This window comes from Flavimaricola marinus (assembly GCF_900184895.1).
In the GTDB taxonomy this organism is placed as follows: domain Bacteria; phylum Pseudomonadota; class Alphaproteobacteria; order Rhodobacterales; family Rhodobacteraceae; genus Flavimaricola; species Flavimaricola marinus.
Window position 1 is genome coordinate 1 of the sequence record NZ_FXZK01000002.1, and the last position, 229251, is coordinate 229251.

Below are 229251 nucleotides of genomic sequence, written 5' to 3' on the forward strand. Positions count from 1 at the left end.
TGCCCTGGCTGATCCCATAGCGCCTGCACACGTCAGCCGTCTTCTCGCCAGCTTCCTGTTCCTTGATCATCTGAATGATCTGTTCGTCGGTGAATCTCGTCTTCAGTTGTCCGTCCTTCAGTTGGGCAGACTCTACACAAAGCTGGAGGAAATTCAGGGGCTCAGGTCACCATCACGCGGCAGCGGAACTTCTTGTCAGATCGAGGCCATGATTTGCGTCGTCCAATCCGCACGTGATGCCATGCGAAACTCGGCGCGCAACGTCAGTCAATTTCCTTGTTCGGACTTCGCTCTTGTGGCTTAGGACGACGACGCCAGTAGGCTGGCATTGCCGCCAGCGGCCGTTGTATCGATGCAAAGATGACGTTCCAAGACATAGCGCTCTGGTGAAATGGTTTCGGTGACCAGTGGGACTAAGGGGCCTGTACGAAGGGCCAATGCGATCCGCAAGTTCCGAGTCCAGTCGGATTTCCCTGAGGCGGCGACCAAGGCGACATGCAGTAGGGACTGAAGCGTTTCTGACGAAACGGTGCCGTCTATTGCCAGCACAGGTGCGCCAGCGGCCGCCAGTTCCTTAATCGCATTCGAGGCACCCGGAGTCACAACCAGCGCTCCGCATCCGGCTCCCAGTGCCTGAACTGACTGGGCCAAGGCGATTTCGGGGGTAGGGCCGAGGCACAGAACTTTTCCGCGTGGGAACATGCGCAGACGGTTGCTTTCACCCGTCGGCCCGGGCAGCGACTGTGGCGACATGTCGAATGCGGCGGTTTCGGTCAGCGCCTTTCGCACTACACCCGATTTCCCGCTCAGCGAGGTGCGTAGGACATGCACGCGATCTACACGGGCTGCCCAATTGCGCGCGTCGAGCGTGGCGAGGGCCTCTTCAAGGGCCGGTTTGGAAATCTCCGTGCCCTCGGGCGCGGCGTGGCTCTCGGCTTTGCCAATCCTGCGGAAGCGCGTGAGATAAAGCGGACCACCGGCCTTGGGGCCGGTTCCCGAAAGCCCCTCTCCGCCGAAGGGCTGGCTGCCGACAATGGCTCCGATCTGGTTGCGGTTGACGTAGCAGTTGCCGACTTCGATACGGTCGATGATCTGTTCGACCCGATCGTCGATCCGGGTGTGCAGGCCAAAGGTTAGGCCGTATTGGCGAGCGTTGATCTCATCGACGACCTTGTCGATGTCCTTCGCCTTGAAAGTGGCGACATGCAACACCGGGCCAAAGATCTCCCGGTCCATATCGGCAATCCCGCCCACCTTGACGATGGCAGGCGTCACGTAGGTCCCTTCGCTTGGTGCGGTTAGGGTCTTGACCAGACTTCCCGCTGCCTTGTGCCCTGCTATGTAGCCCATGACGTCGGCCTGTGCGTCGCCGTCGATCACCGGGGAGACATCGACATCTGTCCGCCAAGGATCGCCGATGACCAGCGCATCCAGCGCACCAGAGAGCATGTGCATCAGCTTGTCATGCACGTCCTCTTGTACGTAGAGGATCCGCAGCGCCGAGCAGCGTTGACCGGCCGACTGGAACGACGAGATCAGGATATCACGCACCGCCTGTTCCGGCAGTGCGGTGGAATCCACGATCATCGCGTTGAGCCCTCCGGTTTCGGCGATCAGAACGGCGTCAGGGCCGGCATTCTTGGCCAGCACCTTATGGATGATCATTGCGACTTCGGTCGATCCGGTGAAGCAGACACCTGCAAGCCGTGGATCGCTGGTCAGCGGAGCGCCCACAGTCGGCCCATCGCCCGGCAGCAGTTGCAGGGCGTATTCGGGCAGGCCAGCTTCACGCATCATCTGCACGGCCCGCGCGGCGATCAAAGGCGTCTGCTCGGCAGGTTTCGCCAAAACGGTATTTCCGACAGCAAGCGCCGCCGCGATCTGACCGGTGAAGATGGCGAGCGGGAAGTTCCAAGGGCTGATACAGACGAACACACCGCGCGGCGCGCCGGGTTCGTCCTCTTCCAGCCGCTCGGCTTCATTCGCGTAATAGCGCAGGAAATCCACGGCCTCGCGAACTTCCGCGATGCCGTCCAGAAGTGTCTTGCCGGCCTCGCGTGTGGTGATTGCCGTCAGTTCGGCAATGTTGGCCTCGTAGAGATCGGCAAGCCGGCGCAGCACATTGACGCGCTCGGCAACCGGAGTTGCGGACCATCGATCAAAGCCACCAATTGCCGCGTCGATGGCGGCGGAGACATCCTCGGATGTGGCCTCCTGCACCGTGCCCACCTTGCGAGACTTGTCGGCAGGCGAGAACACATCTCGCACCGGGCCTGTGCACTCGAGCCCACCAGCGATCATCGGTGTGGCGGACCACGTGGTTTCGGCAAATTCCTCTCGTGCGGCCAGGAGCGGCATGATCGAGCCGGGTTCATTGATCCGGTAGCCTTTGGAGTTTGCCCGCTCCGGCGCGAACAGGTCCGCAGGTTGGCGGATGGACGGGCTGGCGATCTGATCGCCCAGCTTTTCCATTTCCGCCACCGGGTCGGCCGAGATCGATTCCGCAGGGATATCGGGATCGACGATCTGGTTCACGAACGAAGAGTTGGCACCGTTTTCAAGCAGCCGGCGGACGAGGTAGGCCAACAGATCCTGATGCGCGCCGACGGGGGCATATATCCGGCACCGTGTGCCCTCCGCCGCCATGACGATTTCATGAAGCGCTTCACCCATGCCGTGTAGGCGTTGAAACTCGAAGCTGTCCTTGTCGTTTCCTGCCATCTTGATGACGGCGGCGCAGGTATGAGCATTATGGGTCGCGAATTGCGGATAGATCCGGTCGCGCCGATCCAGCAGCATCTGCGCACACGCCATATAGCTGACGTCGGTATTGTTCTTGCGGGTGTAGACGGGAAAACGCTGAACACCGAGTTCCTGCGCCAGTTTGATCTCGGTGTCCCAGTAGGCACCTTTGACCAGCCGCACCATGATCTTGCGGTCATAGCGTTCGGCCATGTCATAAAGCGCCTCGATCACCGGGGCGGCGCGGCGCCCGTATGCCTGAACCACCACTCCGAAACCATCCCAGCCAGCCAGCGCCGGATCGGACAGCATGGCTTCGATCACGTCGAGCGACAGGTCCAGACGGTCCTGCTCTTCGGCGTCAATGTTGAAGCCGATGCCTGCCGCCGCGGCCTGCTTGGCGAGGTCAAGCGCACGTGGCAAGAGCTCGGCCATTACAGTGTCTTTGTGCGTGTATTCATAGCGCGGGTGCAGAGCCGAGAGCTTCACCGAGATGCCCGGGCTTGAACGCACATCGCCTTTGGTCTGTTTGGCAATCTCCGCTATCGCCTTGGCGTAGGCTTCATAATAGCGCTGCGCGTCCTGATCGGTCCGCGCGGCTTCGCCCAACATATCGTAGGAATAGGTGTATCCCTTGTTTTCCAGTGACCGTGCGTTCTTCAGTCCCTCCTCGATTGTCTGACCCAACACGAATTGCCGCCCCAAAATCTTCATGGACTGGCCGACTGCATTACGCACCACAGGCTCCCCAAGGCGCTTGACCAGCCCGCGCAGCGCAGATGCGGGGCCCTTTTTTTCCTCATCGAGCACCTTGCCAGTCAGCAGCAATGCCCAAGTCGATGCGTTGACCAAAGAAGACGACGACCGACCGAGGTGTGCGCCCCAATTCGAAGGCGCAACCTTGTCTTCGATCAGATCGTCGATAGTGGCCGCATCCGGCACACGAAGAAGCGCCTCCGCCAGACACATGAGCCCGACACCTTCCGCGGTAGACAGCCCGTACTCTGCCAAGAACGCCTCCATCATCGACGGAGAGGTTTCCTTGCGAACTCGTTTGACATACTCGGCACCGGTCGCGGCAGCCGCCGCCCTGTCGGCGCTTGATAACTTTATGCGGCTTGACAGCAACTTGATCAGCTCGGCTTCGTCCGAAGTATAGAATGCCCTCACTTGCGCACGCATCGGATTGACATCAGCAAATGCTACGGTCGCCGATCTGGTCATGGTCGCTTTCTCCGGTTGATCGCACTTGATTTGTGCGACGACGCTTTGGCGCATACGATGGGCATCATGGTGCCTATTGGCAAGGTGGGTCGTCTCAGTCCAATAAACCAACCAAGACGACAGGGAGTGTCAGATGAACGTCAAGCTATTGTGCCTAGCGTGTGCTCAGGCCAATCGGGTGCCTGAGCAGCGTCTGCTGCAATCCCCGAAATGCGGCAGATGCGGCGCGCCGTTGATCGCTGATCAACCTACCGACATCTCTTTCGATACACTTCAAAAGGCCGCTCGAACCGACGATCTTCCACTGATCGTGGATTTTTGGGCAGCTTGGTGCGGGCCGTGTCGCATGATGGCGCCCGAGTTCGCAAAAGCAGCCATGGGCATGAAGGGTCGCGCCCGCTTCGCCAAATTGGACACCGAAGCATTTCCACAAGCTGGAGCCCGCTACGACATTCGTGGCATACCTTTACTGATTGCGTTTGCTGGGGGGCGGGAGAGCAAGAGGCAGGCTGGGATGATGCCGTCGGAGGGAATCACCAAGTGGGTCGAAAGCCAATTGAGCCCTTGACCCATGGCATCCCAGATCAACTTTGGGTTGATTTCCGCCGGCATCCCTCTCGCTCGATCTCATCCTTTTCAAGAGCTTACCACCGGCTTCTCTCGTTGCCGCGAAATGTGGCCAAGAGATTGCCGCGAAATGTGGCCAAGAGACAATGGCATTTCGCTGTTGCAATCCACAGATGCGGTTGGAAAACTGCGGTTCCATAGTGTTCTAACAATTACCGAACTTTCGTCAAAGTTTGGGCCCTTGGGCACGTCAGATGTCTTTGGGAACTAAAAGGCGAAAAAGATGTTAACAATACTCTTTGACGAGAGGTTCATAGATGGGCGGAGGGTCGAAGTTGCTTCGGCTGAGGGGTTTCAAGCCATCCTATCAAGTGGTGCCACGCGAAGGGTGGCGGATGCGCTTATCGCCGCGGGGCATGACAGGCGCGCGCCTGTCCGGCTCGTGAGGGCTGACCCTTATCTGTTCGCTCCGCCGCATCGGATCGATGGGATAACTCTCGAGTCAGCGCGGCATTTCGACTACTTTAGTGGAACCGTGGATTTTCCGGAGCCTGGCACGGAGCCTCCAGTCAGGGTTCCTCAGAGGTCGTGAAGGCCTATACCTGAAAGGCTCGCCGCAAACCTTTTGACGCGCTTGTCGTCGTTCGATTCCGGCTCGATCTTGGCTGAAATCTCATGCATTTTTGAAAGCCGCTCACTGAACAGGTCAATAGCGCTCTCACTGAATTCGCCCTCGGACGAGGCAAAGCTGCCCAGCGATTGACTCTCCGTGCCAGCGATGGCCACCGAAACCCCGAAATCAAGCCCATAGCCCTTTGCGGCTTCGATCACTCCGGCAGGATCGGCGGCTTCGAGTTCTGACCAGCGGATGTGGCCAGTATTCTCAAGGCCCCAACGAACCGTCGGATCGCTCAACAAAAAGCCTCGACGTGAATACACTTCCATCCATTCGCGAGAATATGCTTGAAAGATATACTTTGATGTCGTGTAGTCCAAATGCAACCCTATGGCGAAACCTGCAGGGCTACGGGCTTTTAACCCGTCAAACAAAGAAATCAGGTTGTCCGCATGGCTCATTAATGCCTCGCTTTCGCCTCTGGCGCGACTTGCCAGGCTGCTAGGTTCTACTTTGAAACGTTGGCAGGAGCCGCCTGCAACGTCAACCACCTTTGGCGCAGGACACATGCTTCCATCTGACGAAAAGATCATGGACTACGGCTTTGGTGACGTTGCCAGCGCGGGTTTCTATATCGCGTTCCGGCTTGAATTTCTGTTGCCGGAATTCGAGTGCAAGACGCTGCCGCGCGCGTGGATCCACAAGTACACCCGCCACGGGCTCATGATGTTTGATCCAGTGATGCAGTGGATCTATTCCAATACCGGGGCCGTCCGCTGGAGCGAAATCGATCTTCCGGACCCTCATGGCATCCTGATGCAAGCGTCTGAATATGGATTGTCGTATGGCGTCGCGATTTCGCTCCGCGACCCGGAGGATCCGAGCATTCGCAGCTTTGGAAACTTCTGTCGGTCGGATCGGGAGCTGTCCGACACCGAGATCTCGGACTTGACGCAGAAGCTCGAACTATTGTTCTCGGATCTCACGGCGCCGGACGATGTCACTGAGGCTGAGCTCGAAGTTCTCGCCGGGATCAAGAGTGGCCGCTTGATCAAGGAAATCGCCTACGAGTTGAACGTGACCGAAGGCGCGATCAAGCAAAGGCTGCGCAGCGCCAAGGACAAACTCGGTGCCCGGACGACGCCGCAGGCTGTCGCAATCGCCGATAGCTATGGGCTGATCTGACCCAGGTGTGCGATTAATGTCTCACGTCTGGCGCTGCCGAATCGCTGAACCCATTACGTCTTAACAATTTATTAGTGGATTTGTAGGCTTAGTCAAAACGGCAGGAAAAAAGCCAGAAATTGGCAGGCAGAGAGCAAAAACCGTGAGGAATATCACGTTTGACATGTCCCGCATGGATGAATGCGGATGGGCATACTACGATTTTCTGAGGCTCAGAAAGAGCTTCTTTGTGGACAACCTTGGTTGGGACATACCGCACGACGGTGTCGTCGAGATGGATCAATACGATACGCCTCTCGCGCATTATTCGGTGGTTGTTGAGGGCCGAAAGGTCATAGCCGGCGCTCGGTGCCAACCCACAACCACGACGTGGGGGCGGTACTCCAATATGCTGAATGACGCCGCCAGTGGCTTTCTTGATGGGATCCCAAAGCAGTTGTTCGATACAAAGCTATGCGGTCCAGACGTCTGGGAGGGAACGCGTCTTGTAGTTGCGGATGACGTCACATCAACACTTGGCCGAATGCAGTGCCTCGCGTTGGTCATTGATGGCCTGATCCGGGTGGTTTCTGCTCGCGGGGCAACGTCTTTCCTGACGCTGTCGCCGCTGCCACTGCAACGAACCGCCGCCCTGGTTGGATTGTCGGCCGAGCGGATCACGCCGGGTTATCAGAGCTATACCGATGGCCGGGAGTACGCGATCTTTCGCTGCAAGGCCGAGAGAGCTGTGGAGCGTTTGAAACAACTGGGCATCGATCCAGAAACCCATGAAGTCGTTGGCAGGAACCTCAGCGCGGTCGGTTGATCTGCGAGGCGATCGATCGAATTGATCTTCCACCAGTAGCCTTGAGGGCATCTCGCGGATGCTTGTGGCATTATATCAGATGCTAGTTCGATCGGGCTTGCTCAGCTAGTCTGAAGAACACCTCTTTGCGGCTTGAGGCATTGGGAACGCTTTTCTGCTTGGTCACAGACGCACTCAAAGTGCGTAGGTGAGCAGTGTCATCTCGTGTTCAGTCTGCCGCTTTAGTTCCAGCCATGCACTAAGGGGCGCCGTCGCGCCGCAAGTATGCGCATTAGAGCGCCTGTCGTCGATCAAATAGGTGGCCTGTGCCGTCGAGAAGGTCGATTTCCCGTAGGGCGCTGGAGGCCATTCAGTCTTTCAAGTTTCTGTTGTGAAGCGCAGGGCTCTATCGCGCCCCGGGTTTGATTAGGAGAGACAAACTGTTTCGCAAACAACCTCTGATGTGAACTTTTGGCGAGGCGACGCTGTAATCGACTTCGTGCTAATTTGTCTGCAGTAGGGTCACGAGTTAACTGTGTTTGATTTGGCTGCGAACGTTGCTAGTTCAATTATTGTTGTGTGTGTAGACGTATATTGACGTTGATTAATGAGTTCTGGCAGGTTTAGCCATCCTACCGGCGGTCACGGGGCGTCAGATTATAGACAGTGATCGCCGGTAGCGAACCTTTCGAATTTTCGTAGTGGTTGATAATTCCTAGTTGGGAAGGGTTATCATTGCGAATTGATGCAAAAGCAATCAGATCGCACGAACTTATTCATCGCACTCCAGCCGAGACCTACGGAACGTTCAGGCTATCGCCACAACTCAGCTAGCTGGGTTCGGTGGCGAGGAAGGCGAGGGATTTTCCTTGTCGCCATGGAGCATGAGGAAAATCGCGCAAGCAGTTGACGCCATGGGATACTTTAAGAGCAAGGTAACCTCGTGCGGTCGGCTGATGATGGCATGCAACGCCTCAATCACCCCAGGTTTAATAAGCTACTAGTAGGGCGCTGTTGCTCCTGTCCGGACGCGCCTCTGAATTTGACCACCCGATATCTATTTACCAACTTTGGAGGTGGAATGTTTTGGCGCAATTTGAAGCAATTTTGTGAACCATCTACGGGACATCGACAGTGAGTAGAAATGTTGCCTTTTGTTAAGTAATTTCTTCGGGGGGCTATCCTTTGATCAGCTTTCAGGGGCCAAGGAACTCCGACATACTTAGGTTGCTGTTGATGGTTTGATCGTATGGTTTTTAGAAATATTGCTTTGAAAATTTTTGGAGGTTTCCATGAAAACTGAGGAATTGAGCTCAGAGACACAACTTCAGTTTTCGTCCATTCTGTCTCAGGAAGAGTACGAGCGATGCTCTGCTGGGCGCGCGAACCTGATTTCCTGTATGATCGTGACCGGTTGGAATGCAATAAGAAGCCGGTTGTCTTCTAAAAAGCATCACTTGAGGCATCGAGTTGAGCCTGAGGCTACAGAAGTCGCAGCTCGCGATTGATTGCCCCATCGGTATATTTCAATACCAGACAGCATTCACGAGTGTTGCGTAGTCCAGTATGGGACAACGACGTCTTGAAGCTCAGGATCGGAATGCTCAGAGCGCAATCTTTGCTTGTTGGTACCTCGGAACTGCTCGGGCGGTAGCCATAGCGGTGGTCCGGCTAATCCGAAGCGCGCTCCAGTGCGTCCACCAGCATCAACATCGTCAGTGCCTGCCCGTAAGGGGCTGGAATGTCGGGAATGTCTTTATAGAACTGTAGTGTATGACCCATTGGCGTCCCATCCGAGCAATGTGTGACGATCCCACTGTCGTCGATGCAACCGAGCACGGCTTCGAATGCGTCGTTCGACATCTCTCTGTAGCTTTCATCTAGTAGGCCAAGTTCGATGGCGCGCGACACTCCGTAGGCGATCCCTGCGGTCGCCGAGCTTTCAATCTGCGCCGTAGGATCGTCGAGCAATGTCCGGAAGAACCCACTCTTGCATTGAAGTTTGGCCATTGCTGTTACTTGTGACCGGAGGATTGCCTTCAAGAAGCGCCGTTCGGATCCTCCGAGTTCGGGAACGATGTCCAGAAGTTCCGGGATGGCGATCGTGGCCCAGCTGTTACCACGTGCCCAGAATGCCTCGGCAAAATTGTGACGGCCTCGAAATGTCCAGCCATGATACCATAGCCCGGTTTTCGGATCGGACAGATATCGGGCATGTAGCAGGAATTGAAACACCGCTTCATCAACCCAGTCCTGCCGGTCAAAGCGCACCCCGGCCTTGGCCAGAAACAGGCAAGTCATGAAGAGCGTATCATCCCAAAGCTCGCCCTCGTTCTGCCGCTCTTTGGTGACATGCTGAAAGCCCCCATCCTCGGTCTTGGTTAGGCCGTTGCAAAGCCAATCAGCCCAATCCTTGACGAGTTCTTCCCAATCCGGCCGGTCCAAGTGATCGACAAGACAGGCCAGCGCCAACATCGGCGCTGTCGAGTTGACCTGTCGAGCGGGGAGGCCGCGCGAGATTTGCCAGTCATACCAATCGGCCAGCGCTGCAATCAGGCTGTCGTCCTTCGTGGCCGCCGCGTGCCGATACAGGCCATAGACACCGACGCCGATTTCCCAATCCCACTCGTCGAATTGCAGTCGAAAGCCACCGTCAGACAGGGCGGCGGTATCGTTGATCCCGCGAAGGCGTGCCAGTCCGGTTGCCACGTTGCTGAGGTGGGACGAAAGGATGTTCTTGCTGTGGATCATGTCCATTCCTCCAAAGTCCGCATGACCACGTCGGGTTGAGCTGCGCTGATCTGCGGCGCGTAGCTCTCAGTGGGAAAGGGCCGGTGGACGCTGTCCACATAGAGCCCGGTTGCGTAGTCGAGCCGCAGTTCGCCTAGTGTCGGTTCGCGTAGCGTCAGCGAAGGGTCAGGTCCCTCAGTAAGCGTGAGCGATGCGGCTCTGGCGCGCGCAATTAGAGCATCGCAGGTTGCACCGGGGGCCAAATCGACCGTGATCAGCGCCCAGCCCGTGGTTTTGCCATAGACCCGATGTTCTATCCCGGCCCCGGGGCCGTCAATTTGAGCCTCGATTGCGCCGGTTGCTTTCAGCAATACCGCCCCACGCCCGGACCGCAGCACCATCCAGTCTGTGCCGGTGTGTACCTTATCGAACTCTGAGACCGGGGCGTAAGCGTGGGTGAACGCCAATCGGGGATCGGCCCCGAGTTTGGAGAGTATGAGACAGCGGTTTTCGACCATGCCGACCCGTGGCATAACACCGTTACCCGCCCAGAATGACGGACGGTTTGACCCCCAGGGATTGTCTTCTCCGGGATGATTGACCCAGACCCGCGCGAAGGGGCTGGCGGCGAACTGCACATCCACAAGATGTTGCTGATGCCCGGTCGCCCCCGGAGCCGCGTCGATTGCGGCTGAGAGCTGTACATGCGCTGTCTTGTGAAGCGCCAAACGGGCGGCGGCGCCATAGCCTTGGACGTAGTACGCCGCGATCGCTCTGCCTTCGTGTGGTGCCGCCATTATGTCGAGCCCGAGGGGGGGGCTGTAATCGGTTGCGCAGAATTCGGGCAAAGCGGCCACTCCTTCCGTGAGCCAACCGCTACCGAAGGCGACGGCTGCAAAGGGCGACAGCTCGGTCAGAGGCCCGGCCCGAAGTTCCTTGTCGTAGGCGCGACCCATGGTTCCGGCAGAGACTCCGCCGATGTTGTGTAGGGCGATCATAGTAAAGAGCTGATCGAGAATGTGAGTTGCGCGAGCCTTGGCTTCACCTTCACCCCAGTGATGCATTGCAAACAGGCCAATGAAATCAATTGGATAATATGCGGCAGAGTTCCATTCAGCCAGTCCATGATCGCTCACGCTGTCATACCAGCGCGTCATCCGAGCGTCCGCAAGGGCGCGATGTTCAGCCCCGGTCAGGCCGGAGTTTTCGAAGACGTCGTCGGGAAATAGACCCCCTGCGATATATTCGCTGACGTGAAAGCACAGCACGTGGTTTTCGCTCCAGAACCACATGGTGTCGTTGCCGGGTTGGTCCATCCAATAGCGGTAGCCGAGAATCGCCTGCTTGATCCGCTTTTGCCATTCGGTCGGTATCGCGTCGGCATAGGCGCCGTAGGTCCAGAGCAGAGGCACCATCACGAAATCCGAGCAATCACGGCGGCTCTTGATCCCGTCGAGAGTGTCGTCGAGTGCCTCAAACGCGGCGGTGTCAAGCGGCTCGCCGCTGGCAAGGAGCGCTAACACCCGTCCCATGCGATGTTGTCCATGGTCGATGGCATGGCGAAGGGCGATGCGTTTGCGAGCGGACAATTCGGTCGGCAATCGGGTTGGCTTGTTTTTGCGCAGCAGGGCTAAACTGATTGCCCGCTCGATCCGCATGGCACCGATGGCGAATTCGAGCTTGAGGGGATGATAACCGTCTCCCAGCGTCTCGAGTCGGCCGAGGTCAATGACTGTCGCCCCTCTGGTCAGCGTGGTGCTTGCGACAAAGAGCGGTGGTTTGTGGCTGAGGTGGACGGATTGGCCGACACTTGCGCTGATCTGCACATCGCAAGGGCAGGGACTGTCAATCGACAGCGACAATGTGTCTGACGCGTCGAACACCACTTTTGAGGGACGGATTGCTCTGGCAATGTCCATCAGCGTGTCAAGCACGGCCGGATCCGCATCGGTGGGCAGGCCGGCGCGAAGCACGTCTGTGCCTCGCCACGTAAGTTCAACAAAGAAATTCGTATCTCGTTCTGCCATATCCTCGATCAGAAGAACCACGTCGGAACCTTCAGCTCGCAAAGGGAGTGTGATCTGCGTTTCTTGGGTGGCGTTGCGTGTGTAGGGCTCGTAGGCCGTGATATGTTCGCCATCGACCCAGATATGGACCCCACCGCAAGTGGCGAGCTTGAAGCTGGCCTCGCCAGTGCGGCCCGGGAAAAGCCGAGTGGCGGCCCAGCGTTTCAACCGGTGCGGCGTGTGCCAGAAGCCGGAGAAATCCAGCCGCCTATTGAAGCCGGGCAGATTCAGCGCAGTTTTCTCAAATGGCTCAAGTGTGGGAGTCGGGCGGTTCGCGACATCGTCTCGGATGGCGATCCGACAGGGCAGGTCGCCCACGTCCACAAATCCGTTGATGAATTTGTAGTCCACGTTGTCTGTGCCACGTGTAACAGCGCCGGGGAAGTAGCTGGCCTCCAGTGGGCCAAGCGCGAAAGCTGTGACGGTGTCGCCCGGCCGGGTGGAGAAATAAGCGAGTTTAGACATTAACTACCTCTGGCAAAGCGCGCTCGAAGGCCTCGATGGCGCCGACCAATTGATCAAGCTTGCCGATCTGGGCGTCGGGGATATCGGATGATATCTCGGGGGTTTGACTGCGCCGTTTTGACCAACTGACAAAGAGAGATAGGAGCCCCGCGTCATTGGCGCCCCGGATAGCGCGCTCCAGGTTGTTGCCGACCATTACGACGGTGTTTCGATCAGCGTCCCGCACGCGGAGCGCGTCGAGTGCTGCGTCGAACATCCGGGCGGACGGCTTTGGCTCTCCGATGTCGTCAGAGGTCACATGGGCCTGCATAAGATCCCAGATACCGCACGGCTTGAGCAGATTTTCAAAGGTTGCGCGGCTGCCGTCGGCGACCAGAGCGAGTGGATACCCCATATTGTTCAACCTGTGCACGGCATCCATTGCGTGAGGGATTTCCTTCGCCTCGGTCGCGACCTCGGTGCCGGGAATTTTGATCTCTGTCGCTTCGTCTATCAGCGTATCGCCGCAATCGAGTAACACCGCCGCGAGATGCGGCACTTGCTTCGGCAGGTCTTGCATCAGCATGCTGACCCGCGAGGGGATCCACGCGGCCAGCGCAGCCCAATCGGTCAGCATGACCGGAGTGTCGTCGCCTGACCGCGAGAAGCAGAAGCGTGGCACGAAGCTATCCCGTTGCATCTTTCGCTGGGCCAGTCGATCCATCAGGGGGGTGATTTGGTAGGCCTCGGCCTCAAAGAATGGATTGCCGCGATGCACCCCGTCGATGCCAGCCTGAGCACCGCAAAGGGTGCAGAGTTTCGTGCCCGCCAAGGCCGCCATTGCGATCCCGTCGGCCCAATGGGCGTGTTTGCCCGGCTCAATGTAGAGCACCGGTCTACCGTCGGCGATCCGCGGCAGACCACCTGCGAGGTCCATCGGAACGCGTTGACCGTGGAACGAAGCTTCCACGGCGACAACTTGATCAGACGCGTCCAAATGCACCCAGACATGTTCCAGATCATAGAGGTGCCCGATGTCCCAATCGTACCAGATCGCGTATTCGGTACACAGCGACGCCTTGGGTGTGATCTCGAATTTCGAACTGGGGGAATGGTCTGGAGTCCGGAACAGAGTATAGCCCATGGCCACTGGCGCGTAAGGTTCGGCCACATCCATCCGCAGCAGCGGGCGGTGCCGGTGGGCCAGATCGAAATCGGCACCGCTGCCGTTTTGCAGTTGGATCATGTGCCGACCCCCTCGAGCGCCAAGGTTTCGGCATGGTGGCAAGACACTTGTCGCCCGTCGATAGCCCGCTGCGCGGGCCTTTCGATCTTGCACAGATCGGTGGCATAGGGGCAGCGCGGATGGAACGCACAGCCAGACGGCGGATTGGTGGCATCGGGGATTTCGCCTTTCAACGCGCCCCGCTTTTCCTGGTTGCGCTGACGTGGGTCGGGCTGCGGCACCGCGCGCAAAAGCGCCTCGGTATAGGGATGCTTGGGCTGGGCGAATAGCTCGTCGGTCGTTCCCATTTCGACGATCCGGCCCAGATACATCACGGCGAGCCTGTCGGAGATATGCTCGACCATGCCGAGGTCATGAGTGATGAATAGATAGGTCAGGTCGAACTTTTCCTGCATGTCTTGCAGCAGGTTGATGTTCTGTGCGGCCACGGACACGTCCAGCGCCGACACCGCTTCGTCGGCCGCGATGAAGGAGGGGTTGAGAGCCAGTGCCCGGGCGATGCAGATCCGCTGCCGCTGACCACCGGAAAAGGCATGAGGATAGCGAGCGGCATATTCGGGGCGCAGGCCAACTTCGGATAGCAAAGAGGCGACCCGCGTCCGGATTTCCTCTTCGCTGTAACCATGCAACTGCATCGGTTCGCCGATCAGCTCCTGCAAAGTCATCCGGGGATTGAGCGACGAATAGGGATCCTGAAAGATCATCTGCATCTCGCGTCGGAGCGGCCGCATGTGCCGATTATCCAGCTCTGAGAGATCGATGACAGAATTGTCCGCTTGCCGAAACAGAAGCTGCCCGGAGGTCAGGCTGTAGGCCCGCAGCAGCAGCCGAGCGACGGTGGACTTTCCCGATCCGCTTTCACCCACAAGGCCGAAGGTTTCGCCTTTGCGAATGTCAAAGCTGACATCCTCGACCGCCCGCAGCACTCTTTCTGGCTTGTGCCATGTCTTTTGTTGAAGAACGAAATGCTTTGTCAGCCCGCGCACCGAGAACAGCAGGTCATCAGCCATCTGTGTCATAGGCTTGCCTCCGGCAACTGACCGGCGAAGTGGCAACGGGCCTCTTGCCCATTGTCAAAGCCGCGAAGAGGGGGCCGCTCTTGGGTGCACAGCGCCGCATCGGCGTGATCGCATCGATTGTGAAACGGACAGCCCGATGGGATGTGATAGGGATCCGGCACAGAGCCTCGGATGGTCTTCAGGCGCCGCACCTTCTTTTGCCCCAGCCTCGGGATCGATTGCAGCAGCGCCTGTGTGTAGGGATGCTTGGGCGCATAGAAGATATCGTCCACATCGCCGGTTTCGACGATCTGCCCCAGATACATAACCGCCACCCTGTCGGCGATATCCGCCACAACGCCGAAGTTATGTGTGATAAAGATGATCGCCATGCCAAGCTCCGCTTGCAGCGACTTGAGCAGTTCGAGGATCTGCGCTTCCGTGGTCACATCAAGAGCTGTTGTCGGCTCGTCCGCGATCAGCAAAGACGGGTCGCACGCCAGTGCCAGCGCGATCATCGCTCGCTGCCGCATTCCGCCGGAGAGTTGGTGCGGAAACCGATCCAGCATCAGGTCCGGGTTGGGCAGTTGCACCCGCTCGAGCAGGTCGCGGGCACGGGCGCGCGCCTCGGCCTTGGTGGATTTGCGGTGCAACATGACAGTGCGCGAGATTTGCGAACCAATCGAATGGACAGGTGACAGCGCCGTCATCGGCTCTTGAAAGATCATGCCGATTCGATTGCCGCGCAGCGCCCGAATCTGCCTGTTATCGCGTGACAGCTCATGCAGATCATAGGTCTGGTCGCCATTGGGATTGAAACGGATGGAACCCTTTGGCCCTTCGATCGCGTTCTTTGCCAATAGCCGCATGATCGCGCGCACGGTGACCGACTTCCCCGATCCGCTTTCCCCGACGATCCCGAGCACTTCGCCGGGTCTGACCTTGTAGCTGACGCCATTGACGGCGGTCACGGTGCCCTCGCGCGTCTCAAAGCTCACTTTGACATCCTGAAGGTCCAAAAGGACATCCTTGGGCAGCTGCGCGGTATTGGTCTTGGGTGTCATTGTGCTCTGCCCGTATTCTTAGTGGCCATAGGGATCGGCGGCGTCGCGCAGCCCGTCACCAAGGAAGTTGAACGCCAGGACAACGGTCACGACCGCCAGGCCAGGCGTCAGCAGCCAAGGTGCCAGCGAGATAGAGCGCAGGTTCTGTGCGTCTTGCAGCAGCACGCCCCAGCTGACCACTGGCGGCCGCAGACCCAGCCCAAGAAAGGACAGCGCCGTTTCGCCAAGGATCATCTCGGGCACGGCCAGCGTCATTGCGGCGATGATGTAGGAGGTCATGGACGGCAACATGTGCTTGGTAATGACCCTGTATTCCGACGCTCCGGCCAAACGAGCGGCCATCACGTAATCTTCGGTGCGCAGGCTCAGGAACCTGCCTCGAACGACACGCGCCAGATGCGTCCAGCCGATTAGAGCGAGGATCAGGGTGATGAGCACATAGACGAACAGCGGATCCCATTCGATCGGCAGGGCCGCCGCCAAGCCCATCCAGAGCGGGATCGTCGGAACGGACCGGATGAATTCCATTAACCGTTGGATGCTGGAATCGAGAAATCCGCCGTAATAGCCCGAGATCGAGCCAAAGAAGAGCCCGAGGACGAAGGCGAAGAGCACGCCAATCAATCCGGCCGAAAGAGTGACCCTCGCCCCGTAGACCAGCCGTGAGAACAGATCCCGGCCCAAGCTGTCGGTCCCCAGAAGGTTGACCTTCTGGCGTCGGTCATCCAGCCCGAAGAGATGCAGATCAGTGCGCCAGATTCCCCAGAACTTATAGTCCTCGCCGCGTACGAAGAACTTGAGCGGGATCGGGTTTTCGCGGTTCTGCACATAGGTGACCCGCGCCGTGACGGGATCCCGTGTCCGCTCCAGTTCATAGATAAACGGCCTGTGCGGTGCGCCATCGTGCCAAACCCTGACCACCTGCGGCGGCACAAAGGTTTGCAGCCGCTCGATCGAGGTTGGCGAGTAGGGGGCTACGAACTCGGCGAAAATCGCGACGGTATAGGCAAAGATCAGGAAGACCAGCGATGCCAGCGCCAGACGGTGCTTGCGAAACCGCCACCAGATAAGCTGCCAGGGCCGGGCCGTGTATAGACCTTCGCCGTCAGCGGCGGCGACCTCGAGAGACAGGTCTGGGTGATTTGGATCAACGCTCATGATGGTCCTCACGCATAGCGGATACGCGGATCGGACCACGCCAGCAGGATGTCGGAGATCAGCGTGCCAATGACTGTGAACACGCTTAGGATCAGGATAAACGAACCGGCGAGATACATGTCCTGCATCTTTAGCGCCTGAAGCAGCAGCGGGCCGGTCGTGGGCAGGTTCAGCACCACGGCGGTGATCACATCGCCGGAAAAAAGCGCGGGCAGGGCCCAACCAACGGTCGAGATGAATGGATTGAGCGCGACGCGCACAGGGTAGCGCCAGACCACCTGCCGCTCGGACAGGCCCTGGGCATAGGCCGTCTCAACGTAGGGTTTGCCCAACTCGTCCAGCATATTGGCGCGCATGACCCGGATTAGTCCCGCCGCACCGCCGGTGGCCAGCACGACGATTGGGATCCAGATGTGGCTGAGGATATTGACGAACTTCGCCCATGTCAGCGGTTGTCCTTCGAATTGCGGTGACATCAAGCCGCCGACGTCGAGGTTGAGCCAGATGAAGCTGATCCACATCAGGACCAGCGCCAGCAGAAAGTCGGGGATGCCTTTGCCCAGAAACCCGAAGACCGTGAATAGGTAGTCCAGGAATGAATACTGACGTTGTGCAGAGTAGACGCCGATCGGAATCGCAATGATCCATGTGAATACGAGCGAGAGTGTCGAGAGCAAGAGGGTCAGTGCCAGCCGGTCCCAGATCAGGTCGGACACCGGGGCGTTCCAGTGAAACGACTGCCCGAAATCGCCGTGGAAAAGTATGTTGCCGATCCAGCGCCCATACTGCAGCAAGACTGGATCATTCAGCCCCAATTGGGTGCGGATCGCCTCCTCCTGAGCTTCGGTGATGTAATCCCCGCCATTTCGCAATTCCGCAGCATAGGCCGTGGCATAGTCGCCGGGCGGAAGCTGGATAATCAGGAATGAGATGAACGAGACCACGATGAGGGTCGGAATGGCCCAAAGCGTGCGTCTCAGGATGAAACTCAGCATCTAACTCTCATGTTTTCTGGGCTGGGCCTGCAAAAATGACCTGCGGCAGGCGAGCCCGCCACAGGTCCGGGAGGAAAGCAATCAGTCTTGCGAGATCCACATTTGCTGCGTTTGGCCGAGGCCGATGCCGCGTGTGATGTCGTCGTTGACGAGCCCCGCACGCATGTTGTGGAAGTTGTTCCTGACGATCGCCGGTGCGGATTCTTCACCGACGATGCCAATCACCCACCCTTCGGTCACGAAGGTGTCGATCAACTCCATCATCGCTTCATCAGCTTCTTCGATGCTGCCAGCCACGGAAGCCCGGTCCCAGGCAGCCCAGACATCCCGGATGGGGTGATCCGCGGGCGGCTCGATTCCGCTTTCGCCCTCGGTCGAGTACCAGACGAAATACTGATTTGCGTAGCTGTCGCTGCCCATCATGTTGCGCGGATCGGCAGGAACAATCGAGAGACGGTCAAACGGCGTATACTGCATGACGTAGTTGTTATTGTCGCGATTGTCGTCCCACTGGGTGCGGTCGATGATCCGGGGCAGCAGTTCAATTCCGACGTCGGAATAGAAATCAGCCGCCACTTCGAGGATCGGCGACGCGTAATCCTGATAGGCCTCGACGACCAGTTGCAGCCGCTCGCCGTCGGGACGTAGACGGAAATCGTCGTTGTCACGCTCGGTCAGGCCAGCTGCGTCCAGCAATTCGTTGGCCAGATCAGGATCATATTCGGTCCAATGGGTTTCCCAATCCTCGCGGAAATAGGGAGAGCCGGTGATCGGCGATGCGGACCGCGCCTCGCCCAAGCCAGAGAAGCCGAGTTCGTTGATGGTTTCGCGGTCGAGTGCCACGTGAAGGGCCTGCCGGAAATCCCGGTTCTCGAACAGCCCGCGCAAGACTTCGTCTTCCATGTTGTAATTCGGAATGAACGACCAGACGTTGGCTGATCTCCAGCTGACAATCTCGTAGTCGCCGCCTTCAGCGTTCTCCATGTAGAAGGTAAAGTCATTGGAGTTGACATAGCGCTGCTGCATGTCGATCTGACCCTGAACAATCATCAGGTTGAACGAATCCGCAGCCTCGAACAGCCTGTGTTCGATCCGGTCGATATAGGGCAGCTGATTACCCTCTTGGTCCACCGCCCAGTAGTAGGGGTTGCGAACCATCGTCACCACGTTGCCGGGTGCAGGTGTTTCGATCATCCAGGCGGTGATCACCGGCAAATCCGGGTTCTGCCACCATGAGGTGATCGGCCCTTTCGATCCCCACAGATCGGTCCATTGCTCGACGCCGTGCTCTTCCGCCGCTGCTGCCAGAGCCTCTTCGGTCGCGTAGCGGTCGTTGTAGGCTTCCAGGTAGTGACGTGGGAACAAGAACGATGGCCGGTCGAGGCTTGGTTCGCTGGTGCTGTCCTTGGCCAGAATGTTCAGGAAGTAAACGTATGGTTGTGCAAAGCTGACTGTGAAGGTCCGGTCGTCGACGATCTCCAGTTCCATCGGAACACCGCCCGGCGAGAAGGTCGGATCGATTGTTGGCGTAAGCGCCTCGTTCAGAAACACATCGTTATACCAGAACGACACATCTTCGGTGGTAACGGGCTGTCCGTCCGACCAACGCAGTCCTTCGAGCAGCGTAAATGTGAACTCCGTCGAATTTTCGTTGACCGAATAGTCTTCGATGTAGGCCGGTGTGAGCACAACGTTGCCATCGGCATCCGCCGTATATTTCAGAACCCGCTCCTCCATGAGCTTGGTCGGCCCCCAGCGATCGCCCGGACCCCGATACGCACGACGCCAAGTGCCGCCGTATTCGCCGACTTCGATGGCCTCGACGACCATCGGGTTTGTCGGTAGACGCTCGTCGACTGGTGGTAGGGTGCCGGCGGCGACCTGCTCGGCCAACATCGGGGATTCATCGTAGGCGTAAGCCGCGGTTGTCATTGCGGTGCTGGCCATTAGAAGCGCTAGGCTGCCGCGCCCGGCTAGTTGTGCAAAAAATTTCATAATAACTCCTCTCCCTTTGCAGGCTGCTGATGCGGGCGCGCATTCTCCTCAAGCGACACGTCAGGCCTTGCATGAAAATTATCATACAAATCGAGCTTCGAAATCAATCTTTATCCTTGTGGAAAACTGCCTCAAAGTCGTGAGTTTGACGTATTTTTAATGAAAAGAATTTTATGAAATGCTGTCGACGGTGTAATGTTCCAGCCAAGCGTCTGATGATTCGCATCGGCGTCATCATCGCGGTGGTGGCCCGACCGAGGCTCTGGTCACAACCTCGCAGCCCAATTCCAGCCGGCGGGCGGCTCTTTTCTTGCTGTCGGCGTTGGCGCTGCTTTCCAGTAGCTCCAGCGCGGCGCTCCCGAATTCATCGAGTGGCACGATGACAGTGCTGAGAGCTGGCACATGCAACTCGCCGAGCCCGACCCCATCGAACCCCATCACTGAGACGTCATCAGGCACGGTCAGCCCGGCTGACTTGAGGGCCTTCATCGCCCCGAAGGCCAGGTTGTCGGCGGCGCAGAATATCGCGGTCACTCCGTCAAGGTCCGGGTGACGGGCCAGCCAGTCCCGCACTGCCGCTTCCGCGTGCCGAGGCTCGTAACCTTCGGCAATCAGGGTAATCGCGCCATCGATATCCAGCCCGTTATCTTGGAAAGCATCGTGAAACCCGTCAAGGCGCCTGTCGACCGTCCGCCGCCCTTGCCACGTCAGGTGAATGATCCGGCGGTGCCCCAACTCAATCAGACGTTGTGTCGCCTTTTGTGCGGCAAAGCGATTGCCCGGTGTGACGCTATTGATATGCATCTCGGGGTCTTCGCCATTGATCAGCACGGCAGGGATCTTGCTGTTGCATATCTCCTTGAGCAGGGCCGGCCGGTCGTCGTTGACGAGGATGATGCCGTCGGCATCGACGGCGCGGGCGGCTTCCGGAACCTGGCGGAATGCATCCGCATGATCGATTTCGTGGACGACGATGCGAATTCCACGCGACTCGCTCTCCTGCATGAGCGTCGACAGAATCGTCCAAGATACGAGGTTCACATCGTTCTCTGGCATCGCATCCTGTGGAATCGCGAGCAGAATCTTCCGAAGCGAGGCGATCGTGCCCTTGTTCTTGCGCCGGTCCAGATAGCCGACGTCACGAGCGACCCGTATCACCCTGTCGCGGACTTCGTCAGAAATCGGTGCGGTGCCGTTAATCACGTGGGACACCGTCGAGATCGATACGCCTGCCCGGGCCGCTATATCCTTGATTCCGACTTTTCTCTGCGCCATCGGTTTTCCCCCTTTGTCGTCCGCCCGGCTTCTCAGCAATCAGATCGCATAGACTGGATTTGAGAACAGGCGAGGTTGGTCGCCACGCCAAATCTCAAATCGCAAAAACCGCCCGTCGAGTGTCGCTTCGATCTCCTGAGTTTCGGTCACGCAATCGATCACGCGGACGGTGCCTGCCTCGGTGATCAGATGCACGTTGTCGCCCTGCGCAAGCCCAATTGCCACAAAGCCGAGCGGCTCACCATTCGTCGCGCTTTCCCCGAACATTGGCGAGCCGGATCGCGGTTCAATCATCGTCTCGTCAGGCGCCGAACAGACGACATTCGCGCCCGCGCGAACGGCGGCGAGGACGCCTGCCACGGAGTGGGTCTGCACGTGGAGCCGGTTTGCTGGTCGGCCGTGGCGTCGGCGGTTCTTGAGGTGGAAATCGCTGCCGCCCGTTGCAGGTATTCTGCGTCCTTCGGCCAACAGGCTTTGCCAGTGGGCCAGAGCCTGCACGTTGTGGGGCGCCCAATTGCCGTTCCAGATCTCGTAGGCATCGAAAGGCACATCCAGCCCGCATTGCCAGCGCCCACCGGGCGAATTTTGAAACGGGTGGTTGATCACGATCGTCGCCCCTTTTTCGCGCGCTTCGGCCATTTTGGCTGGGACATCGTCGGGTGTGCGGCACCGCCAGTCGTCGACCGGGTCTTTCAGGCCGTGAAAGTTGGTGTGCCCCCAATAAGTCGTCAACTCCATCGCATCGATGACCAGAATGCCGGGGTCATCCGGCCGGATGTGGTTCTGCTGAGTCGCATTGTGATCGGTGATTGACAGAAACGCGCAGCCAGAATTGCGGGCCCGATTGATCGCCTCACCAACCATGACCCCGCCATCGGAGTGCTCTGTGTGGCTGTGCAGCTCTCCGGCCAGCCAGCGCTTGCGGCGTTGGATCAGCCGGATTTGGACGTCGACCCAAGGATCGGGTCCAACATGATAGATGCCCAGAACGACGTTCCAATTTCCGGTCAATAGTCCTGGCCTGTAGCCCGGACTGGCCCGGTCCTCTGCGACCCAGATATGCCCATACTCCGAGCCGGTCCAGCCACGGCTCTTGCCGTCTTTCTCGAGACCGATATCGATCACGCAGCCGTTGCCGCCTGTGGGGAACAGGTAGGAGACTTCAACCCTCTCGATATCGTCGCCAACCACGAAGGGAATATCGACGAAGCTTTTGTCGCCGCCGGGGAAATCGGTGATGCGGTGGGTAAAATATTGCATGGTCAAGCCGTCCAGTTCAGTCGTAAGCTCTTAATTTCAAATGGGTTGAAGCTGAGGTCCACGGCGCCCTCGGTCACCGAGAGTGGCTCGGTCGCTCGCTCAAGCAAATCGCAGATGGCGACGTCCGTAACGGATGCGCAGAAGCGGGCCTTGACTGTTTGAGCTTTGCCATGCCGCTCCCACAGCCGCAGGATGATGGCGTCATCGTCTTCGGCGAGCTTCATGGCCCCGATAGCAACCCCATCATGGGACAGAGAGACAATTTCCGGGCCGGTCGAAACTGCGCCGTCGGCAACGGTATATGTCAACGGATGGTTGAACCGTTCGGCGGCGGATGAGACGCATTCGAAGTCATCGAAGGGCATCACTGCGTAACGGAAGCGATGCTCGCCGATGTCTGCGCCATCCCATGGCCAAGTCGGCGCACGAAGCAGAGTGATCCGAAGCTCTTGGCCCGATGCGTCATTGCCGTATTTGCAGTCGTTCAAGATCGCGACGCCGAACCCTGCCTCGGACATGGCGACCCATCGGTGCATAGGGCATTCAAACCGTGCCGCATCCCAAGAAGTATTGGTGTGTGTGGGCCGTGTGACGTGGCCAAATTGCATTTCGGCGTGGACGCAATCACTGCGCACCGACAGCGGGAACGCGGCCTTAACCAGTGTGTTCTGATCCCTCCAATCGGCCCAGGTGTCGATTTCGATTTGCCGGTCGTCGGCTCCAAGCGAAATGACCTGCACAATGCGCGATGCCTCGTAGCCCCACTCCAGCCGGATTGCCGCCCGGAGAGGGCCGCGTTCAACGATTTCAGCGCTTTGCAGGTCGTCAATTTCCCAGACTTGATCTGTGTAGGTCTGGTCGATGTCCCATGCGTCGAACTGCGCTGGAAGATCACGAAAGGCCTGCAGGCGGTTGCCGGGTCCGGTTAGGGCCTCGCGACCCGTGGCCTTGTCTAGCAGCGAGATGATCCGCCCGGCGTTATCCAATCGCATGAGGATATGGGCGTTCTCCAACTGACGTTCTGAAACGTGCAATTCGCTGGTTGATGCGGGCAGCGCGCTCGTCGAGACGGGGGCGGCGCTGAGAGCGGGGATAGAGGCTTTGACGGCATTGGCGGTTGACCCGTCCGCGAAAACCAATTGCTGAACCCCCTGGACCGACGCGGCGACCGCTTCGGGCAGTGTCACCAAGCCTTCGTGCGTTGAACCCAAGGCGTTGAATATCGAACCGCCGCCCAACGATTTGGACAGGCGCTCGCGCAGATTCACTGCTTGTTCGAAGAAAGCCTCGAATTCGGCGGCGCTGTCTTCGTAGACTTCTTTGATGGACGAGCCGGGCAGGATGTCGTGAAACTGATTTAGCAGGGCGATGTCCCATAGCGCGCCGAGTTCGGCGCGAGGGTAGGGATGGCCCCTCTGCACCTGTGCGAGCACGGCCAGCGCCTCCAGCTCCCTCAGTGTCATCTCTGCCTTGCGATTGTTTCGTTTGACCTCTGCAACAGAGGTGAAGGTGCCGCGGTGAAATTCGAGATACAGCTCGCCCACCCATGTGGGGTAGTCCGCCGGAGCGTCCCGCATCTTGGCCAGCAGGCGATCAAAATAGGGGCCCATATGGTCGTGGGTCACACGCGGGCAGCCGGGGATGCCGCGCTCCATCCGAGCAATATGTTCAAGCATCTCGCGGGTCGGGCCGCCACCGCCGTCGCCATGACCATAAACGAGAAAGACTTCGTCTTGCGTCGCCTTCTGGGCGTAGCGCCGCCACGCGCCCATGACGTGGCTGGCTTTGAGGTCGGGGCAATAGGTCGTCCCGATGGTTGTGCTTTCCATCGGTTGGGTTGTCAGGAAATAGGTGGGCACTTTCGTGCCATCGATACCCTGCCAGAAGAACGTCTCGAAGGGCATCCGGTTGGTGTCGTTCCAAGACATCTTGTGAGTCACAAAGACCTCGAGCCCGGCCAGTTTCATGATCTGGGGCAGGGCGGCGCTGTAGCCGAAGGTATCCGGCAACCAGACGATTTTCGGTGTGACGCCGAATGTTTGCTGGTGATAGCGGACTCCGCGCAGGATTTGGCGCACGAGGCTTTCGCCGCCGGTCATGTTGGCGTCGGGTTCCAGCCAAAGAGCGCCTTCGATCTCGAAGCGGCCAGCCTTTTGTTGCGCTACGATTCCATCGAAAAGCGAGGGATAGTCTTGCTCCAAGGTATCGAGCAGATAGCCTTGGTTATACATGAATTGATAGTCGGGATATTCCTCCATCAATGTCAGTGCGGTTGCGATGGATCGAGCCATCTTTTGCCGTGTCTCACGCACCCGCCAGAGCCAAGCCACGTCGATATGGGTATGTCCGGTGACGGTGACTTGCGGCGTGATGTCGGTATCGGCGGCGGAATATATCTCGGTTCCAATGTCCTGCGCATGGCGTAAGCTGGCGTGGAACCGTTCCTGCGATCCCCGCCTCAGATCGATTGCCGCCAAGGCACGATGCACGCGCGATACGATCAGATCGCGACGATGGTCGGTTTCCGGCAAGTGCTTGGCCACATCAAGCGGGGTCTTGAGATCAAAATAGACAGCTTCAGCGAGAGCGTCATGGACCATAAGATTACAGCCAAAACCGAGCTGGCGTCGATCTTCGATCGTGCCCGCCTCAATCATGAGTTCAAAGACCTCGCCGGCCGTCGCATCGGCGGTTAGCAACATTTCACGATGGTTAAAGTCGGCGCCTTGTCGGATATCGCCATTCACCCGGATCAGGCATTGCGGATCGGATCGCCCCATGACGCGTCCAAATTGAGCGTCGATCCAAAGGTAAACCCGTTGCCCGGCGAGTTCCGGCGGGATGACGGCTTGACCGGCGAACCAGAAATAGCTTTGTGGTGCGCCCCAGACTGTCTCTGTTGTCACCCTCGGCCAGTCTTGCATCGAGCCGTTGACGATCGAATCGCGCTGATCGGATGCTGCTGTGGTCCACCGTAGCGGAATGCTGTCGCCATGTGGTGTAAAGCAACGTCCCCGCAGCACCTCCAGCAAGTGCGCGAGCTTGGCTATATCAACCTGATCCGGTCGCATTCTGCCTCTCCTCCTCCTTGCCTGTCCCCACAGGCATTTGCAAGCTCAATTCAAGTATTTTCACTTGGGGTGAGCTTGCGACGTCGACCGTATGTCCGCTATTGAGCTAAAACAAGCAGAAAACTAATGCACTTCCCGTCGCAAAGCGAGCGGTTGTACTGGAGTGAGTTGGTGCGCTTTCTGCGAACGAAAAAATTTTGATGAGGTTTGCTGTGTTCGAATTGCGTGAATCCCGCATCTCTCCTGTGAAAGAAGACATGACTTCGCAGGTCCAGAGCATGATCGATGGCACCTCGGGTCCAAGGCGCATCACGTTTTCCCCAGGCGTCTATCGCTGCGCTGGACTCCGGCTTTCCTCGGACTTGACCCTGCATATGGAAGAAGGGGCAGAGCTCCATTTTCACCCCGACTATGACGCCTACGCGCACACCGAAGTTGCCGTGGTGGCCGAAGACAGCAATCGCGCGATGCTAGTTGCATCCGGAGCCGAGCGGATTGCGATCACTGGGCAGGGCAAGATCGTCTGTGACGGCAGCCGTGCGTTCTCAGTTGGAGAAGATACTGAGATGGGTGTCTTGATACCAGCAAAGTTGCGGCCGCGGGTGCTGGTCTTTGATCAATGTCGTGATGTTCGGATCGACGGGCTCACGGTCGAGGACTCCCCGATGTGGACCCTGCATTTCGTCGATTGCGACGGGATGAATTTGCGCAATCTTGCTGTCTTTAACAACCGACAAATGCCCAACACCGACGGATTGGTCATTGATGGCTGCCGCGATGTGCACGTCGAGCGATGCGAAATTCGAACGGCCGATGACGGGATCGTTCTGAAAACCTCGGCGAGGGCAGAGGGCGGCACGACCGGCCCCTGCGCGGATATCACCGTGTCCGATTGCGTTATCGAGAGCCGTTCCTGCGCTCTCAAACTAGGGACGGAGAGTTTCTCTCCGTTTCGCGACATTGCCTTTCGTGACATCCGCATCGAGGCATCGAACCGCGCAATGGGCATTTTTTCACGTGATGGCGGGCCAGTGGACAATGTCAGGTTCGAACGTATCGAGGTGGACTGCAATGAGGCCCCGGCAGGTTTTTGGGGATCGGGTGAGGCCGTGACGATCAACACCTTGGATCGTCGGCCAGAGGATGGCCCTGCCGGCGCGATCCGAAGCGTCGTGGTTCGCAAATTACGCGGCGTGATGGAAGGAGCCATCAATCTCGTTGCCGAACGCAAAGGCGATATCTCTGGCATCGTGTTGGAGGATATCGAAATCGTACAGCGCCAAGGCCCCTTGGGCACCGGGCAATCATATGATCTGCGCCCGACCTATCTCGACCGATTTCCTACCGATGCTGCTGCGGGCCGGGTCAATGCGTGGCGATTGGACGAGGATGGGAAAGTCGTCGGAGTGACCCCATATCCAGGGGGAATGCCGGGTATCATGATAAAATGTGTGCCGGACATAACCTTGGATCAAATCGCAATCGAGCGACCTGTTCCTTTGCCTGTCGGATGGAACTCAGACGTGATCCTTACTGTTTGACGGTGCGCCATGTGGCTAGGTGTGAAAATTTAGACCTGCGTTTGCAACCTGTCGGTGATAGATCATTAAGACAACGCCATTGCTGAAAGCGCCCTCTCATGCAGTCGCACTGTAGAACGGTTAGGAAGGTGTGCGGACCTCTGTCATTCGATTGACGCGATGTCTGCTTTTTTTGATCTCGATCAACGTTCTAATGCGCCTGATTGCGATGGTGTTTCATGGCGGCGGTCCGCATTCGATTGGGGCATGTTATAGCACCGAGGCCTGATTGAGCTAGGGATTCTCCAAGGCCCCTAGTGCAGATGCAAGCTCTTTGATTGGGAGGCCGAGCAGATGACTCAAGTAAGCTCCGACCGGTTGAAGACCGCATTGCTGCTGATTGCCGTGGCTGGGCTGTTGTGCGGTTTGAGCGTGTATTTCGCCGGCCACGCGGCGCTGGCGCAGGTTGCGTGGTTCGTCGCGGTGCTCCCGGTGCTCTTGGCACTCGTGATTGAGATCGCTCGCAGCTTGCGGCGTGGTGAGGTCGGTTTGGACATCGTCGCAGCCCTTTCGATGTCGGCGGCCTTGGCTTTTGGAGAGGCGCTTGCAGCGGCTGTCGTCGCCGTCATGTATTCCGGCGGGACCTTTCTGGAAAGCTTTGCCGAGGGCCGGGCGCGGCGCGAAATGCACGATTTGTTGTCGCGAGTGCCCCGGACGGCAACTCGACATGTCCGTAACGCTTTGGAAGAGGTGCCGCTCGCGGACATCCAGCCAGGTGATCGACTGCTCATACGGCAGGGCGATGTCGTCCCGGTGGACGGCACAATCGCATCTGATGTCGCATATGTGGAAACCTCTGCGCTGACCGGCGAGTCGTTGCCGGCACGCTTGTTGCGCGGCGCTGAGGCAATGAGTGGTTCGACCAATGCCGGGGAACCGTTTGACCTGTCCGCCACCCATCTTGCCGAAGAAAGCACTTATGCAGGGATCGTGCGGTTGGTCGAGGAAGCGCAGCGATCCAAGGCGCCCATGGCCAGATTGGCGGATCGCTGGTCTCTGGGTTTCTTGGCGGTGACCGTGGCAATCGCTTTCACCGCGTGGTGGTTCACTGGGGACCCGATCCGGGCGGTCGCGGTATTGGTCGTGGCGACACCGTGTCCTTTGATTCTCGCGGTGCCAGTTGCCTTGGTTGCCGGATTGTCGAGGGCCGCCCAATTCGGGGTGTTGATCAAAGGCGCGGGGCCACTTGAGACAATGGCGCGTGTCCGCACGTTGATCCTCGACAAGACTGGGACGATTACCGACGGGCGTCCAAAGATCGTTTCGATTGAGAGCTGCGAAGGCATGTCTGGGGATCAAGTATTGCTCTACGCTGCCGCATTGGATCAGGCGTCGAAGCATCCTGTTGCGCAAGCTGTCGTTGCCGCCGCAAAAACACAGCGTCTGACGCTGCCTGTGCCATCCGACGTCGTGGAAATCCCCGGAGAGGGAGTTGTCGGTCGCGTCGATGGACGAAACGTCATCGTAGGGAGCTATGACTTTGTCATGCGTCGGATCGGGCATCCGGCAAAGCCTCGAAACGAGCTCGATGCCGGCTCGATCCTCGTCGCGATTTCTGTCGATGGTGAACTGGCGGGCTATCTCGTCATGGCGGACCCACTGCGTGAAGGCGCTCGCGCGATGTTCACCAATCTGCGTCGAGGTGGGATGACGCGGATAATTCTAGCGACAGGCGACCGCGCCGCAGTCGCCGAGCGGGTCACGCAAGGTCTTGGATTGGATCGGATCTACGCTGAGTTGACGCCGGACAAGAAACTGCAATTGGTTCTGGACGAGCGAACATCTGCCCCGGTCATGATGGTCGGTGATGGGGTGAACGATGCGCCAGCACTTGCGGCGGCAAATGTCGGCGTTGCCATGGGCGCGAGAGGGGCTGCCGCTTCGGCCGAAGCCGCAGATGCCATCCTGTTGATCGACAGAATCGACAGACTTGGTATTGGCATTGATATCGCGAAAAAATCACGCCGCATCGCGATTGAAAGCGTGATTGCTGGGATCGGCCTGTCGGTCGCGGGCATGATCGCGGCTGCGTTTGGTTACCTCACGCCGGTCCAGGGGGCTTTGCTGCAAGAAGTGATTGACGTCGCCGTCATTCTGAATGCGCTGCGGGCATTGCGTATTGCGGTTGCTGATCCCGCAATGCCCGAAGGCACGTAACTCAATCCAGGGCCGCTTCCCGCGCACGACCGGCTGCCGGTGGGGCAGGTTGCGGACTTTTTGCGATCCCGAGTTCCTGGGGTGCAGTACTTAGTTGATCAACAAAACGCTGTAGAGACGTATCAATCCGACCAGTCCATGTTCTTGAATCCCTCGCGGAAAGCGAACCGCTCAAGGTGGCTGTCGATCACATTCTGAGCAGTCTTGATACCATCTGCGCTGACCGAAGTGATCTTGGCGACCAGTTCTGTCTTCGCTGCTTCCAAGCGGACTTCGGCGCTCGGGAACGCAAATCTACCTTCTTCTTCGGTATACTCGACATCGATCTTGTGAGCGAAGTGCTTACACAGTTGCTGAAGATAGCGGCTGGCGTTGGGCGTCGCAAATCGGCCCTCATTGGAAATTTGTGTTTGCATCTCTCTTAATCCTGAGTATTTGTGTCGGACTATTACCTGACCAATAAAGTCGCCTTTGTCGAGTCTAAATTCTCGATGGCATAACGAAAGGAAAAGTAATGAGAAAAGCATTCGCCACACTGGCCATGACAGCTCTGCCCAGCCTTGTGTCGGCCCAAACTGTGGACGTCGAAACCGCGGCTGGCGTGGTTGCTGTTCCAACGACTCCAGCCAAAGTCGTGGCCCTTGACCTTGCCGCCATTGACGATCTTGCCGCCCTTGGCGTCGATGTTGCGGGGGTGCCTGACATAACGCCGCCCGCTTATCTGGCCGATACATTCGCCGCCGCCGAGATCGTCGGAACGCTGTTCGAACCGGATTTCGAAGCGCTGGCGGTCATGGCACCCGACTTGATCGTCGCAGGTGGTCGCTCTCAGGCTCAGGTCGAGCCACTGTCTCGCATCGCTCCGACGATCGACATGACGATTTCCGGCGAGGACTTGTTGGCTCAGGCTGAGGAGCGGGTCATCGCATATGGAGAGATTTTCGAGCTTGAGGACGAAGCCGAGGCGCTCTTGGCTCAGTTGGACGCGGCGATTGAAGACGTGAAATCAGCAGCAGATGGGCAAGGCGACATCCTGATCTTGCTGGCCAATGGTGGCAAAGTGTCGGCCTATGGTGACGACTCGCGGTTTGGCTGGCTGCACACGGCCTTGGGTCTGCCGGAAGCCTACCCTGAATTGACGGCCGAGACACACGGTGAAGCCGTCTCCTTTGAGTTCATCGCGGAGGTCGATCCTGACTGGATTTTCGTTGTCGACCGAGGCGCAGCGATTGGACAGGACGGCGAAGCCGCAGCGGTGACGCTCGACAATCCGCTGGTTGCGGGCACCAAGGCCGGCGAAGCAGGCCAAATCCTCTATCTGGACTCGGCTCGGCTCTATCTCTCCGGTGGCGGTATTCAATCGATGTTGGGAACCATTGCAGAGGTGGCCGAGGCATTCGCGTCCGACGCCAGCTAGGCAGTTAACCGTGAAGTTCTGGCTTTTTGCGCCGGCGACGCTCGCCCTCCTTGTGGGGGCGAGTTGTTCGATCGGTGTCGTCGACTTGTTTGCCGGTAGTCTCGACGCGCAGATGGTGCTCGCGGTCAGTCGACTGCCGCGCACCCTTGCCGCGCTGCTGGCCGGGGCAGGGCTGGCACTTGCCGGTGTGGTTGTCCAGATGAGCGTGCAGAACAGGCTGGTAGAGCCCGGGTTGGTCGGCACACCGGAATCCGCAATGCTGGGTTTGCTGGCGGTGACGCTTATCGCGCCAGGGGCTGCGCTGATGGTCAAGATGTCTGTTGCGGCTGCAGCTGCGCTAATTGGCACTCTGGTGTTTCTGGTGCTGGCGCGTCATGTGCCGCGCAGGGATCCGGTCCTTCTTCCGCTTGTGGGGCTGATTTACGGCGGCATTATTGGAGCGGCTGTGCTTTGGCTCGCTTGGACGACGGATCTGGTGCAATACATCGGCGTTTGGCAAAGCGGCGAGTTTTCGGGCGTTTTGCGTGGACGCTACGAACTCCTTTGGCTCGTCGCCGCAATCGGAGCGCTGCTGTGGTTGGCTGCTGATCGCATCACCATGTTGGGATTGGGCGAGGACGCTGCGCGGAGCCTTGGGTTGAACTATCGCCAGACTCTTCTATCCGGACTGGTGCTGGTGTCGATGATCGTCGCTGTCGTGGTCGTCAGCGTGGGTTCGATCCCGTTTGTCGGCTTGGTCGTGCCGAATATCGTGTCGCGGTGGCGCGGTGATCACCTGCGTAGAAACCTGCCACTTGTGGCTTGGATGGGCGGAGCAATGGTGCTCGGCTGTGATATCATCGGCCGACTGATCCGCTATCCATATGAAATTCCCGCTGGAACGGTCTTTGCGGTATTGGGCGCTGCGATCTTCCTTTGGCTGCTACACGCGGCACCGAGGCGAGCGCATGGCTAGTCGTCGGCTATTGTATCTTGGATTGGCTCTACTCGTAGCATCTAGCTTGTTTTTGCTATGGAATTTGCGTGCGCCGATCGATTTCATCCTGACGTTGCGGGCGACGAAGCTGGCCGCGCTCTGTGTCGTCGGCGCTGCGATCGGAACTGCGACGGTGGTGTTCCAGACCATTGCCGCGAACCGGATGCTGACACCTGGGATTGTGGGTTTTGACGCCCTGTTTGTCTTTATCCAGACTGGCCTCGTCTTGATGCTCGGCGGGGTTGGTTTTGCGTCGTTGCCGGCGTTGGCGCAGTTCGGTGCGGAAACGGTTATTCTGGTGGCCGCCGCCTTGGCACTTTTCAGCGTGCTGCTGCGAAAGGGGGCCGAGGATATCCTACGCTTGGTCCTTACCGGAGTCATCCTTGGTGTCTTGCTGCGCGGTCTGGCCGGATTGGCACAGCGTCTGCTCGATCCGTCGGAGTTCGCCATCGTTCAGCAGGCGACATTTGCGACATTTGGTGCGGTCGATGAGATCCAGCTCGGATTTGCTTCGGTGATCCTCTTGCTGAGCTTTGCGGCCGCAATGGGCCTGAGCCGCAAGCTTGATATTGCGGCCCTCGGTCGGGGAACCGCGCAGCCCTTGGGGCTCGATTTTGATCGCGTAGTTTTTGCAGGTCTGGCGATCGTGGCACTCTTGGTGGCGACTTCGACAGCTCTTGTCGGGCCGATCAGCTTTCTGGGCCTGCTGGCATCAAGCCTTGCTCATGCCGTCTTGCCGACCTGGCGCCACGCGTTGCTCCTTCCCGGTGCGGCGATCATCGGGGCAACGATCCTCGTCGCGGGCCAATTCGTGTTCGAGCGGCTTCTTGGACTGCAATCCACTTTGTCGGTGATCGTAGAGTTCGCAGGCGGTTTGTTGTTTCTATTCCTTGTCCTTCGGAGGCCTCGGCCGTGATCAAAATAGAAGATCTGAATGTCACCAAAGGCGGCAACGCAATTCTCACGGACGTGTCGCTGAAGTTCGGGCAGGGCGGTATCACCGCGCTGATTGGGCCGAACGGCGCTGGAAAATCGACGCTGCTCAGCGCGATTGCCGGTCTGACGACCCCAACACGAGGAACAGTCGATGTCGAGGGCCTCGACATGACCCGGGCCCGCCCGCCGGAGCGCGCGCGCCGGGTTGCGATGTTGGCCCAAAACGAAAACGTCACAGCGCGGCTGACCGTCCGCGATCTTGTCAGCTTTGGTCGCTGGACCCACCATCAAGGCCGTCCACGCGAAGAGGATAACGCCAAAATCACTGAAGCAATCGCGGCATTTGATCTTGAGGGGTTGGCGGATCGGCGCCTCGACGCCTTGTCCGGCGGACAGCGGCAACGGGCTTTCGTGGCGATGGCGTGGGCGCAGGAAACGCCTTGGCTGTTGCTCGACGAGCCACTATCGGCGCTGGACCCACGTCACGTGCGCGATATCATGGACCGCCTTCATGCGTTGACGCGACCTGGCACAGGGCAGCGCAATGTCATCATCGTGCTGCACGACCTTGGGGTGGCGGCGCGGTATGCTGACCGGATCGTCGCATTGAAGGATGGTCAGCTGGTAACCTCTGGCCCGCGGGTCTTGACCATGACAGGGCGAATGCTGAGTGAGCTGTTCGGCACCAATCTGGCAATCGAAAGGGTGGCCGGGCGCGACGTCGTCGTGCCTTTCTGATCTGCCGGGCAGCATCGATCCAAAGCTCGGCATCACGTTTGGCGGACCATTCAAAAACGCACTTTCGCGAGGACCGCACTATCGGTTGGCTGCAAAGGCTTGGCGCGACCGGCAGGCCCGGCTATCACGGGCATTCGAGCATAGCATGGAGCCCTCAATGAACGCTGTCGCCGAAAGTATCGCCCGCAAGATCGCCACCGATATCGGCGCGCGGCCTGAGCAGGTCACCGCTACGGTCGCGCTGCTCGATGGCGGCGATACTGTCCCATTCGTGGCGAGATATCGCAAAGAGGTGACGGGCGGTCTGGATGACTCTCAACTGAGACGCCTGGCCGAGCGGTTGGACTATCTGCGTGACCTTGAGAAGCGCCGTGCCGCTATCCTGAGCGAAATCACGTCGCAGGGGAAGCTGACCGATGCGCTCGCCCGGTCGATCGCCACCGCCGACACTAAAGCCGTGCTCGAGGACTTGTATCTGCCGTTCAAACCGAAGCGTCGGACCAAGGCGATGATTGCAAGAGAGAACGGGCTTGAGCCGCTATTGCGTGGCATCCTTGAGGATCGTGCCGCCGACCCCGCAACTCTCGCGCAGGCTTATTTGTCTGAAACTGTTCCGACAGAAAAGGAAGCTTTGGCCGGTGCGCGTGATATCTTGGTCGAGAAACTCGCGGAGAACGCTCGCTTGTTGGGCCGGCTTCGCGAGGTTTTGCAGAAGGATGCCTTGATCACGTCTCGGGTCATGTCCGGCAAGGAAGAGGCTGGGGCGAAGTTCTCCGACTACTTCGCCCATAGCGAGAAGTGGGCGACGATCCCGTCGCATCGGGCACTAGCGATACTCCGTGCCTCGAAGGAAGAAATCGTCTCGGTCGACATTGGCCCGGAGCCAGAGGCCGATCTGCCGCGCATCATTGGACTCATCACCGCCGAGATCGGGATTGCGGGTGAAAAACCGGGTGACCGATGGCTCCGTGATGCCGCCGAATGGGCGTGGAAGGTCAAGCTAAGCCTTTCGATGTTCGTCGATTTGATGACCGACCTGCGCCGCCGCGCCCATGACGAGGCAATTGACGTCTTTGCCCGCAATTTGCGCGACCTCTTGCTGGCAGCGCCGGCCGGCGCGCGAGCGACACTCGGCCTTGATCCGGGCATTCGGACAGGCTGCAAGATCGCTGTGGTCGACGACACCGGCAAGCTGCTGGAAACGGCGACGATCTACCCGTTCCAACCGAAAAACGATCTGCGGGGCGCCGAGGAAACCTTGCTGCATCTTATTCGCAAACACGGGGTCGCTCTGATCGCAATCGGGAACGGGACAGCGAGCCGCGAATCCGATCGACTGGTCGGCGATGTGTTGAAGCGGCTTCCTGCCGGGGAAACGCGCCCGACGCCAGTAATCGTGTCGGAGGCCGGCGCATCTGTTTACTCCGCCTCGGAGCTCGCTTCGCAGGAGTTTCCGGAAATCGACGTCTCCCTGCGGGGTGCTGTGTCTATCGCGCGGCGATTGCAGGATCCCTTGGCCGAATTGGTCAAGATCGAGCCGCAAGCCATTGGCGTGGGCCAATATCAGCATGACGTCGACCAGCGCCGGCTCGCTCAATCTCTTGAGGCCGTAGTCGAGGATGCGGTCAATGCCGTTGGGGTCGACCTCAACATGGCGTCTGCGCCATTGCTGGCTCATATCGCCGGCCTCGGTCCGTCCATCGCCCAAAACATCGTCGCCCACCGCGATGCGAATGGGGCGTTTACCAGTCGAAAATCGTTGCTCAAAGTGCCGGGACTGGGGCCGAAAGCATTTGAGCAAAGCGCCGGTTTTCTCCGGATCAGGGAAGGCATCGAACCTCTCGACGCCTCATCCGTTCACCCCGAGGCCTACGGCGTTGCGCGACGTATCGTGGCGGCCTGCGGTCGCGATATCCGTGCGATCATGGGCGACAGCGGTGCGCTCTCGGGTCTGCAACCGGAGCAATTCGTCGATGACACCTTCGGCTTGCCGACTGTGCGGGATATTTTCACCGAGTTGGAGAAGCCGGGCCGAGACCCGCGCCCGACCTTCAAGACTGCCACTTTCGCCGAAGGGATCGACGCCATTTCTGACCTGAAGCCGGGAATGTCGCTGGAAGGCACAGTCACAAATGTCGCTGCGTTCGGCGCCTTTGTGGACATCGGTGTCCATCAGGATGGCTTGGTGCATGTCAGCCAGCTTGCTGATCGATTTGTAAAAGACCCCCATGAGGTCGTCAAAGCGGGAGACATCGTCCGCGTTCGGGTGACCGAAGTGGATGTAGCGCGTAAACGCATTGGTTTGACGATGCGAAAGGATGGGGGTGGAAATCCCGCCAGCCGTTCCGCCCAGCCGGTCAAGATCAAGCAAGTGAAACAGCAACGTTCTACCGGCACCAAAAAGAAATCGGACAGACCGACCGGCGCCTTTGGTTCCGCCCTGGCCGATGCATTGAAGGGAAAGCCGTAGCCTGCCTAGTTTGCAGTTGCGGGAACACCATCACTCGGAGCACCTGCCGCGCATAGCTGGCCTTTGAATGCAACGTATTGTCGGCACGATCCAAGGCACTAGGCTGCTCCAGATCGGCATGCCCAAAACAGCCGTTCTGTTTGGCTGTTGCCGAGAGGCGGTCGCAAATTGCAGAATACGTTCCGCTTATTTGGTATTCGGCGTTCGGATCGCACCTTCGGGAGTTAGACCTTGAGTTTTCTGCGGCAGCATTGGCAACTGTTCCTGATCACAGTCGCCGTTTTCGTGTTTTGGAATACGCCGGTCATCTACCCGCTCAAGATCCTCGTGGTGTTCATGCACGAACTTGCTCACGGTCTGGCCGCGATCATGACGGGTGGTTCGATTGAAGCCATCTCGCTGTCCAATATGGAGGGCGGCTATGCAATCACTAGAGGTGGAAATGGATTTCTCATTCTATCGGCTGGCTACTTCGGGTCATTGCTCATCGGAACACTGTTGCTCGTGGGGGCGGTCAAAACCAATGCCGACCGTTTTGTGCTTGGCTTCTTCGGGCTCGCAATCTTGGTGATTACAGTGCTCTATATCCGTCAGCCATTCGCGATAATTTTTTGTACGTCTGCGTCCCTACTGATGATCGCGACGGCCTGGTTTCTCAATCACCATGTGAGTGATTTCGTATTGCGCCTCATTGGGCTGACGAGCATGATCTATATCCCTTACGATATCATCAGTGATACGATATCTCGGTCCCACTTGCCGTCCGACGCCTTCTTGATTGCCGAGCAATATGGCGGCACGACAGTCTTGTGGGGCGGGTTTTGGCTAGTACTGAGCTTTGCGCTGATCGGTCTGTGTCTGCGACTTACGTTTGCCCCGCGACGGAGCATTTAAGTCATATGCTTCCGGTCGGCTCAGTGTGCAGCCGGCACAAGCCGAGGAATAACTCGATGCCGAATTTGAGCAGCACTCGATGGTCTATAATAACTGAATAACCACGCCGCGGATCAGCTTATGGTGAAAATGTGTCAATGCAATATGTCGCGCCAGACCTTGAGAACGTCAGTCAAGCCGCACGATGGAAACGATATGAACAGGAGGTCTTCGCCCAAACTTGCTGACAGAATCGTCTCAGTTCCATCGCCGCCGGCAAAAAGAACTAGGCAATCATCGTCAATTTTCGAACTTGGATCGACTTGCGGTAATGACGCCCTGTCGTCGAGCTCCTTTAGCGCGAGAACTTGAAGCCTTGAGATCAATGACGGATCGCCATCCGAGCCCCGGACATCCTTGCCACGAAACCACAGCCAAGAGACATCGTCGGTCTTTAGCCTATCAAGTATCACACTGATCTTGGGGCGGTCATATTCGGCGGATGAACCCTCGTTCTGATTCGCTCGGTCCTGAAAAACGTCTGCTGCAGCTATGCCCAACACGGCCTGAGACATGTCAGGTACATCTAGACTGCTGGTAACCAGTAACCGTCTCGCCCCATGAAGCAGCGCCGCGACCAGCCTTCCCACTTGCTCGATTTGACCCTCATTCCGCTCCGATAGTTCGCAATGAATGGCGCCCTTGTCAAAGTCATTGCCCACCGTGGCGTCTAGTATGGTGACCATCCGCCCCGACCGAACATGCAGCGAAAGCAGGCCATTTCGTTCATTCTCGAAGCAAAGAACGCGCGGCAACTGCGTGTCTTCGATCGCCTGCCGCATCGCCGCGGCGATATCGGTACAGTTGTCGTTTGCCAGAACGCGTGCTTGTCCGATACTGGACTCTGCAGGTTCAGAAAGCCGGCGGATCTGTTTTCGGAGAGTTTGAAGATCAGACATCTTGGGCAATTCGACTTAGGATCTTTATCGAGCTCTCAAGAAAGTGTTCAACGTCAAGTCCCGGCTCAGCGATGCAGAAGATAGCGTCATCTGCGACCATAGGGGATCTGACGACGAGAGTAAGTTCGCCGCCGCGGAGGACGACGGCAGTTCCGATGAAGTCGGTCGACGACATCGCATTGCAAGCGAGGGCTGCGGGCTCACCATTCATAATTTCGAACGCGTAGTTGCTCAGATCATCCCATTGTTCTTGTGGCACGGTGGCCGTCGCGCTCTTGGCCAGGATCATCCCCGCCTCGAAATCGGCATATGCCACTGCATGGCAGTCCGGAAAGGCTCGCCGAAGCTGATCTAGTTGCGTCGCGATCTGCATAAAGTCGACTTAGTCCCGCGAAATTGCTTGGAGCGCATATTGGCTCAAAGGACAGTAGCGCAATGATCCTTGGATTCGGTTAAGCGCCGACGATAGGGCTATGCCATAGTAGGTGGTGGCCTTTGCGTCCGAGGGCTTGAGCCAGCTATCCGTCGAGGAGAAACCTTTTGGATTGCCACTTCTTGGGCTGATATCCTATTGCCTTGCGAGTTCGCAGAGTGGCTCATTGGCCCTTCAAATCCAGGAATGCGCAAATCGCCGGCTTTCTCTGAGCTTGGCGCGGAGCCACTGATCTCGGCATTGAGCTGCTCGATGAGGGATACCAATTCACGAACAAATGTTTCGGCACCGCTCTCTGCCCATCTGGCGTAGTTCTCCTGTTCTTGTGTGGCGATTAGCAATGAGATTGGCAGACAGGCGCGAAACAAGCCGTCGGTCTCTTTTTCGACCCGCCTCAAGACCCTGTTTCGGTCCGTTTCACTTCGCAGCTTGTCGGCCCGTGTGAGGAGCAGCAGGCTGCGCGGATATAGGGTATCTGGTAATTCCGCCCACACCGCAGCCTCACTTTGGCGCCATGCTTGTGTAGCATGACTACACCACAGAACGCCGTCGGCCTGGTCAATCATGCTTTCCCAGACATCTGACGAAATGTTCGGATCTGAAATGCCGGGCATATCCAGAAGATCGCAGTGACGCAGGAGGTCTTCTGTGCTGTAAATCTGGATGTAGGCGACACGGTCAATATCCAGACTCGCCAAATCATGTAGATCAACCGGACAATGCGCACCGTCGTGATCGACGCAAAAAGGCTCCTCTCTGCCGTATGATATACGAACCGGAGGCAATTGCGTGGCGACGATTTGAACAGGCAAGGGGTCTTGTCCTATCAAGAGGTTCGCCAAGGTGCTCTTGCCTGCGCTGAATTCACCCATCAGGGCGATACAAGGTTTCCGACCGATGGCTGGGTTCGATGTCATGCAACATACCTTTCCAATGTCTGAAATGCCTCGCTGAGAGCCCGATCCCGTTCCTGGAGAGCTTCGATGCCAATAAATCGGCTAACGTCGTCTGCCGAAACGGCTCGCGACTTCGTCAGGCCAGCAAGATTGGCGGTTTGCTCGTCAAGGAAATCCTCAAACAGTTCGAAGACATCCATTTTCAGCGCTGCGGCTTGATCATCGACAAGATCGGTAACGAGACTGCCCGTTTCAGCCCGGATCAAGTCGTAGAAGTTGCGCGCTTGTGCTTCATAGCTCTGACGACGTGTCCACCAGGATTTCCACCAACTGCCATGTAGATCGAGGGCGATAGTCTGTCCCAGCGTGACAGGGGGGGCAATTCGCGGGGGGATGGGCGTGCTAGGGGAAAAGAATTCGTGGGGTAGGTTTAGGGCGCGGTGAAACACGTCCGCCAAATCCTCAACGGCCTCCGCCGCGGATCTCTTGAAAGCGGCTTGGCAACGTCCGCCAAAAACCTTGTAGGCGGATGCCAAAAGGACCCGCAGCCCGGACGGATCATACGTCCAGACGCTCTTTTCACCATATATCTCAAGGTGCTTCGCCAAGGCATCTGTCGCGCGCGAGAGAAAACTATTGTGCGATTGCTCGACACGTTGCCGCAGCGAGATGATCAAATCATCGAGTGCCGAAGACAATTGCTTGGAATGGCGTTTACGCAATGTCTCGAGGTCTTCGAGGATCTGTTCGTGCGGCATGTGCAGGCTGGTGGAGTCGATATTGGTTCGTGCCGACAAGTTGTCAGCAACCTTGACGCCATTGATAAGGTTTCGGGTCGAAATGGTCGTCTGTCGAACGGTTTCATTCATCTCGCCGGCGATCATACGCTCCGACAACGCTTGAATGAGTGCCGGAAGGCCCGATAGCTCCCACAAAAGCTGGTGTGGATCGTCGGTCGGCGCGTCGACGATCCGTGCAACCTCGGCCCAATCCAGCAAAGCGTCTCGGCTTGCGTCCGGCATTGCCAACAAGCTGCCCTGTATCGCCGATTGTGCCCAAAGTGCACTGCCGAAGATGATCTTCGCGTCTATGGGGCCGTTGTGGGCCCGAAGGGTCTTGAGTATGCTTTCCTCAATCTGACGAACTTGTATTTGTGGCGACGAGAGTTCGTCGATCCGGTTGACGAAGATCACGACTTCGCGCGACTTCACATTGGAAATCAGCCTGATCAGAGCAAGGTCGGTTGAAGACAACGCTTGATGAGCGGATAGCACCACAACACAAAGTCGACTGTCGCGGATGGCCTTTATCGTGATCTGTTCACGAATCATGAATGTGTCGTTGACACCGGGCGTGTCACGGACACAAAGATTGATCGGATAGCCGCGCTGCTGCATCCGCAGATCGGCAGATTTGGTGATGTCGGCGAAGCGCCCACGCGTCCTTGATGTCTTCGCATCCTCACCGTCGAAATCATCTCCGAGACAAACGTATCGCTCAATAAGTTCGTGATCGAAGTAGCCATAGCTATGTTGGGTGCCAAGCAAAGCCTCAAATTTGCGACCAAGCCGTGCCTTGGATTTCGTACGCATCATCTCGACCTGCGCCCTAATCTTGGATAGCTCTTCATCTGCACCTGCACGATCTGCGAGCTCGCCGATCCGGCCGCCGCCAGACACCAGCTTGTCCCACTCGTCCAGGTCAAAGAACCGAAAGACCGCGCTTGTTGCAGGGCTGGGTTCCTTCGGGCTGAGATGCAGGGACGTGACGACCGAAGTCCAAGGATTGACATCGGCGGGAAGCAAATCGGGCTGACCAATGAGTGCATTGACCAATGTTGTCTTGCCTGACTTGATCTGACCGATCATGGTCACGCTTGGTTCTATGCGCTCCAGTTGAAGCGCATAGCGCGCGGCTGTCCTTTTCGTCTGCGCTTCACCAATGTCGATCAAAAGGCGAAGAGCCTCGTGCAGCGGTTCAAGCCTCTCGATATAGCCGCGAAGTAGACCGCTTGAAGCGTGCAGAAATGCCTCCGAGCGCCCGAATGCCTCGCTTTCTTTGTGCATCGGATGTTTAACGACGTTCATACGACGGACCTCTTCGAGTTGAGCAACTGCGCGCGCGGATCGGTAGGTTCAACTTCTCGGCATGCATGAATTTCGTTGAGATTCGATGTATGTGCACATGTTTATGCGGCAACGCGAACGCTGAGATCATTGCGCAGCTGCAATAAAACCGTCACCGCGTCGGTCGCGGCGTTCATGTCGTTCTCTAGTGACATGAGCGTGATGTGATCCACGGCGGCATACGCCGCGTCGCAAATTGCGTCGTGGTCAGGATGTTCCGAGGAAGCTGTTGAAATCACGTCCGCAAGGTCTTCAGAAGCGCGAGAACACAGTTTCAAGACGTCGTCAATGATGCTGTCCGAATTGTGCTCGGATAGGCGCAAAAGCTCAGACGCGTGCTCATCAAGATGTTGCAATGCGGTCTCGAACGCGAGCTTGTCAGAGCGCGATACACCGGATTCCATGGTCGGTTGAGTCGTTGGGGTGGGCTCGAGCTTCGCCGTCCCTCTCTGGTCTGCTTGTTTCTGGGCGTTCTTGTGGAGAAATAATTGGGCACTGTCCGACGCAGCTTGCAAACCACTCCTCGTGAGCTGAGCAATATCCCGCATCAAGTCATTAATCGGGCCGGACATTCTGTCGTCTGACACGACATGAAAACCAAGAAATTCCTCTGCGCTAATGTCACTAAGCGCTGCTAATCTCTCTGGGCTAGGCGCAGAGGCAACCAGAAAGCTGTGGTCCTTCAAGGAAATTGGTGCGGACTCCCATTCCCGAAGTTCGCTCTCCTCAAACGATCGCGTACACCACAGCGCGATGTCAGCTACTGACATATCGTCGCCAATTCTTACCTTCGCGAGATCAAGCCCAAACTTGCAAATAGAATCGAAGTTGGAGGTGATAGCAGATGCCGTGCGTCGATCTGGACCCAGAATCGCAATATATACCGGACTAGTCAGCCGTTGCAGCAGCCGCTCGCCCGCGTTCCGATCACGAGCAGATAGACCTTGGACTTTCAGCAGCGTAGAAAGTTCGCTGATCGTCTGGTCAGAATGCTCATTAGCCATTGCTTGAGCTTCCTCCAATCAATTTGGTGCGTTTCAGGGCATTCCGTGCAAGGTCCAGAACAGTATCGCGATGGCCGAATGGCCAACTGACATCCCGCGCGGACCGAATGCCGTTGCGCCTCTGGAAATGAAGCGACTGGCGGGCATCCTCCGAAGCACGGGCCTGGACGAGTGAGATTGAGACGTTATCCAGATCCGGATCGTTCAGACTTTCGAGTTTTGACATCAGGGCTTCCACAATGGCGGCACTGGATGCCATAGGCCGATCCACCAATACCTGCGTGATTTCCTCCTTCGAGAGGTATTGCAGACCGTCGCTCGCGACGATGATCGTATCCCCGGCCTTGAGGCGGAAGGGAAGGGTGGGGCAGTCGATATGAGCGACTTCGTCTTGCCCGGCCAATACCGAGGTAAGAACATTGCGCTCCGGATGTTTGGCGCCTTCTTCAATCGTGAGGACGCCCGATTGCACCAGTAGATCGATATGTGGACCAAGTGAGTGATCCTCATTGATCTGCTGCAATATATTGTTTCTGAACAAATAGAGGGGGGAATCTCCTACAGAGATCCAGTGCAGTTGGTCCCGAACTACGACGCAGGCGACGAGTGTCGAACCCATCCCAATTGTTTCGGGGTGCGCCGATGTATGTTGGTTGAGACGGCTATTCGCACAACCGACCATGCTCTGAAGGATATGCGGTATCCCCGTTGGGTCCTCCGCGATCTTCGTGCGCTGAAACGTCATCTCGCGAAAGACTTCGGTAACCACGATTTTGCTGGCCACGTCTCCCGCGGCATGCCCCCCCATCCCATCAGCCAGGATCGCAAAGCAAATATCGGCGCCATTCGAGAAATCCCCGATGACCGCATCCTGCTGATATTCCCGCCCTCCCTGGCCGATTGCCGAGGCATGATCGAATTTCAGGGTGATCTTTGCATCATGCATCACTCGAGCTGCCCCACTGAAATCCCTCTCCGCACAAAGCCACAAAACGGAGCGTCGTTTGTCCGATCCGAAGGCAGTCGCCGTGAAACATCTCCTCGGTGCTCAGCACCGGACGACCGTTGAGTTTTATGATGTTGGATTTGCCGCCATGGCCGATATAGAACTTGTTGTCCTCGGCATCATAAGCCAGCGCCGCGTGATTTTTCCGTGAGATCGTTTGATCGCCGAAATCCAACCGAATGGTTTGATCTTCGCCGCGACCGATCATGGCAACACCGTTGAATACTGGGAAGTGCCGTCCCACACCGGGGCCGTCAGTAATTGCGATCCAACCCGTCGGCTTGAGGCCACCATCGGAATTCGCGCTTTGTTCGGCCTTTTCAATCGGGTCGGATGACAGCTCGTTGCCGGAGTCGAAGCCAAGCAGTCGTGTCCGTGCCCGACCTGATCGTTTCGGGGGCACCGTCATTGGCATTGGCTCAACGTTCGGACCATCTGGATCTGAGGGCTCAGGAGCTGGCAATGCGATATTCGGTTTCGTTCGCCGCAGCATCTGCTCATGAATTTCCGCTGCTCTGGCCGCGAGGTCCTCGTCGGCCGCGGCATGCGGCTCTTCGCCGCCTAATTCCATAACGGCGCCGGTCGGGCGTCGTTGCACCAATTCCTGCATTGGAGACTTGCCGTGTGTTTTGAATTCAGGCGGGGACTTCGGGGGAGCGGGCGGCAAATCGTGATCTACCTTCAACGGTTGAGACGTGCGAAGCTCCTTACCTTGTTCTTCCAAGTGGTTACTAAAGACACGACGAAACATGGTCATGAGGCGTTCCTTCCGAGGACCTTGCGGCTAAAGTTGAATTGTCAGTCGATCGACTGTCCGATCCGTCCAATCGCGACCGCGATCAATAAACTCGCCGATGTCCGGCGACGCGATCAGGTCAAAGTTAGACGGCGGGTTTTCGAGTATGGCGAAGACCACTGCGCAGATCATCACGAGCACGCTGCTACGCCGGACAAGTCGTTGTGCGCGCCGCTTCCTTTGGCGAATTGCGTCTCGCTTTTTCAGGCGATCAAGCCACAAAACTGGCTCGATTGAGGTCGCCGGCGGGGCAGCTGTGACGGCCACATCAACCGGTGGCAGGTATTCTAGGACCTTACTGACCGGTTGCGGTTTCTCGATAGGTTCGACCAGCGTGTCATCGTGAATGGTTTCACGATCCCTCTCGAGGCCTTGTTCGACCTCGCCAACGAGATTGGCAACCACTTGCACGAGGCTGGCGTCAATCGAGGCTTTCCGATTACGGCCGACTGAGGACACGTTGTTGTCAATCAACTCCAGCCACTCTGTCGCGGATTGCAGCCGATCTTGCGGAAAGACATTCATGGTTTTGTCAATGGCGCGCAGAAATGCCCTGGTGTACCCCTCGATTCTTCCTTCCAAAGGGATATAGGGATCTGGGCGTTTCGACGCCAAAGCGGCAAGCCGGTTTTGGCTATTTGGGGGAGGTTCACCTGAAATCAAATGGAAGAAGGTCGCAGCGAGAGAATATAGATCACTCCATGGTCCTTGCTTGCTGCCGGAAATATAGAACTCCTGTGGAGAATATCCGTCTTTCACAACCAACATCGCCGAAATTGCGCGGCTTTTCTTGCTGGCATGTTCACGAGCAGCGCCGAAATCAATAAGAACCGGGTTTCCCCATTGATCCAGAAGAATATTGTCGGGCGAAATATCGCGGTGCAGCATATCGACGGCGTGAACGGTCGAAACGGCCGTCAGCAATTTGCGCAATATCGCCTCGACCACCTCTGGAGTAAGGCTGTCACGGCTTTCTTCGACAACGCAGAGCAAGTCTTTCCCTTCGATCAGGTCCAAGGCCATATAGGCCGTCTCGTTGTCTTCAAAGACCTGATGCACCCCTACGATGTTGGGATTGTTCAGCTTTGCGATGCTTCTGGCTTCTCGCACGAACATTTGGACCAAAGACTGAAACTCGCTCACCCCCACACTTGACCGGGCAAGCACTGTCTTGGCTTTCCGACGACAGAGCGCTTCGGGATAGCATTCCTTGATGACAACCTTGCGGTCGAGGCTGTCCCTGGCGTGGTAAGTGATGCCAAAACCACCGCTGCTCAGATACCGATCAATGACGTATTGGCCATTCAGCAACGCGGTTCCCGGCGGAAGTGCATCGCTACTATCGTCCTGCGATACTGTCGGCTTCCAGTCGTCTGCGGGATTCATTAGTCTGGCCTGACTTTTGCTGGTGCGGGTTACGTGATTTCTAGACCTTGCAGAAAGCTGCCAAACTGTGTTCGGAATGGGGCGATGAATCGCTGTGGTTTTGGATATTTCGCCAGCTTAGTTTCGAGTTTTAGACGACTGCTTTTAGATCAATATTTTTGAATTATTCGGATGCGCCAGGGGACAAGATTGACCTGATCACTATCATTTCTCATGAGCGAATTTGGTGAATGTACGTAAACCATAGTCTGCAAATCCCAATGGCTGACAAAAGCGGTTTCTGTTGCTGCATTTGATGCCGTCGGGCACGCCATGCTTTCCGCTCCGTCATGTGTCTGCAGGGGTCGAAACGCCATAGGGAACACCTAGCTCCGGTGGGAGTTACAACTCTGCTCTGTCTCTACGTACTGATCAAAAGGAAACAACCATGAAAGCCGCCGTCTTCGACACATATGCCGGCCCAGTTGAAATAGCGGACGTGCCGCCACCGGTCCTCGAACCGGATGCAGTATTGATCGACGTCCATGCAGCGAGCATCAACCCGATCGACAACATCGTCCGCGCAGGACATCTCAAGGATATGATTTCGCTGACGTTTCCACACGTCTTGGGCTATGATGTCAGTGGCGTCATCACTGCCGTAGGGGATGAAGTTTCTGGTTTCGATGTCGGTGACGAAGTCTTCGCGCGGGTTCATCAGGAAGATGCAGGCACATTGGCTGAGGTCGCACGTGTGAAGGCGTCTGCATTGGCGCAAAAGCCCTCCGTGATCAGCCATCTCGAAGCCGCGACAATTCCGCTGACGGGGCTGACCGCATGGCAGGCGCTGGTCGAGAAGGCGGGTCTGCAAGCCGGTCAGAAAGTGCTCATTCATGCCGGTTCGGGCGGGGTTGGAACGCTCGCCATCCAGATCGCAAAGAGTCTTGGTGCATTTGTCGCAACGACCGTCAGCGCGCGAAACGCCGAGTTGGTCTCATCACTTGGTGCAGACCTCGTGATTGACTACAAGAGCGAAGACTTCACCCAGATCGCGACGGACTATGATGTAGTTGTCGACATGCTGGGAGGAGAGGTCATGCAGGACTCCTTCAAGGTCCTCAATAAGGGAGGCCACCTTGTGTCGATCAAGGGACAGGACACGGAAGGGTTGGCTGATGAATACGGTGTATCCTTCAATAGCTTCTTCATGGAGCCAAACGGTTCTCAGTTGGCTCACTTGGCCGAGATGATCGAACAGGGATCGCTCAAGCCGGTTATCGACAGCACCTTTTCATTGCAGGATGCTGCTCGGGCCTATGACAAGCTGGCTGACGGGCATACCGTGGGCAAGATAGGCATTACGGTCAAATAAGACTGACCGCTTTCACCGGTCATGACGCTGCGCTCGTCCAGTAAGGGCGAGCGCAGAGAATTAACGAAAATTTCCTCTTGAGATCAAGTGATTGCACGCCACGACATCATGGCTGGACCAACTCACTACGGTCTGACTTCCTACCAACTACCGCTCATGACAGGTGGACAGCACCCCTCCGCATGACGCGCCGACGCCTCGTATGTTTATTTCCGGACTATGAACGCTTTGGCTCTCGGTCTAGTGAAAGAAAAACAATGAGGTGAGATCATGTGGCGCAGCTTTGTTCAACTTTCTTTGACCGCTTTGCTCGTGTCTGGTTGCGGCCAGAGCGGGTCTGGCCCGGTTGTCGTTCAAGGTACTGGAGATGAAGAATTCCTGAATCTGCGTGCTGGTCCGGGCCTCGGGTACAGCGTCGTCTTGGGGCTGCCAGAAGGAACAACGCTTAATCGTCGCGATTGTATTACTGAGTTGGGGCAGTTGTGGTGTGAAGTATCGCTTACCAACGCACCGCGCTTGAGCGGTTATGTGGCGGCAGACTATTTGTCGGCCCCATAGGTGGTATACCCAATGCTCCGCCGAGGGCCGGGTCATTGGGGTTCCTCCAGGCGTCGATGGTGCCTACTCTCCAGAGGCCCAATGAGGCATTCCGTTGCCGCCGATTTGCTCGTAAGCTCGAAAGCGAAGTAAGAGCAATCGCGCATCTCCCTGCTTGTGAGGCTCATAATTGATGAACAGTAGCGATGTTCTCCTCCGTGACCTAACCGACGACGGCGTATTGCGTCTGACGTTGAACGATGTGGGGCGTCGGAACGCATTGTCCGAGGCGATGTTGAAAGAACTGTCACGAGCGGTTGCGACAGCGGCGTCAGATCCAATCATACGTGTTGTCGTTCTGGCCGCGAATGGCCCAGCTTTTTGCGCGGGCCACGATCTCAAGGAACTAACGGCGGGGCGGGCAGCGGGCGACCGTGGTCGCGCCTATTTCGCCAAGATCATGGATCAGTGTTCCTGCGTCATGAAAGCGATCGTCACCTGTCCGAAGCCGGTCATCGCCGAGGTGGGCGGCGTCGCCACGGCTGCCGGGTGCCAATTGGTTGCCAGCTGTGATCTGGCTGTTGCGACTGAAAGCGCTCGGTTCAGCACACCGGGTGTCCATATCGGGCTCTTTTGTTCGACGCCCATGGTGGCGCTCTCGCGAAATGTCGCCGCAAAGCACGCCATGGAGATGCTTCTGACCGGTGAAATGATCTCGGCCAGCCGTGCAGCTGAAATCGGACTGATCAATCGCGCCGTGGCGGCAGATGAACTCCAAGAGGCGACAATGACCCTTGCACGAAAGATCGCGTCAAAATCCAGTTCTACTTTGGCGATCGGCAAGAGCGCATTCTACGCGCAACGCGAAATGGCGCTTTCCGAAGCCTACGACTTCGCCTCGAAAGTCATGGTGAACAATATGCTGACGAAAGATGCCGAGGAAGGCATTGGCGCGTTCGTAGAAAAACGAGAGCCGACCTGGAAGGACGGCTAGGAGGGCGTCCAAGGCTTGAAATACACCTGAGAACTGGCACCGATCCTGACGTAAAACATTAAGGCCAGCGTCGTTTGACTTGCTTGCAGAGTTTCCAAGAGGTGTTGACGGGATAAGCTACAATCTACTGGCTTTCATACAGTTTTCATTGCGCTGCTTTAAGAAAGCTGATCGTTTCTGCTTAATTTCAGCGTTGTCACAGTGAGCCCATCCCGTGGATGAACCACATCTCCTCGAATTTCTGATCAGTATCGCCGGTTCGGCGGCGCTACTCATTTGGGCGGTCCGATTGGTGCGAACTGGCGTAGAGCGGGGCTTCGCCGCGCCGTTACGGATTTGGCTGCGCCATTCGTCCAGGAACAAGCTGCTTGCTGCGAGCACAGGCATGGTGACTGCGGTCTTTCTGCAGAGCTCGACCGCCGTCGCGGTCTTGGTGTCGAACTTCGTCGCGAAGCGTGGACTGGCCACGGGCACAGGTCTTGCGATCCTGTTGGGCGCTGATGTGGGTTCTGCGGTCGTGACGCAGCTCTTGGTGGTGCGGCAGCCAATATTGATCCCTCTGTTGCTGCTTGTCGGCGTCTCGGCATTTCTCCGGGGCGAGGCAAGCGGCACGCGACAGTTGGGTCGGATCATGATCGGACTGGCCCTCATCTTCGTTTCGCTGGACATGATCCGCGCCGCCACCGGGCCAATGGTGGCCAATCCTGCAACGCAGATCGCCATGGGCTACCTCGGGCGGGATCTCGTGACAGCCTTTGTCATTGGGGCCGGGTTCGCTTGGGTCGTGCATTCCAGCGTCGCGGCGGTGCTGTTGTTTGTCACCCTGGCGGGACAGGGTGTTCTGCCGCCAACGGCCGCGGCCGCCATGATCATGGGCGCGAATCTCGGCGGGGCCTTCATTGCCTATGTACTCACGCATTCCTCGCCGCTCGAGTCGCGCCGAATGGTCGTCGCCAATCTCGCTCTGCGCGGGGGCGGGGCAATATTGGCAACCATCCTGATTGCCTTCGCGCCCGACCTCCTGAGTGAATTGGGGTCCACGCCTGCTCGACAAGCCATCAATCTCCATTTGGCCTTCAATCTGACGCTGGCATTGCTGGCTCTTCCGGTGGTCGGACCGATTGCATTTGCTATAACCCGCATCATGGCCGAGAAAGTCATGCCCGAAATCCAACAGGAGGTCGTCTCGGCGCTCGATCCAGCTGCATTGGACCGGCCACAGCGAGGATTGGACTGTGCGGCGCGCGAGTTGCTTGGAATGGGGCAGAAAATCGAGCTCATGCTGGTCTCGGTGGAGCCACTGTACGACCAATGGAATGCCGCCACGGCAAAGGCAATCATCGAGCAGGATCAAACCATCAAGCAGAAGCATCTCGAGGTGAAGTTATATCTCGCAAAACTCGGCAAGTCGGGGCTTGATGAAGAGCTTAGTCGCCGATCGTTGGAGCTTGCCTCGATCTCCGCGAGCCTCGATTCCGCGTCGGACGCTATCGCAAGGATCATGCTTGATCTGGCAAAACGGCTGGACGCACAGAAACTGAAATTTTCCAAGCGTGGGCGGGAAGAGATCAATGATTTCTCAGACCGCGTGCACAGCAACGTCCAGTTGGCGTTGAATGTGATGATGAATCAAAATCCGGCCGAGGCGCGAGAGCTTGTCGCAGCCAAGGACAAGGTCCGCCAAGTCGAGCAAAAGCTGCAGCGCAACCATATCGGCAGGCTACGAGAGGGTCTCGCCGAAAGCATCGATACCAGCAATATTCACCAAGAAACCCTGCGTGCGCTTAAGCAGATCAACACTGCCTTCTCAATGGTCGGCTATCCGATCTTGGCGAAGTCCGGCGATCTCTTGGAGAGCCGGCTGGTTTGACAGAGCATCGGATTGCGGCACCGGCGCAACCGGCAACTTCGCGTAGGGTGAGGAAAGTGATCCGTCGCAAGCAGGTCGAGCAATCTACTGGTCAACAATCATTTTGAGAACTCATTGCTTCCGTCAGGCCCGATGCCCGAAGCTCAATTTGAAGCGAAAAGCGAAATCGCCCTCGGTCCACATTGAAAAATTTGTGCCCCATTTGTTGTTGAACAAGACAAAGCGCCCACCTTTTTCGGGCTCCGGCAAAACGGTGGTGTGGTTGAGAAACGGTTGCGACGATAGGCCGAACAGCGCAGCATCGGCCGTCTCAAGTCGGAGCGGTCCCGCGGCATTCGCGACCTCGATCGCCTGCACCGCGTGGAGTTGTCGGTTGCCATGTGGCGGAACGTTCAGTGGATCAAGGCGCAAAGCCATTTTCTCTACCTTCAGACTGTCGTCCCCAATCTTTGGTTCAAAATGGCAGAACCCGGCTTCTGGCTGGCGGTTCGCAGATTTGCCGATCAGATGGAGCGTTAGGTGAAGGGCGTCCTGCTGGGCCTCATAATCCCAGATCACTTGACGTGGTGCGCCGAAATCGCGAACAGCGTCACTTGGCATTTCGGCCGCTATCAGGGCACGGTTCTTCTCCACGAAAGCAGTTGTCCGAGTCGGCTGAAAAGTGTCCGAGCGCTGCGTCTTGGCGTTGGAAAGCCCCGGCTTTGTGTGGTCAAGAATGGCCCAATGGTAGCGATGGGTCAGATAGGAGCCAAGGTAGCTCTCGACTTTATCGGCAGAGTAGGCTCGCTGGGAATAGGCAAAAATTCCAGCCCCGTCGTCTCTTGCCTCCAAGAGCAGTTTCCCATCCCGTCGTAGCGACAATAGTGCACCGGTTGACGTATCAAACTGCGCCTCAAACGCCCCAATTTGGAGCGGTTCGCTAAGCGGGGTGATGGTACCGCTGACGGTTGGCACATTCGGAATGTCGTCCACCAGAGCCACGTCGGTGTGATCGAGTAGAGCGAGCGCCTCATCGATGAAAACATCCTGCTCACGCCAAGCCCCTTCGACAATGGCGAACCTCGGATCTCGGCTGCGAGCCGCTTCGAAATCAGCGCGGTCCCATGCTTTGTCGTCTCGCAGATAGGTTTTGATGTCGACACCCCAAGTGTGTTCGGCCACTTCCAATAGCTTGCGTCCAAACGCTCGGCGTTTTGGCGTCAGAGCATCTGAAAACCCGTCAAACGCTCTCTGACAGGCCAAGAACCGAGATAGGCGTCGTGGCGCCGAGCCAATTCCATGAATCCATGTGTCGCCGATCTCTTGGGTGACAACGGGTAACTTGTCGCGATGTGCGCGAAGATCGTTCCAGTAGTCGTCAAGGGTAGAGGCGCGGATGTAGTCGTGCGGGTTGTCCTCAACCATTCGATCCCATGTTTCGACAACTTGTCCGACGTTCTGTGGGCCCATGTTGTCCACCGTGTGCGCAAACGCGATGGCGGCGGTCGTTCCATCGGCACAGAACGTCTCGCCGTAAGAGCTCTGGTACAAGACCACGATTTCGGCGCCATTGGGTGCTTGCCAGCGAAACAACGATGGCAATTCCGGCACGGGTGAGGCCGCATTCACGCCAAGATGCAGGAACTCTACTCCGTGATCTGCCATGACTTCGACCGCACCGATCGTGTGGCCCGGCACATCCGTCATCTTGGCGGCGCGCGTGGTGCGACCAAACCGCTGGTCCAGCTCATATGAGATCGACAATGCTTCCGCCAGGAGCGGGCGCGACATCAATTCGGTATGCGTTGTAAAGGGCAGGGCGTGCCAGGCTATGATACCGCTCTCAATCGCCCGTTCCAAGCGCCTCACCTTTTCCGCCGGCTGAGTGTTGAGGTGATCCCATATCAGCCAACTGCCGGTTGACCACCGAAATGCGGGTTCATCCGGGTCTTCCTTGAGGAAATGTTCGCCGGTATCGAGCGCCATAGGGATATAGTGCTCATGATACTGCCGGCGTACGCTACTGGCATAGCCGGTAAAACCGAGATCGAGATGGGTCTTGAAGACGAGGTGTATCATGTTCGTTCCGAAGTTGGTTCTTCTGGCAAATGCTCAGGGAAAGTATTGATGGGGGTCGGAGTGGCCCATTGAGCCATGGATCAGCCGCCCGGTCGATGACGCGGCCGTCTAGGCGCTCTCCATTCGTCCCGCCATTCAATTTGCCCCCCAATAAGTGCTCAGGTGTGAAGAGTTGCTGGCAAACGGTCCAAAAGCCAACCCAAGATTCTGCCGGCAATGGATCCAAGGAAGGCCGCGTCCCAACTTGCGGCGCCAATTTGGTGAAACGCTGTTCCAAGTCAAAGCTGCCGGATTTCGCGGACGACGGACAGTGAAATTAAGTCGGCGTCCTTGGGCGACTCAGGTACCAATGATCCTCGTTTGATTCGTTCGATCGGCACCTGTTGGCGCGTCGCGCAGCGGCGTTCTGATCAAAACGCCTGCGCCGAACACAACTCAATTTCCTGTCAATAGAATTTTTTGGACGTTAGCAAACAGCATCCGAGTGATCGGTGGACGAGGTTGGTGAGGATTGATCGCTTTTTGGGCGGTTTGCGAACTTGGGCAGGCGGGCGGGAGAATTCCAACAACTCGGAGTGATGGGCGCCCATCCGCATGAAAAAAAAGGGGAAGAAGCGTCCTCAACATTCGCTTGTCACGCTATTTTTCAGACCAAGCATCCCAATCAAGAGACAGCCAGCCCGGCATTCACTTCCCGCTTCAGACGGGCGTCGATCTACCCGTCATCTGTCAAGAAACTCTTACATTGGCAGCCTAACAGGAGGGGCGTTCGATGGTCGGGAAAGAGGTTCGAAGGAATCATATTCCCAGATCAAAAATAATCTGCGAACGTCGCTGCACACGTGTGCAGTGTCACGCGAACATGGATTTTGGGAGGATAGAAAATGGCCAACCTTACACGTACGACCGCTTTAATCGGGGCACTTGCCGGACTTGCAACGACCGCGATGGCCGAAGATGTGACGATTACCGTCTGGGCAGGCGGATCGAACGACAGTGACAGCTATCGCATCGAGGCAATCGAGATCGCGGCCGACATCCTCGAGCGCGAAGCCGCGATCATGGGCGATGAGCTGAACATCACCGTCGAGGGGCGTCGCGACTTCACTGGTTGGGATGAATTCAAGCAGGGCATCACGCTTGGCGCCGAGGCCGGGACCGCGCCAAGCATCGTTGTCACGTCTCACCTTGATATCGCTCCTTGGAGCCAGGCAGGCTACATCGTTCCGGTCGAAGACTACGTCGATCTGGATTCATGGCCACTGAACAACATTTATCCAAACCTGATGGAAATCGCGTCCTATGCGGGCACCCAATGGGGTATCCCACAAGACGCCGAGTCGCGTCCCTTCTTCTTCTGGCGCGAGACGCTCGAGGCGATCGGCTATAGCGAAGACCAGATCGACGCTCTGCCGGATATGGTCGCGTCTGGGGAGTATACGCTCCAGAATGTTCTCGAGGATGCCACCAAAGCCGTCGAGATGGGCGTCGTCGAAGAAGGCTACGGGTTCTATCCACGCGTCTCCAACGGTCCTGACTATGCTCAGTTCTACCAGTCATTCGGGGGCGTCCTGATGGACCCAGACACCGGCAAGCTCGTGCTGGACAAGACTGCGATGACGGAATTCTATCAATTCTTCGTCGACGCCGTTGCTGCCGGAGTGACCCGTCAGAACCATATCGGAACCGACTGGAACCAGTGGTATACCGAAGTGGCAAATGGCCGGGCCGCGTTCTGGCACGGCGGAACTTGGCATTTCGGCCGCTATGCCACAGAAGGCAACGACGATTTCTGGGGCACGATCCAGTTCTCGCTGATCCCCGCCGGCAACGACGCCGGACGGGCAAACACGATCACCCATCCCTTGGTTTACCTTGTCATGGACCAGGAAGATGACCGTGTGGAAGAGATCGCAGCACAATTGATTGCCATTGCGTCCGAGCCTCGCCTCAACTCCTTGCATGCAATCCAGTCCAATCACTTGGCTGTGGCTCAGGCACAAAGCGATATCGACCTCTATCGCGGCGACCGTTGGGCCTCCGAGGCGACCGAGGTGCTTTTGGCTTCGGCGACATCCCAACCAAACCACCTTCAATACGGGGCCTTCTCCGAAGCGATGTTCCGTGGGCTTGAGGCGGCATGGAGCGGTGTTCAGACGCCCGAAGAAGCCGTTGCCGAAGTCGAAGCGCAAATGCGCGCCACTCTTGGCGACGATCTCATCGTTCGTTGATCAACCAGAAGGGCAGGGTGCGTTCCTTCGCGCCCTGCCAACCTAATTCAAGGACATTCCACTCATGACGTCCCGAATGCTGGGTATTGGTTTTCTGACGCCTGCCATCATTTCCGTCGCTATCTTCTTCCTTCTTCCGGTTCTTCTGACTGTGGTATTCGCTTTTACGAATATGTCGACGTCGACCGGGATCATGGGAGGGGATTATCAGATCAACTCGGAACAATTGCGAAGCGTTTCGGAGATCGGCATCAGCGAAGAGTCCGTTGAGCTTCTCGAGAATGCGGGTTTTCAGATCACCGAAGCAGGTTTGACCGCTCTGGCCGAACAGTTCGGCGATGAGACTGCCGAAGAGCTGCGCGAAGATTACCTTGGCGAGACATTTACTGCCCGCCGGGATCTCGAACGCGTCTTGAGAAATCTGGACGAACCCATTCGTCAAACGCGCGACAGGAAAACGGCAGCGGATCTGTTTGCGGTCACGATCATTGGCGAACGGTTCGATACCGAATCCCAGTTCCGGGCGGCTCTCGAAAAGACCGGTGTCGATCCGGTAGATCACGACACATTGACGGAATTCGCCTATACCGGCTGGACGTGGACGACGGACAACTTCAGCTTGCTGCTGGAGCTTCCATCAACACTTCGTTTTGCGGCCAACAGCGCGTTCTATGTCGTCTGCACGCTCACGTTCAACATTGTGTTCGGGCTGTTCCTGGCGCTTTCGACATTCTATCTGCCGTCAAAGACGGCGAACACGTTCCGAGCAATCTGGTTCCTGCCACGTATCTTGCCGCCCGTGCTGTATGTGCTCATGTGGAACTGGTTCACATGGGACAACGGCTTCATCGCGACCGTGACCGGTTGGTTCGGCGTGCCTCCTCAGAACTGGATGATGCAGACTACCACGCGGGCTTGGACGGTCGTAATCCTTATCAACGGATTTGTCGGCGCCTCGCTGGGTATGATCCTGTTTTCGTCGGCGATCAAAGCTATCCCGACATCGATGCTTTATGCGTCAGAAGTGGACGGCGCCAATCGCTGGCAGCAGGTCCGCTACATCATCTTGCCGCAGATGCGCTGGCCGATTCTGTTCATGACGTCGTATCAGACGCTTAGCCTTCTGACTTCATTCGAATACATCCTTCTTGCCACCGACGGCGGGCCTGGCCGGTCGACCGAAGTCTGGGCGCTGGCTGCCTATCATACGGCGCTGAACAATTATGGCGGAAACCTGCAGTATGGACTTGGATCGGCCTACGCGCTGGTGCTGGTGTTCATCGGGATCGCACTCTCGGCACTCTATCTGAGGTTCTTCAACTTCAAGGAATTGCTGGCAAAGCCGAGGATCGAGCAATGACGGCGAATTCTCGTATCTGGCATCTGGTCCTCATTCTGGCGATCTTCTCGGCGCCTCTTGTGATTATGTATGTCTATCAGGTGATCGACAGCATCGCTCAGCCCGACCCCGGCTCTCTGGTGCCCGGCGCCATCGATCTGTCAAACTGGCGCTTTCTCTGGGAGCGGATTGACACCGGCCGCCCATCGATCTGGGTCGTCACGTTCAACACCTTCCTTTTCGCCAGCACGACCGCATTCCTCGTAACGTCGCTGTCTGCTACGGCAGGCTATGCCCTGTCGCGGTTAAATATGCCGGGTCGGCCCTATTTCCTTGGCGGCTTGATCATCTTGCACGCTTTTCCGACGATCACCCTGATCATCGCGATTTTCATCATCCTGCAGTTTCTTGGCCTGTTCGATACGCTGCTAGGGATCATCCTCGTGAAGGCGGCGCTCGAATTGCCGTTCGGAGTGTGGATCCTCAAAGGGTTCTACGACACCGTGCCGTGGGAGATCGAGATGGCGGGCGTTCAGGACGGAGCAAGTCGGCTTCGGGTCTGGTGGGAGCTGGTGCTGCCGCAGGTCAAGCCGGGGCTCTTCGCGCTGTTGATCATCTCGTTCCTGTCCGGATGGTCCGAATTCGTCTTGCCGCTGGTCTTGGCTCCAGGATCTAGCACCCAAGTCTTGGCCACATTCATGAACGCGGTCATCCAAGACGACGCAACCGCCGATTTCGGCCTCTTCAAGGCAATCGGCATGTTCTACTCAATTCCAGTTATCGTCATCTATCTGGTCTTCCAGAAGCAGCTGATGAACATCTACGGCGGAGGCACCAAAGGCTGATGGAACTCAGGCTTGAAAAATTCACCAAACGCTTTGGCGACACCACAGTCATCAAGGACATGGATCTGACGGTCGGAAGCGGCGAGATGATCGCGCTTCTCGGACCATCGGGCTGCGGCAAATCAACGACGCTGTTCGCGGTCTGCGGCATTCACAAGATGAACGGGGGGACGCTCCATTTTGGCGACCGCGACGTGACAACCGTGCCGGCGCAGGAACGATCAGTTGGGGTCGTGTTTCAAAACTACGCTCTTTATCCGCATATGACGGTAGAGCAGAACATCGGCTTTCCTCTCAAGATCCAGAAGCTCGGAAAAGCCGCGATCAGAAAAGAGGTCGAGCGGTTGTCCGAACTGGTTCAGATCGGGGAACTGCTCGACCGTCGACCGGCGCAGCTGTCGGGCGGCCAACAACAACGGGTTGCTTTGGCGCGCGCGATGATCCGCAAACCCGACGTTCTCTTGCTCGATGAACCTCTGGCAAACCTCGACGCCAAGCTGCGGCTCGAGATGCGCTCCGAAATTCGTCGCATTCAGCGAGAAACGGGTATCACGGCGATCCTCGTCACTCACGATCAAGTCGAGGCGATGTCGATGTGCGACCGCATCGCTCTGATGAAGGACGGAAAGATCGTGCAGTTGGATACTCCGGAACAGATGTACAGCAATCCCCGTTCCCAATTCGTCGCTGGATTTCTGGGCAATCCACCGATCTCGTTTCTTCCGGCAACGGCTGGCGCAGAAGTGGTTCTGGCCAATGGTCAATCCATCGCGCGGCCCCGTGACCTTCAGGCTTCCGGTGATCTGATCCTCGGCATTCGACCGGAGCATTTCGGCCCGCAACACGGAGAAGGCTTGCAAGGCGAGGTGATCTTTGTCGAGCCACAGGGCCGCGAAGAGTTGATTGACGTCCGGCTCGACGGAGGCGGCGATATCCGATCGATCCTCTCGGCAGGCGCTCCGATCCGTCAGGGCGATCGCGTCAATTGGGGCGTGGCGACAGACAGCATTCTGGCGTTTGCGCCAAACGGAGTCAGGGTATGACGGCAACCACGATACCGGTGCGCCCCTATTCAATCGCGCATCGGGGGGCATCGGCCTACGCGCCCGCCAACACTCTGGCCGCCTTTCGCAAGGCCGCTGAATTGGGTGCAGACATGTGGGAAGTTGATATCCGCGCCTCGTCTGACGGGGTCTCCATCGTTCACCATGACGCGATGCTGGAAACTGGCGAGGCATTGAATGCGATGACTCGCGACGCATTGCGCGCTGCGATGCCCGACGTCCCGGATTTGAGCGAGGTCGTTGCGCTCGCGGCGCAACTCGGCGCCGGTATCTATGCCGATATCAAGGATGTGGAAGCGGCGCTGCCGACCCTGCATCTCTTGCAGGACGCCAAGATCTCGCCGGTAATCATCGGCGCCTTCAACCCCGAGATCGTCCAAATCCTCAAGGATGCGGGAAGCACCTATCCCATTGCGGGCCTTGTCCCAATCGGGGCGGATCCGCATAGCCACGCTGCAGACGCCGACGTCATTCACTTGTGCTGGGAGCATCTGCCCGCGCCGCAAGACACTCTCACGAAGGAATTCTTCGGCCGTGCGTTCGCGGACGGCAAACAGGTGGTTCTGTGGCACGAAGAAGATCCGGCTCGAATGGCTGCCATTCGCACAAAGCCGGTCACCGGTATCTGCTCGGACATGCCGGAATTGGTTAATCCACTTCGACGACCATCCAGCTACCCTTTTGGCGTCGTATGTCACCGAGGGGCCAATTCTATCGCACCAGAAAACACGCTTCCTGCCTTGGAATGTGCATTGGCGGCCGGCTTCGATGTCATCGAGGTGGATCTTCACATCACGTCGGACAGCCAGATTGCGGTCATTCACGACCCGATGTTGGACCGCACTACCAATGGCACCGGACCTGTCACCCAGCATACGATGGCCGAGTTGCGGTCGCTGGATGCCGGAAGCTGGTTCGATCCGTTCTTTAAGGATACGACCATACCGACGCTTGAGGAGATCCTCGATCTGATCAAGCGCTACGATGGCCGCGCCTATCTGGAGTTCAAGTCCGCGCCGCCAGAGCCCGTTCTGGAGCAGGTCAAGCGAGCCGGCATGCTCGATCGCGTGTTCTTCTGGTCGTTCAACCGAGATTTTCTTGTCACATTGCGGCAACTGAGCGCCGATGCGCTCATCATGGCTCGCCGCGAGGATTATCCCTCGCTCGCCGAGACGATTGCGGATTACGACGCGAATATGGTCGAGTTCACGCCGCACGCAGATGCCGCCGACATCGCGTCACTTCGCGGCAGCGCGGTGAGGTCGATGGTGGCATATATGGGCAAAGACCCGGAGGTCTTCGATCACATCATCCGTTTGCGGCCGGACCAGTTCAATCTCAATCAGCCTTTTGCCTTCGTCAGACATGCCAATGCGCGAGTCCTTGATGGCTAACTCCTCCATTCGCAATCCGACGTCATTCGATGTCGCGCGCTTGGCGGGTGTCTCTCGATCCGCTGTATCCCGGGTGTTCACCCCGGGCGGCACCGTATCGGAGGAGACGCGAGAGAAGGTCACGAAAGCGGCTTCCGAGCTGGGGTATCGCGTAAACTCCTTGGCTCGCGGGTTGCAACAGAGGCACTCGGGCATTGTCGGATTGGTGGCCTCTCGGCTTGATACACCGCTACGTTCGCGGCAAGTAAGGCAACTCAGCGAGGCGTTGATCCGCGAAGGATTCAAGCCCATGCTCATCACGGCGGAAAAGCCGGACGACGTCAGCACGCTGATCGAGTCGCTCTTGGGGTATCGCGTCGCAGGGATGATCCTGACGTCTGATAGCCCGACACGTGCCCTGATCGAAGACTGCAAGAGGCAGGGGCTTCCGGTCGTATTGGTGAACCGGGCCGGGGTCTCGAACTGGGGCGATCGTGTGGTTGCCGACAACGAGACGGGTGGCCGTCTCGCGGCACAACTGCTGATAGACAGCGGTGCGCAGAGACTGGGATGTCTTCTGCCGCGGCGCGGGACCTACTCGGTGTCGGGGCGCTGCGATGCATTCCTGGCAACAGCCGAACGACTCGGGATTGCGGTGAAAGTAATTCATGCCGAGGATCAGAGCTACGCCGATGCCCGTGCCGGGATCGTTGACGCCGGGCGCGACGCGCTTGGGCACGTAGACGGGCTCTTCTGCGCAACCGACCTGATGGCAATCGGTGCGTTGGACGCATTGAGATTGGATCTGGGGATGTCGATACCAGACGAGATCCAGGTCCTCGGCTTCGACGATATCGAACAGGCCAGTTGGGCCTCCTACAATCTCTCCACCATTCGTCAGGATATCAAACATCAGTCAGAGATCGTGGTGCGGCTTCTGATCGAACGCATTGCCGATGGCACGCTTGCCAGCCGGGTAGAGCAACAACCTCTGAGCCCCGTATTGCGAGGAACAACCCGACATGTTGGATAAACGACTAGAGGCCGCTCTGGAAATGGCCAAGGAAGCGGGCGCTCTGGCGCAACGGATGCGCGCGAACCCGGGCGAACTGCAGGCAGAGATCAAAGGGCCGATGGATTTGGTCACCGCCGCCGATGTTGCCGTAGAGACATTGCTTCGTGACCGCATACTAACCTTTGAACCCGACGTTGCCATTCTGGGCGAAGAAGACGGTCTGGAAGGTGTCGGGCGGCGCATCTGGATCATTGATCCCATTGATGGCACGGTCAATTTCTCGCGCGGTATGCCGGACTGGGCCATCTCGATCGCCTTCTCCGACGGCGTAGCGATCACACATGGCGTCATATACGCACCCGATCTCGGGTTGACGGCGACGGCAATTCGCGGGCAGGGCTGCTATCTGAATGGTCAGAGGGTACTGTTCGACGAGACGCCCTCGGATACCCCGATTGTCGCGTTAGGATATTCCGCACGGCGCCCAATCGCGGGCTATTTGGGCCGCATCGAGCGTTTGATCGACCATGGCATCGAGCATCGACGCCACGGCGCGGCAACGATCTGCCTGCTTGGCGTTCTCGGGCGTTGGTTCGATGCGTTCTATGAGCCTGCCTTGAACATCTGGGATGCGGCGGCCGGCTTGTTGATGATCGAAGAGGCAGGAGGACATGTATCGCATGACCCATTGCCCGACTTTCTGACCAAGCCATCCGATGTATTGGCGCGCAACAGGTTAGACCTGAAACTCGGGTCAATCCTTGCCGGCGACGATTAGTTCTCGCGTTAAAATCCTGTCCCGCGACAGTGCAGACCGTTCATGCTGTTCGGACGAATGACTAGGAGGACTTATCAGCCTTTTGGGTCCGTTTGATCGCAAATAATGTCGCGGGTGGCCCAATGAGCTCGAAAATAACGGTTGCCGCGATCGCCAACGTCATGATCGTGGCACCCCAATGCGGTATTGTTTCAGCCGCGACCAGTGCCATGCCTACGGCAACGCCGGCTTGCGGCAACAGAGCGATGCCATAGAGATGCGCCTCGCTCTTCGGGACCCGGCCAATTCTCGCGCCAACTTCGCTGCTGATGAGGCGCGCCGCTATTCTGAGGCCCACAAGAACAAGTGTGACCCAGCCCAATGACCATAGCGCATCAAGCTCCAGCGATGCACCTGCGAGCAGGAAGAACAGCAACATGAATGGTTGCTCGACCCGTTCGATCTCGTTGAAGGCGTAGTCGTGGTGCTTCGCAAGATTGGCGATCAGCGAACCAGCCGTCATGCCGGCAATGAGAAATGACACTTCAAGCCAAAGTGCCAGCCCCGCCGTCAGGAAAACGATACCGAAGGCTTCGATTTGAAGCGGTTCACCCGGCTTCATCCGCCCCGTCAGATAAGCCGACGGAGCACCCATCGCGATGCCGAGCAAAACAGCGCCACCGATGTCATGTCCGGCGCTTAGGAGGGGACCGGACCAAGCGCCCGATGTGTGGACGAGCGCGAGACAGACGCTGAAAACGATAAGGCCGAAGACGTCGTCGATGGCGACAATTCCGCTGATGGTTTCGGTAAAGCCGTTCCGGACGCCCGATTGCTGAATAACATCGGCAATCGCTGCCGGTGCGGTCGCAGACGCAATTGCACCCAATAGAAGCGCGAGACCCGGATCGAGCCCGATCGCAGATAGGCCTGCCCACACCAAAAGCGTCGTGCCAATGACAATCGACAGCGAAATAGAGAAAATGGCCCGGCCGTGCTGCGTCAGGTTTTCCTTTGTCAGCTCCGCTCCCAGCAAGAAGGCGACCATGGTCAACGCGACGACAGAAACGATCTCGAACCACTCGATCGAGGCGGCAGGCAAAAGGCCGAGGCCTGAATGCCCCACGGCAAGGCCGAATAAAAGCAGCATCGTGACCCTCGGCAAACGTGTCTTTCGGCCGAAGTAGTCCGCCACCAATCCGCCCAGAAGCATGATGCCCAGGGTCAGCAGCACAGATGCCTGATCCATTCAGTCGGTCCTCTTCTCTGCAAAGTCGGCGGCGACGAGGCTGGCTAACGGAGCAGGTTCAAATCATCCATATCGATTGCCAGTGGACCGCTCAGATCTTCGATGGAATCGTAGAGCAGCTCCAGCGCATAATGCGGATTGTGGGCATAATTGCCCGGATCCGCAGTCACGAGCTTCCAGTTAAAGGCGCTGCGCAGGCTTCTGGGGGTCCAATCCGCATAGGCCACCGGCCGACCGTCCGAGGTATCGACGACCCCATCGTTGTTGGCATCCGCAAAGAAATATGGATAGCGAGCGCCATCATAAATGACAGGTATCCCAACGACCTCGTCGGTATAATCCTCGATCATGGAGAGCAGCATCGCGGCGTTGGCATCGATGTCCGACTTGATCCCGACCGACGTGTTCCCGCTGCCGTCGTAACTTTGTCTGGCGATCCTGATATCTTGAGGACTATCGGCCTGATGGCAGGTCAGACAGGGCTCGAACTCGATCTCAAGCGTGTGCGGCTCGTGGCACGAATTGCAGCTGGCCACCGGCCGGGCATGAAAAAACCGGCCAGAATACTCGCGGTCAGGCAAATGGTATCCTGCCGCCCCGTATCCACCAAGCCATGTCGCGGCGGCGGTCGCGTAATGCGGATTGATAAAGCGAAGCGATGGGTCGGGCGTATCCACATCTAGGTCGGCGATTGCATTGACGACGTCGACACCGGCGCTTCGACCTTGGTGGCAGGTCAGACAGGACGCTTCGACCCCCTGAACCGGGTGAACGACTCCGCTGGGAAAGGTAACCTCGCGAACCTCAGCGAGGCCTGCGTTATGGCAGGTTCCGCAATCGACAACCCCTCCGACGTTGATTGTGCCGTCGATGACACCGGCCTCGGTGCCGTCAAGGCCGTGGAAATCTCTAAACCCTTCGCCCGAATGGCACGTGGCACAGGAGGCTTGGATCTCGCCCTCATCATCCCAATGACTGAACGCTTCCGCGGCGGCATTTGCGTGCGACGATCGAAACCAGTCGGTGATCGCCTGATTGTTCTCGATGCCTATTTCCGCGGGCGTGAAGGGGCCGGACTGCGGCAAGGCAAAGGGGATTGTCCCATCGTCGCCTGTCTCTTCGGTGCTGGTGCTTTGTCCCAAGCTCGTGCTGGCGACGAAAGTGGCTGACAATCCGATGGCCAAGCCAATCGAAAGGACCGTTGAAAGGGTTGGAGTTCGCAATTCGGCCTCCTTCAGAAAATGAAAGTTCTCTGTTCTTCAAAAAGAACATAATTGTGATACGGTTTCACTAGTTTTCTTTCGACGCCCTGAAATCTCTGCAGAGATTTCCCGGGTCCAAGCCTCGGGAAGAGCAATGTCCGCATTCACGGTCCGCGCCGGTTTGACGCCACGGTTCACATCACCGCCTATTGGGACGGGGGCCGAGGAGATCGTCACCGAAGAGGCGGCCGTTGGCGCGCCGGACAGTCAGAATGATGCGTTCACCTCGGTCGTGAAAGAAGGCGATCTGGTGGGGCAGGGGGCGGCCGTGGCGCGGTCGCGAAACTCCACGGATATATGCCTTGTGGCCCCGATCGCGGGACGCGTGGCCCGCGTGACGGAACTGCCCGGCCACAAGCTTCAGGAGATTCTGCTGTTCAGAGAGGTCGACGGAGGTGTCAGAACACACGATTTGACAGAAGCCGATTCCGAGTCCGGTCTTCGCCGGCTCATGCAGGGTGCCGGACTATGGCCTTTGCTGAGAAGACGTCCGTTTGGAGGCATGCCCGACCATGCTGAAACGCCTGCTGCGATTGTCGTCATGGCGGTCGATACCCGACCCTTCGCCCCCGATCCAATTCAGGCATTGTGCGGGCGAGAGGAAGCGATTTCAAGAGGGCTGGCGGCGCTGTTGACGCTGACGGAGGGCCCGGTGTTTGTGTGCCGACCGGACAACCGCGCATTCCCCTGGCTTGGGGACAGCAATGATCGGCTTCGGGCGGTGCAATCTGGGTCACGCCATCCTCAAGGAAGCGCCGGGATCCGCATCCACCAAGCGTTTCCCGCCGGACTGGAAGCACCGGTCTGGGATATTCACGCCGAAGATGTTGCCGCCCTTGGAGAGCTTCTCTCCACCGGGCAAATGCCGATGATGCGCCTTGTGCATATCGCTGGTGAGGCACTGCGGGATGCCCGGAGCATTCGAACCCATCCGGGTGCCGATCTGCGGCAACTGACCCAGCGGATCGTCGCGCCGGGTCCGCATGTCGTGATGTCCGGCTCTCCCCTGGACGGTCATAGATCGCATTGGCTCAGACACCGCGACCGGCAAGTTACGGTTCTTCGACGAGAAACCGATGCAGCGCGACGTCCGCACTGGCTCCTGTCCGCGCTGACACGCTCGGCCAGCGTCAGACCGGCGATCCCCACTGCGGCATTGAGCCAGGCGTTCGGAGCCGCGCTGCCTGCAACGCCGTTCATTCGGGCGCTCGGCGCGGGCGACGATGAAACAGCGATGAAGCTGGGCATCCTGTCGCTCCTCGAAGAGGATGTCGCGCTGGCTGACTACGTTTTGAGCGAGACTGGTCAGGTGGCGTCTCAACTTCGCGCGATGCTGGATCGCATCCAATCGGAATATGCCGCATGAGCCGGGGGCTTTGGAGCCGGGAAACCGTGGCACTCATGCTCATCGCATCTTGCCTGCCGATGACATTGAGTTGGCTTTGGTTCGGTGGGCTCTTGGAGCTCGCCGAACTGAGCCTGACACTGCTGGCCGTCTCGATGTGGCACATCGTGTTCATGCTGCTGCGGGCCCAGCCCCCGTCTTTGTCGGCGGTGACAACGGCAATCGCAATCGCGATGCTCGCACCAGAGGAGTTGGGTGTATTTCGGATGGTGCTCGGCATCAGTTTCGGTGTCGTCATGGGAGAACTGGTATTCGGTGGCTGGGGCCGCAATGTCGTCAACCCTGCCACAGTAACTCTGTCTTTCCTTGGTTTTGGTTTTCCGTCCTTTGTCTGGCCGATATTTGACGAACCAGTCGCATGGGCCGTTTTGCCAGCTGCGCTGATCGGAATGGCCACTGGGGCGATGCCTGCGGCCGTTGTCTTGGGGGCGACAATATTTGGTGCAATCGCATTCATGTGGGGTGGCCTGTCCGAACCTGTCATCATGGTCGCGGGAATTGTGCTTGTCCTTGTTGTAGCGGATCCGGTGACGAGCGCGGCAACGACGCTCGGTCGCTGGATCAACGGCGGGCTCTACGCGGCATTGACGACGCTCTTTGCCGTCGGTTGGGCGGGTGCCGCGCCGGTTCAGATCGCCGTAGCGGCAGCACTCTTGTCATCGCTTGCAGCCCCGCTCTTGGATGAAACAGCCCTCGCAATCTGGGTCGGTCGACGAAGGAGACGTCATGGCAGATCGTGAATGGAACCCATGGCGACGCTTGCTGGCCCTGCCGAACGAAAGCCGCACGAAAACGGTTGCCGTGGCCTTTCTCGTTTCGGCGATCAGCGCGGCATTGGTCAGTGGTGCCACGGTCGCATTGCGTCCGATCCAGACGGCTAATCGGGCCGCCGAAGAGCAGGCGCGCATTGCGGCGCTTGTGGAAGGGATTCCCGGAATGGCGACCATTCTGGAGCAATCCGGCGGCGAGCTTTCGACGGTTGTCGTCGACCTTTCGACCGGGCGGGCGGTTGCGGACCTGCGCCCCGCCATGCTCGAGGCCGCCTTGCTTGACGCCGACAACTGGACCACGCTCGACGCAGCACAGGACTTGGCCGGTCTCGGCCAAAGGCCCAACTTCATCCAAGTGTTCCTGCTGCGCGACGAGGACGAGGTTTCGCTGGTCCTGCTCCCGATCAGTGGGCAGGGCTATGGCGGGCGGATCGATGCAATCCTGGCTCTCGCCGGCGACATGAATACCGTTGCAGGGATCGCGATCACCAACCATTCCGAAACGCCGGGGCTCGGTGGAAGGATCGTCGAGGCGGCGTGGCAGGCGCAATTTCCCGGGACGGAGTTGCGCGACAACAGCGGTCAGATCGCGTTCCGGGTTGCGCGCGGGCAGGCGGCAAGCCTTTACGAAGTCGACGGCATCACGGGGGCGACACGAACGGGGCGTGGCGTGACGCAGATGGTTCGTTTCTGGCTCGGTCCGGACGGATATGGGCCACTGATCGACGCCATACAGCGGGGGGAGTTCTGATCAATGCCCGCCCGTCCCGACTATTGGAGAATTTTGACGCAGCCGTTGATCCGGCAGAACCCTGTCACTCTGCAGATACTGGGGATCTGCTCGGCGCTCGCGGTCACCACGACACTCGTGACGTCTCTGACGATGTCGGTTTCCTTGACGGTCGTGCTTACGCTCTCCACGGGGATCATCAGTGCGATCCGCAGGCATATCCCAGATTCCATACGGTTGATCGTCCAGATCGTGATTGTCGCCTCGCTGGTCATTGTGATCGATCAAATTCTGCAAGCCTACTTTGCTGAAATCAGCCGTGCGCTCTCGGTCTATGTCGGCTTGATCACCACGAATTGCCTAGTGCTGGGCCGCACGGAAGCCTACGCGCGACACCATTTTCCGATTCCAGCGATGATTGACGGCTTTGGAAACGGGCTTGGTTATTCGTTGATTCTGATCGTCATCGGTGGGCTGAGGGAATTGCTCGGGAAGGGGGCCTTGTTCGGCATCCAGATCCTCCCGTTGGCGGATGCTGGGGGCTGGTTCACGCCGCTTAGTTTGATGTTGCTCGCTCCGTCCGCATTTTTCCTGCTTGGCCTGCTGGTTTGGGCCATCAGATGGATCCTGCCCGAGCAAGCCGAGGCGTCGGAACATCCGGAAGCCTTGCGTCCGGAGCCTGCGGAATGAGCGAACTCTGGTCACTCTTCCTCACCGCCGCCTTCGTGGACAACATGCCGCTGACGCTGTTTCTCGGCCTATGCACGTTTCTGGCCCTGTCCAAAAGACCGGAGGCCGCTTTGGGACTTGGCGTGGCGATGACGGGGGTGCTCGGGGTCACGGTCCCACTCAACTTCCTCATCTACCAGAGCTTTCTCGCGCCCGGAGCATGGGCATGGGCGGGAATGCCGGAACTCGACCTTTCCTATTTGGCGTTGATTGCTTTCATCGGGGTCATCGCAGCATCCGTGCAATTACTCGAGATGGTGCTCGATCGGTTTTTTCCGTCCGTCCATGCGGCCTTTGGCGTATTTCTACCCCTGCTGACCGTTCAATGCGCAATCCTCGCGGGCAGCCTGTTCATGGTAGAGCGGAGCTACTCGCTCGCGCAGTCCGTGGTTTTCGGGCTTGGAAGCGGCGTCGGTTTCGCGGTGGCCGTGGCTATGCTTGCGGCGATCCGAACGCGGCTGGCCTATTCCGATTTGCCCGCTGGATTGCGCGGCCTCGGGATCGCCTTTGTTCTTGCGGGCCTGATGTCGCTCGGGTTCGCCTCCTTCGCACAGATGGCGGCAACACAATGACCGAAGTTCTGCTGGGCAGTTTCGTCATCGTCGCGCTCATCGTTGGGCTGGCGATCGGGCTGCTGGCCTTGCGAAAGCAGCTGGTTCCGGCCGTCGGCATTGATGTTTCGGTGAATGAAACCCTGCATTTGCCCGCTCAGAGGGGGGATAAACTGCTCGGTGTTCTGCATGACGGCGGGATACTGATCCCTGCCGCGTGTGGCGGCTCCGGGACGTGCGGGCTTTGCCGGGTCACGGTGACAGGCGAAGGGGCAGGGGAACCACAAGTGACGGAGCGGGGCGTATTGTCGCCGCGGGAAAGGCGCGCGAACGTGCGTCTGGCCTGCCAGACCACGCTCCGCGGTGATTGTGCCGTTCGGGTTTCGGACGACATTCTTAGCAGCGGTGGAGGGTTTGTCTGCGAAGTGAAGTCCTGCCGAATGTTGGCCCCATTGATCCGAGAGATCGTCGTCGAATTGCCAAAGGATCACTCATCCAATTTTCGGGCCGGTGACTTCATGCAAATCACGTCCCCTCCATACGAGCTCGATTTCGCAACTATCGAGCTGCCAGCGGCTTTTAGAGACGCCTGGCAGATGGCGGGTTGGCGGACACTACGCATCGCCTCGGAAGCGGAGGTGACCCGCGCATATTCCCTCGCCAGCCGTCCGGAAGACGCAGGAAACGCAGTCTTCAACATCCGTCTCGCGGTGCCGCCGCCGGGCCGTGAAGATGAGGTGCCGCCGGGCATCGTTTCCTCATGGCTTTTCTCGGTCAATGCGGGAGACGCGATCACACTGTCCGGCCCGTTCGGCGAGTTCCATGTCCAACCTACGGGTCGAGAAATGGTCTATGTCGGCGGTGGTGTGGGAATGGCACCCTTGCGGGCCATGATCCATCAGGAGCTTTCCCGCGAAAGTGAGCGGCGCATCCGATATTACTATGGTGCGAGAACAGCAGCCGACCTCTTCTATGCCGATGAATTCGTGGACCTGGCCGAGCGCCATGACAATTTCAGCTGGACGCCAGCGCTTTCGGATCCGGCACCCGGAGACCGTTGGACCGGCCAGATCGGCTTTATTCACGAGACGCTCCGCGCCGAACTACGCGACCACACGGCACCGGAAGAATGCGAGTATTACCTTTGCGGGCCGCCGGTTATGATCTCGGCAGTGTTGTCCACCCTCGAACAACTCGGTGTCGAACCGGCGTCGATCTTCTATGACGATTTTGGAGCTTGAATGATGGCCAACCATGACTTTCAGCCTACTCGTCGCAGGGCCATTGGAATGCTCGGGGCGTCGGCTCTCCTCCCGCAAGCGGTGCATGCGGCAGGTTTGGAAGCGCTCACCGGCACGGCCTTCGGGACCGAATGGAGGATCATCGGCGCGCCCGGCACCGCTATCGCGCAAATGCGCTCCTCCTTGGAGGCGCTATTCGACGACATCGACTATCGGTTCTCGCCTTGGCGAGCCGATAGCCTCATCAGTCGTTTCAATACGGACGCGGCCTATGCGCGGGCGAACGACGCCGCATTGATCGAGTTGGCAACAGCGGCTTTGCAGATCGCCGACAAGAGCGAGGGTGCATTCGATCCCACCGTCGGCCCCCTCGTCGCCCGTTGGGGCTTTGGTCCGATCGAGACCGGCGGCCAGCCGGACTGGCGAGGGCTGCAGATCGGATCAGAGGGAATAAGGAAGACAAGAGGCGACCTGACGCTCGACCTGTGCGGTATCGCCAAGGGCTGGGCTTTGGACATGGCAGGTGCGCATCTTCGAAGCGCGGGAGGCGCTGGACTGCTCATTGAAGTTGGCGGCGAATTCCTCGCGCTTGGTCATCACCCGGACGGTCGTGATTGGCGGATTGCGGTTGAATCGCCGTTGGAAACATTACCTGCGGCGACCACGTTGCGTATGCCTGCCGGTGTTGCCGTCGCGACGTCCGGGACGAGAAGGCAGAGCTTTTCCCTGAATGAGCGTCTGTACAGTCACATTATCGACCCTCGCACCCAAGAACCTGTCGCCGGCGCCATGCGCTCCGTCACGGTCGTCGCGGCAACAGCGACAGAAGCGGACGGCTGGGCGACTGCGCTCTGCGCGGCCGGCGATACGGCGGGGCCGCAGTTTGCGGCCGACAACGACATCGCGGCCCTGTTTCTGTTTGAGATTGACGGTGAGCTGCGATCAGTCCGCACGGGTCAATTCAATGATTTCGAGATTTGAGAGGCGTGAGGTACTGAATGGAAATCCTTTTCGCCATAGCCATCATCTCTCTGGCAGCAGGGGGGCTAGGACTTGGCCTCATGTTTGGGCGCGGGCCGGCAAGGACCAGCTGCGGAGCCGCCGAGGGCCTCGCCGTTGACCGCTGCGAGGATTGTCCTTTGAGGAGACGAGCGGAACGAAAGGCAAAGGGATGACCACCTATCGCATCGACGGCATCATGCGAACGGATTTCGCGACCCTCGCATCGGAAACCTCAATCCGGCGCGCGATAGCGGTTCTCGTCGAGAGCAAGAACGCAGCCGCCGCCGTGCTCGATGACGCCGGTGCATTGATTGGCATTTTGACGGGCAAGGACTGCTTTCGGCCGGCACTCCATGCAAGCTACTACAGTGAGTGGACCGGACAGGTTGCCGATTTCATGTCGACAGCGGTCGTCTCGGTCTCCGTCAATGACGAAGTCATCGGCGTGGCGGAGATGTTCTTGGCGCATCCGCACCGTGTGTTTCCGGTCTTGGACGGAGACAAGGTGGCTGGCCTGTTGCACCGCTCAGACGTCCTCGCTCTTTTGTCGCGGCTCGGATGAACGTCACCCCGTCCCCAAAGCGTTGCGTGTTTCTGGCCAAGAGAGACGCCCGAAATCGCCATCGACAGTGCTGTTATCCTCGTTCTGACCGACAGGACCGTCACCGGCATGCTTTAACGGCGCGGGTCGATGCGTTTGTGCGGGGATTTGTCTCCCGTGTCGGAAGGGCCGGAGTATGACATCGACTCTCATCGTCTTGGCTCACCCCGAGCAACGCTCGTTCAATGCGACTTGGGCAGCCGCGACGCGTCGCGCCTGCGAGCGGACCGGGCATACGGTGCTCTGGTCGGATCTCGTTGCAATGGGGTTCGACCCGGTGGAATCGGCTCGGCACTACGTCGAGCATCAGACAGATACCCCGTTCGACGCTCTCAAGGCACAGGAGCAGGGCGCCCAAGATCAGAAACTGCCCTTGGACGTGGCGTCGGAAATCGCCAAGTTGCAACAAGCCGACCGCGTGATCTTTCACTTTCCGATCTGGTGGTTCGCGCCGCCGGCGGTCCTGAAAGGATGGTTTGACCGGGTGTTGGCACATGGGGCCTTACACAACGTCGGCAGGCGCTTCGATAATGGTGATTTCCGTTGGAGGAAGGCTCTTTTCTGTGTCACTACCGGCTCGACCGAGGCCGAGAGCTCTTTCAAAGGCAAGGAAGGCGACATCCAGATGCTGCTCTGGCCAGCGGCCTATACGCTGCGATATCTCGGTTTTTCGGTCCTAGTTCCGCAAATAGTTCATGGTGTGCACGGTTATCACCGAGACGAGAGGAAGGCAGCAATGAACATGCGCCTTCAATCAGCTCTAGACGGCCAAGATGCGCTGGTTGCCGGTTTCGACAATCTGCCACTCATGGAATTCAATGCCGATAGCGACTTCGATCAAAACGGCCAGTTGAAGCCAGACAGCCCCAGCCACACGGCATTTATCCGGCATGACCCGTGAGGACGTGAGCCATCCTTGATCGCTCTTGCCGAGAGCCCATTGCTTACTTGACAGCACCCAGCGTGAGGCCGGCGATAAAATGCTTCTGCATCAGGAAGAACATCATCACTGGCGGCAGTGCCGCCACGATAGAGCCGGCGCTCATCAAATGGTAGGCGGCCCGGTACTGAGCGTTGAAGCTGGTGATCCCAGCCGTAACGGGCTGGCTTTCCGCCCCTTGGGTCAGAACGACGGCCCAAAAGAAGTCATTCCAGATGAAGGTAAAGATCAGCACGGCCATCGCTGCGAGCGCGGGTTTGAGCAAGGGTAGGACCACGAACCAATAGATGCGCCATTCGGCGATCCCTTCGACACGGGCCGCCTCGACCAACTCAAACGGCAAGGCGCGAATGAAATTGCGCATGAACAGAGTTGCGAACCCGGTCTGGAAGGCGATGTGAAAAAGGACGAGCCCTGTCTTGGTGTTGTACAGACCCATGTCCAACGTCAGGTCGCGAACCGGAACCATCAGGATTTGGAACGGAACGAAGTTCCCCGCCACGAACATGAAAAAGATCAGCAAGTTGGATCGGAACTTGTAGATACCAAGTGCGAAACCCGTCATCGATGACAGCGCCACGACGCCGATCACGGTCGGTATGGTGATCATGATCGAATTGAACATGTAGCGGACCATGTCGGACCCGTCGTAGTCCCAGCCAAATCGAAAGATACAGAACGCATCGTTGTTGAATGCAAGGGGCCAAGCGTTGTCGGCACATCCGTCGAGCGTGCGTTGCCACGTCCCGAACACCGTGCTGTAATTCTCGAAACCGGCGAAATAGGATGGTAAGGTCCAGTAATTCCCGCTGGTGAAATCGGCATCCGGCTTCATCGAAAACATCGCCACAGCCAAAAGCGGCAAGAGCCACATGATCAAAGCCAACGGCAGCAGGCCCTGATAGGTGTATTGCCACGCCGGAGATGCTTTCTCGATTGGTCTGGGAAACATCCTAGCGACCTCTCTCTTCGCGATACATCGACCATAGGAAATAGGCGATGAACAGAAGCATGATCAGGAACAGGACGACTGCGATTGCGGCCCCGTAGCCCATGCGGAAACCATATTCGCTCAGAGCCTTCTCGAACATGTAGAACGACAACACGCGCGTCGACCCAAAGGGACCGCCGTTGGTCATGATCGAGATCAGATCAAACGACCGAAGTGCGCCGATGATGGTCACGACAAAGGCAATGAAGGTTGCGGGTTTCAACTGAGGTATGATGACATACCACAGCATTCTCCAGCCTTTGGCGCCGTCGAGGCGCGCCGCCTCCACTTGTTCCGGATCGACGGCATTCAGGCCGGTGAGATAGAGGATCATGCAATAGGCCGTTTGCGGCCAGAGGCCCGCGGCGATAATGCCGTAGGTGGCGTAGTTCGGGTTGCCCAACACATTCAGACCGTCAAAGCCAAGCCATTGCAGAAATGAATCCAGCAGGCCGCTGTCGGGCAGGTAAAACCACGAAAAAACGAGCCCCACCACGACTTGGCTGATCACGAAGGGGAAGAAAAACAGAGACTTGTAGAGCCGGATTCCCGTAACCGTCTGATTGAGGAACAGTGCGATCATCAACCCCGCCGGGATCGCCAGAAGATAGAGAATGAGCCAGCGAAGGTTGTTCCAGAGCGATATCTCGAAGTTTCGATCGCCCATCAGATCGGTGTAGTTCTTCAGCCCGATGTACTCTGCTTCGCCCAGCCCATCCCATTTGTAAAACGAGATGTTGAAGCTTTGCAGGATCGGAAAGACGACATAGACGGCAAAGAAAAGAACCCCCGGCAGCAGAAAAAGCCATGGCGTGAGGGCAATTTCATTGCGCTTGTACCAACCTCGTTGGGCGCGCGGCGTAATTCTCCCGGAGACGTCCGACATTGTTCCCCCCTGACGAGCGTCTGGCTCATGTGAAAGCGCCGCGTGCGCTTGCAGATGGGTCAGTGCGGCCTTGGATGTATCACCCACCCGATGTCCGGGCGGGTGATACTGTGGCTGGCCTTAGCCGGCCAAGTCCTTAGTACACGCTACCACGTGCGTCTTCCAATCGGGCAAGGATGTCATCCAGATTGTCCGGGAAGACCATGAACTCCTGAAGGCCTTCCATCGCAATGGCTGCCATCTCGGCCGGAGCGTCGCGGTCAAAGAATTGGGCAACGCCGCCAGGGCTGTTCGACGACAGCATGGCGAAGCCTTCGTTCAGGAACTTGTCGTCATCGACAGACGAGTTGGCGTTGATGGGCAACTGGCCCAACGCATCCCCGGCATTGATGATGGTCTGGTTCTCGGCCGAAACCACAAACCGCAGGAACTCCTCGGCAGCGGCGACGTTCTTGGCCCCGGATGGAATGTGGAAAGTGTCGGTCGGCGCGTCTTCTGCCAGTGCGACGCCTTCGGTGATGGTCGGGAACTGGTAGAAACCGAGCTGATCATCGGTCAGGCCGGCATCACGCAGTGGCTGGACCGCAAAGTTGCCCATCAGGTAGGCGGCCGCTTCACCTTCGACCATGAAGGGCAGGGCTTCCTGCCAGCTATAGGACTGGTGGTTGTCGATGAATGCGCCCATGTCGATCAGGGTGCGCCAATTTTCGAATGTGGCGCGAACCTCGTCGGACTGCCAGCTTTCGTTGCCCGCCAAGAGCGAGGCGTGGAAGTCATAGCCGTTGGTACGCATGTTGAGATAGTCGAACCAGCCACCGGCCGTCCAAAGGAACTTCGTGCCGATGGTATAGCAAGCGCGACCGCTGTCTATGATCGCCTGACAGTTGGAAAGCTCTTCTTCCCAGTTTGTCGGCTCGGACAGTCCCAACTCGTTGTAGATGTCCTCGCGATAGTAAACGCCCCACTGATAGTAGGTGTAGGGAACGCCGTACTGAGCGCCGTCGATGGTCATGGCACCGCGGGTCGATGCGAGCGACTCGAACTCAGGCTCTGCCCAAAGGTCCGAAATGTCGGCGAACAGACCTGCCTCGACATAGGGACGCATCCGGTTGGCCGCATACCAGTTGGCAACGTCCGGCGCGTCTGCAGTCAGGAAGTTGCGAATCTGGGTCTTGTAGGCTTCGCGGTCGATGATCGTCAGCTCGATGTTCAGATCGGGATGCATCTCGCCAAAGCGCTCTACCATGCCTTCCATCACGGCACGTGGTGCCGGATTCGACATGTCCGAAAAGATGACGAGATCGCCTGACAGGGCATGGCCGTCAGCAAAGGCCTGAGATGCCATGACAGCGGTTACAGCGGCCGTCGCCGACCAACTTGCGAATGATTTCATTTGGTAGTCCTCCCTGGTTTTTGTCTTTGACATGTTCCATTATTTGAAACATTGTCTTGGATATTGAAACCATACTCGCGACTTGCAATCGCTTGTCAACAAAAACCGCTCAACAAAGCGGCGGTTTGCGAACAATTAAGGGATGGGGCTTTCATGTCGGAGCCGGACGGGGGCACGGTAGGCAAGGCGATGACCGTGCTGGATCAAGTCGCGAACTTCGGTCGTCCGGTGCGATTCTCCGAATTGCTGAAGGACTCGGATTTTCCCAAAGCCACTCTGTTTCGACTGGTTCAGACGCTCACGCAACAGCGGCTCCTTACCTACGACAACCAGGCACAGACCTACCTTCCCGGCTTGCGGCTGGTTCAGTTGGCGCATGCGGCTTGGGCGCAGAGCTCGCTTGCGACCGTCGCTGCGCCCTACCTCGACGAACTGGCGCATAAATTCGGTGAGGCGGTGCATTTGGCGCAGCTCGAAAATGGTCAGGTGCTGTTCATCGACAAGCGCCAGTCGGTCTACCGCTTCGACACGCTCGCGCAGACCGGGCAGGTGGCGCCAGCCTATTGCACTGGAGTCGGCAAGGCGATTCTGGCCTTCATGGCACCGATGGAGCGTGACCATGCTCTGCGGCAGCAGGCCTTCGTTGGCTATACGCCGACCACCCACGGGGCCCCTGACAGTCTTCTTCAGGAGTTGGATGCAATCAGGGCGAGCGGCGTGGCCTATGACCGCGAAGAGCACGAGCGCGGCATCATCAGTATCGCGGCGCCGATCATGTCCGACGACACCAATGTCTTGGGGGCAGTGTCGATTGCCACGTCAACATCCAGACACACGATCGAAAGCCTTGATCGGTTTGAAGCGGTCTTGCGGTCAACGGCCGCGCAAATCGGCTCTGCGGCTAGGGTCTGGCGGGCGCCCATGCCGGCCAACCCATCATACGGGAATTCAGGAGGAGAAAACTCATGACAGGTGTAACGCTCAATTCGGTCATCAAGAAGTATGGTGAAACGCAAGTGATCCACGGTGTCGATCTGACGATCGAAGACGGCGAATTCTGTGTGTTCGTGGGGCCGTCTGGGTGCGGCAAGTCCACATTGCTCAGAATGGTGGCGGGGCTCGAAGAAACCACCGGGGGGGAAATCCGCATCGGCGAACGCGATGTCACAAAGCTCGATCCCTCGGAGCGAGGTGTCGCGATGGTGTTCCAGACCTACGCGCTCTATCCGCATATGACCGTCAAGGAGAACATGGGTTTCGGGCTCAAGATGAACAAGATCCCCAAAGCGATCATCAAAGAGAAGGTGGCAGAGGCGAGCCGCATTCTCAAGCTTGACGACTACCTCGATCGCAAGCCAGCGGCCCTGTCGGGTGGCCAACGCCAACGGGTGTCCATCGGCAGGGCCATTGTGCGCGGCCCCGAAGTGTTCCTCTTTGACGAACCCTTGTCCAATCTCGACGCCGAGCTTCGTGTGGACATGCGGGTAGAAATCGCACGACTCCACCGCGAGATCGGCGCGACGATGATCTATGTTACGCACGACCAAGTGGAGGCCATGACGCTTGCGGACAAGATCGTCGTTCTCCGCAAGGGCGTCATCGAACAGGTCGGAGCCCCGATGGAGCTTTATCGCGATCCGAACAACAAGTTCGTCGCGGGCTTTATCGGTTCGCCCTCAATGAATTTCCTGAACGGCCAAATCAAGAACGGCGCCGTGGTCGTCCCCGGACTTGCTCGGGAATTGTCCATGTCAGTCGGCTCCGCAGTCGACGGCCGCGTCGTGCATGTCGGCCTCCGCCCCGAGCATCTGCAGGTCGACCCGGCCGGTGACACCTTCAGCGTCGATCTGACCGAGAGCCTCGGAGGAGTGTCCTACGCCTACCTTTCGGCACCAACCGGAGAGCGGATCGTCGTCGAGGAACGCGGCGACGAAAGGGTCAGCGAGGGAGACACCGTTGGCCTGATCTTCGACACGGACCGCGTCTTCCTGTTCGACCAACAGACGGAGCATCGCATTCGATAGGCCGCGACACCTGCAACCGATAATGGCCGGAGCGTAGCAATCCACCGGGCTTGCAGCAGTTTCGAGCTTGCGTGGCCGGTCTGGCGGGCGCTACCATCCGTTATCATGGAATCGAACGATGTCATCTTGTCCCGTCTCCCCGCGCGGCTCAAAGAAGCGCGGCAGGCAAAGGGTCTGTCTCTGGAGGCTGTCTCAAGATTGTCCGGCGTTTCGCGCAGCATGGTAAGCCAGATCGAGAGAGGCGAATCGTCGCCGACGATCGCAACCCTTTGGAACCTGACCAACGCGCTACAGGTGGATTTCGCCGGTCTCCTCGAGAGCCGGCTTGATCGCCGCATCGAAACGCTACGCAGCGAGGCGGTGCCGACCATCGAAAATCACGGATCGGGCTGCACGATCCGCATCCTTTCGCCGCCGCAGGACGTTGGAAAGCACGAAGTCTACGAGCTTCGCTTCGAACAAGACGGGGTTCTCGACAGCCAGCCACATGCGCAAGGAACCAAAGAGCATCTGACCGTCATCGAAGGCAAGATTACGGTCACGAGTGGTGATGCCGTCGATCAATTGTCAAAAGGCGATACCGCCCGATACGCGGCGGATGTCGTCCACCGACTTCGGGCCGATGTGCCGGCCCGGGCGTTTCTGGTTGTGAACAGGGTTCCGGGTGCCATCCAGTAAAGCGGATGGAGATCTAGTTTAGTGAATTTCCGCTATTGCGGAAAATGTGGCGCGGTGCTTTCCTAAATCGAAAGGGGAATCCAATGACCTCATCGTTCTTGACGCATATGACCGACACGTTGGTTCAAATCGAAGCCGAACAGATGACCAAGCGCGAGCGTCTGATCTCGTCCCCGCAATCAGGAGTGATCATCGCAAACGGGAAATCGGTGATAAACCTGTGCGCCAACAACTACCTGGGTCTGGCCGATCATCCCGATCTGATCGCCGCGGCCAAGCAAACCATGGACAGCAACGGCTTCGGCATGGCGTCGGTGCGGTTCATCTGCGGCACGCAAGACCTGCACCGTGAACTCGAAACACGGCTCGCGCGGTTCTTGGGCAAGGACGACACGATCCTTTTTGCAACCTGTTTCGACGCCAATGGCGGGCTCTTCGAGCCACTCCTAGGGCCCGAAGACGCGATCATTTCCGACGCGCTCAATCACGCCTCAATCATCGACGGAATCCGGCTGTGCAAGGCAGGGCGCTATCGCTACGCGAACTCGGACATGGCGGAACTGGAGGACCAATTGAAGGCCGCCAGAGCCGCCGGCGCGCGCTTCATCATGATCGCGACCGACGGTGTGTTCAGCATGGATGGATATCTGGCCAACCTTCCTCAAATCACGGGTCTCGCGGAAAAGTATGACGCTCTGGTCATGGTCGACGATTGTCATGCGACTGGGTTCATGGGGCCGAAAGGGCAGGGGACTCCGGCCCATTTCGGCGTCGAAGTCGATATCATGACCGGCACGCTCGGAAAGGCGCTAGGGGGCGCTATTGGCGGCTACATAGCAGGGCCGCAACCAGTCATCGACCTGTTGCGGCAAAGAGCACGGCCCTACCTGTTCTCCAACTCGCTTCCGCCTTCTATCGTCGGTGCCGGCCTCGAGGCGATCCGGCTGGTTGAGGAGGGGGACGATCTGCGCCGGCGCCTCTTCGAAAACGCAGCCTACTGGCGGACAGGTCTGACCGGTCTCGGCTTCGACCTGTTGCCGGGAGAGCACCCGATCATCCCGGTGATGCTGGGCGAGGCGCAACTCGCTCAGGAGATGGCCGCCCGCTTGTTCGATCAAGGGGTTTACGTCAGTGGGTTCTTCTATCCGGTCGTGCCACGTGGTCAGGCCAGGATACGCACTCAGATGAATGCGTCATTGACGACACAAGAGCTGGACCGGGCGTTGGCGGCATTTGAAGACGTCGGGAAATCCATTGGGGTTCTGTCATGACAAATCAGATGAAGGCACTGGTGAAGGCCCATGCTCGCGAAGGACTTTGGCTTCAGACTGCCCCGGTTCCCGAGATTGGGCCTGACGATGTCCTGATCCGGATCAACAAGACGGGAATCTGCGGGACGGATATTCATATCTGGAATTGGGACGACTGGGCCCGGAAGACAGTTCCGGTCCCGTTGATCACAGGGCACGAGTTCGCCGGCGAAATCGTCGAATTGGGGCGCAATGTGGACGGGCTGAGCCTTGGCCAGAGATGCAGCGGCGAGGGGCACCTGATCGGCAAGAAATCGCGCCAGAGCCGATCGGGAAAGTTCCACCTCGACCCGGAAACCCGCGGGATCGGGGTCAACGAGCCGGGCGCTTTCGCAGAGTTCCTCCGACTCCCTGCATTCAACGTGGTGCCGCTGCCCGATGACATCAGCGACGACATAGGGGCGATCCTCGACCCCTTGGGCAATGCGGTTCATACGGCGCTGTCGTTTGATCTGGTCGGCGAGGACGTCCTGATCACCGGGGCCGGCCCCATCGGCATCATGGCCGCTGCGGTCGCCCGGCACGCGGGCGCTCGGAACGTCGTGATTACGGATATGAATCAGGATCGGCTCGATCTTGCCGCAAAGGTCGCCGATGTGACGCCGGTCAATGTCGCGACGCAAGACCTCGCAGAAATTCGAGGGCAGTTGCGGATCACCCAAGGCTTCGACGTCGGGCTTGAGATGTCAGGCAGTCAGGCGGCGCTCGATCAGATGGTCGAAGCGATGGTGATGGGTGGCCGCATCGCTCTGCTCGGCATACCGCCGGGCAAGAGCCCCGTCGATTGGAGCCGCATCGTGTTCAAGGCGATCACGCTCAAGGGAATCTACGGGCGTGAGATTTTCGAGACCTGGTACAAGATGATTGCCATGCTTCAGAATGGCTTGGATGTGTCTGCGGTCATTACGCACCGATTTCCGATGTCGGACTTCGCGGAGGGCTTCGCCGCCATGAAATCTGGCCGGTCCGGAAAAGTGGTGCTGGATTGGACCGCCGCTTAGCGGGCATCGACCTGAAACCAGAAACGGCCAATCAATAATCGACGTTGCCCGCAGTTGGACGACGGTCAACACGCATTGAACGTTTTGAACAACAGCCAGTGGCCGTGCATGCTCCCGACCAGCGAGAGCAGTTATAGAGCGAACGACCGATTATTGACCCGAATGCTGAGGCGCTACTGACCTTCAGATGATTGGCGGAGAGACAGGGATTCGAACCCTGGGAACCCGTGAAGGCTCAACGGTTTTCGAGACCGCCCCGTTCGACCACTCCGGCACCTCTCCGCGGTCTGAGCGCGTTTACTGGCCCGGAACGATCAACGCAAGCCCGATTTTGTGACGAAATGCTCTGACGTTTGTGTCACCTATCGACGCAGAGCCTTGGCATTCCAAGGGCAAGGTGCATATCTGAAAGCCAGAGCCGCTCTTGAAGGACCTTTTTATGCAGTACTGTCTCGCCGCGCCGATTCTGAGCACCATGATGCTCGCCACTTCGCTTTGGGCGCAGGACGCAGAGGTAGCCGGGCCGGCGGATATGGAAAGCGTCGATGCGCTTTTCCACGCCCTGTCTCTGCCCGAAATGATCGAAGTCATGGCTCTGGAGGGCAAGGAGTATGGCACGCAGATCGCGGAAGACCTGATTCCGGGCGGGGTTTCGCCGGAGTGGACGCGCATGGTCGCATCGATCTACGATACCGATCGCATGGAGGCGCAAGTGCAGGTCGCCTTTCAGGAGGCGCTGACCGGTGTCGATGTCGATCCGATCCTCGCCTTTTTCGAGGCAGAGCCGGGCAAGACCGTGGTGCAGCTCGAAGTCTCGGCGCGGCGGGCCCTGCTCGACGATGCGGTCGAAGAGGCCAGCAAAGAGATGGCGGCTATCGCGGCAGCTGACGAGACCGAGCGTTTCCGTCTGATCGACCAATACATCAGTATCAACGACCTCGTCGAAACGAACGTGGTCGGGGCGCTGAACTCGAACTATGCCTTCTACACCGGTCTTGCGATGGGAGGCGCTTTTCCCCAGTCTCTGACCGAGGAGCAGATTCTGGCCGATGTCTGGAGCCAGGAGCCGCAAATTCGCCAGAACACGTCAGAGTGGATCTATTCGTTTCTGCTGATGGCCTATCAGCCGCTCTCCGACACAGATCTCGAAGCCTATATCGCGTTTTCCGAGACCGAGGCCGGCGGAGCACTCAACAGGGCGGTCTTCGCGGCTTTTGACGAGATGTTCGAGGAAATCAGCAGGGCTTTGGGCGTTACGGCCGGAACCATGATGATCACGCAGGACCTCTAGTTGCCATAAACCATCAGGGCGGTAACCAGTGCTCCAGGGTTGGCGTCATAGATCGGCTGGTCACCCTGTAGCTGCAGGATGCGGGCAGGGCGGTCCTGAGCGGGGATTCGCGCTTCATCCATCGCAAGGCTCAGCTTGTCGCCGCCGCCCGCGGCAATCTCTTGGATAATCTCGTCGAAGTTGGATTTGACCGCGATTTCCACCGCGCCGCGACGGGAGCTATACAATCCGTTTTCAATTCCGGTGGTCACGGCTTGCACCGGCCAAAGCAAGGGATTCCCGAGATGATTGGCTTCACCAGTGCATCCGGTCAGAATTATGGCCGCGAGCCACGGAAATCTCATGTATTTGGGCCTCGATCAGGGTTGACTTGCTATGCAGTTGCGCAGATAAGCCCGCATCTCGGCAAGTGATTTGCGGAGACTATGCGGGATTCCGCCCAATGGGCAGCCCGAAGATGACAATGATCGTCCCGATGGGGGCGCGCAGTCCAACGGTGGCTTTAGAGCCGCAAATGCCTCGAAAGGGGAACCGGAGCGACGCGGTATACGAAGGAACGACACGATGTTTGCGGTTATGAAAACCGGTGGCAAGCAGTACAAAGTGGCCTCGGGTGATATCCTGCGGGTCGAAAAGCTGGCCGCAGAGGCAGGTGAAACTGTCCAGTTCAATGATATTCTGATGATCGGTGACGCCATTGGTGCACCAACGGTCGAAGGCGCTGCCGTGCAGGCCGAAGTGATCGACCAGATCAAAGGCGAAAAGACGATCAACTTCGTGCGTCGTCGTCGTAAGCACTCGTCCAAGCGGACCAAGGGTCATCGTCAGCAGCTGACGCTGGTCAAAGTGACCGAGCTTCTGACGTCCGGCGCGGACAAATCCGGCGTGAAGGCAGCCATCGGCGCCGCCATCGCATCGGCAATGGCGCACAACGGCGAAGCATCGGCCTCCGTGTCGGCTTCCGCTGCACCGAAAAAGGCATCGGCCAAGAAAGCCTCCGCCGAAGCTGCTCCTGCCAAGAAGGCAGACAGCAAACCCGCCGCAACCGGCGGCGCAGACGATCTCAAGGAGCTTTCCGGCGTTGGCCCGGCACTTGAGAAGAAGCTGCACGAGAACGGCGTGACCACATTCGCCCAGATCGCAGCTTGGACAGACGCCGACGTGGCCGAGATGGACGAGAAACTGTCCTTCAAAGGCCGGATCGAGCGTGAAGGCTGGATCGAGCAAGCCAAGAAACTGGCAAACTGATAGCGTTAGGAGAGACACACCATGGCACATAAAAAAGCAGGCGGTTCCTCCCGCAACGGTCGCGACAGTGCGGGTCGCCGTCTTGGCGTCAAGAAATTCGGTGGCGAAGTCGTCATCCCCGGCAACATCATCATGCGTCAGCGCGGCACGAAAATGTGGCCGGGCTCCGGTGTCGGCATGGGCAAGGATCACACCATCTTTGCAACCGTCGAAGGCAACGTGACCTTCCACAAAGGCTTCAAGGGCCGCACGTTCATTTCCGTGCTCCCAGTCGCCGAAGCGGCGGAATAACCGGACTTACGAGACACAGTATCGTTTCGGGGGATCGGTCGAAAGACCGGTCCCCCAAATCGTTTTGACCGCCGCCCAGGCCTTCGGAGGGATCGTAGAAAAACGATCGGGGTCGATGGTGGCAGTCAGATCGAATAGGTTTTCGGAGGAGGACCCCATGTCGATTGAGATTCAGGATACGCAGCCGACCATCTCGACGGATCGCTTCGTTCTACGGCCGATGCGTGCTTCGGATGCAGGGCTGATCGGGCATTACTGTGCTGATCCGCGCATTGCCAATGGCAGTCGCGACATTCCGCACCCGCTGCCTCCCGGTGCTGCCGAAGCCCTCATCAACCGCGCCCAACGCAAGGAACGCAAGGAAGATATCTGGGTTCTGGACGGTTCCGCGCAGGATCAGGGCGAAGTTCTTGGCCTCATCACCTTGGCGCGCATGGATCGCAATCAGAGCGAGGTCCGATATTGGGTCGCACCGGCATTCTGGAACACCGGGCTTGCGTCAGAAGCTCTGCGTGCACTGATCGATGCCAATCCGCATGAGGCAAAGGCACTGTTCGCCGAAGTCTTTCAGGACAATCCCGGTTCGGCGCGTGTGCTGACGAATTGTGGTTTCAATTACCTTGGGGATGCGGAGGCTTACTGTCTGGCCCGCGACGCGACAGTTAAGACATGGACCTATACCATGCATCTTGGAGCATGATTGCCCGCGATTCCCGAACGGAACGCTGGTGAAATCGAGCGTTGAACGAACTGGGGCTGGTTCAGTGTTTTCGACGATACCAACGCGCGAATACATGCGATCCTGCCAAACCACGTCGAAAACACAGGGGCGCCGAGAGGCGCCGCATTGCTCATCGGAATGACGACGACACCATCCAAACGAGTTCGAGAGCCGACAAGCGGTGTCGAACCGCTGTACCGCAGCCTTCACAGCGAGTTTGTGGGCGCAGACGCTCAATGTTTCGCAGGCATCCCGCTGGCAGAGCTTGAGCGCCGCTGCGGAATAGCGTAAGCCCCCGGTCTTACAAGCATCGGACCGCTGACATGAAATTTCTCGATTTCGCAAAAGTTTATATCCGCTCGGGAAGCGGTGGGGCGGGGTGCATCTCATTCCGACGCGAAAAGTTCATCGAATACGGCGGCCCTGACGGTGGCGATGGCGGCAATGGCGGCAATGTCATTGCCGAGGCGGTCGATGGGCTGAACACGCTGATCGATTTCCGCTACCAGCAGCACTTTTTCGCGCAGAATGGCCAGCACGGGATGGGGCAGCAACGCACTGGCTTCACCGGTGACGATATCATCCTGAAGGTGCCGGTCGGGACCGAGATCCTCGACGAGGATCAGGAAACCGTCATCGCCGATCTGACCGAAGTCGGCCAGCGGGTGACTTTGTCGCGAGGCGGCAACGGTGGCTTTGGCAACCTGCACTTCAAATCGGCCACAAATCAGGCGCCGCGGCGGGCCAATCCCGGCCAAGAAGGGATCGAGCGTACGATCTGGCTGCGGCTCAAGCTGATCGCCGACGTCGGGCTCTTGGGGATGCCCAATGCAGGGAAATCGACGTTTCTGGCAGCGACATCGAACGCGCGCCCCAAGATAGCGGATTATCCATTCACCACTCTGGTCCCCAATCTCGGCGTCGTCGGCGTGGACAACGTCGAATTCGTCGTCGCGGATATTCCGGGGCTGATCGAGGGGGCGAGTGAGGGCAGGGGCCTCGGTGACACCTTCCTCGGGCATGTCGAGCGCTGCGCGGTGCTTCTGCATCTGGTCGATGGCACCACTGGCGACCCGATGCGGGACTACAAGACCATCATCCATGAGCTCGAGGCATATGGCGGCATCATGGCAGAAAAACCGCGGATCACGGTTCTCAACAAGATCGACGCGCTAGACGCCGAAGAGCGTGCCTTCCTGCTCGAAGAGATGGAAGCTGTCGTCGACGGACCGGTGATGCTGATGTCAGGCGTCACCAAGGAAGGCACAGTCGACGTGCTTCGCGCCTTGCGGTCTCGGATCGACGAAGACCGGCTGCGCCACCGCAAGGAGGCTGCGTCTGACGAGGAGGACGCACCATGGCAGCCCTAAAAGACGCGCGTCGGCTTGTCGTCAAGATCGGCTCGGCACTGTTGGTTGATCGGACCACCGGGGCACTTCGGGCAGACTGGCTCGCCAGCTTGGCCGAAGACGTCGCCCGTCTGCGAAAGCGCGGCTGTCAGGTGATCCTCGTCTCCTCCGGCTCTATCGCGCTCGGTCGCGGCATTCTAGGGCTACCGACCGGCCCCCTCGCGCTCGAACAATCGCAAGCTGCCGCCGCGGTAGGCCAGATCCGGCTTGCGCAAGCATACGAAACGGCATTGGCACCGCACGGGATCATCACCGGGCAAGTGCTTGTCACGCTTGAGGATTCCGCCGATCGCCGCCGCTACCTCAATTCCCGCGCGACGATGGAGACACTGCTCACCCTCGGCGTCACGCCCATCGTCAATGAGAATGACACCGTCGCCACCGATGAAATCCGATATGGCGATAATGACCGGCTCGCCGCTCAGGTTGCGGTGACCTCCGGGGCCGATCAACTCGTGCTCCTGTCCGACGTCGACGGTCTCTACACCGCCAATCCTGGCCTCGACCCGACTGCCAGGCGGCTGGATCAGATCACCCAGATCACCCCCGAGATCGAGGCGATGGCCGGGGACGGTCTGTCGGGCCTGTCAAAGGGTGGCATGATCACCAAAATCATGGCGGCCCGGATTGCCACGGACGCAGGTTGCGATATGGCGATCACATTAGGGTCGCCAGATAACCCGTTGCTTGCGCTCGAAAATGGAGCACCCGCTTCGTGGTTTTTGGCTCAAACGGATCCGCAGGCGGCGCGCAAACGCTGGATTGCTGCCATGAAGCCACGCGGAGACGTGCGTGTCGATGCCGGTGCGGCCGAGGCACTGGATAAAGGCAAGAGCTTGCTGCCAGCCGGCATAAATGCGGTTTCCGGCGAGTTTGGGCGGGGCGACCCCATTGCGATCCTCAGCCCGACGGGAGCCAGACTGGGACTTGGGCTCAGTCGGTATACCTCGCAAGAGGCCCGGTCGATCATGGGCCGCAGAAGTGCTGACATTGAACAAATCCTTGGCTACAAGGGCCGAGCAGCTTTGATCCACCGCGACGACATGGTGCTTTGAGGCCGGGAAAAGAGGCAAACGACATGGACGATCAGACCGATATCACAGCCGTTATGGACGACATTGGCAGCCGCGCGCGTGCGGCATCCGCGATCCTTGCTTCGACCAGCGCCGAGGCCAAGACCAAGGCGCTGACAGCGGCAGCCGATGCGGTCTGGGAGCATCGTGCCGACATCATCTCCGCCAATGCCGAGGATCTGAAATTCGGCGCCGCAAAGGGGCTGAGCCCCGCGATGATGGATCGACTGATGCTGGATGACGATCGTGTCGCGGGCATCGTCGAAGGACTCCGCGCTGTCGCGGCGCAGAAAGATCCGGTCGGGGATGTGATCGCGGAATGGGATATGCCGTCCGGGCTCAATATCCGGCGCGTCCGCACCCCTCTGGGGGTCATCGGCGTCATCTATGAAAGCCGGCCGAACGTGACCGCCGACGCCGGTGCGCTGTGCCTGAAGTCGGGCAACGCCGTGATCCTGCGGGGGGGCTCCGAGTCCTTCAACTCGTCGAGCGCAATCCACCAATGCCTTGTCGAAGGTCTCACAGAGGCAGGGCTTCCTGCCGACGCCATCCAACTGGTGCCGACGCGTGATCGGGCAGCCGTCAGCGCGATGCTCACAGCAACAGACCACATCGACGTAATCGTGCCGCGCGGCGGCAAAGGGCTGGTCGGCTTGGTCCAGCGCGAGGCGCGGGTGCCTGTCTTCGCGCATCTCGAAGGGATTTGTCACACCTACGTCGATGGCAAGGCGGATCCCGCGATGGCGCTGGAGATCGTTCTGAATGCGAAAACCCGGCGCACCGGCATTTGCGGTGCATTGGAGTGTCTGTTGGTGGATCAGGCTTTCTACGACAAGCATGGGGCAATTCTGATCGAAGGCCTTGTCGCGGCAGGTGTCGAGGTGCGGGCGGATGGGGTTCTGGCCAATGTGCCCGGGACGTCACCGGCCAGTGCGGACGACTTCGGCCGCGAATTCCTCGACATGATCTGCTCGGCCAAGATCGTCGACGGGGTGGAGGGTGCCATTGCCCACATACGCAAGTATGGATCGGACCACACGGACGCGATCATCACCGAAGACGAGGCAGTCGCCGCGCATTTCTTTGCCCAGCTTGATTCCGCGATTCTCATGCATAACGCCTCGACCCAATTCGCAGACGGTGGCGAATTTGGGATGGGCGCCGAAATCGGAATCGCCACCGGCAAGATGCATGCGCGCGGCCCGGTCGGGGCAGAGCAATTGACCAGCTTTCAGTATCTGGTCAAAGGCAAAGGCTCATTGCGTGGCTAGAATTGCACGCGAATGTCGGTCTGACCGATGGCTATGTTCAGTTTGCGGTCGTGCTCTGCCAGAACTTCGGGCAGCAGTGCGAACTGCACTTGAGCCGCGGTGAAATTCACGCGGGCGCGAGGGTTGATGAGGCTGTCCCAAAGCGGCTCTTCGATCCGAAGGCGCTCCGTCTCTGCGTGGATCTGCCATACGGCGCCATCCCGGCTCACCTTGATTTCGCCCCCCATGGGCAGCGCGGCCTCCATGCATTGGAGCAGCAGGAATGCAATCCGGACATCCGGTCTGGGCTGATCGCCGGGCACATCCCAGAGATATGAGATACGACCTCCGCGGGCGGCGGCCAGCAGGGTTGCGGTGATCTCGGCTCGGCTCAACGATTGATCCGGCGACGCCCCGCCATAGGCGACCCGAAAAAACCGGATCCGGGCGTTCGCATTCTGGACGCTTTCCTCGATCAAAGCCATCTCGGGCGTCTGGGACACGCCCGATAGCCCCATCAATTCTACACCATTGCCAATCGCGCCCAATGGACTAATCAGGTCATGACAAATCCGCGACCCGACGAGCGCTGTCAAATCCGGGCGGCGGCTCATCGCATGACACCAAAGGATGTGCCCGTGTCAGACCTGAACGCCATGCTGGCCCCCGGCATGCTTGTGCGCCATCCCGACGAACCGGACTGGGGTGTCGGGCAGGTGCAGTCCAATATCGCCGGGCGGATAACGGTAAATTTCCCGAACGAGGGAAAGGTGGTCTTTGACGGCAATCGCGTCACGCTCATATTAGTGTCCCTTTAGCAGTCCCACCCGCTACAACCAACGGTAGCAACGCGGCCGGCATAGTCAATCCGCTCTGTGGCCAAGGAGCGGTATCGTTCGGGCAGCAATAGCGTCATACCGTTGCCAAAAGGTTGGCAGGTGCCTAAATACCGAGCATCCGAGCCGCCCGAAGCGGTGCAACAGTGGGAGCCAGAGCGCATGAAGGCCGCAACGCCGATGTTCGAAGTTGGCCTCGCTCGCGATGCGCAAGAGCGCGAACAGGCGCTGCGCCTGCGGTATTGCGTGTTTGTCGAAGAGCTTGGCGGCGATGGGCCCTTGGTCGATCATCAGGCGCGGATCGAATGCGATGCCTTTGATCCCTCGGCCCAGATGCTGGTCCTGCGCGATCGGGCGCGGCCCGAAGGCGAGCAGGTGGTCGGTGTTTATCGACTGATCCAGTCGAACGGATCGGCAGACCAGGCGTTCTACTCCGCGCAGGAATACGATCTGTCGCCGCTCTTGCAATCCGGGCTGCGGCTGCTGGAATTGGGTCGTTCCTGCCTGCATCCGGATTACCGGGGCGGGGCGGCGATGTATCATCTCTGGCAGGGCCTGGCCGATTACGTTCGACGAGAAGGGATCGACATCCTGTTCGGCGTGGCCTCGTTCCATGGTACCAATCCCGACGCCCTGACGCAGCCCCTGTCGATGCTGCACTGCAATCATCTGGCTCCGGAGGCGTTTCGGGTGCGGTCGCGGCAAGCACAAGGCATCACGTTGTTGCGCGAGGATCAGATCAACAGGGTCGCCGCGGTTCAGGCGATGCCGGCGCTGATCAAAGCCTACCTTCGGCTCGGTGGCTATCTCGGCGAGGGCGTCTTTGTCGATCACGCGTTCAACACCACCGACGTATGTCTGGTGATGGAGACCGCCCGTCTGAACGAACGGCAAAAGGCGATCTACGCCGGACAAGGGCGCCCGTAGTCGCGTGGCCAATACCAGCGAAATGACCTGGGACGCGAAAGCGGTCTCCGCGCCGGTTTCGCTGACATGGATCGGCTATCTCAGGGCGGGTCTTCGGGCTGCGCTGCTAGCCGGCCTGATCGTGCTCTGCCTAGGAATTCTTCTGCTGGTCAGGCTCATCGAGCGGCCCCTCTTCGGAGATCGTCGCCCGATGACGCCCTACATCACCCAGTTCGTCTGTCGCAGCGCCTTTCTGATCATGGGCATTCGATACAGGGTCAAAGGGCAGCCGATGGCGCAACCGGGGGCGGTGGTGGCCAACCATTCCTCGTGGCTCGATATTTTTGCGCTCAACGCGGCGAAACGGATCTATTTCGTGTCCAAGTCCGAGGTTGCCGGCTGGGCAGGTATCGGACGCTTGGCCAAAGCCACCGGGACGATCTTCATCAACCGGGATCGGCGCGAGGCGAAATCGCAACTGGCGATCCTTCAAGCGCGGCTGGCGGCCGGGCATAAGTTGCTGTTCTTTCCGGAGGGCACGTCAACGGACGGACGGCGGGTGCTTGCGTTCAAACCGACGCTCTTCGCGGCGTTCCTGTCCGATTCGTTGCGGGATACGCTCTGGATTCAGCCGGTAACGGTCGCCTATTCCGCACCGCCGGGCGCGGATCCGCGGGCTTATGGCTGGTGGGGCGGCATGGATCTGGCGCCGCACCTGATCGCCACCTTGGGGGCGTCACCACAAGGCGCGGTCGACGTCATCTACCATCCGCCGATACAGGCACGGGACTATCCCGATCGCAAGGCGCTCGCGGCCGCGACCGAGGCAATGGTGCGCAAGGGGCTGGAAGAGGCCGGGATTTGGCCCGACGAGGAGACGGCCTAGACCATCAGCGCCGCCATCGCCGCCAACGCGGCAGCGGGATCGTCCGTGCTCCAGATTTCGTCACCGATGCCGAAAAAGTCCGTATGGGGCGTCAAGGCCCGGATCAAGTCAGCGTCAAGCGCGCCTTCGGCGACCACCGGGACTTCGATCATCTCCGACCACCACTGGAAAAGCTCGAGCTCGGCACGGCGACCATCGCCCAACGGGCTGTCACCGACGGGACCAAAGCTGATGTAGTCAGCGCCGAGCTCGCCCGCGGTCATCCCGTCGTGGCGGCTATCGGCACAGAACGCCCCGACAATCGCGTCATCGCCCAGATCCTTTCGAACCTTGCGGACCGAGCGGGCGCCGTCCGTCAGATGAACACCGTCGAGGCCAAGCCGCTCCACCAGTAGGATATGGCTGTCGATAACCAGTGCCACGTCACGGGCATGGGTCACTTCGCGCAATGCGTCGGCGACCTTGGCAATGTGGCTTTCATCGCGGCTCGCGAGGCTCAGGCGCACACAGCCCACCTCGGTGCGATCGAGGCAGGCGGCGAGCGTGGCAGGAAAGCGGGAAAGCTCCAGTTCCGGCGGAGTGATCAGGTAGATCTGCGGATGATCGGGCGCGGTGTCAGACATGGTGTTATCTTTTCGTCAGAAGCGGTTGCGCTGCTATAGCCGGGATTTTCAGGCTTGGCTACTTGGGAGGCAACGAGCGGGCGTAGCTCAGAGCCATAGTCACGATCCGGGCGCGCAGGGCGTCGTCGGCCAGACTGTCCTCGGACACATCGACCATCCCGCCCATCGGCCGCCCGGTAAAGCTCAACGGGCTGACGCCTTCGATCGTCAGCGCGTCCGGCTCTTGCGCTTTGCCCACACGGGCCATGCCGCCGCCCTTGTGAACGCCGCAAATCATATTGCCGTGCAATAGAAAGCACAGGCCGCCGAACATCTTCTTCTCTGTCACGCCGCTGACGTCCGCCAGTTCGGAGCGCATCAATTCGGCCAATCCGCTGTCATACGCCATGTCGGGGCCTCCTTGCTTCGGTCCATGGGCCAGCGTATCACCGGCCGACATTGCAAAGGAACCCCAATGCCTACCGATACGCCGCAACCTGCCTTCGTCCTGATCCGCCCGCAAATGGGCGAGAATATCGGGGCCGCCGCGCGGGCGATGTGGAATTTCGGGCTCGACCGGATGCGGGTCACGGCGCCGCGCGATGGCTGGCCCAACGAGCGGGCGGTGGCGATGGCCAGCGGGGCAGGGCGGCTGCTGGACGAGGCGCTGATCTACGACAGCACGGCCGAGGCGGTCGGCGACTGCACCTATGTCTATGCCACCACCGCCCGCGGGCGCGACCTGACCAAGCCGATCCTGACACCAGAGGCCGCGATGGCGGACGCCGCGGCCCGGATCGCCTCCGGGCAGAAGGTGGCCGTTCTGTTCGGGCCAGAGCGTGCCGGGCTCGAGAATGAAGACATCGTCTTGGCCAATGCCACGATCACCGTTCCGGTGAACCCCGAATTCGCCTCGCTCAACCTTGGGCAATGTGTTCTGCTTACCGCCTACGAATGGCGGCGGGCCACACAAGAGGCGGTTGCCGCAAGAACGGAAATGGCCGGAACCGAATGGGCCAACGGGCAAGAGGTCGAGGCACTGGCGCGGCACTACGAAGAACGGCTCGACGATGCAGGCTTCTTCTTTCCCGATCACAAGGCCGATTCCATGAAGCTCAACCTGCGCAATCTCTGGAGCCGGATGCCCTTGACGCGTGCAGACGCACAGATGCTGCACGGGATCCTGCGGCAGATGGTCCGATGGAAGGAGCGGGGCTGACGCTTGCCCCCCTAGGCTCGCAGGATTAGGTATCTGGGAAAGAGACAAGGGAGCGCCAGATGGGGCTGAAACCGAAACCGGGCAGCAATCGCAGCATCTTTGAAGAGGTCGGCACGACCGAAAAGGCCGTCGCAGCCCCCGGAGCCATCGACCGTGGACGGGTCGACGCACGAGGCGCGATCCGGCTCTGGCTCAAGATCCTGTTCGTGCTGGTTGCGGTCATCATCGCCGTGGGCGGGATGACCCGACTGACGGACTCCGGACTGTCGATCACCGAATGGGCGCCGTTGTCCGGCGCAGTGCCGCCGCTTTCCGACGCCGACTGGGCCTCGGAATTCGAAGCCTACCAGCAAACGACCGAGTATCAGCAACAGAATGCGGGCATGAGCTTGGCGCAATTCCAATATATCTATTGGTGGGAATGGGGGCATCGGCAGCTCGGACGGATCATTGGGCTGGTCTGGGCGGTCGGATTCATCGGCTTTTGGGCGACGAAACGGATCCCGACCGGTTGGGTTTGGCCGCTGTTCCTCGTCGGTGCGCTTATCGGTGTCCAGGGGGCGGTCGGCTGGTGGATGGTCCACTCCGGCTTGCAGGGCGAGCGGCTCGATGTCGCCTCCTACCGGTTGGCGACTCATCTGGGCATGGCCTTCGCCATCCTTGGCGTGCTGACGTGGTTCATCCTCAAATTGGGGCGGCGGCAGGCTGACATTCTGCAAGCGAGACGGGCAGGCGAGCCGGGGCTGTTTCAAGCGGGGACGCTGCTCATGGGGCTGGCGTTCGTGCAGATCCTTCTCGGGGCGCTGGTCGCCGGTATCGACGCCGGACGGGCCTTTCCGACCTGGCCGCTGATGGGCGACGGCTTCCTGCCACCCGATCCCTTCGTATTGAGCCCGGTCTGGCGGAATTTCTTCGAGGATGCCGGGCTGGTTCAATTCATCCACCGGATGATGGGCTACCTGCTGTTCGCAGTCGGTATCGCGGTCTGGCTTCGGGCACGGCGGTCTGCCAACACCGGCACGCGTTTCGCGTACAATGCTGTCATGGCGATGCTTCTGATCCAGATGGTTCTGGGCATCGTGACCGTACTCTATTCCGCCCCGCTGCAAATGGCGATCCTGCACCAGTTCGGAGCCGTCGTGCTTTGGGTGTTGATCCTGCAGGGCCGGTTTCTGGCCCGCTATCCCAAGGCCCAATCCGTGAGGGGAACCATCCGATGACCGCATATGACGAACTGATGGCCTTCGAGCGCGAAACCCAGGCACTGGGACAGGTCGCCGGACGGCTGGGTTGGGACCAAGAGACCATGATGCCGCGAGGAGCGGCCGATCAGCGGTCCGAGGAAATGGCCGCGATGGAAGGGGTCTTGCATACCCGGCGGACGGATCCCCGGCTCGAAGATTGGCTCGGCAAGGCCGTCGCGTCCGACGATGTCGCCGCCGCCAACCTGCGCCTGATCCGGCGCAGCGTCGACCGGGCCACCAAAATTCCTGTGCGCCTCGCCGCCGAGATCGCGCGGGTCACGTCCAAGGCGCAGGGCATCTGGGCCGAAGCGCGTGCTGGCGAAGATGTGGCGGCCTTCCTGCCGACCTTCGAAAAGGTGCTGCGTCTCAAGCGCGAGGAAGGCGCCGCGCTGGCCGCCGGCACCGACAAGAGCGTCTACGACGCCATGCTCGACGATTACGAACCCGAAGCTACTGCGCAAAGCCTGTCGGAGATGTTCGATGCCTTGCGGCCACGGCTTGTGGACCTGCGGGCAAGGGTGCTCGCCGCAGAAGCACCCAAGGCACTGAGCGGCTCGTTCGACGAGGCCGGTCAGCTGGCGCTTTCGACCAAGCTGGCATTGGGCTTCGGTTACGACCTGTCCACCGGTCGGATCGACAAGGCCGTGCACCCGTTCTCATCTGGCTCCGGAGCCGATGTGCGGATCACGACGCGGACAAATCCGGTCGACCCGTTCAACTGCTTCTATTCGACGATCCACGAGGTCGGCCATGCGGCCTACGAGCAGGCGATCGACCCGGCCTACAGGCTGACGCCGCTGGGCAGCGGGGTTTCGATGGGGGTCCATGAGAGCCAGAGCCGGATATATGAGAACCAGCTTGGTCGGAGCGCCGCCTTCACCGGTTGGCTTTACGGCCAAATGCGCGACCAATTCGGAGATTTCGGTGTCGCGGACGCCGAGAGCTTCTACAAGCTCGTGAACCGTGTCTCGGACGGGTTCATCCGGACCGAAGCAGACGAAGTGCAGTATAACCTGCACGTCTTGTTGCGCTTCGATCTTGAGCGGGCATTGATTTCGGGCGATCTGGCGCTGCGAGATTTGGAAGCGGCGTGGAACGACCGTTTCAGGGCCGATTTCGGCTTTGCCGTGGACAAGCCCTCCAACGGGGTGCTGCAGGATGTCCATTGGTCGGTCGGACTGTTTGGGTATTTCCCGACATATACTCTCGGCAATGTTTACGCGGGCTGTTTGCATCAGGCGCTGCGCAAAGACATCCCGGACCTCGACGACGATCTGGGGAGAGGCGACACACGCCGCGCGACGACCTGGCTCAAGGAGGCCGTCCAACAGCATGGCGGGCTCTACACGCCGGTCGAAGTGATCACCAAGGCGGGCGGCATGGCGCCCTCGGTGGAACCGCTGCTCGATTATCTCGAAACCAAATTCGCGGGTCTCTACGCGCTCTGACCGCATTGAGCGGCTGCGCCGCACGCGATTTTGATTGGCATCATGCAAACGTCCCGACCGTCCTATGCGCTGCATCCTTTTCGGGTGACGATAAAAAAAGGGCCGGATCGATATCCGGCCCAGTCGGGAAGAAACTTGAAGCGCGCTCAGATCTGCCAGAACCGCCGCTGAGCTTCGCGCTGAGCCGTCGCCGGGCTCAGCCCGATATCCGCCAACTCTCTGGCGGACAGTTTGGCCAGTGCGCGTCGGGTTCGCGACCGCATCTCCCAGGTCATCACGCGCAGCGACACCGCAAAGACCACTTGAGACAGTGGTGGCAGCTTGTCGGCAGCCGACAAGACTGCAATTGCGTTGTGAGACTGTAGTGCCGGGAGGGTCATGATCCTTGTCCTGATTTGTATTGATACAATGTAGCGATTGCGCTATAGTGGATTGATACAATGCGCCCATGGAGACGTCCAGAAAATGATTGTATTGGATACAATATCGCCTGACACGCTGCATGAGGCGAAGGCTCCAAAGTACAGGCTGGTGTCGGACGCCTTGCGCACCGACATCGACCGGGGAGTTTTGATGCCCGGCCAACAGTTGCCGCCTGTGCGCGATCTGGCATTTCAACTCGGGGTGACGCCGGGAACGATTGCTCGAGCCTATTCGGTCTTGACGGAGGCCGGGTATCTCACCGCGGGGGTCGGGCGTGGCACTTTCGTTGCTGACCAGACGACCAGATCAACAAAGACCAGCGGCTTTACACCCTATGTGCATCCAAGCGACGGGGCTGTCGTTTCGCTGCTGTCACCGCGTTTGCCCGATGTCGGGCAAGTGGCAATGATGCGCGAGGGGATGGTGACACTGGCAGAGCAGTTCAGCGATGAGGCGTTTCTGCGCTATCCCAGCCAGCTGACCGAGGCCGCCACCGTCAGTGCCTATGCCGGGCAATTGCAGAATGCTCCGATCGGCCCGTTCTCGGAGGCCGACATCGTTCTGTCGAACGGCGGTCAGAACGGGGTGGTTCTGATCATGCAAACGGTCCTGACCGGGGCGGAGCCGGTGGTGCTGGTCGACGAGCTTGCCTATTCCGGCTTTGTGCGGGGGGCCGAATTGTGCCGGGCAAAGGTCGTGGGCGTGCCTTGGGATGCCAGCGGACCGGACGCCGTCGCCTTCGAGGCGCTCGTGCGCGAGCACGGGCCGCAGATGTTCTGCACCTCGGCGGAAATCAGCAATCCCTTGGTGCGGACGACGACGTCGGAGAGAAGGGCAGAAATTGCACGGATTGCTCAGTATCACGGCGTCCATGTGTTGGACGACGATTGTTACCGGCTGCGCGACCATCGGGGGCCGAGCTATCGGGCGTTGATTCCCGATCTAGGCTGGCACGTGGCGTCGCCGTCGAAATCGTTCTCGCCGGCACTGCGCATCGGCTTTATTGTTGCACCCCTCGGTTGGGCGGAGCGGCTTCAGCGTAGCGCCAGCTTCGCCTCCTTTGCAGTTAGCCGGTTCGCGACCGACCTCTATGCATTTCTGGCGGGGCACCCTGACATGCGGGCGGTTCGCGACCGGTTGCTGGAGTGGATGCGGCGGGATGTGCAGACCATCGTGAACAGCCTGGGCAAGTATCACGTCGCGTGGGATCCGCAGGTGCCCTTCGTCTGGCTGGACCTGCCCGAAGGCTGGCGGGCCGGCGAATTCTGTCAGGCGGCAGAGGCGGCGGGCGTGTTGCTCAAATCGGCCGAGGATTTCGCGCTGCGTGACAGCCGAAGAGTGCACGGCGTACGACTGGCATTGAATGGCATGCTCGAGGGGGATCAACTTGTCGGGGCGCTCGACGCTCTGCGAGAGCTTCTGGATCGACCGCCGCAGAGAATTTCGGTGTAGTAATGTGGGGTAAATAGATACCCAATTTGCAAGGCATTGAAAAGGCGGTATTTATTGCGCGATATCGCGCTTGACGATGGTGGCGCAGCCTCTATAACCCCTCCATCCAATGCCGGGCGCTCCTTGCGCCCCCGTAACCACAGGTAGACCACATGAAAACCTTTACCGCGACGCCCGCGGATATCGAAAAGAAATGGATCCTGATCGACGCCGAAGGCATCGTTCTGGGCCGTCTCGCTTCGATCATCGCCATGCGTCTCCGGGGCAAGCACAAGCCCTCCTTCACGCCGCACATGGACATGGGCGACAATGTCATCGTGATCAACGCCGAGAAGGTGCAGATCACTGGCAACAAGCGTGGCGAAAAGAACTACTGGCACACCGGCCACCCGGGCGGCATCAAGTTCCGCACCACCGGTGAGCTGCTCGAAGGCGATCACCCCGAGCGGGTCGTCATGCAGGCCGTCAAGCGGATGCTGCCTGGCAACAAGCTGAGCCGCAAGCAGATGACCCATCTGCGTGTCTTCGCAGGCACCGAGCATGGCATGGACGCCCAAAAGCCCGAAGTTCTGGACGTTGCGTCCATGAACAAGAAGAACACGAGGACCGCGTAATCATGGCCGATCAGATCAATTCCCTCGAAGAGCTGGGCGCGGTCGCCACTGGCGTCGAATCCTCGGCAGCGCAAACACTGGCCGAAGCCGCCGCTCCACGTGAGCCGGTGCGCGACGAGCTGGGCCGCTCCTATGCGACAGGCAAGCGCAAAGACGCCGTCGCCCGCGTGTGGATCAAGCCGGGCTCCGGCAAGGTCACTGTCAACGGCAAGGACATGCCCATCTACTTTGCACGCCCCGTGCTGCAGATGATCCTCCGTCAGCCTTTCCAGGTTGCCGGTGTGTCGGGCCAGTTCGACGTAAACGCCACCGTCAAGGGCGGCGGCCTCTCCGGTCAGGCCGGTGCGGTCAAGCACGGCATCTCCAAGGCGCTGCAACTCTACGATCCGTCGCTCCGCGGCGCGCTCAAGGCAGCCGGCTTCCTGACCCGCGACAGCCGCGTGGTCGAGCGGAAGAAATACGGTAAGGCAAAAGCCCGTAAGAGCTTCCAGTTCTCCAAGCGCTAATCCGTTTGGTTTACGACTTGGAGGCCCTGCCAGAGCAATCTGGTGGGGCCTTTTTCATTCCAACCCGAGACAGAGCCCATGTCAGACCTGATCATTCGCACCACGCTCGAGGCCGATCTGCCCGAGATCACCGAGATCTACGCCGCCGAAGTCCTGCACCATGTCGCCACCTTCGAAGAGGTGCCGCCGACGACGGCCGAGATGACCGAGCGCTGGCGGACCATCTTGGGGCAGGGCTATCCGCACCGGGTCGCGGTCCTCGACGGACGGGTTCTGGGCTATGCCTACGCCAGCGTCTACCGCACACGCCCGGCCTACCGGCATACAGTCGAAGGGTCGATCTATCTTGCGCCTGACGCCCGCGGGCGGGGGGTCGGCAAGGCACTTCTGGCCGACCTGCTTCGGGAATGCGAGGCCGGCCCATGGCAGCAGATGGTCGCGGTCATCGGCGACAGTGCAAATGCCGCGTCCATCGGTCTCCACAAATCGCAGGGCTTTCGGATGGTCGGCACGCTGGAGGCCGTCGGCTTCAAGCACGGTCGCTGGGTCGATACGGTGCTGATGCAGCGGGCGTTGACACCGGCCGCTCAAGAGTAGCCCCAAGGCTCGGCTCGGTCGAAGGTCAGGCTGCAAATAGTCTCATGGCCCGGCCTTGAGTCCATTTACCGCTTGAGAGGTAAAGGCTGCCCGACGGATTCAACGAGCGACTATTCGGCGGTGGGAAAGCCCGAGTGCGACCACATCGAGAGCAGGACAAAGCGCGACGCAGGGATATTTCTCTTGACCAGTTGATTGCCCATTGATCTTTCCATTGGCGCAGGATTGCATTGGTGATCTCAGGTGAGGGCTGCAAATGGCAAGATTCAGATGGGGGCAATCCGAAGGTGGGCGTGCCGCGCTGCTCATGGCGCCACCGTTTGCCTATGCCTTGCTTCTGCTCGCCGTGCCATTGCTCGCGATCATCTTGTTTTCGTTCTGGACGCAGGACTTCATGGATGTGAACACCACGTTCACGCTCGACAACTACCGTGAGATCATTACCCAGCCGATCTATGGTCTGCTGCTGCAACGGTCGCTCTACGTCTCGGGCTGCGTCACGATCGTGACCGTGCTTCTGGCCTATCCGATTGCCTACTTCGTGTCCTTCCATGTCGACCCCAGCCGCAAATCCATTTGGCTGTTCCTGATCACCATCCCATTCTGGACGAGCTATCTGATCCGGGTCTTCTTGTGGAAAGTCATCCTCGGCTACAACGGCGTCGTCAATTCGGGGCTGATGGGGCTGGGGGTGATCGACGAGCCGCTGACCTTTATCCTCTACAACGTGAATGCGGTGATCATCACACTGGCGCACGCCTTCGCGCCCTTTGCGATCCTGCCGATCTTCGTGGCTCTGGAAAAAATCGACCGCTCGTTGCTCGAGGCCAGTCAGGATCTCGGCGAAACACGGCTCTCGACGTTTTTCCGGGTGACCCTGCCGCTCTCCATGCCGGGGCTCGTGGCGGCGGTTTTGATCGTCTTCATCCCCACCATCGGGGATTACGTGACGCCCGAACTGATGGGCGGCGCCGGGGGCAAGCTGATCGCGAACATGATCCAGACCCAGTTTCTCGCGCTGAACAACGCGCCGCTCGGGGCGGCGTTGGCGCTTGTGGCCATGATCTGCGTCACGGCGATCTCGCTGCTCTTTGTGTTCCTCAACCGGCGCTGGCTCAGGGGGCGGTCATGAAGGGAAGCGGTCTGAAAATCTACGCCATCGCCTATCTGCTGTTCCTCTACGCGCCGATCCTGCTGCTGCCGATCTTTGCCTTCAACGACGGCACGATCATCGCCTTTCCGCTGCAAGGGTTCACCACCAAGTGGTTTGGCGAGCTTTGGACGAACAAGGCGCTGCACGACGCCGTCGGCAATTCGCTGTTCATCGCGATGATGACGGCGATCTTCGCGACTTTGCTCGGGGTATGCGCGGCGCGGGCCGGGGCGATGGCCAGCTTTCCGGGCAAGAAGGGGATCACCGGCTTCATCATGCTGCCCCTCGTGCTGCCCGAGATCATCGTCGCGGTATCGTTGCTGATCGTGCTGCGGCAGGTGCTGGATATGCAGCTGTCGAACTGGACGATCATCATGGCGCATGTGCTGATCTGCACCCCGTTCTCGATCGCGATCCTGAACGGTGCCTTCCAGAATATCGATCCGGCGCTCGAAGAGGCCGCGCTTGACCTCGGTGAAACGCGCTGGAGCGCCTTTCGGCTCGTGATCCTGCCGCTCGTCGTGCCGGGGATCATCTCCTCGATGCTAATCTCCTTCACGATCAGCCTCGACGAATTCATCATCGCGTTCTTCCTGACAGGGTCCAATCCCACCATGCCGGTCTATATCTGGGGGCTGCTTCGGTTCCCCGCGTCGCTTCCGGTCGTGATGGCGCTCGGCACCTTGCTGGTGACGCTGTCTATCGTTCTCTTGGCCACGGCCGAGTATTTCCGTCGCCGGGGGCTCGCCCGCGCAGGCATCAAAGACTCCGGAGGTTTCCTGTGACAGCCCTTATTTCCCTGCGCGGCGTGCAGAAATACTATGGCACCTATCATGCGCTGCGGGGTATCGATCTCGATATCAAGGCGGGCGAGTTCTTCTCGTTGCTGGGTCCGTCGGGTTGCGGCAAGACCACACTGTTGCGGACGATCGCCGGGTTCGAGGGGTTGTCCGACGGCACGCTCAAGATCGACGGCAAGGATATGTCCGGCGTGCCCGCCAACCTGCGGCCGACGAATATGGTGTTTCAGTCCTACGCGATCTTTCCGCATCTGAGCGTTGCCGAAAACGTGGCGTTCGGGCTGCGGAAATCCTCCATGAGCAAGAAGGAAAAGAGCGCCGCCGTGAAGGAAGCGCTCGACATGGTCGGGCTGGGTGGATTTGGCGGACGTGCCTCGCACGCACTGTCAGGTGGTCAGCGGCAGCGGGTCGCGCTGGCCCGGGCGCTGATCCTCAAGCCCAAGGTGCTGCTTCTCGACGAGCCGCTCTCCGCGCTCGACAAGAAGATGCGCGAACAGATGCAGGTCGAATTGATCCGATTGCAGCGGCAGGTCGGGATCACCTTCATTCTGGTCACGCACGATCAGGAAGAGGCGCTTGTCATGTCCGACCGCATCGCGGTGATGTTCGAAGGCGAGATCGGGCAGATGGACGACCCGGAAACGCTCTATCGCGCCCCGAACTCCCGCCGAGTGGCCGAATTCATCGGCAAGATGAACTTCCTCACCGGCGTAGTGACGACGGACGGAGGCACCGTCTCGGTCGACGTGGCGGGGCTGGGGCGCGCAGAACTGCCGGCATCCCAAGTCCCGCAAGGGACGGTCCCAGGGAAGGTCAGCATCGGCATTCGCCCGGAAACACTGGCGATCCTGTTCGACGGTGAAACCACACAGCGGCGTGTGGTCGACGCGACGGTCTCCGAGGTCGTCTACTACGGCGACATGACCTATTACGACGTGCGCATCGCGGGCGTCGAATCCGCTCTCACGATCTCGATGAAAAACCTGATCGGGCGCCCGGTGCTCGACGTTGGAGCCAAGACCAAGGTGATCTGGGACGAACGTTCGCTGGTTCTGCTGCCCGCTTAGGCGCTAGTCGTCAGGGGCGATCAGGCCCAGCCCGCGCAGATAGATGCCAATCCCGGTCTCCAACAGGTCTTCGGGCGGAAACGGGCTCTTGGTGCCCGGCGATCCGCGGGCAAAAAGCTCGACGACGCCGTGGCTCATCGCCCAGATATGGGCGGAGAACATCTGCGGCGGCGGGCGCTTGTGCTCGGGGATATGCTGGCTCAACTCGTCGGCGGCTTTCTCGAAGACACCCATCGCCCGTGTTGCCGTCGCATTCAGTTCGGGGGTGCGCTGAATGGAGATACCGCTTTCGAACATTGCGACGTAGTGGCCGGGGTATTTCCGGGCAAAGGCCAGATAGGCACGGCCCGTCGCCTCGAACGCGGCCAGTGCCGATGGTTTCCCCTCATTGTAGGCATAGTCCATCAAGTCGGCAAAGATTTCATAACCTTGCAATGCAGCCTCGGCGATCAGGTCTTCACGGCCCTCGAAATGCCGATAGACCGCAGCCGGGGTCACACCCGCCTCGCGCGCGGCTTCCGACAGGGTGAAACCGGTCGGGCCCTTGGCTTCGATCAACGCCAGACAGGCGTCGACGAGAGCTTGCCGCAGATTGCCGTGGTGATAGCCGCGTTTGGCCATGAGCTTACCGCGCCGCCCAGAGATCGGCCCACTCGACAGGGTTGCCGATGATCTTGTCGTCCGCCCTGCCCACCGCCTTCTTGTCCTTGCCGGTGTAGTCCACTTCGGACAGGATCGCGCGGATCGCCGCGACGCGGGCGCGGCGCTTGTCGTCGCCGCGGATCACCCGCCACGGGGCGGCCTCGGTGTGGGTCTTGGTCAGCGTCTCATGAATGGCCGCCGTATAGGCATCCCATTTCTTGAGGCCCTCGACGTCGATCCAACTCAGCTTCCATTGCTTGAGAGGGTCTTTCTCACGCTTGAGAAATCGCTCCAGCTGCGTCGCCTGACCGACATTGAGCCAGAACTTGATCAAGGTGATGCCTTCATCGACGAGCATCTGTTCAAACGGATTGACCTGTTCGAACCACTTCTCACGCTGCTCAGGGGTGCAGAAGCCAAAGACATGCTCGACGACGCCGCGGTTATACCAGCTACGGTCGAAAATCGCCAACTCACCGGCGGCCGGCAGATGGGCGATATAGCGTTGGAAATACCATTGGGTAGCTTCGGTTTCGGTCGGCTTTGACAGGGCCACGACATTTGCGGAGCGAGGATTAAGGTTCTCGCGCAAGCGTTTGATCGTGCCACCTTTTCCGGCAGCATCCCGGCCCTCGAACACCACTGCGATGCGGGCACCGCTCGCTTTCGCCCAAGCCTGCAGTTTCACAAGCTCGACCTGCATCGCCTCGAGGGTGCTTTCGTAGTCGTCCTTGTCCCAGGCCTCGGGATAGGGAAATCTCGGATTGGCCACGTCCTTCTTGCCAGAGCCGTCGATCAACTCACGCAGATGGGCTTGCTCGGGGGCCGCATAGAATGCGCTGATCGCGCCATCGAATGGCAGGGTCATCTGCTCGCCTTTCTGTTGTTAAGTTCAATATGGCGACGCGATGCGCTCAGCGCAATCCGGCCCGATCTGCGGCGCGGTCAATCGCCGCCACGACATCGTCCGGGGCGGAGTGGTGGGGCATGTGGCCGATGCCAGACAAAACGACCAAATTCGCGTCCGGGACCAACTGGCTCAGCGGGCGGGAGTGAATGTCGAGAGGCACCGTCGTGTCGGCGTCGCCATGGATCAGCTCGGTCGGGACGGACACTGTTGGATACCGGGTCGACATGGCCACGACATAGGGGCGCAATCCGTTCACTTGACGTGCATTCGCGCGGAGGGTCTCGGTGCGCAGCGACAGCGCCGCGCCAACCTTGTCCGCATAATTTTCCGGCCCGGGATTCGGGGCAAAGACCGAAGCGGCGACGTCTCGGACATATTGCATCGGAACCCAAGCCGAAATGAGCGGCGGCAGGATGGCCCCGCCAAAGCTGGAGCCGTTGACGCGGTAGAGCGGGTCCAATGTGCCGGGCCACGGCATTGTCGCGCCCGATACGATGACGAGGCCGGAAACGTGCTCTGGATGGTTCAGGGCCCATGCCATCGCCACGGAGCCGCCGAAGGACTGGCCGAGCACGATGGGGCGTTCGGCACCAAGGGCCAATGCGGCCGCCTGCAACAAGGCGGCCTGCTCTTCGGGGCTTTCGGCCTCAGATGTGAATGCGGGATCATAGTCGGGATCGGTGCGGTCGGTGTATCCCATGCCGGGGCGATCAAACGCGATGACACGGTAGCGGTCGCTGACGCGGTCGACGAAGTCCTGTGTAAAGTCTCGCAGATTGCCGCTGGCGCCGTGGATCAGCACCAGATCCGGGCCGTTGCCGGTCACATAGGCGTGGACCGAACGGCCATTCACCTCGACGAACTGCCCAATCGGCGGGTAATCCATTTCCGCTTGGAGAGACCGCGCAGACGCGCGGCGGTCGGTTACGAACGCAAAGGCCGCGACGGCGGCAACACTCAACAGGGCAATCGTTCTAGCGGCCAATGTCATCAATCTCGTATGGTGTGGTCTGATAGATCTGGTTCAGCCAGTTACCATATAGAAGGTGCGCGTGACTTCGCCACCGGTTCGCCGGAGGACGTGACGGATCGTCGTCGGGATAATAGTTCTGCGGCACGTTGATGGCGGTGCCATTAGCGACATCGCGGTCATATTCTTCCTTGAGAGTGCCGCTGTCATATTCGAAATGGTTGAATATGTAGAGCGCCCGATGGGCAGGATCCTCGATCAGACACGGGCCGACCTCGGGAGAGGCCAACAAGGTGTTGAGGCCCGCAACCGCGTCGACTTCGTCCTGGCGGATCTCTGTCCAGCGGCTGACGGGGATCACGAATTCGTCGGAAAACCCGCTCAGATAGGGCGAGGCATGGCCGAGATTGAGATGTCTGAAGCAGCCAAAGGCCTTGGCATCCAGAATGTGTTTCTTCACCCCATGGAAATGGTAGAGCATCGCCATGCCGCCCCAGCACACGCCGAAGGTCGACAGTACGTGGGTCTGGGTCCAGTCCATCACTGTCCTGAGCTCATCCCAATAGCTGACCTCCTCGAAGGGCATATGCTCGATGGGAGCGCCTGTGATGATCAACCCGTCGAATTTCTCGCCCGTGGCGGCGACTTCGGCAAACGGGCGATAGAATTCCTCCATATGCTCGGCGGCAGTGTTGCGGGTCTGATGGTCGGTCATCCGGATCAGACTGAACTCTATCTGTAGCGGCGTGGCACCGATCAGGCGGGCAAACTGGGTCTCGGTCTGGATCTTCTTGGGCATCAGGTTCAGCAGACCGATCCGCAATGGACGGATGTCCTGCCGTGCGGCCTGATCCTCGTCCATCACCATCACGCCCTCGCGGGTGAGTATGTCATAGGCGGGTAGGGTTGCGGGCAGTTTGATGGGCATCGGTCTGGCCTGTTCTTGGAACTCTCAAGGGTCGGGGTTTACCGTGACACATAAGGCTTGGACACCAAAAAGTAACGGGCAGGGGGATAGGTTTCGTCGGATCCTGTCTGGAAACGAGAATGCGCGATGAAATGGACCTTTATGGTGGTGATCTGCGGGATGGTCTGGCCCGCCGCGGGGCTAGCCCAGCCGGCTGGGGAATGCGCTCTCGGGTGCAGCGTGACGTTCCCGGGCCGGCTCGGGGCTGGGTATGAGGCCTGCATGGCTTTGGCCTGCCCGTCGGACGGGCTGAGTGGACCCGCGTGGGAATTCGGACGGATGGAGGATCCCGAACACGGTGGCTTTGCTGCGATCAGCTCGGATGATCTGTCACAACAGCTGATCCTTACTTGCGAGAGCAGGGGGCCGATCTCTGTCGTATTGCGCAGCGCCACTATCGACAGGGGCGAAGCACAGTGGATCGTCGACGGACAAAGCGTCGAATGGCTCGACATGGAGCAGCGCAATGGAGTTCTCGTCGCAGAGGTGCCGCGTGCCTCCCGGCTCGTCATGGCGCTTCAGGACGGCGGGCGGGTCTCCGTGCTCAGCCGGGACGGTCGGGCACAGGTGGATTTCGGCCTGCGGGGATCGGATCGGGCGATCACGGCGGCAATGGATTATTGCATGGAGCGGTGATCGTCCAACGTGCGCGCGACAAGAGCGGTGAAATCGGCCTCGCTGCGGACAGCGGACACGTCCTCCGCCTTGACGGTCAGGCCCCAGCGGCGGGCCATCGCGGCATAGCGCGGCTGGCGATGGGCCAGTGCCTTGGCATAGGTCCAGCGGATAAAGGCGTCGGGATCGACCTCTTCTTCCGCCAACCCGGTTTGCTTGAGATATTCCGCCCAGACGTTGTCCAGAAATTCCGGCTGATAGGCCATCGGCTTCGGGGCGCGGTCAAACCTGCGGATCAATTCCTGGGTATGGGCGTCGGAGCCTTCGATCCAGATCATCAGCGTGGTCTGCGACAGTTCTGACATCACCGGATCATCGGGATCATCCGGGTCCACCCATTCGCAGATCGAGCCACCGGTATCGCAGATGAAATGCGGATAGCTGTACAGCATCTCGGCGCGGTCGATAAAATAGCGGGTGTCGTGGAGGGCCTGGATTTCGGCCTTCATGAATTGATCCTGACGGCGGGTATACTCTGCAAACGGCAGGCCACCCTTGGTCGGATCTCCGGGCTTTCCAAGGTAGGTAGAGACCGGGGTCAGATTGTTGAAGCTGATATTGGAGCCGATATAGATCGAATCCGTCATCAACAGGTCACGCAGGAACGGCACCTGCATCGCCTCGCGTTTGGCGTTGTCGACGATCAGCTCGCCCATGTAGCGGGTGCCGATGCGGTAATCGATCGAATAGTGAAACCAGTCGCCATTGTCGCGCAGCAGATTGCTGAGGTGGGTCTTGCCCAAACCCGACATGCCGAACACAAGCACCTTGCGGCGCTCGGCTTTCAACCAATTCTGAGAGGTCTCGTAAATCATGCCCCTTGCTAGCGGGGCATCGCGGTTGGGGCCAGAGGTTTTTTGGCTCCGATCAATCGACCGTCCAGCACCACGAGACCCAGCGCCAGCATGGCAAAGCCCGCATAAGCGCGAGGAGGCAGGGCTTCACCCAGAACGACGGCGCCCGCAACGATGGCCACCGGCGCGACAAGCAAGGTCACAAGCATCACATTGCCGCTGCCCGCTTGGGCCATCACCCGGTAATACACCAGATAGGCCGCCGCGGTCGCAAAGACGGCGAGATACGCCAAGGCAATCAACGTGCTTGCATGCAGGTCAGAGCCCAGAGGATTCTCGTAATAACCCGCGAGGCAGATGGTCACGAGGGACGAGCAGGTCAACATGCCAGCGGCGGCCACTTCGGGGCGCAGACCCCGCAGGTTGCGTCGGGCCCAGACGCCAGAAAAACCATAGCTGACCGCCGCGCCGAGGATCGCCAGCTGGCTCACGGAGCGCAGATCGAAATTGCGCAGCGCCTCTAGGCCGATGGCGGTGCTCACACCGAGAAAGCCGATCAACACACCGATCCCGCGCCGCCACGTCAGGCGCTCTTCGGGCAGGAATAGGGCTGCGATTAGCACACCCCAGACTGCGGTGGATGCGTTCAGGATCGATGCCAGCCCGGTCTCGATACTCTGCTGCCCCCAAGCGATCAGGCCGAAAGGGATGACGTTGTTCAGGAACCCCATGCCCATAAAGGCGACCCAAATCTTGGCCGTGCGCGGGACCGCATAGCCACGGATCAGCACCCACAGCCACAGGACGACCATCGCCCCGGCCAGACGCGCCGCAACGACGGTCCATGGGCCCACCTCGTCCAGCGCCACGCGGATGGCCAAAAAGGAAAAGCCCCAGAACAGGGCCAGCAGGGCCATCTCGGCCCAGACGCGAAGCGGCATGGTCAATTGCGTGGTCATGGCTCACTTACGCGCGCCATCCCGGCATTCGCAATCCGATTTCTGTGGAAATTGTAGAGCATGGAATGAAAAGGCCCCGCGTCCGTTGCCGGATGCGGGGCTTGAAATCGTAGTCTGGGCAAGGCTCAGAAACGGTAGCCGATGCTCATGCCGATCGACAGGGCGCTGTTGTCGGTAAAGTCGGCACGGGCCGCGCCGCTGGTCTCCGGCATGGCGTCGCCCAGCATGGTATAGCGCACGCCGCCAGACAGCACGATGTTGTCAAAGGTGTACTGACCACCCAGCGCCAGCGACGTCTGTCCATCCGAAGGAGAGAGCGGCGACACCAGCGGATCGGTCGATTCCTCGTATCCGACCGAGAAGGAGGCCGAGAATTCATCCGTGAACCGGCGGCCGATCCCGATGCTGTAAGAGGCTGCATCGTCGATGTCTGTCAGGCTGCCGCCGCCCGTGTTCGCGGCAAAGAAATCGGGCGATACTAGCGTTTCGGAATACATTGCATAGCGCACCTGACCGAACAGCAGCGTGTCCGCCATGATTCCGGTCTGGAAATCGATATTGACGGCTTCCGGGGTCTGAACTTCGGTGATGGAGCCCGGGTTCACGATCACGCCGTTGACCGATTCAATCGAGTTGAATTCATGGGTGATCGCGCTGTTATAAGTGACGGCGAGGCGCAACGCGATGTCCGGGCGCTCGTAGGCGACACCGGCGAGGTAACCAAACGCAGTGCTGCTTTCGAGCTCGACGTTGTAACCGTCGAGGCCACCATAGGCCAAACCGCCCAAGGAGATCTCTGCGTCAAGCGTTTCAGCACGCACACCACCGTGAACACTGAAATTGTCGTTGAACTTGTAGCGACCGACGGCTGTGAACGCGACGCTGTTGAGCTGGGCGGCCGTGCCTTCCAGAAGCGGCGTCGCCGGGTTGTCCGGATACAGGATGTCGGCGCCGAACGGCTGATCGACGATCAACGCAAAGGACGTGTTCGGACCATAGTCCATCTTCAGGCTCGCGCCGAACTGGAAGAATTCCTCCGCGACATTGTCGTAGTCGAAACCAGAGCCGAGATCGGTCCCCGTGGCCGTCGGCATGACATAGCCAAAGCTCAATTCAGCATAGTTTCCGTCTTCGAAAATGGCTGAAACATCCTGATTGGATCGGTCGAGGCCAACGGCCCCTGCAGTAGTGGTCGTCAGAAGCAGTGCGGCCCCTGTGGTCCAGATCGTTTTCATGTCCTCTCCCCGTAGCATGAAATCGTGAATGGACGTTTCTAGGAAGCTGCCGGGCGTTCGGTCAATTGGCTACGCCACGTCAAAGCATTTGAAAAAATGGTTAATGTTGCGGCGCAGGCGCAGCTGGGCTCTGTCCGCGGGTGATGTTCAGCCAGTTTCCGGCAAAAATCAGCACCGCGCCGACAAAGACGAGCGGATCCAACGGCTCCGCATAGAAAAGCATTCCGACGATCGCGATGACCGGCAGGCGCACGAAATCCATCGGCATGACGACGCTTGCGGGCGCAATCGACAGGGCCGTGGTCAGACAGAAATGCGCAACCAGGCCTGCGAATCCGATCATCACGATCCAAGGCGCGGTCTGCGAGTCGGGCAGAGCGATATCTCCGTCGTATCCCGCCGCGATGAGACCAAAGACCGCCTGCATGACGGTCAGATAGAACAGAATGCACATCGTCGATTCGCTCCGGGTCAATCGCCGGGTCGCGATCGCGGTCAGCGCAAAGCACACCGCGCATAATGCGGCGGCAACGATGCCGGCGTTCAGCGACGACGGGTTGGGTCGGGCGACGACGAGGATGCCGGCAAATCCGATCATCGCGGCCAAAGCACCCACTTTGGTGAGGCGTTCGCCCAGCAACAGGGGCGAAAGCAGCAGCACCCAGATCGGAATCGTGAATTCCAGCGCAAAGACCTGTGCCAGCGGGATCACCGTGATCGCAAAAAACCACAGGTTCTGCCCTGTGAAATGCGCCAGATTACGGCCGAAATGAAGCCCCAGATGGCGGCGACTGACTTGCCCCAAGGTGCCCGTTGCATAACCGACGGTCAACACGATGACGATGCCGGTCAAGCTGCGAAAGAGCATGGTTTCAAAGGTGTCGAGCGTCGAACTCACAGCTCTGCCGCCCACCGCCATCAGAGAAAAGCAGGTGATCGCTCCGGTCATCCACAGGGCCGCGGTGAGAGTATTGCTGCGCATCATGCGAATTGCTCACACGGTCACAGTTTCGTCAAGCACTCGCATCGCGATGCGGGGCAAGTTAAGCTCTGGCCATGAAAAATCTCGTCGCCGTCGCGCTTTGCCTGATCGTTGCCAATGGCCCCTTGCCGGGCTGGGCCGAAACACCCCTCGACGGTTTGATCCGCACCGCGACGACAAGTTTTCCGGCCTTGCCGGAGGTGCGACACGTGCCAAGCACCATTGACCTGTGTGGAGGGGAACTCGACGCGCCGGGCCTCTACTGCACCTCTGAGGGGGCAATCTATCTGGCCGAGACGCCGCATGCAGAGCAGCAACTCTTTGCGCTGGCACATCTCTACGGGCACGGAATTCAGGTCCAGTACGGGCTGGCCGACATCGCCTTGGCGCGAATACTGGCCGACAGATCGCAAGAGAACGAGGTGCGCCGAAAGGTGACGTCTCAGGTCGAATGCATGGCCGGTGTCCTGCTGGCGCGGGCCGGGGTGCAGATGCCGCCGCTGACCGAGCTATTCGACGAAGAACCCATGACCGATGCCCATTGGGGGCGTTCGCCGGTGCGGCGCGGGCCCGCTGTCAGCATCGGGCTGGCGCTCAGGGCGGAATGGTTCGGGGCGGGCTACAGTGCCGGCGAGCCGAGCGCTTGCAGTGTAGAGGATCTCCCCGCCGATTTGATCGTGGCTGCCGATGAATGGCCCGCGGAGCGATAGTCCGCAGGCTCGCTTAGTTCGGTCAACCAGATCGGTCGGACATCATTCCCACTCGATCGTGCCCGGCGGCTTTGACGTGATGTCATAAGTCACCCGGTTGATGCCCTTGACCTCGTTGATGATCCGGGTCGCGGTCTCGCCGAGGAATTCATGGGTGAACGGATAGTAGTCCGCCGTCATCCCATCCACCGAGGTCACCGCCCGCAAGGCGCAGGCGAAATCATAGGTGCGGCCGTCGCCCATCACGCCGACCGTGCGGACAGGCAGGATCGCCACAAAAGCCTGCCAAATATCGTCATAGAGACCATGTTTGCGGATCTGGTCGATAAAGACCGCGTCGGCTTTGCGCAGGATCTCTAGCTTTTCGCGGGTGATCTCGCCGGGACAACGGATCGCAAGGCCGGGGCCGGGGAACGGATGGCGGCCAATGAACGACGGCGGCAGACCAAGCTCATGGCCCAGCGCCCGGACCTCGTCCTTGAACAGCTCGCGAAGCGGCTCGACGAGCTTGAGGCCCATCTTCTCCGGCAGGCCACCGACATTGTGGTGGCTCTTGATCGTCACCGAAGGACCGCCCGAGAACGACACGCTTTCGATCACATCGGGATAGAGTGTGCCTTGGGCCAGAAACTCGGCGCCCTCGATCTCGTTGGCGTATTTCTGAAACACGTCGATGAACAAGCCGCCGATGATCTTGCGCTTTGTCTCGGGGTCGCTGACGCCGTCGAGCGCGCTCAGGAACAACTCCGATTCATCCGCATGGATCAGGGGCAGATTGTAGTGCTCGCGGAACATGGAGACGACCTGTTCCGCCTCGCCCAGCCGGAGCAGACCGTGATCGACAAAGACGCAGGTCAACTGCTCGCCGATGGCCTCATGGATCAGCACGGCGGCGACCGAGGAATCGACACCGCCAGAGAGGGCACAGATCACCTTCTTGCCGCCGACCTGCTCGCGGATCAGGCGGATCGCCTCCTCGCGATAGGCGCCCATTGTCCAGTCGCCGGTAAAACCGGCAGCTTTGACGAAGTTTTCGTAGAATGTCAGTCCATTGGGGGTGTGATGCACTTCGGGGTGGAACTGCACTGCATAGAACTGACGATCGGGATCGGCGGTGATCGCAAAGGGAGCATTGGGCGAGGTGCCAAAGACGCGGAAGCCGGGGGCGATCTTGCTGACGTGATCGCCGTGGCTCATCCAGACCTGCTCGCGGTTCTCGAGGAACCAGCCGTTCAACAGATCGAGGCTCTCGCCAGCCGGGGTCACATAGGCGCGACCAAACTCGGCGGTTCCGTCGCCACGCTCGACCTTGCCGCCGAGCATCTCCATCATGACCTGCTGGCCATAGCAAATCCCGAGGATCGGGACACCCAACTCGAACACCTGTTCCGGTGGCCGCGGCGAGCCCTTGTCAATCACGCTGGCCGGACCGCCCGAAAGGATCACGGCCTTGGGCGCAAACTCGGCTAGGAAGGCGTCGGTCACGTTCTGGAAGGGATGGATTTCGCAGTAGACGTTCAACTCGCGCAGGCGGCGGGCGATAAGCTGCGTCACCTGAGAGCCGAAGTCGATGATGAGAAGGCGATCATGTTGTGTCATGCCGCTCGATAGGCCGGGTCTGCCACGGGTGCAAGAGTGCGTGTCGTTTTCGCCCCTCAAAGGCCGCAAATCCTTTACCAATGTCACGAGGAGCAGTCTAAACAGGCGTCGAATCAAGCGTCGAGTCAGCCGGAGATCCCGCCATGTCAGACACCGCAGCCCCCACTGGTCGACGCACACGCGGAGGCGGAGGCGCCGCGCGTCGCGCCGAACGCACCGCAATTTCCGTCGAAACCGCCCGCTATATCGAGCGCAACATCCCCAATTTCGAGGTGTTGACCGAAGAGGCGCTCCAGATCATCGAGGACAACGCCGAAACCGTGCTCGAAGAGATCGGCGTAAACTTCGTCGAGAATCCCGCAGCGCTCGAGCGTTGGCGCGAGGCTGGCGCCGATGTGCAGGGCGAGCGCGTTCGCATCCCGCGCGGACTGGCGCGCAAACTGTGCCAAACCGCCCCCTCCAGCTTCACCCAGCACGCCCGCAACCCCGAGAGGAACGTCGTGATCGGCGGCAAGAACCTCGTCCTCGCCCCGGTCTATGGCCCGCCCTTCGTGCGCACGGCTTCGGGCGGGCGGCGCTATGCGACGATGGAGGATTTCCGCAACTTCGTGAAGCTCGGCTATATGTCGAAGTGGCTGCACCACTCCGGCGGCACGGTCTGCGAGCCTACCGACGTTCCGGTCAACAAGCGGCACTACGACATGCTGCTCGCGCATATGACCCTGTCGGACAAGCCCTTCATGGGATCGGTGACGGAACCGAGCCGGGCACAGGATTCCGTCGATATGGCGGGCATCCTGTTCGGCGAGGACTTCGTGCGCGACAACACGGTGATGACTTCGCTCATCAACATCAACTCGCCATTGACCTTCGACGGGATCATGATGGGGGCGCTGGAGATCTACGCCCGGAACAATCAGGCGGCGATCATCTCGCCGTTCATCGTCGGCGGGGCCATGGCGCCGGTGTCTGTCGCCGGCACACTCACGCAGGTGCTTGCCGAAGTCATGGCGGGCGTCGCCTACAGCCAGTTGGTTCGGGCCGGTGCGCCGGTGATCTTCGGGGCCTTCGTGACCTCGATCGACATGAACTCGGGCGCGCCCACCTTCGGCACCCCGGAGGCTGCGATGATCACCTACGGGGCCGGACAGCTGGCGCGACGGTTGGGATTGCCCTACCGCTCGGCCGGGTCGTTCTGCGGCTCCAAGCTGCCGGATGCACAAGCGGCCTACGAAACAGCGAACAGCCTCAACATGGGGCTGCTGTCGGGGGTCAACTTCATGCTGCACGCCTGCGGCTGGCTCGAAGGCGGTCTGGTGGCCAGCTTCGAGAAGTTCGTGATGGACGCCGACCAGCTCGGGATCATGCACTCGATGGCGCGTGGGGTCGACATCTCCGAGAACGCGCAGGCGCTGGATGCAATCCGCGAGGTGGGACCCGGCGGGCACTACCTCGGCTGTGCGCATACGCAGGCCAACTTCAAGAGCGCCTTCTGGCGGTCCGACCTGTTCGACTACAAGCCCTTCGAGACCTGGGACGAAGAGGGCGCGCGCGATACCGAGGCTCTGGCGAGCCTGCGGGTCAAACGGCTGCTCGATACTTACCAGCAGCCCACGCTCGATCCAGCCATCGAACAGGCGCTCAACGACTATGTCGCCGAGCGCAAGGCAGGGATGCCCGACGCCTTCATGTAACGACGCGCAGGGGGGCGGAGGTCATCCGCAGGACGCGGGCCTCGCCCATCAGCGCGATCAGCACCTCGACGTGCCGGGCAATCGCATAGTCGGCCATCTTGGCTTTGCGCTTGTCGTTGAGGTCGGCTTTGATCTCTAGAAGCTTCAGGATCGCCTGCCCCGGCTTCGGGGCGGCGGCCATATGCAGCAGTCGTGGCAGGCAACGGTTGCGCTCATACTCATCCACACCGAACCGAGCGGCGCCCACCAGAAGGCTGGGGCGACTTAGGCTTGCAATCATGCTCGGGAGGTCTTGCATATCAGTTCCCTTCGAGTTCCGTCGAATCTGTCGACACGCAATTCTTGCCACAACCTTGGGGTGTGTTGCGTCCTGTGGATAGTTTAAGATCGGTGACTTAAGCATTGTTTGCAATTTAGAAACAATGATGAATAAGCGGCATGTTTGTTAAGATTTGGGTAATAAATGCCCCTCTAGGTTGTATTTCAGCAATGGCTCGAATGCCTCTTTCTTGCTGATTTCACAGGGCATTAGCGCAGAGCCGGACAAAGGGAACGGACAAGACAATGACGACATTTGCCGACCACCCGAGCCTTGCGGCTCTGCCGATGTGGGTTCCTGAGGGAGCGCGCAACTACTTCGCACATACGGAAACCGGCCTTCCGATCCGGGTGCTGGCACGCCGCGCCGACGTGCATGCCTCCACGGTGCTTCGACAGATCCGGCGCTTCGAACAGCGCCGGGACGATCCCCTGATCGACGATGCCCTGCGACAGCTGTCGTCATGTCTATGCAAGTGTAGCGACAAAAAGAATGGGTCCGAGATGACGAAGAAGACAACTCCTGACTCCGCGATAACGGTGCCTCCCAGCGAAGAACGCATTGCCAAGGAAGGTGCGCGAGTCCTGCGGCGATTGAGCGAGACCGGGGCGGTGCTCGCGGTTGCGCGCGATATGGAAATGGGCGTCGCACTGGCGAAACCCACCGGACCGCCGTGGTGTCGCGCGATATCGCGCAGGCGATGGCGCTCAAGGAATGGATCGTCTGCCCTGAGCCTGAGGCGCGGATCGCCCGCTATCACATCACCGGGGCAGGGCGGACGGCGCTCAAGCAGCTTCTGGCCAAGGCCGAAAACGCCGCACAGGGGCTTGGCGGCTTTGCCGAGGCGCAGGCCGGATTCGCGGCCAAGCCCGGACTGCGCGGTGCGCCTGTCGGCGAGGACGATCTGCTGCACCAGATGCGCAACGGCATGTCCGAAAGCCCGCTGGTCGGGCTCGCACGGCGCAAGGACAAGGACGGCAAGCCGTTCCTTAACCGTGCGCTCGTGGCCGCCGGAGAACGTCTGCGTGAGTATTTCGAACTGTCCCAGATGGGGCCGCACGCCACCCAGGATTGGGACAAGTTCCTCAGCCTCGAATCCCGCAAGAAGACCGAAAGCGGTGCCGACCCCGAGCCCAGCGCGGCCACGGCCCGCGACCGGGTCGGCATGGCTCTGTCAGAACTCGGGCCGGGGTTGGGTGACGTCGCCTTGCGGGCGTGTTGCTATCTCGAAGGTATGGAATCGCTGGAAAAGCGCATGGGATGGTCGGCGCGATCGGGCAAGATCGTGCTGCGAATCGCACTTCAGCGGCTCAATCGTCACTACGAAGAAACCCACGGAAAATTCGGACCCAAGATCGGTTAGGCGCCGGACCGGATAGGCAACGCCCCAACGTGATGCCGGTCAGGATTGCGATGGGCTATGACGACTGACATAGACCTGCAACTTGCTGTCGTCCTTATAGGGACCACCCAGCAGATCACCATAGCGGGCGTCGATTGTCAGTCCGGCCCCGGCCAGCAAACGCTCGATGTCCTCCGGAAAATACTGGCGGACCCTTTGCACGATCGGCGCAAGCGGCAAGGCTTCGTCCGTGGTGCTGTCATGCAATGTCCAAGTGCTGGTCAAGACGCGGGTGTCGGTGTCGTAGTGGGTATCGCTTTCAACCACGTGAAACGGCCGGCCCTGCTCATCCTCGAACCTGCGCGCCACGCTGGTGCCCTCCCACGGACCGGTGAGCCATTCGAGGTTGGGGCGATAGATGTCGAAGGCAAAGCGCCCGCCGGGGGCCAACAAATCGGCGACATTGGCAAAACACTTGGCGAGGGTCTCTTCCTCTTCCAATGCCTGCAACGTGTGAAAACAGCACACGATCAGGTCAAAAGGCCCGTCGACCGGCGGTTCGGCGATGTCTCCGATACGCCATTCGTGCTCCGGGGCGCGGGTGCGGGCGATCTCGATCATCCGCGGCGACAGATCCACACCGGCAACACGACCACCGGGGGCCATCCGCTCTGCCATGGCGAGGGTGATAGACCCCGTGCCACAGCCCAGATCGAGGATCGAGGTCACCTCGGGCGTCGTCAACCGGGTGTAGAACGTCAGGTGAGGTGCGCGATCGACGTCCATGGCGTCGTAGAGCGTGGCCCATCCTTCCGGCCAGGCCGAATCGTGAGCCATGTCTCTTCCCGCCTCTTTCCGGGCGGCTTTCGGCGGTTCGGCTGACATGGGATTGTGTCTCCTCGAAGGCGGCGTGCGTCGCCTTGGCGTCGGGCGCTCTGACTTGCTAGGTTCGGGCTGAGTAGGCTTGTAACTCGATCTGGTCGGGTTCTAGTGTATCACCCGCGGTAAGACAAGTTCTCGCTCTGGCGGCGAGCGCCCATCGGAGGCTCCATGAGCGACGACAAGATCACCGTGTTCGGCCTTGCGGACCGGGCAGGTTGGGAGGCCGCGACGGCCGGACCCGACGCGATGCCTTCGCATGACTGGGCCTATGCCGCTGGCCTTGCCGTCGCGGGCATCGAGCCGCAACTGGCGGTGGTCGAGGCCGATGGTGCGCGGATGATCCTGCCCTTCTTCGAACGACGCTGGAACGACACGACGGACATCGCCACGTTGCCCGGGCTCTCGGGGGCCGTGATCCCATCCGACGGCGCTGCACCGCTGAGCCTGTGGAGGGACTACGCGGCAGAACGGGGCTGGGTCTGCGGCTACCTTCAGATCTCGGTCACCACGACGATGCCGGCGGTCGCACCACCTGACCGGGTTCAGGCGCACAATGCGCTCTATGTCTTCGATCTGACCGATTGGGATATCCACCACTCCCTCGGGCACAACATGAGAAAGACCTATCGGCGGGCGACGCGGGACGGCGTGGCCTTCACCACCGATCAGAGCCGGTTGGCGGCGGCCTTTCCGGCGCTGCATGTCGAAGCGATGGCGCGAGCGGGCGAGGGCCCGGTCTTCCCGGTCGAGGTCCTGTCGCACTGGGCCAAGGCGGCCAATGTGGTGTTCATCGGAGGCGAACTGGACGGAGAGATCGTGGTGGCCGGCATGTGCCGGAAACACGGTCCCATGATCGAAGGCCACCTTGCCGGGTCGACCGAGGCGGGACGCGGGCTGCACGCCTGGATGTTTCTGGAATCGGCGCAATGGTTCGCGCAGCAAGGGGCCTTGTCCTACAACATCGGCGGATACGGGCGGCCCGGAGACGGCCTGCACCTGATGAAGTCGCGGCTCGGAGCCATCGAGCATCCACTCAGGTCGCTCTGCCAAATCTACCGTCCCGATCTGTTTTCCGAACTCTGCCGCGATGCCGGGGCCGACCCACAGGCGCGGTATTTCCCGCCCTACCGGGCCGGCTCCGTCTAGCGGCAGGCGTTCCGAGCTCGGGCGGGGCGCGGTGCGGGCCTTGACCATCGTCGGAATTCAGCCGATCACCCCAAGGCATTCAAACCTCCGCCGCACGCCCCGCCGCACAGCATGGACGAGACCCTCATGTCGAAAACCCTGACGACCTATATCCTCAGCTACGAGCGGCCGATCTACCTCTGGGCGACACTCGACAGCCTCTATCGAACCACGAAATCGGACATGCGTTTCGTGCTAATCGATTCCGCAAGTCGGGATCCGCTGGTGCACAAGGTGATCGACGGCTTCTCGCGACGGCACATGTTCGACGAGGTCGTGCGGCTGGAGGAAAACGACAGCACATGGTTTGCCCCTTTCTTCGCCGAGAGGTTGAAAGACGTGGGCGATGTGTTCTTTTCCGTGGAAAGCGACGTGACCATCGAGCCGGAGGAAACCTGCTGGGCGCAACGGATGCTGGGGGTCATGGAGCAAAATCCGAAACTGGCGATGCTCGGGTCCAAGATCGACAAATCCGATTTCGTCGATATCGACGCCATGGAAAAACGGCTCGGCCGTGGGCTGACGACCTCGGAGAAGAAGCAGTTCAAGGAATCGTCGCCGGAACGGTCGATGGAGGATATCGGCCCGGACGAGGTTCAGTCGCCGTTCAATCCGCCCGGTCGATTGCTGGCCTTGCGGACAGAGGCCCTGCAAAACCACATCACCAAGTGGGAGCAGTCATCGGACTACCAGATGCACCTCATCCTCAAGGAAAACGGTTGGGAGACCGGGATCTACGGCGGGGTGACGCACCGGCATCTGTCTTTGTGCAACCATTTCGATTACCCGGAATACTCGATGGCGGATCGCGATCTCTACATGAAATCGAAATAGCGCCGGCGGATCTCGGGGCTGATCTTTCTGGGCCGGTCAGGTCATTATCGGCACGCATCCAGAAAAGTTGCCGCCACCCGCGCCATTTCGGGTGGGCCATAGCGATGATCGCAGGGCAGGGTGATCAGGCTCGCCGCCAGTTGATGATCCCGCGTAAACTCCGGCGGCGCGGGGATCTCGCGCCAATGGACGGCCGCGAATATCCTGTGGGCGTGCAAATGCGCCAGCACCGAGGACCGGACCTCGGGGGCCACGCGAACGGCAAAACCGGACGGTGCAAAGGCGGGCTCGGTCTGAGAGATCACGGCAAAGTCCGGCAGCGCCTCGGCCAATTGGGCAAAGTTGCGCTTGCGGGCGGCGATCATCGGGGCGGGTTCGAGGCGGGATAGCAACGCGCGGGCGGCGGGGCTCATCGGGGCGTCACCGATCCGGTGGCTGGCTTCGGCGGCTTGATGCATCGCGTGCCACCGGGCGTTGGTTTGCGGTGCATCGCGCCGCGCGAGCATCGGCGCCAGACGCAGTTGACGGGCCTGCTGATGTGCGTCCTCCTGTTCGGGGGCGGGGCCGATGTTGCGGGCGCGTTCGATCGCACGGGCGGTGATCGGCACCAGAATGCCGCCCTCCGGCACGCCGACGAGCTTGCGGGGCGAAAACAGGCGCCAATCGCCCCACGGGGCCTCGCCCGTATCCAGCGCCTGCGCGCAATCCTCCACAAAGGTCACGCCGGGATGGGCCGCGACGAAATCCCGCCAATCCGGGCCCGGCGCGCGGCCGAACATGTCGACGGCTAGCACCAGATCCCCGTCTGCGACCCGCCCATCCAGAGCCGCAATGTCTGGGGCGAGGGCATCCGTCATCGGGAAATAGCGACGAGCCGCGGCCGGCACGGCCTCGACCAGTTCGGCGCAGATGTATCCGGGCAGCCAGACCCTCGCGGGGCGCAGTTCCGTCACCAGCGCCGCAAGGGCCGATGTGGCGTTGACCCAGGCCGGGCAGTCGGCGGCGCCCCAAAAGGCATTCAGATCGCCGGCGCCGGGACGTTCGAGGCCAAGGAACCCGCCTATCGGATCGGGCGCATCCGCAGGCGCCGTCACGGCAGTCTGCCGGGGCCGAAAAGCCGATGTGCACTCATGCCTGCGGTTATAGAAATCCGTCCCGTGAAACACAACATTCGCGGCAAAGGCGTCCGCGGGCCAGTTGCCGCTAGGGCATGGCTCTGATACTTCCAGCGCATTGCAAGGCTGAGGGGTGGCACATGAGCGACGCGCGGGACAAGAACAGCAGGTTGGGGCTGAGCGACAAGGGTCGTGCCCTGATTTCGCAACTCAGGGTTCCGCGGAGCGAGGACGCGCTGCACGACGCCGGCATGTCGGCTGAACTGCTCGGGCAAATGGTCGAACATGGCCTGCTCGAAACGCAGGGAGAGACCCGGCAATCGGTCGACTACAGCGACACCTACGTCAGTTGGAAAAGCCAGAAGGGCATGCTGATCGACCACACGCGCACGCTGGCCTATCAGCGGGCGATCGAAGCGGTGGTGACGCCCGGCGATATCGCGATCGACGTGGGCACCGGGTCGGGCATCCTTGCGATGATGGCGGCGCGGGCCGGGGCCAAGACATCCTACGGGCTGGAGCTGACCGGGATGGCCGTCTGGGCCGACCAGCTGGCGCGTTCCAATGGATTGGACGCCGTTCAGATCGTGCGCGGCGATGCTGCGGATTTCGCCTCCGCCGAACCGGCAGACGTGGTGATCAGTGAATTCCAGGGGATGTATCTGATAGACGAATGGCGGCACTACGCGGCCTTCGTGAAGGTGCGTGACGCCAATCTCGCCAAGGGCGGCTCCGTGGTCCCTCGGGCCGGTGCGATGTATCTCTCTGCAATCGACAGCCGCAGCCTCTATATGAACAGGGGCTACGGCTTTTGGGAATCCCCGGTCTACGGGTTCGACTACTCCGCCGCGCGGGCCAGCGACATCGATCAGCCGCTGCGCTACATCGTGACGGCCGACAATCGCGAAATCGTCGACACCCAGAAAATCCGTTCCTTCGATTTCCTGAACGGGAACGAGCGGGACTATGTCTTCGAGACCGAAGTCACATTCGACTATGCCGGTGCAGGGGCGTTCCACGGGCTGATCGGGCATTTCGATCTGGACATGGCCCCCGGACAGGTGCTCAGCACTTCGATGGCCAGCCGCGAGACCCATTGGCACCAGTCCTATTTCCCGATGCCGCAGATTCAGGTTCCGGCCGGGGGGCAAGTGACGATCCGGGTGCGCAGCTTCCTCGATACGGTCAGCGAAGACATGGCGCTTGGGTTCCGGTTGCGTGGTCCGGGCGACAGTGACTTCGGGGCGGAGCGGGTGTTCTCTCTGGGAGAGTAGGCGCGGTCAACCGGGGCTTTCGCTAATCGCGGCACTCGGGTCTCGATAGCTACTCGACAGACCGGGGCGGACGGATCCGCGCCGGTATGCCCACCGCAACATGGCCCGCCGGCACATCCTTCGTGACCACCGCGTTCGCACCGATCTGCGCGTGATCGCCCACGGTGATCGGTCCGAGCAATTTGGCACCCGCCCCGATATCCACATGGCCGCCGATCCGCGGTACGCCGTGTTCGCGTCCCGATCCAAGTGTAACCTGCGCCATGATGGTGCAATTCGGGCCGATCACCGAGTCGGGATGGATGACGATCCCGTTTGGATGAGGTATCCGCAGACCGCCCCCGATCTGCGTCGTCAGATGGATCTCGGCCTGTGTCACGACGGTCCAGAACCGGTGAACCAGCACCCACCAACGGCGAGTGAGGCCGGCGATGCCGCCCTTGCCGCGCAGGGCCTGATACTTGCGGATCGACCGCAGAAGCCTGCGCTCCGGATCCCAGAGCCGGTCGGGACACTCACGGTCCCAATCGGGCTCGGTGGCAGAGGTGTCGTATTCGATCTCGATCTGGCTCATCCGGGCACCGGTCCTGGGGCAATTCAAAAAGACCTGCTCACAATGGCCTGCAAAGGCGGGCCCGAACAGGGCGCAATCAAGAATTTTCGATGCCCGTCGCAGATCGGCAGCCCTGCAAAGCACGCAGTGCGGCCATGCGGCGCGGTCTGGCATTGGACATGGGCGGCCAGACCGATTAAATCAGGGACAACAAGGAGATGACCATGGCCCCGCGCGATCTCAAGATTCCCGCCCAACGGCACCCTGAAAAGGCGCGCCGCCCGGACAATGCCCAGCCGAAAAAGCCCGATTGGATACGGGTCAAGGCACCGTCCTCCGAAGGTTACAAGAAAACCCGCGACATCATGCGCGAACACAAGCTGGTCACGGTCTGCGAAGAGGCGGGCTGCCCGAATGTGGGCGAATGCTGGAGCCAGGGCCACGCCACCATGATGATCATGGGCGAGGTCTGTACCCGGGCCTGCACCTTCTGCAACATCGCCACCGGCAAGCCACCCGAGGCGCTCGACGTCTTCGAGCCCGGGCGAGTCGCCGATGCGGTCAAGAAGTTGGGGCTGAACCACGTCGTCATCACGTCTGTGGACCGGGACGACGTCGAAGACGGCGGAGCCGAGCATTTCGCCCAGACCATCCGCGCGATCCGCAGGCAGGCCCCCGGCACCACGATCGAGATCCTGACGCCGGACTTCATCCGCTGCGACCCCGACGTGCTGCGGATCGTCGTCGAGGCCAAGCCCGACGTGTTCAACCACAACCTCGAAACCGTGCCCGGGCTCTACCCCGAGGTGCGGCCCGGCGCGCGGTATTTCCACTCGCTGCGGCTGCTCCAGCGGGTCAAGGAACTCGACCCGTCCATGTTCACCAAGTCGGGGATCATGGTGGGCTTGGGCGAAGACCGGCAGGCGGTGATTCAGGTGATGGAAGACATGCGCGCCGCCGACATCGATTTCCTGACCATCGGGCAATACCTGCAACCGACGCCCAAGCACCACGCCGTCGACCGGTTCGTCACCCCCGAGGAATTCGCCGCCTACGAAAAGGCCGCCTACGGCAAGGGCTTCCTCATGGTCTCCGCCACGCCGCTGACCCGGTCGAGCTACCACGCCGGCGACGATTTCGCCCGGCTGCGCGAAGCGCGGCTGGCAAAACTGGCCCGGGGGTAGAAGCGCGATCACGCCAGCGGATGACACCCCTGAATGTCCGCTTGGAGCCCTTCTTGACCAATGCTGCACGGTGAAAAAGTGGCTGTTTTGCCAATTAACGTGGTCATTCTAGCTACTCCTTCGATGACCAGTTTTCATGTTTTCGAATTGTACAGATTACGTTCTCTGGGCTAGTTAATTGCATGAAGACTTGCCAGCCGAGTTAGCACTGCAGTAAAATACTGTGCCTTATCAAAACTATAAAGGCGGGAACACTGATCAAATGATCCGAAACTACATTCTGTTCGGTGTACTTTTGTTGGCTGCTGTGCCCGCGTCTGCAGCAGATTTCTCTGTTGGGTCAGGTACCTGCGACCTCGTCCTGTCTGGTCAAATAGAAGCAGGCGACTTCCAAGCTATCCAAGATTCCTCCATTGGATGGGGCGGCACTCTTTGCTTGGATAGCCCTGGTGGAAGCCTTTCGGAGGGATTAAAAATTGCGAGGTATCTTGTCTCCAATTCGATTGGAACTCGGCTAGAAGCTGATGTTCGGTGCTATTCGGCCTGCGCCATCATCTTCATGTCGGGAAGTTCAACAATTGATGTATTCGTGTCTCCGAGAAGGTCTATGCACGTCGCAGCAGATCTCGGTTTCCACGCTCCCTATCTCATCACGCCAAACGATGTCTATGATCAACAAGCAGTTGAGTTGGCCTACGCCGTCGCGGTTAGCCAAATGGCAGAACTGATGGGTATCGGCACTCATCCGTATGCTCCCGGCGAAGGCTCTATAAGCGTTCGATTGTTCCTAGAGATGTTGAAGCGGGGGCCATATGAACTCTTCATGATTGATACCCCCGGACGGGCGTTGGAATATGAAATTGAACTCTTTGGTGCACCAACTCCCCTTTGGAACAAAGATTCTCTCTGCCAAGCGTGTACTAACTATTACAATGGTTACGTTTATCGCGATATGTGTAATCGGGATCCGGTCAAGATAAGAGAAGAGAACTCATTTATAGATGTCGCATTCCATGGCGTGGGTGCCGAGGGATCACTGTACTGCGGCCTCAGAATCTACCATTCCGGTGCCAATGCTCAAATTGCTTGGATCAATAAGAATCCTCTCTTTGCTGACGAATTAACGTCAAATGAAGATGACCTTGTTCCGATTTCGCCTGAACTTGCTTTGGATCGGATTGGTTCAAACGATCGCTAACAGGAAAGCCAGTATCCAATACATTAGAATGTCCACAACAGATCTTGGATATTTCTCTATTTGTGGCCGCAAAGCGCAGAAACCTACTACTGAAATTTCTGCTCGCCATGTCAGCTTTGTCCGCATTGCGGACATGGGCAAGACACGAAATAAGCGGCCTTGCCCCAATGTCCTTTGCTCGATTTCACTCGATAGGCGGCACGGCCTTCAAATAGGCCGCAATGGCGGTGCGGTCCGACGCAGGCAATTGGCTGGTGTTGCCGATCACGTCGACCATCTCGCCCCCTGCGGTGTCGAATTCCGGGGTGAAGCCGGAATTCAGATACTCGGCGATCTCGGTTTCGGACCATGTCAGCTCGGCGGGGGTGATGTTGGGGATATTGCCCTCGCCGCTCGGATTGGGGGCACCGGCCAGCCAGCGCGACCGGTCCAGCCCGCCCAGCGCGTTGCGCGGGGTGTGACATTCGGCACAATGGCCGAGCGCCTCGGCAAGATAGCGGCCGCGTTCGGCCTCTGGGCTCAGATCGCCGTCCACGGTCCAGCCGGCATCGGCGAAGAGCAGCTTCCAGCCACCGAGAGACCTGCGGATGTTGAACGGAAAGCCGACCTCGTGAGGCTGGCTCGGCGTGGCATCGGCGGGCAGGGTGCGCAGATAGGCGATCAGGTCGAGCACGTCCTGCGGCGCGGCATTTGCATAGGTCGTGTATGGAAAGGCGGGGTAATAGTGCGCTCCCTCGGGGGATACGCCATGGATCACCGCATTCGCGATATCCAGATCCGACCAGGCCCCGATCCCGGCCTCCGGGTCCGACGAGATGTTCGGAGCGATGAACGTCCCGAAATCCGAGGCAAAGCGGCGGCCACCGGCGAGGACCACGGTCTCCGCGGTCTCGGTGACCTCCGGCGCCAAATGGCACGAGGCGCAGCCAGCGGCCGCAAAAACCAAAGCGCCGGCTTCGGGATCGCCGGTCATGCCGGCAAAAGTATCGTCTGGCAACGATGCAGGGCGCGTGAGAAACCACGCGCCCGCAACACCGGCCACTGCGACAATCGTCAAGGCGCGCAGCATGGCGGCTCCTTCAGGATTGGATTATTCCGGCTGGCGATAGGCGCGATGGCACGATCCGCACGACCCGCCGACCGGGCCGAAGGCGGCCTTCATGCTGTCCAGATCGGTGCCGGCCACTTCGTTGAGCGCCGCGACGGCCTCGCCGAACTTCTGACCTTCGGCGGCGATCCCGGCAAAGTCTTCCCAGATCACGGGCAAGGCGCGGGAGCCTTCGACGGCGGCGCTGTCGGAGCCGGGGGGCCAGTAGGCGGCCTGGCTCACGGTCGACAGGGTGGCAAGGTTGCCAGCCGCCATGGCAGCCATATCGGCGTCATAGGGGATCTGCTCCTGAGCCATGCCACCCAGAATGCCGAGGTTGAATGCATAAAGCTGCATGTGGGACTGGCGGGCGTTGATGGCGCCTTGGATCGCGCGATCGACGTGGCTATCTGCAAAGACGACCGTTGCGGAAAGGATGCCTGCAACGCCCAATGCGATCGTTTTGTTCAATTTCATGCCGATTGACTCCCTGATGGTTAGCACTCTTATGGCCACGATACCGAAACACCGATATATGGCCATTGGGCATTTGTGCGTAACGGGGTGCGATAGATGCACAGGGGCAATTGGGACGACCTGAGATATGTGCTGGCTGTGGCCGAATCCGGCTCCGTCAGCGCGGCTTCGCGGCGTTTGGGGGTCAATCATGCCACAGTTTTACGCAGAATCTCGGCTTTTGAGGAAACTCAGGGCGCTGCCGTGTTCGACCGCTCCGCGCAGGGATATTCGGTCCTTCCAGATAAACTTCGCGTGATCGAAGCGGCGCGGGGGGCGGCGCTGGCGATGGACAGGGTCGATCAGCTGCTCAGGGGCGACGGACAATCCAGCGTTGAGCGAATCCGGATCACCTCGACCGATACATTCTGTCTGGCGATCCTGCCCGAGGCATTAGCCAAGATTGACCTGAGCGACGCGCAGATCGAATTGTGCAGCTCCAACAATCACATCGACCTGTCGCGGCTCCGGGCGGATATCGCGGTGCGCCCCGCGATGTCGCTGCCCGGCGACATGACCGGAGATCATGCGGCGGACCTCGGGGTCGCGGTCTACGGTCGGGCAGGGACGGCTTGCGATCACTGGTTGGGGCTCTGCGGGTCCTTGTCCCGGTCCGAAGGGGCCAACTGGATGGCCGACAACGTCGAGCTTCAGGATATTCGCGGCGGTGCAGACAGCTTCGTGGTCTTGCGCGAGCTGGCGGCGCATTCGACGGGGCGCACGATCCTGCCGTGCTGTCTGGGGGATCCCGATCCCCGGCTGGAGCGACTCGATATCACGCTGCCGGTCAAATCGGTGCCGGTCTGGGTCGCCTGCCACGCCGATCTGGCCGAAGTCCCGCGGCTGCAAAGCGTGCGGCGCAGACTTGCCGGGGCCTTGGGCGAGATGCGGCAAAAGCTGCTCGGCTCGGCCGCAGAGAGCTAGCGGATCACCGGTCGCCGGGCGGCCGTCGGGGTCAGCCACTCAGGCCAGCCCACGAACCGCTCGACCGCGAACAGCGCCAGACAAAGGGCGATCACGCCCAGCACCAGCACGACGCGGCTCGCAGAGGGCGGGTTCTGCGCCCAGCGCTTGGCGCGCATCATCCAATGGATGTAGTTCACTCGGGCGCGTCCACGAACCGGACCTTGCCGATATAGGGCAGGTTGCGATTGCGCTGCGCGAAATCGATGCCATATCCCACCACGAACTCGTCCGGGATCGAAAACCCGATCCAGTCGGCGGTGAAATCCACCTCGCGGCGGGACGGCTTGTCGAGAAGGGCGATAGTCTTCATCCGGGCCGGATTGCGGCCGCCCAGAAATCGGGCGACATGGCTCAGGGTGTGGCCGGTATCGACGATATCCTCCACGATCAGCACATCGCGGCCCTCGATCTTGCCGCGCAGATCCTTGAGAATGCGCACCTCGCGGCTGCTTTCCATCGCATCGCCATAAGACGACGCCTCAAGAAAATCGACCTCGACCGGCAGGTCCAACTCGCGGACCAGGTCTGCGATGAACACGAAGGATCCACGGAGCAGGCCGACGACCACAAGCTTGTCGGTGCCTTCGAACTCGTCGCGGATTTCGTCGGCCAGATCTTCGATCCGGGCGGCAATGGATTTCGCCGAGATCATCTGATCAATCACATATGGCTTTCGATCGGCCATGGTCGTCCTCCGGGGGTTGGTCCGGCCTCGGTCTAGCGCGGCAGGCAGGCGGTGTCACCGGGCAACCGGGTCCGGCGCGCCGGGGATCCGGCGGTTTGAGGACTTTTTCGCCCCATTCCCCGGCAGATTACAGGTCTGCGGCAAGGCATCCCCTTGAATCCCCCGACAGAGGTCTGACATGTAACCGGACACAGCGAAACGGACACACCCGCCATGCCGACACATTCCGAGACCAGACACCTGCCTTATTCCGCCCAGCAGATGTATGATCTCGTCGCAGATGTGGCCCATTACCCCGAGTTCCTGCCCTGGACGGCCGCCGCCCGGATCCGGTCGACCGAAGACATGGGCGATCACAGCGTCATGATGGCCGATCTGGTGATCTCGTTCAAAGTGTTCCGCGAACGCTTCGGCTCCAAGGTGGTGCTCTGGCCCGGTAAGATGCAGATCGACACGGCCTATATCGACGGGCCGTTCAAACACATGGAAAGCCGCTGGCAGTTCACCGACAAGGGCGATGGCTGCGACGTCAGCTTCTATGTCGATTTCGAATTCCGCAATCGCTTGCTGCAAGGGGCGGCGGGCATGTTCTTCAACGAAGCCATGCAGCGGATCGTGCGGGCCTTTGAACGGCGCGCGGCGACGCTTTACGACTGATCCGCGCTTCGTCATGGTGTGGCCATGATGGATATCCCCAAGCGTCTCACCGACTTTGTCGACCACCACTGGCAGGCCAGCGCCATTCCCGCGGCCTCGCTCGATCTGATGCGGCTTTGCCTGCTGGATTGGGCCATCGTCGCGCGTGGGGCGGTCGATGATGGGCTACGGGAGCCGATGGCAGCGCACGCTCAGGCCGCCGGGCCGGGCAGGGCGGCTCTGTTGTTCGGCGGCACGGCACCCGCCCGTAGCGCGGCACTACACAACGGCACCCTGTCGCACGCGCTCGATTTCGACGACACGCATTTCGGCCATATCGGGCATGTCAGCACCGTCGTGATCCCCGCCGCCCTCGCCGCAGGGCAGGCCGGAGGCTCCGGCTTCGACGATATCCTGATCGGTGCGCGTCTGGGGGCCGAAGCGGCAACGCGCGTCGGGCTCTGGCTGGGGCGCAGCCATTATCAGATCGGCTATCACCAGACGGCCACCTCCGGGGCCTTCGGTGCCACCGTTGCCGCGATCCGGGCCGCGCGGCACGATCCGCAGCTGATCGGCCCCGCCACCCGCATCGTCGCCGGGCTCAGCTCCGGTCTCAAGGCGCAATTCGGCACCGCCATGAAGCCGATGAACGCAGGCTTCGCCGCCGCCCACGGGGTCGAGGCCGCAGATCTGGCCGCACTCGGCCTCGACGGATCGCAAGATGTCATGGCCGCCTTCGCCGCCACTCATCACGGCGCGGCGGACGAGAGCGGCTTTGACACCCTCGGCAGCGACTGGATATTCGACAGCGTCAGCCACAAGTTCCACGCCTGTTGCCACGGCACCCACGCCGCCATCGAGGCGATCCGCGAGGGCATCGCAGATCTGGGCGCTCCGCTGGACGAGGTGGCACAGGTCGAGATCCAGACCCATCCGCGCTGGATGACCGTCTGCAACAAGCCTGCCCCGCAAACCGCGCTGGAGGAGAAGTTCAGCTACCGCTTTCTCGCGGCACTCACCCTCGCGGGTGGCTCCACGATGCAGGTCGATGCGGCAAAGCAAGGACCGCTGGGTGCAATGCTGCCGCAGATCCTGGATCGGGTCGGCGTCACGGCCAACGAGGACGTGTCGGAAACCGCAACCCGCGTCACGCTCACCCTGTACAACGGCGAAACGCGCGAGATCACCCACGATCTCGCCACCCCGCTCAGCTACGAGACGCGGCTGGCGCGGCTGACCGAAAAGGGCCAAGAGACGATCGGCCCGGAGCCGACACAGGCGCTCTGGGAGGCGATCCAAGGCGGCGATCTCGACGGTTTCGTCACCTTGCTCACGCAGCCCGCGGCATAAAAAAGGCGGACGCCGCAGCGCCCGCCTGATCAGCCTCGATCCCCGAGAGGCTTAGCTCGACATGTCGTAGGCACGCTCGCCATGCACCGCGATATCAAGACCGGAATCCTCGGTCTCTTCGTCGACGCGCATCGGTGTGATCAACCGCACCACGAAGATCAGCACCAAGGTCACGACCACCGTCCACGCGCCCACAATGGCCAACGAACCAAGCTGCGCCGCCCATGCGCCCGCGCCAAAGACCGCGATCATGATGGTGCCGAAGATGCCGCCCACGCCGTGGACCGCAAACACGTCCAACGTGTCGTCGATCTTGGCGGTGTTGCGGATCAGGTTCACCGCCTCCTGGCACAGGATCCCGGCGACACCGCCGATGATCAGTGCCTCGACGGGGCCGACAAAGCCGCTGGCCGGGGTGATAGAGGCCAAGCCTGCAATCGTGCCGGTCACAAGGCCCACGAGCGAAGCGCGACCGAACTTGATCCGCTCCCAAAGAGCCCAAGTGAGCGACGCGGCAGCGGCCGACAAATGGGTCACAGTCAGCGCCATCGCGGCACCACCGTCCGCAGCGAGCTGCGACCCGCCGTTAAAGCCGAACCAACCGACCCACAGCATCGCAGCGCCGATCATCACCATGCCGGGGTTGTGCGGCGGTGTGGTGGCGTTGTGACGGCGGCCCAGCATCATGGCGAGCAAAAGCGCCGCCAGTCCAGCCGTCTCGTGCACCACGATCCCGCCGGCAAAGTCACGCACGCCCGTCTCGCCAAAGATGCCGCCATCGGCCAGCATCCCGCCGCCCCAGACCCAGTGAACCACCGGCGCATAGCACAACAGCATCCAGAGGCTGGAAAACAGCAGGACAAAGCCAAAGCCGATACGCTCCACATAGGCACCCACGATCAGCGCAGGCGTGATGATCGCAAAGGTCATCTGAAATGCAAAGAACAGTATTTCAGGCAAGGTGCCCGACAGGCTCTCCGCCGTCACGCCGTTCAGAAAGGCCAAGTCGAGGCCGCCCCAAAAGCCGCTTTCCGACGGGCCAAAGGCGATGGAATAGCCCGCGACGAACCACAAGACGCTCATCAGGCAGGCAATCGCATAGCAGTGCATGAACACGCTCAGCACGTTGCGCGCCCGCACGAGGCCCCCGTAAAACAGCGCCAGCCCCGGCAATGTCATGAATAATACAAGCGCCGTGGCCACAATGATCCACGCAGTATCCGCTCCGTTCATACGTCCCTCCATTTTCGGGTTTTCCCGTTAATCGAAGGCTTGGACGGTATTTGCGGCGCACAATAAAGCAGCAGGGGTCCGTCAGGGCGCTCTCAAACTGCGCAATTCGCAAAAAGGTGAAAAATGCACCCAAATGAGGGCGGGATGCTCAAAAAATGACCTAAAGTGAATCGACCGCATGGAGCATCCACGCCAGCGCCTCGTCCCGCGCCGCTTTGCGCACGTTGTCACGGCCCAGTGCGCCGAAATCGACGGTCCGAGTGTGGACGGTGTCCGCTGTGGCGAGGCCAAAGCACACCCGGCCCTCTGGCTTGAATTCCGATCCGCCCGGCCCTGCGATGCCGGTCAGGCTCACCGCAATCGTGGCCTTTGCGGCAGCCAGGGCTCCGCTGGCCATCTCCGCGGCGACCTCTTCGCTGACCGCACCGTGGGCATCCAGCGTCGCCGCGGAAACGCCCAGCATTTCGGTCTTGGCCGTGTTGGAATAGGTGACAAAGCCGCGATCGAACACAGTCGAGGACCCGGCAACGTCGGTGATCGCCGCCGCGACCATGCCGCCGGTGCAGCTTTCCGCCGTGGTTAGCCAAAGGCCCTTGGCGCGGGCCTTCTCGATCAGTTCTGCAGCACTCAAAAGAGCCGCATCGCGCCATGCGCGACCCCGGCCAGAAGGACGACGCCAAGTGCAGCGAAAACGCCGGCGATCACATCGTCGAGCATCAGGCCCAAGGCATCGCCACGCCGATCCGCGCGGCCGATCAGGCCGGGCTTGAGAATGTCGAACAGACGAAACAGCACGAAAGCGCCCAGCCAACCGGGCCAAAGCGCCGTCACCGGCACCGTCATGATGCCAGCCCCAAAGGCGACCGGGGCCAGCGCGATCCACTGGCCCGCCACTTCGTCGATGACGACATGACTAGGATCGGTATCTCCGGTCGCGGCAATCTCGGCCTTGGCCGCGACATAGCCAAAGGCGCAAACCACCACGATGCCAAGCACCAAGAGCCAAGGCCCACCGATCCAGATCAGCACGAGCGCCACGGGCAGGGCGGCAAAGGAGCCCCATGTGCCGGGTGCCGGGCGCAGATTGCCGACGCCGCCGAAGGTCGCAATCAGATTCATCATGATTTCACCAATGTTGCTGTGGCGATGGCCGCTATGCCCTCGCCCCGGCCGGTAAAGCCCAGCCGCTCTGATGTCGTGGCTTTCACGCTGACGCGGTCCACGTCAAGGCCCATGATCCGGGCCATCTCGGTGCGCATCTCGGCTGCCAAAGGCCCGATCTTGGGAAACTCGCAGACCAGCGTGCAATCCATATGCGTGATGGCAAAGCCCATCTCGCGGGCCAGCGCACAGGCGTGGGCCAGAAAGATGTGGCTCTCGGCGCCCTTCCACTGTGGATCGGACGGGGGGAAGTGCTGGCCTATATCGCCGCGGGCGAGCGCACCATAGATCGCGTCGGTCACCGCATGCATGCCCACATCGGCATCCGAATGGCCCTGCAACCCGCGCTCGAACGGCACCTTGACGCCGCACAGCACCACATGGTCGCCGGGGCCAAAGCGGTGCACGTCATAGCCGTTGCCGGTCCTGATATCCATCATGCCTCCCAAGCTCCGGGCCGCGCGGGCGAAATCCGCAGGGCCTGTGATTTTGATATTGTCCTCATCGCCCGGCACGATGGCCACGTCCATCCCCGCCGCGCGGGCGACGGCCACATCGTCCGCGGCCCCGCCCTCATGGGCGCGGTGGGCGGCAAGGATCGGGGCAAAGCGAAATCCCTGCGGTGTCTGTGCCCGCCACAGTCCCTCGCGGTCCTGCGTGCCATCTACCATGTCCACGCCGCGCCACAGGGCGTCGGTCACGGCAAGGGCAGGGGCGGCCCCCTCGTGCTCGGCCAGCGCGTCGATCACGCGGGCAATCAGATCGGGGCGCAGCACCGGACGGGCGGCATCATGGATCAGGACCAGATCCGGTGTGTGGGGCGCCAAAGCCTCCAGTCCGGCACGGACGGACGCATCGCGGCTCGCGCCGCCCTCCACCACGATCACGCCGTCGAGTTCCAGCGCCTCCGCGCGGTCCGCATCGTCCGGGTGGATCACCAGAACGATCGGGGCGATCAGGCTCGGCGCGCGCAGGGCGTCGAGCGTATGGGCCAGCACGGGGCGACCGACGAGGTCGCGCCACTGTTTGGGCACACCGCCGCCGGCTCTCAGGCCGCGGCCTGCGGCCACAATGATGGCGGCTGTCGTCATATCTGGCCCTCCGGTGCGCTTCCATGCTTTCCTAATGAGGGAAGCGGCGGGGCGCAAATCCTCTGTCGCATCGGCTGCGAGCGCCCAAAAATTAAGCAAGTGCTGCGAATTGCGAATATTTCACGTGTGAATTGTTTGTAACCCATGACCGCGCGGGCTATTTAGCAAACAAGCGCACAAGGATTGGGCAAACGTTCGGACATGCAACCAACGGCAGAGATCAGATTGACCGGGCTGAGTCTCACTCCGCCGGTGGCCCTCGCGCCTTTGGCGGGGATCACCGATCTGCCGTTCCGGCAATTGGTCAGCCGCTTTGGCGTTGGTTGGGTGGTCTCCGAGATGGTCGCCAGTCAGGAAATGGTGCAGGCCAAACCGGGCGTGCGGGAAAAGGCCGAATTGGGCTTTGACGGTTCCGACACCGCCGTGCAGCTGGCCGGGCGCGAGGCCAAATGGATGGCCGAGGCGGCCCGGATGGTCGAAGCCAACGGCGCGCGCGTCATCGACATCAACATGGGCTGTCCGGCCAAAAAGGTCACCAACGGCTACTCCGGCTCGGCGCTATTGCGCGACCCCGATCATGCGCTCCGGCTGATCGAAGCGGTCGTCGGCGCGGTCAGCGTGCCTGTCACGCTCAAAACCCGGCTGGGATGGGACACCGACTGCCTCAACGCCGCCGACGTGGCGCGCCGGGCTGAGAACGCTGGCGTGCAACTGGTGACGATCCACGGACGGACCCGGCAACAGTTCTACAAGGGGCGGGCTAACTGGCGGGCGATCCGCGAGATCAAGGACGCGGTCAGCATCCCTGTCATCGCCAATGGCGACATCGTGGACGGGGCAAGTGCCCGCACCGCTCTGGAGCACTCCGGGGCGGACGGCGTGATGATCGGACGCGGGGCGCAGGGGCGGCCATGGCAACTGGCCTCCGTGGCCGCCGAGGTGTTCGGCACCGCGCGGCCCATTATTCCCACCGGGCAGGACTTTGCCGATATGGTGGCCGGGCATTACGAAGGGATGCTGGGCTTTTACGGCGCCGATCTCGGGCTGCGGGTCGCCCGCAAGCACCTCGGGTGGTATATGGATGTCGCCGACACGCCCGGCGCGATGCGGCGGTCCATACTCACAGCAACCTCGCCACAAGATGTGCTGGGCGCTTTGCCCGACGCACTCGGCGCAATGACGCAGGCCGCCGCATGATCCGCGATACCGCTCTCTGGGCCTCTCTGCCCGTGCCCGCCCTGCTTCTGGGGCCGAACGACATCATCACCGATACCAATCCGGCTTGCGAGCTTTTCCTCAACCTCTCAGGGCGGGCGCTGATCGGGGCGTCGCTGTGGGACAAGGTCACCATCAAGGCGGATCTGAGCAAGCCGATCGAACGGTCGCGGGCGAACAACACCTCGCTGTTCGTCAATGACGTCTCTGTCGGCACGCGGGAACGGGCGCCGATGGTGTGCAACATTCAGTTCGCACCGTTCCAAGGGACCGAAGGGTCGATGATCATGATGATCAGCCCGCGCGAAATCGCCAGCCGGATCACCCAGAACGCCTCCTCGGTCAAGGCCGCGAAATCGGTGATCGGAATGGCCGAAATGCTGGCGCACGAGATCAAGAACCCGCTCGCCGGGATCACCGGGGCGGCACAGCTTCTGTCGATGGGGCTCGACGGCGAGGATCTGGAACTGACCGACCTGATCGTCGCGGAATCGCGGCGGATCGTGACCCTGCTCGAACAGGTCGAACAATTCGGCAATCTCAGGCCGCCGGATCTCAAGCCGGTCAACATCCACGACGTGCTCGACAGGGCGCGACAGTCTGCTTCGGTGGGCTTCGGGGCGCATATGATGTTCATCGAGGAATACGACCCCTCGCTGCCGCGAACCCATGCCGACAGCGACCAGCTGCTGCAAGTGCTGCTCAATCTGCTCAAGAACGCCTCTCAGGCCTCCGGGCCGGGCGGCGTAATCCGGCTGCGGACCTTCTACGAACCCTCGCTGCGGGTGCGGCGGGCGGACGGCTCGCAGGATCGTCTGCCGCTCCAGATCGAGGTCATCGACGACGGGCCGGGGCTTCCGGCCGAAATCGCCGACGAAATCTTCGAACCCTTCGTCTCGGGGCGTGAGAACGGCACCGGGCTGGGGCTGGCGCTGGTCTCCAAGCTGATCGGGCAGGGCGGCGGCTGGATCTCTGTCGAAAGCGAACCGGGGCGGACCTGCTTCCGGATCTCGCTGCCGACAGAGCCCAAGGAAGACATCAACGAACAACCACAGACTGACGGAGAAACATAATGGACGGAACTGTTCTAGTCGCGGACGATGATCGGACCATTCGGACCGTCCTGACCCAGGCGCTCACCCGGGCCGGCTGCAAAGTGCACGCGACCTCGTCGCTGGTCACCCTGATGCGATGGGTCGACGAAGGCAAAGGCGATCTGGTGATCTCGGACGTGATCATGCCCGATGGCAACGGGCTGGATCAATTGCCCAAGATCAGCCTCGCCCGCCCCGGCCTGCCGGTGATCGTGATTTCGGCGCAAAACACGATCATGACCGCGATCCAGGCCGCCGAGGCCGAAGCCTACGACTATCTGCCAAAGCCATTCGACCTGCCGGATCTGATGAAGCGGGCGGCCCGCGCGCTGGAGGTCAAGCGGCGGGTGCCGTCGGCCAAGGGCGAGGAATCCGCCGCACCCGACGCCTCCGGCGATCTGCCCCTCGTGGGGCGCACGCCGGCGATGCAGGCGCTCTACCGGCTCGTGGCGCGGGTGATGAACACGGCACTTCCCGTGCTGATCACCGGCGAAAGCGGCACCGGCAAATCGCTGATCGCAAAGGCGATCCACGACTTCTCCGACCGGCGCAGCCTGCCGTTCGTGACCGTCTCCGCCTCCGATCTGCAAGGGGCGGACGGGCCGTCGATGGTGATCACGCGGGCGCGGGGCGGCTCGATCCTGTTCGACGAAGTCGGGGATCTCGACGAAGACGCACAGGCCCGGATCGTGCGGATGCTCGACGCTCTGGGGGACAACGCGCCGCGGATCATGTCCAGCAGTCAGACCGATCTGATGAGCCGGATGGAGGCCGGACTGTTCCGCGAGGACCTGTTCTACCGGCTCTCCGGGGTCAGCATCAACGTGCCGGCCCTACGCGAACGGGTCGATGACATCCCGCTGCTGGCCGAGCATTTCCTCGCGCGGGCCGAACGGGACGGGCTGCCGGCGCGGCGGCTGGCGCCCTCGGCGCTCGATCTGGTGCGGACATATAGCTGGCCGGGCAACGTCCGGCAGCTCGAAAACGCGATCCGGCGGCTCGTGGTCACCGCGACCGAGGAAGAGATCCTGCGCCCCGAGATCGAGGCGGTTCTGGGCAACCAGCCGGCGATGGAACCGCTGCGCGGCGGTGCCGAGGGGGAGAAGCTCAACACGTCGGTGGCGAAACACCTGCGGCGCTACTTCGATCTGCACGGTGGGGTGCTGCCGCCACCGGGGCTCTACCAGCGGATTCTGCGCGAAGTGGAGACTCCGCTCATCGAAATCGCGCTCGACGCGACCGGCGGCAATCAAGCTAAATGTGCCGATTTGCTGGGAATCAACCGCAATACCTTGCGAAAAAAGATCACCGATCTTGATATCCGCGTGACACGCAGGCGCAAATTGATGTAAAACCGCAACAGAACCGTGGCCCCTCAGTGTCAGGCACCGAGGCAGGATCATGGCAAACGGCGGTAGGGGGCCTTTGGGGGCGCCCGCATCAACAAGGCGGTCTCGATAGTGCAACGGTCCCTGACCGGCAAAGCCTTCACACGTTTCAGTCGCTGGCGTCGTCAGCGGCGCATCCAGAATGCCGCCACGCTGGGTCTCGTGATCCTCGGGCCGGTGCTCGTGGGGCTGACCTATACCGTGCTCGGGCCGCTCAATCAGGGCGGGTCGGAGCCGTCGTTGCGGCTGATCCTGCTGGCCGACTTCGTCTACGTGATGGTCGTGGCCGGGCTCGTGGCGCAGCGGATCGCGCGGATGGTGGCCGCCCGGCGGGCGAAATCGGCCGGCTCACAGCTTCACCTACGGCTGACAGGGGTCTTCCTGCTGCTGGCGCTGATCCCCACAGTGGTGGTCGCCGTGTTCTCCGTGCTCACCATCAATGTGGGTCTCGAGGGCTGGTTTTCGGACCGGGTGCGCAACGTCCTCGGCTCCTCGCTCAGCGCCGCCCAGGCCTATGAGGAAGAGCACCGGCAAGACCTCACACGGGACGGCACCGCACTGGCGCTGGCAATCAACGACGAGCGGCGCAGCACCTTCTTCATGTCCGACGGCGAAGTGCGGCAGGCGCTCGGGCGGATGCAGACGCAGATCGAACGGGGGCTCACCGAAGTCTTCGTGCTCGACAGCGTCGGCGATATCCGGGCACGCGGGCCCGGCTCCTTCGATTTCGACTACGAAGCCCCGGACGCCGCCGATTTCGATGTCGCGTTGGAAAACGGCATCCAGATCATCGAGGACTATGCCAACAACGAATTCCGGGCGCTGATTCCGCTCAGCGCCTTCGTGGACAGGTATCTCTACGTCACGCGCGAGGTCGACGGCGGCATCCTCGCGCTGCTCGATGATACGCAGGCCACGGTGGAGCTCTATCTCCAGCTCGAAAACGAGCGTGGACGATTGCTGTTTGAATTCGCGCTTCTGTATCTCGGGTTTGCCGTCATTCTGATCCTCGCCGCGATCTGGCTCGGGCTCTGGTTCGCGGAAGGGCTCGCGCGTCCGATCGGGCGGCTGGTCAGCGCATCGCAACGGGTCGGCTCCGGCGATCTGGATGTGCAGGTGATCGAAGACGACGGCGATGATGAAATCTCGCAATTGGGCAAGTATTTCAACCAGATGACGACCCAACTTAAAGCGCAGCGGGATACGTTGATCGACAACACCCAACAGATCGAGCGGCGGCGGCGCTTGTTTGATAGCGTGCTGTCCTCGGTCACGTCGGGCGTGGTCGGGCTGCACGAAGACGGGCGGATCGCCTTTGCCAACCGCTCCGCTCAGCGGCTGCTGGACATGGGCGGCGGGCAGGCCGACACCGCGCTTGGCGTGGCAATTCCGGAATTTGAACCGATGTTCAACAGCTTGCGCACCGAAGGTCGTGATGTGCTGCAAGAGCAGGTCAACATCATCCGGTCCGGCCAGCAGGAATCGCTGCTGGTGCGGATGGCGCCCAGACGGGCCGAAAACGGGGCGCTCGAAGGCTACGTCGTGGCGTTCGACGACGTCACCGATCTGGTCTCGGCACAGCGCATGGCGGCCTGGGGCGACGTGGCGCGGCGCATCGCGCACGAGATCAAGAACCCGCTCACGCCGATCCAACTGTCCGCCGAACGGATCAAGCGCAAGTTCCGCGCCGCCGCCGGGGATCAGGCCGAAAGCCTCGACGCGCTGACCGACGTGATCGTCCGTCAAACCAACGACTTGCGGCGCATTGTTGACGAGTTTTCCAAATTCGCCCGGATGCCGGAACCACAGCGTCGTCAGATCGACCTGACCGGCTTGGTGCAGGACGCGGTGCTGTTGCAGGAAAGCGGGCAGCCCGGTGTGACCTTCACCGCCGATCTGGCCCCGGAGATTGCCGTCGACGTGGACGAGACGATGATCAGTCAGGCGTTGACCAATCTCATCAAGAACGCGGGCGAAGCCATTGACGCCTTTATTGAAAAAGGCGCGCCGGAGGGCTTCGTCCCACAGGTGCGGGTGCGCATGGTCAATCATGAGGATACCGTGCAGATCACCATCGAAGACAACGGCATCGGCCTGCCGGAAGACAGGGCCCGGCTGTTCGAGCCCTATGTCACGACGCGGGACAAAGGCACCGGCCTTGGCCTGCCGATCGTGAAGAAGATCATCGAGGAACACGGCGGCACCCTGTCGCTGCAAGACGCAGCAGTGTTCGAAGGCCAGTCCCACGCCGGGGCAATGGCCGTCGTCACGCTGCCGATACTGGTCGTCGCGTCAGGGCTCGGTGCCGGCGCGCGGGCCGCAGAATAAGAGCAATACAGACAGTAAGAGGTTGAAAATGAGCGATATCCTGATCACAGACGACGAACGTGACATCCGCGAATTGATCTCGGACATTCTCAAGGATGAAGGCTACAGCACACGGGTCGCAGGCACGTCCGACGAATGCATGGAAGAGATCGAGAAGGAGCCGCCGGCCCTGATGATCCTCGACATCTGGCTCAAGGACAGTCGGATGGACGGGATCGACATTCTCAAGGCGGTGAAACGCGATCACCCCGATATTCCCATCGTGATCATCTCGGGTCACGGCAATATCGAAATCGCGGTGGCTGCGATCAAGCAGGGCGCCTACGATTTCATCGAAAAGCCGTTTAATATCGATCAGTTGATGGTGGTTATTCGGCGCGCGATGGAGACGTCGCGTCTGCGGCGCGAGAATATCGAGCTCAAGCGCGGCGACGCGCCACCCTCCGAGATGCTCGGTGACAGCGCGATCTTCCGGGCGCTGCGCAGCCAGCTGGACAAGGTCACGAAATCCAACGGCCGCGTTATGCTCACCGGGCAGCCGGGATCGGGCAAGGAAATCTCCGCCCGCTATATCCACGCCAATTCCAATCGGGCCACGGCACCTTTCGTGACGGTCTCGTCCGCGTCGATCGAGCCCGACCGAATGGAGGAGGTGCTCTTCGGGCAGGAAAGCCCCGAGAAGGGCATCGAGCCGGGGCTTCTGGAGCAGGCCAACGGCGGGGTCATCTACTTCGACGAGGTCGCGGAGATGCCGCTCGGCACCCAGTCCAAAATCTTGCGGGTGCTTGTCGATCAGAGCTTTCAGCGGGTCGGCGGCAGCGAAAAAGTGCAGGTCGATCTGCGGGTGATCTCCTCGTCGAACAAGGATTTGCAACAGGCGATCCAGGATGGTCAGCTGCGACAGGAGCTGTTTCACCGGCTCAACGTGGTGCCGATCCCTGTGCCCAGCCTCGAAGAGCGGCGCGAGGACATCCCTCTGCTGGCCGAACACTTCATCGAAATGCTGAACAAGACCCAGGGGCTGCCTCTGCGCAAGCTGGCCGACGATGCCAAGGCGCTGCTTCAGACGATGGTCTGGCCGGGCAACGTGCGGCAGTTGAAGAACGTCGTGGAACGTGTTCTGATCCTTGGAGAATCCACCGGTCCGATCACCGCAAAAGAGCTCCCGACGCTCGAAGAGACCGGGGCCGAGGAAGGCCGCGTCGTGCTCTCGGGCGGTCTGGCGACGCTGCCGCTGCGCGAGGCGCGCGAGTTGTTCGAACGCGAATACCTTCTGACCCAGATCAACCGCTTCGGCGGCAATATCAGCCGCACGGCCAGCTTCGTCGGCATGGAGCGGTCGGCTCTGCACCGCAAACTGAAATCGCTCGGCGTGGTCACGTCCTCCAAGGCGGGCGGGCGCGTGGCCCATATTGACAATGGTCAGGGGGAAGGTGTGGATGCGTGATTGATTGACCGTGGCGCGCCGCTCTGGCATGCCCGGACAATCAGACGCAAGCAGCCCGCATAGGGAGCATCCATGAAGGTCATCATCTGTGGGGCAGGGCAAGTGGGCTGGCAGATTGCCCGCCACCTGTCCGGCGAACGCAACGACGTGACGGTCGTCGACAACAATCCCGAACTCGTGCGGCGGGCCGCCGACACGCTCGACGTGCAGGGGATCTCGGGCTTTGCGAGCTACCCCGACGTGCTCGACCGGGCCGGGGCGCGGGACGCCGACATGATCATCGCCGCGACGCATTCCGACGAGGTGAACATGGTCACCTGTCAGGTGGCGCACTCGGTCTTCGGGATCCGGCGCAAGATCGCGCGGCTGCGGTCGCAGAGCTATCTCGACGCGATCTATGCCGATCTCTACCGGCGCGACCATCTGCCCATCGACGTGGTGATCTCGCCCGAACGCGAGGTCGCCGAGGCGGCGCTGCAGCGGCTCGCGGCCCCTGCCACCTTCGAGACCGAGAGCTTTTTCGACGGCAAGGCGCAGCTGCTGGGGATCAACATCGAGGCCGACTGCCCGGTGATCAACACCCCGCTGCGGCAGCTGACTGACCTGTTCTCGACACTCCGGGCCATCGTGGTTGGCATCCGGCGCGATGGACGGCTGTTCGCACCTGCGGCCGGGGATCAGATCTACGAAGGCGATGACTGCTACGTGTTCTGCGACACGCAGGACATGGCGCGGACGCTGGAGATCTTCGGCAAGAAGAACGCCAAGCAGGAGCGGGTCGTGATCATCGGCGGCGGCAACGTCGGTCTGGCCGTGGCGCGGGCGCTGGAACAACGGACCGAACGGGTCCGGGTCAAGGTGATCGAGCGGAACCGGACCTGTGCCGAACGGGCGGCGGATGCGCTCGACAGGACGATCGTGCTCAATGGCGACGGGCTGGATGCGGGCATCCTCGAAGAGGCCGGCATCGCCAACGCCGACGCGGTGCTGGTCGTCACCGATGACGACAAGACGAACCTGCTGGCCGCCGTGCGGGCCAAGGAGTTGGGCTGCAAGATGGCGATCTGCCTGACCAACGATCCGACACTGGTGCCGCTGATGGCGCCGCTGCATATCGACGCCTATATCAACCCAAGGGCGACGACCGTGTCGTCGATCCTGCGGCACATCCGGCATGGGCGGGTGCGCGGGGTCTACAGCCTTGGCGACGCCGAGGCCGAGGTGATCGAGGCGCAGGTGCTGGGCACCTCGCCCATTGCCGGGCAAAAGATCTCGGACATCAACTTCCCCGAGGGCGTGCTCGTCGGGGGCGTGGTCAAGAACGGCAAGCTGGTCAAACCCACCGGCACCACCCGAATCGACGAGGGCGACGTGATCGCCCTGTTCGCGCTCACCGCCGATGTGCCCGAGGTCGAACGACTGCTACAGGTCTCGATCGACTTTTTCTAAAGGCGAGGGCGCAAAGCGATGAGCATGGCCAGACAGGTATCGGAACGAAAGGTGGGAACACCTTTCTTTGTGACGATCATGGCCGTGGGCTCTGCGGCGATGTTGGTGCCGGCCATTCATGCCTGGAGCCGGTCGGATTTCGCGACGGGACGGATCTTTCTCTATGGCGCGATCATCGGGCTGGTCGTCTCCGGGCTGATCGCGCTGGCCACCCAGGGGCGCAAACCGGCCAATCCGGCGCGGTCACAGCTCCTGACGCTGGTTGCGGCCTTCACGGTGATGCCCGCGATCTTTGCGATGCCGCTCTACGAGGCGGTCTGGAACACCAGTTTCCTCAACGCATGGTTCGAAATGGTGTCGAGCTTCACCACCACAGGGGCGACGGTCTATGACAACTTCGGGCGGCTGAATTCCTCGCTTCACTTGTGGCGGGCGACCGTCGGCTGGCTTGGCGGGTTGCTGGTCTGGATCATGGCGGTGGCGATCCTCGCCCCGATGAAGATCGGGGGCTTTGAAGTGCGCTCGGCGATTCTCGATCCGGGCGACGGGCTGCGGCACAGCCAGTTCGGCAAGAAGCTCGACCTGTCCGAGCGGCTCAGCCGATACGGGCGGCAGTTGGTGCCGATCTATGTCGGGCTGACGGCGATGCTCTGGCTCGGGCTTCTGGTGGCGGGCGAACGGCCCTTCGTGGCGATCTGCCACGCGATGTCGGTGATCGCCACCTCCGGTATTTCGCCCATCGGAGGGGTGGAATACAGCCGCACCGGATTCTCCGGCGAAATCCTGATTTTCGTCTTCTTCGTCTTCGGGATTTCCCGGCTGACCTTCTCCAGCGGGCTTTTTGCCGACGACAGCCGCAAACTCTGGCGCGATCCGGAGTTTCAGATGGCCGCGGCGCTGGTGCTCATCGTGCCGACGCTCTTGATGTTGCGGCACTTCGTGGCGGCGGCAGAGACATCCGGCGACATGCCGATCGAAATGGTCTTTCACGCGGCATGGGGGGCACTGTTCACGGTGCTGTCCTTTCTGACGACGACAGGATTCGAATCCGCTGACTGGATGGGCGCACAAGATTGGTCGGGGCTGGAGACGCCGGGGTTGATCCTTGTCGGGCTGGCGCTCGTGGGCGGCGGCGTGGCCACCACCGCGGGCGGGGTCAAGCTGCTGCGGGTTTATGCGCTCTTCAAACATGGCGAGCGGGAGCTTGGGCGTCTGGTTTATCCAAATTCGGTCGGCGGGTCCGGCGGCGAAGCACGGCGGATCCGGCGGCAGGGGGCCTATATTTCATGGATCTTCTTCATGCTCTTCGCGCTCAGCGTCGCGGGCATCATGCTGTTGCTGACAATGACAGGGGTGCAGTTCGAAACCTCGATGGTGCTGGCCGTCTCGGCGCTCTCGACCACCGGGCCGCTGGCCGTTGTCGCCGCCGAAACGCCGATCTCGTATTCCGGCATCCCCGACACGGCCAAGATGATCCTCGCCTTCGCTATGGTGCTGGGGCGCCTCGAAACACTGGCCATCCTGGCGCTTTTCAATCCCGATTTCTGGCGCAGCTAGTCAGGGTGCCGATTTGGGCTGGAATGTCCGCCCCACGCACGACATACTCCGTCGAAACGAGGGATGGCCGGTCCGCGGTCGCAAGAACAAAAGGATGAGGGAAATGGCTGCCGACAAGCAGAACCTTCAGGATGCATTTCTGAACCACGTGCGTAAGACCAAGGTGCCGGTCACGATCTTCCTGATCAATGGCGTCAAGCTGCAAGGCGTGATCACCTGGTTCGACAGCTTCTGCGTGCTTCTGCGTCGTGATGGTCAATCGCAACTCGTGTATAAGAGCGCAATTTCCACAATCATGCCCGCGCAGCCGATCAATCTCTATGACGGCGAAGAATAGGTCACTATGACATCAGATACCGGGGCAGGCGACGACGACATCGGCGCCCCCGACGAACATGAAGACGACGCAGCAGAAGAGATTCTGCGCGCGCGCCGCGAACCGTCCTTCATTGACCGGTCCGAGCACATTACCCCTGCGTGGGTGCTGCATCCCGAAGTCAAGAACGCCAAGGGGCAACGGCTTTCCGAGCCTGCCTTGGCCGAGGCCGTGGCCCTCGCCGCCGCTCTGCCGGGGCTCGAGGTCGTGGGGCAGGAAATCGTCCGCATCCCCAAGATCCATCCCGGCCAGCTGTTCGGCAGCGGCAAGATCGACGAGCTCAAGAAGCGACTCAAGGAGGCCGAGGTCGAGCTGGTCCTTGTCGACGGGCATGTCGGGCCCGTGCAGCAACGCAATCTCGAAAAGGCATGGGGGGTCAAACTGCTCGACCGGACCGGCCTGATCCTCGAAATTTTCTCCGACCGGGCGCGCACCCGCGAGGGTGTGCTGCAGGTCGAGATGGCCGCACTCAGCTATCAGCGGACGCGGCTGGTGCGGGCATGGACGCACCTCGAACGGCAGCGCGGCGGGCTTGGCTTTGTCGGCGGTCCGGGGGAAACCCAGATCGAATCCGACCGCCGGGCCATCGACGACCAACTGGTGCGGCTGCGGCGACAGCTTGAGAAGGTCTCCAAGACGCGGGCCCTGCACCGCAAGGCGCGGGCCAAGGTGCCGTTCCCCATCGTGGCGCTCGTGGGCTATACCAACGCCGGGAAATCGACGCTGTTCAACCGGCTCACCGGGGCGGACGTGATGGTCAAGGACATGCTCTTTGCCACGCTCGACCCGACGATGCGGCGGGTCACGCTGCCCTCGGGCGACGAGATCATCATGTCCGACACCGTGGGGTTCATCTCCGATCTGCCCACCGAACTGGTGGCCGCCTTCCGGGCCACGCTCGAAGAGGTGCTCGACGCCGATCTGATCCTGCACGTGCGGGACATCAGCCACCCGCAATCGGCCGAACAGGCACAAGACGTGATGGCGATTCTCAACAGCCTCGGCGTCGCGGACGAGGCGCCGATGATCGAGGTCTGGAACAAGGTCGATCTGGTGCCGGAAGAAGACCGGGCCGCACTCGCCGTGCAGGCCGAGCGGACGGAGAACCTCTTCGCTTGCTCCGCGCTCACCGGCGAAGGGCTGGACAAGCTGCTCGATGCCGTGGCCGAAACGCTGCGGCCAGTGCGGGAAACCGCCGATCTGACGCTCAGCTACGCTCAAGGGCGGGAACGGGCCTGGCTCTTTTCCGAAGGCGTGGTCGAAGGCGAAGAGCAGGGCGACGACGGCACCATCTTGCACGTCAACTGGACCGCCGCGCAAAAGGCGCGCTTCGCCAAGCTCTAGGCGGCGCGGCCTTCGCCGGGGCGGACCCGGCCATCCCACGGCACCAATCTGGCGCGGCCCTCGTCCTTGGCGCGGTAGAGCGCCAGATCGGCCAGATGCATCGCCTCGGACAAGGTCATCTCCGGCCGCACCTCCGAAGCGCCGACCGAGAGGGTCAGGCGCAATCGGCCCGGTGGCTCCGTCGGGATCACCGTGATCGGTGTGCAAAGCGGGCTGCCGATCCGCACCGCCTCCTCCAACGTCGTCGACGGCAGATAGGCGGCGAACTCCTCGCCGCCGATCCGGGCCAGCATGTCGCCGGTGCGCAAGACCGTGCGCATACGCTCGGCCATCGCCATCAGGCACTCGTCGCCGACCTGATGGCCCCAATTGTCATTGACCCGTTTGAAATGGTCCGCGTCGATCAGCAGGATCACCCCGCGCGGCGCTTCGTCGAGAATATCGAGGCGGGCCTGCGTGCGTTTCATAAAGGCGCGGCGATTGGGCAGACCGGTCAGCGGATCGGTCGCCGCCTGTTCGCCAAGGCTGAGCTGCAGTCGGTCGAGATAGGTCACGACGTAAAACACCAGCGCCATGAACGGGGCGGCGGCCATCGTGGTGATACCGATGCGCTCCACCGGGCCCATGATCCAACCGCCGAAGATCAGATATTCCGCGATATGGGCATTGATCGAGGCCACGGCACAAAAGCCCAACGGCTTGGTCAGGTAATCGCGCGGCTTGCGCAGGGCCATCAGCGCGATGAGGGCCGAGATCAACTTGGCATGGCGTGTCATGCGCCGCAGTCTGATAGGGCCGGGTTAACAGGGCCTCTCTGGTCGCGGCGACAGATCGACTTATGTGATGACAAATCGAAGCATCCAGACCCCCGTTCCAGACCTCAAAGGCCCGCCATGACCCTCATCATCCTCTATGTCGCCACCGTCGCATTGTTCCTCGGGCTCGATGTCCTCGGGCTGCGGTTCATCGTCAAACCGGTCTTCGATCAGGACATCGGGGACATGTTGCTCGACAACCCGCGTTACGGGCCTGCACTGGTGTTCTATCTGTTCTACGTGGTCGGGTTGCTGTCGTTCGTCTCAGTGCCCGCGCTGCGGGGCGAGACCGGGCTTCTGACGGTATTCCTGCTGGGGGCCGGGTTCGGCGGCATCGCTTACGGAACCTACGAATTCTCCAACCTTGCGACGCTCAAGGGCTGGACATGGAAGATGCTGACCACCGATCTGATCTGGGGCATGGCGCTCACGGGGACCAGCGCGGCCGGCGGTCTCGCCATCGCCCGCGCTTTGACCAAGACCTAGAAGCTACTGCGCCGTCGCGGGGGCGAGGCGCGTCACACCCACCGCTCCGGCACGGGCCAGAGCCGGATCGAGCGACATCGGCACATACTCGCCTCGGCGCCACAACTCGCCCAGATCGTCATAGTGACGGCTCAGCGGATGGCCGGACTGGCCGGTCGGGATCACAAAGACCGAGCTGTCGGGATCGGCGAAATCATAAACGCCGCGATAGGCAGCGGCATGGACGTTGCGAAACGGCGTCGGATCCTGGCCCGAGGTGCGGCCGCGCTGCAAGGTGTTGTCGCCACCGCTGGTCGATTGATGGATGTTCACGAACCACTTGATCACCGGCACGTCGCCCAGCACCTGATGGTCGTGGACCGCCTCGTGGGCATCGCCCCAGCGCAGGCTTTCCAAGGCTGGGCCGTAAGTCTCGGCCACCCAGACCAAGGCATCGTCCAGCGCCAGTCGGGCCATGTCGGTGCAGGTCTCGGTCGGGGCCGACTGGATCACATCGCACCACACCGACGCGCCGCCGACATCGCGGTAGACGCGCTCGATGAATAACGGCTCCACATGGGTGAACTCGCGGGCCAATAGGCCCAATTCGTCGCGGATCAGGCGATCCTGCAAGGCACGAAGCCACGCGGCATAGATCAACGGCTCGGGCAGATGCTCGTTCATCTCGCCGTTCCACGCGGCCAGCAGCGACAACGCGCGCTGACGCTGACGTTCGGGCGTGCCCTCGGGGGCGGCATCGCCTGTGAACCACAGATCCGCCCCGATCAGCGGCAGCAACGAGCGGGCGGTATAGCTGACGGTGTCGAGCTGGGCCTCGATAAAGCTCTCGCGGGTATGTACCTCGCGGCTCTGCATCAAAAAGCGCCAGCGCTCGATGCGCTGACTGTCGCCCCAGTCAAATGAGACATGCATCGGGAACGGGCGGTCGATGATCTTGTTGTTGGTATTGCCCAGAACGCCGCCCTGCGGATCGACGAAACTGGGATTGGCCGAGAAGGGCAATGTGCCGAGCCAGCGGTTCTGCGGCTGATAGCCGAGGCTGGGATAACGGCCCTGACTGTCGTGAGCGGCATCGCGGCGAGGCATCGCGCCCAGCATGACCATTGCCACGCGGTTGCGGTCGGCGATGGTCAGGTTCAGGCTCGGGGCGACGAAACGCTCGGCGGCGATGAGGGCTTCGTCGATGCTCTGGGACTGCATGATCGCGATGGCGGACGACATCGACGTGTCCTCCGCGGTCAGGGCGGTCCAGCCAAGGGCGGTGACATGGCCGGGCGGGCGGATGGCCTCCAGATCGAACATGTCGGGGGTCAGGACCGGACCGTTCTCGGTCCAGTTCAGGCGAACCGTGACGCCGGGCTGATCCTTGATGTTGATGATGCTGTCGCGGGTCTCGAACGGCAGCCACTGACCGTCGAGGCCGCGATACTCGTTGGCATTGGCAGGGTTCACCTCTTCTAGAAAGATGTCCTGGTCGTCCATGTAGCTGGCGGTCACGCCCCAGCCAAGAACGGTGCTACGGCCGGTCAGGATGACGGGAACGCCGGGAATGGTGCCGCCGATGACACCGCCGGAGGCAAGCTCCATGCGGGCAAGGTAGAAGGTCGACGGGGCGGACAGGCCCAGATGGGGATCATTGGCCAGCAATGTCGAGCCGGCGGCCGAGCGCTCCGGACCGGCGGCAAAGGCGTTCGAGGCCCCGGCCAGGGTGCGCGGGGAGATCGGCGACATGAAGCCAAGCTCGGCACGGCCAAGGCTGGCGTGATCGGTGAGCTGCGCGGCACCGGGAACCAGCGCGGCATAGTCGGGCAGGGCGGCAATCCCAGAGCCGGGGATGTCCGGCAGGATGTCCCTGACGCGCTCCTGCGGGAGAGCGATGGAGACGCGGGCGCGGAGCACTTCGTCTTCGATATGAGAGGAAAGCTGCAGGGCCATCAGCTTGAGAATGGCGATGCTGTCGGCGGGCTGCCACGGGGCGATGGGGTGGTTGAACAGCCACATCTCCGGGGCGCCACGGCCGCGGGCGCCTTCGTTGATGACGGACAGCCAAGCGTTGACGCCCGCGGCATAGGCTTCGAGAGCCTCCGTGGTCTGGGCGTCCTGTGCAGAGACGGACTGGCGGGCAAGACCGTTGAGATCGAGGCGGCGCATCAGGGTATCGACCGGCAAGGTGCGCTCGCCAAAGAGCTCGGACAGACGGCCCTGAACGGTGCGGCGGAGCATGGTCATCTGCCACATGCGGTCCTGGGCATGGGCATAACCGAGGCCGAAATAGACGTCGGCATCGGTCCGGCCAAAGACATGGGGAACGTTGGAGGTATCACGGACGATTTCGATCGGTGCGGTCAGGCCGGCGACCGACCGGGTGTCGGTGTAGTCGGGCAGAGAGCGGGCGGCGAAATAGTAGGTCAGGGCGAACACGGCCAATCCGAGCAGGATCAATCCCGTTGCGATGCGAAGCAAAAACCGAAATAGTCGGGCCATCTTTCCCCCAAGAGACGGGTCCGCAGTTGACGGCCCGGTCAGGTCAGTTAGGTATCGCTAACCGTTTTTGGGTCAAAGCGCGAGGGGGCAAGGCGATGGCAAAGGTAGCATTTTTGGGTCTGGGGGTCATGGGCTACCCGATGGCGGGGCATCTGGCGGCGGCCGGGCACGATGTGACGGTCTACAACCGGACGGCATCCAAGGCCGAGGCCTGGGCGAAGGAACACAAGGGACAGACCGCCAAGACGCCGCGCGAAGCGGCGACGGGGGCCGATTTCGTGATGTCCTGCGTCGGCAACGACGATGACCTGCGCGGGGTCTGCCTCGGTGACGACGGGGCCTTTGGCGGGATGCGCAAAGGCACGATCTTCGTGGATCACACCACCGTCTCGGCAAAAGTCACGCGGGAACTCTACGACGTGGCGGCGGGCCTCGGGGTCAGCTTTGTCGACGGGCCGGTGTCGGGCGGACAGGCCGGCGCCGAGAACGGACAATTGTCCGTCATGTGCGGCGGCGACGCGGCGGCCTTCGAAAAGGCGGCGCCGGTGATCAACAGCTACGCCAAGATCTGCAAACGGCTCGGGGACAGCGGCGCGGGCCAGCTGACCAAGATGAGCAACCAGATCGCCATCGCAGGGCTGGTGCAGGGATTGTCCGAAGCGTTACACTTCGCCGAAAAGGCCGGGCTCGACGGCGCGGCCGTCGTCGAGGTGATCAGCCAGGGGGCGGCCGGCTCTTGGCAAATGTCGAACCGGTATCAAACCATGCTGGACGACCACTTCGAACACGGTTTTGCGGTCGACTGGATGCGCAAGGATCTGGGGATCTGCCTCGACGCGGCGGACGAGACGGGAGCGTCGCTGCCGGTCACGGCTCTGGTCGACCAGTTCTACAAGGACGTACAGAAAATGGGCGGCGGGCGCTGGGACACCTCCTCCCTGTTCAAGCGGCTGCGCGCGATGGACAGCTGATCCAATAGCGCGCCTTCGGCGCATTCCATATGCGCTTCGCGCGATTTGCGCTCCGCGCGGGGATATTTGAAACCCAAAGAATGGGGCGCCGCGCCCTGCTTCTTTGGGTCAGAAATATCCCCGCCGGAGGCAGTCGCTTACCTCTCGGGAATCAATCCCCTCGGGCTGAAGCGCAGCATCAGCAACAAGATCACGCCCATCGTGAGCAATCGCATTTGAGCGGCACTTTCGATCAGGTGATCCTTGAGCCAGCTCCCGTCGGCCATGCCCGAAGTGATCACGCCCATCAGCCAAAGTCCGATCGGCTCGACCATCACCCAGAGCCACCAGATCAGCATCCCGCCCAGCACCGCGCCGAAGTTGTTTCCTGATCCGCCGACGATGACCATCACCCAGATCAGGAAGGTAAACCGCAGCGGCTGGTAGGAGGTCGGCGTTAGCTGTCCGTCGAGCGTGGTCATCATTGCTCCGGCCAGTCCGCAGATCGCGGAGCCGAGGATAAAGATCTGCAGGTGCCGTCCCTTGACGTCCTTGCCCATGGCTTCGGCGGCGACCTCATTGTCGCGGATCGCCCGCATCATCCGCCCCCAAGGCGAATGCAGCGCCTTCTGGACCAGCCAAAGCAGGAGCAGCAGCACGATCAGGAACAGCACCCCGTAGGCGAATTTCACATAGAGCGTGGAGGCGTTTACCGGGTCGAGCCCCAGCCCCGCGGCCCGCTCGATGAAGCCGACGTCCTGCTGAAGGTCCACCTCGTAGGGCACCGGCCTCGGGATGCCGACCACGTTTTTGACGCCGCGCGTCAACCAGTCCTCGTTCTTGAGCACGGCAAGGATGATCTCCGCGATGCCCAGCGTGGCGATTGCGAGGTAGTCGGACCGCAGCCCCAGCGCCGTCTTGCCGATGATCCACGCGGCACCGGCGGCCAACAGCCCACCGACTGGCCAAGCGATCAGCACCGGCAGCCCCAGACCGCCGAGATAGCCGGTGGAAGCGGGGTTGATCGCCTCGATCGCCTCGACACCCGGATCGAAGACCGCTCTGAAAACGAAGAATCCCACGATCAGCACGGCGACGGTCGACAGCGCCCGAAGCCTGCCCTTGGCCATCCGCGTCTGGACCAGCACCGCGCCCACGATCGTCGCAGCCCCGAGGATCAGTGCCAGAATGATCCGCACACCGCCCGCCGCGAAAGCCCCCTCGGTCGCGGGCATCGACACCAGCACCGTGGCCAGCCCGCCCAAGGCGATGAAGCCCATGATCCCGATGTTGAACAGGCCCGCAAAGCCCCACTGAAGGTTCACGCCCAAGGCCAGAATGGCCGAAATCAGCCCCATGTTCAGGATCGTCAGGGCGAGGTTCCAGCCCTGGACCATTCCGGTGCCGATGAGCAGTGCGGCCATCAGGCCGAACAGGGCGGTATTGCGCATAACAGGGGTCATACCGATTGTCCTTTGAACAGGCCGGTGGGCTTGAACAGCAGCACGATGATCAGGATCGCGAAACTGACGGCGAATTTGTAATCCGTGGACAAAAGCTGGACGAGCCCGTCAGGCTCCAGCGGGCCGGGCATCGCATAGACGAGCACCTTCTTCCACGCATAGGTCACCATGACTTCGGAAAAGGCGATGACGAAGCCGCCGGCAATCGCCCCCAGCGGATTGCCGAGGCCGCCAACGATGGCGCTGGCAAAGATCGGCAGGAGCAGTTGGAAATAGACGAAGGCCTTGAACGACTTGTCCAGCCCGTAGAGCACCCCCGCCGTCGTCGCCAGGGCCGCCACGATCAGCCAAGTGACCATCACCACCCGCTCAGGGTTGATGCCCGAGAGCAGCGCCAGATCCTCGTTGTCGGAAAAGGCGCGCATGGATTTGCCGGTGCGGGTCTTGTTGAGGAACCAGAACAGGAGCGCCACCGCAATCGCAGCGGTGACGAGGGTGATCACCGTGGTGGTGCGGATTGCCAGACCCTCGTCGAGCCCGGTCATCGCCTTGAACGTCCGGGCCGAGATCAGAAAGCGCTCGCCGTCGGCAAAGTCGATATCGTCGACGCCGATGATGAACCGGACGATGCCGTTCATCACGAACATCACGCCCATCGACACGATCACGAGGATCACAGGCGCAGCCTTTTGCTTGCGGTAGAACTTGTAGACCACCTTGTCGGTGCCCAGCAGCATCAACCCCGTGATCGCGATGCCAAAGGGCAGGGCGACCAGGGCGGTGGGAAGCACCCCGAGGCTGATCCCCATCGCCTGAAATCCCCATGTCACAAGGATCGTGGCCATGGTGCCAAAGGCCATCGTGTCGCCATGAGCAAAATTCGAGAACCGCAGAATGCCGTAGATCAGGGTCACACCCAGCGCCCCAAGCGACAGCTGCGCGCCGTAGGCCAAGGCCGGGACAAAGACGAAATTGGCAAAGGCCACGATTGCGTTGATCAGGTCCATCAGAGGGTAATCTCACATATCAGGAAATCGACAAAAGGCGCGGTGGCGGCGTCGGCGGGCTGCTGGGTCAACAGGGCGGTGCGCTCCGAGGTCAGAACAAGGCTCAGACGGGCCCCATCCGCATCGGTCCAAGCAAACGGCCCAACAGGCGAAAGGCCAGCGGCCTGCGCATCGGTCCCATCGGTGGCCACGACATAGCGGCCCATGCCATTGGCATCCACGCCCTCAGGGGCAATGGTGAAATCCGCAGGCGTGCCGGGAGCGGTCTCGCAAATGCCCTCGGGGGCACAGCTTTGCATCAATGCGCAGGACAGCTCCAGTCGCGCGCCCTCGGCAGCGGCATGGCCTGCCAATAGCAGCAACAAGGCTATGGCGGCCAGCCGCTTCACTGCGCCCTCGCGGGGCCACAGGCACCGGCGTACTGCATGAGTTGGCCATTGTCGAAGGTGATCCCCCAAAGCGCCTCTCCGCCGGAACCGATGGCGATCGTTTCAGACGACACATCGGTGCGAAAATCCATCTCCATGGCCCCGTTCGCGCCGGTCCGGGTGGTGCCGTCATACTGCCCGCCGTCCACGGCGCGGACCAGAACAACCCCGCGCGACCCGTTCCAGGCAATCGAGATCGGCAAAGCCACGGTGCGCGCGACACCGTCAAAGAATTGCCGCTCGAACAGGCATTCGCGCTGGCTGGTCGCAACTGCGGACGTGGCACAGATCGCAAGAACAGCGGCCAATGGCATGGTCTTTGCAAACATCCTCATCCCCCCAGAAACGTCCGGCGCACTTCGGGGTCTTGCAGAAGCTCCTCACCCGACCCGGTATGCGCGTTGGCCCCCTGCACCAGAACGTAACCGATATCGGCAATGTCCAGCGCCTGCTTGGCGTTCTGCTCGACCATCAGGATGGTGATGCCCGCGCGGGCGACCTCGATGATGCGGTCGAACAACTCGTCCATGACGATGGGGCTGACCCCGGCGGTCGGCTCGTCTAGCATCAGCACCTTGGGTTGCGTCATCAAAGCGCGGCCCACAGCGACCTGCTGGCGCTGACCACCGCTGAGTTCACCGGCATTCTGACGACGCTTGTCGCGCAGGATCGGGAACAAATCATAGACCTGCTCGATGGTCTTGCGGATATCGTCGCGGCGCAGAAACGCACCCATCTCGAGGTTTTCCTCGACGGTCATCGACGGAAAGATGTTCGAGGTCTGCGGCACGAAGGCCATGCCCTTGGCGACGCGATCTTGCGGGGACAGCGCGGTGATATCCTCGCCCTCGATGCGCACGGCCCCCGAGCGCAGGTTGAGCATCCCGAAGACGGCCTTCATCGCGGTCGACTTGCCCGCACCGTTGGGGCCGACGATGACGGCGATCTTGCCCTTGTCCACGGCGATGGTGCAGTCGTGCAGAATGTCCGCGCCCTTGCCATAGCCGCCGGTCATCCGGTCACCGATCAGAAATGGCTCGGTCATGAGCGGACCCCTTGGTTAAGAACGCTTTGCGGTCCGCGCAACAGTCGGTATTCACACCGACCGGGTACCGACGTGATACCGACGCATTGTCCAAAAACGATAGGGGCCATTAACCCGCCTTTTCTTTGTTCTTGAGACCGGTGCCCAGATAGGCCTCGATCACCGCCTCGTTCTGCATGATCTCGTCTGCGGTGCCTTGGGCAAGCACCTTGCCCTCGGCCATCACGATGACCGGATCACAGAGCTTGCGGATGAAATCCATATCATGTTCGATGACGCAAAAAGTGTAACCTCTTTCGCGGTTTAGCCGGATAATCGCATCCGCGATCGTCATCAACAGGGTGCGGTTCACACCGGCGCCGACCTCGTCGAGAAACACGATCTTGGCGTCGACCATCATGGTGCGACCAAGCTCGAGCAGCTTTTTCTGGCCGCCGGACAGGTTTCCGGCCTTCTCGTCTCGAAGATGCGAAATCGTCAGAAAATCAAGGACTTCATCAGCCTTCTTCAACAGGGTCGCTTCCTCTTGGGCAATGCGGCCGCGGCCGAACCACGTCGCCAGCAGACCCTCGCCACTCTGACCGCCGGGAACCATCATCAGGTTCTCTCTGACAGTCATGCTCGAGAATTCATGCGCGATCTGAAAAGTGCGCAGCAAGCCCTTGTGAAACAACACATGTGGCGGCAATCCGGTGATGTCCTCACCGGCCATCGTCACCTTGCCGGAGGTCGGCGGCAGGCGTCCTGCGATGACGTTGAAAAGAGACGTCTTGCCCGCGCCATTGGGGCCGATCAAACCGGTGATCGACCCGGATTTGATCTCGAGAGAGGCGCCGTCAACGGCATGAAATCCGCCAAAGTGCTTGTGCAGATCCTCGACTACAATCATGCAGGCTTCCCCTGTTTCGCCAATCGGTTACGCGGCAAAGTTCGCGCCCATCGGTCGGTTATGGATGCGCGGCCCAAGTTTCCTTGGGCCGCGCAATTGGTTGGATGGATCAGCGGAAGCCGACGAAGTCGTAAGCGCCATCTTCGATGGTGTACTCACGGAACGCGCCGCTGGCCTCACCGGGTCCGATCAGCTCGACGGCGGTTGCGCCGACATAGTCGATCTCGCCGCCATTCGCGAGGATTTCCAAGCCCTTGGCCAGCTCACCCGGGCCAATCGGCTCGCCCGGCGCATTGGCGACGGTCATCACGTGGCTTGCGAAATCAGCCGAAGCCGACGATCCGGCCGATTGCATGGCCAGCATCAAGAGAGCCGCGGAATCGTAGCTTTCGCCCAGATAGACCGAGGTCGGGTCGAGGTCGGCGGCAGTCGCGATCTCTGCGAAGGTCGCAGCGCCTGCACTGTCGGAACCGGGCAACAGGCCGAACGAACCGCCCATGTCGGCTCCGACTTCGTCGAGCAGCGCCTGACCATACATGCCGTCCGGCAGCACGAAGATGTCGAATGCACCCGAGTCGAGCGAGGATTCGATGATCCCCTTGCCGCCTTGGTCGACATAGCCGGCCACGACGAGAGCGTCACCGCCAGCCGAGGCCAGGGCGCCGACTTCGGCGGAATAGTCGCCCTTGCCGTCTTCATGTGCCGACACCAGCGTCACGGTGCCGCCGGTGGCTTCGAAGGCAGCCTGGATGCTGTCTGCAAGGCCCTTGCCGTAGTCGTTGTTGGTGTAAGAAATCGCGATGGATTCAATGCCGCGCTCCGAAAGCACGGTTGCCAGCACTTCGCCTTGACGGGCATCGGAGGGGGCGACGCGGAAGAACAGGCCGTCGTCTTCTGCCGAGGTCAGGCCCGGCGAAGTCGCCGATGGCGAGATCATCACGACGCCATTCGGCCGCGCGACGTTCTGCAGGATCGCGCCGGTCACACCGGAACAGTCCGCGCCCATGATGGCGGTGATGCCGTCGGAGGTGATCAGGCGTTCTGCGGCAGCGGTCGCAGCGGCCGAGTCGATGCAGGTCGAATCCGCACGAATGGCCGTGACGCTTGCGCCGTCCAGAAGGCCGCCTGCGGCGTTCACTTCGGCAATCGCAAGATCGGCACCGGCACCCATGGCCGGCGTGATTGATTCCAGCGGCCCGGTGAAGCCGAGGATGACACCGATTTTGACTTCGGTGCTGTGGGCGTCTGCCAATGCGCCGGTCGCGACGACGGCCGAGGCCGCAGTCGCCATGATGAGTTTCTTCATACTGGTTCTCCCGTTGGTTTTTTGGTTCTGGAGCGGAAGCTAAACGGGCCGTTTGGAAAATGGAAGTAGCAAGCGAGAGGCCAAACGCCTTGTATGGCGCCGTTTTCGAAGAAAACGGTGCGTCACTGTGCGAAACCGGAACGGAACGGGGCCAAGCCCAGTCGCACTCGGTCGTCGTCACCGCGCACCGGTTGGTCCGGCATGCTCGACTGACTCGTCGTTCCGGAATGGAGATTGGATGCTAGTGCCACGCCGTTGCAACCGGGGCGAGCCCACGCCGGGTAAGACGGTGCGCGTCTCTTGTTGGCGCTAGATCGACAACCGTGCGGAATGGCTCCCGCGTTCGCGATAGGGCGTCGTCTCATAATGCGAGCGATAGCACTTCGAGAAATGCGAGGGCGACGCGAATCCGCAGGCGAGGGCCACGTTGATCACGCTCATATCCGTCTGCATCAACAGGTTGCGGGCCTTGGAGAGGCGCAGTTCCATGTAATAGCGTTTCGGGCTGCGATTGAGATAGCGTCGGAACAGGCGCTCCAGCTGGCGGGTCGACATGCCTACTTCGGCCGCAAGGACAGAGGGGCTGATCGGTTCCTCGATCGCCTGCTCCATCATCTGAATGACGCGGCTCAGCTTGGGGTGACGGACGCCGATCCGCGTGGGGATCGACAGGCGCTGCGTATCCTGATCGGTGCGAATGGCCGAATAGATCAGCTGATCGGCCACCGCATTGGCCAGTTCCTCGCCATGATCATCGGCAATCAGCTTGAGCATGAGGTCGATCGAGGCGGTGCCGCCGGCGGTGGTGATCCGGTTGCCGTCTACCACGAAGACCGACTTGGTCAGTTTGACCTCCTCGAACTCCTCGCCAAAGCTGTCTTGGTTTTCCCAATGGATGGTGGCCTTCTTGCCGTCGAGCAATCCGGCCTTGGCCAAGGTATAGCCGGCCGTGCACAGGCCGCCCATGATGACACCGCGACGGGCCTCGCGGCGCAACCAGTTCAGCATTCTGCGCGACGTCGCCGACTGAACGTCGATGCCGCCGCACACCATGATCGTGTCGTCACGGCTGACTTCGCCCAGATCCATCTGAAGCTTGAATTCCGTCCCGGCAGAGCATTTGGCGACCTCGCCGCCTTCGCCGGCCAGCACCCATTTGTAGAGCTCGGCCCCCGCCATTCTATTGGCAATGCGCAGGCTCTCCATCGCGGAGGCAAAGCACAGGAGGGTGAAATTATCCAGCAATACAAAGACAAAGCGTCGCGGCTTGCCGCCAATCGGTTCGAGAGCGAGTGTCTTGACGGCTTGTTCCATGTCAGTCCCGATACAGGCCGCGAATTGGCTGACTGCGGCACCAAAATTTACAGCAGGTTATTGACGGGTCCACAAGAGGCAATCCAAACCCGACAAGGATGGTCGCTTAGGGCATTCGAGGGCTGTTTGGACGGACAGTCTTCGGTTTTGCGGGATTTGGCATTGGCCTATGGCTTTACGGCGTCTATAGACGGTTCGGGCGTGCAATTTCGGCGCGCTTTCCAACCGACGGAGCAAGACAATGACCGAGTGGCACAAATCTGATTGGCGCGCAAAACCGCGGATTCAGATGCCCGAGTATACCGACGAGGCGAAACTCAAGGACGTCGAGGCCCGCATCGCGTCGTATCCGCCCTTGGTATTTGCCGGCGAAGTGCGCAAGTTGAAATCCCATCTTGCCAAGGTCTCCAAAGGCGAGGCCTTCTTGTTGCAGGGTGGCGATTGCGCCGAGAGCTTCTCCGAATTTTCGGCGGACGGTATCCGCGATACGTTCAAGCTGGCCATGCAGATGGCGATGGTCCTGACCTACGCGGCCAAGGTGCCTGTGGTCAAAGTTGGCCGCATGGCGGGCCAGTTCGCCAAGCCGCGCTCGGCACCGACCGAAACGGTCGGCGACGTCGAGCTGCCGAGCTACCGCGGTGACATCATCAACGGTTTCGACTTCACCCCGGAGGCGCGGATCCCCGATCCGGCCCGGATGGAGCAGGCTTATCTGCAAGCCGCCGCCACGCTGAACCTGCTGCGGGCCTTTTCGACAGGTGGCTACGCCGATGTGCACAAGGTCCATGCCTGGACGCTCGGCTTCACCGGTGCGCCCGAGGCGGAACGCTACCGGGCTCTGGCCAACCGGATCACAGACACGCTCGATTTCATGAGCGCCGCCGGTATCCGGGACGAAGCGGCTCATGCCATGGAAACCGTCGAATTCTACACCAGCCACGAGGCGCTGTTGCTGGAATACGAAGAGGCGTTGACCCGCGTCGACAGCACCACCGGCAAATGGCTCGCCGGTTCCGGACACATGATCTGGATTGGTGACCGGACACGCCAGCCGGACGGGGCGCATGTCGAATTCTGCAAGGGCGTTCAGAACCCGATCGGGCTGAAATGCGGGCCGTCGATGACCTCCGGGCATCTCAAGGCGCTGATGGCCTCGCTGAACCCGACCAACGAAGCAGGGCGTCTGACGCTGATCGCACGGTTCGGTGCGGGCTCGGTCGGGGAACACCTGCCGCGCCTGATCAAGGCGGTGCAGGAAGAGGGCGCCAATGTCGTCTGGTCCTGCGACCCGATGCACGGCAACACGATCAAATCGTCCTCCGGCTACAAGACCCGGCCCTTCGAGAGCGTTCTGCGCGAAGTCCGCGAGTTCTTCGCCGTACACAACGACGAGGGTTCGATCCCCGGTGGCGTGCATTTCGAGATGACCGGCCGTGACGTGACCGAATGCACCGGCGGTGTCCGGGCCGTGACGGACGAGGACCTGTCCAGCCGGTATCACACCGCCTGCGACCCGCGTCTGAATGCGTCCCAATCGCTGGAGCTGGCGTTCCTCGTGGCCGAGGAACTGACCTCGCGCCGCAGCAAGATGGAAAAAGCCGAAGCGATCTGATCGGCAAGAGCAGCGTTCGGCACCCGCGACAGGGTGCCGTTTGCAGCATAGAGGCAAAAGAAAACGGCCGGGGCCATGCGCGCCTCGGCCGTTTTTGCGTCTAGCCGTTGTTGACGACCAGACGCAGGGCGGGCCGTGCTTCGGCTCGACGCACCGCCGGTTCGTCCATCATCGAGACCGGCTCGACCCGGATCGCGCCGCCTTCGGCAATGCCCAGCTTCAGCGGCCCTCGGCCCTGAACCAGACCGTCCATGACGACGGCCCCCAGAATGCGGGTCACGTTGCCGCGGTCGTCCAGCAGCGGCATCATCAACAGGCGTCCATTCTGACCCCGCCGCAGCAGGGTGCGTGGCAGCTGGATCGGCATGTCGACAAGCGCCGGGCCTTCCAGCAGGGCACTGATCGCCTCGGCCAGTGCGGGACGTGCATCGGCGCTGAACAGGGCGCTGAGCGGCATTCCGCGAACGTCCATGGCCGCCATGTCGTTCAGATGACGTCCCGCAACACGCAAACGGGCCACGCCGGGTGCCACGCTCTCTGCGATGAAGGTATAGGGCAGCGCGCCGTCGATACAGGCAGGATCGATGTCGACACGACGCGGCAGCCCGCCCGCGGAGCGAAGCCCTCGCCAGTATTGCTCCAGCGCGGCCAGCACGGTCACGTCCCGGCGCGGTTGATGAGACGTGGAGAGCACCACGGGACCCGTCGCTTTCGTATCCTTTGGTTCTGTTGTCATTTCACCCTCCAACGACTCAAATTGTAACTGTGTCTTAACGTTGTGTTAATACATAGCCGGTTTCGGCCGCCATATCTCGGCCCAAAGTGTTAATGGGTTAACAGTTCCGAAGGGGCCGCGCCGTCAGACTTGCTCCCGGGGGGCATTTACCGTTACCTGCCGATACCTTCGCCAACCTCGACAAACGGAGAGCCTGACTTGATCCATTCGATGACCGCATTCGCCAGCCGGACCGGCACGTTGAACGCCAGTTCCTGGGCATGGGAAATGCGCGGGGTGAATGGACGGGGGCTGGATCTGCGGTTGCGCTTGCCCGAGTCCGTCGACGGCCTCGAGGCGGCGGTGCGAGGGGCGCTGGCGGCGCGGCTGGCGCGGGGAAACGTGACCGTCAACCTGAAGCTCACCCATGACGAGACGGCAAACGGTCTGCAACTGGACGCCGATCAGCTCGATCGGGTCCTTGCCGCGCTGGATCAGGTGCAGGACAGGGCATTGGGGCTTGGCATCACACTCGGGCAGCCGACCGCCGCCGACGTGCTGGGACAGCGGGGCGTGGTGCTGCAGGGGCAGGCCGCGCGCGAGATCGATCCGGAACTGCCCGCCGCCCTCATCGCGGATTTCGAAGGTCTGCTGGATGCGTTTTGCGACATGCGGGCCGCCGAGGGCAAAGCCTTGCACGCGGTCATCACCGATCAGATCAACACCATCTCACGGCTCACCGACGCCGCCGCGAGTGCTGCAGAGGCGAGACGCTCGGAGGTCTCGGCGAACCTCACCGCCGCGCTGCGCCGCATCGCTCAGGACGTGACCGAAGTCGACGAGGGCCGGATCGCGCAGGAACTGGCGCTCTTGGCCGTGAAATCCGACGTCACCGAAGAGCTCGACCGCCTCCGTGCCCATGTCGCGGCCGCGCGGGATCTGCTGTCCAATGGCGGCCCATTGGGGCGCAAGCTGGATTTCCTGACGCAGGAATTCAACCGCGAAGCCAACACCCTCTGCTCCAAGGCCGGGTCGACCGCGCTGACCGCCATCGGGCTTGACCTCAAGACCGCCATCGACCAGATGCGCGAGCAAATTCAGAACGTGGAATAGCCTTATGAACCGTCGCGGCCTGCTGATCATCCTGTCATCACCCTCCGGAGCGGGGAAGACCACGCTGACCCGGAGGCTGCGCGACTGGGATCCATCGCTCAGCTTTTCGGTGTCGGCGACCACAAGGGCACCACGTCCGGGGGAAGTGGACGGAAAGGATTATCATTTCCTGACCGAGGCAGAGTTCAAGAGCCGGGTCGCCAATGGCGAAATGCTGGAACACGCCCACGTTTTCGGCAACTTCTATGGCTCCCCCAAGGGGCCTGTGGCCGATGCGATCGAGGCCGGGCGTGACGTGCTCTTCGATGTGGACTGGCAGGGCGCTCAGCAAATCTCGAATTCATCGCTCGGACAGCATGTCCTGTCGGTCTTCTTCCTGCCGCCGTCGATCAAAGAGCTTCACCGCAGGCTCGTCAGTCGCGGTCAGGATGACGCAGAGACGATCCACAAAAGGATGCTCAAAAGCTGGGACGAGATCAGCCACTGGGACGGCTACAACTACGTGCTGATCAACGATGACCTCGACGCGACCGAGGCGAAACTCAAGAGCATCGTCACCGCCGAACGGCTCCGCCGGAGCCAACAGCCCGGCCTGACCGATCACGTGCGCAAACTGCAAACCGAATTCGAGGAAACGCCATGATCTACAGTCTCGACGGCATTGCTCCTGACGTTGCCGACAGCGCGTGGGTCGCGCCCAGTTGCCACATCATCGGCAAGGTAACCCTAGCCGAGAACAGCTCCGTCTGGTTCGGCACCACGATACGGGGCGACAACGAGCGGATTACCCTCGGCAAGGGATCGAACACTCAGGAGAACTCCGTCCTGCACACCGATCCGGGCTGCCCGCTGACCATCGCGGAGAACTGCACGATCGGGCACAATGCCATCCTTCACGGCTGCACCATTGGTGAGAACAGCCTGATCGGGATGGGGGCGATCGTGCTCAATCGGGCGGTGATCGGGCGCAACTGCCTGATCGCGGCCGGAGCGATCATCCCCGAGGGGCGCGAAATTCCGGATGGCTCGCTGGTCATCGGCGCGCCGGGCAAGGTCGTGCGGCAACTGGACGAAGCTGCCATCGCCAATCTGCGTGCCTCGGCCGAGAAATATCAACAGAACGCGCGGCGCTTCCGCGACACTTTGACAAAGGTCTGATCCCATGTCCCGCATCCCGAAATCGCTGGTCCGCCGGACCGGCTGGCCGTCGTCGACCTCACGTCCCGTGGTCACACCGCTGCAAACCTCCGTGGTCTATGCCTCGCCGGATCCGGATGCGCTGGATCAGCAGTATGAGCATGGCACGGGCTACACCTATGCCCGCGAAGGGCATCCCAACGCCGATGTGCTGGCGGCCAAGATCGACATGCTCGAAGGGGCGCCCGATCTGTTCGAGGCGGCCGGCATCGTCACAGGCTCCGGGATGTCGGCCGTCGGCGCCACCTTCCTTGGCTTGCTCAAGCAAGGCGACCACGTCGTCGGCGGCGATCAGCTTTACGGGCGGACTCTGCGTCTGATGACGCAAGACCTGCCAAAGCTGGGGATCGAGACCAGCCTCGCGGACCCGACCGACGCCCGCGCCATCGAGGCCGCCATACGGCCCAATACCAAGATGATCGTCGTCGAGGTGATCTCGAACCCCACGATCCGGGTCGCGGATATGGAGGGGATCGCGCAGATTGCGAATGCGAGAGGCATCCTTCTTGTCGTCGACAACACCTTCACCACGCCCCGACTGTATCAGCCGTTCGCGCATGGCGCGGATATCGTGATCCACTCGGTGACAAAGCTGCTCGCGGGGCATTCTGATGTGACGCTTGGGTATGTCGCCTGCAAAGACCCCGAACATCGGACCCTGATCGACACCGCCAACGCCAGCTGGGGCATGACGCCGAGCCCGTTCGACTGCTGGTTGGCCGAGCGGGGGATGCACTCGTTCGATCTTCGCTTCGACCGGGCGCAGGCCACCGCCACCCGGCTGGCCGATGCACTGGCCGAGGTGTCGGGCGTGACGCGGGTGATCTATCCCACCCGGCCAGACCACCCCGATCACAACCGGGCGATGGGGCTGCTGGGCGGGCGTGGCGGCAACATGCTCAGTTTCGAACTGGTCGGTGGCCGGGCCGCGGCCAACGCAATGACACGGGCCGCGCCTGATGTGGCCTTTGCGCCGACGCTCGGGGATGTCGGGACCACACTCTCGCATCCGGCATCGTCGTCGCACCGGGCGCTCACCGAGGCCGACCGGACCGCATTGGGGATTTCAGAAGGGTTCTTCCGGGTCTCCGTCGGGATCGAGGAGCCGGACCTGCTGATCGAAGAGATGGTCAACTCCGCGCAGGCTGCGTCCTGACGCAGCTGGTGCAGGCGGCTACGATCCGCTCTTGATGCTGCCGCGCGACGGAACGATGAAAACGTCGAAATCCAGATCGGGGGCGACCGCGGCGACTTCGGCCAAAACGACGGAGGGGTAGGGCAGCCCCTCCGACAGCGCCCGATAAGCGCCCTTGAAGCCGACGGATTCGAGAAACCGCGCAACATCCAGCACGTCGAACGTCGGGCCTACCAAGGCGGATACGATGATGTCGGGCGGCTCGGTTTCGAAGCAATGGGCAGGCAGGTCGGCGAAATCGACAAAGCTCACGCCCTCAACCGAAGGCAGCTGCCGGTCCATCGTCGACAGTTGCGACAACGGCCCGATGACGATCATCTTCTGGGTCACGCGCCGTCCTCGTCCTTGAAGATGCTGCCTTGCTCACGGAAGTCTTCGCATTGCCAATGTCACAATAACGCAGCACCATTGCTCCATCATGACCCTCATACGTAGTTCTAGGACCAGAGCGGCAAAGGCCTCAACCCGAAATGCGCCCCGAAACCAGTGAAAATCCCTGCCGCGTCTCTTCCGATAGCCGATCTTAAGGAACAAAAATGCTGCCCAGCACGCTCCCTTCGTTGATTGCAGTCCTGCCGATGCCCGTTGTCCTTGTGGGGGCAAATCAACGGGTCGAGGCGGTCAATACGGCCGCCATTCGTCTGTTCGGAACCGATGGCACCGGGCGCAACTACATCACCGCGCTGCGACAGCCCGCGCTTCTCGAAGCGGTGGAGCAGACCTATGCCGACAAGCAGACCCGGACCGCCCAGTATTACGGTCGCGAAGGCGCGCGCGATACCACATGGACGGTAACCGTCGGCCCTGTGCCGATGCAGCTGGGGCTCGGGGTCGTTCTCAGCTTCGAGGATATGACCGCGATGGAGGAGACCGGTCAGATCAGGCGCGACTTCGTGGCCAACGTCAGCCACGAGCTGCGCACCCCTCTGACCGCGTTGTTGGGGTTCGTCGAAACCCTGAAGGGCGCCGCCCGCGACGATGCCAAGGCCCGCGACAGGTTTCTCGGGATCATGGAGCGCGAAGCCGGTCGTATGGCGCGCTTGGTGGACGATCTCCTGTCTCTCAGCCGGGTCGAACAGGATGAAAGAGTGCGCCCGCGCGAGCTGGTCGACCTGAGCGCCGTGCTCCTTCAGGTCATCAACGTCCTGGCACCCGTCGCGGCACAATCGGAGATCGAGGTGGACTTCGTCGGACCCGAGTCTCCGGTGCAGGTGCCCGGGGATGCGGCCCAGCTTCAGCAGGTGGCAACAAACCTGATCGAGAATGCGATCAAATACGGCGGGCATGGCGGCCGGGTCGAGGTCCGGCTGACCGAGATCGGCCACGAACCCGCCTTGCGAGGACCCGCGGTGCAACTCAGCGTCACCGACGAGGGCGACGGGATCGAGCCGCATCACATCCCGCGCCTGACCGAACGGTTCTACCGGGTCGACAGCCACAGGTCGCGCGAACTGGGCGGCACGGGGCTTGGGCTCGCGATCGTCAAACACATCGTCAACCGACACCGGGGTCGGCTGCGGGTCGACAGCACGCTGGGCGAGGGGAGCACCTTCCGGATCCTGCTGCCCTCGAACTAGCCAAAGCCTCGCCGAATCCGGTCATGCAACACTTACATTCGGGGCGAAACGTGACAGAATCGGCTGGTAAACCGACGTCACGGTCTACCGCGCCATCACAACCAGTGGTCTGCCAATCGAAAGTCGGCCGCAAAATGTTGTTATTTCCATGCGCATCGCCGCATGTCATAAAACTTTTACACAACTGTCACAAAAGCGTGGCGTGAGCGGCCTAGCAGGGGCGCATCAGCGGCTCGTTCACGGGTCGGACCGATACGACAAACTAGACACTTGAGAAACAGGAGCATCTCATGTCCTTCGTCAAGCTGGCCACCTCTGCAATGGCCATGACCGCCGCCCTCACCACAGCCGCCGCCGCGCGCGACAATGTTCAGGTTGCAGGATCGTCCACCGTTCTGCCCTATGCCTCGATCGTGGCAGAAGCCTTTGGCGAGAACTTCGATTTCCCGACACCGGTCGTTGAATCCGGTGGCTCCTCCGCCGGTCTGGCCCGGTTCTGCGAAGGCGTCGGTGAAAACCAGATCGACATCGCAAACGCGTCCCGCGCGATCCGCGAGCGCGAGATCGAAGCCTGTGCAGCCAATGGCGTGACCGACATCATCGAGGTTCGGATAGGCTACGATGGCATCGTTTTCGCGTCCGACATCAATGGCCCGACTTTCGCCTTCACGCCCGAGCATTGGTTCAACGCCCTGGCGCCGATGGTTCTGGTCGATGGCGCAATCGTCGAAAACCCCTACACCAACTGGAGCCAGATCGACGCCAACCTGCCCGATCAGGACATCCTCGCCTTCATCCCCGGCACAAAGCACGGCACACGCGAAGTGTTCGAAGAAAACGTTCTGGCCGCTGGCTGCGAAGCGACAGGTGCCCATGAGGCAATGATCGCCGCGGGCATGGACGAAGACGCCGCCGAAGACGCCTGCATCGCAGTGCGCACCGACGGTCTGTCCACCGACATCGACGGCGACTACACCGAAACCCTTGCTCGCGTGGATGCCAACCCGAACGGCATCGGCGTGTTCGGTCTGGCCTTCTACGAGAACAACACCGACAAGCTGCAAGTGGCCACCATGTCCGGCGTCGAGCCGACCGTGGACAGCATCGCCACCGGCGAATACCCGGTGTCACGCCCGCTGTATTTCTACATCAAGAAGGCCCACATCGGTGTGATCCCGGGTCTCAAGGAATACGCCGCCTTCTTCGTCTCCGACGATATGGCCGGCGCATGGGGGCCGCTGGCGCTCTATGGCCTCGTGTCCGATCCCGAACTGGCCGACACTCAGGCGATGATCGAAGCCGAACAGACCATGGGCGATATGTAATCGTCCTTTGGGGGTGGCCTCCGGGCCGCCCCCACACCTGATTGAACGGAGCTGCCATGTCCGCCCTTTGGATTGCCCTCATCGTGCTCGCCCTCGCGGCGGGTGGTTATGTTTTGGGGCGCAAACGCGCACTCGCCTCTGTCGGGGGCAACACCCGGCACCTGCATTCGCTACCGTCCTACTACGGGGCGAATGTCGCGATGATGGCGGCGGTTCCTGCGCTTATCCTGCTGGTGATCTGGCTGATCCTTCAGCCGATGGTGCTGAACCGTATGGTCGCGCCGATGATCGGCAGCGTCGCGGCGGGCGAGGCGGGCGAAATGAGCCTCGTGATGTCGGATGTTCGGCGCGTGGCCGATGGGCTCGACGCTGCCGTGGACCAAGGCGTGCTGAGCGGCGCCGAGGCCCGTGACATGCAGAGCGACAGCACGGACGTGCGCGCCACACTGTCCAATGTCGGGGTCGCGCTCGGCTCCGACGTGACCGCCGAGACACTGTCGGCCGCGCAACGCTACCGGGCCCTGTCGTCCACCGGTTCGCTGCTGATGACTGTGGTGGTGCTCGCGGTGGCACTGGCCGGTGCGATCACCGCCACCCTGCGGACTCATCGTGATTTCAGGGCGCGCAACGTCGTGGAACACGGCATGAGGGTGCTGCTGATCGGCGCGGCATGCTTTGCGATCCTGACGACCTTGGGCATTGTGCTCTCGCTGATCTTCAACACCGTCAAATTCTTCAATCTCTACCCGGCATCGGACTATTTCTTCGGGCTGACATGGTCGCCCAGCTTTGGCGGAGGCTCGTCGCTGGGCATCCTGCCGTTGCTGTGGGGCACGCTCTACATCTCGGTCATCGCGCTGGCGGTTGCGGTGCCGATCGGGCTCTTTGCGGCGATCTACCTGTCGGAATACGCCACGCCGCGCATCCGGGCCTTCGCCAAGCCGATGCTCGAAGTGCTCGCCGGCATCCCCACCATCGTCTACGGCCTCTTTGCGCTGCTGACCGTCGGGCCGCTGCTGGTCAGCGTCTTTGGCGAGGGCGGCTTTGCCGGCGTCGGCTGGATGCAGGGCGGTACCGCCGTGATGACCGCGGGGCTCGTCATGGGGATCATGTTGATCCCCTTCGTATCGTCGCTCTCCGACGACATCATCAACGCGGTTCCGCAAACCATGCGGGACGGGTCGCTGGGTCTGGGCGCCACGAAATCCGAGACGGTGCGGCAGGTCGTGCTGCCCGCCGCCTTGCCAGGGATCGTCGGAGCGATCCTGCTGGCGGCGTCACGCGCCATCGGCGAGACGATGATCGTCGTGCTGGGGGCAGGGGCCGCGGCCAAGCTGTCGCTCAACCCGTTCGAGGCGATGACCACCGTCACCGCCAAGATCGTCAGCCAGCTCACCGGTGACGCCGACTTCTCCTCGCCCGAGGCGCTTGTCGCCTTTGCCTTGGGCATGACCCTCTTCGTGATCACACTGGGGCTGAACATCTTCGCCCTGTGGATCGTCCGCAAATACCGGGAGCAATACGAATGACCGATCAGACCGCCTCCCAGCCGTCGTCCAAACATGGCTCCCTGCTGGCCGTCGACGCCCGGACCAAGAAGCGCAACGCCGCCGAGACCCGGTTCAAGGCCTATGGCATCGGTGCGTTGCTGATCGGGCTGTTCTTCCTCGTCACGTTGCTGACCGCGATCGTCTCGAACGGATCGACCGCATTCAGCCAGACCTACATCAGCCTCGACGTGACGCTGAACGCCGAAAAGCTCGATCCGAACGGCACCGGCGACCGGGACGAAATCGCAAAGGTCACGACGCTGGGCTACACCCAGATCATCGCCGAGGCCGTGGCCAACACCATGGCTGCCAACGAGATCGAAAGCCCGCTGCCTGCGGGGGCGCTGCCGCTGATGGTCTCGGCCAGCGCGGCCGCGCAAATTCGCGATACTGTGCTCGCCGACCCGTCGCTGGTTGGGCAAACAGTCACGTTCAACGTGCTGGCCTCCAGCCGGGTCGATGGCTACCTCAAGGGGCGGGTCACCCGCGAAAGCCTGGCACGTGACAGAAACCTCGGGCCGCCGCATCTCGATATCGTCGATCAGATGCTCGACGCGGGAGTGGTGGAAAAGCGGTGGAACCTCGCCTTCATCACCGGCGCCGACGCCTCGGAATCGCGGCCAGAGCAGGCCGGGATCGGGGTGTCGATGCTCGGCAGCTTCTTCATGATGCTGGTGGTGCTGTTCTTGTCTCTGCCGATCGGGGTCGCCGCGTCTATCTACCTCGAAGAGTTCGCACCGCAGAACAAGTTCACCGACTTCATCGAGGTGAACATCTCGAACCTCGCCGCGGTGCCGTCGATCGTCTTCGGTATCCTCGGGCTCGCCATCTTCATCCAGATCATGCACCTGCCGCAGTCGGCACCGCTGGTCGGTGGCCTCGTGCTGACGCTGATGACGCTGCCGACGATCATCATCTCGACGCGGGCGTCCCTGAAATCGGTGCCGCCGTCGATCCGGGATGCGGCGCTTGGGGTCGGGGCATCGAAAATGCAGTCGGTGTTCCACCATGTGCTGCCGCTGGCGATGCCCGGCATCCTGACCGGCACGATCATCGGACTGGCGCAGGCTCTTGGCGAAACCGCGCCCCTCCTGCTGATCGGCATGGTCGGTTTCATCGCGTCCAACTATCCGGACGGGCTCGCATCAGGGTTTCTCGATCCGAACTCGGCCATGCCCGCGCAGATCTATGAATGGGCGAAGCGTGCCGATCCGGCCTATTACGAGCGGGCATGGGGTGGCATTATCGTGCTGCTGGTGTTCCTGATGACGATGAATATCATCGCAATCCTGCTCCGCCGCCGCTTTGAACGGCGCTGGTAGGAGGGCACCGAAATGAATGACATGAGACAAATCGAAAGAGCCGTGGACATGAAGCAAACCAAGATCACAGCCCGCGGCGTGCAGGTGTATTACGGTGACAACCACGCCATCAAGGACGTTAGCGTCGAGATTGCCGACAAGACCGTCACCGCCTTCATCGGGCCGTCCGGCTGTGGCAAATCCACGTTCCTGCGGTGCCTGAACCGGATGAACGACACGATCAGCATTTGCCGTGTGGAGGGTGATATCCTGATCGACAACGAGGACATCTACGACCCCCGCGTCGATCCGGTGCAGCTTCGGGCCAAGGTCGGCATGGTGTTCCAAAAGCCGAACCCGTTCCCCAAGTCGATCTACGACAATGTGGCCTACGGCCCCAAGATCCACGGGCTTGCGCGCAACAAGGCAGAGCTCGACGAAATCGTCGAAAAGGCGCTCCGGCGCGGTGCGATCTGGGACGAGGTCAAGGACCGGCTCAACGCCCCCGGCACCGGGCTGTCCGGCGGACAGCAACAACGGCTCTGCATCGCGCGGGCCGTCGCCACCGAACCCGAGGTTCTGCTGATGGACGAGCCTTGCTCGGCGCTCGATCCGATCGCCACCGCTCAGGTCGAAGAGCTGATCGACGAGCTGCGGCAGAGCTACTCGGTCGTGATCGTCACCCACTCCATGCAGCAGGCCGCGCGGGTCAGCCAGAAGACCGCCTTCTTCCATCTGGGCAACCTCGTGGAATACGGCGAGACCGGCGAGATCTTCACCAATCCCGAAGACCCGCGCACCGAAAGCTATATCACCGGCCGGATCGGCTAAGGAGAACGCCATGAACGAACAGCATATCGTCTCGGCCTACGACCGGGATCTCGAGGCCATTCAGGCCATGATCATCAAGATGGGCGGTCTGGTCGAAGCGGCCATCCTCGACGGAACCAAATCCCTGGTGTCGCGGGATCTGGAACTGGCCGAAAAGGTGCGGGCCGGCGACAAGGTGATCGACGACCTCGAGGAAAAGATCAACGAAGAGGCCGCGCGCACCATCGCGCTGAGGGCGCCGATGTCCAAGGATCTGCGGATCATCCTGTCGGTGCTGAAATTGGCCGGTTCGCTGGAGCGCGTCGGAGACTATGCCAAGAACATCGCCAAGCGGACCTCCGTGCTGGCCGAATTGCGGCCCATCACCGGCTCGGACGCGACGCTCAAGCGGATGGGGCGCGACGTGCAGGCGATGCTCAAGGACACGCTCGACGCCTTCGTCGCGCGCGATGCGGAACTCGCCGAGGACGTGATCAACCGCGATCAGGACATCGACCAGATGTATAACGCGCTGTTCCGGGAATTCCTCACGCATATGATGGAAGATCCCCGCAACATCACGGCGTGCATGCACCTGCACTTCATCGCCAAGAACATCGAAAGGATGGGTGATCTGGTGACCAATATGGCCGAACAGGTCGTCTATGTGGCCACCGGCTCCATGCCCGAGGAAAACCGTCCGAAGGGCGACAAGACCTCTTACGTGACGCATGACGAAGGGGCCTGACCCGGATGCTCAGCCAACAGCCACATGTCCTCATCGTCGAGGATGAATCCGCTCAGCGCGAGGTGCTCAGCTATAATCTCGGGTCCGAAGGCTACCGCACGTCGCAGGCTGCCGATGGCGAAGAGGCTCTGCTTCTCGTCGAAGAAGACCTCCCCGACGTGATCGTGCTCGACTGGATGCTGCCGTCCGTCTCGGGGATCGAGGTGTGTCGGCAACTCAAGGCGCGGGCCCACACGCGTGGCGTGCCGATCATCATGCTGTCGGCCCGGTCCGAAGAGGGCGACAGGGTGCGGGGGCTGGAAACCGGCGCCGATGACTACGTGGTCAAGCCTTACTCGGTCAGCGAGCTGATGGCGCGTGTGCGCACGCAACTGCGGCGGGTCCGGCCGGCCACGGTGGGCGAAGTGCTCACCTACGACGACATCACCCTCGATGCCGAGACGCACCGTGTCAGCCGCGCCGATCAACAGCTCAAGCTCGGTCCGACGGAGTTCCGGCTGCTCTCCACACTGATGGAAAAGCCCGGTCGCGTCTGGAGCCGCGAGCAACTGCTCGACCGGGTCTGGGGGCGCGATATCTACGTCGATACCCGCACCGTCGATGTGCATGTCGGCCGACTGCGCAAGGTGCTGTGCAAGAACGGCGGCGCCGATCCCGTGAGAACGGTCCGCGGCTCTGGCTATGCGCTCGGCTAGGGGCTGAGACAGTTCGGAAACAGTCCGCGCCAGTCAGCGCAAGATCGAAGCTTCCAAACTCAAAGCCCTTGCGCGACGCCGAGATCCGGTCACTCTAGGGCCATGGTCAATCCAAAGCCCGCCTTTACCGACGCCGAATACGCCAGCCGGATCGAAAAGACCCGGACGGCGATGGATGCAGCCGGTATCGACGTGCTGATCGTCAGCGACCCTTCCAACATCGCGTGGCTCACCGGCTATGACGGGTGGTCCTTCTATGTCCATCAGGCGGTGATCCTCGGCCCATCGGGCGATCCGCTCTGGTGGGGGCGCGCAATGGACCGGGCCGGCGCGATCCGCACCGTCTGGATGGGCGACGAACAGCTTCTGGGCTACGACGACAGCTACGTCCAGAACCCGGCGAAACACCCGATGGAGGACCTCTCGCGGCACCTGCACGATCTTGGCTGGGCGTATCGGAGCGTTGGCGTCGAAATGGACAATTACTATTTCAGCGCAGCGGCTTACAATGCGCTTCTGATGCAATGCCCAAAGGCGAATTGGCGCGATGCCACCGGGCTGGTGAATTGGCAACGGGCGGTAAAGTCCGACCGCGAGATCACCTACATGCGACGCGCCGCCGCCATCGTGACGGCCATGCACGCGCGCATCGTCGAGGTGGCGGAACCGGGACTTGCCAAGAATGTTCTGGTCGCGGAGATCCAGAGATCCGGGACGCTCGGGGCAGACGGCCATTGGGGCGACTACCCGGCCGTCGTGCCGATGGCGCCCTCCGGCATGGACGCCACCGCACCCCACCTGACCTGGGACGACAGTCCGCTCGTCGCCGGGGTCCCGACCTTCTTTGAGATCGCCGGGGTCTACCGGCGCTATCACGCTCCGCAATCGCGGACATTGGTGCTGGCTCATGCGCCCGACGCCTATCTGCACGCCGCAGATGCCATACAGGCGGCCACCAATGCCGCCCTGACCGCCGCACGTCCGGGGCAAACATGCGGTGACGTCGCACGGGCCTTCAACGCCGCTCTGGCCAAACATGGGCACCACAAGGACAGCCGGTGCGGCTATGCAATCGGACTCAGCTATCCACCCGACTGGGGCGAACGCACCATGTCGCTGCGCGGTTCGGACACGACCGTGTTGCAGCCGGGGATGACATTTCACCTGATGCCCGGCCTTTGGCTGGACGATGGCGGGATCGAGATCACCGAGCCCATCCTGATCACGGACACCGGGGCCGCATGCCTCGCCCAGACACCATCCGGGCTCACGGTAAAGCACTGAGGCAAGACTATGACATCACCCCTTATCGACGGGCTGCAATACGCCAACTGGTCCGAGAAGGTCTTCCGCCAGATGCGTGCCGGTCGGGTGGACGCTGTCCACGTCACGATCACCTATCACGAAACCTTTCGGGAAACCGTGCTGGTCATCGAGCAATGGAACCGCTGGTTCGAGCAGTTTCCGAACCTGATCTTTCAAGGGCGCACAGCCAAAGACGTGAAGAAGGCGCAGGAGACCGGTCGCACGGCGATTTTCTTTGGCAGCCAGAACCCCAGTTGCATCGAGGACGACATCGGCCTCGTCGAGATCATGCACACATTAGGTTTGCGCTTCATGCAGTTGACTTATAACAATCAATCGCTCCTGGCGTCGGGCTGCTATGAGGACGACGACACCGGGCTGACGCGTATGGGACGCGCCGTCGTGACCGAAATGAACAGGGTCGGTCTCGTGGTCGATATGAGCCATTCGGGCGAGCGGTCTACTCTGGAGGCCATCGAGCATTCCACCCGGCCTATCGCCATAACCCATGCCAATCCGCACGATTGGCATCCTGCACTCCGCAACAAGTCCGACGACGTGCTACGGGCCCTGGGGCGCAGCGGTGGTATGCTTGGATTTTCGGTTTATCCCCATCATCTTGCACGGGGAAGCGAATGTTCCCTGACCAGCTTTTGCGAGATGATCGCACGGACCGCAGAGTTGATGGGCGCGGAAAACCTCGGCATCGGAACCGACCTCTGCCAGGACCAGCCCGACAGCGTCGTCGACTGGATGCGCTCCGGGCGTTGGACCAAACAGGTCGACTACGGCGAAGGCTCCGCTGCAAACCCCGGATTTCCGCCTATGCCGGACTGGTTCAACGACAACCGGGATTTCGGCAACATCCGTGAAGGGCTCTCCGAGACCGGCCTCGATGCGGATGAAATCGACGGGATCATGGGCGGCAATTGGCTGCGCTTCTTTGCAGACAGCTTCGGTCCCGCTTAAGGCGCTGTGGTCATGTGCCGGTGAACTTGCCTTCGCGGCGCTCGAGCAAGGCAGCCACGGCCTCCTCATGGTCTGCCGTTTGATGAACAGCACCCTGATAAGCCGCTGACAACTCTAGGATTTGCTCAAGACTGGAGACGGTGCCTTCGCGCATCAGACGTTTCGTCAGGCGCAATTGACGCGGCGGATTGCGTGCGATCCGACGGGCAAGATCCATCGCCGTATCCAACAACGTGTCGGGCGACGTCACCTGAGACACCAGCCCCCAGGCCAGCGCCGTCTGAGCGTCGATGGGGTCGGCGGTAAAGGCCATCTCGGCCGCACGAGACAGGCCGACCTGACGCGGCAGGATCCACGCACCGCCGTCGCCGGAAATGATACCGACATTGACGAAGTTTTCTGCAAATACAGCCGTTTCCGAGGCGATCCGAATGTCGCAAAATAGCGTCAGATCGCAACCGGCCCCATAGGCGGGGCCATTCACCGCAGCGATCAGAGGCACCTCGACGGACCAGACGGCCTTGGCAACCCGTTGGATACCGGCCCGATATCCATTGCGCACGGTGATCGCGTCACCACCGAAGATGCCCTCCTTGTCGCGCATGTGCTTGAGATTGCCGCCCGAGGAAAACGCTTTGCCGGCGCCGGTCAGAATGGCACAGCGAACAGAATGGTCGCGGTTCAACCACTCCATCGCGGCGCAAATCTCGTCGACCATATCCGCGTCGGTGATCGGGTTGCGCAGTTCCGGCATGTTCAACGTCAGCGTTGCGATGCCGTCCGCCTGTGTAATCAAGAGTTTGTCGGTCATTCTTCCTCAGTATGATTGGCGCCAGAAGGTAGGTCAGAGATGACGCCTTCGGTCAGCAGCCGGTCCATATCGAAATCGCTCGGATCAAGCAGCGACGACAGGATTGACAGCGTGTCGGCCCCCAGTCTCGGCGCGGCAATCGGCGCGATAGGCGGCGTCCGCGACAGCTTCAACGGCGAGGCCACGCCTTTCAGCGCCCGCCCTTCAGGGGTCATCGGTTCGGTTTGCATCCCACGGGCCTGCACCTGCGGATCGGCAAAGACCCGTTCGATGTCGTTGATCGGGCCCACCGGGACGCTGGCGGCATTCAGCTGGGCGATCCAATCGTCCATGCTGCGGCCGGTCATGATGCCGCGCAAGATCGGGATGAGGGTGTCACGGTTGCGGACCCGTTCGGGGTTGGTGGCAAAGCGCGGATCGGCCGCAAGGCCCGGCGCGCCGGCGACCTCGCAAAAGCGGGCGAACTGACCGTCGTTGCCGATGGCAAGGATTACGTGGCCGTCGCTCGTGGCAAAGGCCTGATAGGGCACGATGCTTGGATGGGCATTGCCCAGCCTCCCCGGCGACGTGCCGGTCGCCAGATAGTTCATCGCTTGATTGGCAAGGGTGGCCACCTGCACGTCGAGAAGGGACATGTCGATATGTTGGCCTTCGCCCGTCGCATCGCGGTGGCGGAGCGCCGACAGGATGCCGATGACGGCATAGAGCCCGGTCAGAACGTCGGTCAGCGCGACGCCGACCTTCATCGGCTCGGCCCCCGGCGCGCCGTCGGGCTGACCTGTCACGCTCATGAGGCCACCCATCGCCTGGATCAGAAAATCGTATCCCGCACGATCTGCATAGGGGCCGGTCTGGCCGAATCCGGTGATCGAGCAATAGACGATATCGGGCTTGATCGCGCTGAGGGCGGCGTAGTCGAGGCGATACTTCGCAAGCCCGCCAACCTTGAAATTCTCGATGACCGCATCGGATTTCGCGGCCAAGGCGTGCAGAATGCGTTGCCCCTCGGGGTGCGCCATGTCGACGGTCACCGATTTCTTGCCGCGGTTCGCCGCGTGGAAATAGGCGGCGCCGTGATCCTCGCCTCCATCGTCTGTGATCGTCGGCGGCCCCCAGCTTCGGGTGTCGTCTCCGGCACCGGGCCGCTCGATCTTGATCACCTCCGCCCCCATATCCGCCAAAATCTGGGTGGCCCAGGGGCCGGCAAGGATGCGGGTCATGTCGAGGATCCGCACGCCGGTCAGGGCTCCGGTGGGCGCGGTTTGAGGCGTGTCACCCATCACCAAGACCTAGCGGACCGTCGAAAAGGCGGTCGGCGCGAGGAAGCTGCTGGCGATCCGGGCCACGACCTCTCCGTGCTTTTCCTGATGGGCGGTGCGCGCGGCCACCCATTCGGGGTCGGTGGCGAAGGTATTCCAGAGGCGTTCACGCTCTTCCATCGACTCCCACGCGAGGAAATAGGTCAGATCGTGATTGGACGGGCCGATGAGCGTGGTGAAAAACCCGGCAGGACGCAGTCCCAGCCGCTCCCAAATGCGCAGGGTCGTGGTCTCGAACCGCTCCAGCAGGGGCGGCATCCCGCCCGGAACGCAAGAGTATACACGCATCTCGTAAATCATCGGATGTCCTTTGGTGGTGAAGATTGTGAAAACGCTGTGTCGGCTCAGCCGCCAATGACAGCGGTCTGGTCAGAATAGCGAACCGTAAAGGTCATTGCACCCTCGTTGAGCATCCAGCGATTCAGGGTGTATTGGCGCAGGCCGGCGGCGTGAAACGGATCGGCATCGGCATGGGCGCGGGCTTCGGCCTCGTCCTTGGCGCGGACGATGATCATCCCGCCATAGGGGACGTCAGAGCCTTCTTCAAACAGGGGCCCTGCGCCGAACAGAATTCCGTCGCGCTCCATCTTGATCTGATACTCCAGATGGGCTGGCAAGACGTCCTGCATTCCCGGGCCGCGGGCAGGGGTCGTGGTGATTACGTAGAGCGATTGGCGCAACATGGTCGCATAGAGGTCCTCTGGCTTGGTCGTGCTCATACTCAGGTTCCCTCCGGGTTGAACGATGAGGACGGCCCGACAGCTTCGTGCTGTCGGGCCAGTGCTTTTTAGCGCTTTTCGATGCCGGCGGTCTCGATCACGTCCGTCCAGACGGCGATCTGGCCTTCGATCAGAGCTTGCAGCTCTTCGCCGGTGGAACCACCCGGATTGGCCCCGAGTGCGGCGATACGGTCGCGCACCTCGGGGTTGTCAAGAGCGGCATGAACTTCGCTGCGGATACGGGCCGCGATTTCATCGTCCACACCTGCGGGCATCCCGATGGCCGTCCAGGAGACCACGTCAAACCCAGGAGCGACGGTCTCTGACAGGGTCGGCACGTCCGGCATATCCGGCCAGCGTTCAGCCGAGGTGGCCGCGAGGATGTCATAGACACCAGCTTCGGCCTGACCGGTCAGAACGGTGCCCGTGTCGATCACGATATCGACCTCGCCGCCCATAAGCGCGGTGCTGGCCGCAGCGCCACCCTGATAGGGCACGTGGATGAACTCGGCACCGGTCCGCAGGGCCAGCAATTCGCCCGTCAGGTGCTGGGTCGAGCCGACACCGGAATGGCCGATCTTAAGAGAGCCGGGGTTTGCCAATGCGGCGTCGATCATGGCATCGATCGACTCGTATTCACCGGCACGTGCGGCGACAAAGAACGGGAACTGGCCCAAGGTCGAGATGAAGGTGTATCCGCCGACGGAATCGTAGGGCAGCTCGTTATAGAGCGCCGCGGCGACGGCGTGTCCTCCGACCATCAGCTGCATGGTGTAGCCATCGGGATCCTGCTGCGTCACATAGCCCGACGCGACAGTGCCACCCGCGCCGGGGCGGGATTCGACAACGACCGGCTCGCCCAGTCCTTGCGACATCTGCTCGGCCATGATCCGCGAGACGGTATCGGCGTTTCCGCCTGCACCAAAGCCGTGGACGATACGCAGCGCACGGTCAGGAAAGCCTTCTTGCGCCACGGATGGAACGGCAAGAGCCACGGTCAGTGGCAGCGCCATAAGTAGTTTCTTGATCATTGTCTTCCTCCCAGTTGTCGAAACCCGCATTCAGTGTGTCAGCCTCGGGTCTCATTTAGGCCTGCCCGCCGCTCACGTGGGTGAGCGGTCAGGCTTTCTTCGAACGGCAATACTCGACCAGATCGCAAACAGGATGAGCAGGGTCGAGCAGGCGACCAGCACCGCACTGATCGGGCGGGTCAGGAAAATCGTGAAATCTCCGCTATAGAGCAACATCGTGCGGCGGAAATTGTCCTCCAACAACGGCCCAAGGACAAAGCCCAGCAGAACAGGGGCCGGCTCAAAGCGGTAGTTCTTCATCAGATAGCCGAGGACACCGAAAGCGAGCGTCAGCATCACGTCGGTCACGCTGGTGCGGTGCGAATACACGCCCACGCAGATCATTACGATGATCACCGGATAGAGCTTTTGATAGGGAATCCGCAGCAACAGCACCCAGAACCGGATCAGCGGGATGTTGATCATCAGCAGGATGATGTTGCCGACGAAAAAGCTGGCGATCACGCCCCAGAACAGGTCCGGCTGGTCGACCATCAGACGCGGGCCAGGAATGATGCCGTTCAGGATCAGCGCCCCGATGATCAGCGCCATCACCGCATCGCCCGGAATACCAAGGGTCAACGTCGGGATGAACCCGGTCTGAGCGGCGGCATTGTTGGCGGACTCCGGGGCGGCGAGGCCGGGCAGGTGGCCGGTGCCGAATTTGTTCGGGGTCCGCGAAACCCGGCGCTCCATCGCATAGGCCATAAAGGACGCGATGGCCGCACCGGTGCCGGGCAGGGCGCCGAAAAAGCTGCCGATGGCAGAGCCGCGCAGGATCGGAAAGCCAAGCGACCGGGCTTCCGCCCGCGTCGGGATCACATCGCGCATCTTGATCGACAATGCCGGTCCGGGAGGGCTGCGATATGAGGCATTGCGAATGATCTCGCTCACGCCGAACAGGCCCATGGCCAGCGACACGAGGCTGATGCCATCGGCCAGCTCCGGCATCGCCACAAACCGGAAATAGCCGGTGGTGGCATCCGCACCGACAAGGCCCAGCGCGATACCCAGCACCACCATGGCAAAGGACCGGATCTGCGACCCCGTCCCGATCAGGGAGGCCGCCAGCAGACCAAGGATCACCAGCATCGCATATTCCGGCGCCCCAAAGCGCAGCGCGATGATCGTCATCGGGATCGCGGCAAGCACCAGAATGGCCACGCCGACCATGCCGCCGACAAACGACGAAAACGCTGCGACGAACAGCGCCAGCCCGGCCCGGTGGTTCTGGGCCAGCGGATAGCCCTCCAGACAGGTCACCACCGATGACGGCGTGCCCGGCAGGTTCAGCAGGATCGAGGCGATCGAGCCACCGTATTGGGAGCCGTAATAGATCCCCGCCAGCATGATCATCGACGTCGTCGCATCGAGATAGAAGGTCACAGGCAACAAGAGCGAGATCGCGGTGATCGCACCGATGCCCGGCAAGACACCGATCAATTGGCCGATAAACACGCCGATGAACGCATACATCAGGATATTCGGTTGTAGGACGACGCCGAGGCCAATGAGGAATTGATCTATCACGACTACCTCCAGAACGCCGGGATCGGCAATTCGAGGGCCACAAGAAACAACAGCCACCCCCCCAAGGTCGCAAGGCTGGCATAGATCAGCACGGTCAGAGGCTTGGCGTGGTCATCGGCAAACATCGAAACCGCCACGGCCAGAAACATCGACGGGATCAGGCCCACCACGTCGACCAGCACGCCGAATATGACGACGGCGGCCGATACAAAGATCAGGCCGCGCCAATGCATCCGGCCCTCACGCTCGGCCGAAGGTGCCCTGATGTCGATCAGGATGATCGCCAGCGCCAAGGCACAGATCAGGATCGCCACCACGCGCGGGATGAAGCCCGGACCCATCTGGGTCAGCTTGCCCACAGGATAGCTCCAGGCAATCGACAGCATCACCAGACCCACCGCCAGCAACACACCGCCGCTCAGGGCACGGCGGGCTATGGATGGCTGATCTTGGTCCGTCTCTTGCATCGTTGCCTCCTCCCAGAGAGCATTGAAGTTGGCGCGGTCCTACGCAGAGGCAGGCGCGTGCTTGGGTGACATCGGCTCGGGCGGCACCACGCCAAACCGCTCGGCCAAAGCGGCCAGTCGGGCGACGGTGCCATCGGCCACCGGAATGCCAGACGTCATCCGCTCGGCCGACAGGCGGAACCCGCGCTCGCCGGGCATCAGGATTTCGGCGGTCTCCGGCGTGGTCGGCAAGGCCTTGAGCTGGCGGGCCAGTTCGGCGATCTGCGCGGCAAATACGTCTGGCTCGGCAAAGGCCGCGACCCTGATCGCCAGCGCCGCACCGTTCATCGCGCCCTTGCCACCGGACAGCACGGTCGAGATGACGGGGTTCGAGACCAGAACGCTCGACAAGACCTCGATCATCAACGACAGGCCAGAGCCTTTCGGCCCGCCCAGAGGGGTGAGCGTCTCGACCTGCGCCGGATCGGTCGCAGGCGCGCCGTGCGTGTCGATGGCCCAGCCCTCTGGAATGGGCGATCCGGTGTCCCTTGCGTGCATGATCTTGCCCAAAGCCACCGTCGAGGTCGACATGTCGAGCAACAGCGGCAGTCCCGTTGAAGGCGCCGCAATGGCGATCGGGTTGGTCGACACGCCCGACACCCGCGCTCCGTGATAGGCCATCAAGGGGCCCGATGCAGTCATGACAATGCCGAGATAGCCTTTCTCGGCGGCGCGGAGGGCAAAGTATCCGACGGCACCCGCATGGGTGATATTGCGGGCCGAACACCAGCCAATGCCAAAGCGGCCGGCAGTCTCGACGGCCTGATCCATGGCACAGACCATCGCGGAAGGGCCGGGGGCGCGGGCGGCCTCGACCACGGCAACGGCCCCCTCCGAAGAGATCACCGACGGCGTGGCCACCGGGTCGATCTTGCCCTCTTCGATCATCTCGATATAGCGCGGGATGCGAAGCACACCGTGTGAATTCGCACCGCGGGCATTGGCCCAGACAAGTATATCGGCCGAGCGTTCCGCATGGGCGGCGGAATAGCCACCCGCCTGCAAGAGGGCTGCGGCGTAGGCCTTCAGATCGTCTGGGCGATAAACGCTCATGCGCGGCCCGTCAGTGGCGTGGGAAAGAACTTCTTCAGCCAGGCATCGATCAAGGCGCGGGTATGCGGCGCGTCCTCGTCCGAAAGCGGGAAATGCGAGACACCGGTCGGGATCATCAACTCGGCATTGGCTCCGGCCTTCTGGAACAGGCTGATGGATTGCTCCATGGGGGTGATGACGTCGCCGGCGGTGTGGAACAGCAGCAGCGGGCGCGGGGCGATATCGGCCACCACGTCCTCGGCGCGGAAGTTGTACATGCTGATCGCCGTCTCGACAGGGACCTCGAACTGGGCATGCGGCGACAGATTCTTGCGCAGCTCTTCCGGGATCGGAACCACGTCGAAACGCGACACCCACATGCTCTCGCCGGTCTCGGCCTTGTGCTTGCGACCAGCCTCCAGAATGCCCATGAACTTGTCCCAGGCCTCCGGGGTAGGGTGCTGACCACGGAACTTGCGCTCCCCGTCGCCCCAACCACACAAGGACAGGACGCAGGCCACACGCTGATCGACACCGCCGGTAAAGATCGCGACAGCCGCGCCAAAGCTGTGGCCGGTCAGGCCGATCCGATCCGGGTCGACCTCCTCACGCTGGGCGATAAAGCTCAGGGCGTTGCGCGTATCAGCCACTTGGTCAAAGCAACGAACCTCGCCACGTGCGCCTTCGCTTTGGCCACAGCCACGGAAATCGATGCGAAACACGCAATAGCCCATCTCTTCGATCATCCGGGCGACCAATTCGACATGGGATTTGTCCTTGGTGCCGACAAAGCCGTGCAAGACGATGAACGTCGGCAGGCGCTCTCCGGGCTTGCGGCCCTCCGGCACATGCAGAACGCCTGACAGCTTCAGGCCATCGGACATGAAAGTGAGATCGTGTTCCATTCGTGGTCCTCTGATTGCAGCGGCAAACGCTAGGCGTTGCCCGCGCCCCATTTGGTGCAGAACGTGTGAAATCCGGACAGATGCCCGCGCAGAAAGGCTTCGGTGTCGGGATTGGTGATCGTGCCGGCCTCGACATCCACCTTGCCCTTGGCACCGGCCACCTGCACCTCGGGTTTGGCCATGATCTGCATATCAAGGCTGTGCAGCACATGGCGCAGGCCCTCGTGCACGCGTGCGCCACCCAAAAGGCCGGGCGACACGCTCCAGATCGTGACGGGCTTGCCCGCCAGCGGGTTGGATGTATCGCGCGAAATCCAGTCGATGGCGTTCTTCAGCGATCCGGGCATCGACCAGTTGTATTCCGGCGTGACGATCAGCAGAGCGTCGATATCGGCCACGGCGGCCAACATCGCCGAGGCGCTGTCGGGCAGGCCCTCGTCGAACGTATCCTGATTATAGAGGGGCAGGGTGCCCGTGCTGGGCAGCGCCACGCAGGAAAAGCCCTCCGGCGCGAGGGTCGCCGCCGCCCGGGCCACTGCCCGCGACAGTGACGCTTTTCTAAGGGAGCCTTCGAGAATACCGAGTTTGATCAAGGGTCCGTCCTTCGTATCTAGTGTTCACGCGTCCGCAGGCTTGGCCCAAGGAAACTTGTGGGCCAGCCATGGCGCCGGTGCCGGTTCGCCCCAGACATTCATCACACGAACGTTCTCGGGGCGCTTCAGCGCGGTGATAATGTTGGGCTCATAGCGATCGTCGTCGTGGATAAAGGCCATGCCGCCCGCACATTCGACCATCGCGCCGCAGGCATCGACGTAATAGGCATAGGTGTTGTCGCCGGGACGGTGGCGGCCGGGGCCCCACACAATCATCTTGTCGCGCGTGTCGAGCAGATCGCCCAACCGGCAATAGTCAGAGAATTCAGAGACTTCCCACGAATAGTGGTGCAACCCGGTCGGCCCGCGCACAATGCCCAGAATGTGGTGCAGACGGTTCGCACCGCGCATCCAGCTCAGCCCGTCGTCGACCATCCGCTCCGACAGGCGCAGGCCCATGATCTGCTCCATATGGCGGCGGGTTTCGGCGGGTTCGGGCGAGGTGATGTTGGCATGATCCAGCCGCAGCGGGCTGATACCGACCGAGGCATGACGGCGGCCATATGTCTCGTCGGCGATCGGAGAATGCACCTCGAAGGTGTGGCCCTGCGGCGTGACAAAGCTCATGCCCTTCACGCAGCACTCCAGCGTCGGTTCGGTGCTGACCAAACGGCAGCCGGCGGCCTCCACGCGCTCGGCGGCCTCGGCAACGGCGGCTTCGGAAACCGCGTCGAACCCCAGCGAGCGGATCGAATTCTCCGAGGATTTGTGCAGGACCAGTTCCGCCTGACGACCGTTCGAGGACAACCAGACGGAGCCATCCAGCTCCCTGGTCACATGCAGCCCGAGAATCGCGATCGATTCCTCGACCAAAGCATCTACATCGATCACGTTCAACTGCACATGACCAAGCGCATTGACCAAGTAGCTCATCTCATCATCCCCCTTCGCTGCCTTTGACCAACTTGCTAACACGCACTTTCGGCAATAACAAATATTTTCGAAAATTTTCACATCGTGGAAACATCCGGCCTGTGATGCTGGGAAATCGCCGCATCGTGCGGCGTGGCTAACGCTCTGCCTCGACAGTGTTGGACAAGGTCCCGATGCCTTCGATCTCTACCTCGACCACATCGCCGGGGCTCAGGAACTCCGGCGGCGTGCGGGTCGTGCCGAAACCGGTGCAGGTGCCGGTCACGATGACATCGCCGGGGAACAACGGGGCGAAGGTCGAGATGTAGGAGATCAGATACGGGATATCGAAGATCATCTTCGACGTATCAGTGCGCTGCTTTTCGACGCCATTCACCCGTGTGACCAGCGAAAAACCGCGCTCGGAAACGGGCAGGGCGGCCGCCTCGACCATCCAGGGGCCAAACGCCCCGGTGCCGGTGAAATTCTTGCCGGGGGTGAACTGATGCGAGTGTTTTTGCCAATCGCGGACGCTGCCGTCGTTATAGATCGAATAGCCGGCCACATGGGCCATCGCCTGATCCTTCGGAATGTGACGACCGGCTTTCCCGATGATTACGGCCAGCTCTCCCTCGAAATCGAGGCGGTCTGATTGGCGAGGTTTGATCAGCGGATCGCCGTGGGCGATCTGCGACGACGGCAGCCGCAAAAAGAGGACCGGATAGTCGGGCACCTTGGCCGGATCACCACCCGGTTCGTGGTAATTGAGCGCGGCCATCACGATCTTTTCGGGATTCGGAATCACCGGAAGCAGTCGTGAGTCGGCCTCGGACACATCCGCTTTCAGCGGCCCAGAAAGCAGATCGGCGGGGGCACCGGCGGCAAGGAAAGACCGCAGATCGGGATAGGCGCCTGCCGAACGAAGGCCCATATCCGCAAAGCCGCCGTCGCATGTCACTCCCCATGACGGGCCGGCTTGGGTCGAGAAAGATACCAGCTTCATTCGCAACTCTTTCAATTTTCGAAACTTTGGGTATCTTGGAACAAAGCGGCGCAAAAAGAAACACATTGAAATCTTCTCGCGCAGAGTGACCTATGAGCGAAGCGGCGGCAGCGCCAAGCTACCGCGCAGAGCCGCGTGTTCTGCTGTCGCATTGAAACGGAGTGCCCGGTTGAAGAAGAACCCAGAAGGACGCGGACAACCCCAGGCAGCCGTCAAGGACCCGTCCTCGGGGCAGGATGTGCTGGTGCGGTTGCGCACCGATATCGTCAGCAGCGTCTATGAACCCGAGACGCGGCTCAAGTTCGCCGACATGACCAAGCGGTTCGACGTGGGGATCGGCACGCTGCGCGAGGCGCTCTCGCAACTGGTCTCCGAAGGCTTCGTCACGCTCGAGGCCGGTAAAGGCTTCAAGGTCGCGCCGGTGTCCGCCGAAGAGCTGATCGAGATCACCGAGCATTTCATCAGCCTCGAAAAGCGGGCGGTGCGCGATGCGATCGAGAACGGCGACGACGACTGGGAGGCCAACATCGTGGCCGAACATCATCGGCTCAGCCTGATCGAAAGTCTGCCGTGGGAAGAGCGGATGGAGCGGCATTCCGAATGGGTGCAGCGGCACCGAGACTTCCACGAAGCCATCGTGGCGGCCTGCAAGGGGCGCTGGCTGTTCCGACTGCGCTCCATGATGTTCGACCAACTCGATCGCTATCGCTTCGTAACCAAGAGAGCGCCTCAGGGGCTCGGCGGGCGAAAGTTCGAAGAACACCGTGACATTATGGCCGCAACGCTCGCGCGGGATGCGGACCTCGCGTCGAGCCTCATCGAGCATCATATCCGCGATACCTCCGAACGGGCGATCAAGCTGCTGTAACGGTTCGGCAAAAGAACGGTCGGGATGGGTGCTTGTGCATGGTTGGCCGTCGTGCCGCCTGCATGTACGCAATACGCATAATCAGTATTATGTAATATATGGATGCGCTGACGCTGGGCTGGGAGGCCGCGGCAAAACCAATTTGACCGGTTGGTCAGACCTGCTAGAACCGTGAGCAAGAAAAAACAGGGTCGCAAAGGCTATGGTGCCGCGTCCACAGTCCGGAGCCATCATGAACGATGACCTGCTGACATATCTCGATATCCTGACCAACTCGGCCGATGTGCAAGAGCTCTGGGCAATGCACAGCGCCCGGATGGCGAGCTATGGGTTCGACCGTATAATCTACGGCTTCACCCGCTACCGCACCTCGAGCTCGCTCGGCGATCCCCAGGATTTCGTGCTGCTGACGAACCAGTCGCAGGACTACATCAGGCCCTTTATCGACGATGGCCTCTACTTCCACGCACCGATGCTGAAATGGGCGCTCGAGAACAACGGCGCATGTTCGTGGCAGTGGATGGAGGAAATGGCCCGCAAGGATGCGTTCACGCCGGCCGAGCGGAAAGTCGTTGAATTCAATCTGCAACATGGCGTGACGGCCGGCTACACGATCAGTTTCCGGTCGGTCTCCGCACGGTCCAAGGGCGCGATCGCATTGACGGCACGCAAAGGCATGAGCCAGCGCGAAGTCGAGGAGATCTGGTCAAGACACGGCGACGAGATCGTCGTTCTGAACAACGTGGCGCATCTGAAACTGATCACCCTGCCCTATACCGGCTCGCGCACGCTGACCAAACGGCAACGCGAAGTGCTCGAATACGTCGGAGACGGCAAAACCACGCAAGATACCGCGTTCCTGCTTGGGCTGACGCCGGCGACGGTCGAAAAACATCTGCGATTGGCGCGCGAGGCGCTCGACGTCGATACAACCGCGCAAGCCATTCTAAAGGCGGCGTTTTACAACCAAATGTTCGTCGTCGATCTCTAATTCGGGACCGATAATGTCCTTTGACGCCGGGGAAAACGACAGAAAATTCCCCCAAGGTAGGGTTTCCCCCACTTTCCTGACGCGGCGTCATTTGGCATTATGAAGCTGTTCCGTGAGTGGTGGCCTAAGGCCTAGGAACAGCGGATCGGTAACCCTTGCGATTTCAAGGCTCTCCGGTCCGCATTTAACCCGGTATCCGGGGCTGAATCAGTGAGGCGTTAGCCTCGCAGGCAGCACGTGATGGCAATGCCCTTTGCTTCTCCCCAAGCATCTGGCATCCGCGGTATTGCATTCTCCCGGTGCGATACCGCTGCCATCACCTTGCCGGAGGCCCAAAGGGGCCGGTAGGTCGCAAGGTCGGTTGACGCAAGGCGCGGTTTTTCCGCCCTGCACATTTGTTAGGTTTGACGAGTAAGGTGTTGATGAAAAAGGAAATGGCCCGCAATTTCTTGCGGGCCATTTCTGAATCTTTGATAGGCGAGGATCAGCCTTGGGCGACCTTGGCCACCTCGGCTGCAAAGTCCTCTTCGACCTTCTCGATGCCTTCGCCCACTTCGAGGCGGACAAAGCCGGTCACTTCGACGCCGGCTTCCTTGGCGGCGGCAGCGACGGTCAGGTCGGGGTTCACCACGAACTGCTGGTTGAGCAGCGTGACTTCGGCCATGTATTTCTTCATCCGACCCACGATCATCTTCTCGATGACCTCTTCGGGCTTGCCGCTTTCACGGGCGATGTCGATCTGGACCTTCTTTTCCTTCTCGACGACGGCCGGATCGAGGTCGGCCTCGGACAGCGACGCCGGGTTGGCGGCGGCGACGTGCATGGCAATCTGCTTGCCGATGCCGTTGTCGGTGCCTTTCAGAGCGACGAGAACGCCGATCTTGCCCATGCCCTCGGCAGCGGCGGCGTGGACATAGGCCACGACGGTCTCGCCTTCCAGCGTGGTCATGCGACGCAGGGCCATGTTCTCGCCGATCTTGGCGATGGCGTCGGTGATGACGGTTTCGACGGGCTTGCCGTTGATCTCGGCGGCCTTGAGGCTGTCGAGGTCGGACACGCCAAGTGCTGCCGTGGCGATCGAACCGACCATGCCCTGGAATTCAGCGTTCTTGCCGACGAAATCGGTCTCGGAGTTCACCTCGACAGCGACACCCTTGCCACCGTCGACAGCGACGGCCACGAGGCCCTCGGCTGCGGTGCGGCCGGATTTCTTGGCGGCCTTGGCGAGGCCCTTGGTGCGCAGCCAGTCGACAGCCGCCTCCATGTCGCCGTCGGTTTCGGTCAACGCCTTCTTGGCGTCCATCATGCCTGCGCCGGTGCTCTCGCGCAGTTCTTTCACCATGCTTGCTGTGATCGACATAGCGGTCTCCTTGGAATGAGAAATTGAGCCGCGCGGGATAGACCCGCGCGGTAACAATAATGCGAAACGCGCAGCCTTATTCGGCGGCGGCAGTCTCTTCGGCCAGAACGTCTTCGGCCAGCTGCTCCATGGCACCCATGTCGACGCCAGCGGCACCCAGCTGGGCGCTCATACCGTCGAGAGCTGCGCGGGCAGCCAGATCGCAATAGAGAGCGATGGCGCGAGCCGCGTCGTCGTTGCCGGGGATCACATAGTCGACGCCGTTGGGCGAGCAGTTGGTGTCAACCACGGCCACGACCGGAATGCCCAGCTTCTTGGCTTCGGCGATGGCGAGGTCTTCCTTGTTAACGTCGATGATGAAGATCAGGTCGGGAACGCCGCCCATCTCGCGGATACCACCGAGGGACGCCTGCAGTTTGCCCTGCTCGCGCTCCATGCCGAGACGCTCTTTCTTGGTCAGACCGGCAAAGCCGTTTTCGGCGGCCTCGTCGATGGCCTTCAGGCGGGCGATGGATTTGGACACGGTCTGCCAGTTGGTCAGCGTGCCGCCGAGCCAGCGGTGGTTCATATAGAACTGGGCCGACTTCTCGGCCGCATCCGCGATGGCCTTTTGAGCCTGACGCTTGGTGCCGACGAACAGAACGCGGCCGCCCTTGGCGACGGTGTCACGGATAACGTTCAGCGCCTGGTCCAGCATCGGAACGGTTTGTGTCAGGTCCAGAATGTGGATCCCGTTGCGGCCGCCGTAGATATACGGTGCCATGCGGGGGTTCCAGCGTGCGGTCTGGTGGCCGAAGTGAACGCCAGCTTCAAGCAGCTGACGCATGGTGAACTCGGGAAGAGCCATGGTCTTTTCCTTTTCCGGTTTTAACCTCGGCGGGGGATCAGCCTGTTGGCCAACCGGTGGACGTCATGGGATGTCTCCCCATACCGCCCGCCCCCGCCTGCGGGATTTATCGTGCGCGCCGTATAGTCGGGGCGTCGGGCTATGGCAAGTGGCAATTCCGATCCGGCGGTCCAGCCCCCCAAATGCTCGGGGGTGGCCACCAGGACCACCCCCTCGATCACCCTGCCCCGCGCGTCCGCGTAATGGGCTCGGACGCTTTGTGTTAGAGGAACACCCGCTCCACAAACCAGTAGGCTCCGACGATCGCAATCGCCACGGAGGCCGGGACCGCGACGATCCGGCGATAGGCGTCCAACTGATCACGATTGAGAACCGACAGCAGGCACAGGAAGGCCAGCAGAGTCAGCGGGACGAAGAAGTTCCACAATGGAATCTCGCCCATCAGATCGCCGCCGAGGAAGCCCGGAACCATGAAGGCGGCCACCGCCAAAGCACCGGCGACCAGAGTGCCGACGCCATAGAGCCCGGTCGCGAGCCCGGCTTCGTTGCGGCCCATGTCGACCCGGATCGCTTCGCGCACGATCAGGAACGCCACGGCCACCACGGCCAACTGACCGAGCTCGACGCCGATGTTGAACCCGATCAGGGCCGGCACGAACGATCCCGGCGGCAGGCCGAATTCGCCCAGCACCGAGGCAAAGCCCAGGCCGTGCAGCAGGCCAAAGCCAAAAATGACGACCGGACGCCACGGGCTCAGCCCTCTGGCAAAGATGTTCTCGACCGCGACAAACACGATGGAGGCCGCGATCAGCGGCTCCACGATGCTGCCGGGCACACTGACATAACCAAGCGCCGCCAGCGCCAGCGTTATGGTATGGGCCAGCGTAAAGGCCGAAATCTGCCACAGCAGCGGCCCCATCTTGGTCGACAGGAAGAACAGGCCGAGGACAAACAGGATATGATCGAGGCCGAGCGGCACGATATGGTCGAACCCGACCGGAATGTAGTTCACGAATGTCTGCCACGGACCGGCCTGATCGCCGCCCGCCAGCGTGATCGGCGGTGTTTGGGCGCCCGCCTCCAGATAGCCGTCATATGGGGCGTCGACACCCATCTGCCGGATGACCAGAGTGCCGAATGCGCGGTCCCACCCGACGACGACGCTCTCCGCTCCGGGGGGCAGATCGACGGTGAACTGGATCTCCGACGTACGGACAAGCTCGGGGTTCTCGACCTCGGGCACCTCTACCGCCGTCAGCGTGGGCGTCAGGGCGGTGCCGTCGACCTTGATCGTGATACGCTCTGCCATCTGGGGCCAGAATTCGCGGAACGCGGTGTCCAGCTCGGCCGGCGGCAGCGCGTGCAATTCGTCGTATGTGGCGGCCTGCGGCGCCTCGTTGGTATCGGCCACCTCCGCCAGATCGATCCCGGCGACGAAACTCTCCAGATTGGCGGAAAGGTCAAAGGTCAGCTGGCCCTCCGACTGGGTCATGTCGGCGATGGCGGGCAAAACTTCGTGAGCTAGGGCCGAACTGGGGGCGCTCAACCACAGCGCGCTTGACATCACCCACGCAAGGCACACCCTTGCGATAACTTGAAAGGAACCGATCATGCGCCGCCTCATCCTGAGCTTACTTGTTACAGTCGCCAGCCCCCTCGCCGCCCACGAATTGTGGATCGAGCCGATCGAGTGGCGTGTTGGAATAGACGGTAACGTGAGCGCCGCGCTTGTCAACGGACAGCAGTTCGATGGGGTGAATTTGGCGTTTTTTCCCAACCGGATCAAAAGCTTCGACCTGCACCTCGGCGATGACAGCACCGTCGTCACCGGGCGGATCGGTGACAGCCCCGCAATGACCATGCCCACGATGGGCGACGGGCTTCACGTGGCGGCCTATGTGTCGTCGGTCTCGACCGTGACCTATACGGAATGGGCCAAATTCATCAGCTTCGCCGAGCACAAGGACCTCGGCGACGTGACTGCGGTGCGCGACGTCAACGGGCTGCCGGCAGAGGGGTTCAAGGAGGCCTACACACGGTTCTCCAAGTCGCTGATCGGCGTCGGCAGCAGCGAAGGGAGCGACCGGGTGCTCTGGTTGGAAACCGAACTCGTGGCGCTAGCCAACCCCTTTACCGACGACCTCAGCGCCGGGATGCCGCTACAGCTCTGGTATCAGGGCGAGGTGCGGGCCGACGAACAAATCGAGCTGTTCGACAGGGCGCCCGACGGCGAAGTCACCGTCACGCTGCACCGGACCGACGAGGACGGGATCGCCCTCGTACCGGTCGTGGCGGGGCACGACTACATGGCCGACGCCGTGGTGCTGCGGCTGCCGGAAGACGACTTGGCCGAGGCAACCGGCGCTGTCTGGGAAACGCTCTGGGCCAACCTGACGTTTCATGTGCCCGAGTGATCGCTAGCGGTGCTGATCGATCAGGATCGGGTTGCCGTCCGGGTCGATCACCACAAAGCTGCCGGGACCGGCATCGCCCTCGAGCGTGACCTGCGTGGTCTCCACACCATGCTCCGCGATCTGGCTGTGCAGGGCGCGGACATCCTCGAACGGATCGACATTCTGGGCGGCCTGATCCCAGCCGGGATTGAAGGTGAGCATGGGCTTGTCGAACATGCCCTCGAAAAGGCCGATGATATGACCGTCCGGATTGACGAGGATGGCCCACTTGGCGCCCTCCTCCACCGGTCCCATCGGGGCAAAACCCAGGGTCTTGTAAAACGCCATCGAGGCGACGATGTCCTTGACGGGCAAGCTGATCGAGAAGGCACCTAGCTTCATGTTTCCGCTCCTTGTTTCCACGAACAGGCTAGCACAGACTGCGCCGCGTCCAAAGGGGCCTTGCCCCAGACGCCGGGTCGGGCCACAAGGTGGCCATGAAAACGCAAGCTGACATCCTGTGCATCGGATCGGTCCTCTGGGACGTGATCGGACGCACCGCCATTCACATGCAGGTCGGCGCCGATGTACCCGGGCGGATCACCCGGCTGCCGGGCGGGGTCGCGATGAACATCGCGATGACGCTTCGGCGGTTCGGGCTGACACCGGCGCTGCTGACGAGCATCGGACGCGATCCCGAAGGCGACGAACTCGTCGCGGACGCGATCCGGCGCGGCATGGTGACCGACACGATCTATCGCTCCGAGGATCTGCCGACAGACGTCTACATGGCGATCGAAGGAGGCAATGGTCTGATCGCGGCCATTGCGGATGCGCATTCGCTCGAAGCGGCCGGGGCCAAGATCCTCGCCCCGTTGTCCGACGGCATGCTCGGCACGGCCGAGGCGCCTTGGCGGGGCTGTGTAGCTCTCGACGGCAATCTGACGGTCGAGCTGCTGCAGACCATCGCCTCGTCACCGCTCTTCGCGGCCGCAGATCTGCGGGTCGCCCCGGCGAGCCCGGGCAAGGCCGAGCGGCTTCTTGCGCTCCTCGGTCATCCGTCGGCCACGCTCTACGTCAATCGCGAAGAGGCCGGGCTGATCTGCCACACGCAATTCGAGACGGCGCCCGCCGCGGCCGCCGCCCTGATCGCAAAGGGGGCGGCACGGGTTCTGGTCACCGACGGAGGCAAGCCCACCTCGGTCGCCACCGCAGACAGGATCATCACCCAGACGCCTGCCTCGGTGCTCGTCACCCGGATCACCGGCGCCGGGGATACCTTCATGGCTGCGCATATCGCCGCGGAACTCGGCGGTGCCGACGCCGAAGACGCGCTCAGCCAGGCTCTCGCCGCCGCGGCCGCCTATGTGTCGGGAGAAACCCCGATCTAGGCATCCTTGCACAATACGTTTCTTTTGGCCCCAAATACGGCCGCCGGAGGCGCATGTCATCGCCCATATCCCGTCCGGGCAGGCCCGCAACCCTGCCGCACTCCTCGCACCAAACTCAAAGGCCTCTTATGTCGCTCCCGTTGATCTACGCCCCCGAAGTCGAAGCCGCCCGCAGCGCCGGCAAGCCCATCGTCGCGCTCGAAAGCACGATCATCACCCACGGGATGCCTTTTCCGCAGAACGTCGAAACCGCGCGGGCGGTCGAGGCCGAGGTCCGGGCCGCGGGCGCCGTGCCCGCCACGATCGCGGTGCTTTCCGGGCAGATCCATATCGGCATCACCGACGCGCAGCTCGATCATCTGGCCGGGTTGAAGACGGTGTCCAAGCTCAGCCGGGCAGATCTGGCCGCCTGTCTCGCCGCCGGTCGCGATGGCGCGACGACAGTCGCGGCGACGATGATCTGTGCGCATATGGCGGGCATTCATGTCTTTGCCACCGGCGGGATCGGCGGCGTGCACCGCGGCGCCGAGGACAGCTTCGACATCTCCGCAGATCTGCAGGAGCTGGCACAAACGCCGGTTACGGTCGTCGCGGCCGGGGCCAAGGCGATCCTCGATCTGCCCAAGACCTACGAAGTGCTCGAAACCCTCGGCGTGCCGGTCATCGCCTACGGGCAGGATCAGCTTCCGGCCTTCTGGTCGGCGCAATCGCCATACCCCGCGCCGCTGCGGATGGACAGCGCCGCCCAGATCGCCGCGGCACATCTGATGCGGGGGCGGCTCGGCCTGCCCGGTGGGCAACTGGTCACCAACCCGATCCCGCAAGAGGACCAGATCCCCGCAGAGGTGCTCAGCCCGCTGATCGAACAGGCGCTGGCCGAGGCCGCCGCTCAAGGGATCAGCGCCAAGGCGGTCACTCCGTTCCTGCTGGATCGGATATTTACCCTGACAGACGGCGCCAGCCTCAAGGCCAACGTCGCACTGGTGCGCAACAACGCCCGCCTAGCCAGTGCGATCGCCGCTGAAATAGGCAGTTCCACCGCTTAATGATGCGCCATGGCCGGCGTGTCATTGCAGTGACGCAGATCTGTGCCTAAGTCCTAGCCAACGCTGCAACGAGGATCGTCCAAGTGGCCCGCAAAGATCTTCCCTCCCCGCATCCGGCCAAACGCAGCATGTTTAGCGGATTGCGGAACAACTTTCTGGCAGGCGTCGTCGTCATCGCGCCGATCGGCCTGACGGTCTGGCTGATCTGGACGTTGATCGGCTGGATGGATTCCTGGGTGCTGCCGCTGGTGCCCGGCCGGTTGAACCCCGAGCAATACATCGGGATCAACCTGCGCGGCGTCGGCGTGATCTTCTTTCTGGTGTTCACGGTCGTCATCGGCTGGGTCGCCAAGGGGCTGGTCGGCCGGTCTTTCCTGCGGTTCGGCGAAAACCTCGTCGGGCGAATGCCGGTGGTGCGGTCGGTCTACAACGCGGCCAAGCAGATCGCCGAAACGGTCTTTTCGCAATCCGACACCAGCTTCGACGAGGCTTGTCTGATCGAACACCCGCGCAAGGGGGTCTACGCCATCGCCTTCATCACTACCAAGGCCAAGGGCGAAATCGACGCAAAGCTGCCCTATGACGAGGAAATCGTGACGGTCTTCATGCCGACCACGCCAAACCCGACATCGGGGTTCCTGCTGTTCGTGCCACGCTCCGACATCATCGAGCTGGACATGAGCGTCGAAGACGCGGCAAAGCTGGTGATCTCGGCAGGGCTGGTCTACCCGGCGGATACGGCCGGCGCGCCGGATGGGGCGATCCCGCTTCCGACGCGGAACCGGGCGGGCTAGCCGGGCAAGGTGTGGCTGACCGGCAGATCGTTTTCCTGCGCACAGGCGATCTGCTCGGGCGTGGCGGTCATGAGGAATCCGGACCCGCCGTCATCCATGAGGGCCGCGGTGAACGGGCCGGACATCGCCAGTTCCAGAACCCCGTCGCAAGGGCCCGAGCGGACAATCTCCGGGCTCGGTTCGGGCGGCTGCGGCGCAGGCTCCAGTGCCGCCTCGCAGGCGGCCAGCGCCACGACCGACAGGATCAAGAGACCTCTAGCGTTCATCCGGCGCCCTCTCCGGCGGGGTCACAAAGGCTCTGGCATACGGGCCAGATCCTGAGCGGTTGCCGGGCGCAACGACGCTTCCCGGCAGTCATTGACCATCACCATCGTCGTGCCGTCGACCTCGGTCAGGGTTTCGCTCGGAATGCAGCCCGCCGGCGCGGGAGCGGTCCCGCCGCAGGCTGCGAGGAGCGCCAGCATCAGCACCGGCATTGCGCGGATCGGACGACGCATCACCCGAGCCTCTCGATATCGGCCTGCGTCGCGGGACGGGATGAATCGTCCGGGCCACAGCCATTGACGATGACAAAGGAATTGCCATCGATCGTGATCAGGTTTTCGACAACCTCACAAGAGCCGGAAGACCCCGACGGGGCCACGCATCCGGCGACGGTCAGCGAAACAGCGATTGCCAAAAGGATTGTCGGGCGCATCTGCTCTCCTCGTGTTTTCGCCAGTCTGCCACATTCGATCAGGCAAACAAAGCCGTCAGATCCACCGTGCTGCGTTCGCCCAGATCTGCGGCGTGACGCGACAGGAATCCGTCCATCGCATCGCGGCCCGCATCCTTGAGGCGGGTCAGGATCACCGGCACCGGGATCGTCTTGGTGGCCACGTTCAGATCGTTCATCAGCGCGTCGTCGCTGACCATGTGCAAATGCACATCCTTCTTGGTGCCGGATTTCAGCACTCCCTCGGCCAGCAGGCGTTTGACAAAGGCGATCGAGCGGATCTCCCCCAGAAGAGAGGCGTTGAAACTGATCTCGTTGATGCGGTTCTGAATGGACTGGCTGTCGGTCGGCACCTCGTCGCGGACCAGAGGATTGATGTTCACGATCATGATGTCTCGGGGCAGGTGCGGCTGATAAAGCGGGAACAGAGCCGGATTGCCGGTATAGCCGCCATCCCAATAGGCTTCGGTGCGGCCGGTCTTCGGATCGTCGATCTCTACGGCCTGAAACAGGGTCGGCAGGCAAGCCGAGGCAAGCAGGACGTCGGTGCTGATCTCCTCGCCGGTGAATACGCGGACCTTGCCGGTGCGGACATTGGTCGCACCGATATAAAGCTCGGGCCCGTGCCTGTCGCAGACCTTGTCGAATTGCAGCTGGCGGACGACCCGCTCCAACGGGTTGCGCAGCATCGACCCAAAGACATAGGGCGAGGTCATGCGGTTCGCCATGTCGAAGGCCATGTAGGCCGGCGAGGCTTCGATCGCCGAAGCTAGGCTCGGGATCGTCGGCGCCATGGCCGACAGCCAATCCGAGAACCACGGATCGTTGACGGCGCCGATCTGCTCCCAGAACCAGTCCAGCGTCTCGCGGGCGCCTGCGTTGCCGTCCTTCAGATAGCCGGACTTGAAGGCCGCCGCGTTCATCGCTCCGGCAGAGGTGCCGGTGATCGCCGCGATCTCGATCTCGCTCTCTTCCAGAAGGCGGTCCAGAACACCCCAGGTAAAGGCACCGTGAACGCCGCCACCCTGCAAGGCGAGATTGATCTTCGTGGTCATGAGCAGTTCCTCTGGATGGGTCGGCGGGTTGATGCGGAGAGGTCGGGGCAATGCCACACCTCCACCGCAGCGCGATAATATTCGGTTGCGCCACCGCACGCTGCCAGCGCGATCACGACTTCGTGAGCAGATACCGAAAACGAGACCTACGGCATACCGACGCCATACCGACGTCTTGCCGCAGAGCATTTCAGCCCGGCGCGGCTCGGACAGATCCTTACCGCGCCGCGCCTGTTGACAGCGTTCCGCGCAACATCGGACGCAGCGTCACAAGGCGGTCCAGCCACCATCGATGCTGATCGTCGTGCCGGTGATCTGCGCGGCCGCATCGCTGCACAGAAACACGGTGGTGCCGCCGATTTGCTCGACCGTTGCGAATTCCTTCGACGGCTGGCGCTCCAGAATGACCTTCTGCTTCGCCTCTTCCTCGGTCATGTCGTATTTCTTGGCCGTATCGGGAATTTGCGACTCGACCAACGGCGTCAGAACATAGCCCGGGCAGATGGCGTTGCAGGTGATGTCCTCTCTCGCGGTCTCCAGAGCGACCGTCTTGGTCATGCCGACGATGCCGTGCTTGGCCGTCACATAAGCAGACTTGTAAGGGCTTGCGGTCAGGCCATGCGCGCTCGCGATATTGACCACCCTGCCCCAGCCGGCCTTGCGCATCATCGGCAGCGCGACAGCCGTCGTGTGAAAGGCGCTCGACATGTTGATGGCGATGATCGCGTCCCACTTGGCGACCGGAAATTCGTCGATCGGGGCGACGTGCTGGATGCCTGCATTGTTGACCAGAATATCGCAGACGCCCGCCGTTTCGATCAGCGAACGGGCCGACTCCGCTTTCGACATATCGGCCTGAATATAGCGGGCCTTCACCCCGGTTTCAGAGGCGATTTCTTCGGCCAGAGCATGGTCTTCGGGATTGTCGGTGAACGAGTTGAGCACAACGTCGGCGCCTGCCCGGGCCAGCTCCCAAGCGATTCCCAGTCCAATTCCAGACGTGGAGCCGGTGATTACGGCCGTTTTTCCCTTGAGCGACATCGCGATCTTCCTTTCGTCTATGTGTTTTCCCCAACATAGGATGCTGCACCTGCAAAAGAAATGCGGGATCGCAGGAAAGTGCGCGTGCTCACCGCCCAAAACGGGCCGCCCTGACGGATCATGAGAACGCCTCCGACCGCTGCGCACAAGCGGACCTGTGCCGTCAAAGGCTCATACGGGTCGGCAAACTCTGACCGCCCTCCCCACGATTTGCAGATGTCTGCGGGCGAAAGATACCCGGGACTTCAACACCCCGTGTCCGCCCATTGCCAAGGCGGTGATTCTTCAAGACGTGGAGTTCGTGTCCGGCGATCCCGCCACAACCTCGACACCCCAGAAAAAAACGCCCGCACAAGGCGGGCGTTGAGTTATTGAGGCAGGTTTCATACAGGCAAGAAACCTATCGAGCAGTGACACCTTTATAAGCAATCTGACGCCGGGCTCCAAGCTAAAAAATTGATATCGTTCAAAGACCCCGCTACGGTCATCGTTAATGAACACTGGGAGCAGAGGGATTGTCGCAAAAATGACAACAGAGTTATTCTTACCACTTCGCCGGATCGGCCTCGCCGCGGCCCTGTCCGCAGGCGCCGGCCTCGCCACAGCAGAGCCGCAACATGGCATAGCTATGTATGGCGAGCCTGCCTTGCCACCTGATTTTGTGTCCCTGCCCTATGCCAACCCCGACGCGCCCACTGGCGGACGCTTCGTCGAGGCAAGCGTCGGCAGCTTCGACAGCCTCAACCCGTATATCCTCAAGGGCTCTGCGCCTTGGCAGTTGCGGTTCCTCACCGGCGAAAGCCTGATGGCGCGGTCGATCGACGAACCGTTCACGCTCTACGGGCTTTTGGCCGAATCGGTCGAAACCGGGCCGAATCGCGAATGGGTCGAATTCACGCTCAGACCAGAGGCGCGGTTCTCAGACGGCAGCCCCGTGACGGTCGAGGATGTGATCTGGTCCTACGAGACGCTCGGCACCGTCGGTCACCCGCGCTACCACGGCTTCTACGGCAAAGTGGCAAGCATCGAGCAGACCGGCGACCGCTCGGTTCGCTTCACCTTCAACGTCGAAGACCGCGAGCTGGCGCTCTTGGCAGGTATTCGGCCGATTCTGCAGAAGGCTCAATGGGAAGGTCTCGACTTCGCAGAAAGCGGCCTCGACGTCATCCCGATCACCTCGTCCGAGTACAGCGTGACGGATTTCGAGGCGGGCCGATTCGTCGAGCTGACGCGAAATCCTGACTATTGGGGCAATGGCGTCGTCCCGTTCATGAACGGGCTGGGCAATATCGACACCCTGCGGCTCGAATTCTTCGGTGACGAGACAGCCGCGTTCGAGGCCTTCAAGATCGGTGACGTCAACACCAATCGCGAATTCAATGTCGCCCGTTGGGAGGGACAATACGATTTCCCGATGGTGGAGTCCGGCGACGTGGTGCTCTCTGTCCTGCCGCATTCACGGCCGTCCGGTATGACCGGCTTCGTGATGAACACTCGCAAGGATCAGTTTGCCGACTGGCGGGTCAGACAGGCCATGATCGAGGTCTTCAACTTCGAGTTCATCAACGAAGCCATGACGGGAAGCGCGCAGCCGCGGATCACCTCCTACTTCTCGAATTCGCCTCTGGGGATGCAGCCCGGGCCGGCAGAAGGACGGGTGCGGGAATTCCTCGAAATGTATCCTGATGCGCTGCTTCCGGGTGCGCTCGACGGCTACGCCCTTCCGGTCTCCGATGGAACCGAGCGGAACCGGGCTGGCACGGGCAACGCGCTGGCATTGCTCGAGGAAGCGGGCTGGACGATTCAGGACGGCGCCCTCAAGAACGCCGATGGCGACGATTTCACCTTCGAGATCCTCCTCGAAACCGGGGCCTCCGAAAATCAGTCGATCATCGACATGTATGTGCAATCGCTCGAGCGGATCGGGGTCAACCCGACGATCAGCACGGTAGACGGTGCGCAATACAAGGAGCGGACCGACGCCTACGACTTCGACATGACGTATTTCCGGCGGGGTCTGTCGCTCAGCCCGGGCAACGAACAGTATCTCTATTGGGGGTCTGAGGCCGCCGACACTCCAGGTGGTCGCAACCTGATGGGGGTCCAGAACGAGGCGATTGACGGTCTGATCAATACTCTGCTCACCTCCGAAAGCCAGGACGACTTCGTCGCTGCGACACGCGCTCTTGACCGCGTCCTGACAACCGGACGATACGTCATCCCGATCTATCAATGGAACATCAGCCGTATCGCGCATTCCAAGAACCTGCACTACCCGGACACCATGCCGCTCTTTGGGGACTGGCCGGGCTGGCAGCCGGATGTGTGGTGGTATGAAGAGGACTAGCACTTTGACCAGAATTCTGAAAATCAGCGCGGCCTGCGCCGTGGCCGGGCTCTTGAGCGCCTGCAACCCGGTCGGGACGGCCGTCGGCGCGGCGACCAACGTGGCCACCGGGGTCGTCACGACGACGGCGTCGACTGCGGTTGGCATCGTGCTCTAGGCCCAAGAAATCCGCTATCAAAGGCCCGCAACGTCTACGGATATTGTGGGCCTTTTCGTTTCTTTGGGTTCTAAATATCCATTCTTTGGGCCTACCGGATCAACAGGCGCTAACGTTCATCTCGTATTGGCCCGATCCACGACCGCATCGGACCACCTTGCAACTCCCCCGCCCGGCAATTAGCCAAGGCACATGCCAAGTGCTTCACCTTGCCCGGATTCCTTCAATCTTGCCGCTTATGTGCCGGCGGCCGGTGAGGCATCGGACAAACCGGCCCTCGAAGTATGGGGCGCGTCACCCGACATATGGAGCTATGCCCGCCTGACCGCGGCCGTCCGTGGCGCAGCGACCGGGCTTCTGGCACAGGGATTGCAGCCGGGCGCGCGCATCCTGCTGAGGCTCGGCAACGAACCGGCCTTCCCCATCGCCTTTCTCGGCGCCATCGCCGCTGGGCTGATCCCCGTGCCGACCTCGCCGCAACTGACCGTGTCCGAAATCAGCAAGCTCGCCGGATCTCTTCGCCCCGATCTCGTTGTCGCGGGCCCCGGCATCGCGCTGCCCGAAGGGCACATTCCGACGATCAGTCAGGAAACCCTTTCTGGCTTCGCGTCCTTGCCACCGGCCGAGTTTGCGATGGGCGACCCCAACCGTCCCGCCTATATCATCTACACCTCCGGCACTTCGGGCCAGCAACGAGCCGTGGTCCATGCACACAGGGCCATCTGGGCACGGCGGATGATGTGGGATGGCTGGTATGGGTTGAGGCCCAGCGACCGCTTGTTGCACGCCGGCGCCTTCAACTGGACCTATACCTTGGGCACCGGCCTGATGGACCCTTGGGCCATCGGGGCCACCGCCCTGATCCCGGCACCCGGAACCGAGAGCAGCGCCCTGCCCGGCCTGTTGGACGAAGCAAGAGCCACCATCTTTGCCGCCGCTCCCGGCGTCTACCGGCAAATGCTGCGCCATCCGATCCCCGCCTTGCCGCACCTCCGGCACGGGCTCTCAGCGGGTGAAAAGCTGGGCGGTCATTTGCGACAGGCGTGGCAAGAGGCCACCGGGACGCAAATCCATGAGGCGTTCGGAATGTCCGAATGCTCTACATTTCTCTCGGGCAGCCCGGATCGTCCGGCGCCCGATATGAGCCTCGGTTTTGCGCAGCCCGGGCGCCGGGTCGCGCTCTTGAACGATGCAGGCCCTGCCGCGATCGGCTCGCCGGGGACCATCGCAATCCATCGCGATGATCCGGGATTGATGCTCGGCTATCTCGACCAACCAGCAGAAACAGCGGCGAAATATCAGGGCAAATGGTTTCTGACCGGCGATATTGGGGTGATGGACGCCAGTGGCGCGATCACTTATCAGGGTCGGGCCGACGACATGATGAACGCCGGTGGCTTTCGTGTTTCACCGATCGAGGTCGAGGCGGCGCTCTCGCTTCATCCGGGCATCCGCGACGTGGCGGCCTGCGAAGTGCGCGTCGGCCCCGATACGACGGTGATCGCCGCCTTCTGGACCGGGCCCGATGCGCTCGACGACGCCGAACTTGCCGCCTTCGCGGGCGAACGGCTCGCACGCTACAAGACTCCGCGCCTTTGGGTGCGCCTCGACGGCCTCCCCCGCGGGGCCAACAACAAACTGTTGCGCCGCCAATTGCGCACCGATTGGGAGACCGCTCATGGTCAAACTTGATATTCTTTCCGACCCGATTTGCCCGTGGTGCTACATCGGCAAGACCAATCTTGACAAGGCGCTCGCCAACCGGCCCGACCATCCCTTCGTGATCGAATGGCATCCGTTCCAGCTGAACCCCGATATGCCGGCCGAAGGTGTCGACCGCCGCGCCTATCTGGAAACCAAATTCGGCGGGCCGGAAAAAGCGGATCAGATCTACGGCAATATCGCAAAACACGCCGCCGAAGCGGGGCTGACCGTGCATCTGGACGCGATCCAAAGGACACCGAACACGATTGATGCGCACCGGCTCATCCATTGGGCCGGGATCGAGGCCAAGCAAATCAAAGCGGTTGATGCCCTGTTTCAGGCCTATTTCGTCGATGGACGGGACATCGGAAACGCCGAAGTGCTGGCCGACATCGCGGACGGTATCGGAATGGACGCGAGCGTCGTGGCGCGGCTTCTGGCATCGGACGCGGATGCCGACGACATCCGGGCCCGCGATGCACATTCGCGGAAAATGGGGGTCAACTCCGTGCCGACCTTTATCGTGGCGCAGCAGCACGCCGTCCCCGGTGCGCAGCCCACGGAGATCTGGGAAAAGGTGATCGACGATATCGTGGCGCAAAATCAAGGCTGAACCCAATGGCTCGGCCGAGTAAGAATTTGTCGTTGCCCGAATTTGTCGGGCTCGTTGCCCTCCTGATTGCCGCTGTGGCCTTTGCCATCGATGCGATGTTGCCGGCCTTGCCGAATATCGCAGCCGACCTGTCCCCGCTCGATCCGAACAAGGCACAGCTCGTGTTGTCGTTCTTTTTGTTCGGCATGGGGCTCGGCACGCTGGTTGCCGGCCCTCTGTCCGACAGCTACGGCCGCAAGTCGGTGATCACCTACGGAATGGTCATCTACATCGTTGGGGCGATCCTGGCCTCCATGGCGACGTCCATGGAAATGCTCTTTCTCGCACGGATGATCCAAGGGCTCGGCGCAGCGGCACCGCGCGTCGTGGCACAGGCGCTGATCCGAGATCTCTATGACGGGCGTCGCATGGCGCAGATCAGTTCCTTCGTGATGATGATCTTCATCTTCGTGCCGTCCATGGCACCGTCCATCGGCGCTCTGATCTTGTCGGTCTACGGCTGGCGCGGCATCTTTGGCGGCTTTGTTGTCTTTGCGTTGATCTGCATTCTCTGGCTCAACTTGCGCCAGCCAGAGACCCTGCGGCCGGAGAACCGACGCTCCATGAAGCCCGCAAAGCTTTGGGAAGCCACCGTCGAGGTGGTCAGCAATCGGCTGGTGCTGGCCTATATCGCCGTGCTCACACTCGGCTTTGGGCAGATGTTCGCCCTGTTGAGCTCCATACAGCAGATTTACGAAGTCACATATGACAAGGCCGAAAGCTTTCCGTTCTGGTTCCTGATCGGCGGCTTGATGTCGGGCTTGGCGACCGTGTTCAACGCCGCACTCGTCATGCGTCTGGGCATGCGTAGGATCGCGATCTTCGCATTCGGGGCGCAGGTCGTCATCTCGGGCGGGTTGCTGGTGCTGACGCAGTTGCATGTGATCGGTGCCGTCATGCCGTTCGGTGTCTTCTTCCTCTGGCAGGTCAGCGTCTTTGCCATGGCCGGGTTGGTCTTTGGCAATCTCAACGCATTGGCGTTGGAGCCGCTGGGCCATATCGCGGGCATCGCCTCGTCGGTCATCACCGCGGCCTCTACGATCCTGTCCATCGCCATCGCAGCGCCGATCGGACTGGCATTCCGGGGTACGCCAAATCCTCTTTTGATCGGCACGCTGATTTTCTCGACGGTGGCGTTCGTCCTCATGCGTTCCGCAAGGGCGATGGATCCGACCCCCAAGACAAAGCCACCACCGGTCTAAGCCCGCTAGGCGCTCGCCTTGGCCTTCTTTTCGTCGGCCAGCTTTTGCGCCAGATCGCGGGCAATCCCGAAGGCACCCTGGATCTTGTCACGTTCCTTGGTCCAATCGCGGCGAATGACGATCTTGTTGTCCTTCACCTTAGCCAAGCCCTTCTGATCGTTGATGAAATCGACCAGCCCCTTGGGAGAGGCGAATTTGTCGTTGTGGAACTGGATCGTCGCGCCCTTTGGTCCGGCATCGAGCTTTGCGATGCCAGCCCGCTTGCACATGGCCTTGATCCGAACCACCAGCATCAGCGTGTTCACCTCCTTGGGCAGCGGTCCAAAGCGGTCGATCAACTCCGCGGCAAAGCCCTCGAGCTCGACCTTGGTGGTCAGGTCGGACAGCCTGCGGTAAAGGCCCAAACGCACGTCGAGGTCAGGTACGTAAGTGTCCGGGATCAATACTGGAACGCCCAGATTGATGTTGGGCGCCCACTGCCCGTCATCCACGATGCCCTCGGCCTCACCAGAGCGGATCTTGGCGATCTGATCTTCCAGCATCTGCTGGTAAAGTTCATACCCCACTTCGCGCATCTGTCCGGACTGCTCCTCGCCCAGCAGATTGCCCGCTCCACGAATATCGAGATCCTGACTGGCCAGCGCAAAGCCGGCCCCGAGGCTGTCCAGGGACCCCAGAACGCGCAGCCGCTTCTCCGCCTGCGGCGTCAACTTGAGACGCGGTTTGGTCGTCAAATAGGCATAGGCTCGGGTCTTGGACCGGCCAACGCGGCCCCGGATTTGATAAAGCTGCGCAAGGCCGAACATGTCCGCCCGATGCACGATCATTGTGTTCGCCGTCGGGATATCTAGACCGGACTCGACAATGGTCGTGGCCAGCAGCACATCGTACTTGCCGTCGTAAAAGGCGTTCATCCGGTCGTCGAGCTCGCCTGCCGCCATTTGGCCGTTTGCGACGACATAGCTGACTTCCGGCACCTGCGTTTTCAGCCAATCCTCCATCTCTGGCAGATCGCTGACGCGCGGCACCACGAAGAACGACTGCCCGCCACGGTAATGCTCGCGCAGCAACGCCTCGCGGATCGTGACAGTGTCGAATTCGGAGACATAGGTGCGAATGGCCAACCGGTCGATCGGCGGCGTGCCGATGATGCTCAATTCGCGAACGCCGGACAAACTGAGCTGCAAGGTCCGGGGGATAGGCGTCGCTGTCAACGTCAGGACATGCACGTCGCTGCGCATCTGCTTGAGGCGCTCCTTGTGCTGCACACCGAAATGCTGTTCTTCGTCGATAACAAGCAGGCCGAGGTTCTTGAAACGAATGGACTTTGCCAGAACTGCATGCGTGCCTATCACGATATCCACCGTGCCCTTGGCGATGCCGTCGCGGGTGGCGGCTGCATCCTTTGCACTGACAAAGCGTGACAAGGTTCTGACATTGATCGGAAATCCCCGGAACCGCTCGGCAAAGCCCTTGTAATGCTGACGCGCCAACAGCGTCGTCGGCGCGATCACCGCGACCTGAACACCGGACATTGCCGCCACAAAGGCGGCCCTGATGGCGACTTCGGTCTTGCCGAACCCTACATCGCCGCACACGAGGCGATCCATCGGTGAGCCGCTCTCCATATCGGTCAGCACGTCGTCGATGGCGGCCAACTGGTCGTCCGTCTCCGAATACGGGAACCGGGCGATGAACTGGTCCCAAAGCCCGTCGGGCGGGCTTAACACTGGCGCAGTTCGAAGCGCCCTTTCGGCGGCGACGCGGATCAGCCGCTCCGCCATCTGGCGGATGCGTTCTTTCAGGCGGGCCTTCTTGGCTTGCCACGCGCCGCCACCAAGCTTGTCGAGCAGACCTTCGTCATGGCCAAATTTCGACAACAGCTCTATGTTTTCAACCGGCAGGTAGAGCTTGGAGCCTTCGGCATATTCCAGCAAGAGACACTCGTGCGCCGCGCCCAATGCGGTGACGACCTCCATGCCCTGATAGCGGCCGACACCGTGGTCCACGTGAACGACAAGGTCGCCGGGGCTGAGGCTCTGCGTCTCGGTCAGGAAATTCTCTGCCCGGCGGCGCTTTTTGGTTTGCCGGATCAGGCGATCACCCAACACGTCCTGCTCGGAAATCACCGTGACACCGGGCGCCTCGAACCCGTGTTCGAGCGGCCAGACCGCCAGATGAACACCGCGCTTGCCGACGCGCGAGAAATCCGTCACCGGGATCGCCTCCGCGACACCCTCGTCCTCGATGAGGCCCATCAGGCGTTCGCGGGCACCGCCGGAATAGGATGCGATGACCACCGGGCCATCGTCCATCTTGACCTTCACATGAGCCGCCAGAGCATTAAAAAGGCTGATCTTTTCCTGCTGGCGCTCGGGCGAGAAATTGCGCCCGATCCGACCGCCGGCATTGATCACGCCCGGCCCGGTCGGCACCTGCACGGGGCTGAACTGCATCACACGACGATCGGCGACGGCAGCATCCCAGCTCGGCTCGTCGAGATACAGCAATCGCGGAGGCGCAGGCTTATAGACGGAATCCATCCGTCCTTTCTGGGTCAATGCATGTTTGCGGGTCTCATACTGGTCCTCGACACTGGTCCAGCGGGCATTTCGCTGTGGCCCGGTCTGATCGTCCAGCGTGATCGACGCGTCCGGCAGATAGTCGAACAGCGTCTCCATCGTCTCGTGGAAGAACCCGATCCAGTGCTCCATGCCGGCATGTTTGCGGCCCGCGCTGACCGCCTCATAGAGCGGGTCGTCCGTCCCCGCGGCACCAAATTCGATACGATAGTTCTGGCGAAACCGGGTAACGCTTGCCTCATCAAGAACGATCTCGGACACCGGCGCAAGCTCGACAACATCCAGCTTGTCCGTGGTGCGCTGTGTCGCCGGATCAAACCGGCGCGCCCCGTCCAACACGTCTCCGAACAGGTCGAGCCGAACCGGCCCGGATTGGCCCGGCGGATAGATATCGATGATGCCACCCCGGACGGCATAGTCCCCCGCCTCCAACACCGTCGGCGCCTGGGTAAACCCCATCCGCACAAGGAACTGACGCAGCGCCGCCTCGTCGATCCGGTTGCCGACCGTCGCGGTAAAGGCCGCCTCGCGCAGAAGCGACCGCGGCGGGACCCTTTGCGTCGCCGCGTTGAGCGTCGTCAGCAAGACGAACCGCTGCGGCATCTGGTGTACCAGCGCCGCCAGTGTGGCCATCCGCGTGGCCGAGATGTCGGCGTTGGGCGACACCCGATCGTAGGGAAGGCAATCCCAGCCGGGGAACGTCACCACAGGCATGTCCGGGGCAAAGAACGCCAAGGCGGCCTGCATCGAAGCCATGCGCTTGTCGTCGCGGGCGACATGGATCACCGGGCCGTCAGACCGTGCAACCTCTTCGATGACAAGACGTGCGTCGAACCCTTCGGGCGCTCCGCCTACCGTGATGTGTTTGGAAGATTTAGACATAGTGAGGACCTACTGCGCCCGAGGGCCGTGTCAACCACCAAAGCCCTGAACGACGTAGAGGTTTTGGTACATGCCAAACAGTGCGGTGACAAAGATCGAAACCATGCCGATCAGGTGGGTATAGAAGCGGTGACGCATCAGCCGTTTCAGCAAATCCGGCCCGCGGGGCTGTTCGGCCTCGATCTTCTGAGCCGTCTTGAACGTCAGGATTCCGACGAATGTCATTGGAACCGCCAGCAGCACGACGGCCTGTGCAAACTCGATCCAGTACCAGAAGGCCAGCATCAAGAGCGCGGTCATCACGAATGCCCAGAAACCGAGGATGACCAACCCGGACACCTGCCCGATATAGAGCAATCTGCGTGTATTGATCCCGACGAGGTTGACCAAATCGTCAAAGGCCTCTCCGCCTTGCCGCTTTGCCCGTGTGATCATGTCGAACGGCACGCCGACGACATAGTGTGACGCCGTCGACCATGAGACGGCCAGAACGATCCAGTACCACAGGTTTGAAAACGACCTTGCGTCGATCACGTCGATGAGTGTTTTGGTCAGGTCCACGGCAGTCGTCCGTCAGGTGCAAGCAGTTCGGGTGGACACTAGCGGTGCCGCCCGACAATGCCCAGACTTGTGGTGGCCGAATTTCCGTGCCACCCAAGGTGTGTGACCAGAAAGGCCCTTTAAGATGACGCAGACGCCTCCGCCCTTCCCCGCATTCCGCCCACGCCGACTGCGCCGGAGCTCCGCGCTCCGCGAAATGGTCCGCGAAAACACCCTGACCCCAGCCGATTTCATCTGGCCCGTGTTCGTCATGGCCGGAGAGGATTCGGAGACCGCCGTCCCCTCGATGCCCGGCGTGGTCCGGCGCACCGTTGACCGGATCGCGCAGGCCGCCGTCGAGGCCAGGGCGCTGGGCATCCCCGCGATCTGCCTGTTTCCCTACACGGCACTCGAGCAACGGACAGAGGATTGCGCCGAAGCATGGAGCCCGGATAACCTTACCAACCGCGCCATTCGCGCGATCAAGGAGGTGGCCCCGGATATCGCCGTGATGACCGATATCGCGCTCGACCCCTACAACATCAACGGACACGACGGGTATGTCGAAGGCGACGAAATCGTCAACGACCGCACCGTCGAGGCTTTGGTCAAGATGGGCTTGGCGCAAGCGGAAGCCGGAGCGGATATCCTTGGCCCTTCCGACATGATGGATGGCCGGATCGGCGCACTCCGCTCGGCGCTCGAATCCGCAGGGCACAGCCATGTGACCATCCTGAGTTACGCGGCCAAATATGCATCTGCCTTCTATGGCCCGTTCCGCGACGCGGTCGGCGCATCAGCGGCGCTCAAGGGCGACAAGAACACCTATCAGATCAATCCGGCCAATCGGGCCGAGGGCCTTCGCATGGTCGCCCGGGATCTGGCCGAAGGGGCCGATATGGTCATGGTCAAACCCGGCATGCCCTATCTCGACATCTGCCGAGAGGTTAAAGACCGGTTCGACGTGCCGACATTCGCGTATCAGGTCTCCGGCGAATACGCGATGATGCAAGGGGCGGCCGCGAACGGCTGGATCGACGGCGACAAGACGATGCTCGAAAGCCTGATGTGCTTCAAACGCGCGGGCTGCGACGGCATCTTGACATATTTCGCGCCGGTCGCCGCCAAATTGCTCAACGGATGACGGCGCAAGGCAAATTCGACGCCTTCCAAGCGCTCCATGACGGGCCGGGCTTCCTGATCCCCAATGCGTGGGATGCTGGCTCCGCTCGCATCCTCGCCGACCTCGGGTTTGAGGCGCTGGCGACCACCAGTGCGGGCTACGCCTTTGCCACGGGCTACAGGGACTCGGCCGCCGTGCTGACACGGGCCGGAGTGATAGAGAACGCAAGAGCGATTGCCGAGGCGACGACCTTGCCGATTTCGGCAGATCTCGAAGCTGGTTTCGGGCCTCGCCTCGAGGACGTCCACGAGACGATCACGCAGGCGATCGCGGCAGGGGTGGTCGGAGGCTCGATCGAGGATGCGACGGGCGATCCAACGCGGCCGCTCTTTTCCACGAATGAGGCGGTCGAAAGGATCGAGGCGGCGGCCGAAGCGGCGCGTGGCCGGCCGTTCCTACTGACCGGGCGGGCAGAGAATTTCATCACCGGCAATCCGGATCTTGGCGACACCATCGACAGATTGCAGCGCTACTCTGCCGCGGGGGCCGACGTGCTCTATGCCCCCGGCCTGCCCGACCTCGACGCGATCCGCACGGTCTGCGCCGAGGTGGACAAACCGGTCAATGTCTTGACGGGGTTGCAGGGTGCCACCTATACGGCTGACGCGATCTTCGAGGCGGGTGCGACGCGGATCAGCACCGGCGGGTCGCTGGCACGGGCGGCCCTCGGGGCGTTGATCCGGGCGGCAACCGAAATTCGGGATCACGGCACCTTTGGCTACGCCCGCGACGCAGCCCCGGATCGCCAGATCAGCAGTCTGATGCGCGGCAGACTGCCCAACGACGAGTCCGCATAATCCTCTGGATGACAGGGTGCGAAAATCCGCCTATGGTGTCGTCAGAAGGGCCGGATACAAGGCCTATAAGAGGCGTGGACATTATGAGCAGCATCACAAGACGCAACTTGGCGTTGGGTTTGGCTGCGAGCACCGGATTGGTCGCTTGCGGTAACGGTATTGGCAGCGGCGGGGCCGAACAGATCGACGCCCGTGTCGCCAGTGCGCTTGATTATCTATATCGGACGTATCCCGGCACGCAGGAACTGGCGCAGACCGCGACAGGCATGTTGGTCATGCCACTGGTGACCGAAGTCGGGCTTGGGCTCGGCGGTTCCTACGGGCGCGGGGCGCTCCTGGTCGGGCAAAGCACGGTCGACTACTATTCCGCCGCGGCAGGCTCTGCGGGGCTTCAGATCGGGGCTCAGCAATACAGCCACGTCCTGTTCTTCATGACTCAGGACGCGTTGCTGGAATTTCGGCGCTCGCCGGGCTGGGCCGCGGGGGCGGACGTGGAATACGTGGTCTCCGACGTGGGCGAGGTGCTCCGGGCCGAGACGACAACCTCCTTGTCGCCGGTGATCGCCGTGGTCTTCGCTCAGGCCGGGCTCCGTGTCGGGGCCACGCTCGACGGCACCAAATACACGCGGATCATCCCGTAACCGTCTATTTCTCCGGCACAAAGGCAGGTGGCGTGATTTCGCGCAGCCTATCCAGATCGGGCGGGAAATCAATCATCTGTGCCGCACGGGCAAAGGCGGTGGGGCCATAGCGCTGGGCGGCATTGGCCAGCCCCGGCTCGGCCAATCGGCTCAGCGCGTCGAGGTTCTTGATCAGCGACATATGCACCTCGACGCAGTTGCCCGCATCGCGTGAGACGACCGCAAACGCGTCTTCGATCATATCGTCCGGAGAGAACGGCCGCACCCAAAGCCGATCATACAGCAATTCCGAGTCCGCCTTGGCGGTGGTTCTGAGAATGCGTGTCAGCCGACCAACGACATCGATGGCCGTCCCTGTATCATTGATGCCCGGCGACAGCGCCTTGCTGCCGATTTCCGCCAGCTGTAGCAGGCCAAACCGAGGATCCTGCGCGATCGAGCGCAACGCGCCGGTGCGAACCGCCGTGCGGATCTTGTCGGCAAGGCCGGGCCTCTCGGGCACCATCCATGCAATCACGTCGCCTTCGTGGACGAACCGCCCGACCGGCGCTTCGAGATAGATGCGAGCGTCGGCCGTCTCGGCGATCTCTTGCAGGCTCTCCTGATACACCTCCTGAATATATGCGGTGGTGTCGATGAAGACGGGCGTCGCGTCCGGTGGCACCGTTTCATCGGTCCAGGGATGCGCCGACAGACAAGGCGCATTGAGGGCATTCTTGATCTCGCGGATGGTTTCCACCTCGATCCGTCCAGCGGTATCCATCAGGCTGCCCCATGTCTGCAGGTGCAGGATCCAGCGCAGAATGACGAATACGATGAGCGCAATCACCAGCACCGTCATTAGATAGAGGGCAAACACCTCGCGTTCCCCGAAGAACGGCGTCGACAGCAGAATGATTGCGGCGACGGCATAGATATAGGCCCCTACGAAAGTGGCCAGAACCGTCTGGGTGGTTGTGTCCTGCAACAGCGTCCGATGCGCCCGGGGGGTCCACTGCTGCGATGCGGCTCGGTGGACCGTGACCATGACAGTCAGCGAAAAGGTCGTCGCCGTGAGCATGGAATTCGAAATGATGGTCAGCAAACGATCCAGCGCGTCCGCCCCTGCCATTTCGGCCAGCCCCGAGGGGATCAGCGTGCCGAATAGCTTGGCCAATCCGATCGCCACGAATCCCAAAACCGAAATCAGCGCCACACGGACCCACAGCCTGCGGCTGATACTGCGAGCCTTGCGCAACAGGGTCGTGTTCATCGACAGTCCTTTCCAATCCATTTCCGGATTCTGATCCGGCTTGGCGTCAGATACGACAATCCGTGTCGGAAACCGTCGACCTCTGAGGTGCCCCTCCGCCGCAAGATAGCACCATATCCGGCCACATTAGCGAGTCCTGAATCATGAAAACCACAACCCGTGTCGTCGTAATCGGTGGCGGCGTCGTCGGATGCTCCGTCCTCTATCACCTGACGAAACTCGGCTGGTCAGATGTCATGCTACTAGAACGCAAGGAGCTGACGGCCGGTTCCACGTGGCATGCGGCAGGTGGCTTTCACACGCTCAACGGCGACACCAATATGGCGGCGTTGCAGGGCTACACGATCAAGCTCTACCGCGAGCTGGAGGAGCTGACGGGCATGTCATGCGGCCTTCACCACGTCGGTGGCATAACACTGGCCGACAACAAGGACCGCTTCGACATGCTCGTCGCAGAGCGGGCCAAACACCGCTACATGGGGCTGGAAACCGAAATCGTCAGCCCCGAAGAGATCGCCAAGTTCGCGCCGATCACCAATCTCGACGGCATCGTCGGTGGCCTCTATGACCCGCTCGACGGCCATCTAGATCCCTCCGGCACCACACACGCCTATGCCAAGGCCGCGCGCATGGGAGGCGCTACGATTGAGACGCATTGCATGGTGAAAGAGACGAACCAACGGCCCGACGGCACTTGGGACGTGGTCACCGACAAGGGGACGATCCACGCCGAACATGTGGTCAACGCAGGTGGCCTCTGGGCGCGCGAAGTCGGTGCGATGGCGGGCGTCTACTTCCCGCTTCACCCGATGGAGCACCAATACATCGTCACCGACGACATTCCTCAGATCTACGAGCGCGACAGCGAACACCCGCACGTCATGGACCCGGCCGGCGAAAGCTACCTGCGCCAAGAGGGCCGCGGCCTCTGCATCGGCTTCTACGAACAGCCCTGCCGCCCCTGGGCGGTCGACGGCACGCCGTGGTCTTTCGGGACAGAGCTTCTTCAGGACGATTTCGACAAGATCGAAGACAGCATCGCCTTTGCCTATAAGCGCTTCCCCGTGCTGGAAACAGCTGGAGTCAAGACTGTCGTTCACGGCCCCTTCACCTTTGCGCCGGATGGCAACCCGCTCGTCGGGCCGGTCCCCGGGATGCGTAACTACTGGTCGGCTTGCGGCGTCATGGCGGGGTTCTCCCAAGGCGGCGGCGTCGGATTGACGCTGGCGCAATGGATGATCGAGGGCGAGGCAGAGCGCGACGTGACGGGCCTTGACGTGGGCCGGTTTGGCTCGTGGATCACCCCCGGCTACACCCGACCCAAGGTGATCGAGAACTACCAGCGGCGCTTTTCGGTCAGTTACCCCAACGAGGAACTGCCCGCCGCACGACCGCACCGAACCACCCCGATGTACGACATCTTCACCGGACTGGGCGCGGTTTGGGGCGCGCAATTCGGGCTCGAAGTACCGAACTACTTCGCCCAAGGAGACGAGCCGACCTATGAGACGCCGTCGTTCCGGCGCTCCGACGCGTTCGGGGCCACCGGGCGCGAGGTAAAGGCCGTCCGTGAAGCCGTTGGAATCAACGAGCTTCAGAACTTCGGAAAATTCGACGTGCGCGGACCGGACGCGCGGTCCTGGCTCGACAAGGTCATGGCCGGGCGCATTCCGCAAAAGGGACGGATATCACTCAGCCCGATGCTCACCCCAAAGGGGCGGCTCATCGGCGACTTCACGGTGTCCTGCCTGTCCGAGACGCATTTTCGGCTGACGGCTTCCTACGGCTATCAGGCGATACACAAACGCTGGTTCGACAAACACTTGGAGGGCGATGTTCAGGTGACCAACGTCTCTGACGCTGTCACGGGGTTCCAGATTGCCGGGCCAAAGTCGCGCGATCTGCTTGCGCTCTGCACCCGCGATGACGTGGCCGCAATGAAATTCCTCGATGCGCGGTCGATGACCGTCGGTCAGGTCGCCTGCACCGTGCAGAGGGTCAGCTATACCGGCGATCTGGGCTATGAAATCTATTGCGATCCGATGGATCAGAGGCAGCTCTGGCAAACGCTTTGGACGGTCGGGCAACCCATGGGGCTCACTCCTTTCGGGATGCGGGCGATGATGTCGCTCCGGCTCGACCGGTTCTTTGGTGCATGGCTGCGGGAATTCTCGCCCGACTACACCGCCGCCGAAACCGGAATCGACCGGTTCATCTCGTGGAAGAAGAACACCGACTTCATCGGACGTGCGGCGGCAGAGGCGGAACGAAAGACACCCCCTGCCCGCACCCTCGTCACCTTCGAAGTCGACGCCGACGATGCCGACGTCACAGCCTACGAGCCGGTGTTCATCGACGGCAAGGTGCAGGGTTTTTGCACCTCCGGCGGCTATTCGCACTGGGCGGGCAAAAGCATCGCATTCGCGCTGATCCCGCGTGAGGCCGCGGGCAAAGGCAACACCGCCGAGATCGAGATCCTCGGGCAAATGCGCCCTGCCCGACAGATCACCACGCCGCTCTTTGACCCCGACGGCTCACGGATGCGCGGCTGATCTTTTCACTGTCGCGGGCTTGGGTCATGCTCGCGCCATGATACCCATTCTGATCCTCGCCGCCGGTGAATCGTCGCGTATGCGTGGCCGTGACAAACTGCTCGAGATCATTGATGGCGAGCCCCTGCTGCGCCGTCAGGTCAGGGCGGCCGGCGCAGCCGGTCTTGACGTCTGGGTGGCGCTGCCCGCACCGGACCAACCCCGTGTCGAAGTTCTTGACGGTGTCGCCCACCATCCGCTGTTCCTGCCGGGATCCTCCGAAGGGATGGGCGGCACGTTGCGCGACGGAGTCGCGGCCTTGCCGCCCTGTTCTCGGTTCATGGTGCTTGCCGCGGACCTACCGGGTCTGACCACGGAGGATTTCGCCACAATGGCCGAGGCTGTGCCTCAAGCCGGCGGCATCATCGTCGCGACCGCGGCAAGTGGGAATCTTGGGCACCCCGTCGTCTTTGACGCCCGCCTGCGGCCAGACTTCGCCATGTTGTCCGGTGACGAAGGCGCCAAGCGCGTCGTCCGCGCGCACAAGTCCAAAATGCGTACGCTCGCCCTGCCCGGCGATCACGCAACGCGCGACCTCGACACGCCCGAAGAATGGGCGGAGTGGCGGGCCGAGCAGGACTAGGGCATCAGCCAGTCGAATGCCCGCTTGAGAAAGGCCCGCGCGTCGGACCTCACCGGCGGCGCATGCGCCATCAAGACGGCTTCGGCAGGCCACTCCAGTATTTCCGCAACGGCCTTGCGCGCTGCAGGCTTGTTCTTGAACGCCATCCGGAACTTGCGCGGCACCGTCGGTTCGCTGGCGACCATAAGGTCCAGCTTCGCCACGATCGCGCGCCACCCGGAATACCATCCCTGCGGCATCTGTTGGATCAGATCGGTGACGAGAACCGTCCCGCTCTTGCGGTGAAACAGAACCACCTCGGTGGTGATCGCATTGCCCTCGACGATCACAAAGGCGATTTCGTCGGCCCAAGTGGGCGGTGTCCCGGTTCCGATCTCTTGATCGAAGCGGATGTCGGGTCGCTTGGCGGCCAGTTTCGGGGCGGCATAGAGGGTGGCCTCCGGATAGACGCTCGCCCAGTCCGGGATCGACATGTGGTGCAGCGAATTCGGCGCCAAGATATGTTGGACAGGGCCGAGCCGATCCACCGACTTTGCCAGATCGTCTGACAGCGCAACCGGCGACCAGATAAACAAGCTGCCATCGCGGAGCCGGATAACGGCCATCCGGGTGGGATAGTGAAAGCCGAGTGCCGCCGTTATCTCGGGGCCGCTGACGGTCCAGATGTCCTCGGCAATTTGGGTCAGCATGCCAGCCTCTTTCGATGGATCGACCGGACTATCGCCGATGTCCTTGCCGAAAACCAGACCGCCGCGATACCGACGGCAGACCGATGCTTTTTCCACGCTGATTTCAACAGAAAACGGGGGGCCAGATGACCCCCCGTTCCCTTGCGTCTCCGGGGCGCTCCCCAGAGTGCAGCTGCATTCGTTTACCGCACCAAAAGGCGGGCTTCGTGCTTCTTCAGCGACTTGCGTGCCGCCTGATAGCCTTCAAGGCCGGTCTTGGATTTCAGCTCGGGGAAGAGTTCGAAAATCTCGTTCCGCTGGCTGTTGCCAAGGCCTTTCAGGCTGTAGTCACCGGGCTGGAAGCTTTCGGTCCAGGCACCATTCGACAACACCACCTCGTGGCGATCAAACATGAAGTGGATGTATGTGGTGCTCATCACTTCGACTTCATGAATTCCCTGAGTGCCGACCAAGTGCTTGGCTGCCGCCAGAACTTCGCTCTCTTCAAAGTACAGCTGAGTCCGGTCGTTTGCCACCAATACCCGGTGGTTCGGGGACACAAGCATATCGCGCTCGGGCAAGCCATTGCCCAGGGAACCCGCCTTGATCATGATCGGGCGCAGATGAGGCGAACCGACCAAAGCCTTGCCAGACATCACTTTTTCGCCAACCCAACGGATTTCCTGAATGCCGTTGTCTCGTGTGATGATGCGGTCGCCTTCGCGAAGCTCTTCCACAAGTCGTTCACCGCGAGGCGTGGCAATCGTTGTTCCGGGCGTAAAGCACGGGATGACATTCTCGATTTCGCGGAAGGACATGGTCGAACCGTCGAGGAAGGTGACGATACCGTCTTCCCGGTCTGCCGACGTGTAGGTGATGAAATCGACGTCCATTCCGGTCAGATCGAGAGTATCGAAGTCGTCGCCTCCCGCGCCGCCGTCGACGACATCTCCGCCGTTTCCGCCGATGAAGAGGTCACGGTCGTCGTTGCCATAAAGGGTGTCGTTACCGTCACCTCCCGTGATCACGTCATTGCCAGCGCCACCATAGATCGTGTCGTCGCCCTGACCGCCGTCCAAAATGTCGTTGCCGGTCTGACCCCAGATCAGATCGTCGTCCACCCCGCCGTCGACACTGTCATCGCCGCTACCGGCATAGATCGTGTCGTCGTCGTCCTGGCCCATGATGATGTCGTTGCCCGCACCACCAAAGATCGTATCCTGACCGTTGTTGATGACCAGATCGCCGTCCACATCCGGGATGTTCAAAGCGTCGGGGAAACGCGGATCCAGGCCGCCCATGATGATGTCGTCGCCGTCGCCGCCGTAGATCGTATCCGATCCCTCGCCACCGACGACATAATCGTCACCGCGACCGGCAAGGATGTAATCGTTGTCGATGCCCGCATCGATCGTATCATTGCCGCCATCGGCATTGATGTAATCGGCATCGTCGCCGGTGCGGATGGTATCATCCCCGGCACCGCCCCAGACGCTATCGATGTCGTCCTCTGGGAACGGATCGACCCCAAGCGGCGGATACGGGTTGTCGAAAAGGCCGACACCACCATCGCTGGTATCGATGACGTCATTGCCCTCGCCGCCGTAGACGATGTCGCTACCGGTGCCGGCGAGAATGCTGTCGTCGCCGTCCTGGCCGTAGATCTCATCGTCGCCGTCACCGGCAAGGATCACGTCGTTGCCGTCGTAGGCGTAGATGAGATCATCGTTGCCGACTTCGCCCGGCAGGAGCGCGTCGTTGTTGTCGACCATATCGCCATCGGGGTCGCCGGTGTAGTTGACGTCGATGATGTCGTTGCCGGCCGTGCCGCTGACGGTGCCGTCAAGGACCGGCGGAAGCTCGGCTACAACGATGGGAACGATCGCGGAATCGGTGCCACCGTTTCCGTCGCTGATGGTATAGGTGATTTCATCGGGCCCGAAATAGCCGTCATTTGGCGTGTATTCCAACGTGCCGTCTGCATTGATGCCGACAGTTCCGTTCAGAGCGACAGCCCCCGTAACCGTCAGCGGATCGCCGTCGGGATCGCTGTCATTGCCGAGAACCGCAATGGTGATGGTCTCGCCTTCGTCGATCAGAACTTCCGGATCATCAACGGCCACCGGCGGGTCGTTCACGGGGGTGACGTTGACCGCAACCGTGGCTGTCGCGGTGTTCCCGTCCGGATCGGTCACCGTGTAGGTGATCTCATCTGGGCCGTTGAAATCGGGATCGGGCGTGTATTCCAGTGTTCCATCGGAATTGATGGTGACGGTGCCATTGGGCGCGGTCGCTTCGGTCACGGTCAGGGGCTGGCCCTGCGGATCGGAATCGTTACCGAGCACGTCGATGGTCACAGATGTGTCTTCCGGCGTGGTCGCCGTGTCGTCCAGAGCCACAGGATCCTGGTTCTGGGCGTCGATGAACGACTCGATTTCCTTGAAGACGATCGTCTCGCCAGTCGGGTTGCCGTCGGCATCCAGCAGAACGACGGTCCCGTCGTAGCCATTGCCATTTGCGTCGGGGGTCAGTCCCTCCAAGCGGTAGGGTCCGACATTGCTCAAATCGAGGACGTCGAAGTCGTCGCCTTCGAACCCGCCGTCGACCTCATCGCCGGCGGTGACCACGAATGTATCCCGGTCGGCACCGCCACCCATGACATCGGCGCCATCGCCGCCATCGAGGTAATCGTCGCCTTCATGCCCCTTGAGCGTGTCCATGCCGGCACCGCCGTAGAGGACGTCATTGCCTGCTTCGCCGCGCAGTAGGTCTTGGCCTTCATCGCCATAGAGAGTGTCGTCGCCGTTGCCGCCGAGGATTTCGTCATCATCCAGACCGCCATAGACAACATCGTTGCCCTCGCCGGAATAGACCTGATCGTTTCCTGGCCCCGCGACGACCAGATCATCGTTCGGACCTGCCGCAGGATCGATCGCATCCGCTGCATCGATGCGATCCCCTTCAACATCACCTGCGTAATCTGCATTGATGATGTCACCCTTGATTGTACCTTCGACCGTTCCGTCCATAATCATCACTCCTTAACGCCCAGCAGACAGGCAGCGCAAAACCGTATGGGCGGCTTGGACGCACGTGGACACCCGCTGCAAACGGGCGCACCGACGCACGTGACAAGCCGACACTCGGCCCACCATGCATTTTATCCGCTATAAGAGCAGGCGCTCCATTTTGCAGACATCACTCATTACTCTTCCGGTAGAACCGTAGAGAAGGCCGCCCCAACGGCCCGAATGCCCCCCAGTTGGGCTCCTAATGGATATCGTCAGGTTTTCGGCAAACAAAGGGAAAAGTGTTCGGATTTTCTCCACCCTGCCCAAATTGACCGGATCTGCCTTGATTTTGCCGCGCCTTACGTTGGGGCAGGAGGCCGCTACTGTTTCCCATCCGGGGACACTGAACGCACAATTACCTCAGTCAGTTACGATTTCAGGTCGAATCCGCACAGTTCGATCGGCTGATTGTTTCCCGAGGCTGTTCCGTCGCGTAGCCTTAACCACTCCTTAAGGTCGCCATAGTCTCAGCGAAGTTCGAACCGTTTGGCATCAAGTTCAGGAACCAATCCTTAAGACTTCAACGGATTGGTTCCAAAACAAAAAACAATGGCCGAACGAATCGGACGGATAAAGGCGGTTTCGCCGCAATTGACAGTGGCTCTCGCGAGAACTTGCAGCCGACAAGCGATGGATTTGGCAGGACTTTTTGGATTTGCTGGTGCCGGTGGAGAGAATCGAACTCTCACGATGTTACCATCGGCGGATTTTGAATCCGCTGCGTCTACCGTTCCGCCACACCGGCCAGCGAGACTGCTCTATCGGTAGTCGTAAGCGGCGTCAATAAAGTCAAAGCCGGTTCGGAGGGCATTTATTGCTCAATAGCTATGCGCCCGACATCCGGCCGAAAATCGCACAGCGTATGTGAGGCAATTGCGGTTGACCGCGGCACGGCGTCGTGGCCTATGACACCACCATAAACGAGGTAGGTCGACATGCTCCGCAGGTTCTATGACTGGACGATTGGACTGGCCAGCACGTCCTACGCGCTCTGGGCGCTTGCCGTTGTGGCGTTTGTCGAATCCTCGTTCTTTCCCATTCCACCCGACCTGTTGATGATCCCGATGATCCTTGCGCGTCCGAACCGGGCTTTTCTGATCGCAGGTATCGCTTTGGTCGCTTCGGTCTTGGGCGGGCTCTTGGGTTACGCTATCGGCGCATTTGCTTTCGACAGCATCGGAGAACCGATCCTGACCAGCCTTGGCAAGGCCGACTCGATGGCCGAATTCAACACCCGCTTCAACGATCTCGGCTTCTGGCCTGTCCTGATCGCGGGGGTAACGCCCCTGCCCTACAAGGTTATCACGATCATGTCAGGGTGGACCGGCTTGCCGATCATGACCTTCCTCGTCACATCTATCATAGCGCGGGGCCTCCGCTTCTATGTCGTGGCGGGGCTGCTCTGGTATTTCGGCGCACCGGTGCGTGCATTCATCGAACGACGGCTGGGTCTCGTCTTTGTCGTCTTTATTCTGCTGCTGCTCGGCGGCTTCTACATCCTGAGGTTTCTATGACCCATCAAAAGTACCTGCTTTTGGCCGCAGGCGGCTCAGCTGCTCTTCTGGGCGGGGCGTTCGTCTTTCAGTTGCTGGGATATGCACCTTGCGCGATGTGCCTCTGGCAGCGGTGGCCTCACGCGGCTGCGATCGTCATCGGGCTGCTTGCACTGGTTCTGGGTTGGCGTGCCTTGGCCTGGCTCGGAGCGTTGGCTGCGGCCATCACCTCGGGGATCGGCGTCTACCATACCGGCGTCGAGCGCGGATGGTGGGAAGGGCCGGCCTCTTGCACCGGCACCGGCTCCGGCCTGGGAACTTTGGACGGAGGTGATCTCCTTTCCCTCGACGCGCCGGCTCTGGTCCTCTGCGATCAGGTCAGCTGGGAGTTTCTGACGCTGTCCATGGCGTCCTGGAATGCGCTCTTTTCCGCCATCCTCGTCGTATTCTGGATCAAGGCCGCACTGCAGCGCGACTGACGCTTTTGCGGGTCGAGAGGAGCAGGCTGGTTTCACTGCGCGTGATACCGTCCAGCCTGCGGATCGCGAAGAGAACCGCGTCAAACGCTTCGAGCGTCTGAGCACCTATTTCGACGATCAGGTCCCACGTCCCGTTTGTGGAATGCACGGCCTGGATCTCGCTCATTCCGGTCAGGCGGGACATGATCCGCTCTGTCCCCCGACCTTCGATCTCCAGCATCATCAACCCTCGGACCGGATGCGCAACGACATCCGATCGGGTCTGCACCGAAAATCCGACGATCTCACCACTGTCGATCAGCCGGGCCATCCGGCTGCGGACGGTCGTGCGCGTCACCCCGAGGTCAGAGGCAAGGTCCGACAATGCGGCGCGCCCGTCCCGGCGAAGTGCCGCGATCAGTCTTTGATCCAAATCGTCCATAGCGGCTCTCCAATTTGAGCAGTCCGCACTCTTTTCGCACAATTTGAGGGCTGGCACCATCCGCGTATCGAATAGAAGATACCGCCATGACACAGCAAAACATCATCCTTATCGGAGCGCCCGTCGATTGCGGAAAACGCAGACGCGGTTGCTTAATGGGCCCTGACGCCTATCGCACCGCCGGCTTGGCCGAAGCGTTGACGAACCTCGGTCATGACGTGACAGATGTCGGCAATCTCAGCGCAACACCTGTCGAGCTCCCGGCATCTCCAGACGCAAAAGTTCACGCTTTGGCCGAGAATATCGGCTGGACCCGGACACTGAGCAACGCCGCACTCGAACTTGCGCCCGCAGGGTTGCCCATATTCCTTGGCGGCGATCATGCGCTTGCCTTGGGCACCGTCTCGGGGATGGCCCAGCACGCCGCCGCCGCGGATCGGCCGCTCTTTGTGCTTTGGCTCGATGCGCACAGTGATTTCCATACGCCGGTCAGTTCCGACAGCGGCAATCTGCACGGAACCCCGGTTGCATATGTCACCGGCCGGGATGGCTTTGACGGTTTCCCCGAGATCACCTCCAAGGTGCCGACGGAAAACGTGTGCATGATCGGTCTCAGATCCGTTGATTCCGCCGAGAAAGCGGCCCTTGAAGATCTCGACATGACGCTGGTTGACATGCGGATGATCGACGAAGTCGGCATCCGTAGCCCCCTCGCCGCATTCCTCGAGCGGGTCGAAGCCGCCAATGGTATGCTGCACGTTTCGCTCGACGTGGACTTCCTCGATCCCTCCGTCGCACCGGCAGTCGGGACGACCGTGCCCGGCGGCGCGACCGTCCGAGAAGGCCATCTCGTCATGGAAATGCTTTGCGACAGCGGACTGGTCACGTCGCTTGATCTGGTCGAGCTGAACCCGTTTCTCGACGATCGGGGGCGCACCGCATCTCTCATGGTCGACCTGACCGCATCGCTTCTGGGGCGCCGTATTTTCGACCGACCGACAAGGAGTTTCGCATGACAAGTTCCGCCCCCTCCCGTCTGGCCATGGTGCCGTTTGTCAGCGTCGAGAATATGATGCGTCTCGTCCATCACGTCGGTCTGCGCAAAATGCTTGTCCAGCTTGCCGACGCCATCGAAAGCGATTTCCTGCGTTGGGAAACCTTTGACAAGACAGCACGGGTGCCGTCCCATTCGGATGTCGGCGTGATCGAACTGATGCCGACGTCAGACGGCGATTTCTATGGCTTCAAGTACGTTAACGGCCATCCAAAGAACGCGGCCGAAGGTCTGCAAACGGTCACCGCCTTCGGGTTGCTGGCCGATGTTGCCACGGGCTATCCGGTGCTGCTGTCCGAGATGACCGTTCTTACGGCGCTGCGCACGGCGGCCATGTCCGCGCTTGCAGCAAAGCATCTTGCACCCAAAGGTGCGCACACGATGGCCGTGATCGGCAACGGCGCCCAATCCGAATTTCAGTCCTTGGCAATGGCGGAAATCGTCGGCATCTCAACGGTGCGGCTCTATGACATCGACCCGGCGGCCACGCGCAAATGCGCACGGAATCTGCAGGGACATGGTTTGACCGTCACGGTTTGCCAAAGCGCCGAAGAGGCGATCGAAGGGGCACAGATCATCACGACCGCGACCGCCGACAAAAAGAACTCGACCGTCCTGTCGGACAATATGGTTGGTGCCGGTGTCCATTTGAACGCGGTCGGTGGCGATAGTCCGGGAAAGACGGAACTGCATCGCGACATCTTACTGAGGTCGTCGATCTTTGTGGAGTATCCACCGCAGACCCGGATCGAAGGAGAGATCCAGCAGCTCGACCCGGATCACGGGGTCACAGAGCTCTGGAAAGTGCTTTCCGGCACGGAAGACGGGCGCACCTCTCAAAGTCAGATAACGCTTTTTGACAGCGTCGGTTTTGCGATCGAGGATTTCTCGGCATTGAGGCTGGTGCACGCCATAGCGCTCGATGCAGGCTTCTACACCGATCTGGATCTGGTCGCAGACCCAGACGATTCACGCGATCTGTTCGGCATGTTGATGCGTGCCGCCTGAGACAAGGCCAACTCAGTGCGCTGATTTGCCGTCAAGTCATCTTTGTCCCGTGCAGGCAGTCACGGTCCAAGGTGTGCGGCTCGCCTGACGCCAACAGGACCGGTTTGACCGCCGGCCTGTCCGACAAATGGCACAAAGGCTCAATCTGGGGGTCCCAGATTGGGCCTAAGAGGCCGCTCGCGGCCCTTATGCCATTGCACCCCAGCCTTCGCGTCTGATATGACTTCGCTCAACAACATATAGTTCCAGCACCAGCAAGGCGGCACTCGTGAGCGATACCCCCGAACCACCTGAAAACGACGACGAAAACAGCGCGCCGAAGTCGGCTTATACCGGACCGAGCGTGTCGATCATCGACGAGATGAAGACGTCCTACCTCGATTACGCGATGAGCGTGATCGTCAGTCGCGCCATCCCGGATCTGCGAGATGGTCTGAAGCCGGTTCACAGGCGCATCCTCTATGCGATGCACGAAGTCGGCAACACTCACGACAAACCCTACCGCAAATCGGCGCGGCCGGTCGGAGACGTGATGGGTAAGTATCACCCTCATGGTGACAGCGCGATCTACGAAGCCCTGGCGCGGATGGCGCAGGACTTTTCGATGTCGCTGCCGCTTCTGGACGGTCAAGGAAACTTCGGCTCGATGGACGGCGATAATCCCGCTGCCATGCGATATACCGAAGTGCGGATGGACAAGCCTGCCGCCTATCTGTTGGCCGATATCGACAAGGAAACCGTCGATTTCCAGGACAACTACGACGGAAAAGACCGTGAGCCATCCGTGCTGCCGGCACGCTTTCCAAACATGCTGGTCAACGGTGCTGGCGGCATTGCCGTCGGTATGGCCACGAATATCCCGCCGCATAATCTGGGCGAGGTGATCGACGCCACACTGGCATTGATCGACGATCCCGACCTTTCATCCGAAGCACTGATCGAATATGTCCCCGGCCCCGATTTCCCGACGGGTGGGATCATGTTGGGCCGGTCCGGTGCCCGCAAAGCCTATCTGGAAGGCCGCGGCTCGGTTGTCATGCGTGCCAAGACCTTCGTCGAGGAGCTTCGCAAGGATCGCTACGCCATCATCGTCAGCGAAATTCCCTATCAGGTGAACAAGGCGACGATGATCGACAAGATCGCCGAGGCCGCCCGCGAAAAGCGGATCGAGGGCATCGCCCACGTTCAGGACGAATCCGACCGCAACGGAGTGCGCGTCGTGATCGAACTGAAACGGGACGCGACAGCGGAGGTCGTCCTCAACCAACTGTTCCGTTTCACACCGATGCAGACCTATTTCGGCTGCAACATGCTGGCACTGAATGGCGGCCGGCCAGAGCAATTGACCCTTCGGTCCTTCCTGACCAATTTCGTGGATTTCCGCGAAGACGTCGTCGCACGTCGGACCGCGTACGAGCTGCGCAAGGCGCGCGAACGCAGCCATATTCTTTGTGGCCTCGCGGTGGCCGTCTCGAATGTGGACGAAATCGTGCGCACCATCCGCGCCTCGGCCGACGCAGCCGAAGCGCGTGAAAAACTCATGACCCGCCGTTGGCCGGCCCACGACATCCTTGAATACATCAAGCTGATCGACGACCCGACCCATACCGCAAACGATGACGGCACCTATAATCTGTCAGAGACGCAGGCCCGAGCGATCCTCGAGCTGCGGCTGCAGCGGCTGACCCAGATCGGGGTCAAGGAAGTCACCGATGAGTTACAGGAGCTCGCAGGCAAGATCCGCGAGTACCTTGAGATCCTCGGCTCTCGTGATCGGATCATGCAAATCATCCGGGACGAATTGAACGAAGTGAAATCCCTCTTTGCCGTGCCACGTCGAACGGAAATCGTCGACTGGTCTGGCGATATGGAAGACGAAGACCTGATCGAACGCGAGGATATGGTCGTGACGGTCACGTCGGGCGGCTACATCAAGCGCACGCCCCTGGTCGATTTCCGTGCGCAGCGACGTGGCGGCAAGGGATTGTCGTCGATGGCCACCAAAGAAGAAGACGTCGTCACCACCCTGTTCGTGGCCAATACGCATACCCAGTTGCTGTTCTTCACCACCGATGGGATGGCCTACAAGCTCAAGACGTGGCGCCTCCCCCAAGGATCGAGAACAGCCAAGGGTAAGGCAATCGTCAATATCCTGCCCATTCCGAACGGAGTGTCGGTCGCGGCGATCATGCCGGTCGATCGTCCGGAAGAGGATTGGGACGACCTGCAGGTCGTCTTTGCCACCGATGCCGGCACCGTGCGGCGCAACAAGCTGTCCGATTTCACCAATGTGAACCGGGCCGGCAAGATCGCTATGAAGTTCGAAGGTGAAAACGAAGGGATGCAGCTGATCAACGCTCGCATCGCGTCGCCGGAGGACGACGTCATGCTGGTGACCGCGCTCGGGCGGGCGATACGCTTCCCGTCCACGGATGTGCGCGTGTTCAACAGCAGGGCTTCTGTCGGGGTGCGAGGTATCCGGCTCAAGGAAAACGATACGGTTGTGTCGATGTCCATCATTCGGCATTTCGATGCGACGGCCGAAGAGCGCGCGGGCTATCTCAAGATGCGCCGCGCCATGGCCGGCCTGGCAGACGACGCCGAATCCGACAGCGAAGAAGACGAAGATGCCATCGCCGGTGCAATCAGCACAGAACGCTATGCCGAGATGTCCGCGGCCGAAAACCTGATTCTCACGATCACGGCCAAGGGATCGGGCAAGCTTTCTTCGAGCCACGACTACCCGGTGCGAAGCCGCGGCGGCCAAGGCGTGACGGCCATGGACAAGGCGATGCGCGGTGGGCCGTTGGTTTCCTCCTTCCCCGTCGAGATGAGCGATCAGATCATGCTCGTCACGTCTGCGGGTCAGTCGATCCGTGTTCCGGTCGACGGTATATCGTTCCGGTCGCGCGGCGCCGGTGGCGTCAAGGTCTTCAACACGGCCAAGAGCGAAGTCGTCGTCAGTGTGGCATGGATTGCTGAAACGGAAGCCGAAGACATCGCGAGCGACGGCGATGCGGCGGACGGTCCGGCAGAAGCCTGATATGCGTGCAGTCTTGCTGGCGTTGTGCGTGGCCGGGCACCCCGCATCGGGTTCTGCTCTGGAATTGGACGGTGGCCGAGCCACCCTCCAGTTCGGAGCCTTTGCAGGGGAAACGACGTTCTCGCCGTTTCGGGTCCATGGCGATGCCTTGATGCTCTTTGGGCAAACCGGCGTGCAGTTCGGAGCGACCTATGGCTCCGACGATCTGACGGACCTGCATGTGATTGGGTTTCGCAATATCGGCCGCCGCTGGCGGATCGGGGCAGAACTGCAATCGTGGAATGACCCCGCTCTAGCCGGCGCAGACCTCGTTTGGGGGCTTCGGATTCGGTATTCCGACGCCGGCGGTACAGTCGATACCCGAGGTGGGCTTGTCCACAACGGCCCGGACGGCGCATTCTTTGTGACCGTCGCGATGGAGCAGAACCTGACCGCCACGGCATCTGTGCGCGGGATGTTGCATCGGTATTCGACCAACCCCGAGGCCGGAGATTTCTTTGCGATCGGCTTGGGTGGCGATGTCGACATCAGTGACGATTGGGCGATCTATGCTGACGGGATCTGGTCTCTCAGCGACGACTATTCGACCGAAACCACAGGTGCGACCATTGGCCTACGGCATCGGCTCAACACGAGCCATTCCCTCTTTGCCGGGCTCTCCGGTCATTCCGTGAATGGTGATGTATCGGGCGGAATAACCGCCGGCCTTTCGCTTTCACTGGATAGACCCGGCAGCGACACGATGTTCGACACCGACCCGTGGCAGATGCAATTGGCGCAAATCCGACATTGAGGGCTTTGCAAAACCGATGCAGCTAGCCTAAGTCAATCGCATGACACAAACATTGCACATCATCGGCGGCGGCATGGCCGGATCCGAAGCCGCTTGGCAGGCCGCGCAACTCGGCGTTCCCGTAGTGATCCACGAGATGCGGCCAAAAGTGGAAACCTTTGCACATCGGACCGGAAATCTGGCCGAAATGGTCTGCTCGAACTCGTTCCGCTCCGACGATAGCGAGCAGAATGCCGTCGGCCTCCTTCATTGGGAAATGCGCGCCGCTGGCGGCCTGATCATGGACATGGCAACAAAGCACCGGCTACCGGCGGGTGGCGCTCTGGCGGTTGACCGGGACCCGTTCGCGGAGAGCGTCACCGCTGCGCTCAAGGCGCACCCGTTGGTGACGGTATCTTACGAGGAAATCACCGCCCTGCCGGACAACGGACATTGGATCATTGCAACAGGTCCTCTGACCTCGGGCGCATTGGCACAGGCAGTGCAAGAAGAGACGGGTGCTGATGCACTCGCCTTCTTCGACGCTATCGCGCCGATCGTCTATTTCGACAGCATCGACATGAACGTCGCTTGGATGCAATCGCGCTACGACAAAGGCGAAACCGAAGAGGAGCGAACCGCCTACCTCAACTGTCCGATGACAAAAGATCAGTATGAGGCTTTCATCGACGCGCTGCTCGCCGCCGAAAAGGCCGAGTTCAAGGAAGGCGAAACCGCCGGATACTTTGACGGTTGCCTGCCGATCGAGGTCATGGCCGAGCGCGGCCGCGAGACCTTGCGCTTCGGGCCGATGAAGCCGGTCGGACTGACCAACGCCCACGATCCAGCCAACAAGCCATATGCCGTCGTCCAGCTTCGCCGCGACAACGCTTTGGGCACATTGTTCAACATCGTCGGCTTTCAGACCAAGATGAAGTATGGTGCGCAAGCCCATGTTCTGAGGATGATTCCGGGCTTGCATGTTGCGAAGTTCGCGCGTTTGGGCGGCATCCATCGCAACACCTTCCTGAACTCGCCGACCCTGCTGGACGAACAGATGCGTCTAAAATCCAAACCCCACATTCGCTTTGCGGGGCAAATCACCGGTGTCGAAGGCTACGTGGAATCCGCCGCGATGGGGCTCTTGGCGGGCCGCATGGCCGCTGCCGAAATCAAGGGCGAAACCTTGCCCGAAGTCCCAAGAACGTCCGCGATGGGCGCGCTCGTTCATCACATAACCGGCGGAGCCGAGGCAAAGACGTTTCAGCCGATGAATGTCAATTTCGGTCTCTTTCCGCCGCTTGACGGGGTGCGTGGCGGGCGGCGCGGTCGCAAGGACCGCTACAAGGGCTATACCGATCGGGCCAAAGAGGATTGGCAAACCTGGCTTGCCCCCCAATCTTCGCTCGCGGCCGAGTGATCACGCGTTTCGCTCCCTCGCCCACCGGGCCGCTTCACCTCGGACACGCGTATTCCGCGTTGCTGGCGTCGGACATGGCCAGAGAGGAAGGAGGAGCCTTACTCCTGCGGATCGAGGATATCGATCAAAGCCGGTCTCGTCCGGAATGGGAACGCCAGATCGAGGACGATTTGCACTGGTTGGGGATCAATTGGCCCACGCCCGTGCTCCGTCAGTCTGACCGAATTCCTGCCTATCGATCTGCGCTCGAGTTGCTGTGGGAAAGAGGGCTACTCTATCCCTGCACATGCACGCGCCGTGATATCTACGAGGCGGCATCGGCCCCGCAAGAAGGCGCACGAACCGGGCCGGACGGCGTGATCTATCCCGGCACATGCCGCGGAAAAGCGCGAACCGGCCCCCTGCCCGACGGTGCCATGAGGTTGGACATGTCACGGGCGCTCAACGGCCTCGAAAGTATCGAATTCCAGGATACCGGCGCCCAGAACCCCGGAAATCACAACGTGTCAGCAATATCCATGCTGGAAACCGTGGGCGACATCGTCGTGGCGCGACGCGACTTCGGCACCTCATACCACCTCTCTGTTGTCGTGGATGACGCCTTTCAGAACATCACGCATGTGGTCCGCGGCGCAGACTTGTTCGAAGCGACGCAAATCCACGTTCTGCTGCAAACACTGCTCGGGTATCCGACCCCGGTCTATCATCACCACCGATTGATCCGCGATGAGAATGGCCGGCGCTTGGCAAAGCGCGACGACGCCAGAGCGCTAAGCCTCTATCGTCGAGAGGGTCTCACCCCCCAGAACATCAGGGCGCTTGTCGGTCTCTGATCGCCGATGATACAAATCGGTTTCCGAAATCGCTTGCGTCAGAGAGTGACGACCTCATGCTCGGCACCGTCCTTGATCGCCGTGTAAAAGCAGGTCCGGCGACCGGTGTGACATGCCGGTCCGGTTTGGCGAACTTTCACCAACAGGCAATCGCGGTCGCAATCCAGCCGCAACTCCGTCAGTTCCTGAATATTGCCCGACGTCTCGCCCTTTACCCAAAACGACTGGCGCGACCGCGACCAATAGGTGACACGACCGGTCGCCAAAGTCTTCTCGACGGCTTCGGCGTTCATCCAAGCCATCATCAGGACTTCACCCGTCTCATCGTCTTGCGCAATCGCAGGGATCAAGCCTGCGGCATCGAATGTCAGGGTCGATGGATCGAACGTCATGCTGAAAAACCTTTTGCATCGAGAGCACTCGCGCCTATGTAAAGAACAGACGTCTGAAGGGCAAACCGCATGGCCAACGATACCGATCTGATAAAGCTCTACTCTGCCCGCATACTCGGCCTTGCCGCAGACATGCCACGGACTGCAAGGCTTGCGGCGCCCGACGCGACTGCAAAAAGGCGCTCGCCCCTATGTGGGTCGACCGTGACAGTGGATGTCGCGCTGTCTGACGGCGTCATCACCGATTATGGCCAAGACGTCAAAGCTTGCGCGCTTGGTCAGGCCTCAGCCGCCATCGTCGGAGCAAACATCGTTGGCCTTACACCGGCAGAGGTGAAAAAGGGGCGCGATCAGCTCTATGCGATGTTGAAAGAAGGCGGCGATGTGCCGGGTGCTCCCTTCGGCGACTTCGAGGTGCTCGAACCGGCCCGGGACTACAAGAATCGGCACGCGTCCATCATGCTGGCCTTCGATGCGACGCTCGAAGCCCTTTCACAGGTCGCATCGAGCAACTGCGCCTGACCCGAAGACGCCGCAGCCAAAAAAAACCGCCGCACATCCGATGGGATGGCGGCGGAGGAAAGAGCGTTCTCACATGGGACCCGCTGGGGTCCTTTCTTCGGGGAGGCACCCCCGTGGAAAGGTCGGACAGGCAAATCCTAAAGCGCGGCCGGGACAGGCGGCGATGGTCAGCGGTGCGAGACGCCGGGCAGAAAACGTCAGATCAATCCAGGTAGGACAAGCCCCCCCATCAAGATCACAATCAAGGCAGCAACACCCAAAGCGTCGGCGACAATCGTGTCGCGGGAACGCAAAATGACAGATTTGATTTCCTTGGCCATGTGGTGTCTCCCTCGATTTGTTGCCCCTTTGTTCTCATATCATTAACCACCTGTAAAGAACTAAATGAGAACAAATGTGAACTTTCGGGGATAGACTTGGCTAACCGACTGAAATCAAACGGATCGCTCTGTCCTGTTCCATCAGCCACAACAGAACCCTCGCGGCGCGTCCCCGCGGCGTTTCGAGGCTGTGATCTTCCGCAAGGAGCTTCCGCGCGTCACTCTGGGCCAAGGCCATCAGGCTTGCTTGGCGTTCGAGGTCGGCAATCCGAAATCTAGGTAGTCCCGATTGCGCGGTCCCGATCACATCGCCTGCACCGCGCATGGCCAGGTCTTCTTCGGCGATACGAAACCCGTCCTCTGTCTCGCGAAGTATTTCCAAGCGTCTGCGGCCCGTTTCACTGAGGGGGTTCTGATAGAGCATGAGACAGGTGGACTGCGCGGCCCCTCGACCAACCCGCCCGCGCAATTGGTGAAGCTGCGCGAGGCCAAAGCTCTCGGCCCGCTCGATGACCATGATCGACGCATTGGGGACGTTGACCCCGACTTCGATCACGGTGGTCGCGACAAGAACCTTGGTTTCGCCGGCCGCAAAGCTCGCCATGGCCCGGTCCTTTTCGGCGGGAGGCAACTGGCCGTGCACCAGCCCCACAATCCCCTCACCGAAAGCGGCTCTCAGTCTCTTGAATCGCTCTTCGGCGGCGGTCATGTCACTGACCTCGCTCTCTTCCACAAGCGGACATACCCAATAGCACTGGCGCCCATAGGACACTGCAGCTTTGAGCTTCGTGATGACCTCGTCGATCCGCGAAGTGGCCACAAGAGCCGTCTGGACGGGCGTGCGCCCGGGGGGTTTCTCGTCGAGGATCGACACGTCCATATCACCGTACTGCGCCAGACTGAGCGATCGCGGGATCGGTGTCGCGGTCATCACCAACACGTCGACGGCTTCTCCCTTGGCCCCAAGCTCCAGTCTTTGCGCCACACCGAAGCGATGCTGCTCATCGACAACCGCCAGTCGAAGGTCGTGAAATACGACGTCTTTTTGAAATACGGCGTGGGTTCCGACAAGTATCTGGATATCCCCCGACGCCAATGCAGCGAGCTTGGACGCTCGGTCCGCCCCCTTGTCGCGACCGGTAAGAAGCTCCAGCACGACACCGGCGCTTTCGGCCAAGGGCTGCAGACCTTCCAGGTGCTGTCGCGCAAGGATCTCGGTCGGCGCCATCATGACCCCCTGCCCGCCCGCCTCTACGGCAACCAATAGGGCCAGCAACGCAACCAAGGTCTTGCCAGATCCAACATCCCCCTGGAGGAGACGGTTCATGCGAACCGGCTGTGCGAGATCCGCGGTGATCTCCGCGACCGCCCTTTTCTGTGCGCCGGTTGGCTCATACGGCAATGACTGCAAAGCGCGGGCCTGAAGCGTCCCCGTGCCTTGGCTTGCACGGCCCTTCCCGCGGCGGGACTTGGCACGTGCCAGGGCCAAAGTCAGCTGGTGGGCAAAGACCTCGTCATAGGCAAGCCGTTGCCGCGCAGGGCTTGTCGGTGCCAGATCCGATATCGACTTCGGGGTATGCGCCATTGCGACAGCGTCATGCCAATCCGGCCATGTTTCACGAACCTTCAACGCCGGATCGATCCACTCGGTCAATTCGGGAGCCATGCCCACGGCGCTCTTCGTTGCTCGCGCCATGAGCTTTTGCGAGATGCCACCATGCAAAGGATACACAGGCTCATAGGCCGGAATGGTGCCTGCCTGATCCTCGGTCAGAATGTGATCGGGGTGGACCATCTGTGCCACGCCATCAAACAATTCGATCTTGCCGGAAATTACTCTGCGTTGTCCCACCGGCAGCAATTTCTTCAAGTAATCGCCGCGGGCGTGAAAGAACACGATCTGAAACGATGTCTCGGAATCCTCGACCGTTACGCGATACGGGCGGCCCTTGATGGCGTTTGGCTGATGAGCCACAACCGTCACGGCAACGGTCACGACTGCAGGCGCCACCGCATCAGCGATGCTGTCACGCCGTTGACGGTCGATCCCGGAATAGGGAAGCGTAAAAAGCATATCCCGGGGCTTCTCG

214 protein-coding genes, 2 tRNA genes and 1 pseudogene (1 of these 217 only partly in view) are annotated in these 229251 nt (G+C 60.8%); 118 read left to right on the top strand and 99 right to left on the bottom strand.

Going from position 1 to position 229251, the window contains the following annotated elements; genetic code table 11:
- Together LOM8899_RS06870 and putA are read right to left on the bottom strand one after the other, a co-directional pair.
- Positions 1-70, bottom strand: a 70-nt coding sequence (locus LOM8899_RS06870) for a hypothetical protein (protein WP_245820481.1), incomplete at its 3' end; no start/stop codon positions are given.
- 230 nt (positions 71-300) lie between these two features.
- Positions 301-3966, bottom strand: a complete 3666-nt coding sequence (putA, locus tag LOM8899_RS06875; protein ID WP_093991849.1) for a bifunctional proline dehydrogenase/L-glutamate gamma-semialdehyde dehydrogenase PutA — start codon at positions 3964-3966, stop codon at positions 301-303.
- A gap of 133 nt (positions 3967-4099) precedes the next feature.
- Between putA and LOM8899_RS06880 the strand changes: the two genes are divergently transcribed.
- Complete coding sequence (locus LOM8899_RS06880) at positions 4100-4534, top strand: thioredoxin domain-containing protein (RefSeq protein WP_093991479.1); 435 nt, start codon at positions 4100-4102, stop codon at positions 4532-4534.
- A 578-nt stretch (positions 4535-5112) separates the two neighbouring features.
- On the opposite strand, the gene LOM8899_RS06890 is transcribed toward LOM8899_RS06880, so the two are convergent.
- On the bottom strand, positions 5113-5610 hold the full coding sequence (locus LOM8899_RS06890; RefSeq protein ID WP_168770490.1) for an autoinducer binding domain-containing protein: 498 nt from the start codon (positions 5608-5610) through the stop codon (positions 5113-5115).
- 106 nt (positions 5611-5716) lie between these two features.
- Between LOM8899_RS06890 and LOM8899_RS06895 the strand changes: the two genes are divergently transcribed.
- Both LOM8899_RS06895 and LOM8899_RS06900 read left to right on the top strand, forming a co-directional pair.
- Positions 5717-6334 (top strand): helix-turn-helix transcriptional regulator, encoded by a 618-nt coding sequence (locus LOM8899_RS06895; RefSeq protein ID WP_168770491.1) that lies wholly within the window; start codon positions 5717-5719, stop codon positions 6332-6334.
- A gap of 142 nt (positions 6335-6476) precedes the next feature.
- Positions 6477-7139 (top strand): acyl-homoserine-lactone synthase, encoded by a 663-nt coding sequence (locus LOM8899_RS06900; protein WP_133064987.1) that lies wholly within the window; start codon positions 6477-6479, stop codon positions 7137-7139.
- A 1650-nt stretch (positions 7140-8789) separates the two neighbouring features.
- On the opposite strand, the gene bglB is transcribed toward LOM8899_RS06900, so the two are convergent.
- The 11 genes from bglB to LOM8899_RS06955 all read right to left on the bottom strand — a co-directional run bounded on the left by bglB (position 8790) and on the right by LOM8899_RS06955 (position 25420).
- Positions 8790-9869, bottom strand: coding sequence for a beta-galactosidase BglB (gene bglB, locus LOM8899_RS06905; RefSeq protein ID WP_211096171.1), 1080 nt, complete (start codon positions 9867-9869; stop codon positions 8790-8792).
- On the bottom strand, positions 9866-12379 hold the full coding sequence (locus LOM8899_RS06910; protein WP_093991484.1) for a hypothetical protein: 2514 nt from the start codon (positions 12377-12379) through the stop codon (positions 9866-9868). Before LOM8899_RS06910 ends, bglB begins: the two co-directional genes overlap by 4 nt.
- Positions 12372-13604 (bottom strand): HAD family hydrolase, encoded by a 1233-nt coding sequence (locus tag LOM8899_RS06915; RefSeq protein ID WP_093991485.1) that lies wholly within the window; start codon positions 13602-13604, stop codon positions 12372-12374. The genes LOM8899_RS06910 and LOM8899_RS06915 overlap by 8 nt, the downstream gene beginning before the upstream one ends.
- Entirely contained in the window at positions 13601-14623 is a 1023-nt protein-coding gene (locus LOM8899_RS06920; protein ID WP_093991486.1) for an ABC transporter ATP-binding protein, read from the bottom strand. The genes LOM8899_RS06915 and LOM8899_RS06920 overlap by 4 nt, the downstream gene beginning before the upstream one ends.
- Positions 14620-15666, bottom strand: coding sequence for an ABC transporter ATP-binding protein (locus tag LOM8899_RS06925; RefSeq protein ID WP_211096172.1), 1047 nt, complete (start codon positions 15664-15666; stop codon positions 14620-14622). Before LOM8899_RS06925 ends, LOM8899_RS06920 begins: the two co-directional genes overlap by 4 nt.
- A gap of 18 nt (positions 15667-15684) precedes the next feature.
- The gene (locus tag LOM8899_RS06930) at positions 15685-16824 is read right to left on the bottom strand and encodes an ABC transporter permease (protein WP_093991487.1); all 1140 of its coding nucleotides are present in this window, start codon (positions 16822-16824) and stop codon (positions 15685-15687) included.
- An 8-nt stretch (positions 16825-16832) separates the two neighbouring features.
- Positions 16833-17819 (bottom strand): ABC transporter permease, encoded by a 987-nt coding sequence (locus LOM8899_RS06935; RefSeq protein WP_093991488.1) that lies wholly within the window; start codon positions 17817-17819, stop codon positions 16833-16835.
- A gap of 81 nt (positions 17820-17900) precedes the next feature.
- The gene (locus LOM8899_RS06940) at positions 17901-19814 is read right to left on the bottom strand and encodes an ABC transporter substrate-binding protein (protein WP_093991489.1); all 1914 of its coding nucleotides are present in this window, start codon (positions 19812-19814) and stop codon (positions 17901-17903) included.
- A gap of 234 nt (positions 19815-20048) precedes the next feature.
- Positions 20049-21089, bottom strand: coding sequence for a LacI family DNA-binding transcriptional regulator (locus LOM8899_RS06945; protein ID WP_093991852.1), 1041 nt, complete (start codon positions 21087-21089; stop codon positions 20049-20051).
- 39 nt (positions 21090-21128) lie between these two features.
- On the bottom strand, positions 21129-22349 hold the full coding sequence (locus LOM8899_RS06950; RefSeq protein WP_093991853.1) for a CehA/McbA family metallohydrolase: 1221 nt from the start codon (positions 22347-22349) through the stop codon (positions 21129-21131).
- Positions 22350-22351: 2 nt separating this feature from the next.
- The gene (locus LOM8899_RS06955; protein ID WP_093991490.1) at positions 22352-25420 is read right to left on the bottom strand and encodes an alpha-mannosidase; all 3069 of its coding nucleotides are present in this window, start codon (positions 25418-25420) and stop codon (positions 22352-22354) included.
- Positions 25421-25620: 200 nt separating this feature from the next.
- On the opposite strand from LOM8899_RS06955, the gene pglB reads away from it, so the two are divergent.
- Together pglB and LOM8899_RS06965 are read left to right on the top strand one after the other, a co-directional pair.
- Entirely contained in the window at positions 25621-26961 is a 1341-nt protein-coding gene (gene pglB / locus LOM8899_RS06960; protein WP_093991491.1) for a polygalacturonase PglB, read from the top strand.
- Positions 26962-27294: 333 nt separating this feature from the next.
- Entirely contained in the window at positions 27295-29157 is a 1863-nt protein-coding gene (locus LOM8899_RS06965) for a heavy metal translocating P-type ATPase (protein WP_093991492.1), read from the top strand.
- Positions 29158-29279: 122 nt separating this feature from the next.
- Here LOM8899_RS06965 and LOM8899_RS06970 read toward each other — a convergent pair whose 3' ends face one another.
- Complete coding sequence (locus LOM8899_RS06970) at positions 29280-29573, bottom strand: DUF2218 domain-containing protein (protein WP_093991493.1); 294 nt, start codon at positions 29571-29573, stop codon at positions 29280-29282.
- Positions 29574-29671: 98 nt separating this feature from the next.
- On the opposite strand from LOM8899_RS06970, the gene LOM8899_RS06975 reads away from it, so the two are divergent.
- The 6 genes from LOM8899_RS06975 (at position 29672) to LOM8899_RS07000 (ending at position 36588) form a co-directional block, all read left to right on the top strand.
- The gene (locus LOM8899_RS06975) at positions 29672-30574 is read left to right on the top strand and encodes a siderophore ABC transporter substrate-binding protein (RefSeq protein WP_093991494.1); all 903 of its coding nucleotides are present in this window, start codon (positions 29672-29674) and stop codon (positions 30572-30574) included.
- 10 nt (positions 30575-30584) lie between these two features.
- The gene (locus tag LOM8899_RS06980; RefSeq protein ID WP_093991495.1) at positions 30585-31529 is read left to right on the top strand and encodes an ABC transporter permease; all 945 of its coding nucleotides are present in this window, start codon (positions 30585-30587) and stop codon (positions 31527-31529) included.
- Positions 31522-32466 carry an iron chelate uptake ABC transporter family permease subunit gene (locus LOM8899_RS06985; protein ID WP_093991496.1) on the top strand — a complete coding sequence of 315 codons (945 nt, stop codon included), beginning with the start codon at positions 31522-31524 and terminating at the stop codon, positions 32464-32466. Before LOM8899_RS06980 ends, LOM8899_RS06985 begins: the two co-directional genes overlap by 8 nt.
- A complete protein-coding gene (locus LOM8899_RS06990; protein ID WP_093991497.1) occupies positions 32463-33224 on the top strand; it encodes an ATP-binding cassette domain-containing protein in 762 nt (253 codons plus the stop codon). Before LOM8899_RS06985 ends, LOM8899_RS06990 begins: the two co-directional genes overlap by 4 nt.
- A 157-nt stretch (positions 33225-33381) precedes the next feature.
- Positions 33382-35694, top strand: coding sequence for a Tex family protein (locus tag LOM8899_RS06995; protein ID WP_093991498.1), 2313 nt, complete (start codon positions 33382-33384; stop codon positions 35692-35694).
- A gap of 231 nt (positions 35695-35925) precedes the next feature.
- Positions 35926-36588 (top strand): M50 family metallopeptidase, encoded by a 663-nt coding sequence (locus LOM8899_RS07000; RefSeq protein WP_093991499.1) that lies wholly within the window; start codon positions 35926-35928, stop codon positions 36586-36588.
- Between the two features lie 134 nt (positions 36589-36722).
- Here LOM8899_RS07000 and LOM8899_RS07005 read toward each other — a convergent pair whose 3' ends face one another.
- The 8 genes from LOM8899_RS07005 to LOM8899_RS07040 all read right to left on the bottom strand — a co-directional run bounded on the left by LOM8899_RS07005 (position 36723) and on the right by LOM8899_RS07040 (position 45173).
- Positions 36723-37526: a hypothetical protein gene (locus LOM8899_RS07005; protein WP_093991500.1), complete on the bottom strand. Its 804-nt coding sequence runs from the start codon at positions 37524-37526 to the stop codon at positions 36723-36725.
- Positions 37519-37899 (bottom strand): hypothetical protein, encoded by a 381-nt coding sequence (locus LOM8899_RS07010; RefSeq protein WP_093991501.1) that lies wholly within the window; start codon positions 37897-37899, stop codon positions 37519-37521. The genes LOM8899_RS07005 and LOM8899_RS07010 overlap by 8 nt, the downstream gene beginning before the upstream one ends.
- A 98-nt stretch (positions 37900-37997) precedes the next feature.
- Positions 37998-38876, bottom strand: coding sequence for a dynamin family protein (locus LOM8899_RS07015; RefSeq protein WP_093991502.1), 879 nt, complete (start codon positions 38874-38876; stop codon positions 37998-38000).
- Positions 38873-40942 carry a dynamin family protein gene (locus tag LOM8899_RS07020; RefSeq protein ID WP_093991503.1) on the bottom strand — a complete coding sequence of 690 codons (2070 nt, stop codon included), beginning with the start codon at positions 40940-40942 and terminating at the stop codon, positions 38873-38875. The genes LOM8899_RS07015 and LOM8899_RS07020 overlap by 4 nt, the downstream gene beginning before the upstream one ends.
- Positions 40943-41043: 101 nt before the next feature.
- Complete coding sequence (locus tag LOM8899_RS07025; RefSeq protein WP_093991504.1) at positions 41044-41985, bottom strand: hypothetical protein; 942 nt, start codon at positions 41983-41985, stop codon at positions 41044-41046.
- Positions 41978-42931 (bottom strand): PP2C family protein-serine/threonine phosphatase, encoded by a 954-nt coding sequence (locus LOM8899_RS07030; protein ID WP_093991505.1) that lies wholly within the window; start codon positions 42929-42931, stop codon positions 41978-41980. The genes LOM8899_RS07025 and LOM8899_RS07030 overlap by 8 nt, the downstream gene beginning before the upstream one ends.
- On the bottom strand, positions 42924-43748 hold the full coding sequence (locus tag LOM8899_RS07035; RefSeq protein ID WP_093991506.1) for an FHA domain-containing protein: 825 nt from the start codon (positions 43746-43748) through the stop codon (positions 42924-42926). Before LOM8899_RS07035 ends, LOM8899_RS07030 begins: the two co-directional genes overlap by 8 nt.
- Positions 43749-43775: 27 nt before the next feature.
- Positions 43776-45173, bottom strand: coding sequence for a serine/threonine-protein kinase (locus LOM8899_RS07040; RefSeq protein ID WP_093991507.1), 1398 nt, complete (start codon positions 45171-45173; stop codon positions 43776-43778).
- 427 nt (positions 45174-45600) lie between these two features.
- Between LOM8899_RS07040 and LOM8899_RS07045 the strand changes: the two genes are divergently transcribed.
- The 4 genes from LOM8899_RS07045 (at position 45601) to LOM8899_RS07060 (ending at position 49925) form a co-directional block, all read left to right on the top strand.
- The gene (locus LOM8899_RS07045) at positions 45601-46524 is read left to right on the top strand and encodes an NADP-dependent oxidoreductase (RefSeq protein ID WP_093991508.1); all 924 of its coding nucleotides are present in this window, start codon (positions 45601-45603) and stop codon (positions 46522-46524) included.
- Between the two features lie 270 nt (positions 46525-46794).
- Positions 46795-47082 carry an SH3 domain-containing protein gene (locus LOM8899_RS07050; RefSeq protein WP_093991509.1) on the top strand — a complete coding sequence of 96 codons (288 nt, stop codon included), beginning with the start codon at positions 46795-46797 and terminating at the stop codon, positions 47080-47082.
- Between the two features lie 172 nt (positions 47083-47254).
- Entirely contained in the window at positions 47255-48055 is an 801-nt protein-coding gene (locus LOM8899_RS07055; RefSeq protein ID WP_093991510.1) for an enoyl-CoA hydratase, read from the top strand.
- Between the two features lie 214 nt (positions 48056-48269).
- Positions 48270-49925, top strand: coding sequence for a Na/Pi cotransporter family protein (locus LOM8899_RS07060; protein WP_093991511.1), 1656 nt, complete (start codon positions 48270-48272; stop codon positions 49923-49925).
- A gap of 123 nt (positions 49926-50048) precedes the next feature.
- Here LOM8899_RS07060 and LOM8899_RS07065 read toward each other — a convergent pair whose 3' ends face one another.
- Positions 50049-51983: a DUF5054 domain-containing protein gene (locus LOM8899_RS07065; protein ID WP_093991512.1), complete on the bottom strand. Its 1935-nt coding sequence runs from the start codon at positions 51981-51983 to the stop codon at positions 50049-50051.
- An 884-nt stretch (positions 51984-52867) separates the two neighbouring features.
- Between LOM8899_RS07065 and LOM8899_RS07070 the strand changes: the two genes are divergently transcribed.
- From LOM8899_RS07070 to LOM8899_RS07100, 7 genes are all read left to right on the top strand, one after another.
- A complete protein-coding gene (locus LOM8899_RS07070) occupies positions 52868-54214 on the top strand; it encodes an ABC transporter substrate-binding protein (RefSeq protein ID WP_093991513.1) in 1347 nt (448 codons plus the stop codon).
- Between the two features lie 64 nt (positions 54215-54278).
- Complete coding sequence (locus LOM8899_RS07075) at positions 54279-55574, top strand: carbohydrate ABC transporter permease (RefSeq protein WP_093991514.1); 1296 nt, start codon at positions 54279-54281, stop codon at positions 55572-55574.
- Entirely contained in the window at positions 55571-56398 is an 828-nt protein-coding gene (locus LOM8899_RS07080; RefSeq protein WP_093991515.1) for a carbohydrate ABC transporter permease, read from the top strand. The genes LOM8899_RS07075 and LOM8899_RS07080 overlap by 4 nt, the downstream gene beginning before the upstream one ends.
- The gene (locus LOM8899_RS07085; RefSeq protein ID WP_093991516.1) at positions 56398-57441 is read left to right on the top strand and encodes an ABC transporter ATP-binding protein; all 1044 of its coding nucleotides are present in this window, start codon (positions 56398-56400) and stop codon (positions 57439-57441) included. Before LOM8899_RS07080 ends, LOM8899_RS07085 begins: the two co-directional genes overlap by 1 nt.
- Positions 57438-58856: a glycerophosphodiester phosphodiesterase gene (locus tag LOM8899_RS07090; RefSeq protein WP_093991517.1), complete on the top strand. Its 1419-nt coding sequence runs from the start codon at positions 57438-57440 to the stop codon at positions 58854-58856. Before LOM8899_RS07085 ends, LOM8899_RS07090 begins: the two co-directional genes overlap by 4 nt.
- Complete coding sequence (locus LOM8899_RS07095) at positions 58849-59868, top strand: LacI family DNA-binding transcriptional regulator (RefSeq protein WP_168770492.1); 1020 nt, start codon at positions 58849-58851, stop codon at positions 59866-59868. The genes LOM8899_RS07090 and LOM8899_RS07095 overlap by 8 nt, the downstream gene beginning before the upstream one ends.
- Complete coding sequence (locus LOM8899_RS07100) at positions 59858-60628, top strand: inositol monophosphatase family protein (RefSeq protein ID WP_093991519.1); 771 nt, start codon at positions 59858-59860, stop codon at positions 60626-60628. The genes LOM8899_RS07095 and LOM8899_RS07100 overlap by 11 nt, the downstream gene beginning before the upstream one ends.
- 61 nt (positions 60629-60689) lie before the next feature.
- On the opposite strand, the gene LOM8899_RS07105 is transcribed toward LOM8899_RS07100, so the two are convergent.
- Positions 60690-61856: a cation:proton antiporter gene (locus LOM8899_RS07105; protein WP_093991520.1), complete on the bottom strand. Its 1167-nt coding sequence runs from the start codon at positions 61854-61856 to the stop codon at positions 60690-60692.
- Positions 61857-61900: 44 nt separating this feature from the next.
- Positions 61901-63079 carry a cytochrome c3 family protein gene (locus tag LOM8899_RS07110; protein ID WP_245820467.1) on the bottom strand — a complete coding sequence of 393 codons (1179 nt, stop codon included), beginning with the start codon at positions 63077-63079 and terminating at the stop codon, positions 61901-61903.
- Between the two features lie 133 nt (positions 63080-63212).
- Between LOM8899_RS07110 and LOM8899_RS07115 the strand changes: the two genes are divergently transcribed.
- From LOM8899_RS07115 to LOM8899_RS07155, 9 genes are all read left to right on the top strand, one after another.
- Positions 63213-64484 (top strand): Na(+)-translocating NADH-quinone reductase subunit A, encoded by a 1272-nt coding sequence (locus LOM8899_RS07115; protein WP_093991522.1) that lies wholly within the window; start codon positions 63213-63215, stop codon positions 64482-64484.
- Complete coding sequence (locus tag LOM8899_RS07120) at positions 64481-65263, top strand: RnfABCDGE type electron transport complex subunit D (RefSeq protein WP_093991523.1); 783 nt, start codon at positions 64481-64483, stop codon at positions 65261-65263. Before LOM8899_RS07115 ends, LOM8899_RS07120 begins: the two co-directional genes overlap by 4 nt.
- On the top strand, positions 65250-66044 hold the full coding sequence (gene nqrC, locus LOM8899_RS07125) for an NADH:ubiquinone reductase (Na(+)-transporting) subunit C (RefSeq protein WP_093991524.1): 795 nt from the start codon (positions 65250-65252) through the stop codon (positions 66042-66044). The genes LOM8899_RS07120 and nqrC overlap by 14 nt, the downstream gene beginning before the upstream one ends.
- A gap of 3 nt (positions 66045-66047) precedes the next feature.
- Positions 66048-66713, top strand: a complete 666-nt coding sequence (locus tag LOM8899_RS07130) for an NADH:ubiquinone reductase (Na(+)-transporting) subunit D (protein WP_093991525.1) — start codon at positions 66048-66050, stop codon at positions 66711-66713.
- Complete coding sequence (nqrE, locus tag LOM8899_RS07135; RefSeq protein WP_093991526.1) at positions 66710-67324, top strand: NADH:ubiquinone reductase (Na(+)-transporting) subunit E; 615 nt, start codon at positions 66710-66712, stop codon at positions 67322-67324. The genes LOM8899_RS07130 and nqrE overlap by 4 nt, the downstream gene beginning before the upstream one ends.
- Positions 67321-68544, top strand: coding sequence for an NADH:ubiquinone reductase (Na(+)-transporting) subunit F (gene nqrF, locus LOM8899_RS07140; protein ID WP_093991527.1), 1224 nt, complete (start codon positions 67321-67323; stop codon positions 68542-68544). The genes nqrE and nqrF overlap by 4 nt, the downstream gene beginning before the upstream one ends.
- On the top strand, positions 68545-69525 hold the full coding sequence (locus LOM8899_RS07145) for an FAD:protein FMN transferase (protein ID WP_093991528.1): 981 nt from the start codon (positions 68545-68547) through the stop codon (positions 69523-69525). It abuts the gene before it with no gap.
- Positions 69526-69715: 190 nt separating this feature from the next.
- Positions 69716-70108: a CBS domain-containing protein gene (locus tag LOM8899_RS07150; RefSeq protein WP_093991529.1), complete on the top strand. Its 393-nt coding sequence runs from the start codon at positions 69716-69718 to the stop codon at positions 70106-70108.
- Between the two features lie 175 nt (positions 70109-70283).
- Complete coding sequence (locus LOM8899_RS07155) at positions 70284-71048, top strand: NAD(P)H-dependent oxidoreductase (RefSeq protein ID WP_093991530.1); 765 nt, start codon at positions 70284-70286, stop codon at positions 71046-71048.
- Between the two features lie 43 nt (positions 71049-71091).
- On the opposite strand, the gene LOM8899_RS07160 is transcribed toward LOM8899_RS07155, so the two are convergent.
- From LOM8899_RS07160 to LOM8899_RS07170, 3 genes are all read right to left on the bottom strand, one after another.
- Positions 71092-72039: a carbohydrate ABC transporter permease gene (locus tag LOM8899_RS07160; RefSeq protein WP_093991531.1), complete on the bottom strand. Its 948-nt coding sequence runs from the start codon at positions 72037-72039 to the stop codon at positions 71092-71094.
- Position 72040: 1 nt separating this feature from the next.
- Positions 72041-72964: a carbohydrate ABC transporter permease gene (locus LOM8899_RS07165; protein ID WP_093991532.1), complete on the bottom strand. Its 924-nt coding sequence runs from the start codon at positions 72962-72964 to the stop codon at positions 72041-72043.
- A 136-nt stretch (positions 72965-73100) separates the two neighbouring features.
- Positions 73101-74309, bottom strand: coding sequence for an ABC transporter substrate-binding protein (locus LOM8899_RS07170; RefSeq protein ID WP_245820482.1), 1209 nt, complete (start codon positions 74307-74309; stop codon positions 73101-73103).
- Positions 74310-74510: 201 nt separating this feature from the next.
- On the opposite strand from LOM8899_RS07170, the gene LOM8899_RS07175 reads away from it, so the two are divergent.
- The 5 genes from LOM8899_RS07175 to tdh all read left to right on the top strand — a co-directional run bounded on the left by LOM8899_RS07175 (position 74511) and on the right by tdh (position 79370).
- A complete protein-coding gene (locus LOM8899_RS07175; protein WP_093991533.1) occupies positions 74511-75326 on the top strand; it encodes an IclR family transcriptional regulator in 816 nt (271 codons plus the stop codon).
- Entirely contained in the window at positions 75323-76381 is a 1059-nt protein-coding gene (locus LOM8899_RS07180; RefSeq protein WP_093991534.1) for an ABC transporter ATP-binding protein, read from the top strand. Before LOM8899_RS07175 ends, LOM8899_RS07180 begins: the two co-directional genes overlap by 4 nt.
- Positions 76382-76486: 105 nt before the next feature.
- Positions 76487-77059, top strand: coding sequence for a helix-turn-helix domain-containing protein (locus tag LOM8899_RS07185; RefSeq protein ID WP_370739304.1), 573 nt, complete (start codon positions 76487-76489; stop codon positions 77057-77059).
- A gap of 83 nt (positions 77060-77142) precedes the next feature.
- Positions 77143-78330, top strand: coding sequence for a glycine C-acetyltransferase (locus LOM8899_RS07190; RefSeq protein ID WP_093991536.1), 1188 nt, complete (start codon positions 77143-77145; stop codon positions 78328-78330).
- Positions 78327-79370, top strand: coding sequence for an L-threonine 3-dehydrogenase (tdh, locus tag LOM8899_RS07195; RefSeq protein WP_093991537.1), 1044 nt, complete (start codon positions 78327-78329; stop codon positions 79368-79370). The genes LOM8899_RS07190 and tdh overlap by 4 nt, the downstream gene beginning before the upstream one ends.
- A gap of 192 nt (positions 79371-79562) precedes the next feature.
- On the opposite strand, the gene LOM8899_RS07200 is transcribed toward tdh, so the two are convergent.
- A tRNA-Ser gene (locus LOM8899_RS07200) sits at positions 79563-79652 on the bottom strand.
- A gap of 157 nt (positions 79653-79809) precedes the next feature.
- Between LOM8899_RS07200 and LOM8899_RS07205 the strand changes: the two genes are divergently transcribed.
- The gene (locus LOM8899_RS07205; RefSeq protein WP_245820468.1) at positions 79810-80661 is read left to right on the top strand and encodes a DUF2059 domain-containing protein; all 852 of its coding nucleotides are present in this window, start codon (positions 79810-79812) and stop codon (positions 80659-80661) included.
- Here the strand turns inward: LOM8899_RS07205 and LOM8899_RS07210 are convergent.
- Entirely contained in the window at positions 80658-80912 is a 255-nt protein-coding gene (locus LOM8899_RS07210; RefSeq protein ID WP_245820469.1) for a DUF3015 domain-containing protein, read from the bottom strand. The two genes, LOM8899_RS07205 and LOM8899_RS07210, sit on opposite strands and share 4 nt — an antisense overlap.
- Positions 80913-81225: 313 nt before the next feature.
- Here LOM8899_RS07210 and LOM8899_RS07215 point away from each other — a divergent pair, with 313 nt between their 5' ends.
- From LOM8899_RS07215 to LOM8899_RS07240, 6 genes are all read left to right on the top strand, one after another.
- Complete coding sequence (locus LOM8899_RS07215; protein ID WP_093991539.1) at positions 81226-81909, top strand: 50S ribosomal protein L21; 684 nt, start codon at positions 81226-81228, stop codon at positions 81907-81909.
- Positions 81910-81930: 21 nt separating this feature from the next.
- On the top strand, positions 81931-82200 hold the full coding sequence (gene rpmA, locus LOM8899_RS07220; RefSeq protein WP_093991540.1) for a 50S ribosomal protein L27: 270 nt from the start codon (positions 81931-81933) through the stop codon (positions 82198-82200).
- 157 nt (positions 82201-82357) lie between these two features.
- Positions 82358-82900: a GNAT family N-acetyltransferase gene (locus LOM8899_RS07225; RefSeq protein WP_093991541.1), complete on the top strand. Its 543-nt coding sequence runs from the start codon at positions 82358-82360 to the stop codon at positions 82898-82900.
- Positions 82901-83244: 344 nt separating this feature from the next.
- On the top strand, positions 83245-84291 hold the full coding sequence (gene obgE / locus LOM8899_RS07230) for a GTPase ObgE (RefSeq protein WP_093991542.1): 1047 nt from the start codon (positions 83245-83247) through the stop codon (positions 84289-84291).
- Positions 84279-85385: a glutamate 5-kinase gene (gene proB / locus LOM8899_RS07235; RefSeq protein WP_093991543.1), complete on the top strand. Its 1107-nt coding sequence runs from the start codon at positions 84279-84281 to the stop codon at positions 85383-85385. The genes obgE and proB overlap by 13 nt, the downstream gene beginning before the upstream one ends.
- Positions 85386-85408: 23 nt before the next feature.
- Entirely contained in the window at positions 85409-86674 is a 1266-nt protein-coding gene (locus LOM8899_RS07240) for a glutamate-5-semialdehyde dehydrogenase (protein WP_093991544.1), read from the top strand.
- On the opposite strand, the gene LOM8899_RS07245 is transcribed toward LOM8899_RS07240, so the two are convergent.
- Complete coding sequence (locus tag LOM8899_RS07245) at positions 86671-87156, bottom strand: histidine phosphotransferase family protein (RefSeq protein ID WP_306456487.1); 486 nt, start codon at positions 87154-87156, stop codon at positions 86671-86673. The genes LOM8899_RS07240 and LOM8899_RS07245 overlap by 4 nt on opposite strands.
- A 135-nt stretch (positions 87157-87291) precedes the next feature.
- Between LOM8899_RS07245 and LOM8899_RS07250 the strand changes: the two genes are divergently transcribed.
- From LOM8899_RS07250 to olsA, 3 genes are all read left to right on the top strand, one after another.
- Entirely contained in the window at positions 87292-87471 is a 180-nt protein-coding gene (locus tag LOM8899_RS07250; protein ID WP_093991856.1) for a DUF3553 domain-containing protein, read from the top strand.
- Between the two features lie 180 nt (positions 87472-87651).
- A complete protein-coding gene (gene olsB / locus LOM8899_RS07255) occupies positions 87652-88416 on the top strand; it encodes an L-ornithine N(alpha)-acyltransferase (RefSeq protein WP_093991546.1) in 765 nt (254 codons plus the stop codon).
- A 22-nt stretch (positions 88417-88438) separates the two neighbouring features.
- Complete coding sequence (gene olsA, locus LOM8899_RS07260) at positions 88439-89281, top strand: lyso-ornithine lipid O-acyltransferase (RefSeq protein ID WP_093991857.1); 843 nt, start codon at positions 88439-88441, stop codon at positions 89279-89281.
- Here olsA and LOM8899_RS07265 read toward each other — a convergent pair.
- Complete coding sequence (locus LOM8899_RS07265) at positions 89278-89904, bottom strand: thiamine phosphate synthase (RefSeq protein ID WP_093991547.1); 627 nt, start codon at positions 89902-89904, stop codon at positions 89278-89280. The two genes, olsA and LOM8899_RS07265, sit on opposite strands and share 4 nt — an antisense overlap.
- A gap of 58 nt (positions 89905-89962) precedes the next feature.
- Positions 89963-90292 carry a TfoX/Sxy family protein gene (locus LOM8899_RS07270; protein ID WP_093991858.1) on the bottom strand — a complete coding sequence of 110 codons (330 nt, stop codon included), beginning with the start codon at positions 90290-90292 and terminating at the stop codon, positions 89963-89965.
- A 66-nt stretch (positions 90293-90358) separates the two neighbouring features.
- On the opposite strand from LOM8899_RS07270, the gene LOM8899_RS07275 reads away from it, so the two are divergent.
- Genes LOM8899_RS07275 through LOM8899_RS07285 form a run of 3 tightly spaced genes read left to right on the top strand, consistent with a single transcriptional unit; the run spans position 90359 to position 93794 of the window.
- Positions 90359-91102, top strand: a complete 744-nt coding sequence (locus LOM8899_RS07275) for an RNA methyltransferase (RefSeq protein ID WP_093991548.1) — start codon at positions 90359-90361, stop codon at positions 91100-91102.
- Positions 91103-91161: 59 nt separating this feature from the next.
- Positions 91162-92322, top strand: coding sequence for a heme A synthase (gene ctaA / locus LOM8899_RS07280; protein ID WP_093991549.1), 1161 nt, complete (start codon positions 91162-91164; stop codon positions 92320-92322).
- A complete protein-coding gene (locus LOM8899_RS07285; protein WP_093991550.1) occupies positions 92319-93794 on the top strand; it encodes a carboxypeptidase M32 in 1476 nt (491 codons plus the stop codon). Before ctaA ends, LOM8899_RS07285 begins: the two co-directional genes overlap by 4 nt.
- Before the next feature lie 146 nt (positions 93795-93940).
- On the opposite strand, the gene LOM8899_RS07290 is transcribed toward LOM8899_RS07285, so the two are convergent.
- Positions 93941-94174, bottom strand: a complete 234-nt coding sequence (locus tag LOM8899_RS07290; protein ID WP_093991551.1) for a DUF1127 domain-containing protein — start codon at positions 94172-94174, stop codon at positions 93941-93943.
- Positions 94175-94259: 85 nt separating this feature from the next.
- Here LOM8899_RS07290 and LOM8899_RS07295 point away from each other — a divergent pair, with 85 nt between their 5' ends.
- The 7 genes from LOM8899_RS07295 (at position 94260) to LOM8899_RS07325 (ending at position 100406) form a co-directional block, all read left to right on the top strand.
- Positions 94260-95669, top strand: a complete 1410-nt coding sequence (locus LOM8899_RS07295) for an aminotransferase-like domain-containing protein (RefSeq protein WP_093991552.1) — start codon at positions 94260-94262, stop codon at positions 95667-95669.
- Between the two features lie 152 nt (positions 95670-95821).
- Positions 95822-96283 carry a 50S ribosomal protein L13 gene (gene rplM, locus LOM8899_RS07300; protein WP_093991553.1) on the top strand — a complete coding sequence of 154 codons (462 nt, stop codon included), beginning with the start codon at positions 95822-95824 and terminating at the stop codon, positions 96281-96283.
- A 2-nt stretch (positions 96284-96285) separates the two neighbouring features.
- Positions 96286-96789: a 30S ribosomal protein S9 gene (gene rpsI, locus LOM8899_RS07305; RefSeq protein ID WP_093991554.1), complete on the top strand. Its 504-nt coding sequence runs from the start codon at positions 96286-96288 to the stop codon at positions 96787-96789.
- Positions 96790-96867: 78 nt separating this feature from the next.
- Positions 96868-97386, top strand: a complete 519-nt coding sequence (locus tag LOM8899_RS07310; RefSeq protein WP_093991555.1) for a GNAT family N-acetyltransferase — start codon at positions 96868-96870, stop codon at positions 97384-97386.
- 256 nt (positions 97387-97642) lie between these two features.
- Positions 97643-98518: an ABC transporter permease gene (locus tag LOM8899_RS07315; protein WP_093991556.1), complete on the top strand. Its 876-nt coding sequence runs from the start codon at positions 97643-97645 to the stop codon at positions 98516-98518.
- Positions 98515-99324: an ABC transporter permease gene (locus LOM8899_RS07320; RefSeq protein WP_093991557.1), complete on the top strand. Its 810-nt coding sequence runs from the start codon at positions 98515-98517 to the stop codon at positions 99322-99324. Before LOM8899_RS07315 ends, LOM8899_RS07320 begins: the two co-directional genes overlap by 4 nt.
- Positions 99321-100406, top strand: a complete 1086-nt coding sequence (locus tag LOM8899_RS07325; RefSeq protein ID WP_093991558.1) for an ABC transporter ATP-binding protein — start codon at positions 99321-99323, stop codon at positions 100404-100406. Before LOM8899_RS07320 ends, LOM8899_RS07325 begins: the two co-directional genes overlap by 4 nt.
- A 3-nt stretch (positions 100407-100409) precedes the next feature.
- On the opposite strand, the gene LOM8899_RS07330 is transcribed toward LOM8899_RS07325, so the two are convergent.
- From LOM8899_RS07330 to metA, 4 genes are read right to left on the bottom strand one after another with little or no spacing between them, the layout of a single operon-like run.
- Positions 100410-101027, bottom strand: coding sequence for a TetR/AcrR family transcriptional regulator (locus LOM8899_RS07330; RefSeq protein ID WP_093991559.1), 618 nt, complete (start codon positions 101025-101027; stop codon positions 100410-100412).
- Positions 101028-101031: 4 nt separating this feature from the next.
- Positions 101032-101916: a polyphosphate kinase 2 gene (gene ppk2, locus LOM8899_RS07335; RefSeq protein WP_093991560.1), complete on the bottom strand. Its 885-nt coding sequence runs from the start codon at positions 101914-101916 to the stop codon at positions 101032-101034.
- A gap of 46 nt (positions 101917-101962) precedes the next feature.
- On the bottom strand, positions 101963-102949 hold the full coding sequence (locus LOM8899_RS07340) for an alpha/beta fold hydrolase (RefSeq protein WP_093991561.1): 987 nt from the start codon (positions 102947-102949) through the stop codon (positions 101963-101965).
- Complete coding sequence (gene metA, locus LOM8899_RS07345; protein ID WP_093991562.1) at positions 102933-103856, bottom strand: homoserine O-acetyltransferase MetA; 924 nt, start codon at positions 103854-103856, stop codon at positions 102933-102935. Before metA ends, LOM8899_RS07340 begins: the two co-directional genes overlap by 17 nt.
- 126 nt (positions 103857-103982) lie before the next feature.
- On the opposite strand from metA, the gene LOM8899_RS07350 reads away from it, so the two are divergent.
- Positions 103983-104531 carry a hypothetical protein gene (locus tag LOM8899_RS07350; RefSeq protein ID WP_093991563.1) on the top strand — a complete coding sequence of 183 codons (549 nt, stop codon included), beginning with the start codon at positions 103983-103985 and terminating at the stop codon, positions 104529-104531.
- Here the strand turns inward: LOM8899_RS07350 and LOM8899_RS07355 are convergent.
- From LOM8899_RS07355 to LOM8899_RS07370, 4 genes are all read right to left on the bottom strand, one after another.
- Complete coding sequence (locus LOM8899_RS07355; protein ID WP_093991564.1) at positions 104513-105385, bottom strand: ATPase; 873 nt, start codon at positions 105383-105385, stop codon at positions 104513-104515. The genes LOM8899_RS07350 and LOM8899_RS07355 overlap by 19 nt on opposite strands.
- A gap of 8 nt (positions 105386-105393) precedes the next feature.
- Positions 105394-106323 carry a DMT family transporter gene (locus tag LOM8899_RS07360; protein ID WP_093991565.1) on the bottom strand — a complete coding sequence of 310 codons (930 nt, stop codon included), beginning with the start codon at positions 106321-106323 and terminating at the stop codon, positions 105394-105396.
- Between the two features lie 125 nt (positions 106324-106448).
- Entirely contained in the window at positions 106449-107558 is a 1110-nt protein-coding gene (locus LOM8899_RS07365; protein WP_093991566.1) for an OmpP1/FadL family transporter, read from the bottom strand.
- Positions 107559-107658: 100 nt separating this feature from the next.
- Positions 107659-108543, bottom strand: coding sequence for a DMT family transporter (locus LOM8899_RS07370; RefSeq protein ID WP_245820471.1), 885 nt, complete (start codon positions 108541-108543; stop codon positions 107659-107661).
- Positions 108544-108614: 71 nt separating this feature from the next.
- Between LOM8899_RS07370 and LOM8899_RS07375 the strand changes: the two genes are divergently transcribed.
- Positions 108615-109250: a hypothetical protein gene (locus tag LOM8899_RS07375; protein WP_093991567.1), complete on the top strand. Its 636-nt coding sequence runs from the start codon at positions 108615-108617 to the stop codon at positions 109248-109250.
- A 42-nt stretch (positions 109251-109292) separates the two neighbouring features.
- Here the strand turns inward: LOM8899_RS07375 and guaA are convergent, their stop codons facing one another.
- Positions 109293-110849, bottom strand: coding sequence for a glutamine-hydrolyzing GMP synthase (gene guaA / locus LOM8899_RS07380; protein WP_093991568.1), 1557 nt, complete (start codon positions 110847-110849; stop codon positions 109293-109295).
- 143 nt (positions 110850-110992) lie between these two features.
- On the opposite strand from guaA, the gene LOM8899_RS07385 reads away from it, so the two are divergent.
- The gene (locus tag LOM8899_RS07385) at positions 110993-112543 is read left to right on the top strand and encodes a trimethylamine methyltransferase family protein (protein WP_093991569.1); all 1551 of its coding nucleotides are present in this window, start codon (positions 110993-110995) and stop codon (positions 112541-112543) included.
- On the opposite strand, the gene LOM8899_RS07390 is transcribed toward LOM8899_RS07385, so the two are convergent.
- Entirely contained in the window at positions 112536-112841 is a 306-nt protein-coding gene (locus LOM8899_RS07390; RefSeq protein WP_093991570.1) for a DUF6477 family protein, read from the bottom strand. The genes LOM8899_RS07385 and LOM8899_RS07390 overlap by 8 nt on opposite strands.
- Before the next feature lie 266 nt (positions 112842-113107).
- Here LOM8899_RS07390 and LOM8899_RS23910 point away from each other — a divergent pair.
- Positions 113108-114225, top strand: a pseudogene (locus LOM8899_RS23910) (DUF6456 domain-containing protein).
- Positions 114226-114264: 39 nt separating this feature from the next.
- Here the strand turns inward: LOM8899_RS23910 and LOM8899_RS07400 are convergent.
- A complete protein-coding gene (locus tag LOM8899_RS07400; protein ID WP_093991571.1) occupies positions 114265-115089 on the bottom strand; it encodes a class I SAM-dependent methyltransferase in 825 nt (274 codons plus the stop codon).
- Positions 115090-115254: 165 nt separating this feature from the next.
- On the opposite strand from LOM8899_RS07400, the gene LOM8899_RS07405 reads away from it, so the two are divergent.
- Together LOM8899_RS07405 and LOM8899_RS07410 are read left to right on the top strand one after the other, a co-directional pair.
- A complete protein-coding gene (locus tag LOM8899_RS07405) occupies positions 115255-116232 on the top strand; it encodes a GNAT family N-acetyltransferase (RefSeq protein ID WP_093991572.1) in 978 nt (325 codons plus the stop codon).
- A gap of 126 nt (positions 116233-116358) precedes the next feature.
- Entirely contained in the window at positions 116359-117105 is a 747-nt protein-coding gene (locus tag LOM8899_RS07410) for a glycosyltransferase family protein (RefSeq protein ID WP_133064988.1), read from the top strand.
- 44 nt (positions 117106-117149) lie between these two features.
- Here LOM8899_RS07410 and LOM8899_RS07415 read toward each other — a convergent pair whose 3' ends face one another.
- Positions 117150-118199, bottom strand: coding sequence for an aspartate aminotransferase family protein (locus LOM8899_RS07415; RefSeq protein ID WP_093991574.1), 1050 nt, complete (start codon positions 118197-118199; stop codon positions 117150-117152).
- Between the two features lie 161 nt (positions 118200-118360).
- Here LOM8899_RS07415 and LOM8899_RS07420 point away from each other — a divergent pair, with 161 nt between their 5' ends.
- Positions 118361-119494, top strand: a complete 1134-nt coding sequence (locus LOM8899_RS07420) for a 50S ribosomal protein L11 methyltransferase (RefSeq protein WP_168770493.1) — start codon at positions 118361-118363, stop codon at positions 119492-119494.
- Positions 119495-119543: 49 nt separating this feature from the next.
- Here LOM8899_RS07420 and LOM8899_RS07425 read toward each other — a convergent pair whose 3' ends face one another.
- Positions 119544-120068, bottom strand: a complete 525-nt coding sequence (locus LOM8899_RS07425; RefSeq protein WP_093991576.1) for a serine O-acetyltransferase — start codon at positions 120066-120068, stop codon at positions 119544-119546.
- Positions 120069-120271: 203 nt separating this feature from the next.
- Between LOM8899_RS07425 and lipA the strand changes: the two genes are divergently transcribed.
- Together lipA and LOM8899_RS23200 are read left to right on the top strand one after the other, a co-directional pair.
- A complete protein-coding gene (gene lipA, locus LOM8899_RS07430; protein ID WP_093991860.1) occupies positions 120272-121231 on the top strand; it encodes a lipoyl synthase in 960 nt (319 codons plus the stop codon).
- Between the two features lie 262 nt (positions 121232-121493).
- The gene (locus tag LOM8899_RS23200; protein ID WP_133064989.1) at positions 121494-122429 is read left to right on the top strand and encodes a hypothetical protein; all 936 of its coding nucleotides are present in this window, start codon (positions 121494-121496) and stop codon (positions 122427-122429) included.
- A 184-nt stretch (positions 122430-122613) separates the two neighbouring features.
- Here LOM8899_RS23200 and LOM8899_RS07440 read toward each other — a convergent pair whose 3' ends face one another.
- Together LOM8899_RS07440 and LOM8899_RS07445 are read right to left on the bottom strand one after the other, a co-directional pair.
- On the bottom strand, positions 122614-123498 hold the full coding sequence (locus LOM8899_RS07440) for a cytochrome c (RefSeq protein ID WP_093991578.1): 885 nt from the start codon (positions 123496-123498) through the stop codon (positions 122614-122616).
- A 21-nt stretch (positions 123499-123519) separates the two neighbouring features.
- On the bottom strand, positions 123520-123993 hold the full coding sequence (locus tag LOM8899_RS07445; RefSeq protein ID WP_093991579.1) for a c-type cytochrome: 474 nt from the start codon (positions 123991-123993) through the stop codon (positions 123520-123522).
- A 96-nt stretch (positions 123994-124089) separates the two neighbouring features.
- On the opposite strand from LOM8899_RS07445, the gene LOM8899_RS07450 reads away from it, so the two are divergent.
- Positions 124090-124956 (top strand): LysR family transcriptional regulator, encoded by an 867-nt coding sequence (locus LOM8899_RS07450; RefSeq protein ID WP_093991580.1) that lies wholly within the window; start codon positions 124090-124092, stop codon positions 124954-124956.
- On the opposite strand, the gene LOM8899_RS07455 is transcribed toward LOM8899_RS07450, so the two are convergent.
- Both LOM8899_RS07455 and hpt read right to left on the bottom strand, forming a co-directional pair.
- Complete coding sequence (locus LOM8899_RS07455) at positions 124953-125135, bottom strand: hypothetical protein (RefSeq protein ID WP_093991581.1); 183 nt, start codon at positions 125133-125135, stop codon at positions 124953-124955. The two genes, LOM8899_RS07450 and LOM8899_RS07455, sit on opposite strands and share 4 nt — an antisense overlap.
- Positions 125132-125683: a hypoxanthine phosphoribosyltransferase gene (gene hpt / locus LOM8899_RS07460; RefSeq protein WP_093991582.1), complete on the bottom strand. Its 552-nt coding sequence runs from the start codon at positions 125681-125683 to the stop codon at positions 125132-125134. The genes LOM8899_RS07455 and hpt overlap by 4 nt, the downstream gene beginning before the upstream one ends.
- A gap of 213 nt (positions 125684-125896) precedes the next feature.
- On the opposite strand from hpt, the gene LOM8899_RS07465 reads away from it, so the two are divergent.
- Both LOM8899_RS07465 and LOM8899_RS07470 read left to right on the top strand, forming a co-directional pair.
- On the top strand, positions 125897-126340 hold the full coding sequence (locus tag LOM8899_RS07465; protein WP_093991583.1) for a type II toxin-antitoxin system RatA family toxin: 444 nt from the start codon (positions 125897-125899) through the stop codon (positions 126338-126340).
- Positions 126341-126364: 24 nt separating this feature from the next.
- Complete coding sequence (locus tag LOM8899_RS07470; RefSeq protein ID WP_093991584.1) at positions 126365-127669, top strand: MmgE/PrpD family protein; 1305 nt, start codon at positions 126365-126367, stop codon at positions 127667-127669.
- 51 nt (positions 127670-127720) lie between these two features.
- Here the strand turns inward: LOM8899_RS07470 and LOM8899_RS07475 are convergent, their stop codons facing one another.
- From LOM8899_RS07475 to LOM8899_RS07490, 4 genes are all read right to left on the bottom strand, one after another.
- Positions 127721-128902: an ammonium transporter gene (locus tag LOM8899_RS07475; protein WP_093991585.1), complete on the bottom strand. Its 1182-nt coding sequence runs from the start codon at positions 128900-128902 to the stop codon at positions 127721-127723.
- A gap of 160 nt (positions 128903-129062) precedes the next feature.
- Positions 129063-129533 carry a CinA family protein gene (locus LOM8899_RS07480; RefSeq protein ID WP_093991586.1) on the bottom strand — a complete coding sequence of 157 codons (471 nt, stop codon included), beginning with the start codon at positions 129531-129533 and terminating at the stop codon, positions 129063-129065.
- Entirely contained in the window at positions 129530-130021 is a 492-nt protein-coding gene (locus LOM8899_RS07485) for a phosphatidylglycerophosphatase A family protein (RefSeq protein WP_093991587.1), read from the bottom strand. The genes LOM8899_RS07480 and LOM8899_RS07485 overlap by 4 nt, the downstream gene beginning before the upstream one ends.
- Positions 130021-131154, bottom strand: a complete 1134-nt coding sequence (locus tag LOM8899_RS07490) for a bifunctional 2-C-methyl-D-erythritol 4-phosphate cytidylyltransferase/2-C-methyl-D-erythritol 2,4-cyclodiphosphate synthase (RefSeq protein ID WP_093991588.1) — start codon at positions 131152-131154, stop codon at positions 130021-130023. Before LOM8899_RS07490 ends, LOM8899_RS07485 begins: the two co-directional genes overlap by 1 nt.
- Positions 131155-131355: 201 nt before the next feature.
- On the opposite strand from LOM8899_RS07490, the gene dusB reads away from it, so the two are divergent.
- From dusB to hflX, 9 genes are all read left to right on the top strand, one after another.
- Positions 131356-132351 carry a tRNA dihydrouridine synthase DusB gene (dusB, locus tag LOM8899_RS07495; RefSeq protein ID WP_093991589.1) on the top strand — a complete coding sequence of 332 codons (996 nt, stop codon included), beginning with the start codon at positions 131356-131358 and terminating at the stop codon, positions 132349-132351.
- On the top strand, positions 132348-133442 hold the full coding sequence (locus LOM8899_RS07500) for a two-component system sensor histidine kinase NtrB (RefSeq protein ID WP_093991590.1): 1095 nt from the start codon (positions 132348-132350) through the stop codon (positions 133440-133442). Before dusB ends, LOM8899_RS07500 begins: the two co-directional genes overlap by 4 nt.
- Positions 133442-134815: a response regulator gene (locus LOM8899_RS07505; protein WP_168770494.1), complete on the top strand. Its 1374-nt coding sequence runs from the start codon at positions 133442-133444 to the stop codon at positions 134813-134815. Before LOM8899_RS07500 ends, LOM8899_RS07505 begins: the two co-directional genes overlap by 1 nt.
- A 108-nt stretch (positions 134816-134923) precedes the next feature.
- Positions 134924-137179 (top strand): sensor histidine kinase NtrY-like, encoded by a 2256-nt coding sequence (locus LOM8899_RS07510; RefSeq protein ID WP_093991592.1) that lies wholly within the window; start codon positions 134924-134926, stop codon positions 137177-137179.
- Between the two features lie 28 nt (positions 137180-137207).
- Positions 137208-138626, top strand: coding sequence for a nitrogen assimilation response regulator NtrX (ntrX, locus tag LOM8899_RS07515; protein WP_093991593.1), 1419 nt, complete (start codon positions 137208-137210; stop codon positions 138624-138626).
- Positions 138627-138698: 72 nt separating this feature from the next.
- Positions 138699-140075: a Trk system potassium transporter TrkA gene (gene trkA / locus LOM8899_RS07520; RefSeq protein ID WP_093991594.1), complete on the top strand. Its 1377-nt coding sequence runs from the start codon at positions 138699-138701 to the stop codon at positions 140073-140075.
- Between the two features lie 24 nt (positions 140076-140099).
- A complete protein-coding gene (locus LOM8899_RS07525; protein WP_245820472.1) occupies positions 140100-141632 on the top strand; it encodes a TrkH family potassium uptake protein in 1533 nt (510 codons plus the stop codon).
- A 103-nt stretch (positions 141633-141735) separates the two neighbouring features.
- A complete protein-coding gene (gene hfq / locus LOM8899_RS07530) occupies positions 141736-141969 on the top strand; it encodes an RNA chaperone Hfq (RefSeq protein ID WP_093991596.1) in 234 nt (77 codons plus the stop codon).
- Positions 141970-142008: 39 nt separating this feature from the next.
- On the top strand, positions 142009-143352 hold the full coding sequence (hflX, locus tag LOM8899_RS07535) for a GTPase HflX (protein ID WP_370739317.1): 1344 nt from the start codon (positions 142009-142011) through the stop codon (positions 143350-143352).
- Here the strand turns inward: hflX and LOM8899_RS07540 are convergent.
- Positions 143349-144128 (bottom strand): GGDEF domain-containing protein, encoded by a 780-nt coding sequence (locus LOM8899_RS07540; RefSeq protein ID WP_093991598.1) that lies wholly within the window; start codon positions 144126-144128, stop codon positions 143349-143351. The genes hflX and LOM8899_RS07540 overlap by 4 nt on opposite strands.
- Before the next feature lie 117 nt (positions 144129-144245).
- On the opposite strand from LOM8899_RS07540, the gene LOM8899_RS07545 reads away from it, so the two are divergent.
- A complete protein-coding gene (locus tag LOM8899_RS07545; protein ID WP_093991599.1) occupies positions 144246-144653 on the top strand; it encodes a DUF2177 family protein in 408 nt (135 codons plus the stop codon).
- A 3-nt stretch (positions 144654-144656) separates the two neighbouring features.
- Here the strand turns inward: LOM8899_RS07545 and LOM8899_RS07550 are convergent, their stop codons facing one another.
- Positions 144657-147137, bottom strand: coding sequence for a penicillin acylase family protein (locus tag LOM8899_RS07550; protein ID WP_093991600.1), 2481 nt, complete (start codon positions 147135-147137; stop codon positions 144657-144659).
- Between the two features lie 95 nt (positions 147138-147232).
- Between LOM8899_RS07550 and LOM8899_RS07555 the strand changes: the two genes are divergently transcribed.
- Positions 147233-148108, top strand: coding sequence for an NAD(P)-dependent oxidoreductase (locus LOM8899_RS07555; RefSeq protein WP_093991601.1), 876 nt, complete (start codon positions 147233-147235; stop codon positions 148106-148108).
- Between the two features lie 137 nt (positions 148109-148245).
- On the opposite strand, the gene LOM8899_RS07560 is transcribed toward LOM8899_RS07555, so the two are convergent.
- The 8 genes from LOM8899_RS07560 to LOM8899_RS07595 form a co-directional block, all read right to left on the bottom strand.
- Positions 148246-149550, bottom strand: coding sequence for a branched-chain amino acid ABC transporter permease (locus tag LOM8899_RS07560; RefSeq protein WP_093991602.1), 1305 nt, complete (start codon positions 149548-149550; stop codon positions 148246-148248).
- A complete protein-coding gene (locus LOM8899_RS07565; protein ID WP_093991603.1) occupies positions 149547-150557 on the bottom strand; it encodes a branched-chain amino acid ABC transporter permease in 1011 nt (336 codons plus the stop codon). Before LOM8899_RS07565 ends, LOM8899_RS07560 begins: the two co-directional genes overlap by 4 nt.
- Positions 150557-150946, bottom strand: coding sequence for a hypothetical protein (locus tag LOM8899_RS07570; protein ID WP_093991604.1), 390 nt, complete (start codon positions 150944-150946; stop codon positions 150557-150559). Before LOM8899_RS07570 ends, LOM8899_RS07565 begins: the two co-directional genes overlap by 1 nt.
- On the bottom strand, positions 150943-151314 hold the full coding sequence (locus LOM8899_RS07575; protein ID WP_093991605.1) for a hypothetical protein: 372 nt from the start codon (positions 151312-151314) through the stop codon (positions 150943-150945). The genes LOM8899_RS07570 and LOM8899_RS07575 overlap by 4 nt, the downstream gene beginning before the upstream one ends.
- Positions 151315-151316: 2 nt before the next feature.
- Positions 151317-152030: an ABC transporter ATP-binding protein gene (locus LOM8899_RS07580; RefSeq protein ID WP_093991606.1), complete on the bottom strand. Its 714-nt coding sequence runs from the start codon at positions 152028-152030 to the stop codon at positions 151317-151319.
- A 109-nt stretch (positions 152031-152139) separates the two neighbouring features.
- On the bottom strand, positions 152140-152919 hold the full coding sequence (locus tag LOM8899_RS07585; protein WP_093991607.1) for an ABC transporter ATP-binding protein: 780 nt from the start codon (positions 152917-152919) through the stop codon (positions 152140-152142).
- A 109-nt stretch (positions 152920-153028) separates the two neighbouring features.
- A complete protein-coding gene (locus LOM8899_RS07590; protein ID WP_093991608.1) occupies positions 153029-154225 on the bottom strand; it encodes an ABC transporter substrate-binding protein in 1197 nt (398 codons plus the stop codon).
- Between the two features lie 309 nt (positions 154226-154534).
- Positions 154535-155539, bottom strand: coding sequence for a GlxA family transcriptional regulator (locus tag LOM8899_RS07595; RefSeq protein WP_093991609.1), 1005 nt, complete (start codon positions 155537-155539; stop codon positions 154535-154537).
- Between the two features lie 241 nt (positions 155540-155780).
- Between LOM8899_RS07595 and LOM8899_RS07600 the strand changes: the two genes are divergently transcribed.
- On the top strand, positions 155781-157151 hold the full coding sequence (locus LOM8899_RS07600; RefSeq protein ID WP_093991610.1) for a class II 3-deoxy-7-phosphoheptulonate synthase: 1371 nt from the start codon (positions 155781-155783) through the stop codon (positions 157149-157151).
- 100 nt (positions 157152-157251) lie between these two features.
- Here LOM8899_RS07600 and LOM8899_RS07605 read toward each other — a convergent pair whose 3' ends face one another.
- Entirely contained in the window at positions 157252-157887 is a 636-nt protein-coding gene (locus LOM8899_RS07605) for a PAS domain-containing protein (protein WP_093991611.1), read from the bottom strand.
- Between the two features lie 198 nt (positions 157888-158085).
- Here LOM8899_RS07605 and LOM8899_RS07610 point away from each other — a divergent pair, with 198 nt between their 5' ends.
- Genes LOM8899_RS07610 through LOM8899_RS07625 form a run of 4 tightly spaced genes read left to right on the top strand, consistent with a single transcriptional unit; the run spans position 158086 to position 161332 of the window.
- Positions 158086-158979 carry a YicC/YloC family endoribonuclease gene (locus LOM8899_RS07610; protein ID WP_245820473.1) on the top strand — a complete coding sequence of 298 codons (894 nt, stop codon included), beginning with the start codon at positions 158086-158088 and terminating at the stop codon, positions 158977-158979.
- Between the two features lie 4 nt (positions 158980-158983).
- A complete protein-coding gene (gene gmk, locus LOM8899_RS07615; protein WP_093991613.1) occupies positions 158984-159622 on the top strand; it encodes a guanylate kinase in 639 nt (212 codons plus the stop codon).
- Positions 159619-160137: a gamma carbonic anhydrase family protein gene (locus LOM8899_RS07620; protein ID WP_093991614.1), complete on the top strand. Its 519-nt coding sequence runs from the start codon at positions 159619-159621 to the stop codon at positions 160135-160137. Before gmk ends, LOM8899_RS07620 begins: the two co-directional genes overlap by 4 nt.
- A 4-nt stretch (positions 160138-160141) precedes the next feature.
- Entirely contained in the window at positions 160142-161332 is a 1191-nt protein-coding gene (locus tag LOM8899_RS07625; RefSeq protein ID WP_093991615.1) for a trans-sulfuration enzyme family protein, read from the top strand.
- A gap of 18 nt (positions 161333-161350) precedes the next feature.
- Here LOM8899_RS07625 and LOM8899_RS07630 read toward each other — a convergent pair whose 3' ends face one another.
- A complete protein-coding gene (locus LOM8899_RS07630) occupies positions 161351-161701 on the bottom strand; it encodes a hypothetical protein (protein ID WP_133064990.1) in 351 nt (116 codons plus the stop codon).
- Between the two features lie 206 nt (positions 161702-161907).
- Between LOM8899_RS07630 and LOM8899_RS07635 the strand changes: the two genes are divergently transcribed.
- The 9 genes from LOM8899_RS07635 (at position 161908) to LOM8899_RS07675 (ending at position 171651) form a co-directional block, all read left to right on the top strand.
- Positions 161908-162948, top strand: a complete 1041-nt coding sequence (locus LOM8899_RS07635; RefSeq protein WP_093991617.1) for a sensor histidine kinase — start codon at positions 161908-161910, stop codon at positions 162946-162948.
- Positions 162949-163238: 290 nt separating this feature from the next.
- On the top strand, positions 163239-164273 hold the full coding sequence (locus tag LOM8899_RS07640) for a substrate-binding domain-containing protein (RefSeq protein WP_093991618.1): 1035 nt from the start codon (positions 163239-163241) through the stop codon (positions 164271-164273).
- A gap of 56 nt (positions 164274-164329) precedes the next feature.
- Positions 164330-165802, top strand: a complete 1473-nt coding sequence (gene pstC, locus LOM8899_RS07645; protein WP_093991619.1) for a phosphate ABC transporter permease subunit PstC — start codon at positions 164330-164332, stop codon at positions 165800-165802.
- A complete protein-coding gene (pstA, locus tag LOM8899_RS07650) occupies positions 165799-167145 on the top strand; it encodes a phosphate ABC transporter permease PstA (protein ID WP_093991620.1) in 1347 nt (448 codons plus the stop codon). The genes pstC and pstA overlap by 4 nt, the downstream gene beginning before the upstream one ends.
- Before the next feature lie 12 nt (positions 167146-167157).
- A complete protein-coding gene (gene pstB, locus LOM8899_RS07655; RefSeq protein WP_093991621.1) occupies positions 167158-167955 on the top strand; it encodes a phosphate ABC transporter ATP-binding protein PstB in 798 nt (265 codons plus the stop codon).
- 10 nt (positions 167956-167965) lie between these two features.
- Positions 167966-168682, top strand: a complete 717-nt coding sequence (gene phoU, locus LOM8899_RS07660) for a phosphate signaling complex protein PhoU (RefSeq protein ID WP_093991622.1) — start codon at positions 167966-167968, stop codon at positions 168680-168682.
- A gap of 5 nt (positions 168683-168687) precedes the next feature.
- Positions 168688-169377, top strand: coding sequence for a phosphate regulon transcriptional regulator PhoB (gene phoB, locus LOM8899_RS07665; RefSeq protein ID WP_093991623.1), 690 nt, complete (start codon positions 168688-168690; stop codon positions 169375-169377).
- Between the two features lie 102 nt (positions 169378-169479).
- Positions 169480-170661, top strand: coding sequence for a M24 family metallopeptidase (locus LOM8899_RS07670; RefSeq protein WP_093991624.1), 1182 nt, complete (start codon positions 169480-169482; stop codon positions 170659-170661).
- Positions 170662-170670: 9 nt separating this feature from the next.
- A complete protein-coding gene (locus tag LOM8899_RS07675; protein WP_093991625.1) occupies positions 170671-171651 on the top strand; it encodes a membrane dipeptidase in 981 nt (326 codons plus the stop codon).
- A gap of 10 nt (positions 171652-171661) precedes the next feature.
- Here the strand turns inward: LOM8899_RS07675 and LOM8899_RS07680 are convergent, their stop codons facing one another.
- From LOM8899_RS07680 to LOM8899_RS07735, 12 genes are all read right to left on the bottom strand, one after another.
- Positions 171662-172462: a crotonase/enoyl-CoA hydratase family protein gene (locus tag LOM8899_RS07680; RefSeq protein ID WP_093991626.1), complete on the bottom strand. Its 801-nt coding sequence runs from the start codon at positions 172460-172462 to the stop codon at positions 171662-171664.
- Positions 172459-173742 (bottom strand): CaiB/BaiF CoA transferase family protein, encoded by a 1284-nt coding sequence (locus LOM8899_RS07685; protein ID WP_093991627.1) that lies wholly within the window; start codon positions 173740-173742, stop codon positions 172459-172461. The genes LOM8899_RS07680 and LOM8899_RS07685 overlap by 4 nt, the downstream gene beginning before the upstream one ends.
- 9 nt (positions 173743-173751) lie before the next feature.
- The gene (locus LOM8899_RS07690) at positions 173752-174081 is read right to left on the bottom strand and encodes an NIPSNAP family protein (RefSeq protein ID WP_093991628.1); all 330 of its coding nucleotides are present in this window, start codon (positions 174079-174081) and stop codon (positions 173752-173754) included.
- A 44-nt stretch (positions 174082-174125) separates the two neighbouring features.
- Positions 174126-174500, bottom strand: coding sequence for a YciI family protein (locus LOM8899_RS07695; protein ID WP_093991629.1), 375 nt, complete (start codon positions 174498-174500; stop codon positions 174126-174128).
- Between the two features lie 68 nt (positions 174501-174568).
- Positions 174569-175531, bottom strand: coding sequence for a Bug family tripartite tricarboxylate transporter substrate binding protein (locus tag LOM8899_RS07700; protein ID WP_168770495.1), 963 nt, complete (start codon positions 175529-175531; stop codon positions 174569-174571).
- Positions 175532-175603: 72 nt separating this feature from the next.
- Positions 175604-177100: a tripartite tricarboxylate transporter permease gene (locus tag LOM8899_RS07705; protein ID WP_245820474.1), complete on the bottom strand. Its 1497-nt coding sequence runs from the start codon at positions 177098-177100 to the stop codon at positions 175604-175606.
- Between the two features lie 2 nt (positions 177101-177102).
- On the bottom strand, positions 177103-177567 hold the full coding sequence (locus LOM8899_RS07710; protein ID WP_093991631.1) for a tripartite tricarboxylate transporter TctB family protein: 465 nt from the start codon (positions 177565-177567) through the stop codon (positions 177103-177105).
- Positions 177568-177606: 39 nt separating this feature from the next.
- A complete protein-coding gene (locus tag LOM8899_RS07715) occupies positions 177607-178659 on the bottom strand; it encodes an Ldh family oxidoreductase (RefSeq protein WP_093991632.1) in 1053 nt (350 codons plus the stop codon).
- The gene (locus tag LOM8899_RS07720) at positions 178656-179543 is read right to left on the bottom strand and encodes an alpha/beta hydrolase (RefSeq protein WP_093991633.1); all 888 of its coding nucleotides are present in this window, start codon (positions 179541-179543) and stop codon (positions 178656-178658) included. The genes LOM8899_RS07715 and LOM8899_RS07720 overlap by 4 nt, the downstream gene beginning before the upstream one ends.
- 29 nt (positions 179544-179572) lie before the next feature.
- The gene (locus tag LOM8899_RS07725; RefSeq protein ID WP_093991634.1) at positions 179573-180136 is read right to left on the bottom strand and encodes an NADPH-dependent FMN reductase; all 564 of its coding nucleotides are present in this window, start codon (positions 180134-180136) and stop codon (positions 179573-179575) included.
- Positions 180137-180160: 24 nt separating this feature from the next.
- On the bottom strand, positions 180161-181069 hold the full coding sequence (locus LOM8899_RS07730) for a VOC family protein (protein WP_093991635.1): 909 nt from the start codon (positions 181067-181069) through the stop codon (positions 180161-180163).
- Between the two features lie 136 nt (positions 181070-181205).
- Positions 181206-182051, bottom strand: coding sequence for a fumarylacetoacetate hydrolase family protein (locus LOM8899_RS07735; RefSeq protein ID WP_093991636.1), 846 nt, complete (start codon positions 182049-182051; stop codon positions 181206-181208).
- Positions 182052-182220: 169 nt separating this feature from the next.
- Here LOM8899_RS07735 and LOM8899_RS07740 point away from each other — a divergent pair, with 169 nt between their 5' ends.
- Positions 182221-182919, top strand: a complete 699-nt coding sequence (locus tag LOM8899_RS07740) for an FCD domain-containing protein (RefSeq protein WP_133064991.1) — start codon at positions 182221-182223, stop codon at positions 182917-182919.
- Positions 182920-183151: 232 nt separating this feature from the next.
- A complete protein-coding gene (locus tag LOM8899_RS07745; RefSeq protein ID WP_093991638.1) occupies positions 183152-183910 on the top strand; it encodes a helix-turn-helix transcriptional regulator in 759 nt (252 codons plus the stop codon).
- Positions 183911-184394: 484 nt separating this feature from the next.
- Here LOM8899_RS07745 and tsf read toward each other — a convergent pair whose 3' ends face one another.
- The 3 genes from tsf to LOM8899_RS07760 form a co-directional block, all read right to left on the bottom strand.
- On the bottom strand, positions 184395-185270 hold the full coding sequence (tsf, locus tag LOM8899_RS07750) for a translation elongation factor Ts (protein WP_093991639.1): 876 nt from the start codon (positions 185268-185270) through the stop codon (positions 184395-184397).
- 76 nt (positions 185271-185346) lie between these two features.
- On the bottom strand, positions 185347-186117 hold the full coding sequence (rpsB, locus tag LOM8899_RS07755) for a 30S ribosomal protein S2 (RefSeq protein WP_093991640.1): 771 nt from the start codon (positions 186115-186117) through the stop codon (positions 185347-185349).
- Positions 186118-186379: 262 nt separating this feature from the next.
- Positions 186380-187729, bottom strand: a complete 1350-nt coding sequence (locus tag LOM8899_RS07760) for a HupE/UreJ family protein (protein WP_093991641.1) — start codon at positions 187727-187729, stop codon at positions 186380-186382.
- On the opposite strand from LOM8899_RS07760, the gene LOM8899_RS07765 reads away from it, so the two are divergent.
- Entirely contained in the window at positions 187728-188531 is an 804-nt protein-coding gene (locus tag LOM8899_RS07765; RefSeq protein ID WP_093991642.1) for a DUF4198 domain-containing protein, read from the top strand. The two genes, LOM8899_RS07760 and LOM8899_RS07765, sit on opposite strands and share 2 nt — an antisense overlap.
- A gap of 3 nt (positions 188532-188534) precedes the next feature.
- Here LOM8899_RS07765 and LOM8899_RS07770 read toward each other — a convergent pair whose 3' ends face one another.
- Positions 188535-188912 carry a VOC family protein gene (locus tag LOM8899_RS07770; RefSeq protein ID WP_093991643.1) on the bottom strand — a complete coding sequence of 126 codons (378 nt, stop codon included), beginning with the start codon at positions 188910-188912 and terminating at the stop codon, positions 188535-188537.
- 95 nt (positions 188913-189007) lie between these two features.
- Here LOM8899_RS07770 and LOM8899_RS07775 point away from each other — a divergent pair, with 95 nt between their 5' ends.
- The 3 genes from LOM8899_RS07775 (at position 189008) to LOM8899_RS07785 (ending at position 191741) form a co-directional block, all read left to right on the top strand.
- Complete coding sequence (locus LOM8899_RS07775; protein WP_093991644.1) at positions 189008-189901, top strand: PfkB family carbohydrate kinase; 894 nt, start codon at positions 189008-189010, stop codon at positions 189899-189901.
- 128 nt (positions 189902-190029) lie between these two features.
- Positions 190030-190947: a pseudouridine-5'-phosphate glycosidase gene (locus tag LOM8899_RS07780; protein WP_211096173.1), complete on the top strand. Its 918-nt coding sequence runs from the start codon at positions 190030-190032 to the stop codon at positions 190945-190947.
- Between the two features lie 128 nt (positions 190948-191075).
- The gene (locus tag LOM8899_RS07785) at positions 191076-191741 is read left to right on the top strand and encodes a DUF502 domain-containing protein (protein ID WP_093991645.1); all 666 of its coding nucleotides are present in this window, start codon (positions 191076-191078) and stop codon (positions 191739-191741) included.
- Here LOM8899_RS07785 and LOM8899_RS07790 read toward each other — a convergent pair.
- The 5 genes from LOM8899_RS07790 to LOM8899_RS07810 all read right to left on the bottom strand — a co-directional run bounded on the left by LOM8899_RS07790 (position 191738) and on the right by LOM8899_RS07810 (position 194552).
- Positions 191738-192007: a hypothetical protein gene (locus tag LOM8899_RS07790; protein WP_093991646.1), complete on the bottom strand. Its 270-nt coding sequence runs from the start codon at positions 192005-192007 to the stop codon at positions 191738-191740. The genes LOM8899_RS07785 and LOM8899_RS07790 overlap by 4 nt on opposite strands.
- A gap of 21 nt (positions 192008-192028) precedes the next feature.
- The gene (locus tag LOM8899_RS07795; protein ID WP_093991647.1) at positions 192029-192238 is read right to left on the bottom strand and encodes a hypothetical protein; all 210 of its coding nucleotides are present in this window, start codon (positions 192236-192238) and stop codon (positions 192029-192031) included.
- Positions 192238-192438 carry a hypothetical protein gene (locus tag LOM8899_RS07800; protein ID WP_093991648.1) on the bottom strand — a complete coding sequence of 67 codons (201 nt, stop codon included), beginning with the start codon at positions 192436-192438 and terminating at the stop codon, positions 192238-192240. Before LOM8899_RS07800 ends, LOM8899_RS07795 begins: the two co-directional genes overlap by 1 nt.
- A 38-nt stretch (positions 192439-192476) precedes the next feature.
- Entirely contained in the window at positions 192477-193511 is a 1035-nt protein-coding gene (locus LOM8899_RS07805; RefSeq protein ID WP_093991863.1) for a patatin-like phospholipase family protein, read from the bottom strand.
- Positions 193512-193778: 267 nt separating this feature from the next.
- Complete coding sequence (locus LOM8899_RS07810; protein WP_093991649.1) at positions 193779-194552, bottom strand: 3-hydroxybutyrate dehydrogenase; 774 nt, start codon at positions 194550-194552, stop codon at positions 193779-193781.
- A gap of 526 nt (positions 194553-195078) precedes the next feature.
- Between LOM8899_RS07810 and LOM8899_RS07815 the strand changes: the two genes are divergently transcribed.
- From LOM8899_RS07815 to LOM8899_RS07830, 5 genes are all read left to right on the top strand, one after another.
- On the top strand, positions 195079-196899 hold the full coding sequence (locus tag LOM8899_RS07815) for an extracellular solute-binding protein (protein WP_093991650.1): 1821 nt from the start codon (positions 195079-195081) through the stop codon (positions 196897-196899).
- Positions 196900-196903: 4 nt separating this feature from the next.
- Entirely contained in the window at positions 196904-197056 is a 153-nt protein-coding gene (locus LOM8899_RS23370; protein ID WP_168770496.1) for a hypothetical protein, read from the top strand.
- Between the two features lie 192 nt (positions 197057-197248).
- Complete coding sequence (locus LOM8899_RS07820; protein WP_093991651.1) at positions 197249-198748, top strand: class I adenylate-forming enzyme family protein; 1500 nt, start codon at positions 197249-197251, stop codon at positions 198746-198748.
- Entirely contained in the window at positions 198735-199373 is a 639-nt protein-coding gene (locus LOM8899_RS07825) for a DsbA family oxidoreductase (RefSeq protein WP_093991652.1), read from the top strand. Before LOM8899_RS07820 ends, LOM8899_RS07825 begins: the two co-directional genes overlap by 14 nt.
- Before the next feature lie 5 nt (positions 199374-199378).
- Positions 199379-200614 carry a multidrug effflux MFS transporter gene (locus tag LOM8899_RS07830; RefSeq protein WP_093991653.1) on the top strand — a complete coding sequence of 412 codons (1236 nt, stop codon included), beginning with the start codon at positions 199379-199381 and terminating at the stop codon, positions 200612-200614.
- 5 nt (positions 200615-200619) lie between these two features.
- On the opposite strand, the gene mfd is transcribed toward LOM8899_RS07830, so the two are convergent.
- Both mfd and LOM8899_RS07840 read right to left on the bottom strand, forming a co-directional pair.
- On the bottom strand, positions 200620-204078 hold the full coding sequence (gene mfd / locus LOM8899_RS07835) for a transcription-repair coupling factor (RefSeq protein ID WP_093991654.1): 3459 nt from the start codon (positions 204076-204078) through the stop codon (positions 200620-200622).
- A 30-nt stretch (positions 204079-204108) separates the two neighbouring features.
- A complete protein-coding gene (locus tag LOM8899_RS07840) occupies positions 204109-204639 on the bottom strand; it encodes a component of SufBCD complex (RefSeq protein ID WP_093991655.1) in 531 nt (176 codons plus the stop codon).
- A 124-nt stretch (positions 204640-204763) separates the two neighbouring features.
- On the opposite strand from LOM8899_RS07840, the gene hemB reads away from it, so the two are divergent.
- From hemB to LOM8899_RS07855, 3 genes are all read left to right on the top strand, one after another.
- On the top strand, positions 204764-205762 hold the full coding sequence (gene hemB, locus LOM8899_RS07845) for a porphobilinogen synthase (protein WP_093991656.1): 999 nt from the start codon (positions 204764-204766) through the stop codon (positions 205760-205762).
- Positions 205759-206598 (top strand): isocitrate lyase/PEP mutase family protein, encoded by an 840-nt coding sequence (locus tag LOM8899_RS07850; protein ID WP_093991657.1) that lies wholly within the window; start codon positions 205759-205761, stop codon positions 206596-206598. Before hemB ends, LOM8899_RS07850 begins: the two co-directional genes overlap by 4 nt.
- An 83-nt stretch (positions 206599-206681) precedes the next feature.
- Positions 206682-207239 carry a lipid-binding SYLF domain-containing protein gene (locus LOM8899_RS07855; protein WP_093991658.1) on the top strand — a complete coding sequence of 186 codons (558 nt, stop codon included), beginning with the start codon at positions 206682-206684 and terminating at the stop codon, positions 207237-207239.
- A gap of 4 nt (positions 207240-207243) precedes the next feature.
- On the opposite strand, the gene LOM8899_RS07860 is transcribed toward LOM8899_RS07855, so the two are convergent.
- Positions 207244-208491, bottom strand: a complete 1248-nt coding sequence (locus tag LOM8899_RS07860; protein WP_168770497.1) for a DUF2254 domain-containing protein — start codon at positions 208489-208491, stop codon at positions 207244-207246.
- Between the two features lie 143 nt (positions 208492-208634).
- On the opposite strand from LOM8899_RS07860, the gene LOM8899_RS07865 reads away from it, so the two are divergent.
- Together LOM8899_RS07865 and LOM8899_RS07870 are read left to right on the top strand one after the other, a co-directional pair.
- Positions 208635-211043 carry a GcvT family protein gene (locus tag LOM8899_RS07865; RefSeq protein WP_093991660.1) on the top strand — a complete coding sequence of 803 codons (2409 nt, stop codon included), beginning with the start codon at positions 208635-208637 and terminating at the stop codon, positions 211041-211043.
- Positions 211044-211080: 37 nt separating this feature from the next.
- Positions 211081-211665, top strand: a complete 585-nt coding sequence (locus LOM8899_RS07870) for a nucleotidyltransferase family protein (RefSeq protein ID WP_093991661.1) — start codon at positions 211081-211083, stop codon at positions 211663-211665.
- Here LOM8899_RS07870 and LOM8899_RS07875 read toward each other — a convergent pair.
- The 3 genes from LOM8899_RS07875 to LOM8899_RS07885 all read right to left on the bottom strand — a co-directional run bounded on the left by LOM8899_RS07875 (position 211662) and on the right by LOM8899_RS07885 (position 216149).
- A complete protein-coding gene (locus LOM8899_RS07875) occupies positions 211662-212354 on the bottom strand; it encodes a DUF4336 domain-containing protein (RefSeq protein WP_093991864.1) in 693 nt (230 codons plus the stop codon). The genes LOM8899_RS07870 and LOM8899_RS07875 overlap by 4 nt on opposite strands.
- A 182-nt stretch (positions 212355-212536) precedes the next feature.
- The gene (locus LOM8899_RS07880) at positions 212537-215362 is read right to left on the bottom strand and encodes a Hint domain-containing protein (RefSeq protein WP_093991865.1); all 2826 of its coding nucleotides are present in this window, start codon (positions 215360-215362) and stop codon (positions 212537-212539) included.
- 701 nt (positions 215363-216063) lie between these two features.
- Positions 216064-216149 (bottom strand) — tRNA-Leu (locus tag LOM8899_RS07885).
- A 190-nt stretch (positions 216150-216339) separates the two neighbouring features.
- Here LOM8899_RS07885 and LOM8899_RS07890 point away from each other — a divergent pair.
- Positions 216340-216918, top strand: a complete 579-nt coding sequence (locus tag LOM8899_RS07890) for a YqaA family protein (RefSeq protein ID WP_093991662.1) — start codon at positions 216340-216342, stop codon at positions 216916-216918.
- A complete protein-coding gene (locus tag LOM8899_RS07895; RefSeq protein WP_093991663.1) occupies positions 216915-217376 on the top strand; it encodes a disulfide bond formation protein B in 462 nt (153 codons plus the stop codon). Before LOM8899_RS07890 ends, LOM8899_RS07895 begins: the two co-directional genes overlap by 4 nt.
- Here LOM8899_RS07895 and LOM8899_RS07900 read toward each other — a convergent pair.
- Positions 217351-217797, bottom strand: a complete 447-nt coding sequence (locus LOM8899_RS07900; protein ID WP_093991664.1) for an Lrp/AsnC family transcriptional regulator — start codon at positions 217795-217797, stop codon at positions 217351-217353. The genes LOM8899_RS07895 and LOM8899_RS07900 overlap by 26 nt on opposite strands.
- 86 nt (positions 217798-217883) lie before the next feature.
- Between LOM8899_RS07900 and rocF the strand changes: the two genes are divergently transcribed.
- From rocF to gluQRS, 6 genes are all read left to right on the top strand, one after another.
- Complete coding sequence (gene rocF, locus LOM8899_RS07905; RefSeq protein ID WP_093991665.1) at positions 217884-218813, top strand: arginase; 930 nt, start codon at positions 217884-217886, stop codon at positions 218811-218813.
- Positions 218810-219859: an ornithine cyclodeaminase gene (ocd, locus tag LOM8899_RS07910; RefSeq protein ID WP_093991666.1), complete on the top strand. Its 1050-nt coding sequence runs from the start codon at positions 218810-218812 to the stop codon at positions 219857-219859. Before rocF ends, ocd begins: the two co-directional genes overlap by 4 nt.
- Before the next feature lie 268 nt (positions 219860-220127).
- Positions 220128-222902, top strand: a complete 2775-nt coding sequence (gene gyrA, locus LOM8899_RS07915) for a DNA gyrase subunit A (protein WP_093991667.1) — start codon at positions 220128-220130, stop codon at positions 222900-222902.
- Between the two features lies 1 nt (position 222903).
- Positions 222904-223695: a hypothetical protein gene (locus LOM8899_RS07920; protein WP_133064992.1), complete on the top strand. Its 792-nt coding sequence runs from the start codon at positions 222904-222906 to the stop codon at positions 223693-223695.
- A 40-nt stretch (positions 223696-223735) separates the two neighbouring features.
- On the top strand, positions 223736-225094 hold the full coding sequence (gene trmFO / locus LOM8899_RS07925; protein ID WP_093991669.1) for a methylenetetrahydrofolate--tRNA-(uracil(54)-C(5))-methyltransferase (FADH(2)-oxidizing) TrmFO: 1359 nt from the start codon (positions 223736-223738) through the stop codon (positions 225092-225094).
- Positions 225091-225927 (top strand): tRNA glutamyl-Q(34) synthetase GluQRS, encoded by an 837-nt coding sequence (gluQRS, locus tag LOM8899_RS07930; RefSeq protein WP_093991670.1) that lies wholly within the window; start codon positions 225091-225093, stop codon positions 225925-225927. Before trmFO ends, gluQRS begins: the two co-directional genes overlap by 4 nt.
- 38 nt (positions 225928-225965) lie before the next feature.
- Here gluQRS and hisI read toward each other — a convergent pair whose 3' ends face one another.
- A complete protein-coding gene (hisI, locus tag LOM8899_RS07935; RefSeq protein ID WP_093991671.1) occupies positions 225966-226319 on the bottom strand; it encodes a phosphoribosyl-AMP cyclohydrolase in 354 nt (117 codons plus the stop codon).
- A gap of 69 nt (positions 226320-226388) precedes the next feature.
- Here hisI and LOM8899_RS07940 point away from each other — a divergent pair, with 69 nt between their 5' ends.
- Entirely contained in the window at positions 226389-226841 is a 453-nt protein-coding gene (locus LOM8899_RS07940; protein WP_093991672.1) for an iron-sulfur cluster assembly scaffold protein, read from the top strand.
- Between the two features lie 197 nt (positions 226842-227038).
- Here LOM8899_RS07940 and LOM8899_RS23850 read toward each other — a convergent pair whose 3' ends face one another.
- Both LOM8899_RS23850 and recG read right to left on the bottom strand, forming a co-directional pair.
- Positions 227039-227161 carry a hypothetical protein gene (locus LOM8899_RS23850; protein ID WP_281253207.1) on the bottom strand — a complete coding sequence of 41 codons (123 nt, stop codon included), beginning with the start codon at positions 227159-227161 and terminating at the stop codon, positions 227039-227041.
- Between the two features lie 100 nt (positions 227162-227261).
- A protein-coding gene (gene recG / locus LOM8899_RS07945) for an ATP-dependent DNA helicase RecG (protein ID WP_245820485.1) crosses the window boundary here: on the bottom strand, positions 227262-229251 show its 3' portion. 104 nt of this gene lie beyond the right edge of the window; only the last 1990 of its 2094 coding nucleotides appear in the window; its start codon lies off the right edge, out of view; its stop codon occupies positions 227262-227264.

Bases quoted from the DNA above. Each gene is read 5' to 3' on its own strand.
- putA (WP_093991849.1), bottom strand. From the start codon at position 3,966: ATGACCAGATCGGCGACCGTAGCATTTGCTGATGTCAATCCGATGCGT.
- LOM8899_RS06880 (WP_093991479.1), top strand. From the start codon at position 4,100: ATGAACGTCAAGCTATTGTGCCTAGCGTGTGCTCAGGCCAATCGGGTG.
- LOM8899_RS06890 (WP_168770490.1), bottom strand. From the start codon at position 5,610: ATGAGCCATGCGGACAACCTGATTTCTTTGTTTGACGGGTTAAAAGCC.
- LOM8899_RS06895 (WP_168770491.1), top strand. From the start codon at position 5,717: ATGCTTCCATCTGACGAAAAGATCATGGACTACGGCTTTGGTGACGTT.
- bglB (WP_211096171.1), bottom strand. From the start codon at position 9,869: ATGATCCACAGCAAGAACATCCTTTCGTCCCACCTCAGCAACGTGGCA.
- LOM8899_RS06910 (WP_093991484.1), bottom strand. From the start codon at position 12,379: ATGTCTAAACTCGCTTATTTCTCCACCCGGCCGGGCGACACCGTCACA.
- LOM8899_RS06915 (WP_093991485.1), bottom strand. From the start codon at position 13,604: ATGATCCAACTGCAAAACGGCAGCGGTGCCGATTTCGATCTGGCCCAC.
- LOM8899_RS06920 (WP_093991486.1), bottom strand. From the start codon at position 14,623: ATGACACAGATGGCTGATGACCTGCTGTTCTCGGTGCGCGGGCTGACA.
- LOM8899_RS06925 (WP_211096172.1), bottom strand. From the start codon at position 15,666: ATGACACCCAAGACCAATACCGCGCAGCTGCCCAAGGATGTCCTTTTG.
- LOM8899_RS06930 (WP_093991487.1), bottom strand. From the start codon at position 16,824: ATGAGCGTTGATCCAAATCACCCAGACCTGTCTCTCGAGGTCGCCGCC.
- LOM8899_RS06935 (WP_093991488.1), bottom strand. From the start codon at position 17,819: ATGCTGAGTTTCATCCTGAGACGCACGCTTTGGGCCATTCCGACCCTC.
- LOM8899_RS06940 (WP_093991489.1), bottom strand. From the start codon at position 19,814: ATGAAATTTTTTGCACAACTAGCCGGGCGCGGCAGCCTAGCGCTTCTA.
- LOM8899_RS06945 (WP_093991852.1), bottom strand. From the start codon at position 21,089: ATGGCGCAGAGAAAAGTCGGAATCAAGGATATAGCGGCCCGGGCAGGC.
- LOM8899_RS06950 (WP_093991853.1), bottom strand. From the start codon at position 22,349: ATGCAATATTTTACCCACCGCATCACCGATTTCCCCGGCGGCGACAAA.
- LOM8899_RS06955 (WP_093991490.1), bottom strand. From the start codon at position 25,420: ATGCGACCGGATCAGGTTGATATAGCCAAGCTCGCGCACTTGCTGGAG.
- pglB (WP_093991491.1), top strand. From the start codon at position 25,621: ATGAGGTTTGCTGTGTTCGAATTGCGTGAATCCCGCATCTCTCCTGTG.
- LOM8899_RS06965 (WP_093991492.1), top strand. From the start codon at position 27,295: ATGACTCAAGTAAGCTCCGACCGGTTGAAGACCGCATTGCTGCTGATT.
- LOM8899_RS06970 (WP_093991493.1), bottom strand. From the start codon at position 29,573: ATGCAAACACAAATTTCCAATGAGGGCCGATTTGCGACGCCCAACGCC.
- LOM8899_RS06975 (WP_093991494.1), top strand. From the start codon at position 29,672: ATGAGAAAAGCATTCGCCACACTGGCCATGACAGCTCTGCCCAGCCTT.
- LOM8899_RS06985 (WP_093991496.1), top strand. From the start codon at position 31,522: ATGGCTAGTCGTCGGCTATTGTATCTTGGATTGGCTCTACTCGTAGCA.
- LOM8899_RS06995 (WP_093991498.1), top strand. From the start codon at position 33,382: ATGAACGCTGTCGCCGAAAGTATCGCCCGCAAGATCGCCACCGATATC.
- LOM8899_RS07005 (WP_093991500.1), bottom strand. From the start codon at position 37,526: ATGTCTGATCTTCAAACTCTCCGAAAACAGATCCGCCGGCTTTCTGAA.
- LOM8899_RS07010 (WP_093991501.1), bottom strand. From the start codon at position 37,899: ATGCAGATCGCGACGCAACTAGATCAGCTTCGGCGAGCCTTTCCGGAC.
- LOM8899_RS07015 (WP_093991502.1), bottom strand. From the start codon at position 38,876: ATGACATCGAACCCAGCCATCGGTCGGAAACCTTGTATCGCCCTGATG.
- LOM8899_RS07020 (WP_093991503.1), bottom strand. From the start codon at position 40,942: ATGAACGTCGTTAAACATCCGATGCACAAAGAAAGCGAGGCATTCGGG.
- LOM8899_RS07025 (WP_093991504.1), bottom strand. From the start codon at position 41,985: ATGGCTAATGAGCATTCTGACCAGACGATCAGCGAACTTTCTACGCTG.
- LOM8899_RS07030 (WP_093991505.1), bottom strand. From the start codon at position 42,931: ATGCATGATGCAAAGATCACCCTGAAATTCGATCATGCCTCGGCAATC.
- LOM8899_RS07035 (WP_093991506.1), bottom strand. From the start codon at position 43,748: ATGACCATGTTTCGTCGTGTCTTTAGTAACCACTTGGAAGAACAAGGT.
- LOM8899_RS07040 (WP_093991507.1), bottom strand. From the start codon at position 45,173: ATGAATCCCGCAGACGACTGGAAGCCGACAGTATCGCAGGACGATAGT.
- LOM8899_RS07045 (WP_093991508.1), top strand. From the start codon at position 45,601: ATGAAAGCCGCCGTCTTCGACACATATGCCGGCCCAGTTGAAATAGCG.
- LOM8899_RS07050 (WP_093991509.1), top strand. From the start codon at position 46,795: ATGTGGCGCAGCTTTGTTCAACTTTCTTTGACCGCTTTGCTCGTGTCT.
- LOM8899_RS07055 (WP_093991510.1), top strand. From the start codon at position 47,255: ATGAACAGTAGCGATGTTCTCCTCCGTGACCTAACCGACGACGGCGTA.
- LOM8899_RS07065 (WP_093991512.1), bottom strand. From the start codon at position 51,983: ATGATACACCTCGTCTTCAAGACCCATCTCGATCTCGGTTTTACCGGC.
- LOM8899_RS07070 (WP_093991513.1), top strand. From the start codon at position 52,868: ATGGCCAACCTTACACGTACGACCGCTTTAATCGGGGCACTTGCCGGA.
- LOM8899_RS07075 (WP_093991514.1), top strand. From the start codon at position 54,279: ATGACGTCCCGAATGCTGGGTATTGGTTTTCTGACGCCTGCCATCATT.
- LOM8899_RS07080 (WP_093991515.1), top strand. From the start codon at position 55,571: ATGACGGCGAATTCTCGTATCTGGCATCTGGTCCTCATTCTGGCGATC.
- LOM8899_RS07085 (WP_093991516.1), top strand. From the start codon at position 56,398: ATGGAACTCAGGCTTGAAAAATTCACCAAACGCTTTGGCGACACCACA.
- LOM8899_RS07090 (WP_093991517.1), top strand. From the start codon at position 57,438: ATGACGGCAACCACGATACCGGTGCGCCCCTATTCAATCGCGCATCGG.
- LOM8899_RS07095 (WP_168770492.1), top strand. From the start codon at position 58,849: ATGGCTAACTCCTCCATTCGCAATCCGACGTCATTCGATGTCGCGCGC.
- LOM8899_RS07100 (WP_093991519.1), top strand. From the start codon at position 59,858: ATGTTGGATAAACGACTAGAGGCCGCTCTGGAAATGGCCAAGGAAGCG.
- LOM8899_RS07105 (WP_093991520.1), bottom strand. From the start codon at position 61,856: ATGGATCAGGCATCTGTGCTGCTGACCCTGGGCATCATGCTTCTGGGC.
- LOM8899_RS07115 (WP_093991522.1), top strand. From the start codon at position 63,213: ATGTCCGCATTCACGGTCCGCGCCGGTTTGACGCCACGGTTCACATCA.
- LOM8899_RS07120 (WP_093991523.1), top strand. From the start codon at position 64,481: ATGAGCCGGGGGCTTTGGAGCCGGGAAACCGTGGCACTCATGCTCATC.
- nqrC (WP_093991524.1), top strand. From the start codon at position 65,250: ATGGCAGATCGTGAATGGAACCCATGGCGACGCTTGCTGGCCCTGCCG.
- LOM8899_RS07130 (WP_093991525.1), top strand. From the start codon at position 66,048: ATGCCCGCCCGTCCCGACTATTGGAGAATTTTGACGCAGCCGTTGATC.
- nqrE (WP_093991526.1), top strand. From the start codon at position 66,710: ATGAGCGAACTCTGGTCACTCTTCCTCACCGCCGCCTTCGTGGACAAC.
- nqrF (WP_093991527.1), top strand. From the start codon at position 67,321: ATGACCGAAGTTCTGCTGGGCAGTTTCGTCATCGTCGCGCTCATCGTT.
- LOM8899_RS07145 (WP_093991528.1), top strand. From the start codon at position 68,545: ATGATGGCCAACCATGACTTTCAGCCTACTCGTCGCAGGGCCATTGGA.
- LOM8899_RS07150 (WP_093991529.1), top strand. From the start codon at position 69,716: ATGACCACCTATCGCATCGACGGCATCATGCGAACGGATTTCGCGACC.
- LOM8899_RS07155 (WP_093991530.1), top strand. From the start codon at position 70,284: ATGACATCGACTCTCATCGTCTTGGCTCACCCCGAGCAACGCTCGTTC.
- LOM8899_RS07160 (WP_093991531.1), bottom strand. From the start codon at position 72,039: ATGTTTCCCAGACCAATCGAGAAAGCATCTCCGGCGTGGCAATACACC.
- LOM8899_RS07165 (WP_093991532.1), bottom strand. From the start codon at position 72,964: ATGTCGGACGTCTCCGGGAGAATTACGCCGCGCGCCCAACGAGGTTGG.
- LOM8899_RS07170 (WP_245820482.1), bottom strand. From the start codon at position 74,309: ATGGCATCTCAGGCCTTTGCTGACGGCCATGCCCTGTCAGGCGATCTC.
- LOM8899_RS07175 (WP_093991533.1), top strand. From the start codon at position 74,511: ATGTCGGAGCCGGACGGGGGCACGGTAGGCAAGGCGATGACCGTGCTG.
- LOM8899_RS07180 (WP_093991534.1), top strand. From the start codon at position 75,323: ATGACAGGTGTAACGCTCAATTCGGTCATCAAGAAGTATGGTGAAACG.
- LOM8899_RS07185 (WP_370739304.1), top strand. From the start codon at position 76,487: ATGGAATCGAACGATGTCATCTTGTCCCGTCTCCCCGCGCGGCTCAAA.
- LOM8899_RS07190 (WP_093991536.1), top strand. From the start codon at position 77,143: ATGACCTCATCGTTCTTGACGCATATGACCGACACGTTGGTTCAAATC.
- tdh (WP_093991537.1), top strand. From the start codon at position 78,327: ATGACAAATCAGATGAAGGCACTGGTGAAGGCCCATGCTCGCGAAGGA.
- LOM8899_RS07205 (WP_245820468.1), top strand. From the start codon at position 79,810: ATGCAGTACTGTCTCGCCGCGCCGATTCTGAGCACCATGATGCTCGCC.
- LOM8899_RS07215 (WP_093991539.1), top strand. From the start codon at position 81,226: ATGTTTGCGGTTATGAAAACCGGTGGCAAGCAGTACAAAGTGGCCTCG.
- rpmA (WP_093991540.1), top strand. From the start codon at position 81,931: ATGGCACATAAAAAAGCAGGCGGTTCCTCCCGCAACGGTCGCGACAGT.
- LOM8899_RS07225 (WP_093991541.1), top strand. From the start codon at position 82,358: ATGTCGATTGAGATTCAGGATACGCAGCCGACCATCTCGACGGATCGC.
- obgE (WP_093991542.1), top strand. From the start codon at position 83,245: ATGAAATTTCTCGATTTCGCAAAAGTTTATATCCGCTCGGGAAGCGGT.
- proB (WP_093991543.1), top strand. From the start codon at position 84,279: ATGGCAGCCCTAAAAGACGCGCGTCGGCTTGTCGTCAAGATCGGCTCG.
- LOM8899_RS07240 (WP_093991544.1), top strand. From the start codon at position 85,409: ATGGACGATCAGACCGATATCACAGCCGTTATGGACGACATTGGCAGC.
- olsB (WP_093991546.1), top strand. From the start codon at position 87,652: ATGAAGGCCGCAACGCCGATGTTCGAAGTTGGCCTCGCTCGCGATGCG.
- olsA (WP_093991857.1), top strand. From the start codon at position 88,439: ATGACCTGGGACGCGAAAGCGGTCTCCGCGCCGGTTTCGCTGACATGG.
- LOM8899_RS07265 (WP_093991547.1), bottom strand. From the start codon at position 89,904: ATGTCTGACACCGCGCCCGATCATCCGCAGATCTACCTGATCACTCCG.
- LOM8899_RS07270 (WP_093991858.1), bottom strand. From the start codon at position 90,292: ATGGCGTATGACAGCGGATTGGCCGAATTGATGCGCTCCGAACTGGCG.
- LOM8899_RS07275 (WP_093991548.1), top strand. From the start codon at position 90,359: ATGCCTACCGATACGCCGCAACCTGCCTTCGTCCTGATCCGCCCGCAA.
- ctaA (WP_093991549.1), top strand. From the start codon at position 91,162: ATGGGGCTGAAACCGAAACCGGGCAGCAATCGCAGCATCTTTGAAGAG.
- LOM8899_RS07285 (WP_093991550.1), top strand. From the start codon at position 92,319: ATGACCGCATATGACGAACTGATGGCCTTCGAGCGCGAAACCCAGGCA.
- LOM8899_RS07290 (WP_093991551.1), bottom strand. From the start codon at position 94,174: ATGACCCTCCCGGCACTACAGTCTCACAACGCAATTGCAGTCTTGTCG.
- LOM8899_RS07295 (WP_093991552.1), top strand. From the start codon at position 94,260: ATGATTGTATTGGATACAATATCGCCTGACACGCTGCATGAGGCGAAG.
- rplM (WP_093991553.1), top strand. From the start codon at position 95,822: ATGAAAACCTTTACCGCGACGCCCGCGGATATCGAAAAGAAATGGATC.
- rpsI (WP_093991554.1), top strand. From the start codon at position 96,286: ATGGCCGATCAGATCAATTCCCTCGAAGAGCTGGGCGCGGTCGCCACT.
- LOM8899_RS07310 (WP_093991555.1), top strand. From the start codon at position 96,868: ATGTCAGACCTGATCATTCGCACCACGCTCGAGGCCGATCTGCCCGAG.
- LOM8899_RS07315 (WP_093991556.1), top strand. From the start codon at position 97,643: ATGGCAAGATTCAGATGGGGGCAATCCGAAGGTGGGCGTGCCGCGCTG.
- LOM8899_RS07320 (WP_093991557.1), top strand. From the start codon at position 98,515: ATGAAGGGAAGCGGTCTGAAAATCTACGCCATCGCCTATCTGCTGTTC.
- LOM8899_RS07330 (WP_093991559.1), bottom strand. From the start codon at position 101,027: ATGGCCAAACGCGGCTATCACCACGGCAATCTGCGGCAAGCTCTCGTC.
- ppk2 (WP_093991560.1), bottom strand. From the start codon at position 101,916: ATGACCCTGCCATTCGATGGCGCGATCAGCGCATTCTATGCGGCCCCC.
- LOM8899_RS07340 (WP_093991561.1), bottom strand. From the start codon at position 102,949: ATGACATTGGCCGCTAGAACGATTGCCCTGTTGAGTGTTGCCGCCGTC.
- metA (WP_093991562.1), bottom strand. From the start codon at position 103,856: ATGCCCATCAAACTGCCCGCAACCCTACCCGCCTATGACATACTCACC.
- LOM8899_RS07350 (WP_093991563.1), top strand. From the start codon at position 103,983: ATGAAATGGACCTTTATGGTGGTGATCTGCGGGATGGTCTGGCCCGCC.
- LOM8899_RS07355 (WP_093991564.1), bottom strand. From the start codon at position 105,385: ATGATTTACGAGACCTCTCAGAATTGGTTGAAAGCCGAGCGCCGCAAG.
- LOM8899_RS07360 (WP_093991565.1), bottom strand. From the start codon at position 106,323: ATGACCACGCAATTGACCATGCCGCTTCGCGTCTGGGCCGAGATGGCC.
- LOM8899_RS07365 (WP_093991566.1), bottom strand. From the start codon at position 107,558: ATGAAAACGATCTGGACCACAGGGGCCGCACTGCTTCTGACGACCACT.
- LOM8899_RS07370 (WP_245820471.1), bottom strand. From the start codon at position 108,543: ATGATGCGCAGCAATACTCTCACCGCGGCCCTGTGGATGACCGGAGCG.
- LOM8899_RS07375 (WP_093991567.1), top strand. From the start codon at position 108,615: ATGAAAAATCTCGTCGCCGTCGCGCTTTGCCTGATCGTTGCCAATGGC.
- guaA (WP_093991568.1), bottom strand. From the start codon at position 110,849: ATGACACAACATGATCGCCTTCTCATCATCGACTTCGGCTCTCAGGTG.
- LOM8899_RS07385 (WP_093991569.1), top strand. From the start codon at position 110,993: ATGTCAGACACCGCAGCCCCCACTGGTCGACGCACACGCGGAGGCGGA.
- LOM8899_RS07390 (WP_093991570.1), bottom strand. From the start codon at position 112,841: ATGCAAGACCTCCCGAGCATGATTGCAAGCCTAAGTCGCCCCAGCCTT.
- LOM8899_RS07400 (WP_093991571.1), bottom strand. From the start codon at position 115,089: ATGTCAGCCGAACCGCCGAAAGCCGCCCGGAAAGAGGCGGGAAGAGAC.
- LOM8899_RS07405 (WP_093991572.1), top strand. From the start codon at position 115,255: ATGAGCGACGACAAGATCACCGTGTTCGGCCTTGCGGACCGGGCAGGT.
- LOM8899_RS07410 (WP_133064988.1), top strand. From the start codon at position 116,359: ATGTCGAAAACCCTGACGACCTATATCCTCAGCTACGAGCGGCCGATC.
- LOM8899_RS07420 (WP_168770493.1), top strand. From the start codon at position 118,361: ATGAGCGACGCGCGGGACAAGAACAGCAGGTTGGGGCTGAGCGACAAG.
- LOM8899_RS07425 (WP_093991576.1), bottom strand. From the start codon at position 120,068: ATGAGCCAGATCGAGATCGAATACGACACCTCTGCCACCGAGCCCGAT.
- lipA (WP_093991860.1), top strand. From the start codon at position 120,272: ATGGCCCCGCGCGATCTCAAGATTCCCGCCCAACGGCACCCTGAAAAG.
- LOM8899_RS23200 (WP_133064989.1), top strand. From the start codon at position 121,494: ATGATCCGAAACTACATTCTGTTCGGTGTACTTTTGTTGGCTGCTGTG.
- LOM8899_RS07440 (WP_093991578.1), bottom strand. From the start codon at position 123,498: ATGCTGCGCGCCTTGACGATTGTCGCAGTGGCCGGTGTTGCGGGCGCG.
- LOM8899_RS07445 (WP_093991579.1), bottom strand. From the start codon at position 123,993: ATGAAATTGAACAAAACGATCGCATTGGGCGTTGCAGGCATCCTTTCC.
- LOM8899_RS07450 (WP_093991580.1), top strand. From the start codon at position 124,090: ATGCACAGGGGCAATTGGGACGACCTGAGATATGTGCTGGCTGTGGCC.
- hpt (WP_093991582.1), bottom strand. From the start codon at position 125,683: ATGGCCGATCGAAAGCCATATGTGATTGATCAGATGATCTCGGCGAAA.
- LOM8899_RS07465 (WP_093991583.1), top strand. From the start codon at position 125,897: ATGCCGACACATTCCGAGACCAGACACCTGCCTTATTCCGCCCAGCAG.
- LOM8899_RS07470 (WP_093991584.1), top strand. From the start codon at position 126,365: ATGATGGATATCCCCAAGCGTCTCACCGACTTTGTCGACCACCACTGG.
- LOM8899_RS07475 (WP_093991585.1), bottom strand. From the start codon at position 128,902: ATGAACGGAGCGGATACTGCGTGGATCATTGTGGCCACGGCGCTTGTA.
- LOM8899_RS07485 (WP_093991587.1), bottom strand. From the start codon at position 130,021: ATGAATCTGATTGCGACCTTCGGCGGCGTCGGCAATCTGCGCCCGGCA.
- LOM8899_RS07490 (WP_093991588.1), bottom strand. From the start codon at position 131,154: ATGACGACAGCCGCCATCATTGTGGCCGCAGGCCGCGGCCTGAGAGCC.
- dusB (WP_093991589.1), top strand. From the start codon at position 131,356: ATGCAACCAACGGCAGAGATCAGATTGACCGGGCTGAGTCTCACTCCG.
- LOM8899_RS07500 (WP_093991590.1), top strand. From the start codon at position 132,348: ATGATCCGCGATACCGCTCTCTGGGCCTCTCTGCCCGTGCCCGCCCTG.
- LOM8899_RS07505 (WP_168770494.1), top strand. From the start codon at position 133,442: ATGGACGGAACTGTTCTAGTCGCGGACGATGATCGGACCATTCGGACC.
- ntrX (WP_093991593.1), top strand. From the start codon at position 137,208: ATGAGCGATATCCTGATCACAGACGACGAACGTGACATCCGCGAATTG.
- trkA (WP_093991594.1), top strand. From the start codon at position 138,699: ATGAAGGTCATCATCTGTGGGGCAGGGCAAGTGGGCTGGCAGATTGCC.
- LOM8899_RS07525 (WP_245820472.1), top strand. From the start codon at position 140,100: ATGGCCAGACAGGTATCGGAACGAAAGGTGGGAACACCTTTCTTTGTG.
- hfq (WP_093991596.1), top strand. From the start codon at position 141,736: ATGGCTGCCGACAAGCAGAACCTTCAGGATGCATTTCTGAACCACGTG.
- LOM8899_RS07540 (WP_093991598.1), bottom strand. From the start codon at position 144,128: ATGACACGCCATGCCAAGTTGATCTCGGCCCTCATCGCGCTGATGGCC.
- LOM8899_RS07545 (WP_093991599.1), top strand. From the start codon at position 144,246: ATGACCCTCATCATCCTCTATGTCGCCACCGTCGCATTGTTCCTCGGG.
- LOM8899_RS07550 (WP_093991600.1), bottom strand. From the start codon at position 147,137: ATGGCCCGACTATTTCGGTTTTTGCTTCGCATCGCAACGGGATTGATC.
- LOM8899_RS07555 (WP_093991601.1), top strand. From the start codon at position 147,233: ATGGCAAAGGTAGCATTTTTGGGTCTGGGGGTCATGGGCTACCCGATG.
- LOM8899_RS07560 (WP_093991602.1), bottom strand. From the start codon at position 149,550: ATGACCCCTGTTATGCGCAATACCGCCCTGTTCGGCCTGATGGCCGCA.
- LOM8899_RS07565 (WP_093991603.1), bottom strand. From the start codon at position 150,557: ATGGACCTGATCAACGCAATCGTGGCCTTTGCCAATTTCGTCTTTGTC.
- LOM8899_RS07575 (WP_093991605.1), bottom strand. From the start codon at position 151,314: ATGTTTGCAAAGACCATGCCATTGGCCGCTGTTCTTGCGATCTGTGCC.
- LOM8899_RS07580 (WP_093991606.1), bottom strand. From the start codon at position 152,030: ATGACCGAGCCATTTCTGATCGGTGACCGGATGACCGGCGGCTATGGC.
- LOM8899_RS07585 (WP_093991607.1), bottom strand. From the start codon at position 152,919: ATGATTGTAGTCGAGGATCTGCACAAGCACTTTGGCGGATTTCATGCC.
- LOM8899_RS07590 (WP_093991608.1), bottom strand. From the start codon at position 154,225: ATGAAGAAACTCATCATGGCGACTGCGGCCTCGGCCGTCGTCGCGACC.
- LOM8899_RS07595 (WP_093991609.1), bottom strand. From the start codon at position 155,539: ATGGAACAAGCCGTCAAGACACTCGCTCTCGAACCGATTGGCGGCAAG.
- LOM8899_RS07600 (WP_093991610.1), top strand. From the start codon at position 155,781: ATGACCGAGTGGCACAAATCTGATTGGCGCGCAAAACCGCGGATTCAG.
- LOM8899_RS07605 (WP_093991611.1), bottom strand. From the start codon at position 157,887: ATGACAACAGAACCAAAGGATACGAAAGCGACGGGTCCCGTGGTGCTC.
- gmk (WP_093991613.1), top strand. From the start codon at position 158,984: ATGAACCGTCGCGGCCTGCTGATCATCCTGTCATCACCCTCCGGAGCG.
- LOM8899_RS07620 (WP_093991614.1), top strand. From the start codon at position 159,619: ATGATCTACAGTCTCGACGGCATTGCTCCTGACGTTGCCGACAGCGCG.
- LOM8899_RS07625 (WP_093991615.1), top strand. From the start codon at position 160,142: ATGTCCCGCATCCCGAAATCGCTGGTCCGCCGGACCGGCTGGCCGTCG.
- LOM8899_RS07635 (WP_093991617.1), top strand. From the start codon at position 161,908: ATGCTGCCCAGCACGCTCCCTTCGTTGATTGCAGTCCTGCCGATGCCC.
- LOM8899_RS07640 (WP_093991618.1), top strand. From the start codon at position 163,239: ATGTCCTTCGTCAAGCTGGCCACCTCTGCAATGGCCATGACCGCCGCC.
- pstC (WP_093991619.1), top strand. From the start codon at position 164,330: ATGTCCGCCCTTTGGATTGCCCTCATCGTGCTCGCCCTCGCGGCGGGT.
- pstA (WP_093991620.1), top strand. From the start codon at position 165,799: ATGACCGATCAGACCGCCTCCCAGCCGTCGTCCAAACATGGCTCCCTG.
- pstB (WP_093991621.1), top strand. From the start codon at position 167,158: ATGAATGACATGAGACAAATCGAAAGAGCCGTGGACATGAAGCAAACC.
- phoU (WP_093991622.1), top strand. From the start codon at position 167,966: ATGAACGAACAGCATATCGTCTCGGCCTACGACCGGGATCTCGAGGCC.
- phoB (WP_093991623.1), top strand. From the start codon at position 168,688: ATGCTCAGCCAACAGCCACATGTCCTCATCGTCGAGGATGAATCCGCT.
- LOM8899_RS07670 (WP_093991624.1), top strand. From the start codon at position 169,480: ATGGTCAATCCAAAGCCCGCCTTTACCGACGCCGAATACGCCAGCCGG.
- LOM8899_RS07675 (WP_093991625.1), top strand. From the start codon at position 170,671: ATGACATCACCCCTTATCGACGGGCTGCAATACGCCAACTGGTCCGAG.
- LOM8899_RS07680 (WP_093991626.1), bottom strand. From the start codon at position 172,462: ATGACCGACAAACTCTTGATTACACAGGCGGACGGCATCGCAACGCTG.
- LOM8899_RS07685 (WP_093991627.1), bottom strand. From the start codon at position 173,742: ATGGGTGACACGCCTCAAACCGCGCCCACCGGAGCCCTGACCGGCGTG.
- LOM8899_RS07690 (WP_093991628.1), bottom strand. From the start codon at position 174,081: ATGATTTACGAGATGCGTGTATACTCTTGCGTTCCGGGCGGGATGCCG.
- LOM8899_RS07695 (WP_093991629.1), bottom strand. From the start codon at position 174,500: ATGAGCACGACCAAGCCAGAGGACCTCTATGCGACCATGTTGCGCCAA.
- LOM8899_RS07700 (WP_168770495.1), bottom strand. From the start codon at position 175,531: ATGATCAAGAAACTACTTATGGCGCTGCCACTGACCGTGGCTCTTGCC.
- LOM8899_RS07710 (WP_093991631.1), bottom strand. From the start codon at position 177,567: ATGCAAGAGACGGACCAAGATCAGCCATCCATAGCCCGCCGTGCCCTG.
- LOM8899_RS07715 (WP_093991632.1), bottom strand. From the start codon at position 178,659: ATGAGCGTTTATCGCCCAGACGATCTGAAGGCCTACGCCGCAGCCCTC.
- LOM8899_RS07720 (WP_093991633.1), bottom strand. From the start codon at position 179,543: ATGGAACACGATCTCACTTTCATGTCCGATGGCCTGAAGCTGTCAGGC.
- LOM8899_RS07730 (WP_093991635.1), bottom strand. From the start codon at position 181,069: ATGAGCTACTTGGTCAATGCGCTTGGTCATGTGCAGTTGAACGTGATC.
- LOM8899_RS07735 (WP_093991636.1), bottom strand. From the start codon at position 182,051: ATGAAGCTGGTATCTTTCTCGACCCAAGCCGGCCCGTCATGGGGAGTG.
- LOM8899_RS07745 (WP_093991638.1), top strand. From the start codon at position 183,152: ATGAACGATGACCTGCTGACATATCTCGATATCCTGACCAACTCGGCC.
- tsf (WP_093991639.1), bottom strand. From the start codon at position 185,270: ATGTCGATCACAGCAAGCATGGTGAAAGAACTGCGCGAGAGCACCGGC.
- rpsB (WP_093991640.1), bottom strand. From the start codon at position 186,117: ATGGCTCTTCCCGAGTTCACCATGCGTCAGCTGCTTGAAGCTGGCGTT.
- LOM8899_RS07765 (WP_093991642.1), top strand. From the start codon at position 187,728: ATGCGCCGCCTCATCCTGAGCTTACTTGTTACAGTCGCCAGCCCCCTC.
- LOM8899_RS07760 (WP_093991641.1), bottom strand. From the start codon at position 187,729: ATGATCGGTTCCTTTCAAGTTATCGCAAGGGTGTGCCTTGCGTGGGTG.
- LOM8899_RS07770 (WP_093991643.1), bottom strand. From the start codon at position 188,912: ATGAAGCTAGGTGCCTTCTCGATCAGCTTGCCCGTCAAGGACATCGTC.
- LOM8899_RS07775 (WP_093991644.1), top strand. From the start codon at position 189,008: ATGAAAACGCAAGCTGACATCCTGTGCATCGGATCGGTCCTCTGGGAC.
- LOM8899_RS07780 (WP_211096173.1), top strand. From the start codon at position 190,030: ATGTCGCTCCCGTTGATCTACGCCCCCGAAGTCGAAGCCGCCCGCAGC.
- LOM8899_RS07785 (WP_093991645.1), top strand. From the start codon at position 191,076: ATGTTTAGCGGATTGCGGAACAACTTTCTGGCAGGCGTCGTCGTCATC.
- LOM8899_RS07790 (WP_093991646.1), bottom strand. From the start codon at position 192,007: ATGAACGCTAGAGGTCTCTTGATCCTGTCGGTCGTGGCGCTGGCCGCC.
- LOM8899_RS07795 (WP_093991647.1), bottom strand. From the start codon at position 192,238: ATGCGTCGTCCGATCCGCGCAATGCCGGTGCTGATGCTGGCGCTCCTC.
- LOM8899_RS07800 (WP_093991648.1), bottom strand. From the start codon at position 192,438: ATGCGCCCGACAATCCTTTTGGCAATCGCTGTTTCGCTGACCGTCGCC.
- LOM8899_RS07805 (WP_093991863.1), bottom strand. From the start codon at position 193,511: ATGACCACGAAGATCAATCTCGCCTTGCAGGGTGGCGGCGTTCACGGT.
- LOM8899_RS07810 (WP_093991649.1), bottom strand. From the start codon at position 194,552: ATGTCGCTCAAGGGAAAAACGGCCGTAATCACCGGCTCCACGTCTGGA.
- LOM8899_RS07815 (WP_093991650.1), top strand. From the start codon at position 195,079: ATGACAACAGAGTTATTCTTACCACTTCGCCGGATCGGCCTCGCCGCG.
- LOM8899_RS07820 (WP_093991651.1), top strand. From the start codon at position 197,249: ATGCCAAGTGCTTCACCTTGCCCGGATTCCTTCAATCTTGCCGCTTAT.
- LOM8899_RS07825 (WP_093991652.1), top strand. From the start codon at position 198,735: ATGGTCAAACTTGATATTCTTTCCGACCCGATTTGCCCGTGGTGCTAC.
- LOM8899_RS07830 (WP_093991653.1), top strand. From the start codon at position 199,379: ATGGCTCGGCCGAGTAAGAATTTGTCGTTGCCCGAATTTGTCGGGCTC.
- mfd (WP_093991654.1), bottom strand. From the start codon at position 204,078: ATGTCTAAATCTTCCAAACACATCACGGTAGGCGGAGCGCCCGAAGGG.
- hemB (WP_093991656.1), top strand. From the start codon at position 204,764: ATGACGCAGACGCCTCCGCCCTTCCCCGCATTCCGCCCACGCCGACTG.
- LOM8899_RS07850 (WP_093991657.1), top strand. From the start codon at position 205,759: ATGACGGCGCAAGGCAAATTCGACGCCTTCCAAGCGCTCCATGACGGG.
- LOM8899_RS07855 (WP_093991658.1), top strand. From the start codon at position 206,682: ATGAGCAGCATCACAAGACGCAACTTGGCGTTGGGTTTGGCTGCGAGC.
- LOM8899_RS07860 (WP_168770497.1), bottom strand. From the start codon at position 208,491: ATGAACACGACCCTGTTGCGCAAGGCTCGCAGTATCAGCCGCAGGCTG.
- LOM8899_RS07865 (WP_093991660.1), top strand. From the start codon at position 208,635: ATGAAAACCACAACCCGTGTCGTCGTAATCGGTGGCGGCGTCGTCGGA.
- LOM8899_RS07870 (WP_093991661.1), top strand. From the start codon at position 211,081: ATGATACCCATTCTGATCCTCGCCGCCGGTGAATCGTCGCGTATGCGT.
- LOM8899_RS07875 (WP_093991864.1), bottom strand. From the start codon at position 212,354: ATGCTGACCCAAATTGCCGAGGACATCTGGACCGTCAGCGGCCCCGAG.
- LOM8899_RS07880 (WP_093991865.1), bottom strand. From the start codon at position 215,362: ATGGACGGAACGGTCGAAGGTACAATCAAGGGTGACATCATCAATGCA.
- LOM8899_RS07890 (WP_093991662.1), top strand. From the start codon at position 216,340: ATGCTCCGCAGGTTCTATGACTGGACGATTGGACTGGCCAGCACGTCC.
- LOM8899_RS07895 (WP_093991663.1), top strand. From the start codon at position 216,915: ATGACCCATCAAAAGTACCTGCTTTTGGCCGCAGGCGGCTCAGCTGCT.
- LOM8899_RS07900 (WP_093991664.1), bottom strand. From the start codon at position 217,797: ATGGACGATTTGGATCAAAGACTGATCGCGGCACTTCGCCGGGACGGG.
- rocF (WP_093991665.1), top strand. From the start codon at position 217,884: ATGACACAGCAAAACATCATCCTTATCGGAGCGCCCGTCGATTGCGGA.
- ocd (WP_093991666.1), top strand. From the start codon at position 218,810: ATGACAAGTTCCGCCCCCTCCCGTCTGGCCATGGTGCCGTTTGTCAGC.
- LOM8899_RS07920 (WP_133064992.1), top strand. From the start codon at position 222,904: ATGCGTGCAGTCTTGCTGGCGTTGTGCGTGGCCGGGCACCCCGCATCG.
- trmFO (WP_093991669.1), top strand. From the start codon at position 223,736: ATGACACAAACATTGCACATCATCGGCGGCGGCATGGCCGGATCCGAA.
- hisI (WP_093991671.1), bottom strand. From the start codon at position 226,319: ATGACGTTCGATCCATCGACCCTGACATTCGATGCCGCAGGCTTGATC.
- LOM8899_RS07940 (WP_093991672.1), top strand. From the start codon at position 226,389: ATGGCCAACGATACCGATCTGATAAAGCTCTACTCTGCCCGCATACTC.
- LOM8899_RS23850 (WP_281253207.1), bottom strand. From the start codon at position 227,161: ATGGCCAAGGAAATCAAATCTGTCATTTTGCGTTCCCGCGACACGATT.